The organism is Thiomonas sp. DCM-2, assembly GCF_056820905.1.
The window spans coordinates 667125-897810 of the sequence record NZ_CM165962.1 but is presented as its reverse complement, the minus strand read 5'-3'; the positions used below and the strand labels follow the sequence as shown (position 1 = coordinate 897810).

General features: G+C 65.4%; 198 protein-coding genes and 2 tRNA genes (2 of these 200 only partly in view). 79 read left to right on the top strand and 121 right to left on the bottom strand.

What is annotated here, in order from left to right; translation table 11 throughout:
• Positions 1 to 144, top strand: partial view of a 50S ribosomal protein L11 methyltransferase gene (prmA, locus tag AC1ZQA_RS04345; protein WP_482678598.1) — the 3' end only. Its footprint begins 753 nt before the window's first position; the window shows 144 of its 897 coding nt (coding positions 754-897); the start codon falls outside the window, past its left edge; the stop codon is at positions 142 to 144.
• Positions 145 to 151: 7 nt separating this feature from the next.
• Positions 152 to 1321 carry a zinc-ribbon and DUF3426 domain-containing protein gene (locus AC1ZQA_RS04340; RefSeq protein WP_482678597.1) on the top strand — a complete coding sequence of 390 codons (1170 nt, stop codon included), beginning with the start codon at positions 152 to 154 and terminating at the stop codon, positions 1319 to 1321.
• Positions 1322 to 1327: 6 nt separating this feature from the next.
• Here AC1ZQA_RS04340 and nagZ read toward each other — a convergent pair whose 3' ends face one another.
• From nagZ to AC1ZQA_RS04230, 22 genes are all read right to left on the bottom strand, one after another.
• On the bottom strand, positions 1328 to 2410 hold the full coding sequence (gene nagZ, locus AC1ZQA_RS04335; protein WP_482678596.1) for a beta-N-acetylhexosaminidase: 1083 nt from the start codon (positions 2408 to 2410) through the stop codon (positions 1328 to 1330).
• Between the two features lie 4 nt (positions 2411 to 2414).
• The gene (gene acpS, locus AC1ZQA_RS04330; protein WP_482678595.1) at positions 2415 to 2822 is read right to left on the bottom strand and encodes a holo-ACP synthase; all 408 of its coding nucleotides are present in this window, start codon (positions 2820 to 2822) and stop codon (positions 2415 to 2417) included.
• 20 nt (positions 2823 to 2842) lie between these two features.
• Positions 2843 to 3619, bottom strand: coding sequence for a pyridoxine 5'-phosphate synthase (locus AC1ZQA_RS04325; RefSeq protein ID WP_482678594.1), 777 nt, complete (start codon positions 3617 to 3619; stop codon positions 2843 to 2845).
• On the bottom strand, positions 3616 to 4413 hold the full coding sequence (recO, locus tag AC1ZQA_RS04320; RefSeq protein WP_482678593.1) for a DNA repair protein RecO: 798 nt from the start codon (positions 4411 to 4413) through the stop codon (positions 3616 to 3618). The genes AC1ZQA_RS04325 and recO overlap by 4 nt, the downstream gene beginning before the upstream one ends.
• A gap of 1 nt (position 4414) precedes the next feature.
• Positions 4415 to 5320: a GTPase Era gene (gene era, locus AC1ZQA_RS04315; protein ID WP_482678592.1), complete on the bottom strand. Its 906-nt coding sequence runs from the start codon at positions 5318 to 5320 to the stop codon at positions 4415 to 4417.
• Positions 5317 to 6177: a ribonuclease III gene (gene rnc, locus AC1ZQA_RS04310; protein ID WP_482678591.1), complete on the bottom strand. Its 861-nt coding sequence runs from the start codon at positions 6175 to 6177 to the stop codon at positions 5317 to 5319. The genes era and rnc overlap by 4 nt, the downstream gene beginning before the upstream one ends.
• A gap of 7 nt (positions 6178 to 6184) precedes the next feature.
• Positions 6185 to 6535 carry a DUF4845 domain-containing protein gene (locus tag AC1ZQA_RS04305; protein WP_482678590.1) on the bottom strand — a complete coding sequence of 117 codons (351 nt, stop codon included), beginning with the start codon at positions 6533 to 6535 and terminating at the stop codon, positions 6185 to 6187.
• Between the two features lie 33 nt (positions 6536 to 6568).
• Positions 6569 to 7495, bottom strand: a complete 927-nt coding sequence (gene lepB, locus AC1ZQA_RS04300) for a signal peptidase I (protein WP_482678589.1) — start codon at positions 7493 to 7495, stop codon at positions 6569 to 6571.
• A 24-nt stretch (positions 7496 to 7519) separates the two neighbouring features.
• Positions 7520 to 9328 carry a translation elongation factor 4 gene (lepA, locus tag AC1ZQA_RS04295; RefSeq protein WP_482678588.1) on the bottom strand — a complete coding sequence of 603 codons (1809 nt, stop codon included), beginning with the start codon at positions 9326 to 9328 and terminating at the stop codon, positions 7520 to 7522.
• Positions 9329 to 9535: 207 nt separating this feature from the next.
• Positions 9536 to 10954, bottom strand: a complete 1419-nt coding sequence (locus AC1ZQA_RS04290) for a DegQ family serine endoprotease (RefSeq protein WP_482679272.1) — start codon at positions 10952 to 10954, stop codon at positions 9536 to 9538.
• Positions 10955 to 11132: 178 nt separating this feature from the next.
• Positions 11133 to 12134, bottom strand: coding sequence for a MucB/RseB C-terminal domain-containing protein (locus tag AC1ZQA_RS04285; protein WP_482678587.1), 1002 nt, complete (start codon positions 12132 to 12134; stop codon positions 11133 to 11135).
• Positions 12135 to 12226: 92 nt separating this feature from the next.
• Positions 12227 to 12958, bottom strand: coding sequence for a sigma-E factor negative regulatory protein (locus AC1ZQA_RS04280; protein ID WP_482678586.1), 732 nt, complete (start codon positions 12956 to 12958; stop codon positions 12227 to 12229).
• Positions 12959 to 13013: 55 nt separating this feature from the next.
• Positions 13014 to 13619, bottom strand: a complete 606-nt coding sequence (gene rpoE / locus AC1ZQA_RS04275; RefSeq protein ID WP_482678585.1) for an RNA polymerase sigma factor RpoE — start codon at positions 13617 to 13619, stop codon at positions 13014 to 13016.
• Positions 13620 to 13625: 6 nt separating this feature from the next.
• On the bottom strand, positions 13626 to 14048 hold the full coding sequence (locus tag AC1ZQA_RS04270) for a hypothetical protein (RefSeq protein WP_482678584.1): 423 nt from the start codon (positions 14046 to 14048) through the stop codon (positions 13626 to 13628).
• 41 nt (positions 14049 to 14089) lie between these two features.
• Entirely contained in the window at positions 14090 to 15325 is a 1236-nt protein-coding gene (gene fabF, locus AC1ZQA_RS04265) for a beta-ketoacyl-ACP synthase II (protein ID WP_482678583.1), read from the bottom strand.
• 84 nt (positions 15326 to 15409) lie between these two features.
• Positions 15410 to 15649 carry an acyl carrier protein gene (gene acpP / locus AC1ZQA_RS04260; RefSeq protein ID WP_013106675.1) on the bottom strand — a complete coding sequence of 80 codons (240 nt, stop codon included), beginning with the start codon at positions 15647 to 15649 and terminating at the stop codon, positions 15410 to 15412.
• 111 nt (positions 15650 to 15760) lie between these two features.
• Positions 15761 to 16531 (bottom strand): 3-oxoacyl-ACP reductase FabG, encoded by a 771-nt coding sequence (gene fabG, locus AC1ZQA_RS04255; protein WP_482678582.1) that lies wholly within the window; start codon positions 16529 to 16531, stop codon positions 15761 to 15763.
• Positions 16528 to 17463 (bottom strand): ACP S-malonyltransferase, encoded by a 936-nt coding sequence (fabD, locus tag AC1ZQA_RS04250; protein WP_482678581.1) that lies wholly within the window; start codon positions 17461 to 17463, stop codon positions 16528 to 16530. The genes fabG (AC1ZQA_RS04255) and fabD overlap by 4 nt, the downstream gene beginning before the upstream one ends.
• A gap of 45 nt (positions 17464 to 17508) precedes the next feature.
• Positions 17509 to 18486, bottom strand: coding sequence for a beta-ketoacyl-ACP synthase III (locus AC1ZQA_RS04245; RefSeq protein WP_482678580.1), 978 nt, complete (start codon positions 18484 to 18486; stop codon positions 17509 to 17511).
• 65 nt (positions 18487 to 18551) lie between these two features.
• Entirely contained in the window at positions 18552 to 19607 is a 1056-nt protein-coding gene (gene plsX / locus AC1ZQA_RS04240; protein WP_482678579.1) for a phosphate acyltransferase PlsX, read from the bottom strand.
• 86 nt (positions 19608 to 19693) lie between these two features.
• The gene (gene rpmF / locus AC1ZQA_RS04235) at positions 19694 to 19876 is read right to left on the bottom strand and encodes a 50S ribosomal protein L32 (protein WP_482678578.1); all 183 of its coding nucleotides are present in this window, start codon (positions 19874 to 19876) and stop codon (positions 19694 to 19696) included.
• 62 nt (positions 19877 to 19938) lie between these two features.
• Entirely contained in the window at positions 19939 to 20526 is a 588-nt protein-coding gene (locus tag AC1ZQA_RS04230) for a YceD family protein (RefSeq protein ID WP_482678577.1), read from the bottom strand.
• 116 nt (positions 20527 to 20642) lie between these two features.
• Between AC1ZQA_RS04230 and AC1ZQA_RS04225 the strand changes: the two genes are divergently transcribed.
• From AC1ZQA_RS04225 to AC1ZQA_RS04215, 3 genes are read left to right on the top strand one after another with little or no spacing between them, the layout of a single operon-like run.
• Positions 20643 to 21119: a YeeE/YedE family protein gene (locus tag AC1ZQA_RS04225; RefSeq protein WP_482678576.1), complete on the top strand. Its 477-nt coding sequence runs from the start codon at positions 20643 to 20645 to the stop codon at positions 21117 to 21119.
• 1 nt (position 21120) lies between these two features.
• Positions 21121 to 21546 (top strand): DUF6691 family protein, encoded by a 426-nt coding sequence (locus AC1ZQA_RS04220; protein ID WP_482678575.1) that lies wholly within the window; start codon positions 21121 to 21123, stop codon positions 21544 to 21546.
• On the top strand, positions 21546 to 22160 hold the full coding sequence (locus AC1ZQA_RS04215; RefSeq protein ID WP_482678574.1) for a Maf family protein: 615 nt from the start codon (positions 21546 to 21548) through the stop codon (positions 22158 to 22160). The genes AC1ZQA_RS04220 and AC1ZQA_RS04215 overlap by 1 nt, the downstream gene beginning before the upstream one ends.
• Here AC1ZQA_RS04215 and AC1ZQA_RS04210 read toward each other — a convergent pair.
• Positions 22152 to 23135: a S49 family peptidase gene (locus AC1ZQA_RS04210; RefSeq protein WP_482678573.1), complete on the bottom strand. Its 984-nt coding sequence runs from the start codon at positions 23133 to 23135 to the stop codon at positions 22152 to 22154. The two genes, AC1ZQA_RS04215 and AC1ZQA_RS04210, sit on opposite strands and share 9 nt — an antisense overlap.
• A 231-nt stretch (positions 23136 to 23366) precedes the next feature.
• Between AC1ZQA_RS04210 and AC1ZQA_RS04205 the strand changes: the two genes are divergently transcribed.
• Entirely contained in the window at positions 23367 to 24149 is a 783-nt protein-coding gene (locus AC1ZQA_RS04205; RefSeq protein ID WP_482678572.1) for a hypothetical protein, read from the top strand.
• A gap of 134 nt (positions 24150 to 24283) precedes the next feature.
• On the top strand, positions 24284 to 24955 hold the full coding sequence (locus tag AC1ZQA_RS04200; RefSeq protein WP_482678571.1) for a thioredoxin fold domain-containing protein: 672 nt from the start codon (positions 24284 to 24286) through the stop codon (positions 24953 to 24955).
• Positions 24956 to 24962: 7 nt separating this feature from the next.
• Here the strand turns inward: AC1ZQA_RS04200 and AC1ZQA_RS04195 are convergent, their stop codons facing one another.
• From AC1ZQA_RS04195 to AC1ZQA_RS04170, 6 genes are all read right to left on the bottom strand, one after another.
• Complete coding sequence (locus AC1ZQA_RS04195) at positions 24963 to 25559, bottom strand: thioredoxin fold domain-containing protein (protein WP_482678570.1); 597 nt, start codon at positions 25557 to 25559, stop codon at positions 24963 to 24965.
• 110 nt (positions 25560 to 25669) lie between these two features.
• A complete protein-coding gene (locus tag AC1ZQA_RS04190; RefSeq protein WP_482678569.1) occupies positions 25670 to 26278 on the bottom strand; it encodes a thioredoxin fold domain-containing protein in 609 nt (202 codons plus the stop codon).
• Positions 26279 to 26289: 11 nt separating this feature from the next.
• Positions 26290 to 26769, bottom strand: a complete 480-nt coding sequence (locus AC1ZQA_RS04185) for a DoxX family protein (RefSeq protein ID WP_482678568.1) — start codon at positions 26767 to 26769, stop codon at positions 26290 to 26292.
• Between the two features lie 43 nt (positions 26770 to 26812).
• Positions 26813 to 27622, bottom strand: coding sequence for an HvfC/BufC N-terminal domain-containing protein (locus AC1ZQA_RS04180; protein ID WP_482678567.1), 810 nt, complete (start codon positions 27620 to 27622; stop codon positions 26813 to 26815).
• The gene (locus tag AC1ZQA_RS04175) at positions 27619 to 28545 is read right to left on the bottom strand and encodes an MbnB/TglH/ChrH family RiPP precursor modification enzyme (RefSeq protein ID WP_482678566.1); all 927 of its coding nucleotides are present in this window, start codon (positions 28543 to 28545) and stop codon (positions 27619 to 27621) included. Before AC1ZQA_RS04175 ends, AC1ZQA_RS04180 begins: the two co-directional genes overlap by 4 nt.
• 78 nt (positions 28546 to 28623) lie before the next feature.
• Positions 28624 to 28950 carry a BufA1 family periplasmic bufferin-type metallophore gene (locus AC1ZQA_RS04170; RefSeq protein WP_482678565.1) on the bottom strand — a complete coding sequence of 109 codons (327 nt, stop codon included), beginning with the start codon at positions 28948 to 28950 and terminating at the stop codon, positions 28624 to 28626.
• A 213-nt stretch (positions 28951 to 29163) separates the two neighbouring features.
• Between AC1ZQA_RS04170 and AC1ZQA_RS04165 the strand changes: the two genes are divergently transcribed.
• The 5 genes from AC1ZQA_RS04165 (at position 29164) to AC1ZQA_RS04145 (ending at position 32248) form a co-directional block, all read left to right on the top strand.
• Positions 29164 to 29745 carry a sigma-70 family RNA polymerase sigma factor gene (locus AC1ZQA_RS04165; RefSeq protein WP_482678564.1) on the top strand — a complete coding sequence of 194 codons (582 nt, stop codon included), beginning with the start codon at positions 29164 to 29166 and terminating at the stop codon, positions 29743 to 29745.
• The gene (locus tag AC1ZQA_RS04160) at positions 29742 to 29960 is read left to right on the top strand and encodes a zf-HC2 domain-containing protein (RefSeq protein ID WP_482678563.1); all 219 of its coding nucleotides are present in this window, start codon (positions 29742 to 29744) and stop codon (positions 29958 to 29960) included. Before AC1ZQA_RS04165 ends, AC1ZQA_RS04160 begins: the two co-directional genes overlap by 4 nt.
• A 206-nt stretch (positions 29961 to 30166) precedes the next feature.
• Positions 30167 to 30361, top strand: a complete 195-nt coding sequence (locus tag AC1ZQA_RS04155) for a hypothetical protein (protein WP_482678562.1) — start codon at positions 30167 to 30169, stop codon at positions 30359 to 30361.
• Entirely contained in the window at positions 30354 to 30893 is a 540-nt protein-coding gene (locus AC1ZQA_RS04150; RefSeq protein ID WP_482678561.1) for a hypothetical protein, read from the top strand. Before AC1ZQA_RS04155 ends, AC1ZQA_RS04150 begins: the two co-directional genes overlap by 8 nt.
• Complete coding sequence (locus AC1ZQA_RS04145) at positions 30890 to 32248, top strand: GAF domain-containing protein (protein ID WP_482678560.1); 1359 nt, start codon at positions 30890 to 30892, stop codon at positions 32246 to 32248. Before AC1ZQA_RS04150 ends, AC1ZQA_RS04145 begins: the two co-directional genes overlap by 4 nt.
• A 6-nt stretch (positions 32249 to 32254) precedes the next feature.
• Here AC1ZQA_RS04145 and AC1ZQA_RS04140 read toward each other — a convergent pair whose 3' ends face one another.
• From AC1ZQA_RS04140 to AC1ZQA_RS04095, 10 genes are all read right to left on the bottom strand, one after another.
• Positions 32255 to 32986, bottom strand: coding sequence for a hemerythrin domain-containing protein (locus tag AC1ZQA_RS04140; protein ID WP_482678559.1), 732 nt, complete (start codon positions 32984 to 32986; stop codon positions 32255 to 32257).
• A 96-nt stretch (positions 32987 to 33082) separates the two neighbouring features.
• A complete protein-coding gene (locus AC1ZQA_RS04135; protein WP_482678558.1) occupies positions 33083 to 33391 on the bottom strand; it encodes a hypothetical protein in 309 nt (102 codons plus the stop codon).
• Positions 33392 to 33410: 19 nt separating this feature from the next.
• On the bottom strand, positions 33411 to 33926 hold the full coding sequence (locus AC1ZQA_RS04130) for a cytochrome c precursor (RefSeq protein WP_482678557.1): 516 nt from the start codon (positions 33924 to 33926) through the stop codon (positions 33411 to 33413).
• Between the two features lie 551 nt (positions 33927 to 34477).
• Entirely contained in the window at positions 34478 to 34666 is a 189-nt protein-coding gene (locus tag AC1ZQA_RS04125) for a hypothetical protein (protein WP_482678556.1), read from the bottom strand.
• 127 nt (positions 34667 to 34793) lie between these two features.
• Entirely contained in the window at positions 34794 to 35414 is a 621-nt protein-coding gene (locus AC1ZQA_RS04120; RefSeq protein WP_482678555.1) for a gamma-glutamylcyclotransferase, read from the bottom strand.
• A gap of 82 nt (positions 35415 to 35496) precedes the next feature.
• Positions 35497 to 36984 carry a glutamate synthase subunit beta gene (locus AC1ZQA_RS04115; RefSeq protein WP_482678554.1) on the bottom strand — a complete coding sequence of 496 codons (1488 nt, stop codon included), beginning with the start codon at positions 36982 to 36984 and terminating at the stop codon, positions 35497 to 35499.
• 29 nt (positions 36985 to 37013) lie between these two features.
• Positions 37014 to 41756 (bottom strand): glutamate synthase-related protein, encoded by a 4743-nt coding sequence (locus tag AC1ZQA_RS04110; protein ID WP_482678553.1) that lies wholly within the window; start codon positions 41754 to 41756, stop codon positions 37014 to 37016.
• Positions 41757 to 41917: 161 nt separating this feature from the next.
• The gene (locus AC1ZQA_RS04105; RefSeq protein ID WP_482678552.1) at positions 41918 to 42625 is read right to left on the bottom strand and encodes a transposase; all 708 of its coding nucleotides are present in this window, start codon (positions 42623 to 42625) and stop codon (positions 41918 to 41920) included.
• A 9-nt stretch (positions 42626 to 42634) separates the two neighbouring features.
• Positions 42635 to 42958 carry a chaperone modulator CbpM gene (locus AC1ZQA_RS04100; protein ID WP_482678551.1) on the bottom strand — a complete coding sequence of 108 codons (324 nt, stop codon included), beginning with the start codon at positions 42956 to 42958 and terminating at the stop codon, positions 42635 to 42637.
• Complete coding sequence (locus tag AC1ZQA_RS04095; protein WP_482678550.1) at positions 42955 to 43920, bottom strand: DnaJ C-terminal domain-containing protein; 966 nt, start codon at positions 43918 to 43920, stop codon at positions 42955 to 42957. Before AC1ZQA_RS04095 ends, AC1ZQA_RS04100 begins: the two co-directional genes overlap by 4 nt.
• Before the next feature lie 278 nt (positions 43921 to 44198).
• Here AC1ZQA_RS04095 and AC1ZQA_RS04090 point away from each other — a divergent pair, with 278 nt between their 5' ends.
• Positions 44199 to 45746 carry a DEAD/DEAH box helicase gene (locus tag AC1ZQA_RS04090; RefSeq protein WP_482678549.1) on the top strand — a complete coding sequence of 516 codons (1548 nt, stop codon included), beginning with the start codon at positions 44199 to 44201 and terminating at the stop codon, positions 45744 to 45746.
• A 42-nt stretch (positions 45747 to 45788) separates the two neighbouring features.
• On the opposite strand, the gene AC1ZQA_RS04085 is transcribed toward AC1ZQA_RS04090, so the two are convergent.
• Positions 45789 to 47831, bottom strand: coding sequence for a type IV pilus assembly protein FimV (locus tag AC1ZQA_RS04085; protein WP_482678548.1), 2043 nt, complete (start codon positions 47829 to 47831; stop codon positions 45789 to 45791).
• Between the two features lie 235 nt (positions 47832 to 48066).
• Between AC1ZQA_RS04085 and AC1ZQA_RS04080 the strand changes: the two genes are divergently transcribed.
• The 4 genes from AC1ZQA_RS04080 to AC1ZQA_RS04065 all read left to right on the top strand — a co-directional run bounded on the left by AC1ZQA_RS04080 (position 48067) and on the right by AC1ZQA_RS04065 (position 51623).
• Positions 48067 to 48732 carry an enoyl-CoA hydratase-related protein gene (locus AC1ZQA_RS04080; RefSeq protein ID WP_482678547.1) on the top strand — a complete coding sequence of 222 codons (666 nt, stop codon included), beginning with the start codon at positions 48067 to 48069 and terminating at the stop codon, positions 48730 to 48732.
• Positions 48733 to 48744: 12 nt separating this feature from the next.
• Complete coding sequence (locus tag AC1ZQA_RS04075; protein ID WP_482678546.1) at positions 48745 to 49947, top strand: acyl-CoA dehydrogenase family protein; 1203 nt, start codon at positions 48745 to 48747, stop codon at positions 49945 to 49947.
• 115 nt (positions 49948 to 50062) lie between these two features.
• Positions 50063 to 50755 (top strand): glutathione S-transferase N-terminal domain-containing protein, encoded by a 693-nt coding sequence (locus AC1ZQA_RS04070; RefSeq protein WP_482678545.1) that lies wholly within the window; start codon positions 50063 to 50065, stop codon positions 50753 to 50755.
• Between the two features lie 10 nt (positions 50756 to 50765).
• Complete coding sequence (locus AC1ZQA_RS04065; RefSeq protein ID WP_482678544.1) at positions 50766 to 51623, top strand: fumarylacetoacetate hydrolase family protein; 858 nt, start codon at positions 50766 to 50768, stop codon at positions 51621 to 51623.
• A 138-nt stretch (positions 51624 to 51761) separates the two neighbouring features.
• On the opposite strand, the gene AC1ZQA_RS04060 is transcribed toward AC1ZQA_RS04065, so the two are convergent.
• The 4 genes from AC1ZQA_RS04060 to AC1ZQA_RS04045 form a co-directional block, all read right to left on the bottom strand.
• The gene (locus AC1ZQA_RS04060) at positions 51762 to 52328 is read right to left on the bottom strand and encodes a response regulator transcription factor (RefSeq protein ID WP_482678543.1); all 567 of its coding nucleotides are present in this window, start codon (positions 52326 to 52328) and stop codon (positions 51762 to 51764) included.
• Positions 52325 to 53623, bottom strand: coding sequence for a sensor histidine kinase (locus AC1ZQA_RS04055; protein WP_482678542.1), 1299 nt, complete (start codon positions 53621 to 53623; stop codon positions 52325 to 52327). The genes AC1ZQA_RS04060 and AC1ZQA_RS04055 overlap by 4 nt, the downstream gene beginning before the upstream one ends.
• Before the next feature lie 99 nt (positions 53624 to 53722).
• Positions 53723 to 54703: a quinone oxidoreductase family protein gene (locus tag AC1ZQA_RS04050; protein ID WP_482678541.1), complete on the bottom strand. Its 981-nt coding sequence runs from the start codon at positions 54701 to 54703 to the stop codon at positions 53723 to 53725.
• Positions 54700 to 55935, bottom strand: a complete 1236-nt coding sequence (locus AC1ZQA_RS04045) for an MFS transporter (protein ID WP_482678540.1) — start codon at positions 55933 to 55935, stop codon at positions 54700 to 54702. The genes AC1ZQA_RS04050 and AC1ZQA_RS04045 overlap by 4 nt, the downstream gene beginning before the upstream one ends.
• A gap of 83 nt (positions 55936 to 56018) precedes the next feature.
• On the opposite strand from AC1ZQA_RS04045, the gene AC1ZQA_RS04040 reads away from it, so the two are divergent.
• From AC1ZQA_RS04040 to AC1ZQA_RS04025, 4 genes are all read left to right on the top strand, one after another.
• Positions 56019 to 56738, top strand: a complete 720-nt coding sequence (locus tag AC1ZQA_RS04040; protein WP_482678539.1) for a response regulator — start codon at positions 56019 to 56021, stop codon at positions 56736 to 56738.
• Positions 56735 to 58075 carry an ATP-binding protein gene (locus AC1ZQA_RS04035; RefSeq protein WP_482678538.1) on the top strand — a complete coding sequence of 447 codons (1341 nt, stop codon included), beginning with the start codon at positions 56735 to 56737 and terminating at the stop codon, positions 58073 to 58075. Before AC1ZQA_RS04040 ends, AC1ZQA_RS04035 begins: the two co-directional genes overlap by 4 nt.
• Positions 58076 to 58372: 297 nt before the next feature.
• Complete coding sequence (locus AC1ZQA_RS04030) at positions 58373 to 59164, top strand: 3-hydroxybutyrate dehydrogenase (RefSeq protein ID WP_482678537.1); 792 nt, start codon at positions 58373 to 58375, stop codon at positions 59162 to 59164.
• Complete coding sequence (locus AC1ZQA_RS04025) at positions 59164 to 60369, top strand: patatin-like phospholipase family protein (RefSeq protein WP_482678536.1); 1206 nt, start codon at positions 59164 to 59166, stop codon at positions 60367 to 60369. The genes AC1ZQA_RS04030 and AC1ZQA_RS04025 overlap by 1 nt, the downstream gene beginning before the upstream one ends.
• 9 nt (positions 60370 to 60378) lie before the next feature.
• On the opposite strand, the gene AC1ZQA_RS04020 is transcribed toward AC1ZQA_RS04025, so the two are convergent.
• A complete protein-coding gene (locus tag AC1ZQA_RS04020; RefSeq protein ID WP_482678535.1) occupies positions 60379 to 61326 on the bottom strand; it encodes a LysR substrate-binding domain-containing protein in 948 nt (315 codons plus the stop codon).
• 298 nt (positions 61327 to 61624) lie between these two features.
• A complete protein-coding gene (recG, locus tag AC1ZQA_RS04015) occupies positions 61625 to 63793 on the bottom strand; it encodes an ATP-dependent DNA helicase RecG (RefSeq protein WP_482678534.1) in 2169 nt (722 codons plus the stop codon).
• 140 nt (positions 63794 to 63933) lie between these two features.
• Between recG and AC1ZQA_RS04010 the strand changes: the two genes are divergently transcribed.
• From AC1ZQA_RS04010 to AC1ZQA_RS03995, 4 genes are all read left to right on the top strand, one after another.
• Complete coding sequence (locus AC1ZQA_RS04010; RefSeq protein ID WP_482678533.1) at positions 63934 to 64419, top strand: hypothetical protein; 486 nt, start codon at positions 63934 to 63936, stop codon at positions 64417 to 64419.
• Between the two features lie 125 nt (positions 64420 to 64544).
• Positions 64545 to 65723 carry an efflux RND transporter periplasmic adaptor subunit gene (locus AC1ZQA_RS04005; protein WP_482678532.1) on the top strand — a complete coding sequence of 393 codons (1179 nt, stop codon included), beginning with the start codon at positions 64545 to 64547 and terminating at the stop codon, positions 65721 to 65723.
• Positions 65724 to 65796: 73 nt separating this feature from the next.
• Positions 65797 to 69012 carry an efflux RND transporter permease subunit gene (locus tag AC1ZQA_RS04000; protein ID WP_482678531.1) on the top strand — a complete coding sequence of 1072 codons (3216 nt, stop codon included), beginning with the start codon at positions 65797 to 65799 and terminating at the stop codon, positions 69010 to 69012.
• Entirely contained in the window at positions 69012 to 70376 is a 1365-nt protein-coding gene (locus AC1ZQA_RS03995) for a TolC family protein (RefSeq protein WP_482678530.1), read from the top strand. The genes AC1ZQA_RS04000 and AC1ZQA_RS03995 overlap by 1 nt, the downstream gene beginning before the upstream one ends.
• Before the next feature lie 21 nt (positions 70377 to 70397).
• On the opposite strand, the gene AC1ZQA_RS03990 is transcribed toward AC1ZQA_RS03995, so the two are convergent.
• From AC1ZQA_RS03990 to AC1ZQA_RS03940, 11 genes are all read right to left on the bottom strand, one after another.
• Positions 70398 to 71567: a deoxyguanosinetriphosphate triphosphohydrolase gene (locus AC1ZQA_RS03990; RefSeq protein WP_482678529.1), complete on the bottom strand. Its 1170-nt coding sequence runs from the start codon at positions 71565 to 71567 to the stop codon at positions 70398 to 70400.
• Complete coding sequence (gene aroB / locus AC1ZQA_RS03985) at positions 71564 to 72676, bottom strand: 3-dehydroquinate synthase (protein WP_482678528.1); 1113 nt, start codon at positions 72674 to 72676, stop codon at positions 71564 to 71566. The genes AC1ZQA_RS03990 and aroB overlap by 4 nt, the downstream gene beginning before the upstream one ends.
• A gap of 112 nt (positions 72677 to 72788) precedes the next feature.
• A complete protein-coding gene (locus AC1ZQA_RS03980; RefSeq protein WP_482679271.1) occupies positions 72789 to 73301 on the bottom strand; it encodes a shikimate kinase in 513 nt (170 codons plus the stop codon).
• A 33-nt stretch (positions 73302 to 73334) separates the two neighbouring features.
• Positions 73335 to 74432 (bottom strand): hypothetical protein, encoded by a 1098-nt coding sequence (locus AC1ZQA_RS03975; RefSeq protein ID WP_482678527.1) that lies wholly within the window; start codon positions 74430 to 74432, stop codon positions 73335 to 73337.
• Positions 74433 to 74466: 34 nt separating this feature from the next.
• Positions 74467 to 75036 (bottom strand): hypothetical protein, encoded by a 570-nt coding sequence (locus AC1ZQA_RS03970; protein WP_482678526.1) that lies wholly within the window; start codon positions 75034 to 75036, stop codon positions 74467 to 74469.
• A 65-nt stretch (positions 75037 to 75101) separates the two neighbouring features.
• Positions 75102 to 76376 (bottom strand): DUF3443 family protein, encoded by a 1275-nt coding sequence (locus tag AC1ZQA_RS03965; RefSeq protein ID WP_482678525.1) that lies wholly within the window; start codon positions 76374 to 76376, stop codon positions 75102 to 75104.
• 27 nt (positions 76377 to 76403) lie between these two features.
• Positions 76404 to 78725: a type IV pilus secretin PilQ gene (locus AC1ZQA_RS03960; RefSeq protein ID WP_482678524.1), complete on the bottom strand. Its 2322-nt coding sequence runs from the start codon at positions 78723 to 78725 to the stop codon at positions 76404 to 76406.
• Positions 78722 to 79279, bottom strand: coding sequence for a pilus assembly protein PilP (locus AC1ZQA_RS03955; protein ID WP_482678523.1), 558 nt, complete (start codon positions 79277 to 79279; stop codon positions 78722 to 78724). The genes AC1ZQA_RS03960 and AC1ZQA_RS03955 overlap by 4 nt, the downstream gene beginning before the upstream one ends.
• A complete protein-coding gene (locus AC1ZQA_RS03950; protein WP_482678522.1) occupies positions 79276 to 79959 on the bottom strand; it encodes a type IV pilus inner membrane component PilO in 684 nt (227 codons plus the stop codon). The genes AC1ZQA_RS03955 and AC1ZQA_RS03950 overlap by 4 nt, the downstream gene beginning before the upstream one ends.
• 8 nt (positions 79960 to 79967) lie before the next feature.
• Positions 79968 to 80618 carry a PilN domain-containing protein gene (locus AC1ZQA_RS03945; protein WP_482678521.1) on the bottom strand — a complete coding sequence of 217 codons (651 nt, stop codon included), beginning with the start codon at positions 80616 to 80618 and terminating at the stop codon, positions 79968 to 79970.
• 19 nt (positions 80619 to 80637) lie between these two features.
• The gene (locus AC1ZQA_RS03940) at positions 80638 to 81717 is read right to left on the bottom strand and encodes a pilus assembly protein PilM (protein ID WP_482678520.1); all 1080 of its coding nucleotides are present in this window, start codon (positions 81715 to 81717) and stop codon (positions 80638 to 80640) included.
• Between the two features lie 388 nt (positions 81718 to 82105).
• Here AC1ZQA_RS03940 and AC1ZQA_RS03935 point away from each other — a divergent pair, with 388 nt between their 5' ends.
• Positions 82106 to 84472: a penicillin-binding protein 1A gene (locus AC1ZQA_RS03935; RefSeq protein ID WP_482678519.1), complete on the top strand. Its 2367-nt coding sequence runs from the start codon at positions 82106 to 82108 to the stop codon at positions 84470 to 84472.
• A gap of 37 nt (positions 84473 to 84509) precedes the next feature.
• Here AC1ZQA_RS03935 and cyaY read toward each other — a convergent pair whose 3' ends face one another.
• Positions 84510 to 84836, bottom strand: coding sequence for an iron donor protein CyaY (cyaY, locus tag AC1ZQA_RS03930; protein WP_482678518.1), 327 nt, complete (start codon positions 84834 to 84836; stop codon positions 84510 to 84512).
• On the opposite strand from cyaY, the gene lptM reads away from it, so the two are divergent.
• Both lptM and lysA read left to right on the top strand, forming a co-directional pair.
• Positions 84835 to 85029, top strand: a complete 195-nt coding sequence (gene lptM, locus AC1ZQA_RS03925; protein WP_482678517.1) for an LPS translocon maturation chaperone LptM — start codon at positions 84835 to 84837, stop codon at positions 85027 to 85029. The two genes, cyaY and lptM, sit on opposite strands and share 2 nt — an antisense overlap.
• Before the next feature lie 24 nt (positions 85030 to 85053).
• Positions 85054 to 86346: a diaminopimelate decarboxylase gene (gene lysA, locus AC1ZQA_RS03920; protein WP_482678516.1), complete on the top strand. Its 1293-nt coding sequence runs from the start codon at positions 85054 to 85056 to the stop codon at positions 86344 to 86346.
• On the opposite strand, the gene AC1ZQA_RS03915 is transcribed toward lysA, so the two are convergent.
• The 5 genes from AC1ZQA_RS03915 to AC1ZQA_RS03895 form a co-directional block, all read right to left on the bottom strand.
• Entirely contained in the window at positions 86319 to 87032 is a 714-nt protein-coding gene (locus AC1ZQA_RS03915) for a protein-methionine-sulfoxide reductase heme-binding subunit MsrQ (RefSeq protein WP_482678515.1), read from the bottom strand. The genes lysA and AC1ZQA_RS03915 overlap by 28 nt on opposite strands.
• A 5-nt stretch (positions 87033 to 87037) precedes the next feature.
• Positions 87038 to 88048 carry a protein-methionine-sulfoxide reductase catalytic subunit MsrP gene (gene msrP, locus AC1ZQA_RS03910; protein WP_482678514.1) on the bottom strand — a complete coding sequence of 337 codons (1011 nt, stop codon included), beginning with the start codon at positions 88046 to 88048 and terminating at the stop codon, positions 87038 to 87040.
• A gap of 214 nt (positions 88049 to 88262) precedes the next feature.
• Complete coding sequence (ccsB, locus tag AC1ZQA_RS03905) at positions 88263 to 89726, bottom strand: c-type cytochrome biogenesis protein CcsB (RefSeq protein ID WP_482678513.1); 1464 nt, start codon at positions 89724 to 89726, stop codon at positions 88263 to 88265.
• Positions 89727 to 89739: 13 nt separating this feature from the next.
• Positions 89740 to 91971: a cytochrome c biogenesis protein ResB gene (locus AC1ZQA_RS03900; protein WP_482678512.1), complete on the bottom strand. Its 2232-nt coding sequence runs from the start codon at positions 91969 to 91971 to the stop codon at positions 89740 to 89742.
• A gap of 389 nt (positions 91972 to 92360) precedes the next feature.
• Positions 92361 to 93077: a c-type cytochrome gene (locus AC1ZQA_RS03895; RefSeq protein ID WP_482678511.1), complete on the bottom strand. Its 717-nt coding sequence runs from the start codon at positions 93075 to 93077 to the stop codon at positions 92361 to 92363.
• A gap of 297 nt (positions 93078 to 93374) precedes the next feature.
• Between AC1ZQA_RS03895 and yihA the strand changes: the two genes are divergently transcribed.
• Complete coding sequence (yihA, locus tag AC1ZQA_RS03890; RefSeq protein WP_482679270.1) at positions 93375 to 94040, top strand: ribosome biogenesis GTP-binding protein YihA/YsxC; 666 nt, start codon at positions 93375 to 93377, stop codon at positions 94038 to 94040.
• A gap of 1 nt (position 94041) precedes the next feature.
• Here the strand turns inward: yihA and AC1ZQA_RS03885 are convergent, their stop codons facing one another.
• From AC1ZQA_RS03885 to AC1ZQA_RS03855, 7 genes are all read right to left on the bottom strand, one after another.
• Positions 94042 to 96294 carry a patatin-like phospholipase family protein gene (locus tag AC1ZQA_RS03885; protein ID WP_482678510.1) on the bottom strand — a complete coding sequence of 751 codons (2253 nt, stop codon included), beginning with the start codon at positions 96292 to 96294 and terminating at the stop codon, positions 94042 to 94044.
• A gap of 33 nt (positions 96295 to 96327) precedes the next feature.
• Complete coding sequence (locus tag AC1ZQA_RS03880) at positions 96328 to 96984, bottom strand: YiiX/YebB-like N1pC/P60 family cysteine hydrolase (protein ID WP_482678509.1); 657 nt, start codon at positions 96982 to 96984, stop codon at positions 96328 to 96330.
• Positions 96981 to 98267 carry a zinc ribbon domain-containing protein gene (locus AC1ZQA_RS03875; protein ID WP_482678508.1) on the bottom strand — a complete coding sequence of 429 codons (1287 nt, stop codon included), beginning with the start codon at positions 98265 to 98267 and terminating at the stop codon, positions 96981 to 96983. Before AC1ZQA_RS03875 ends, AC1ZQA_RS03880 begins: the two co-directional genes overlap by 4 nt.
• A gap of 10 nt (positions 98268 to 98277) precedes the next feature.
• Positions 98278 to 99411 (bottom strand): zinc ribbon domain-containing protein, encoded by a 1134-nt coding sequence (locus AC1ZQA_RS03870; protein ID WP_482678507.1) that lies wholly within the window; start codon positions 99409 to 99411, stop codon positions 98278 to 98280.
• A 38-nt stretch (positions 99412 to 99449) separates the two neighbouring features.
• Positions 99450 to 100679: a zinc ribbon domain-containing protein gene (locus AC1ZQA_RS03865; RefSeq protein ID WP_482678506.1), complete on the bottom strand. Its 1230-nt coding sequence runs from the start codon at positions 100677 to 100679 to the stop codon at positions 99450 to 99452.
• A 169-nt stretch (positions 100680 to 100848) separates the two neighbouring features.
• Positions 100849 to 102489, bottom strand: coding sequence for a chaperonin GroEL (gene groL, locus AC1ZQA_RS03860; RefSeq protein ID WP_482678505.1), 1641 nt, complete (start codon positions 102487 to 102489; stop codon positions 100849 to 100851).
• 85 nt (positions 102490 to 102574) lie between these two features.
• The gene (locus AC1ZQA_RS03855) at positions 102575 to 102865 is read right to left on the bottom strand and encodes a co-chaperone GroES (RefSeq protein WP_013104897.1); all 291 of its coding nucleotides are present in this window, start codon (positions 102863 to 102865) and stop codon (positions 102575 to 102577) included.
• 380 nt (positions 102866 to 103245) lie between these two features.
• On the opposite strand from AC1ZQA_RS03855, the gene AC1ZQA_RS03850 reads away from it, so the two are divergent.
• The 7 genes from AC1ZQA_RS03850 to AC1ZQA_RS03820 all read left to right on the top strand — a co-directional run bounded on the left by AC1ZQA_RS03850 (position 103246) and on the right by AC1ZQA_RS03820 (position 110996).
• Positions 103246 to 103728: a type IV pilin protein gene (locus AC1ZQA_RS03850; protein WP_482678504.1), complete on the top strand. Its 483-nt coding sequence runs from the start codon at positions 103246 to 103248 to the stop codon at positions 103726 to 103728.
• A 1-nt stretch (position 103729) separates the two neighbouring features.
• The gene (locus AC1ZQA_RS03845) at positions 103730 to 104239 is read left to right on the top strand and encodes a pilus assembly FimT family protein (RefSeq protein WP_482678503.1); all 510 of its coding nucleotides are present in this window, start codon (positions 103730 to 103732) and stop codon (positions 104237 to 104239) included.
• On the top strand, positions 104236 to 104760 hold the full coding sequence (locus AC1ZQA_RS03840; protein WP_482678502.1) for a type IV pilus modification PilV family protein: 525 nt from the start codon (positions 104236 to 104238) through the stop codon (positions 104758 to 104760). The genes AC1ZQA_RS03845 and AC1ZQA_RS03840 overlap by 4 nt, the downstream gene beginning before the upstream one ends.
• Positions 104757 to 106100, top strand: a complete 1344-nt coding sequence (locus AC1ZQA_RS03835) for a PilW family protein (RefSeq protein WP_482678501.1) — start codon at positions 104757 to 104759, stop codon at positions 106098 to 106100. The genes AC1ZQA_RS03840 and AC1ZQA_RS03835 overlap by 4 nt, the downstream gene beginning before the upstream one ends.
• Positions 106101 to 106135: 35 nt before the next feature.
• Entirely contained in the window at positions 106136 to 106735 is a 600-nt protein-coding gene (locus tag AC1ZQA_RS03830; protein WP_482678500.1) for a hypothetical protein, read from the top strand.
• A gap of 2 nt (positions 106736 to 106737) precedes the next feature.
• Positions 106738 to 110355: a pilus assembly protein gene (locus tag AC1ZQA_RS03825; protein ID WP_482678499.1), complete on the top strand. Its 3618-nt coding sequence runs from the start codon at positions 106738 to 106740 to the stop codon at positions 110353 to 110355.
• 128 nt (positions 110356 to 110483) lie between these two features.
• Positions 110484 to 110996: a type IV pilin protein gene (locus AC1ZQA_RS03820; protein ID WP_482678498.1), complete on the top strand. Its 513-nt coding sequence runs from the start codon at positions 110484 to 110486 to the stop codon at positions 110994 to 110996.
• A gap of 38 nt (positions 110997 to 111034) precedes the next feature.
• Here the strand turns inward: AC1ZQA_RS03820 and AC1ZQA_RS03815 are convergent, their stop codons facing one another.
• Positions 111035 to 112492 (bottom strand): IS5 family transposase, encoded by a 1458-nt coding sequence (locus AC1ZQA_RS03815; protein WP_482677102.1) that lies wholly within the window; start codon positions 112490 to 112492, stop codon positions 111035 to 111037.
• 203 nt (positions 112493 to 112695) lie between these two features.
• Here AC1ZQA_RS03815 and AC1ZQA_RS03810 point away from each other — a divergent pair, with 203 nt between their 5' ends.
• Entirely contained in the window at positions 112696 to 115500 is a 2805-nt protein-coding gene (locus AC1ZQA_RS03810; protein WP_482678497.1) for a putative bifunctional diguanylate cyclase/phosphodiesterase, read from the top strand.
• On the opposite strand, the gene AC1ZQA_RS03805 is transcribed toward AC1ZQA_RS03810, so the two are convergent.
• Positions 115482 to 116324, bottom strand: a complete 843-nt coding sequence (locus tag AC1ZQA_RS03805; protein ID WP_482678496.1) for a TIGR04325 family methyltransferase — start codon at positions 116322 to 116324, stop codon at positions 115482 to 115484. The two genes, AC1ZQA_RS03810 and AC1ZQA_RS03805, sit on opposite strands and share 19 nt — an antisense overlap.
• A 217-nt stretch (positions 116325 to 116541) precedes the next feature.
• On the opposite strand from AC1ZQA_RS03805, the gene AC1ZQA_RS03800 reads away from it, so the two are divergent.
• From AC1ZQA_RS03800 to AC1ZQA_RS03790, 3 genes are read left to right on the top strand one after another with little or no spacing between them, the layout of a single operon-like run.
• Complete coding sequence (locus tag AC1ZQA_RS03800; protein WP_482678495.1) at positions 116542 to 118374, top strand: tetrathionate reductase family octaheme c-type cytochrome; 1833 nt, start codon at positions 116542 to 116544, stop codon at positions 118372 to 118374.
• A gap of 12 nt (positions 118375 to 118386) precedes the next feature.
• A complete protein-coding gene (locus tag AC1ZQA_RS03795; protein ID WP_482678494.1) occupies positions 118387 to 119043 on the top strand; it encodes a cytochrome b/b6 domain-containing protein in 657 nt (218 codons plus the stop codon).
• Positions 119044 to 119090: 47 nt separating this feature from the next.
• The gene (locus AC1ZQA_RS03790; protein WP_482678493.1) at positions 119091 to 119858 is read left to right on the top strand and encodes a hypothetical protein; all 768 of its coding nucleotides are present in this window, start codon (positions 119091 to 119093) and stop codon (positions 119856 to 119858) included.
• A gap of 30 nt (positions 119859 to 119888) precedes the next feature.
• Here the strand turns inward: AC1ZQA_RS03790 and AC1ZQA_RS03785 are convergent, their stop codons facing one another.
• The 5 genes from AC1ZQA_RS03785 to AC1ZQA_RS03765 all read right to left on the bottom strand — a co-directional run bounded on the left by AC1ZQA_RS03785 (position 119889) and on the right by AC1ZQA_RS03765 (position 125256).
• On the bottom strand, positions 119889 to 121025 hold the full coding sequence (locus AC1ZQA_RS03785; RefSeq protein ID WP_482678492.1) for an NAD(P)/FAD-dependent oxidoreductase: 1137 nt from the start codon (positions 121023 to 121025) through the stop codon (positions 119889 to 119891).
• An 80-nt stretch (positions 121026 to 121105) separates the two neighbouring features.
• Positions 121106 to 121627, bottom strand: a complete 522-nt coding sequence (locus AC1ZQA_RS03780) for a DUF2244 domain-containing protein (RefSeq protein ID WP_482678491.1) — start codon at positions 121625 to 121627, stop codon at positions 121106 to 121108.
• Positions 121620 to 122357, bottom strand: coding sequence for a Crp/Fnr family transcriptional regulator (locus AC1ZQA_RS03775; protein WP_482678490.1), 738 nt, complete (start codon positions 122355 to 122357; stop codon positions 121620 to 121622). Before AC1ZQA_RS03775 ends, AC1ZQA_RS03780 begins: the two co-directional genes overlap by 8 nt.
• Before the next feature lie 17 nt (positions 122358 to 122374).
• Positions 122375 to 124012, bottom strand: coding sequence for a cytochrome c oxidase subunit I (gene ctaD, locus AC1ZQA_RS03770; protein ID WP_482678489.1), 1638 nt, complete (start codon positions 124010 to 124012; stop codon positions 122375 to 122377).
• 350 nt (positions 124013 to 124362) lie between these two features.
• Positions 124363 to 125256: a LysR family transcriptional regulator gene (locus AC1ZQA_RS03765; protein ID WP_482678488.1), complete on the bottom strand. Its 894-nt coding sequence runs from the start codon at positions 125254 to 125256 to the stop codon at positions 124363 to 124365.
• 181 nt (positions 125257 to 125437) lie between these two features.
• Here AC1ZQA_RS03765 and AC1ZQA_RS03760 point away from each other — a divergent pair, with 181 nt between their 5' ends.
• Positions 125438 to 126397 (top strand): DMT family transporter, encoded by a 960-nt coding sequence (locus AC1ZQA_RS03760; protein WP_482678487.1) that lies wholly within the window; start codon positions 125438 to 125440, stop codon positions 126395 to 126397.
• A gap of 159 nt (positions 126398 to 126556) precedes the next feature.
• Here AC1ZQA_RS03760 and AC1ZQA_RS03755 read toward each other — a convergent pair whose 3' ends face one another.
• A complete protein-coding gene (locus AC1ZQA_RS03755; RefSeq protein WP_482678486.1) occupies positions 126557 to 126991 on the bottom strand; it encodes a hypothetical protein in 435 nt (144 codons plus the stop codon).
• Here AC1ZQA_RS03755 and AC1ZQA_RS03750 point away from each other — a divergent pair.
• Positions 126959 to 127522 carry a Uma2 family endonuclease gene (locus AC1ZQA_RS03750; protein WP_482678485.1) on the top strand — a complete coding sequence of 188 codons (564 nt, stop codon included), beginning with the start codon at positions 126959 to 126961 and terminating at the stop codon, positions 127520 to 127522. The genes AC1ZQA_RS03755 and AC1ZQA_RS03750 overlap by 33 nt on opposite strands.
• Before the next feature lie 7 nt (positions 127523 to 127529).
• On the opposite strand, the gene AC1ZQA_RS03745 is transcribed toward AC1ZQA_RS03750, so the two are convergent.
• On the bottom strand, positions 127530 to 127937 hold the full coding sequence (locus AC1ZQA_RS03745) for a VOC family protein (RefSeq protein ID WP_482678484.1): 408 nt from the start codon (positions 127935 to 127937) through the stop codon (positions 127530 to 127532).
• Between the two features lie 25 nt (positions 127938 to 127962).
• Entirely contained in the window at positions 127963 to 129369 is a 1407-nt protein-coding gene (locus tag AC1ZQA_RS03740) for an FAD-binding oxidoreductase (protein WP_482678483.1), read from the bottom strand.
• A gap of 73 nt (positions 129370 to 129442) precedes the next feature.
• Here AC1ZQA_RS03740 and AC1ZQA_RS03735 point away from each other — a divergent pair, with 73 nt between their 5' ends.
• The 6 genes from AC1ZQA_RS03735 to AC1ZQA_RS03710 all read left to right on the top strand — a co-directional run bounded on the left by AC1ZQA_RS03735 (position 129443) and on the right by AC1ZQA_RS03710 (position 141263).
• Positions 129443 to 130024 carry a cob(I)yrinic acid a,c-diamide adenosyltransferase gene (locus tag AC1ZQA_RS03735; protein WP_482678482.1) on the top strand — a complete coding sequence of 194 codons (582 nt, stop codon included), beginning with the start codon at positions 129443 to 129445 and terminating at the stop codon, positions 130022 to 130024.
• A gap of 110 nt (positions 130025 to 130134) precedes the next feature.
• Complete coding sequence (locus AC1ZQA_RS03730) at positions 130135 to 131424, top strand: efflux RND transporter periplasmic adaptor subunit (protein ID WP_482678481.1); 1290 nt, start codon at positions 130135 to 130137, stop codon at positions 131422 to 131424.
• A gap of 2 nt (positions 131425 to 131426) precedes the next feature.
• The gene (locus AC1ZQA_RS03725; protein WP_482678480.1) at positions 131427 to 134867 is read left to right on the top strand and encodes an efflux RND transporter permease subunit; all 3441 of its coding nucleotides are present in this window, start codon (positions 131427 to 131429) and stop codon (positions 134865 to 134867) included.
• Entirely contained in the window at positions 134864 to 137956 is a 3093-nt protein-coding gene (locus tag AC1ZQA_RS03720; protein WP_482678479.1) for an efflux RND transporter permease subunit, read from the top strand. The genes AC1ZQA_RS03725 and AC1ZQA_RS03720 overlap by 4 nt, the downstream gene beginning before the upstream one ends.
• 5 nt (positions 137957 to 137961) lie before the next feature.
• Complete coding sequence (locus tag AC1ZQA_RS03715) at positions 137962 to 139407, top strand: efflux transporter outer membrane subunit (RefSeq protein WP_482678478.1); 1446 nt, start codon at positions 137962 to 137964, stop codon at positions 139405 to 139407.
• Between the two features lie 50 nt (positions 139408 to 139457).
• Positions 139458 to 141263: a cation:proton antiporter domain-containing protein gene (locus AC1ZQA_RS03710; RefSeq protein ID WP_482678477.1), complete on the top strand. Its 1806-nt coding sequence runs from the start codon at positions 139458 to 139460 to the stop codon at positions 141261 to 141263.
• A gap of 134 nt (positions 141264 to 141397) precedes the next feature.
• Here the strand turns inward: AC1ZQA_RS03710 and AC1ZQA_RS03705 are convergent, their stop codons facing one another.
• From AC1ZQA_RS03705 to AC1ZQA_RS03695, 3 genes are all read right to left on the bottom strand, one after another.
• Positions 141398 to 142645 carry a Y-family DNA polymerase gene (locus tag AC1ZQA_RS03705; RefSeq protein WP_482678476.1) on the bottom strand — a complete coding sequence of 416 codons (1248 nt, stop codon included), beginning with the start codon at positions 142643 to 142645 and terminating at the stop codon, positions 141398 to 141400.
• Between the two features lie 107 nt (positions 142646 to 142752).
• Positions 142753 to 143625: a DMT family transporter gene (locus tag AC1ZQA_RS03700; RefSeq protein ID WP_482678475.1), complete on the bottom strand. Its 873-nt coding sequence runs from the start codon at positions 143623 to 143625 to the stop codon at positions 142753 to 142755.
• A gap of 39 nt (positions 143626 to 143664) precedes the next feature.
• On the bottom strand, positions 143665 to 144135 hold the full coding sequence (locus AC1ZQA_RS03695; protein WP_482679269.1) for a methylated-DNA--[protein]-cysteine S-methyltransferase: 471 nt from the start codon (positions 144133 to 144135) through the stop codon (positions 143665 to 143667).
• 698 nt (positions 144136 to 144833) lie between these two features.
• Here AC1ZQA_RS03695 and AC1ZQA_RS03690 point away from each other — a divergent pair.
• The 4 genes from AC1ZQA_RS03690 (at position 144834) to AC1ZQA_RS03675 (ending at position 150147) form a co-directional block, all read left to right on the top strand.
• Entirely contained in the window at positions 144834 to 146327 is a 1494-nt protein-coding gene (locus tag AC1ZQA_RS03690) for an FAD-linked oxidase C-terminal domain-containing protein (protein ID WP_482678474.1), read from the top strand.
• A gap of 96 nt (positions 146328 to 146423) precedes the next feature.
• Positions 146424 to 147548, top strand: a complete 1125-nt coding sequence (gene glcE, locus AC1ZQA_RS03685; protein ID WP_482678473.1) for a glycolate oxidase subunit GlcE — start codon at positions 146424 to 146426, stop codon at positions 147546 to 147548.
• 5 nt (positions 147549 to 147553) lie between these two features.
• Positions 147554 to 148786, top strand: a complete 1233-nt coding sequence (glcF, locus tag AC1ZQA_RS03680; RefSeq protein ID WP_482678472.1) for a glycolate oxidase subunit GlcF — start codon at positions 147554 to 147556, stop codon at positions 148784 to 148786.
• Between the two features lie 230 nt (positions 148787 to 149016).
• Positions 149017 to 150147 carry an ABC transporter substrate-binding protein gene (locus AC1ZQA_RS03675; protein WP_482678471.1) on the top strand — a complete coding sequence of 377 codons (1131 nt, stop codon included), beginning with the start codon at positions 149017 to 149019 and terminating at the stop codon, positions 150145 to 150147.
• Positions 150148 to 150152: 5 nt separating this feature from the next.
• Here the strand turns inward: AC1ZQA_RS03675 and AC1ZQA_RS03670 are convergent, their stop codons facing one another.
• Entirely contained in the window at positions 150153 to 150656 is a 504-nt protein-coding gene (locus AC1ZQA_RS03670) for a glutathione peroxidase (protein ID WP_482678470.1), read from the bottom strand.
• A 1-nt stretch (position 150657) separates the two neighbouring features.
• On the bottom strand, positions 150658 to 151539 hold the full coding sequence (locus AC1ZQA_RS03665) for a DMT family transporter (RefSeq protein WP_482678469.1): 882 nt from the start codon (positions 151537 to 151539) through the stop codon (positions 150658 to 150660).
• Positions 151540 to 151764: 225 nt separating this feature from the next.
• Between AC1ZQA_RS03665 and AC1ZQA_RS03660 the strand changes: the two genes are divergently transcribed.
• Positions 151765 to 155124 (top strand): EAL domain-containing protein, encoded by a 3360-nt coding sequence (locus tag AC1ZQA_RS03660; protein WP_482678468.1) that lies wholly within the window; start codon positions 151765 to 151767, stop codon positions 155122 to 155124.
• 40 nt (positions 155125 to 155164) lie between these two features.
• On the opposite strand, the gene AC1ZQA_RS03655 is transcribed toward AC1ZQA_RS03660, so the two are convergent.
• On the bottom strand, positions 155165 to 155968 hold the full coding sequence (locus tag AC1ZQA_RS03655) for a TlpA family protein disulfide reductase (RefSeq protein WP_482678467.1): 804 nt from the start codon (positions 155966 to 155968) through the stop codon (positions 155165 to 155167).
• Positions 155969 to 155970: 2 nt separating this feature from the next.
• Complete coding sequence (lplT, locus tag AC1ZQA_RS03650) at positions 155971 to 157299, bottom strand: lysophospholipid transporter LplT (RefSeq protein WP_482678466.1); 1329 nt, start codon at positions 157297 to 157299, stop codon at positions 155971 to 155973.
• Positions 157300 to 157462: 163 nt separating this feature from the next.
• Between lplT and alr the strand changes: the two genes are divergently transcribed.
• The gene (gene alr / locus AC1ZQA_RS03645; protein WP_482678465.1) at positions 157463 to 158566 is read left to right on the top strand and encodes an alanine racemase; all 1104 of its coding nucleotides are present in this window, start codon (positions 157463 to 157465) and stop codon (positions 158564 to 158566) included.
• 92 nt (positions 158567 to 158658) lie between these two features.
• Positions 158659 to 160071: a DNA repair protein RadA gene (gene radA, locus AC1ZQA_RS03640; protein ID WP_482678464.1), complete on the top strand. Its 1413-nt coding sequence runs from the start codon at positions 158659 to 158661 to the stop codon at positions 160069 to 160071.
• A gap of 115 nt (positions 160072 to 160186) precedes the next feature.
• Here radA and AC1ZQA_RS03635 read toward each other — a convergent pair whose 3' ends face one another.
• From AC1ZQA_RS03635 to AC1ZQA_RS03625, 3 genes are all read right to left on the bottom strand, one after another.
• Positions 160187 to 160558 (bottom strand): hypothetical protein, encoded by a 372-nt coding sequence (locus AC1ZQA_RS03635; RefSeq protein ID WP_482678463.1) that lies wholly within the window; start codon positions 160556 to 160558, stop codon positions 160187 to 160189.
• A 114-nt stretch (positions 160559 to 160672) separates the two neighbouring features.
• Positions 160673 to 160822: a hypothetical protein gene (locus AC1ZQA_RS03630; protein WP_482678462.1), complete on the bottom strand. Its 150-nt coding sequence runs from the start codon at positions 160820 to 160822 to the stop codon at positions 160673 to 160675.
• Between the two features lie 10 nt (positions 160823 to 160832).
• Positions 160833 to 162680 (bottom strand): ABC transporter ATP-binding protein/permease, encoded by a 1848-nt coding sequence (locus tag AC1ZQA_RS03625; RefSeq protein WP_482678461.1) that lies wholly within the window; start codon positions 162678 to 162680, stop codon positions 160833 to 160835.
• 339 nt (positions 162681 to 163019) lie between these two features.
• On the opposite strand from AC1ZQA_RS03625, the gene AC1ZQA_RS03620 reads away from it, so the two are divergent.
• From AC1ZQA_RS03620 to AC1ZQA_RS03605, 4 genes are all read left to right on the top strand, one after another.
• Complete coding sequence (locus AC1ZQA_RS03620; protein ID WP_482678460.1) at positions 163020 to 163295, top strand: acyl-CoA-binding protein; 276 nt, start codon at positions 163020 to 163022, stop codon at positions 163293 to 163295.
• A gap of 172 nt (positions 163296 to 163467) precedes the next feature.
• A complete protein-coding gene (locus tag AC1ZQA_RS03615) occupies positions 163468 to 164799 on the top strand; it encodes a cytochrome c1 protein (protein ID WP_482678459.1) in 1332 nt (443 codons plus the stop codon).
• Positions 164800 to 164916: 117 nt separating this feature from the next.
• Positions 164917 to 165192 (top strand): hypothetical protein, encoded by a 276-nt coding sequence (locus tag AC1ZQA_RS03610; RefSeq protein ID WP_482678458.1) that lies wholly within the window; start codon positions 164917 to 164919, stop codon positions 165190 to 165192.
• A 114-nt stretch (positions 165193 to 165306) separates the two neighbouring features.
• Entirely contained in the window at positions 165307 to 166395 is a 1089-nt protein-coding gene (locus AC1ZQA_RS03605; protein ID WP_482678457.1) for an IS5 family transposase, read from the top strand.
• 408 nt (positions 166396 to 166803) lie between these two features.
• On the opposite strand, the gene AC1ZQA_RS03600 is transcribed toward AC1ZQA_RS03605, so the two are convergent.
• The 12 genes from AC1ZQA_RS03600 to AC1ZQA_RS03545 all read right to left on the bottom strand — a co-directional run bounded on the left by AC1ZQA_RS03600 (position 166804) and on the right by AC1ZQA_RS03545 (position 185383).
• Positions 166804 to 167190 carry a CZB domain-containing protein gene (locus tag AC1ZQA_RS03600; RefSeq protein ID WP_482676869.1) on the bottom strand — a complete coding sequence of 129 codons (387 nt, stop codon included), beginning with the start codon at positions 167188 to 167190 and terminating at the stop codon, positions 166804 to 166806.
• Positions 167187 to 167591 carry a hypothetical protein gene (locus tag AC1ZQA_RS03595; RefSeq protein WP_055450439.1) on the bottom strand — a complete coding sequence of 135 codons (405 nt, stop codon included), beginning with the start codon at positions 167589 to 167591 and terminating at the stop codon, positions 167187 to 167189. The genes AC1ZQA_RS03600 and AC1ZQA_RS03595 overlap by 4 nt, the downstream gene beginning before the upstream one ends.
• Before the next feature lie 40 nt (positions 167592 to 167631).
• Positions 167632 to 168501: a diguanylate cyclase domain-containing protein gene (locus tag AC1ZQA_RS03590; RefSeq protein WP_482676870.1), complete on the bottom strand. Its 870-nt coding sequence runs from the start codon at positions 168499 to 168501 to the stop codon at positions 167632 to 167634.
• Between the two features lie 55 nt (positions 168502 to 168556).
• Complete coding sequence (locus AC1ZQA_RS03585; protein WP_482678456.1) at positions 168557 to 171757, bottom strand: bifunctional diguanylate cyclase/phosphodiesterase; 3201 nt, start codon at positions 171755 to 171757, stop codon at positions 168557 to 168559.
• A gap of 235 nt (positions 171758 to 171992) precedes the next feature.
• The gene (locus AC1ZQA_RS03580) at positions 171993 to 177041 is read right to left on the bottom strand and encodes a diguanylate cyclase domain-containing protein (protein WP_482678455.1); all 5049 of its coding nucleotides are present in this window, start codon (positions 177039 to 177041) and stop codon (positions 171993 to 171995) included.
• A 102-nt stretch (positions 177042 to 177143) separates the two neighbouring features.
• The gene (locus tag AC1ZQA_RS03575) at positions 177144 to 177923 is read right to left on the bottom strand and encodes an oxygen-binding di-iron domain-containing protein (RefSeq protein ID WP_482678454.1); all 780 of its coding nucleotides are present in this window, start codon (positions 177921 to 177923) and stop codon (positions 177144 to 177146) included.
• 45 nt (positions 177924 to 177968) lie between these two features.
• Positions 177969 to 179381 carry an STAS domain-containing protein gene (locus tag AC1ZQA_RS03570; RefSeq protein ID WP_482678453.1) on the bottom strand — a complete coding sequence of 471 codons (1413 nt, stop codon included), beginning with the start codon at positions 179379 to 179381 and terminating at the stop codon, positions 177969 to 177971.
• Positions 179382 to 179533: 152 nt separating this feature from the next.
• The gene (locus AC1ZQA_RS03565; RefSeq protein ID WP_482678452.1) at positions 179534 to 179929 is read right to left on the bottom strand and encodes an FHA domain-containing protein; all 396 of its coding nucleotides are present in this window, start codon (positions 179927 to 179929) and stop codon (positions 179534 to 179536) included.
• A gap of 3 nt (positions 179930 to 179932) precedes the next feature.
• On the bottom strand, positions 179933 to 180487 hold the full coding sequence (locus tag AC1ZQA_RS03560; RefSeq protein ID WP_482678451.1) for a pilin: 555 nt from the start codon (positions 180485 to 180487) through the stop codon (positions 179933 to 179935).
• Entirely contained in the window at positions 180484 to 182586 is a 2103-nt protein-coding gene (locus AC1ZQA_RS03555) for an EAL domain-containing protein (RefSeq protein WP_482678450.1), read from the bottom strand. Before AC1ZQA_RS03555 ends, AC1ZQA_RS03560 begins: the two co-directional genes overlap by 4 nt.
• Entirely contained in the window at positions 182583 to 183116 is a 534-nt protein-coding gene (locus AC1ZQA_RS03550; protein ID WP_482678449.1) for a CZB domain-containing protein, read from the bottom strand. Before AC1ZQA_RS03550 ends, AC1ZQA_RS03555 begins: the two co-directional genes overlap by 4 nt.
• Positions 183117 to 183925: 809 nt before the next feature.
• Positions 183926 to 185383 (bottom strand): IS5 family transposase, encoded by a 1458-nt coding sequence (locus AC1ZQA_RS03545; protein WP_482677102.1) that lies wholly within the window; start codon positions 185381 to 185383, stop codon positions 183926 to 183928.
• 152 nt (positions 185384 to 185535) lie between these two features.
• Here AC1ZQA_RS03545 and AC1ZQA_RS03540 point away from each other — a divergent pair, with 152 nt between their 5' ends.
• Entirely contained in the window at positions 185536 to 185775 is a 240-nt protein-coding gene (locus AC1ZQA_RS03540; RefSeq protein WP_482678448.1) for a helix-turn-helix transcriptional regulator, read from the top strand.
• A gap of 90 nt (positions 185776 to 185865) precedes the next feature.
• Here the strand turns inward: AC1ZQA_RS03540 and AC1ZQA_RS03535 are convergent.
• The 11 genes from AC1ZQA_RS03535 to AC1ZQA_RS03485 all read right to left on the bottom strand — a co-directional run bounded on the left by AC1ZQA_RS03535 (position 185866) and on the right by AC1ZQA_RS03485 (position 194824).
• A tRNA-Lys gene (locus tag AC1ZQA_RS03535) sits at positions 185866 to 185941 on the bottom strand.
• Between the two features lie 45 nt (positions 185942 to 185986).
• Positions 185987 to 186062: transfer RNA gene (locus AC1ZQA_RS03530), tRNA-Lys, on the bottom strand.
• A 21-nt stretch (positions 186063 to 186083) separates the two neighbouring features.
• Complete coding sequence (locus AC1ZQA_RS03525) at positions 186084 to 186866, bottom strand: tRNA threonylcarbamoyladenosine dehydratase (RefSeq protein WP_482678447.1); 783 nt, start codon at positions 186864 to 186866, stop codon at positions 186084 to 186086.
• 14 nt (positions 186867 to 186880) lie between these two features.
• Positions 186881 to 187996: a YeeE/YedE family protein gene (locus tag AC1ZQA_RS03520; RefSeq protein ID WP_482678446.1), complete on the bottom strand. Its 1116-nt coding sequence runs from the start codon at positions 187994 to 187996 to the stop codon at positions 186881 to 186883.
• A 109-nt stretch (positions 187997 to 188105) separates the two neighbouring features.
• Positions 188106 to 188807 carry a 7-cyano-7-deazaguanine synthase QueC gene (gene queC, locus AC1ZQA_RS03515; RefSeq protein WP_482678445.1) on the bottom strand — a complete coding sequence of 234 codons (702 nt, stop codon included), beginning with the start codon at positions 188805 to 188807 and terminating at the stop codon, positions 188106 to 188108.
• Entirely contained in the window at positions 188804 to 189622 is an 819-nt protein-coding gene (ybgF, locus tag AC1ZQA_RS03510) for a tol-pal system protein YbgF (RefSeq protein ID WP_482678444.1), read from the bottom strand. The genes queC and ybgF overlap by 4 nt, the downstream gene beginning before the upstream one ends.
• Entirely contained in the window at positions 189619 to 190161 is a 543-nt protein-coding gene (gene pal / locus AC1ZQA_RS03505) for a peptidoglycan-associated lipoprotein Pal (protein ID WP_482679268.1), read from the bottom strand. Before pal ends, ybgF begins: the two co-directional genes overlap by 4 nt.
• Positions 190162 to 190238: 77 nt before the next feature.
• Positions 190239 to 191564, bottom strand: a complete 1326-nt coding sequence (tolB, locus tag AC1ZQA_RS03500; RefSeq protein ID WP_482678443.1) for a Tol-Pal system beta propeller repeat protein TolB — start codon at positions 191562 to 191564, stop codon at positions 190239 to 190241.
• Positions 191565 to 191763: 199 nt separating this feature from the next.
• A complete protein-coding gene (locus tag AC1ZQA_RS03495) occupies positions 191764 to 192537 on the bottom strand; it encodes a glycosyltransferase family 2 protein (protein WP_482679267.1) in 774 nt (257 codons plus the stop codon).
• Positions 192538 to 192543: 6 nt separating this feature from the next.
• Positions 192544 to 193479, bottom strand: a complete 936-nt coding sequence (locus tag AC1ZQA_RS03490) for a glycosyltransferase family 2 protein (RefSeq protein ID WP_482678442.1) — start codon at positions 193477 to 193479, stop codon at positions 192544 to 192546.
• Positions 193445 to 194824 (bottom strand): O-antigen ligase family protein, encoded by a 1380-nt coding sequence (locus tag AC1ZQA_RS03485; protein WP_482678441.1) that lies wholly within the window; start codon positions 194822 to 194824, stop codon positions 193445 to 193447. Before AC1ZQA_RS03485 ends, AC1ZQA_RS03490 begins: the two co-directional genes overlap by 35 nt.
• 117 nt (positions 194825 to 194941) lie before the next feature.
• Here AC1ZQA_RS03485 and AC1ZQA_RS03480 point away from each other — a divergent pair, with 117 nt between their 5' ends.
• From AC1ZQA_RS03480 to AC1ZQA_RS03450, 7 genes are all read left to right on the top strand, one after another.
• Positions 194942 to 196675, top strand: coding sequence for an ATP-binding cassette domain-containing protein (locus tag AC1ZQA_RS03480; RefSeq protein ID WP_482678440.1), 1734 nt, complete (start codon positions 194942 to 194944; stop codon positions 196673 to 196675).
• Positions 196676 to 197968: 1293 nt separating this feature from the next.
• The gene (locus AC1ZQA_RS03475; protein WP_482678439.1) at positions 197969 to 200488 is read left to right on the top strand and encodes a sensor domain-containing protein; all 2520 of its coding nucleotides are present in this window, start codon (positions 197969 to 197971) and stop codon (positions 200486 to 200488) included.
• A gap of 115 nt (positions 200489 to 200603) precedes the next feature.
• A complete protein-coding gene (locus AC1ZQA_RS03470; RefSeq protein ID WP_482678438.1) occupies positions 200604 to 201764 on the top strand; it encodes an IS110 family RNA-guided transposase in 1161 nt (386 codons plus the stop codon).
• A complete protein-coding gene (gene tnpA, locus AC1ZQA_RS03465; RefSeq protein ID WP_482676863.1) occupies positions 201689 to 202027 on the top strand; it encodes an IS66 family insertion sequence element accessory protein TnpA in 339 nt (112 codons plus the stop codon). The genes AC1ZQA_RS03470 and tnpA overlap by 76 nt, the downstream gene beginning before the upstream one ends.
• A gap of 32 nt (positions 202028 to 202059) precedes the next feature.
• Entirely contained in the window at positions 202060 to 202374 is a 315-nt protein-coding gene (gene tnpB / locus AC1ZQA_RS03460) for an IS66 family insertion sequence element accessory protein TnpB (RefSeq protein WP_482678437.1), read from the top strand.
• A 62-nt stretch (positions 202375 to 202436) separates the two neighbouring features.
• Positions 202437 to 204032 carry an IS66 family transposase gene (gene tnpC / locus AC1ZQA_RS03455; protein WP_482676861.1) on the top strand — a complete coding sequence of 532 codons (1596 nt, stop codon included), beginning with the start codon at positions 202437 to 202439 and terminating at the stop codon, positions 204030 to 204032.
• Complete coding sequence (locus AC1ZQA_RS03450) at positions 204029 to 204577, top strand: hypothetical protein (RefSeq protein ID WP_482677032.1); 549 nt, start codon at positions 204029 to 204031, stop codon at positions 204575 to 204577. The genes tnpC and AC1ZQA_RS03450 overlap by 4 nt, the downstream gene beginning before the upstream one ends.
• A gap of 626 nt (positions 204578 to 205203) precedes the next feature.
• On the opposite strand, the gene AC1ZQA_RS03445 is transcribed toward AC1ZQA_RS03450, so the two are convergent.
• The 5 genes from AC1ZQA_RS03445 to AC1ZQA_RS03425 form a co-directional block, all read right to left on the bottom strand.
• A complete protein-coding gene (locus AC1ZQA_RS03445; protein WP_482678436.1) occupies positions 205204 to 206877 on the bottom strand; it encodes a long-chain-fatty-acid--CoA ligase in 1674 nt (557 codons plus the stop codon).
• A gap of 114 nt (positions 206878 to 206991) precedes the next feature.
• A complete protein-coding gene (locus AC1ZQA_RS03440) occupies positions 206992 to 208992 on the bottom strand; it encodes an ATP-dependent helicase (protein ID WP_482678435.1) in 2001 nt (666 codons plus the stop codon).
• An 81-nt stretch (positions 208993 to 209073) separates the two neighbouring features.
• Positions 209074 to 209727 carry a glutathione S-transferase family protein gene (locus AC1ZQA_RS03435; protein WP_482678434.1) on the bottom strand — a complete coding sequence of 218 codons (654 nt, stop codon included), beginning with the start codon at positions 209725 to 209727 and terminating at the stop codon, positions 209074 to 209076.
• 113 nt (positions 209728 to 209840) lie between these two features.
• Complete coding sequence (locus AC1ZQA_RS03430) at positions 209841 to 210830, bottom strand: complex I NDUFA9 subunit family protein (protein ID WP_482678433.1); 990 nt, start codon at positions 210828 to 210830, stop codon at positions 209841 to 209843.
• An 18-nt stretch (positions 210831 to 210848) separates the two neighbouring features.
• Entirely contained in the window at positions 210849 to 212954 is a 2106-nt protein-coding gene (locus AC1ZQA_RS03425; protein WP_482678432.1) for a lytic transglycosylase domain-containing protein, read from the bottom strand.
• Positions 212955 to 212970: 16 nt separating this feature from the next.
• Between AC1ZQA_RS03425 and AC1ZQA_RS03420 the strand changes: the two genes are divergently transcribed.
• The 4 genes from AC1ZQA_RS03420 to AC1ZQA_RS03405 all read left to right on the top strand — a co-directional run bounded on the left by AC1ZQA_RS03420 (position 212971) and on the right by AC1ZQA_RS03405 (position 220661).
• On the top strand, positions 212971 to 213591 hold the full coding sequence (locus AC1ZQA_RS03420; protein ID WP_482678431.1) for a 5-formyltetrahydrofolate cyclo-ligase: 621 nt from the start codon (positions 212971 to 212973) through the stop codon (positions 213589 to 213591).
• A complete protein-coding gene (gene mnmC1, locus AC1ZQA_RS03415) occupies positions 213588 to 215741 on the top strand; it encodes an FAD-dependent 5-carboxymethylaminomethyl-2-thiouridine(34) oxidoreductase MnmC1 (protein WP_482678430.1) in 2154 nt (717 codons plus the stop codon). Before AC1ZQA_RS03420 ends, mnmC1 begins: the two co-directional genes overlap by 4 nt.
• A 45-nt stretch (positions 215742 to 215786) precedes the next feature.
• The gene (locus tag AC1ZQA_RS03410) at positions 215787 to 219647 is read left to right on the top strand and encodes an Eco57I restriction-modification methylase domain-containing protein (RefSeq protein WP_482678429.1); all 3861 of its coding nucleotides are present in this window, start codon (positions 215787 to 215789) and stop codon (positions 219645 to 219647) included.
• 81 nt (positions 219648 to 219728) lie between these two features.
• Positions 219729 to 220661, top strand: a complete 933-nt coding sequence (locus tag AC1ZQA_RS03405) for a transcription factor jumonji JmjC domain-containing protein (RefSeq protein WP_482678428.1) — start codon at positions 219729 to 219731, stop codon at positions 220659 to 220661.
• Here the strand turns inward: AC1ZQA_RS03405 and AC1ZQA_RS03400 are convergent, their stop codons facing one another.
• Positions 220662 to 221675: a LysR substrate-binding domain-containing protein gene (locus AC1ZQA_RS03400; RefSeq protein ID WP_482678427.1), complete on the bottom strand. Its 1014-nt coding sequence runs from the start codon at positions 221673 to 221675 to the stop codon at positions 220662 to 220664.
• Between the two features lie 135 nt (positions 221676 to 221810).
• Here AC1ZQA_RS03400 and AC1ZQA_RS03395 point away from each other — a divergent pair, with 135 nt between their 5' ends.
• Entirely contained in the window at positions 221811 to 222164 is a 354-nt protein-coding gene (locus tag AC1ZQA_RS03395; protein ID WP_482678426.1) for a DUF2917 domain-containing protein, read from the top strand.
• On the opposite strand, the gene AC1ZQA_RS03390 is transcribed toward AC1ZQA_RS03395, so the two are convergent.
• Positions 222104 to 222877, bottom strand: coding sequence for an alpha/beta fold hydrolase (locus tag AC1ZQA_RS03390; protein ID WP_482678425.1), 774 nt, complete (start codon positions 222875 to 222877; stop codon positions 222104 to 222106). The genes AC1ZQA_RS03395 and AC1ZQA_RS03390 overlap by 61 nt on opposite strands.
• Positions 222878 to 222992: 115 nt before the next feature.
• On the opposite strand from AC1ZQA_RS03390, the gene AC1ZQA_RS03385 reads away from it, so the two are divergent.
• From AC1ZQA_RS03385 to mtgA, 7 genes are all read left to right on the top strand, one after another.
• The gene (locus AC1ZQA_RS03385; RefSeq protein WP_482678424.1) at positions 222993 to 223484 is read left to right on the top strand and encodes a CBS domain-containing protein; all 492 of its coding nucleotides are present in this window, start codon (positions 222993 to 222995) and stop codon (positions 223482 to 223484) included.
• 74 nt (positions 223485 to 223558) lie between these two features.
• A complete protein-coding gene (locus tag AC1ZQA_RS03380) occupies positions 223559 to 224191 on the top strand; it encodes a YqiA/YcfP family alpha/beta fold hydrolase (RefSeq protein WP_482678423.1) in 633 nt (210 codons plus the stop codon).
• A gap of 24 nt (positions 224192 to 224215) precedes the next feature.
• Positions 224216 to 224956 (top strand): 3-oxoacyl-ACP reductase FabG, encoded by a 741-nt coding sequence (gene fabG / locus AC1ZQA_RS03375; RefSeq protein ID WP_482678422.1) that lies wholly within the window; start codon positions 224216 to 224218, stop codon positions 224954 to 224956.
• The gene (locus tag AC1ZQA_RS03370) at positions 224953 to 227022 is read left to right on the top strand and encodes a ribonuclease catalytic domain-containing protein (RefSeq protein ID WP_482678421.1); all 2070 of its coding nucleotides are present in this window, start codon (positions 224953 to 224955) and stop codon (positions 227020 to 227022) included. The genes fabG (AC1ZQA_RS03375) and AC1ZQA_RS03370 overlap by 4 nt, the downstream gene beginning before the upstream one ends.
• 29 nt (positions 227023 to 227051) lie before the next feature.
• Positions 227052 to 227936 (top strand): energy transducer TonB, encoded by an 885-nt coding sequence (locus AC1ZQA_RS03365; protein WP_482678420.1) that lies wholly within the window; start codon positions 227052 to 227054, stop codon positions 227934 to 227936.
• A 16-nt stretch (positions 227937 to 227952) separates the two neighbouring features.
• Entirely contained in the window at positions 227953 to 228810 is an 858-nt protein-coding gene (gene aroE / locus AC1ZQA_RS03360) for a shikimate dehydrogenase (RefSeq protein WP_482678419.1), read from the top strand.
• Positions 228811 to 228812: 2 nt separating this feature from the next.
• Positions 228813 to 229529: a monofunctional biosynthetic peptidoglycan transglycosylase gene (gene mtgA, locus AC1ZQA_RS03355; protein WP_482678418.1), complete on the top strand. Its 717-nt coding sequence runs from the start codon at positions 228813 to 228815 to the stop codon at positions 229527 to 229529.
• A 59-nt stretch (positions 229530 to 229588) separates the two neighbouring features.
• Here the strand turns inward: mtgA and hemL are convergent, their stop codons facing one another.
• On the bottom strand, positions 229589 to 230686 hold the 3' portion of the coding sequence (hemL, locus tag AC1ZQA_RS03350; RefSeq protein WP_482678417.1) for a glutamate-1-semialdehyde 2,1-aminomutase. The gene runs 192 nt beyond the window's last position; 1098 of the gene's 1290 nt are visible here — the last part of the coding sequence; the start codon falls outside the window, past its right edge; it ends in the stop codon at positions 229589 to 229591.

Genomic DNA, 230686 nt, shown 5'->3' with positions numbered 1-230686 from the left:
AGGCCCGCAGGCGCACTGGTGCTCAGCGGCATCCTGGAGCGGCAGGCGGAAGAACTCATCGCCGCCTATGCGCCCTACGCGGCGCTGCAGATCGATCGGTCGCTCGAAGGCTGGGTCTGCCTCGCAGGCCCCATGCACAGCTGAACAGGGCATGGCACAGGCCACCCGTTGCCCGCATTGCCAGACCGCCTTCAAGGTGGTGCGCGACCAGCTTCTGCTGCGCGAAGGTTGGGTGCGCTGCGGCCACTGCGGTGAACCGTTCAATGCGCTCGATCACCTCATCGACCTAAGCCCGCCCGCATCCCCATCGGCGCAGCAACCTGCGGCTCTCGCCGAGCCGACGCCATCCGAGACGCCTCCGCCGTTCCCGACTGTGCCGGTCACCGCCGGGTTGCGCTGGGACCACATTCCGGTCGATCAACCCGCCTATCAGGGCTTCCTGCCGCTGACCGCGCAGCCCTATGACAGGAGACCGCAGCCGCAGTCCGTCGCCACGGCAGAAGCGTCTGTCGAACCCGACAAGGCTCAGCCCGGCCTTCCGGCTCCCGAGCCCGCACAGGATGCGTGGCCCGTGGAGACAGACGCGCGCCTGGGCATCGCCTCCGAGTTCCCTGCGGAGGACCTCGACGCCCGCCCACCCGACCACGCCCCGGCCGCAGCCAGCCTGTCGGCCGAGGCCAGCGCGGTTGGCGAAGACGCGGCGCCGCTGTCCGAATTCAATCTCAACGACGCGCTGAACTACCGCTTCGAAGCAGACGACGCGACTGCAGCAGCCCCCACCAGCCCGGCGCAGGAGCCCGAATTCGTGCGGCAGGCGCATCGTCAGGCGCGGTGGCGCAGTGCCCCGGTGCGCGCTGCGCTCGGCGCAGTCAGCCTGTTTCTGCTGCTGCTGCTCGGCGGGCAGGCTGCGCTGTTCTGGCGAGATCGCCTGGCGCAGCAGTGGCCTGCCAGCCGCCCCTGGCTGCAACAACTCTGCCGCGCCACCACGGGGTGCGAACTTGCCGCACCGCGCGACCTGGATGCCCTGGTGATCGACTCGTCCGCACTGAGCCCGGCGGATACCGGCCTGCAACTCACCGTGCTGCTGCGCAATCGTCGGGACCATGCGGTGGCGTGGCCTGCGCTCGAGCTGACCTTGACCGACGCACAAGGCCGGATCACGCAGCGCAAGGTTCTGGAGCCCGCGCATTACCTCGCCGCCGCGCAGACCACCGCCTTGCGCGCAGGCATCGCCCCCGGCCAGCAGATGCAGTTGCAACTGCATCTTGCGCTCAGCGGCGCCGCGCCTGCCGGTTACAAGCTGGTGTTGTTCTACCCCTGATGGCGTTCAATTCGGTCCGGCAGATGGCTCGGCGTACACCGCGTCAAGCGCCGCCAGATAGATGTCGCTCACCATCAGATCGTCCCAGGCGAGCGGGGGCTGATTGGGCAGCAGATCGAAGCGGCGCTGCGCGCTGCGCTCGTCGGGCAACCACTGCCCTTCGTCCAGCGCGGCATCCACTTCGCGCAATAGCGTGTCAAGTGCACGCCCGCCATCCACCGGGCTCTGATTGCACACCAGCATCAAATCGCATCCGGCTTGCAGCCCCTGCAGCACCGCCTGACTCAGGCTTTGGCCCTGCGCGCGCGCCGCGGCCATGCCCAGATCGTCGCTGATGATGGCGCCAGTGAAGCCGATGCGCTCGCGGAGGACCTGCCGCAGCCACACCGCGCTGAAGCCCGCGGGCTGCGCATCCACCGCCGGATACACCACATGTGCGGGCATGACCGCCCGCAGCCCCGGCGCCAGCCAATGAAACGGCGCGGCGTCCGCCGCGAGCAGGATGTCGAGCGGGCGATCGTCCTGCGCCACGGCAACATGCGTGTCGGCCCAGGCGTAACCGTGGCCGGGAAAATGCTTGGCGCAATGCGCCATGCCCATGCGCGCCATGCCCTGCATCAGACTCTGTGCCAGCACCGTGACCACGCGCGCATCGGCGTGAAACGCACGGTCGCCGATCACGCTCGATCCCCCCCAGTCCAGATCGAGCACCGGCGTGAAGCTGAAATCCACCCCGCAGGCGCGCAGCTCGGCAGCCAGCACCACCCCGCAGGCCGCGGCCCGGCGCATCGCGCCCGGCGCATCAAGCATCCAGTGGTCGCCGAGTGCACGCATGGCCGGAAGATGCGTGAAGCCATCGGTGCGAAAGCGCTGCACCCGCCCGCCTTCATGGTCCACCGCAATGAGCAGATCGGCGCGCACCGCCTTGATCTGCGCGCACAGCGCCAGCAGTTGCGCGCGGCTCGCCCAGTTGCGCGCAAACAGCACCACGCCGCCGACCAGCGGATGGCGCAGACGCCTGCGATCGGCAGCAGTCAGCTGCAGACCGGCGACGTCGAGGATGAGCGGAGAAGGCAGGGCAGGTTGCATGGGTTCAGGACGCAGGAGCAGCGAAGACTTCGGCCACGACCATGGCCAGCGCCGTGTCGGCCTCATCGGAAACCGACACCAGAAAGCGCAGCGACCGCGCCGCACACCACGCCTTGAGCGCGCCGTGCAACACGATGGTTGGCTGACCACTGGACAGCTTGAGGATTTCGCAATCGCTCCAGCGCATCGGGTGATGAAGCCCCAAGCCGATGGACTTGGAAAACGCTTCCTTTGCGGCAAAGCGCGTGGCCAGGTAGTTGATGCCGCGCTGCTCCACCTTGGCAAGCCGCCGGGCATATTCGCGCAATTCGCTCTCGCCCAGCACACGCTGGGCGAACCGGTCGCCATGCCGCGCCACCGCCGCACGCATGCGGGCGATGGAGCAGACATCGGTGCCGATGCCGTAGATCATGGCACCTCCCGACAGCGCATTCAGCGACCGCGCGCAGTGGCGACGGCGCTGGCAATCGTGGCCTGAAAGTCGCGCACCGATTGAGTGAGGCCGACGAACACCGCATGGCCGATGAGCGCATGACCAATGTGCAGTTCGCTGACCTCGGGCAACACCGCAATGGCCGGGGTGCTCTGCAGGCTCAGGCCGTGGCCTGCGTTGGTTTGCAGGCCCAGGCTGCGGCCGAGTTTGAGACCGGCGACGATGCGGTCGAACTCGCGCTGGCTCGCCGCGTCGTCCCCCGCATCGAAGGCATTGGCATAGGCGCCGGTATGCAGCTCGATGCACGGCGCACCGGCGCGGGCGCTGGCCTCGATCTGCTGCGCGCTGGGCTCGATGAACAGCGACACGCGGCAGCCGCAACCGGCGAGCCGGGCGCAGGCCGAGCGCACGCGGTCGAACTGCCCGGCCACGTCCAGCCCGCCTTCCGTCGTCACTTCCTGGCGGCGTTCGGGCACCAGGCAGACCATCTGCGGACGCACGCGGCAGATGATGTCGAGCATCTCAGGCGCCAGCGCCGACTCGAAATTCAGCGGCGCAGTGATGACGGCCTTGAGCCGTTCGACATCGGCGTCGCGGATATGGCGCCGGTCTTCACGCAGGTGAAAGGTGATGATGTCGGCCCCGGCCTCCACCGCCTGTTGCGCGGCGCGCACCGGGTCGGGAAAGCTGCCACCCCGTGCGTTGCGCAGCGTGGCGACATGGTCGATGTTCACCCCGAGCAGGGGCGCGGCAGCAGGGGAAACCAGGGGATTCATAGCTTGTGCAGGTCGATGAGAAGCTGGCGAGTGCGCAGCATCTGGCCGGAAAGATGATAGTGAAGCAGGTTGCGCATGAGAGTCTTGGCGGCACGCGCCAGAGCCAGATCACCTGCGGGCGGCGGCCCATCGCGCAGCGCCAGCAGGACCTCGCCGCGCACTGCGGCGGGGTCGGAGGCGCGGCAAGGCGACACGCCATGATCGGGGTCGACGCGGTAGAACGCATCGGGCAGCACAGGTTGGGACGAAGCCCCTTCCAGATGCAGTTCGGGCAGATGGCCCAGCTCGCGCAACAGCGCAAACTCGAAATCACGCAACACCGGCTCCAGTTCGGCGGCCTGCGCATGCGGGCGCTGCGCCAGCGCGGCAATGCCCTGGTGATAGGCGTCGAACAGGCCTTCATGCGCGTCCTCGCGTGCCAGCAGACGCACGAGCAATTCGTTGAAGTAAAAGCCGCACAGCAGCGGCAGGCCCGACAGCGGCGCCAGCCCGCCCGACCATTCGGCGCGGGTCAAGGTGCGGACTTCGCTGCGCCCGCTCCAGCTCGCCGTGCAGGGCTGAAACCCCATCAGCACGGCGCGCAGCGCCGACGCCGGGCGCTTCGCGCCCTTGGCCACCAGTGCCACCCGTCCATGCTGACGGCTGAACACGTCGAGCAGCAGGCTGGTTTCCTTCCAGGGATAGCTGTGCAGCACATAGATGGACTCGTCCTGCACCCGCTCGATGCTGGTTCTGCGTCGCAGGGCCGCGCGCGCAGGCGCACCGTGCGGACGGACCGCACGTTCAGGAACCAACTCAGTCCTCATACCCGAAGGCGCGCACTGCGGCCTGGTCGTCGGCCCAGCCGGAGCGGGTCTTGACCCAGACTTCCAGAAACACCGGGCCGCCGAACAAGGCCTGCATGTCCTGCCGCGCCTCGGTGGAGATGCGCTTGAGCCGCTCACCGCCGGCGCCGATCACCATGGCCTTGTGACTGTCGCGGTCGACGATGATGGCTGCAGAAATGCGCCGCAGATCGCCTTCCTGCGCGAACTGCTCGATGACCACGGTACTGGTGTAGGGCAGTTCATCGCCGGTGAGGCGGAACAGCTTTTCACGCAGAATTTCAGCCGCCAGAAAGCGCTCACTGCGATCGGTGAGCGCATCTTCCTCGTAGCCCCACTCTCCCTCGGGCAGATAGGGTTGCATGATGGAGAGCAGGCGCAGGGCGTCTGCCGCCTTTTGCGCCGACATCGGCACGATCTCGGCAAACTTGCGCAACTGCCCGAGCTCGGCCAGCCAAGGCAGCAGTTTTTCGCGCGGAGTCACACGGTCGAGCTTGTTGACCACCGCGATCACCGGGCGATCGTCGGGCAGCACCTCGAGCACCGTGCGGTCCTCCGGCACGAGCTTGCCCGCTTCCAGCACCCAGAGCACCAGATCGACCTCGCTCAGTGCGCCGGTCACGGTGCGGTTCATCGCGCGGTTGAGTGCATGCAAATGCTTGGTCTGAAAGCCCGGCGTATCGACAAAGGCGAACTGCGCCTGCCCTTGCGTGCGCACGCCCAGAATGCGGTGACGCGTGGTTTGCGCCTTGTGCGACGTGATGCTGACCTTGGCGCCGACCAGCGCATTGAGCAACGTGGATTTGCCCACGTTCGGGCGGCCGACGATGGCGACGGTGCCAAAGCGGCGCGGGGGTTGCGGGGGAGATGAAGTCATGTGGGCCTGGGCGGTCTGGGTGCGCGGCGCGTCTTGGCGCCAGCAGGATTGTGCTCCTGCACGGCGGGCTGCGCAGCCTGCAGATCGGGCGTCTGTTCCGGGGGCGTCTGCGCAGCTGACTCCCTGGATGCGGACGGGGAGCGGGCATCGACGAACACCGGCTTGTTGCGCCCGCGCACAGGCTGCGTGCCACCTCGCGCCATGCGCGCGATCATGCGTGCGGCAGCCTCCTGCTCGGCACGACGGCGGCTATCGCCCTCGCCCTCCACCTTCAAGCCCAGCGCGGGCACGGCGCACTCTACCCTGAATAGCTGCTGATGCGCTGCGCCGCGCACATCGAGCACCGTGTAGGCGGGCAGCGGCAGGCGCTGGCCCTGCAGGAATTCCTGCAACTGGGTCTTGGCGTCCTTGCGGACCACGTCGGCGTCGAGCGCCTCGAGCAGGGGCGCGAACAGACGGCGCATCACGTCCTGCGCCGCGTCGAATCCGGCTTCGAGATAGATCGCACCCAGCAGGGCTTCCAGCGCATCGGCCAGAATGGATTCGCGCTTGGCACCGCCGCTTTGCAGCTCGCCCTCCCCCAGCCGGAGAAAGCGACCCAGGTCGATGGCCCTGGCCACCTCGGCCAGTGCCTCGGCGCGCACCAGCGCAGCACGGAGGCGGGACAGCTGACCTTCGTCCTGACGCGCAGCCTGGTGATAGAGCAGGGCCGCGGCAGAGAGATTGAGCACCGAATCGCCGAGAAACTCCAGGCGCTCGTTATGGTCTGCGCCGAAGCTGCGGTGCGTCAGCGCCCGGTCGAATAATGTGCGATCGCGGAAGACATAGCCCAGCCGCGTTTCCAGTGCCGTGCTCACCCGTGAATCAGTGCGATTGACCAGCGTACTTGATCAGCAGGAACACCGGCCCCGCGATATGGATTTCCTTGTTGTAGGCAAAGGAAACCACCACCTTGTCGTTGACCTTGGTGATGTTGAGATCCTGCGGGGTGACCGAGGAGATGTAGTCCACGTCGGCCATTTTGGAATAGGCAGAGCGGATATCGGCCACCGTGGGGCCAGCCTTGGCGGCCTGGTCCACTGCCTTCTGAATGGCGAAATACTCCGTTGCGGTCGGAACGGCCTGTGCGCCAATGACGACTACAAACGCCAGAATGGCGCCCCAGAAAATCAACCCGATCAGGGTGATTCCGCGTTGCTTGTCCTGCTGCTTCATGTTGGCCCCGATTGCTCCATCCGGCATTGACGATCAATGAATCAGCCCAATGTTTTTTGGTGCGCTGAAATTCATCCACACCACAAAGGCTTTGCCGATGATATTGCGCTCGGGCACGAAACCCCAATAACGTGAATCCAGCGAGTTGTCGCGGTTGTCGCCCATGACGAAGTAATTGCCGGCCGGGACCTTGCAGACAAAGCCCTCGGCGTTGTAGTGGCACATGTCTCGATGCGGAAAGTCGTCCGGCCCGCCGATGACATAGGGCGGCGCCATCGGATTGATCATGATGCGGTGTTCGTGCGTGCCCAGCTTTTCCATGAACTGCTTGTAATACGTCATGGTGCCGGGATCGAAGTAGTCAGGCAGCGGCGTTTCCTGCACCGGCTTGCCGTTGATCACCAGTTGCTTGTTCTCGTAGGACACGGTATCGCCCGGCAGGCCGACGATGCGCTTGATGTAGTCGATGCGCGGATCCTTGGGCAGGCGGAACACGATCACGTCACCACGACGGGGGAGTTCGCCCGGGGTCAGACGCGTTTCGAGCAGCGGCAGGCGCAGGCCGTAGTCGAATTTGTTCACCAGAATCAGGTCGCCGGGCACCAATGTCGGTTCCATCGATCCAGAGGGAATCTTGAACGGCTCGGCGACGAAGGAGCGCAGCAGAAACACCACCAGAATGACCGGAAACAGGCCTGCGGTCCACTCCAGCCACCAAGGCTGGCTCTGCACCCGCGCGCGCGCCGCCTCGATTTCTGCATCGGTGGCCACGGCACCATCCGTGGCCAGCCCCTGCCTGGCCAGCGCGCTGCGCCGCTCCTGCAACTGGGCGGCCGCAGCATTGGCTGCACGCCTGCGCTGCGGTGCGAAGTACCAGCGCTCGGCGAACCAGAACGCGCCAGTGACGACCAGCAGAATGAAAAGCAACAGGGTGAAATTGACGCTGGGCGCGGTTTCCATACGGGGTGTGGGGAGTGTGGGGGGTCAGTCTTCGACTTGCAGGATGGCGAGGAATGCTTCTTGCGGAACCTCGACCGAGCCGATCTGTTTCATGCGTTTTTTGCCCGCCTTCTGCTTTTCCAGCAGCTTGCGCTTGCGACTGATGTCGCCGCCATAGCACTTGGCCAGCACGTTCTTGCGCAGGGCCTTGATTGTCTCACGCGAGATGATGTTGCCGCCGATGGCAGCCTGAATGGCGACGTCGTACATCTGGCGCGGAATGATCTCGCGCATCTTGGCCGCCACCTGTCGCCCGCGATACTGGCTCTGGCTGCGGTGGACGATGATGGACAGCGCGTCCACCCGGTCGCCGTTGATCAGCATGTCCACTTTCACCACATCGGCGGCGCGGTACTCCTTGAACTCGTAATCCATCGATGCGTAGCCGCGCGAGACGCTCTTGAGCTTGTCGAAAAAGTCGAGCACGATTTCCGCCAGTGGCATGTCGTAGGTCAGCATGACTTGCCGACCGTGGTACGCCATGTTGAGCTGCATGCCACGTTTCTGGTTGGCCAAGGTCATCACCGGGCCGACATAGTCTTGCGGCATGTACAGATGCACGGTGACGATGGGCTCGCGGATCTCGGCGATGCGTCCCTGGTCGGGCATCTTCGAGGGATTTTCCACCTCGATGATCTCCCCATTGGCCAGCACCACCTGATAGACCACCGACGGCGCGGTGGTGATCAGATCCTGATCGAACTCGCGCTCCAGCCGCTCCTGCACGATTTCCATGTGCAGCAGACCGAGAAAGCCGCAGCGAAAGCCGAAACCCAGCGCCTGACTCACTTCGGGCTCGTAACGCAACGCGGCGTCATTGAGCTTGAGCTTTTCGAGCGCGTCGCGCAGTTGGTCGTACTCGCTCGCCTCGGTGGGATACAGACCCGCGAACACCTGGGGCTGAATCTCCTTGAAGCCCGGCAGCGGCTCGGCGGCAGGTCCGAGGTTGTTGGGCAGCTTCTTTTCCAGCGTGATGGTGTCGCCCACCTTGGCGGCCTGCAATTCCTTGATGCCGGCAATGATGAAACCCACCTCGCCCGCGTTGAGCACCTCGCGCTGCACCGCCTTGGGTGTGAACACCCCGAGCTGCTCGACGTTGTAGGCGGCGTGCGTCGCCATCATCTTGAAGCGCTCTCCCTTTTTCAGCGCCCCGTCCACCACGCGCACCAGCATGACCACGCCGACATAGGGATCGAACCAGGAGTCGATGATCATGGCGCGCAGCGGCGCATTCAACTCACCCTTGGGCGGAGGCATGCGGGTGATGACGGCCTCCAGAATGTCGTCGATGCCCATGCCGGTCTTGGCGCTGCAGGGAATGGCATCGGTGGCGTCGATGCCGATGACTTCCTCGATTTCCTCCTTGGCGCGCTCGGGATCGGCCTGCGGCAGGTCCATCTTGTTGAGTACCGGCACCACTTCCACGCCCAGATCGAGCGCGGTGTAGCAGTTCGCCACGGTCTGCGCCTCGACGCCCTGACTGGCATCGACCACCAGCAGCGCACCCTCGCAGGCGGAGAGTGAGCGGCTGACCTCGTAGCTGAAGTCCACGTGACCTGGGGTGTCGATCAGGTTGAGGGTATAGGTCTGGCCGTCGCGGGCGGTGTATTGCAGCGCCGCGGTCTGCGCCTTGATGGTGATGCCGCGCTCGCGCTCGATGTCCATGGAATCGAGCACCTGGGCTTCCATCTCGCGGTCGGACAGGCCGCCGCAGCGCTGGATGATGCGATCGGCCAGGGTGGATTTTCCGTGGTCGATATGGGCGATGATGGAAAAATTGCGGATGTGATTCATGCAAAGGACCGCTGGGGCGACCGGCTCAGGCCCCGCGGACGAACCCTGCGGGAATGACGCAAAACACGGGGGAACTCAAGAAAAAAGGCGCGACAAGCCTGACGCGCCTTCCAACAAATCGAATTTGGCAACTGCTGCTGCTTGTTGGGATGTCATTCTAACCCGGCACCGAGACCGGGTCGGACACCCAACCATCGCTTCAACACTTCAGTTCTGCGGGCGCAGCAGGATGTACAGCCCCGCATCTCCGCGCCGCACCAGTACGGCCACCTGCTTGCCCACGGGAAGCTGGGCGCTGATGGCGTTGAACTGGGCGGCGCTGTTCACCGCGGCATTGCCCACCGCCAGAATCACATCGCCCACACGCAGGCCATCCCGCGCGGCGCCGTTGCGCACCGCCTCGACCAGCACACCACTGCTGACGCCGAGCTGGCGTTTTTGCGCTTCATTGAGGTCGATGACCTTCACGCCCAGCGCGTTGGCCTTGCTCACGGCTTCGGGCTTCTGCTCATCGGCAGGCTTGGTGCCGGACTTCTTGTCCATGACCCACTCGCCTACCTTGACGTTCAGGGTCACGGTCTTGCCCATGCGCAGCACTTGCATCGGTACGGTGGCGTCCGGTTTGGTTTCCCCGACGAGTCGCGGCAGGTCGTTGGCGCGCTCCACCGGCTTGCCGTTGAAGCTGGTCACGATGTCGCCAACCTGCACGCCGGCCTTGTCCGCCGCGCCGCCTTTCTCGACCACGCGCACCAGCGCACCGCGGGCCTGTCCCAGGCCGAGCGAGTCGGCCAGTTCACGGCTCACGCTGTCGATCTGCACGCCGATCTTGCCGCGCACCACATAGCCCTGTTTCTTGAGCTGATCGACCACGCGCATGGCCTCGTCGATCGGGATGGCAAACGAGATGCCCATGAATCCGCCAGTGCGGCTGTAGATCTGGGAATTGATGCCGATCACGTTGCCGCGCATGTCGATCAGCGGCCCGCCCGAGTTGCCGGGATTGACCGCCACATCGGTCTGGATGAAGGGGGTGTAGTCGCCGGTATCGCGCCCTTTGGCGCTGACGATGCCCGCAGTCACGGTGTTTTCCAGACCGAAGGGCGAGCCGATCGCCACCACCCATTCACCCACCTTGACCTTGGAGGAATCGCCGATCTGCACAGCAGGCAGCGGCTGCTTGGTATCGATTTTCACCAGCGCAACATCGGTGCGCTTGTCCGCGCCGATGAGCTTGGCCTTGAACTCGCGCTTGTCGGTCAGGGTGACCATGAGCTCGTCGGCACCATCGACCACATGCGCATTGGTCATGATGTAGCCGTCCGGGCTGATGATGAAGCCCGAACCCACGCCGGTAGGCCGTTCTTCTTCATCCTGCGGCGCGCCCTTGCCATCCTTCGGCGTGTCCGGCGCCGGAATGGGAACGCCGAAGAAACGGCGCAGCAACTCGCGGGTCTGGTCGTCCATGCCGTCGCCGCTGCCCACTGCCACTTTCTTGTAGGTGCGGATATTGACCACGGACGGCCCGGCCTTTTCCACCAGTCCGGTGAAATCCGGCAGGCCGCAGGCGACGCACGCCGGCGTCGGCGCAGATCCCGCAGCCTGTGCCGGAGCAACAGCCCCGGTCATCACCAGCAGTCCAGCGCTCACAAAGGTCAACAGAAAATTTTTCACCGATTTCTCCCTGATACATCACGCCTGATTTCAGGCAGGTCACTGCAATTCGTCAATGGATTCAAAACCTTGTCAGCATACGGAAAACACCGCAGCCATGCTGCGGCAGGGCAGAGACCCCGCGCAAATTGCGCTATTGCACCCGCACCACGGCTTGGCTCACGCGACGCAAGGTGCGTTCCGGCACAGCGCCCATCACGGTCAGCCAGGCGTCCCCCATGCGGCGCGACAATGCCAGCGTGCCGCCAACCCTTTGTTCGGGCGCGACCGGCTCGGTCAGCGCGGCTGCGGGCTGAATGAAGATGGACACCGACGCCAGCCCGTCACTGAGCAGCCACTGCAGCACTTCCGAGGACTTCCCGCCAACCGACATGCTGCGGCGAAACACGCCGACCGTCTTGAAACCCGGCACCGGCGCCGACAAGGCCCAGCCCTGCGACTGCAGAGTGACCGGAACGACTTTCATGTGCTCCACCGCATAGCCTGGAGGCTGGCGCAGGCTGTCCTGCACCAGCGCGTCTTGCGGCGCAATATTGATTTTCAGCTGGGTGAATGCAACCTGATCGATGACATGCCCTGCGGTGTCGAGGGTTTGCGCCTTGACCAGAAGCTGGGAATCGCGCAGCGACCACAGCCGATATCCCCAGCGCAGATCGTCGCGCGGCAGAATGGTGGAGACTTGGCATTCATAGCCCGCGCAGCGTTCCTGCCCGCCGCGCTCCAGCCGGTAATTGCGATCGACCTCGCCATCCGTGGTTTTGAGCAGTCGCGGAAAGCTGGCCTGTCCCGCCTGATTGTCGATCAGTGTCAGTCTGTAATCCGGCCAGCTGGTGCGCACCTGATCGTTGAGCGACACCATGATGCGCCGCTGCCCGTCCAGGGTTTCGATGCGCTCGAAATGGCCTTGGGGAACCACGTAGTGCACCAGACTGGACGTGCTGATGTCTTCGCCACGCTGGGTGATGAACACCCCGCTGTAGTTCATGGTGCGCGCCGCAGAGCTCACGGTCTGCAGCCAATGCTCCAGTCCGGGCGTGTGCGGCTGGCCGTCGGACGGTTGCAGTCTGTTCGTGGACGTCAGCGTCTGTTCGGTCGGCCCCGGGAGCGTCTGCGCGGCAAAGACCGGCGCGAGCATCAGGACGCTCAACGCGCCACCCAGTGCCGATCCACGCAGGTGGCGTGCCAACCTGCCAGCGGCCTTTCCTGGATGGGAATGCAGACCCGCCATCAGTGCGACAGCGCTGCCGGAGTTGCCGGGCGATCGGCGACAACCCGCAGGGTTGCCGGCACGACGGGCATCATGCCGCCGGCCATTTGCTGATGCGCCAGCAGATACTCGACCATGGGCATTTGCGCGGACACGGGAAGGATTTGCGCCGTGCCAGTTGCCTGGCGCCCGGAGGCATCGGTGACGGCTTCCGTCGCCATCAGACCCGTCACGCCAGACTGTCCCAGCTGACCTTCAGCAGCCCCGGTGCGCGTCTCGCTGATACGCATCTGCAGCGGATTCGACGTCGCGAGGCCGCCCGCAGACGCAACGACCTTGCTCTGCGACGTCACACGCATCCCCTGCGGCTCCGTGCGCTGCAGACCCGGCAGCGCCACCCATGCCATCACGGCGACACCGCCCACCGCGGCCATTCCTGCAGCCATGCGGGTGCTCCAGTGTGGACGGCGATGCGGCACGACCTGCTTGGCTGCAACCGCTGCGGGCTGCGGCTGCAGCACAATGGGTTCGCGTGCCACGGCCGCGCTCACCCGCTGCAGAAAATCCTGCTCTCGTGGCATCGGCGTGAGATCGGAGGAGCGCAAGAGATCGCCAATCTGCGCGTACAGCAGCCAATCGCGCCGCGCGGCTTCGTCCGATGCCGTCTGGCGCACAAAAGCCGTCGCCTGCGGGGAAGGCGAGCGGAAATCCCCCTCCCCATCGATCAGGGCCGAAAGTTGTTCTCGCGACATGTCTTGACTCATTTTCCGTCTCCTGCACATCCGTACCGACTGTTCATCCCCAGACTCACCAGCGTTTGCCGCCCTTGTGCTCGATCACAGGGCGCAAGCGCTCTGCAATCGCCTCACGGGCGCGAAAAATCCGCGACCGCACCGTGCCGATCGGGCATTGCATGACATCGGAAATCTCCTCGTAACTCAAGCCCTCGATTTCGCGCAGGGTGATCGCCGTGCGCAAATCGTCAGGCAGGGATTCCATCGCCGCATTCACCGTCTGCACGATTTCCTTGGAAATCAGCAGGGACTCGGGGGTTTCGTTGTTGGTTAGTAACTCGGTCGGGCTAAAAGTTTCTTCACCCGATCCCGTGGCGTCCCCTTCGGACACCGTAGGGTCGCGCATGTCGTCGGATATCGCTTTCTTTGCGGTATTGACCGCGATACGGTAGAGCCAGGTGTAGAACTGGCTATCGCCCCGAAATTGTCCAATGGCGCGGTAGGCGCGCAGGAAGGTTTCCTGCGCCACATCTTCGGCCTGGGCCGGATCGCGGATGAAGCGCAGCACCAGGCGATAGATCCTGCGCTGATACTTGGCGACAAGCAGATCGAATGCCTTCTGATGCCCTGCCTGAACCTGCTGCACCAGGACGGCATCGCTGAGGTTGTCTTGCTCCACCGGGCTTCAATGAGACAGTGCGCCCAGGCGCAGTCGCAGTTCGCGAAAAATACCGGGTTGAATGTCACTTGGAATGGGCAGAACCACCCGTCCCTTGGCAGTCAGGCCAAGGACCAGCAACAGCCCGGGCAGCACCATGCTGCGCACCTGCAGCACCTCCTCCAGACCGTCACCACGTTGCAGTCTCCAGCCACGCTCGCCATGAAACAGGGTGAACGCGCGGATCGTCCAGTAGGGATATTGTGCGGACTGGATCGCCAGGAAAATGGCAGCCGCGAAGGCGGCCATCAAATTGAGCGAATCGGTATCGCGCCAGACCCAGATGGTCCAGCCGGCAGCGAGCAGCGATGCAGCGCTGAACAGCCCGAGCAGCAGATGCCAGCGGCCGAAGTGTTCAACCCGGATCTGCAAGGGCGCAACGGTCTTCATGCGACACACTCAAAAAAACACTGGGCGCTCATCTTGCCCAATCAGACACGCTTGAACAAGAGCGACCCGTTGGTACCGCCAAAGCCAAAGTTGTTTTTCAGCGCGTATTCGATCCGCATGTCGCGCGCGGTGTTGGCGCAATAGTCGAGATCGCACTCAGGGTCGGGTGTCTGCAGATTGATGGTCGGCGGACACACCTGATGATGCAGCGACAGCACGGTGAACACCGACTCCACGCCACCGGCACCGCCGAGCAGGTGGCCGGTCATGGATTTGGTGGAATTCACCACCAGTTTGTAGGCATGATCGCCGAAGGCCAGTTTGATGGCGTCGGACTCGTTCTTGTCGCCCAGGGGCGTGGACGTGCCGTGCGCGTTGACCATCTGCACCTGATCGGCCGCCACGCCGGCGTTTTTCAGCGCCAGCAACATGCTGCGCCGCGGCCCATCGGTGTTGGGCGCGGTGATGTGCCCGGCATCTCCGCTCATCCCGAAACCGACGAGCTCGGCATAGATTTTTGCGCCGCGCTTGACGGCGAGTTCATAGTCTTCGAGCACCATGACACCGGCGCCCTCGCCCAGAACGAACCCATCGCGGTCCTTGTCCCACGGACGACTCGCAGTGGCTGGGTCGTCATTGCGGGTGGACAGGGCGCGCGCCGAGGCAAAGCCACCGATCCCCAGGGGCGAGACCGTGGCCTCGGCCCCACCGGCTACCATGACGTCCGCGTCGCCCGATTCGATGAGGCGCGCGGCCAGACCAATGGCGTGCAGCCCGGTGGTGCAGGCCGTGACGACGGAGAGATTGGGGCCCTGAAAGCCGTATTCGATGGACACATGCCCGGACACCATGTTGATGATCGACGCCGGGACAAAGAACGGCGTGACGCGGCGCGGGCCACGCTCAAGCAGTTCCTTGTAGGTGTTTTCGATCAGCGGCAGGCCACCGATACCCGAACCAACCAGCACGCCGACGCGCTCTGGATCGAGCCCGGCCTGATCGATGCCACTGTCACGCACGGCCTGCATCGACGCTGCGATGCCGTAGTGAATGAACGTATCCATGTGGCGCGCTTCCTTGGCCGCGATGTATTGCGTCACATCGAAATCACGCACTTCGCCAGCGATCTGCACGGAATAGGCCGAGGCATCGAATTTGGTGATGCGTCCGATGCCTGATTTGCCCGCGAGCAAATTGGACCAGTTGTCATCCAGGGTGTTGCCCAGCGGTGAAACCGCGCCAAGGCCAGTAATCGCAATTCGTCGGCGAAGGGTCATGTGAAATCAGGCAAGCCGCGCAAGCGCTGGCGCTTGGTCGCGAACAAAAGTGGGTTCAGAAAAACGAGGTCGCTTGAAATCGGCTCAGGCCTTGTAGTGCGCCTTGGCGTAATCGACAGCCAACTGCACGGTCGTGATCTTCTCGGCGTCTTCGTCAGGGATTTCGATGTGGAATTCGTCTTCCAGCGCCATGACCAGTTCGACGGTATCCAGTGAGTCGGCACCGAGATCATCCACGAAGGATTTTTCGTTGGTCACCTGGTCTTCGGCAACGCCCAGTTGCTCGGCGATGATCTTTTTGACGCGCTGTTCGATGTCACTCATTGAAACCTCCAGTGGAAATGTGAAAAATTTTAGCAAGCGCAGACGCTGCTTCGACGACAGGCCGAGAGCATAACCCCGCCTGACGACGACTCGGCGCGTTTTCGCGCAAACTCATTGCATATACATGCCGCCATTGACGTGCAGGACGGCACCCGTGATGTACGCCGCCAGCGGCGACGCCAGAAAGGAAACGGCGTGCGCAATTTCCTCGGGCTTGCCCAGGCGCCCCAGCGGAATGCGCGCCAGCATCGGCTGGGTTTGCGCTTCGGTCAGGCCGCGGGTCATGTCGGTGTCGATGAAGCCCGGCGCCACACAGTTGACGGTGATGTTGCGGCTGCCCAGTTCCTGCGCCAGAGCCCGGCTCATGCCGGCCACGCCGGCCTTGGCCGCAGCATAGTTTGCCTGCCCCGGGTTGCCGGACGCGCCGACCACCGAGGTGATGTTGATGATGCGACCGTAGCGCTGTTTCATCATGGTGCGCATGACGGCGCGCGACATGCGGAACACGGCGCTCAGGTTGGTGGAAAGCACGGCGTCCCAGTCGGCATCGCTCATGCGCATGGCGAGCATGTCGCGGGTAATTCCGGCGTTGTTGACCAGCACGTGCAACGCGCCTTCAGACTTGACGATGGCATCGACCAGAGCTGCGCCGGCCTGGGCGTCGTTGACGTCGAGCACGGCACCTCGGCCGCCTTGGGCTTTCAGCGCCTCGGTAATGGCCAGCGCGCCGGATTCGGATGTCGCCGTGCCGATGACGCGCATGCCGGCCGCGGCAAGATCGGCGGCGATGGCCGCACCGATGCCGCGGGACGCGCCGGTCACCAGTGCAATCTGTCCGGCAAGAGTGCGTGCAGTTGAGGGATCAGGGAGGGGATTGCTCATGCCAGGGCCGTTTGAATGGAAGGAATTGCAGACGCGTCGTCCAGAGCAAAGGATTGCAGTGCGGGATTGATGCGGCGCGTCAGGCCATGCAGCACTTTACCCGGGCCGCATTCCACCAATGTGGTGCAGCCCATCTGCGCCATGGCCTGCACACACTCCACCCAGCGCACCGGATGACAGGCCTGGCGCGCGAGCGCGTCGCGGATGGCATCCGGCTCGGTGGGATGGGCTACATCGACATTGTTGATCAGGGGAATGCTGGGCGCCTTCAGGGGCACATCCTGCAGGTAGCCGCGCAACTGCTCGGCCGCCCCCTGCAGCAGGCTGCTGTGGAACGGCGCGGAGACCGCCAGCGGCAGGGCGCGCTTGGCGCCCGCGGCCTTCAGCACGTCGCACGCTCGCATCACGGCAGCTTGCGTGCCCGCAATCACCACCTGCCCCGGTGAATTGAAATTGACCGCCTCGACCGCCTCGCCGGTCTCCCGCGCGGCTTGCGCGCAGCCAGCGCGGACCGCATCGTCGTCGAGCCCAAGCACAGCGGCCATGCCGCCGGTGCCCACCGGAACCGCGTCCTGCATGGCCTGGGCACGAAAACGCACCAGCGGCAAGGCATCGGTCAGGCTGAGGCTTTGCGCTGCAACCAGCGCGGTGTATTCGCCCAGGCTGTGCCCGGCAACGACATCAGGCCTGCGCCCGCCCTCGGCCAGCCAGACGCGGTACAGCGCGATTCCCGCGGTCAACATCACGGGCTGGGTATTGGTCGTGAGGTTGAGCTGTTCGGCCGGACCCTGCGCGATCAGCGTGACAATGTCTTGCGACAGCGCGGCGCTGGCTTCCTGCAAGGTTTCGCGCACGGCAGGATGATCGGCCAACTTGTCGAGCATGCCGACGGACTGCGAGCCTTGGCCGGGGAACACGAATGCGAATGTCATGGCTGAAAACTGTGAAATGACAACAGAACGACGCGCGAGCGCCAATCAGAAATCGACGACCGCGGCCCCCCAGGTCAGGCCACCGCCGACCGCCTCGAACAACAGGGTATCGCCGCGCTGGACCTGGCCGGATCGCACCGCGACATCCAGGGCCAGCGGAATCGATGCCGCCGAGGTGTTTCCATGCTGATCGACAGTGACAACAATCTTTTCCGTCGGAATGCCGAGCTTTTTCGCGGTGTGGGTCATGATGCGGATATTGGCCTGATGCGGCACCATCCAGTCCACATCGGATGGCGCGCGATCGGCCTTGGCCAGTGCTTCGCGCGCCACATCTTCGAGCACATGCACAGCCTGCTTGAACACCGCCTGTCCGTCCATTTTCAGGAACGGGCTGCCTGCAATCTCGCCGCCGGACACTCGGCCCGGGGTGCACAGAATCGATGCCTGCCGCCCGTCGGCATGCAGGGCGCTGGACAGCACGCCGGGCGTGTCGCTGGCACTGAGCACCACGGCGCCGGCACCATCGCCGAACAGCACGCAGGTGGTGCGGTCGTTGAAATCGAGAATGTGGGAGAACACTTCGGCGCCGATGACCAGGGCGTGGCGCGTCATGCCGCTGCGCACGAACTGATCGGCCACGGTCAGGGCGTAGACAAACCCGGCGCACACCGCCTGAACGTCGAACGCGGCGCCGCCCGCTGCGCCCAGACGCCCCTGGATGAGCGTGGCGTTGGACGGAAAAATCATGTCCGGGGTGGAAGTGGCAACAATGATGAGGCCGATGTCGCTTGCCTGCAGCCCCGCCGCGTCGAGCGCCCGGCGTGCGGCCTGTTCGCCCAGATCGACACTGGTCATGCCCGCATCGGCAAAATGGCGAAAGCGGATGCCGGTGCGCGCAACAATCCATTCATCACTGGTTTCCACGCCGCGCGTGGCCAGATCTGCAGCCAGTTCGTCGTTGCTGACCCTGCGGGACGGCAGCGCGCTGCCGGTGCCGGAAATTCTGGAATAGGAGGACATGGAGCGGATCGATCAGGGAATGGGGCGATAACCAGGTCTGGAACCAGGGAGCAGAAATCTGACGCTCAGGCTGCCGGGGCAGGCACGGTCAGCGCGGAGGATGGCGCGTGCATGACTTCGAGAATGCGCTCGATCTGCCGCACAACATCGCCCTGCACGGCCTCCCGGGCACGCAGCAGCGCCTGCTCGAAGGCAAACGCGTCGGCAGAGCCATGGCTTTTGATCACGAGGCCGCGCAGGCCCAGCAGCGCCGCGCCGTTGTAGCGGCGATGATCGACCCGCTGGCGAAACCGCTTGAGCACGGGCATGGCCACCAGGGCCATCAGCTTGCTCAGGGGCGTGCGGGTGAACTCCTCGCGAATCATGCCCGAGAGCATCTGCGCCAGACCTTCCGAGGTTTTCAGCGCGACATTGCCGACAAAGCCATCGCACACCACGATGTCGGTCGTGCCCTTGAAAATATCGTTGCCCTCGACGTTGCCATGAAAGCGCAGGCGACCCAGGGCGTCTGCCTCGCGCAGCAGTTCTGCCGCGCGCTTGATGATGTCATTGCCCTTGATGATCTCTTCGCCGATGTTGAGCAAACCGACCGTGGGCTGCGGATGCCCGCCGGCTGCGGCATACGCCGTGCCCATGACGGCGAACTGCAGCAAATGCAGCGGTTCGCAGTCGACATTCGCGCCGAGATCGAGCATCAGCGTGCCCTGCCCCTTTTGATTGGGCAGATAAGTCGCGATGGCCGGCCGCTCGATGTCGTGCAGCGTCTTGAGCAGATAGCGCGCCACGGCCATGAGCGCACCGGTATTCCCAGCGGAGACGCAGGCTTGCGCCCTCCCATCGCGCACCAGCTCAATGGCGCGGCGCATGGAGGAATCGCGCTTGCGGCGCAGTGCAACCTCCACCGAATCATCCGACGCCACCACTTCGCTGGCGACGACGAATTCGACGCGCGGATCGCGATCGAGCTGAAGTTGCGCCATCAGCGGCGTGGCTGCCTGAAGTTGTCCGACCAGCAACAGGCGACTGTCCTGGTGCTGCCTCAGGAACTGCGCGCAGGCGGGAAGAATGGCTCGAGCACCGTGATCTCCGCCCATCACATCGACGGCCAGGGTGCAGGTCATGGCCTGAACCGCGCCAGATCAGGCCGCACGCAACACAACCAGTCGCCCGGAGATTTCAAGCGACACACGGGGCGCAGAAGCAAGGCTTACTCGTCGGACTTGGTCTTGACGACTTTGCGACCACGGTAAAAACCGTTCGGGCTGATGTGATGGCGCAGATGCGTCTCGCCCGTGGTGGCCTCGACGGCCAGCGGCGGCGCGCTCAGGTGTTGATGCGCACGGTGCATACCGCGCTTGGAAGGTGATTTCTTGTTTTGCTGGACGGCCACGGCAATCCCCTGTGAAAAAGCTAAGCATTATATGCGAGCACACGCACCCGCAGTGAAGGTTCTCAGCGTTTCTTCGGGTTGCCCATCAGTTCGCGCAGGTTGGCGAAAGGATGTTGCCGCTCTTCTCGCTCACCAGCGTCAGCCGGGGGCGGGCTCGGCTCTGCCGTCTGGCGATCCGGACAAGCCGCGTGCATGGGCACCAGGGGCAAGGCAAGGATGAGCTGGTCTTCAATGAGTTCGAGCACGTCGATCGGGTTTTCTGCGGGCAAGGCTTCATCCTCGGCCTCCAGTTCCTCCAGGGTCAATGGCGGCTCGTCGATGACCAGACGGAATTCCGCAGCGTCATCGATTTCCTGAGTCATCTCCTGCAGGCAACGCTGGCAGATCAGCCCCAGCTCTGCGTGAACGCGCAAGGCCACCATCGCCTGAGGCCGCATGCCGACCCGCTGGCGCTGAAATCCGCGCAGCGTCCATTGCACCGGCGCCCCGGCGTCGCTCACCAGCAGATCGCGCAGACGGGACAGCGCCGACAGCGCGACGGCCCCGTGCAGTTCGCCGTCGGTGCGGGCAAAGTCGAACAAGGCCAGCGCATGCGGCGGACGGCTCGTCGCAAGGCGATCCGATGCGGATTTGGAGGGAGCAGCAGTCATTGCCGCAGTTTACCGACTGCAACATGTCGCCGAGACGCCGCGCCGGGGTGCTTTTACACTGCACAGGATCGAACCGGGCGGTCAACACCGCCGGAACAACTTGCAGGAACAGGCAGATGAACACAATTGCACAGTGGTTTCCAACTGGCTGGGAGCCCTTTCTTTATGGCGGAATCATGATTGGCCTGGGAGTCAGCGTGCTGTTCTGGCTGACCGGGCTGATCGGCGGCATCAGTACGGCTTATACGGCAGTCTGGTCCCTGGTGTCGCGCCATCCGTTTTTTCAGCATGAAAAATTCGTGTCCACACGCAACTGGCGGCTGATGTATGGCCTGGGACTCATTGTCGGCGCCGCGGTGTTCACCTACACCCTCGGACATGGCGAAGGGTTTGTCACCCAGGTTCCGCTGTGGCAACTGTTTGTCGGCGGCATCGTCGGCGGATTTGGCGCCCGCATGGGCGGCGGCTGCACCTCGGGGCATGGCATCTGCGGCGTGGGTTCGGGGCAGTTGCCCTCCATCCTGGCCGTGATCATTTTCTTGAGCACAGCCATACTCACGGCGCATGTGGTGCGCGCGATGGGAGGGTTTTGACATGCAGCGCGTTCCTCCCCTTGCGGTGATGTTGTCTGCCCTGCTTGCCGGCGGGCTGTTCGGTTTTGGCCTGGCCTTGTCCACCATGGTCAGGCCGGAGGCCATTCTGCAGTTTCTGATGCTGAAGAACCTTGGCCTGCTGCTGGTCATGGGTGGCGCGGCCGGGGTGACCTTCGTCGCCTACCACCTGTTGCCGCGGCTGATGAAGCGCCCGGTGTTCGGCGTGGTGTTCGGCAAGCATCCCTCGCACCTGGACGCCCGCACACTGATCGGCGCGGCGATCTTCGGTGTGGGCTGGGGCCTGAGCGGCGTGTGTCCCGGCCCGGCGATTGCCGGATTGGGCGTCGGCAACTGGCCCTTGCTGTTGAGCATTCTCGGCATTCTGATCGGTGCCTGGCTGCACGGCCGGTTTTTCGGCAAGCATTGATGGCCGACACTGAGACAGCCGAGCTGATTCTGGCGTCCACCTCCCGCTACCGCGCCGATTTGCTGCGGCGGCTGCGGGTGCCGTTCGTGCAGCGTGCGCCCGATGTGGACGAAGCTCGCCGCAGCGGGGAAGCTCCGGTCGATCTGGCCCTGCGGCTGGCCGCGGAAAAGGCTGCTGCCGTTGCGCGTGGCACGCACGGCGCCTGGGTGATCGGCTCCGATCAGGTCTGCATGCTCGGGGATGAGGCGCTGGGCAAGCCCGGCTCGCATGCTGCCGCAGTGGACCAGTTGCAGCGACTCAGTGGACGCGTGGCCGTGTTCCACACTGCCGTGTGCGTGATCGCACCTGACGGCACGCAGCAGGTGCGCAACTGTCCGACCGAGGTGGAATTTCGTCGCCTGAGCCCGGCGGAGATCGAGGCCTATCTGCGCCTCGACCAGCCCTACGACTGCGCGGGCAGTGCCAAGTCGGAAGCGCTCGGGCCCGCCTTGCTCAGGCACATGCGCAGCAACGACCCCACCGCGCTCGTCGGCCTGCCGCTGATCGATCTGTGCGACATGTTGCGGCGCAGCGGCTACGACGTGCTGGACCGCGCGCAGCCGCCATCAGCGTAGCGTCCAGCCCAGGTTCGACAACGCCTGCACCGCTCCCATGCCGAGCGAGGCGCCGAAGCGCTTGACCAGACGCTCGGCCACATTTTCCTGCAGGGTGTAATCGACGATGTCCGGCGCCTTGATCTTGTCGCGCGCAATCTGGTCGACAGTGCCGTAGCCGTCTGCCAGCCCTTGCTGCACTGCGGATTCTCCCGTCCACACCAGCCCTGAGAACGTCTGGTCGTTCACCTTCAGGCGGCTGCCGCGGCCCTTTTCCACTGCGGCAATGAACTGCTTGTGAATCTGTTCCAGCATGCCCAGCGCATACGCCTTCTGGTCTTCAGGCATGGGGGTGAACGGGTCCATGAAGCCCTTGTTGGCGCCCGCGGTGAGCAGGCGGCGCGTCACCCCCAGTTTGTCCATCAGCCCGGAAAAGCCAAAGCCATCCATCAGCACACCGATGGAGCCCACCAGGCTGGCCGGGTTGACGTAGATGTCATTGGCCGCCGCCGCCACGTAATACGCCCCGGACGCGCACACCTCCTCGCAGACGGCATACACCGGCTTGTTGTACTTGGCACGCAGACGCTCGATTTCCGCAAAGATCTGGCTCGCCTGCACCGGACTGCCCCCCGGGCTGTTGATGCGCAGGATCACCCCCTTGGTCTGCGGGCTGGAAAACGCATCCTGCAGGGCCGAGTTGATGTTGTCGGCGCTTGCTGCCGAATCGATGGAAATTTCGCCGTTGAGTTCGATCAGTGCGGTGTGCGGGCCGCTGGAGGCAGCGCTGCTGAATTTGTCCATGACCGCGCCGAACACGATCACCCCGAGGATGCCGAGAAACACCAGGCGGAAAAAGATCGACCAGCGCCGTGCCCGCCGTTTCTCATGGACGACTTCGAGCACCAACTTTTCGAGCACCTGCTTCTCCCACGCAGCGGGCTGGACAGGCGACTCGGGGCGCGTCGGCGGCGTATCGGGAGGCAATGCACTCATGGATCAGGACTCGGGCGAAAGACAGCGATGGGGGATGAACCGGACAAGGCGTCAGAATACCAGTGCCCTTCGCACGACGTGGCGCATCAACCCCGCTGCGCCACGGTTTGCCAGTTTGCGATTGGACAAGGATGACTTGTTTTTCTTGTGTGATAATTTCCCACAGTTAACAGGTTCCTCACCTCAACCCCGTGTCGAGGCTGGCCTCCTTTCCCCACTCGCGAGACCATCATGCTCATCCGTCCTACCCTCGTTGCCAGCCTGCTTGCAGTGGGCGGCGCCTGCACCGCACAAGCCGAACCGGCTCTGACCGTCGGCAATACCCTGTCGTTTTTCCAGGGCAAGTTCGGCACTGCCAACAACATCAATATCCGCTATGACGCCACAGACATCCAGTACGGCGACAGCAACTGGCGCGTCAAGTTGACTGTCCCCTACGTCTCGGAAACCGGGCTCCCCGTCGGGGCAACCGTCTCCGGCAACACCGTGGTGGGCGGCACCACGAGTTCGACAAAGACACGCGCCGCCAGCGGCCTGGGGGATGTCTGGCTGGCAGGGCATTACAAGATCGTCCAGGGCAGCGGACTGACGCCATCCGTCACGCCCTACGCCAAGATCAAGTTCGGCACGGCTTCCGCCGCCGATGGCCTGGGCACCGGCAAGAACGATTACGAAGTCGGGGTCGGCCTGCAGCAGATCGCGGGCAACAACTGGTTTCCGTTTGCCAACCTGGGCTACCGCTTCGTCGGCAATCCGGCTGGACAAAACCTGCGCAATATCGGCATCTATCAGTTCGGCGCGAGCTATGCGGCGAACCAGCAAAACATCATCACCCTGATGTATGCCGGTGCGCAGTCGCAGGTGGCTGGCGGCTCCGCACCGTCGGACCTGATCGTGGCCTGGAACTACAACCTCAACGCGAAAGGCAGCGGGTTTCAGGTGTATCTGGACAAGGGCCTGAGCAATGGCAGCGCCAACTTCGGTGTCGGCATCGGCGGGCAAATCGTGTTCTGACCTGCTGAACCGCTGAAAAAGGCCAGCATGCGCTGGCCTTTTTCTTGGGCGCCACGCCCGCGCGCTGCGGGTTTGCGCGCTTTACTTGCCAGGCCAGGATGCTATTTTCAGAGTCAGGCTTCAAGGGGAATGCCGTGCCATCCAAGAACGCCATCGCTTCCGACTGTGTTCGCTTCCAGGCCGCCACGTCATCGCAGCGCCGTCTGCTGCTGCGGCTGGGCTTGCTGTGGTCTGTGCCGTTGCTGTGTCATGCCGTGGCGGCTGGTGCGGCCAGTTCTGCTGCCGCTGCACCATTCGACTGGTCTGCAGACCCCGCCGCTGCGCGCGCTGCTGCGCTGCTGACCTCGATTGGCAAGGCGCACTGGGTGCAGGAAGGCGCGGGGCCGCGCATCGTCTACATCTTCTTCGACCCCAACTGCCCCTATTCGCACAAGCTCTATCTGTCCACGCGGGGCGAGGTGGGCAAGAGCGGCCTGGCCCTGCGCTGGATTCCGGTCGGCCAACTCGAGGCCAGCAGCCCGGGCAAGGCGGCCGCCATTCTGGCCGCACCCGACCCACTGGCCGCGTTTCACCAAAACGAGGACGACTGGAACTTCGGCGACAGTCCGGCCGGCGGCATCCGCCCGCTGTCGCAGCCGACTGCCAAGGTTGCGCAGCAGCTTCAGACCAACGCCGCGCTGATGCATCAGGCCGGCCTGCAGACCTTTCCGGTCATGCTCTACCGCGATGCCAGCGGCCGCGCCCATCTCATTGTCGGGCTGCTGCCCGACGACACGCTGGCCACGGTGCTGCGCAGCGCGCGCTGAGCGCCTGCTATTTCACGCTGGCGAGAATGTCCTTGAGCTGCTGCGCGTCGGGCGGGCCCACCACCAGCATGGCATTGCCCTGCTTGTCGCGGTAGAGCATGGTGGGCACCCCCGGTGACTTGGTGGCTTCGAGCAAGGCGTTGTTGGCATTGAGGATGGCACTGGTTGCGGGCAGCACCTGGGTGGCCGGGGCGATGCCACCGCCCTGCCCCGTTGGCCCCTTGCCGTAGGTGTTTTCGTTCTCCTGAAACGCCTTGAGGCGGTCGGGCGCCTGCAGAATGGCGGCGCCCTTGGTCACGCTGGTGGGGGTGAGAACCGCGACCGGCACCCAGCGGATCTCCAGGCCATCCTTGCCGATCGTGGGACGCAGGGCGAGGTAGAGCGCATGGCAATACGGGCAGTTGGCGTCGAAGAAGATGTTGATCACGCGCGGGCCCTTGCCCTCGGTGATGACCGTGGCCTTGCCCATCTCGGCCAGCACTTTCACCGCGTTCGGGTTTTGCGTCTGTTGCGCCGTGGCCAGCGGGGACAGGGCGATGAAACCGCCGCCTATGACGGCAGTCAGCACCTTGCGCAGCAGGGTACGACGGGGGATGGAATGCATGCGTGTCTCTCCTTGACGGGTTGTTGCGGATACGGGGTGGGTCAGTGCTGCAGCACGGCCGCCATCGCAAGACGGCATGCTGCCAGCGTACATGCTGACGGCGCCATGCGTCATGGCCCCACTGTGTACAGCAGCGCTGCAAGGACCTTGTCGTCGCGCGGTGCGCCGAGCAACAGTTCAGGCTGACCCGCGCGGTTGCGGTACACCGCCAGCGGCACGCTGTAGTACACCCCGGCCTGTTTCAGCACGGCTTCGTTGGCCCGGAGAGTCTGCCGGGTTGTGGCGCGGATCTGGCTGGCCGTGGGCACCGAGGGTGCGGGCAGGTTGGGGTCGAGCGCATGATCCTCCATCGCCCGGAAGGCCTGCAGGCGATCGGCCGACTGCAGGATGGCAGCCGCCTTGCCCAGGCTGCTCGGCGCCAGAATGGCCACCGGCACCCAGTCGATCTGCAAGCCGTCTTTGCCGACAAAGGGGCGCAGGTCGCGGTAGAGCTGGCGGCAGTAGGGGCAGTTCGGGTCGAAAAACACCGTGAGCACCCGCGAGCCGCGGCCTTCGGCAATCGCGGTGGCTTGCGGCAAATGCGCCAGGACCTGGGCTGCGGCAGCCACGTCGGGTGCGGGTCTGGCTGCGGCCACATCAGCGCCCATCGCCGGCGGTGCGAATGCCAAGCCGCCGAGCAGGACCGCGCGGAACAGGACAGCGGGTAGACGCGACTTCATGTCGGCACAGCTTACGCCCTGCGGCGGCCGCTCCTCCATTGATCGACCGACCACTTGCCCGGCCCCCACAGGGCGATCACGGCAATCAGGATGCCCCAGATCACGTGCATCAGGATGGCCGGGGGCTGCAGCGCGTCCATATAGGACAGCAGCGCCACGGCGTTGACCACGAACATCCCCAGCGCGCCAAAGCGCCCGAACAGCCCGAGCGCCAGCAACGGCGGCAACAGCAGTTCTCCCGCGGTGCCGGCAACCGCCGCGACATGCGGTGGCAGGATGGGAACGTGAAACTCGTTTTCGTACAGCCACACGGTGCCGGCCCAGTCGCGCAGGCTCTGCAGCCCGGAGTTGAAGAACACGTAGGCGACATACAGTCGCGCGACAAGCAGCGCCGGGGACTGCAGCCAATCGAGCAGGCGCATGAGGGCGCTCCAGGATTGGCGGATGGGGTTGGCGCAGCGCATGCGCTGTTGCAGAGTCAGGGTGGTCATGGTCGTCTCCTTGGGGCGGGGTGTGCGCGGTGTGCTTCGTAGTTCAATTCGGTGCGGGCAAGGCGTCGATGGCTGCGATCCAACCCTGCTGCACCGCGCGATGCAGCCAGGCGGCAAGGTCGAAGTCGTCGTCGGCTGCGGCAAGCGCCGCGTCCAGCGTCGGCGTGCTCTGCAGCGCATGCATCCAGTGCGCAACTGGTGGCAAAAGCGCCTCGGTGCAGGGTTGCCAACCCAGGCGCCAGACCCACGCGGTCTGCCCGCCCTGCTGCAGCGCATTGCGGCAGGCCAGCGCATCGGGCTCGGGGTCGCGGTGCAACTGCCACAGGGTGACAATAGGCCAGTCTGATGCGATCAGGCGCGCGCCGGGGGCGAGATGCAGCCGCAGGGTTTGCGGCGGCTGCGTGGCCAGGCGCTGCAGATCATCGGCCAGCAGCGCCGTTGCCGGGCTGCGCAGAACGTCCCACAGCGCCCAATCCAGACGCGCGCTGTCGGCCAGCCAGGACCAGTCGCGCAGCGCGCTCTGCTCGGCCAGGGTGTCGGCAAAGTCTTCACCGACCCAGGCCAGATCGCCGCGGCGCGGCGGACGCGCCCGCCAGTGCCGCACGGCAACCGTGTCGAACGCATCGTTGCCGAGCATCGCCAGGACGGTTGGAAACTGCGCGCGCAGTGCCAGCCGAGCATGTTCGCGCCCGTTGCCGCGGTAGGCCGCCAGTCCCTCGGCCCAGCTTGCGCCGCGTTGCCGCACGCCCAGCGTGGGCGGGGCGTCCGCTTGCGGCTGCGGCGCAAACAGCAGCGCGACCAATGCCTGCTGACGCGCCGCCTCGCGCGCCGTGGCGGACGTTGGTGCGTTCATGCTGTCATCTCCCACGATGCGCCGGTGTAATCGCACGGCACGCTACCGGCGGACGTAGCTTCGCGCTGGACGTCGTCGAGCAGCGTCTGCGCCTGCGCCGCTTCGTCAAGCAGCATGCTCAGCGGCGGCAGTCGGTCGTCCCACTCGATGAGCGTGGGCGTGGCGCCGAAGCGCTGCAGCGCATGGGCATACGCCATCCACACCGGCAGCGACACGTGATCGGCGTGGTCGTCGATCACCAGCCCGCCCTGCTCACTGTGCCCGGCCAGGTGGATCTCACCCACCGCGCCCGCAGGCAGCGCCGCCGCGAGCGCGTCCAGCCCGTCGCACACCGCCTGCAGTGGCGTCGGGTGGTGTGCGTTCTTTGCGTTGACCATGAGGTTATTGACATCGAGCAGCATGCCGCAGCCGGTGCGGCGCACCAGCGCGGCGAAGAATTCGGCCTCGGTGTAGTCGGCCTCGGCAAAGTCGAGATAGCTGCTGAGGTTTTCCACCAGAATGGGGCGGCGCAGGCGCTCCTGCACCTGCTGGACATTGGCGCAGAACACATCGAGCTGCCCCTGGGTGAAGGCGACGGGCAGCAGGTCGCTGGCGTGCACGATGCCGCGTGCGCTCCATGGGGCACGGGCAAAGCAGGCGTGGTCGGACACCCGCACCGGCTCGATGCGCTCGACCAGGGCCGCGAGCTGCTCCAGATGCTGCGGGTCCAGCCCGCAGGCCGAACCCAGCGCCATGCCGACGCCGTGCAGACTCACGGCATGATCGGCACGCACCTGCTGCAGTACCGCAGCGGCGGCGTCGTGGGGATTGAAAAAGTTTTCCGAATGCACTTCGACAAAGCCAACGTCTGGCTGCGTGGCGTGAAACGCTCGGTAATGCGGCTGGCGCAGGCCGATGCCGGCACGCGCGACACTCGGGTTCATCGCAGGTCTCCTCGCAGGCTGGTCAGCGCTGCGCAACCGCGCGGTGCCACACCGCAGCCGGTTGCGCGCGGCAGACGGTCAGGACATTTTCTTGGCCATCGCCGCCTCGAAGGCCTTGGTCTTCTCCGGGCTGGCGAGCACGGCCTTGGCCTGCGCCATGTCCAAGCCACCGAGTTTTTCGCAAGTGCCTGTGGGCTTGACGACAAAGTCGCCCGGGTTGTAGCTCATGGTGCTGGTGCCTTTGCACGAATGCAGCCCGGACAGCCCGGCGCAGTCGTTCTGCCCCGCCTTGGCCACGCCGAAGCACTTGCCCATGCTCTCGGCGTGTGCAGCAGGCACTGTGGCGAGCACGCCCATCGCGAGCATCGAGGCGGCGGCGGTGCTGAGGAATTGACGCTTGTTCATGGTGAATCTCCTGAAATGGTGTGAGGTCAGACAGGCAGATCGCCTGCAACAACCCGTCGCATGTCGACTGGGTTGCTCATCAGTCGCGCGGCGTGACCATTCCTGACAATGCAACATCTCAGTGAAAACCCGCACTCCGTGGCGAAGTCTGAAACACGTCCGCATGGAAGAATGCCGATCACATGCCTTCGAGGGATGCCCCCCGACCTGCCCATGCCTTTTGAGCACACCGCCGAACTCACCGACCTGCATGCCCGCATCGAAGCGCTGCGCCCCACCCTGCTGCGCCTGGCGCAGCTGCAGTTGCGCAACACGGCCTGGGCCGAAGACGCCGTGTCCGAAACATTGCTGGCGGCGCTGGAGGGTGCACAACGCTTTGCCGGGCAGTCGCAGTTCAAGACCTGGGTGGTGGGCATCCTCAAGCACAAGGTGCTCGATCAGCTGCGCCTGCGCCAGCGCGAAGCGCCATACGACACCGACGAGGAAGGCGACGTGCTCGAAGACCTGGTGTTCGCGCCCGACGGCCATTTCCGCACCATGCCGCAGACCTGGGACGCGCCAGCCGAGGCTCTGCAGCAGCGCCAGTTCTTCGAGGTGCTCGAAGCCTGCATGGACGCGCTGCCCGGCCAGATCGGCCGGGTGTTCCTGATGCGCGAATGGCTGGAACTCGACACCGACGCCATCTGTCAGGAACTGCGCATTTCATCGACCAATGTCTGGACCATGCTGCACCGCGCCCGCATGCGCCTGCGCGAATGCCTGCAACTCAACTGGTTCGGGAACCCGGCAACATGAACTACCCCTTCCGCCGCACCTGCCGCGAAGTTGCCGCCCTCATCCTGGCGCGGGAAGACCGCGCACTCGGTTTTCCAGAGCGCTTGTCCATCCGCATCCATTTCCTGGTGTGCAAGGCCTGCCCCAATTTCGCGCAGGAGGTTCAGGTGATGCGCAACGCCCTGAACAATTGGCGCAAACACAGCGAGCGAGACGACGACGGTCTGTCTGGCTAAGGCGACACAAATCAGTCCTTGTGATGATGGGCGCCGGGCGACGGGATGGGATGCAAGGCGCACACCAAGACAATCGCCCAAGCGACGGCGAGCGAGGGCTGCGCCGCAGACCGCCGGCAGCCCGGATGCGCAGCGCGCAAAAGACTTGTTCAGTGTTGCTCTAAACCGCAAGACCATTGGCAAACGGGTCTGACGCAGGAGGTGACATGGGGGTATCGCGCATCCTGTGCAGCCTGGGCCTGTTCGCTCTAAAGGCCACCGGCGCAGCGCCTGAGCTGGCCTGCGGCGCGCCGGTCTGCCCAGGATTCGGCACGCGCAGAATGCATCTGCATCGTGGCATTTACAGCGCCGCAGCGCGCGTCTATGGTGTGGCTCACCATGTCCGCCAGCGCCATGCCTGATCAACCCATGCCGCTCGTCCTGCCCGAAGACACCGCCCGATTTCTGCAGAGCGGCCTGTCCATCATCGTTGGCTCGGCAGATGGCGACGGCAACCCAAGCCTGGGTCGTGCCCTGGCGTGCCGTGTCACGGCGCGGGCCGATGCGGCGCAATCGATGGTCGAACTGTTCCTTGTGTCGCAAAAGGCGCTTGAACTGCTGGACGATCTGCGCAGGCCCGCGCCGATCGCGGTGGCTTTCACCCAGCCGAGCACCCATCGCACTCTGCAGATCAAGGCCCCGCGCGCCGATCTGACTCCTTTGCAGGCGGGGGACCTGGACTGGATCGACCGCTCGCAGCGCGATTTCATTGCCGATGTCAACCGCATCATGGGCGGCGACCAGGCAGAGCTGATCCGCACCGCCCTGGGCGCGGCGCGGGACGTGGATGTGCGTCTGGTTGTGTGGCCGACTGCATGGTTCGAGCAAACGCCGGGCCCGCGCGCCGGGCAGATCCTGGGCGGAGCACATGGCAGCATCGTGTCAGTGCCATGAACAAGCCCATCGCGCTGACATCCATCCGTCCCTGCCTGGAGGGCATCATCCCGGCGGCGCTGGCGTCTTGCGCCGCCGACGGCACGCCCAATGTCACCTATGTCTCGCATGTCCACTATGTGGACGCCGAGCATGTGGCGCTGTCGTTTCAGTTCTTCAACAAGACCCGCGAGAATGTGCTGAGCAACCCCCGGGTGTTGGTGCAGCTCATCCATCCCGACACTGGACAGAGCTACCGCCTGACCCTGCGTTACCTGCGCACTGAGAGCGAAGGCCCCTTGTTCGAGGCGATGAAGGCAAGATTGGCCGGTATCGCCTCGCACACCGGCATGGCCAAGGTGTTTCGTCTGCTCGGAGCCGATGTTTACCGAGTGGTGCGCATCGACGCGGTTCCCGGTCTGGCATTGCCGGTTGTCGGACCGCCGAGCTACCGGCTGGAGGCACTGCGTCTGATCGGCGCGCAAATGCAGCGCGCCACCGATCTGTCTGAATTGACGCAGGGCGTACTCGATGGACTCGCGCAACGCCTGGACATGCACAACAGCCTGGTGCTGATGCTCGATCCGGCGCGCAAGGCGCTCTACACCGTGGCCAGTCGTGGCTATGCCAACAGCGGCGTGGGCGCGGAGATCGCGCTGGGCCAGGGGGTGATCGGCGTGGCCGCGGCGCAGCGCACCCCCATCCGCATTGGTTACTACACCCAGGACTCTGCCTACAGCCAGGCCGTGCGCGATCGCCTGGAGAGCAGCGAGCGCAGTGCGCTGGAACTGGAAATTCCCCTGCCCGGATTGCCGCAGTCGCGCAGCCAGCTTGCGGTGCCAATCTGCCTGAGCGGACGGCTGCTCGGCGTGCTGTTCGTCGAGAGCGATCAAAATCTACGCTTCGACGCGGCCGACGAGGACGCGCTGGTCGTGCTCGCGCAGCAGATCGGCTTGGCCATTGCCCTGTTGCAGCAGCAGACCGAGGAAACGGCGGACGAGGCCGAACCCGTCCCGTACGAGGCCACGCACGGCGCAGCCGAGCCAATCGTCGTGCGGCATTTCCCGGTGAACGACAGCGTGTTCCTCGACGACAGCTATCTCATCAAAGGAGTGGCCGGCGCAATTTTCATGCGCCTGGTGCGCGACTACTTGCGCGAGGGGCGGACGCGCTTCAGCAACAAGGAACTGCGGCTCGACCCTTCGCTGGGACTGCCCGATATCACCGATAACCTCGAAGCGCGGCTGATCCTGCTCGACCGGCGGTTGAGCGAACAGCGGCACGGCGTCTGGATCGAAAAGACTGGGCGCGGCCGCTTCCGGCTGGTGGTGCAACGGCCGCTGCGGCTGGCCAGCGCCGGTGCGGACAGCGGCTGACCCCGCTCAGGCGGCCAGCGCCGGAACCATCAAGGCACGCTCCAAAAGGGCGTAACGGTCGCCATCGAGTTCGGCGCGCGCCACATCCAATGCCGCGCGGTAGGCCGCGCGTGGTGCGTTCGCCCGCATGTCCGCGTACAGCTCAGCAAGCTCCTCCGGCGTCAGCGCGCGCACCATCCACGGCAGGATTTCGGCGGGCATCTGCGGGTCCACATGTTGCAGGAGGCGCGCCTGCAGGGCATGCAACTGCGCATCGTTGTACCCTGCCCACAGAGCCTCGGCGTTATGGCTCTCCTCCACCTGCATGTGCACGAGGTTCTCGCCGACAAAGGCAGCAAACGCGCGATACAGACACAGCGCCAGAGCGCGTCGCTCGCGCAGCGCTGTCGTGTCGCGCAACCCTTGCAGCAAATCGCGGAGCGCGGCAATGGTGCCAGCGTGGTCATCGTGGTCGCCGGCCGTCTGTGAGGCAACGGCCGTAGCCATTTGCGCGATGGCCGGATGGAGGAAGGCATTTTCGTGTTCCAGATGCGCGGCCAGATGGTCCAGCAGACGCTCGGCACGCAGCAGAGTGTGATCGCACGCGTCCGGACTCTGCACATCGAGCCGCCCCAGGGCAACAACGACATCGCACATGCTCGCGCGCAACGCCTTGTGAATGGTGCGGTACAAGTCTGGGCGAGCCAGAGCGCGCCGGGCTTGGTTGTGTGTCGCTTGGAACGTGGGAATGGTAAACATGACGGACTCCTCAAGTAATGCGCAGCAAATACAGGGCGAAGCTCGACCGTGCTGCGCGGCTGCGCGCGTCGAATGAACCGGCACCCGGTGGTGACTTCAGTTGCGCAACACGCGCTGCGGGCTGCTGCGCACCGACAGCGCGGCGGGCAAGCCGGCCAGCGGCTGCAGCTGGTCGAGCAGCATGTCGAGCGCCTGTCCATGCAGACATGGACGGATTGCGTCGACGAGCGCGGTGCGTTCATGCGCGGCAGCGACGCGCAGCAATTCCGCTGCCTGCGCGCAGCGCGAGGAAATGGGCAGAGATTCCAGCTGCGCCCGAGCCGCGTGCAGGGTAGTGCAAGCAAGGTGCGCGGCGGGCAGATGCGCACTGGATGGCAGCGCGCTGGCGGGAATTGCGGTGGACATGGTCAGCTCCATCGCCCTGCTACTTGCCTGCCGACTGCGGCACGAAGCGAATGAACAAGCCCGCAGGCAAAGCCGGCGGTGGCACAAAGGTGGGCGCGGGAGTTCCGGCACTGCCGAGCTGACGCACCGCGGCATACACCGCACGCAGATCGTCGTCCGACATATCGCGCAGCGCGAACCAAGGCATCGGCGGACGCATGGGCTGGCGCGCCCGCTGCAACCACTGCGCCTCGCTCATCTGCGCCATCAGCAGCCGCAGATTGCTCGCGTAGGTCGTGCCCCAGGGACCTTGGAATCCCACCGGGCTGCCAGTCAGCCATTGGCTGGGCGGTGTGGCGCCTCCACTCTGTGCATACCCAGGGGTGTGGCAATCGTTGCAACCGGAAATACGCAGCAGATACATGCCGCGGGCCGCGCCTCCCTGTGGGCCATGCGGTGCCACGCGTGCCCAGTCTGCGGCCAGCACCATGCCGTGGGCGGAAAACAATCCGCAAGCCATGCTGATGGCTGCGGCACTGAACAATCGACGACACATGATGACGCTCTCCCTTTTTGCTGACCGGCCGCATGGATGGCAAGCCGACATGGAGAGAACAATAAAAGAACGGTCGTTCGATTGTTACTTAAAGTTTCATCTCAAAACATTAAGTATTTGCTAAGGCAACAATGAATCAGTCCTTGTGATGATGCGCGCCTGGCTGCGGAATGGGATGCAAGGCGCACACCAAGACAATCGCCCAAGCGATGGCGAGGATGTGCAACGCAGCAGACCGCCCGCAGGCTGGATGCGCAGGGCGCAAGAGACTTGTTCGGTGTTGCCCTGAACCTTGCCTTGATGGATCAGGCGCGTGGTCATGCCCGCCGTGCTCAGCTCCGACACGCAATTGCACCGCAACAGCAACTCGGCCAACGACGCTGCATGGCCCCGTCAGCAATGCGCTGTGGAGCACGCTGGCTTGGCAGTTGCGGCCGATGGTGGTGAAACTCGAGCAGCGCTGTTGCCGGTCAGGCTGGGCCGGGGTCTGATGTCAGTCGTCGCCGCGCAGCGCGAACCAGCGCTTGCCGGGCGCATGCACAGGCGGGCCGTCAGCTCCCGGAGGTCGGCGCGGTGTTGCTCGCGGTGTCGGCGTCCGGCGGTGTCGCGCTGCCGGAATCTTCGCCGTGCATCTGCGTGCTGTCCGGCTTGTTGGCCTTGCGCTGCAACTTTTCCTGCTTCTTGCGCTCCTTGGCGAGTTCTTTCTGGCGTTTTTCGTAGGAGTAATTCGGCTTGGCCAATGAGCGGTCCTGGTTGGTGGGAAGATCGGGCGCAACCGCATGCAGGGATGCGCGGAGAAGGTTCTCAGGTTGACATGCTATCGAAAGGCCCGTGGCGTGACCGCGCACCGCCAGGCTCGCTTGGCGCTCAAGCCAGCTGGTGCTGATCGACCAGTGCCATGATGCGCTCGATCTCGGCATCGCGGATCCCGATGTCGCGCAGGGCGCGGGCGGTGCGCGCCACATACTCAAGCGTGGTGCCATACCGGCCACGGCAGTTGCGCAGAATCTCGATCAGTTGCTGGTCATCGAGTTCGCCGGTGTAGCTGGGGCTGTTGGGATGCAAGGTGAACGCAAGGGCCTGAACCACGCCATGCGGCGTGCGGGTACGCAGCCAGCGCGGGTCATACACGGCGCGGGGCATTTCGCGCTTCCAGAGTTGCCGCAGCTCGCGTTCGGCGCAGTGCTGCGGCACGCGCAGCGCAATGCCGCTGCAGGAGCCGCCGGACATCAGCGCAAACACCAGGCCGGGCGCCTGTTCCGTGCCGCGATTGATGCGCGACCACATGCGCAGCGTGCGGCGCCAGCCCCACACGCGCGCGGGGCGCACTTCCTCGTGCACGACTTCCGGGTTCCAGATCAGCGAGCCGTAGCCGAACAGCCAGAGATCCCCGTCGGGACGACTGGCGAGGGTGGCCTCCAGCATGTCCTGCGGATCGCGACCCGGGAATTGGGGCAGGCCGTGATGGTCATCAACGTCTCGCATCATCCCCGCATTGTCCGAAAATCGCCGGCCGGACCGGCCCTGCATGGATCAAAAGACCGGCGATCCGTGCGGGTCGGGCGCTGCATCACCGTGGCAGCTCGGTCGATCCGGTGAGGAAGCGGTCGATCTCGCGCGCGGCCTGGCGGCCTTCCCGGATGGCCCACACCACCAGCGACTGCCCGCGACGCATGTCGCCTGCGGCATAGACCTTGGACACATTGGTGGCATAGCCGGTCTCGTCTTCGGTGCCGGCCTTGGCGTTGCCGCGGGCGTCCTTGTCGACGCCGAAGGCGTCGAGCACACTGCCCACCGGATGCACGAAGCCCATCGCCAGCAGCACCAGATCGGCCTGCATGGTGAACTCGCTGCCCGGCACTTCCTGCATGCGGCCGTCTTTCCACTCCACGCGGCAGGCCTTGAGTTGCTTGACCTTGTTCTTGTCCTTGCCAGTGCCGGGGAGAAATTCCTTGGTGGCCACGGCCCAGTCGCGCGAGCAACCTTCCTCGTGGCTGCTGGAGGTACGCAGCTTGATCGGCCAGTACGGCCACACCAGCGGCTTGTTCTCCTGCTCGGGCGGCTGCGGCATCACCTCGAACTGGGTGACGCTCGCTGCACCATGACGGTTGCTGGTGCCCACACAGTCGGAGCCGGTGTCGCCGCCGCCGATCACCACCACATGCTTGCCGGTGGCCAGGATCTGGTTCTTGAGCTTGTCTCCGGCGTTGACCTTGTTCTGCAGCGGCAGGAATTCCATGGCGAAGTGAATGCCGTCGAGCTCTCGCCCGGGCACGGGCAGATCGCGTGGGCATTCCGAGCCGCCAGCCAGCAGGACGGCGTCGAACTCGGCCTGCAGTTGCGCGGGGGTGATGGATTCCTTCGCCCAGTTGGCCACGGTGGCACCGGGGCCGTCCTTGGGCAGCTCGGCCACCAGCACGCCGGTGCGGAAGGTCACGCCCTCGGCCTGCATCTGCGCGATGCGGCGGTCGATGTGGCTCTTCTCCATCTTGAAGTCGGGAATGCCGTAGCGCAGCAGGCCGCCGACGCGGTCGTTCTTCTCGAACACGGTGACGCTGTGCCCGGCGCGAGCGAGTTGCTGCGCCGCTGCCAGCCCGGCGGGGCCGGAGCCGACGATGGCCACGGTCTTGCCGGTCTTGTGCGCGGGCGGCTGCGGCGTGACCCAGCCTTCGTTCCAGCCCCGGTCGATGATGGCATGCTCGATGGACTTGATGCCCACCGGCAATTCATTGATGCCCAGGGTGCAGGCCGACTCGCACGGCGCAGGACAGATGCGACCGGTGAACTCGGGGAAATTGTTGGTGGAGTGCAGCACGTCAAGCGCCTGTTTCCAGTCGCCTTGCCAGACCAGATCGTTGAAATCCGGGATGATGTTGTTGACCGGACAGCCGTTGTTGCAGAACGGAATGCCGCAGTCCATGCAACGCCCGGCCTGGGTTCTGGCCTTGTCTTCGGGCAACTCGTGGACGAATTCCTTCCAGTGCTTGAGGCGCACGGCAGGCGCTTCGTATTGCTCTTCCTGCCGCTCGAATTCCATGAATCCGGTGATTTTTCCCATGATCTTTCCTCGATGTCCTGAACTGCTGCTTACTTGGCGGGGACGCTGGCGGGTGCCTTGGCCTTCGCGGTGGCGGCCTGCGCTTCGCGCTTGGCGGCCATTTCTCCCAGCGCACGCCTGTACTCATGCGGGAACACCTTGACGAAGCGGCCGCGCGCGTCCTCCCAGGTGTCGAGCAGCTCGCGGGCACGCTGCGAGCCTGTCCAGCGCAGATGGTCCTGCAGCAGCTTGCGCAGCTGGGCTTCATCGGTCTGGCCGCGGTGCCACAGGGCTTCGGCCATCTGCGCCTTCTGCTCGGCGGCGGGCAAGACCTTGTCGAGCGCCACCATGGCGGTGTTGCAGCGCTTGGCGAACAGACCGTCCACGTCATAGACGTAGGCAATGCCGCCGCTCATGCCGGCGGCGAAGTTGCGGCCGGTCTCACCCAGCACCAGCACGGTGCCGCCGGTCATGTACTCGCAGCCGTGGTCTCCGGTGCCTTCGACCACTGTGGTGGCGCCGGAATTGCGCACGGCGAAGCGTTCGCCGGCCACGCCACGGAAGAAGGCCTCGCCTTCGATTGCGCCGTACAGCACGGTGTTGCCGACAATGATGTTCGCCGGTGCATCGCCACGGAAATCGAGGCTGGGGCGCACCACCACGCGGCCGCCGGAGAGCCCCTTGCCGGTGTAGTCGTTGGCTTCGCCGATGAGGTAGAGGGTGATGCCACGGGCGAGGAAGGCGCCGAAGCTCTGGCCGCCCGTGCCTTCCATCTGGATGTGGATGGTGTCGTCGGGCAGGCCGTCGTGGCCGTAACGCCGAGCCACCTCGCCGGAGAGCATGGCGCCCACGGTGCGGTTGACGTTGCGCGCGTTCTGGATGAACTGCACCTTCTCGCCGCGCTCGAGCGCGGGGCGGGCGCGTTCGATCAGCACATGGTCGAGCGCCTTGGCCAGACCGTGATCCTGCTCCTCCACCTGACGGCGCGGCACATCGGCCGGTACGTCGGGCTGGTGGAACACGCGGCTGAAGTCGAGGCCGCGTGCCTTCCAGTGCGCAACGCCCTTGCGCGCGTCGAGCAGATCGACACGGCCGACCAGATCGTCGAACTTGCGCACCCCGAGCTGGGCCATGATGGAGCGCACTTCCTCGGCGACGAAGAAGAAGTAGTTCACCACATGTTCGGGCTTGCCGGAGAACTTCTTGCGCAGCGCCGGGTCTTGCGTGGCCACCCCCACCGGGCAGGTGTTGAGGTGGCATTTGCGCATCATGATGCAGCCCTCGACCACCAGCGGCGCGGTAGCGAAGCCGAATTCGTCGGCGCCCAGCAGCGCGCCGATCACCACGTCGCGGCCGGTCTTGATCTGGCCGTCCACCTGCACGCGGATACGGCTGCGCAGGCGGTTGAGCACCAGGGTCTGCTGGGTTTCGGCCAGGCCGATTTCCCAGGCCGAGCCCGCGTGCTTGATGGAGGACAGCGGCGACGCGCCGGTGCCGCCGTCATGCCCGGCAATCACCACATGGTCGGCCTTGGCCTTGGCCACGCCGGTGGCCACCGTGCCCACGCCCGACTCCGACACCAGCTTGACGCTGATGGACGCGCGCGCGTTGGCATTCTTCAGATCGTGAATGAGCTGGGCCAGGTCTTCGATGGAGTAGATGTCGTGGTGCGGCGGCGGCGAGATCAGACCCACGCCCGGCACCGAGTAGCGCAGCATGCCGATGTATTCGGACACCTTGCCGCCGGGCAATTGCCCGCCTTCGCCAGGCTTGGCACCCTGGGCCATCTTGATCTGGATCTGGTCTGCCGAGGCCAGGTACTCGGCGGTGACGCCGAAGCGTCCCGAGGCCACCTGCTTGATCTTGGAGCGCAGCGAGTCGCCGCTTTTGAGCGGAATGTCGCTGACGATGCGCTCGGCCCCGAGCACGCTGCCGAGGGTGTCGCCGTCCTGGATGCCGCTCGATCCGGTGCGCATTTCCGCGCGGTAGCGCAGCGGGTCTTCGCCGCCTTCACCGGTGTTGCTCTTGCCGCCGATGCGGTTCATCGCCACGGCCAGGGTGGAATGCGCCTCGGTGGAAATGGAGCCCAGCGACATCGCCCCGGTGGCAAAGCGCTTGACGATCTCGGCAGCCGGTTCGACTTCTTCGATCGGGATCGCCTTGCTCGGGTCGATCTTGAACTCGAACAGCCCGCGCAGCGTGAGCATGCGGCGCGACTGATCGTTGATGATCTGGGCGTATTCCTTGTAGGTGTTGTAGTTGCCCGAGCGGGTGGAATGCTGCAGCTTGGCAATGGCATCGGGCGTCCACATGTGTTCTTCGCCACGGGCGCGCCAGGCGTAGTCGCCGCCTGCGTCGAGCATGTTGGCCAGCACCGGTGAATCGCCAAAGGCGTCGCGGTGCATGCGCAGCGCTTCCTGCCCCACCTCGAACACACCGATGCCTTCCACCTGCGTGGACGTGCCAGTGAAGTATTTGTCCACCAGCTCGCGCGACAGGCCCACGGCCTCGAAAATCTGCGCGCCGCAGTAGCTCATGTAGGTGGAGATGCCCATCTTGGACATGACCTTCTGCAGACCCTTGCCGATGGCCTTGATGTAGTTGGCCATCGCCTTGTCGGCGCTGAGATCACCGGGCAGATCGCGCGCCATGGCGGCAATGGTGTCCAGCGCCAGATAGGGGTGCACGGCCTCGGCCCCATAGCCTGCGAGCACGGCGAAATGGTGCGTCTCGCGCGCGCTGCCGGTCTCCACCACCAGGCCGGTCTGGGTGCGCAGACCGTGGGCGGTGAGGTGCTGGTGCACAGCGCTCATCGCCAGCAGCGCGGGAATGGCCACGCGCTCGGCGCTCATGCTGCGGTCGGTGATGATGAGAATGTTGTGGCCGCTCTTGATCGCATCCACCGCTTCGGCGCAGATGGACGCAATGCGGGCTTCGATGCCCTCCTGCCCCCAGATCACCGGATAGCAAATGTCGATTTCATAGCTGCGGAACTTGCCGCCGGTGTGCTGGGCGATGGAGCGCAGCCGTGCCATGTCGTCATAGTCGAGCACGGGCTGGCTGACTTCCAGGCGCATCGGCGGATTGACCTGGTTGATGTCGAGCAGGTTGGGCCGCGGGCCGATGAACGACACCAGCGACATCACCATGTTCTCGCGGATCGAGTCGATCGGCGGGTTGGTGACTTGCGCGAACAACTGCTTGAAGTAGTTGTACAGCGGCTTGGCGCGGTTGGACAGCACGGCCAGCGCGGCGTCGTTGCCCATCGACCCCACGGCCTCGTCGCCCTTCTCGGCCATCGGCGCCATCAGGAACTTGAGGTCTTCCTGGGTGTAGCCGAAGGCCTGCTGGCGGTCGAGCAGAGGAATGGGCGAGGGCTCGGCGTGGCCGAGGTGGTCGAGATCGTCGATGCGGATGCGCAGGTTCTCGATCCACTGGCCATAGGGGCGCGCACTGGCGAGCTGGCTCTTGATTTCCTTGTCGTCGATGATGCGCCCGGCCTCCATGTCGATCAGGAACATCTTGCCCGGCTGCAGGCGCCATTTCTTGACGATGTGGCTCTCGGAAATGGGCAGCACGCCGGACTCGGACGCCATGATGACCAGATCGTCATCGGTGACGATGTAGCGCGCAGGGCGCAGCCCGTTGCGGTCGAGCGTGGCGCCGATCTGGCGGCCGTCGGTGAAGGCGATCGCCGCCGGGCCGTCCCACGGCTCCATCATCGCGGCGTGGTATTCGTAAAACGCGCGGCGGCGCGGGTCCATCAGGGTGTGCTGCTCCCACGCCTCGGGAATCATCATCATCATCGCGTGCGACAGCGGATAGCCGGCCATCACCAGCAGTTCCAGGCAGTTGTCGAAGCTCGCGGTATCGCTCTGCCCCGGGTAGATCAGCGGCCAGAGCTTTTGCAGATCGGCGCCGAGCACCGGGGACGACACGGCGCCTTCGCGCGCCCGCATCCAGTTGTAGTTGCCCTTGACCGTGTTGATCTCGCCGTTGTGCGCCACCAGCCGGTACGGGTGCGCCAGCGGCCACTCGGGGAAGGTGTTGGTCGAAAAGCGCTGGTGCACCAGGGCCAGCGCCGAGACCACGCGCGGGTCTTTCAGATCCTTGTAGTACTCGCCCACCTGATCGGCCAGCAGCAGGCCCTTGTAGACGATGGTGCGCGCCGACATCGACGGCACGAAATACTCCTTGCCGTGACGCAGGTCGAGTTTCTGGATGGCGTGGCTCGCGGTCTTGCGGATGACGAACAGCTTGCGCTCCAGCGCATCGGTGACCATGACGTCGGGGCCGCGGCCGATGAAGACCTGGCGGATCACCGGCTCCTTGGCGCGCACCGTGGGCGACATCGGCATGTCGGCATCCACCGGCACATCGCGCCAGCCCAGCAGCACCTGCCCTTCGGCGCGCACCGCGCGCTCGATCTCCTGCACGCACGCCAGGCGCGACGCCTCCTCGCGCGGCAGAAAAATCATGCCCACGCCGTACTCACCCGGCGGCGGCAGTTCCACGCCCTGCGCCGCCATTTCCTCGCGAAAGAAGGCATCGGGAATCTGGATCAGGATGCCCGCGCCATCGCCCATGAGCTTGTCCGCCCCGACCGCGCCGCGGTGGTCGAGGTTTTTGAGGATGAGCAGCCCGTTCTGCACGATGTCGTGCGATTTGCTCCCCTTGATGTGCGCGACGAAACCCACGCCGCAGGCGTCATGTTCGTTTTGCGGGCAATACAGGCCACCGCGGGACAGCGCGGCGATTTCAGAGGGTGAAGCGGGAGTTTGAGGCGAGGACATGGCAGGCTCCGCGAAACGTCGACAGGAAAGCGAATTTACTGCATCGCAGCAGTGCACGCAAGAAAATCTCATTATTCTGTCCCTCATAAATATTTTGGCCGAGTTTGACGAAAATAATTCAGGGACAGATTAGAGGCCGCACACTGACCTCACTGCTCGATTCAAGCAACTTTCATGCGAGGCCGTCCACGTTGGGCGGGCAGCAGGCGCCGTCCGATGTCTCGTTCGAGTTGCCGCAAAAACGCCGTCTCGCCCACTGCCGACCCACTGCGCAAGCCTTGCTCCAGCGCGCGCACGCTTGCGCTGCTGATGCCCTGCTGCAGCCGCTGACGATAGGCTGCCTCGCGTTCGAACGGGGTGTTGCCCAAGGCCCAGTAGGCCGCAGGGAAAGACAGCACGGGAGCGCCGGTGCTCGGTTCGCCACAGTGGGCTGCGCGGCTGCTCCAGGGCCAGATCTCCCCGACCGCGTCCGCCGCCCGGTCGATCCAGAGCATCGCGGCCAGTTCCCACTCGCCCGGCTGGACGACGGCGCTGCGAAATCGCCCCGCCCAGACCGGATTGCGCGCAGGCGACGGTGCGGTTGCGTCATCCGGGCCCGGATGTTCCTGCGCCCTGCTGGTGCGTCGCGCCAGCCCCTGCACAAATGTGGACAGTTCCGGCGCCGTATCGGGCGTGATCAGCAGCCAGACGGTCTGCGGCAGCACCGCATAGGCGTGCAGACGCAATGCCGAGCTGCCCAGCCCCTCGCGCATCCAGAGCAGAAAACGGTCGCGCTGCGACGCATTGGCCAGCGGTTGCGCGCCGACGGCGGCCTGCAACTGGACCAGATGGGCGTATCCGGGGCAGAACAGGCGAGCCTGACGCGCCATGAAAATCCGTCAGGCCTGCGCGCCGCGGCGCAGCGCATCGATCTGATCCAGCAGATCAAGCACCAGCGCCGTGGCTGCCGCGTTGAGTTCCAGATCACGCTGCAGCCGCACGGCGCGGCGCGCGCGGTTCAGCGTTTCACCGCTGAAACGCCACTGCGTGCGCTGCGCGGCCGAGCCAAGGGCAGGCAGCGGCTCGATCACCCCTTCTTCCACCAGATGCACGATCTGCGTGCGCTCTACCCGGCACACTGCGCACAGATCGTCGATGCTGATGTCGACCTGCTCTTCCAGAACGATGCCGCACAGCGGCGCGGCGGTATCGGAGGTGCTCATGCCTTGGCTCCTTGCTTGAGATGGGCGCGCGGGTTGAACTTGGAAAATTCGCCCTGCAGACGTTGATAGGCCGCCCGCGCCGCGTCGGTGTCGGCTGGCGGCAGCACGATTTGCGTGACCACATACAAATCGCCCGGCGTGGCTCCGGGAATGCCGCGCCCCTTGAGACGCAGACGGCGGCCCGGCACCGTGGTCGGCGGAATTTTCAGCTCGACCAGCCCGTCCGGGGTCGGCGCCTGCACTTCGGCGCCCAATGCAGCCTCCCAGGGCGCCAGCGGCAGATCGACAAACACATCGCGCCCTTCGACGCGGTAGATGCTGTGCGGGTTGAAGGCGATTTCCAGGTAAAGATCACCTGCCCCGCCCTCGCCCAGACCTGGCGCACCCTGGCCCGCCAGGCGGATGTGCTGACCGGCGCGCACGCCTTTGGGAATCTGCACCTGCAGGGTGCGCTCGCGTGTCACCACATGGCCTTGCGCATCGACCTCGGGCATGCGCAGGGTCAGGGTGCGCGTCGCGCCGCGGTAGGCGTCTTCCAGATCGATCAGTACCTGGGCGTGATGATCCCGACCGCGCAGATGCACGCCCGCTCCGCCCGCGCCCGATGCCGACCGCCGCGCGGAACCGCTGCGCGCGAACAGGGTCTCGAAAAAGTCGCTGAAATCGGCTTCGTTGTCCGGCATGCCGCCGCGTTGCTCGAAGCCCGAGCCCCAGCCGGGCGGCGGCTGAAAGTCCTGTCCGGCGCGCCAGTTGCTGCCGAGCTGGTCATAGGCGGCGCGCTTTTCCGGGTCCTTGAGCACCTCGTAGGCTTCGCCCAGCTCCTTGAATTTGGCCTCGGCTCCGGCCTCCTTGTTCACGTCGGGATGATACTTGCGGGCGAGCTTGCGATAGGCGCGCTTGATGTCGTCCTGCGTTGCGCTGCGCTCCACGCCCATGACCTTGTAGTAGTCCTTGTAGTCCATCGTGCGTTCCTGTGCGGGGAATGAATTGTTGATTAAATGAGGGCAGAGGCTGAATTTGCAAAAGGTCGCGTGCAATTTTCTGCTGCGCCGCCCGTCGCGTCACTCGCCTAGAATACCGAGTCGATGAATCCGCTGCGGCAGGCAGTTGTCCTGCAATCCCCTGGCGGAACTCTGCGCGGGCCGCGACGCCCGCCCGCTGACAAGCTCAGCGTCCGGGCCGGTTTCACCTGATGTCCGGCTTCTCAATTTTTCCATCGCCGCCAGCACACACCGCACGGATGAACACCACGACAACCCCGACAGACGATACACCCGAGAAACACGCCGGGCCGCCCCAAGTGTTTCTCACCCCCTCGGGGGGCCTGACGCGCAGCGGCAGTTCTGGGGGCGCTCTCCAGCCTGAGCGCTTTTCCGACCTGGCGCTGGACGCACGCATTCTGCGCGCCGTCAGCGACATGGGCTACGAAAAGCTCACGCCCATCCAGGCCAAGGCCATTCCGCTGCTGCTGGACGGACGCGACATCATGGGCGCAGCACAGACCGGTACCGGCAAGACCGCGGCGTTCTCGCTGCCCATCCTGCAACAGCTCCTGCCGCTGGCCTCGACCAGCGTGTCCCCGGCGCGGCATCCGGTACGGGCGCTGATGCTGGCTCCCACACGGGAACTGGCCGATCAGGTCTACACCAATCTCAAGGCCTATGCCAGGCACACGCCGCTGCGCTGCGCCTGCGTGTTCGGCGGCATGGACATGGCGCCACAGAAGGCCGAATTGCGCAACGGCGTCGATCTGCTGGTGGCCACGCCCGGGCGGCTGCTCGATCACCTCGAAGCCAAGACGGTGAATCTCGGGCAGGTGCAGTTCGTCGTGCTTGACGAGGCCGATCGCATGCTCGACATCGGCTTTCTGCCCGATCTGCAGCGCATCCTCGGTTTCCTGCCCAAGCAGCGCACCACCTTGCTGTTCTCTGCCACGTTTTCGCCGGAAATCAAGCGTCTGGCGCAGAGTTATCTGCAAAACCCGCTTCTGGTCGAAGTGGCCCGCCCCAACGCCACCGCCACCAATGTGGAGCAGCGCGTCTATCAGGTGGAGGAAGACGACAAGCGCGCCACGCTGGTGCAGTTGCTGCGCGACAACCCGCTGCCGCAGGTCATCGTGTTCGTCAACAGCCGCCTCGGAGCGGGCCGGCTCACCCGGGCGCTGGAACGCGACGGCATAAAGGCCGCGGCGATGCACGGCGACAAGTCGCAGGCCGAGCGCCTGACCACGCTGGAAGCCTTCAAGCGCGGCGACATTCAGGCGCTGGTCGCCACCGATGTGGCTGCCCGCGGTCTGGACATCGCCGAACTTCCCGGCGTGGTGAATTACGACGTGCCGTTCAGCGCCGAAGACTATGTGCACCGCATCGGCCGCACAGGCCGCGCCGGAGCGTCTGGTCTGGCCATCACGCTGGCCACGGCGCGCGATGCACGCGCACTGGCCGACATTGAAAAGCTGATCAAGCGCCAGTTCGAAAAACTCACCGTGCAATTGCAGCCGATATCGCGGCCCCGCCGCGAGGCGGATGCGCCACGCAGCCCGCGGCTGATGCCGTCGCGCGGCATGCCCGAGAGCGTGGGCGCGGCGGCGGCGCCGTATCCACGCATGGGCCGCACGCCCCGCCAGGATCCATGGTTCGACAAACCCTACGAGCCCGATCCGAAGGCCCAGCCGGCGTGGGAACCGGCGGAGTCGGCGAACGCCGGCAATGGCCAGCGTTCCATCTCCCCCAGCATTCGTCCACGCCGCAAGATTGCCGCCCTGCTGGGCGGCCACGGCGCCAAGTAAGCGGCACGACAGTCTCGGCCGCCTGAAGTCAGCCGACCGAAGTCAGGCACTCTCTCCCGGCGGGTTCGGTTTTTGCGGGGTCAGTTTCGGAGCCTCGCCGTCGCGGGGTTGCAGCTTGAACTCCGAGGACGCCGCAGGCCCTGGCGCCTCAGGCGCTGCAGGGATCTCGAGCGGCAGTTCGAAGTCGAGGTTCAACCCGGCAGGTTCCACGCGGGTGGTGAGTTCGATGTGCTCGATCGGCGCTCTGGTCGGAGAGGCGTCCGGGAACAGGTCGCGCGCCACGGCGTAGAGCATCAGCAGATCGCGGTACGCGGCCAGATCGAAGCCCATGCGGTGCTGCTGCGGATCGTCCAGCAGCATGTGTTCCAGCACCGAGACGCTCTGCGGCCCCCCCCAGGCCAGGGTGATGAGTTTCATCGCACGGTCGTAGTCGGTCAGATCGCGGCCCTGCCCCTCGGGTTGCTGCCCCCACGGGGGCACAGCCACATTGAAGCGCCGTTCAAACCGGGTGTAGAGCGCCTCGAACTCCTTCTTGAGCCCGTGCTTGCGGTACAGATCGAACAACAGCAGGTAAGGAAGTGCAAAGCTGTCGCTCGCGCTGTCGTCGAGCGATTTTTCGAGCAGGTCGATGGCGCGCTGGTCATCTCCTGTCTCGATGAAATATTCGGCCAGATGACCCGCATCCATCAGCTCGTCGACATGCACCTGCTTGTCCTGGCTCATGGGCTGCAGGAAACGCGAATCCCAATCGAAGCCGGAATGGCCCCAGGTGCTCGGTGGCGGGCTGCCGAACGATACCGCATCGATTTCCGGCTGCAAGGGACGCCCATCCACCGAGGGCGGCAGACCGAAGGGCATGACCGGCGGCTGGATGGTGCTCGCCTGCACCGACATGGACGTGGCGGAGGCGGTCGGCGTTGCCGCGGCGAACGGCATGTCCGCGGCCGGATTCACGGACGGTCTTGCCACGGATGCGGGAACGAAGGGGCTCTCCGGCAGGCCTGGATCGGCGCCCCTGCGCCACAGCCAGAAACTCAGCGCGCCCAGCGCCACCAGCGCGGCGATCAGGGCGTACACCACGCTGGCGGAATAGCTCTGCGCGCGCATGCGCGCCAGCTCAGACTGCGACCGCTGCAATTGCTGCGCGGCCTGCTCGAACTGCCGCTGCAGCACGTTGGCGCGGGCCTGCATGGCAGCGATCTGCTGCAGCGTGGGCTGCGCCTCGCCCGGCCCTGCGGTCGCGTCCATGATGAGTTGGCGCAACTGGCCGAGTTGCGCACGCTGCTGCGGGCTGAGGTGGGGCAATGCCGCAGGCAGGGCCGTGGCCAGACGCAAATCCGGGGACGCCATCAGATCGGCCGCGCTGAGATCGTCCATTTCCAGGCGGCTCTGCGCAGGTGGGCGCTCCAGCGCAGGGCGGGCAAGATGACGCAGGTGCTGTTCTTTCTGCCGGACCAACGGGGGATGCAGCGGTGTTTTCCCGGAGGCGCGCGCAGCGACCGGCTTGCTCTCGCGGGGCGGCTGACGCTGCGGGGCGTTGCCGACCGGCACCGCAGAGGCCTCGGCCTGCGCAACCTGCTGCTCGGGCTTTGCCCGATTGTCCGCGCGTGCGGCAGGCGCAGCAGCAACTGCACTGCCCGCAATCATCGGCAATTCGGGCGCCGGGGGATCGACCAGCAGGGTATAGACCTGGGTGCGCTGAAACTGGCAGGCCAGATGCAGGCGCACGATGAGAATGGGCTCACGCAGGGGCTGCTGGCTGCGCAAGGCCAGAGTCAACCCGTCGGTCGCGGGCTTGGAAGTGATGACCAACCCGCCCACGTTGCCGCCAGACTCTCCTGCCTGGGCCTGCGCCTGAACGCAGGACAGCGGCAGCGCCTCCTGCGCGTCGAGCCGCACCGGAATGTCCATCTGCAGCGGGCGCCCCAGTTCGGCCCGGGTTTGGGGCGCACCGATCATCAAGGCCTGCGCGGATTGGCTCAGCAGTGCCGACAGCCCGAGCACAAGAACGCACAGGCGCAGGGAAAAGGCGAGGAACGCGTGCGGTCTGCAGGACGGGTTGAGCAGGCGTGAAACGGTGAGCATTGCAGCGAAAATGAGGGCGACGCATCCAAATGTGTCAAATGATCGGAAAGCAATGTATCACGCAGGTTTCTGCGCAATTGGCGCAGACTGATATCCGGTGAAAAGCATGTGAAAAATTTAACGATCGCCCGATTTTGTGTCGGAATCTCCCCACAGGGCGCGAGCGCACTCCACCATCGTCTGCCTATGATGCGTGCACGCTTTTGAACCGATGCATGAACCCATACCGCAACGCATGACTGCCGAACTCCAAGCCGAACGCCAGGGTGACTGCCTCGTGCTGCGTCTGCATCACCCCGAAACGCACAACGCCCTGACTGCCGCGCTCTGCGCCGCTGCGCTGGAAGCGCTCACCACCGCGCAGCGCGATGCCGACATCCGCGCCGTGGTGCTCACCGGCACGCCGCGTCACTTTTGCAGCGGCCTGCACGACATCGCCGCGCTGGAGGCGCTGCACGACTGCATCCTGGCGCTGCGCGACTGCGAGCCGCTGGTCGTGGGTGCACTCGAAGGCCAGGCACGCGGCGCCGGGGCGGCACTGGCGCTGGCCTGCGATCTGCTGGTCGCCGCGGACGATGCGCAGCTGCTCCTGACCGATCCGTTGCTGCCGCTGCACGATGTCGGCGGCGCGCAGTGGCTGGCCGCGCAACTGCTGCCGCGCACCGTCTGCAACGAGGCTGCGCTGCCCGGCCTGGGCCTGGGTGCCGCGCGCCTGCATCAGCTGGGCGCTGTCAATCGGCTCTGTTCGCCGGGCAGCAGCCTGCAGACGGCGCTGCAACTCGTCGAGGCCATTCCTCCGTCTCCCGGCACGGCGCGCAAGCGCTTGCCCGGGCCACCGTGGCAAGGTGGCGAGCTGCATGTGCATCTGAGCCGCCAGCTTCACATGTCCCCGACCGACTGACGGCATCCCGGCATGGAGACCGCCCCCTCCCCCCGCGTCAGCACCCTGCAGACCCGGCTGCACCGTTTCATGCAAACCGTGCTGCAGCCGCAGGAAAGCAGCATCAACGCCGCGCTGCGCACTGCAGCGTTGCAGCCGGGCCAGCCCGTGCACGCCTTGCTGGCGCCGATGCGGCAGAAGGCCCAGCTTGCCGGGCTGTGGAACCTGTTTCTTCCCGCGTCCACCCGCACCAGCCAGGGCCTGAGCCATTGGGAATACGCCCCGATGATCGAGGCCATGGGGCGCATTGCCTGGGCGGCGGACGTGTTCAACAGCGCCCAGCCCGATGCCGGCAACATGCAACTGCTCGACAGCTACGCCAGCGAGCCGATGAAAGACGCCTGGCTCGACCCCCTGTTGCGCGCCGAAACCCGCAGCGCCTGGGCCGCCGCCGAGCCCGACGCCGACCTGCACCGCCCAGACTCGCTACAGGCCCAGGCCAACCGCGACGGCAACCACTGGGTCCTGAACGGCCACAAGACCTGGGTGCAGGGCATTCTCGACCCGCGCACCACCAGCCTGCTGGTACTGTGCCGCACCGATGCGCAGGCCCCGCTGCACCGGCAGTTCAGCGTGCTGCTCGTCCCCACCCGGACCGATGGCGTGCGCATCGCACGGCAATTGCATGGCTGGGGGATGGCGCAATCCACCCTGGCAGAGGTGCATTTCGACCAGGTTCGCGTGGCCGGTGACCTCATGGTCGGTCAGCCTGGACAGGGGCTGGACATGCTGCAGGCACGCCAGCGCATCGTCGGCCTGCACGACGCCCTGTGGTGCCTGGGCGCCGCCGAGCGCGCGCTGGACTTGCTGGTCGAGCGTCTGCAGACCCGGCGCGTGGGTGAGCAGCTCGCGGTGCATCATCCCGTGTGGCAACAGCGCATCGCGCAGGCCCGCACCGGCCTGGACACCACCCGCATGCTGGCACGGCGCAGCGCCTGGCAGCTCGACCAGAACGACGGCGACCTGCCACCGCAGGAGCTCGCCATGCTGCAAAGCCTCGCGCTGCCGCTGGCGCAGAGCACGGTCCACTGGAGCACCGTGGCGCATGAAGCCGATGCGCTGGGCGACGGTCTGCCGCTGGCCGGACTGTCCGCACACCTGCGGCTGCTGCAGCAGCTGGCACCGCCGATCGAGGCGCTGCACGCCCAGATCGCGCAGGGCGAATTGTTGCGCTGACTGCTGCGCGGATCGCTGCGCCGGGCCGGTCGCTGCAAGCCCGCGGTGAACGTCGCACAATGTGACGGCGTTCTGCCTCCTCCCGTTCACCACGCCGCACAGACGGCCCTCCACCATGATCGACCTCTATTCCTGGGCCACGCCCAATGGCCACAAGATTCACATCCTGCTCGAGGAACTCGGCCTGCCCTACCGCGTGCATGCGGTCAACATCGGCCGCGGCGAGCAGTTCACGCCCGAGTTTCTCGCCATCAGCCCGAACAACAAGATTCCGGCGCTGGTCGACTCCGACGGCCCCGGCGGCGCGCCGATCAGCGTGTTCGAGTCCGGCGCCATTCTGCTGTACCTGGCCGAAAAGACCGGGCGCTTCCTGCCCACCGATCCCCGCGCGCGCATCGCCACCATCGAGTGGCTGATGTGGCAGATGGCCAGCGTCGGCCCCATGCTCGGGCAGGCGCACCATTTCCGCCAGTACGCCCCGGAAAAAATCCCCTACGCCATCGACCGCTACACCAACGAAGCGCGTCGGCTCTATGGCGTGCTCGACCGGCGGCTGGCGTCGCAGCGCTACCTCGCAGGCGACGACTACTCGATCGCCGACATCGCCACCTTTCCGTGGTGCCGCAGCGCGGCCAACCAGGGCATCACCTGGGACGAGTTTCCGCATGCCAAACGCTGGTTCGACGCGATCGCCGTGCGGCCTGCAGTGCAGCGCGGCGTGCAGGTGCTCGCCGACATCCGTCCGGCGCAGATGGACGCTACCGCGCACGAGCATCTGTTCGGCAAGACCCAATACCAGCGGCGCTGAGGAGCCCTCGATGAAACTCGTGCGCTACGGCCGCAAGGGCCGCGAACAACCCGGGCTGATCGATGCGCAGGGCCGGCTGCGCAGCCTGGCGGGTATCGTGCCCGACATCGACGCCAGCGTGTTCGGCCCGGCGGGCCAGCGCGCGCTGCGCCGCATCGACCTGCAGACACTGCCGCTGGTCGCAGGCAGGCCGCGGCTGGGCGTGCCGCTGGTCGGCATCAGCAAGTTCATCGGCATCGGCCTGAACTACCGCGACCACGCGACCGAGGCGCAGATGGCCATCCCGACATCGCCCATCGTGTTCAACAAATGGACCACCTGCATCAGCGGCCCGAACGACCCGGTGCTGCGTCCGCCCGGGGCGCACAGGCTCGACTGGGAGGTCGAGCTCGGCGTGGTCATCGGCCGGCCGACGCGCTTCGTGCGCGAGGCGGATGCGCTCGAGGCGGTGGCCGGCTATTGCCTGGTCAACGATGTGTCCGAGCGCGCGTATCAGCTCGAACAGGGCAGCCAGTGGAATCTCGGCAAGGGCTGCGACACCTTCGGCCCGGTCGGCCCGTGGCTGGTCAGCAAAGATGAGATCGCCGACCCGCAGGACATCGACCTGTGGCTCGAGGTCAACGGCGAGCGCATGCAGCAGGGCAATACCCGCGACATGATTTTCGGCGTGGCCGAGCTGGTGGCGTTTCTCAGCCGCTACATGACTCTGCTGCCCGGGGATCTGATCGCCACGGGCACCCCGCCGGGCGTGGGCATGGGCCGCAAGCCGCCGCGCTATCTGCAGCCCGGCGATGTGGTGACGCTGGGCAGCCCGCAGCTGGGCGTGCAGCGCCAGAGAATCCGCAGCGCGACGCAGCAAGCGGCGTGATCGCGCAAAACGGTGCCATCGCACCGCGCGCAGAGATCGTCCCTCACAGGCTCTCCCCGCAAGCGGGGAGAGCGCGTCTGAACCACGCGCGCGGCGCCGCCGCCTTCCCCACCGTGTGGGGGAGGTTGGGAGGGGGAATCAACCCTCCCTGCCGCCCTCCACCGGCGCCTCGCGCACCGGGTGTTTGAGCAGCTTGCGCTGCAGGGTGCGGCGGTGCATCTGCAGTGCGCGGGCGGTGGCGGAAATATTGCCGTCATGCTCGGCCAGCACTTTCTGAATGTGCTCCCACTCCAGCCGGTCCACCGGCAGCGGGTTGGCGGACACAGGGCGATCGGCCTCGGGCGCGTCCTGCTCCAGCGCGGCGAGGATGTCGCTGACCGTCGCGGGCTTGGGCAGGTAGTTGGTCGCGCCGAGCTTGATGGCATCGACCGCGGTGGCAATGCTCGCATACCCGGTGAGCAGCAGAATGCGCATGTCGGGATAGGCGGCGCGCAGCGGGGCGATCAGGGTCAGGCCGCTGTCGCCGGGCAGGCGCAGGTCGAGCACGGCGGCGTCGAATTCCGTGGTGCCGATCAGCGCGCGGGCGGCGGGTGCGGAGTCCGCATGCCATACCGTGATGCCGCGGCGTTCCATGGAATTGCGCGTGGCAGCGGCCAGCGCGGCGTCATCTTCGACCAGCAGGAGGTTCATGGATGGATCGTTCATTGGGTACTTTCCAGGCGCGGCCATTGCAGCGCGGCGCGCAGGCCGCCACCGTCACGGCGCGTCACCACGAGGGTGCCGCCGAGGCGCTCGATCCCGGCGCGCGCCAGCGCCAGGCCGAGGCCCCGCGTCTCGCCCTTGGTGCTGACAAAATCGAACCCGGCGCGCGCCAGCCGCTCGTCGGGCAGGCCCGGGCCACGGTCGAGCACGCTCACGCGCAGCTGCGCCGCATCCCAGTCGGCTTCGACCTCGATCTGCTCGGGGCTGGCATCGGCTGCGTTGTTGAGCAGGCTCACCAGCGCAGCGTTCAGCCCCGCGTCCACGCGCAGCTGCGGCATGTCGCCCGTGCCGCGCACTTGCAGCTGGGCCTGCGACTGCGGGCGCATCAGATGCCAGTGTTCGAGGGTCTGCGCGAGCCAGCGATCGAGCGCTTCGATCTGTCCGCTGCGCTCGCGCGCCGCACCGGCCGCTGCGGTGATGTGACCGAGCACGCCGCGGATTTGCCTGACCTGCGCCTGCATGCGCTGCAGCGCGGGACCAAGCTCGTCGTCCCCGACGTAGTCGGACTGCAGATCGTCCACCGTCATCGCCAGCGTGGCCACCGGGGTGGCGAGTTCGTGCGCTGCGGCGGCGGCCTGCATGCCGAGTGCGAACAGATGCTGGTCGCGCAGCGCGGCCTCGCGGCTGCGGGCCAGTTCCACCTCGCGCTCGCGCAAGGCGGCAGCCAGCCGTGCCACCACCGCAGCCACCAGCAGCGCGGTGATCAGGAAGTTGCCCCACATGCCCATCAAGTGCTCGTCCAGCGCGCCGGTGCTCGCTCCGCACGAGGCCGCCTGCGGCGCGGGAAAGAACGACAGCAGCGAATACAGCACGATGACCACTGCGGTCATCGCCCAGCCATACACCCACGGAAACGCCACGGCGCACAGGATCAGCGGCACCAGCAGCAGCGAAATGATGGGGTTGACTTCACCGCCGCTCCAGTACACCAGCAGCGCGAGAATGAAGGCGTCGGCCAGCAGATGCGCAAACCCGCCGTTCACCCCCAGCCCGCGCGCGCTGCGGCTCTGCCACCACAGCAGCAGCGCCAGCACCGCCTGCAGCGCGATCAGCCCGAGCACGCGGTAGACCGGCCAGGTGATGTCCAGTGCGTGATGCGCCCACGGCATGATGGCCAGTTCGGCCAGCAGCAGCACCACCCGCGCCGCTAGCAGACGGTGCAGGGTGACGACGGGCAAGGGAGCAGACGCACGACCCCCGCTCAGGGGCTGGTGCGCAAGGCGTGCGGAAAACGGCATGGCGCCCATTCTAGGAAGCACCCTGCGCCTGGCGACTCCGCATTGCCCCGCCCTGCGGCAATCGGTCGCAGGGCCACGACGTGCGAGATCGGCGGCAGACTATGGCAGCAGCACGGTCGAGCCGATGGTCTTGCGCGCCTGCAGGTCGCGGTGCGCCTGCGCGGCCTCGGCCAGCGGGTAGCGCTGGTGGATGTGGATGCGTACCTGGCCGCTGCGGATCAGCGCGAACAGCGCGTTGGCCATCTGCTGCTTGACCACCGGGTCGGCCATGTGCGTACCCAGTGTCGGGCGGGTGACATACAGCGAGCCGGCTGCGGCCAGATCGGTGAGCTTGATCGGCGGCACCGCGCCCGAGGCGTTGCCGAAGCTCACCATCAGGCCGAAGGGCTGCAGGCAGGCAAGCGAGCGCTCCCAGGTGTCTTTGCCGATGGAGTCGTACACCACCGGCACGCCGCGCCCGCCGGTGAGATCCTTGATACGGGCAACGAAGTCGTCCTGGACGTAATCGATCGCATGGGCATAGCCGTTCTCCAGCGCCAGCGCGCATTTCTGCGGCGAGCCGGCGGTGCCGATCAGCACCGCGCCGATCGCCCGCGCCATCTGCCCGGCGATCAGCCCGACTCCGCCGGCTGCGGCATGGAACAGCGCGACCTCGCCGCGCTTGAGCGCCCAGGTGCGATGCAACAGGTAATACGCGGTCAGCCCCTTGAGCAGGCTGGCTGCGGCCAATTCGAACGAAATGTCATCGGGCAGCTTGATCAGCGGCGCTACCGGCACCACGCGACGCTGCGCATACGCGCCGGGCGCGCCGGTGCAATAGCCCACGCGATCGCCCACGGCAAAGCCCTGCACCCCGGGGCCGACCGCCTCGATCACCCCGGCCGCTTCCCCGCCGAGACTGCCGGGCAGCGGCTGCGGGTACAGGCCGGTGCGGTGATACACGTCGATGAAGTTCAGCCCCACGGCCTCGTGCCGCAGCAGCACCTGCCCCGGGCCAGGCTCAGGCAGTTCCAGCGTGCGCCACTGCAGCACCTCGGGGCCGCCGTGCTGGTCGAATTGAATGGCTTGGGTTGTGATCATGTCTCTTCCTTCTTTTGGGGGTTTTCGTGCAGCCACAGCGCCAGTGCAGGCAGGCACAGCAGCGCCAGCGCCGCGCCCAGCGTGAACAGCGCGCCAGAGCCGATGGTCTGCCACAGCCAGCCCGCGCCGATGGCGGCGAGCAGCTGCATCAGGCCGATGGTCAGGTGAAACAGGCCGAACGCGGTGCCGCGCAGTGCCGGCGGCGCGGCGTCGGCCACGGCAGCGGAGAGTAATCCCTGCGTGAGCCCCATGTGCAAACCCCACAGCGCAACCCCGGCCCAGAACCCGGGCATTCCCAGCGGCAGCACACCGCCGAGCAGCAACATGGCCAGCGCGAGCACCACCAGCCCCAGACCGAACAAGCGCTTGCGCCCCCAGCGCGCGGCCAGCAGCCCGACCGGATAGGCCGAGGCGGCGTAGGCCAGCGACAGTACCAGCGTGACCAACGCGATCCACACCACCGACACGCCGATCTGATTGCCGCGCAACACCAGAAACGCCTCGGTCAGCCGCGCCACGGTGAACAGCGCGGCCAGAGCGACCACCTGCCAGTACGCCGCCGGCAGCTGGCGCGCGGCGCCCCAGTCCACCGCCTTGCGGCGCGATCCGGCCGTGCTGCGCTCGGGCCGGGCGCGCCGCGGCTCGTGCACCCCGAAGGCCAGCAGCGCCACCGCGATCACCGCCGGAATCACCCCGAACCACAGGACCAGCCGCAGATTGTCGGCATACAGCGCGAGCAGGCCGATGGCCGCCAGCGGGCCGAGCACAGCGCCCACCGTGTCCAGACTTTGCCGCAGGCCATAGGCTGCATTGCGCAACGCGGGCGGCGTGGCGTCGGCCACCAGCGCGTCACGCGGCGCGCCGCGGATACCCTTGCCGATGCGATCGATGAAGCGCGCGGCGATCACCTCGCCGGCGCCGGAGGCCAGCGGAAACAGCGGCTTGGTCAGCGCCGACAGGCCATAGCCGGTCACCGCGAGCCACTTGCGCGAGCCGATGCGGTCCGACCACACACCCGACACCACCTTGAGCATCGACGCAGTGGCCTCGGCAATGCCTTCGACCACCCCCACGCTGAGCACGCTCAGGCCCAGCACCGTGGTCATGTACACCGGCAGCAGTGCATGGATCAGCTCGGACGACATGTCCATGAACAGGCTGACCAGCCCCAGCATCCAGACGGTGCGGGGAAGGCGTGCGGCCGGGTCGGCAGGGGTGGGCGAATGCGGCATCGTTTTGATCGTTTGAGTGTGTTAAGCGCAGTCTAAGGGCCGACCGCTAAAGTGACACCTGTTTCCATTTGCCATCCAGCCCCATGCGCCTGCTCCTGGTTGAAGACGACATGATGATCGGCGAAAGCGTGCTCGACGCGCTGCGCGGCGAAGGCTACGCGGTGGACTGGGTGCGCGACGGCGTCATGGCCGACAGCGCGCTGCGCACCGAGCAGTACGACCTGGTGCTGCTCGACCTGGGGCTGCCCAAGATGGACGGCCTGGCCGTGCTCAAGGCGCTGCGCGCACGGCGCGAGGCCACGCCGGTGCTGATCGCCACCGCACGCGACGCGGTGTCGGCGCGCATCGAGGGGCTGGACGCCGGGGCGGACGACTATGTGCTCAAGCCCTACGACCTCGACGAGCTGTCCGCCCGCATCCGCGCGCTGCTGCGCCGCGCCGCAGGCCGCGCAGAGCCGGTGTTCAGCTACGGTCGCATCAGCCTGAACCCGGCCACGCACGAAGCCTTGCTGAGCGGCGAGCCGGTGGCGCTGTCACAGCGCGAATGGGCGGTGCTCGAAGCGCTCATTGCCCGTCCCGGCATGATTCTGTCGCGCGCACAGCTCGAGGAAAAGCTCTACAGCTGGAAGGACGAGATTTCGAGCAACGCCGTGGAGGTGTATGTCCACAGCCTGCGCAAGAAGCTCGGCGCCGACCTGATCCGCAACATCCGCGGCATGGGCTACATGATCGCCAGGGAGCCCGCCGCCGCAAGCCCGGCCATGCCGAGCAAGGACGGCGGCGGCGACGGAGGCGGCGAGTGAAATCGCTGCGCGCCCGTCTGCTTCTGCTGCTGTCTGCCGCAGTGACCATCGCCGCGCTGGTGCAGGCGGTGGCGGTGTTCCACAACGCCATGCGCGAGGCCGATGCGGTGTTCGACTATCACCTGCAGCAGCTCGCGCTGTCGCTGGCCAGTGGCGACATGGGGCTGCCCGGATTCGGCCCCGATGTCAGCGCGGGCAACGATGTCGACTACGTGGTGCAGGTCTGGGCGCCCGACGGCAAGCGGATCTACGTCTCGCGCCCGCGCAGCGATCTGCCCAGCCAGGCCGTGCTCGGCTACACCAATGTGCAGGTCGGCAGCGAGCAATGGCGGGTGTATTCCATGCAGGCCGGTGGCCGCACCATCCAGGTCGGGCAGAGCACCGCCACGCGGCAGGCGCTGGCGCTGGGGTTTGCACTGCGCTCGATCTGGCCGATGGCGGTGATCGCCCCGCTGTTGCTGCTGGCCGTGGCCTGGGTGGTGCGGCGCTCGCTGCAGCCGCTCTCGGACCTGTCGCGCGAACTCGAAAACCGCGCGGCCACCAGCTTCGACCCGCTGGACCCGCACCCTGTGGTGAGTGAAATGCAGCCCGTGGTGCGGGCGATGAACGGCCTGTTCGCCCGCACCCGGGCCGCGTTCGACACCCAGCGCATGTTCGTTGCCGACGCCGCGCACGAGCTGCGCTCGCCGCTGACCGCGCTGAAGGTGCAGGTGCAGATGCTGTCCCGCGCGCATGACGACGGCCAGCGCAGCGTGGCGCTGGCGCGGCTGGAAAGCGGCATCGACCGCGCCAGCCATCTGGTCGAGCAACTGCTGCTGCTGGCGCGCAGCGAATCGGGCGGCGAGGAGGCGCTCGGTGCCGTCAGCCTGCTCGACACCGTGCGCCTGGCGCTGTCGGACACCGCCGAGCTGGCGCAGACCCGCGGCGTGGACGCCGGGCTGGAAGACGCCGAGGATTGCACCGTGCTCGCCCCGCCCGGGGGCTTGCGCATTCTGGTGCGCAATCTGGTGGACAACGCGCTGCGCTACACCCCGACCGGCGGCCGGGTGGACGTGCGGGTGCGCTGCGAGATGCGGCCGGACACAGACGGCACGCCGCAGCGCATGGCCATTCTCGAAGTGGACGACTCCGGCCCCGGCATCCCGCCCGAGGACCGCGAGCGGGTGTTCGACCGCTTCTATCGCCGCGAAAACGCCCCCGCGGGCGGCAGCGGTCTGGGCCTGGCCATCGTGCGCAGTGTGGCCGAGCGCTCTCGCGCGACCATCACCCTCGACACCGCACCGCTCGGCGGCCTGCGGGTGCAGGTGAGGTTTGCAGCGCAGCAAGGGCAACACTGAATCAGTCCTTGTGATGATGCGCGCCGGTGTGCGGGATGGGATGCAAGGCGCACACCAAGACAATAGCCGAAGCGATGGCAAGCGAGGGCTGCGCCGCAGACCGCCTGCAGGCCGGATGCGCAGCGCGCAAGGGCTTGTTCAGTGTTGCCCAATCGCCCGCACCGGAACGGCACGCCGCTTTCAGTCCGAGTTAAGTCCCACCGTCCATGCTCTTGTCATGGAGGCGCGCAACACTTGCCGCAGCGCAGCAACTCCGCTTCAATCGACTTGCTTCCCCACCTCTATCAGGAGATTCGCATGACCATGCAACTCAGCCTCAAGGACAAGACCGCCCTCATCACCGGCGCCGCCAGCGGCATCGGCAAGGAAATCGCCGAGACCTACGCCCGTGCCGGCGCCAAGGTCGCCATCGCCGACCTCAACCTGGAGGCCGCCAAGGCCACCGCCGAGGCCATCAACCAGGCGGGTGGCAAGGCCATGGGCGTGGCGATGAACGTGACCGACGAGGCGCAGGTCAACGCCGGATGCGCCGAGGTGGCCAAGGCCTTCGGCCCGGTGGACATCCTGGTGTCCAACGCCGGCATCCAGATCGTCAACCCGATCGAATCGTTTGCCTTTGCCGATTGGAAAAAGCTGCTGGCCATCCACCTCGACGGCGCATTCCTCACCACCAAGGCGGTGCTGCCGGGCATGTATGCCAAGAAGAACGGCGTGGTGATCTACATGGGCTCGGTGCATTCGCACGAGGCCAGCAAGCTCAAGAGCGCCTATGTCACCGCCAAGCACGGGTTGCTGGGGCTGGCGCGGGTGCTGGCCAAGGAGGGCGGGCCCAAGGGCGTGCGCTCGCATGTCATCTGCCCCGGCTTTGTGCGCACCCCGCTGGTGGAAAAGCAGATCCCCGAACAGGCCAAGGAACTGGGCATCAGCGAGGACGAGGTGATCAAGAACGTGATGCTCAAGGACACGGTCGATGGCGAGTTCACCACCACCGCCGACATCGCCAATCTCGCGCTGTTCCTCGCCGCCTTCCCCAGCGCGGCGCTCACTGGCCAGTCCATCGTCGCCAGCCACGGCTGGTGCATGAACTGATGCGCGCCACCGCCACGCGCGCAAGGGCCCGCCCGCAGGCCCGGTCCGAGGCCTCCTGCCGCGCCGATGCGGTGCTGCAGCAGGTGCGCCAGTACGACCGCGTCGCGCTGGTGCTGCAGGGTGGCGGCGCGCTGGGCGCGTATCAATGCGGCGTGGTCGAGGCGCTGGAAGACTGCGGGGTGCATCCGCACTGGGTGGCCGGCATTTCCATCGGCTCCATCAATGCCGCGCTGATTGCCGGCAATGCCCCGGGACAGCGCACCAGCGCGCTGCGCGCCTTCTGGGAAACCGTCACACAGCGCCCGCTGCTGCCCGCGCTGCCGTGGGAGCACGGCGCGGCGCTGGGCTGGATTCCCGAATCCCTGCAACCACAGCTTGCTGCGTTTCAGGGGCTGCGGACCGTTCTTGAGGGTCAGCGCGGCTTCTTCGTTCCGCGCTGGCCGTCTGGTGGCAACAGCCCTTCGCAGGCCAGCTTCTACGACACCGCGCCGCTGCGCGACACGCTGGAGAGGCTGGTCGACTTCGACCGGCTCAACAGCGGCGACACCCGCATCAGCGTGGGCGCGGTGAATGTGCGCACCGGCAACCAGGTGGTGTTCGACAGCGCCGAGATGCGCCTGCGCCCCGAGCACATCATGGCTTCGGGCGCGCTGCCGCCGGGTTTTCCGGCAGTGGAGATCGACGGCGAGTTCTACTGGGACGGCGGCCTGGTGTCCAACACCCCGCTCTCCCAGGTGCTCGGTGGCCACCCCAGCCACAACACCCTGGTGTTCCAGGTCGATCTGTGGAGTGCGGCGGGCGAACTGCCCAAATCCCTGCTCGACGTGGCCGAGCGGCAGAAAGACATTCAATACTCCAGCCGCACCCGCACCATCACCCGCACCCTGCAGCGCGCGCAGGAGCAGCGCCGCATCCTGCGCGAACTGCTGGCGCGCATTCCGCCCGGTGTGCGCGGGCGCGACGCGCTGTGCAAGGAGGTCGACGCCATGGCGCAGGACAAGCGCTACAACGTCATCCACCTGATCTACCGCGACAAACCCTTCGACGGCCAGGGCAAGGACTACGCTTTCGGCCGCGCCGAAATGCGCGCGCACTGGCAAAGCGGCCAGGACGACATGCACCGCACCCTCGACCACCCGGACTGGTTCGCCCCGCCCGGCGCGGAGCAGGGCTTCGTCACCCACGACGTGCACGCCGAGGCGTGAACTTCTTGCTCAGTTGCCGAGCATGGTCACGCCGCGCAGATCGCAGTCCATGATGGCCCCGCGCAGCGCAACAATGGCTTCGTGCCGTGTGAAGCTCTTGCGCCATGCCAGCACCACGCGGCGGGTGGGCGCCGGATCGGTGAAGGGCACATAGCAGACGTGGTCGGTGCTGGGGTCTGCCGCGTGCGGCACGTTCTGTTGCGGCACCGACAGCTTGGGCACCACGGTGATGCCCATGCCCGAGGCCACCATCTGCTTGATGGTCTCGAGCGACGAGCCCTCGAAACTCTTGCGGATGCCTTCCGAACTGGGCGAGAAGCGCGCGAACTCCGGGCAGACATCGAGCACATGGTCGCGGAAGCAATGGCCGGTTCCCAGCAGCAGCATGGTTTCGTCGCGAATGGCGTCGGAGCTCAGGGCCTTGCTGCGCGCCAGGCGGTGATCGCGCGGCACGGCGATGAGAAACGGCTCGTCGTACAGCGGCGCGATCGCCAGGCCCTGATCGGGAAACGGCTCGGCCAGGATGGCCGCGTCGAGTTCGCCCGTGCGCAGCATTTCCAGCAGCCGCACCGTGAAATTTTCCTGCAGCAGCAGCGGCATCTGCGGCGTGCGCTCGATGACATGCCGCACCAGCTCGGGCAGCAGGTAGGGCGCGACGGTGTAAATCACCCCCAGCCGCAGCGGCCCGGCCAGCGGGTCCTTGCCGCGCTTGGCGATTTCCTTGATCGCCGCGGCCTGCTCGATCACCCGCTGCGCCTGCTCGACGATTTCCACGCCGATGGGGGTGATGCTCACCTCGTTGCCGCCGCGCTCGAACAGCCGGACATCGAGCTCTTCCTCGAGCTTCTTGATGGCAACGGACAGTGTGGGCTGGCTGACGAAACAGGCCTCGGCGGCCCGACCAAAATGCCGTTCCCGGGCAACGGCCACGATATAGCGCAATTCTGTCAGAGTCATAGAAAGAATTAAAACAGAAACCCAGACAGATTGTGTTAATCAATGCAAGAATAGCCAGTTCCGCACGGCCGCTCCGAAGGAACTGGCACCCCCTCGGGGGGGAGACTTGCGCAGCAAGGCATGGGGCTGTTTCTCCCCAGTTCCGCACGGCCGCTCCGAAGGAACTGGCGCCCCCTCGGGGGGAGACTTGCGCAGCAAGGCATGGGGGCTGTTTCCCCTCAGTTCCGCACGGCCGCTCCGAACGAACTGGCACCTCCTCGGGAGGTTGACTTGCGCAGCAAGGCAGAGGCCGCTCACCTCAGGCGCTCAGCCAGTCGAAGCCTTCGCCCAGCCAGCGCGCCGCGTGCTGACGCGCAGCCTGCGGGTCGGTGTGCAGCAGCCGCTGCGCGGTGTCGCGGGCGGCGTCGAGCAGGTCGGCATCGTGCGCCAGATCGGCGTAGCGCAGACCTGGCACGCCCGATTGCCGCAGTCCCAGCAGTTCACCGGGGCCACGCAGTTCCAGGTCCTTCTGCGCCAGCGCGAAGCCGTCGGCGAGTTCGCGCATCGCCGCCAGCCGCGCCCGCGCCGTGGGCGACAGTGGCGATGTGAACAGCAGCACGCAGTCGGACTGCGCCGCGCCCCGCCCCACACGCCCGCGCAGCTGGTGCAGTTGCGACAGGCCGAAGCGCTCGGCATGCTCGATCACCATCAGGCTGGCGTTGGGCACGTCCACGCCCACTTCGATGACCGTGGTTGCCACCAGCAAGCCGATGTCACCCGCCGTGAACGCCTGCATGGTGGCGCGTTTCTCGGCTGCCTTCATGCGGCCATGCAACAGGCCCGCGCGCAAGGGCGGCTGATCCGCCGTGCGCGGCAGCGCGGCCAGCGCGGCGCTGAGTTCGGCATGCGTGGCCACGGCATTCTGCAGATCCAGCGTCTCGCTTTCCTCCACCAGGGGACAGACCCAATACACCTGCCGGCCCTGCGCCACCAGCGCGCCAACGCGTTGGATGAGATCGCCGCGCCGCTCGGCGCTGAGGACGGTTGTGCGCACCGGCGTGCGGCCCGGCGGCAGGGCGTCGATGGTGGACACGTCCAGATCGCCGAACAAGGCCATGGCGAGCGTGCGCGGAATCGGCGTGGCGCTCATCATCAGCAGATGCGGCTGCAGGCCGCTGTGCTGCGTGCCGGCGCGCAGGCTGTCGCGCAGCGCCAGCCGCTGCGCCACACCGAAGCGATGTTGTTCATCGACGATGGCCAGCCCCAGCCGGGCAAACCGCACCTGCGACTGGATCACCGCATGGGTGCCGAGCACCAGCTGCGCCTGCCCGCTGGCGGCAAGCTGCAGCGCGGCCTCGCGCTCCTTGCGGGTCTGGCTGCCCGACAGCCAGGCCACGCGCACGCCCAGCGGCTCCAGCCAGTCGGCCAGCTTGCGCGCATGTTGCGCGGCGAGGATTTCAGTGGGCGCCATCAGCGCGCATTGCCAGCCCGCCGCAATGGCCTGCGCCGCCGCAAGCGCAGCCACCACGGTCTTGCCGCTGCCCACATCGCCCTGCAGCAGGCGGTGCATCGGCACCGGCCGCGCCAGATCGACGGCGATCTCGGCCACGCAGCGTTCCTGCGCCGCGGTCAGCACAAAGGCAATGGCAGCGCGCAGCCGCAGGGGCAGCGTGTTCGCGCGACTGGTGTCCGGCAGCGACGGTGCCTGCCAGCGCTGGCGGGCGGCGCGGGCCTGTTGCTGCGCGAGTTGCTGTGCCAGCAGTTCATCGAATTTCAGCCGCCGCTGCGCGGGATGCACGCCCTCCTCCAGTGCGGGCAGCGCAGCGGGCGGCGGGGCATGCAGCAACCGCAGGCTGGTCTGCAAGTCGGGCAGATGATGGCGCGCCAGCTCGCACTGCGGCACGGTGTCATGCCAGTTCAGGCGCCCCAGCGCCCTGTGCATCGCCTTGCGCAAATAACTCTGCGGCACGCCGGCCGTGGTCGGATACACCGGAGTAAGGGTTTGCGGCAGAGTGTCCTCAACGCCCACGACGCGCCAGTTGGGATGCACCATCTCCCAGCCGAACAGCCCGTGCCGCACCTGCCCATGCACCCGCAACCGCACACCGGGCTGCAGCAGCTTGAGCTGATTGGGGTAGAAGTGGAACAGCCGCAGGGTCAGCGTGTCCTGCGACTGGCCCGCCGCCTGCAGCCCTACCAGCAACTGCCGCCGCGGCGCACGGCCCTGCACCTGGGTGTCGATCACTTCCGCCTCGGCGGTGACGATGGCGCCATCGCGCAGCGCGGCCAGCGGGGTGAGCCGGGTTTCGTCGTCGTAGCGCAGGGGCAGGTGCAACACGATGTCCCAGTCGCTGCGCAGGCCCAGCCGGGCGAGCGGCGCGGGCTTGGACGGCTGGGCCTTGCGCGCCCTGCCCGCATCGGGCCCGCGCGGGGTCGGCGCGGGCTCGGCCGAGGCCTTGGGCGGGGAAGGTTTGCGCGCGGCGCTCATGCGGGCATTCTAGAAATGCGAAGCGCAGCGACGCGCTGTGCGGCACCGCGCAACAAGACGGGCAATATCCCCCAGATCTGCGGGTCATTGTCGATCTGGTTATAGTTGTTACAAATTCGTGCATTTCGTTCTGAAGATCCATGTCCGTCATCCTCTCCACCCTGCGCGCAGCCTGGTTTTCCATGCTGATGCTGCTGCTTGGGCTGATGCCGTTCATTCATGGACATCTGGGGCAGCCGGTGCAAAACGGCTGGCACATCCACGCGCTGTCGGCCGTGCAGGAGGTCCAGGCCAGCGCGCAGTTTGATGGGCTGGCCTGCCTCGCCAGCGACCACAGGCACACCGTGCAACAGGCCGGGCTGAGCCTGCATGCGCCCGAGCCGAGCGACATCGAGCTGGCCCCGGGCATTGCGCAGTCGCGGCTGTCGCAGATCCGCCTGGCGCACGCCTTCTCCGCTCTGGACGTCAGCCCGGCAGCGCTTGCCGTCACCCTCGTGTCTGCACTGCAAGCTGCCCCTGCAACCCCCGCGGCCACGCACTGGCCGCAGACACCGGACAGCGCGCTGCCGCGCGTTCACCATGGCCTGCCGCCTCCCGGCCAGGCTCCCCCCCCCACTCTGGCCTGACGCGCCTGGGCGGCAGCACGCGCTGCCGCGTCACTGCGCTGCAACACGCGTGAAACACAGGTGCAACCTGTCACGCGGATGATTTCCCCCGTTCCAGATGGAGCCCGGCGCTGCCGGGAAAATACATGCCAAAGATTCATTTGTCGCGCACCCCAGTGGCGTGCGCCCTCTGCGCCAGCCTGTTGAGCCTGGCCTTGCTTGCCACGCCCGGTTCCGCGCGGGCCGCAGCGCCCGGCGTCATTGCCATGTCACTCGATCAGCAAACCGCGCTGGGTGTGCGCCTTGCCACGGTGCAGGCAGCCACCGCCGCGCAGATCGACCTGCCCGCCCGCGTGACGGTGCCACTGTCGCAACAGGCCGTGGTCTCCGCGCCGGCCGCCGGGCTGATCACCCGCCTGCTGGTCAACCCCGGCGACACGGTGAAGGCCGGTCAGCCGCTGGCCGAACTCACCAGCCCGCAAATTGCCCAACTGCAGCGCGAGCGCAGCGAGGCGCAAAGCCGTTACGACCTGGCGCAGCGCCAGTTGCAGCGCGACACCACGCTCGTGAACGAAGGCATCGTGCCCAGCGCGCGGCTCGACAGCGCGCGGGCGCAAAGCCGCGAGGCGCAGGCCATGCTGGCCGAGCGCGATCTGGCGCTGAAGCTGGCCGCAGGCGGCACCGCGCTCAACGGCGTGGCCATGCTGCGCGCGCCCATCTCCGGCGTCGTCACCGAGACCACGGCGCTGCCGGGCCAGCGGGTCGACACGGCCGCGCCGCTGTTCCGCATTGCGCAGCAAGGGCAGTTGTGGCTGGAAATCGACGCCAGCCCGCAGCAGGCTGCCGCGCTGCAGGTGGGTGCAGAAGTGGAGGTTCCGGCACTGCAGGCCAAGGGTGTGGTGCAGGCCAAGGCCACCGCGCTGAACGCCGGACAGAGCGTGCTGCTGCGTGTGCGCGTGACGCAGCCCGGCAGCCTGCAGGCCGGCGGCGTGGTGCAGGCACGACTGAGTCTGCCGGCGCAGGCCGGGGTGTGGCGCGTGCCGCCCGCCGCGTTGACGCAGATGGGTGGACGCGATGCCGTTTTGGTCGCGGTGGTGAAGAACGACTCCCAGGCCGCTGCGATGCAGCCGCCGCCCCCCAAGGGGGCTGAGAAGGCTTCGGACGGCCGGGCGCCTTCTCAGGACGGCTTTCGCATCGTTCCAGTCACCGTGGCTGGTCGCCTGAATGACGCAGTGATGGTCACTGGCCCGCTGAAGGCTGGAGACAAGGTGGCCGCCACCGGCGTGGTGGCCATCAAGGCGGCGGCGGGCGAGGTGGCGCCATGAGCCCGCGCACGGCCGCCCGAAGCGGGCGAATCCCCCGCCTGGCGGGGGCAAGCGAAGCGTGGGGGTGCCAGTCATGAACCTGATGCTCCTTACGCATGGCGCGTTGCGCCAGCGCCTGCTGACCCTCGGTGCGATGCTGGCGCTGGTGGCCAGCGGCATTTTCGCCTGGCGCGCATTGCCGATCGACGCCTTTCCCGACGTGTCGTCGCCGCAGGTGAAGATCATCATGAAAGTGCCGGGCATGACACCGGAGGAGGTGGAGACCCGCGTGGTCCTGCCCATCGAGCAGGAGGTGCTGGGCATTGCCAACAAGCGCATCGTGCGTTCGACCTCGAAGTACGGCATTGCCGACATCACGGTGGACTTCGTGGAAGGCACCGATGTGTACTGGGCAAGGCAGCAGGTCGGCGAGGCGCTGGCCAATGTGCGCGGCGATCTGCCCGCTTCGGCCATGGGCGGGCTCGCTCCCATCACCACGCCCCTGTCCGACTTGTACATGTTCACCATCGAGGGGCCAGCCACTCTGGAAGAAAAGCGCAGTGCACTGCAATGGCTCATTCGCCCGGTCTTGCGTACCGTGCCCGGCGTCGCCGATGTGAACATGCTCGGCGGCGATGTGCGTGCGTTTGCGGTGCAGCCCGACCCGGCGCGGCTGGCGGCCTGGGGGCTGTCGCTGAACCAGTTGCGCACCGCACTGCAGGTCAACAACAGCAATGACGGCGCGGGTCGCCTGGACGAAGGCGAGGAAACCCGCATCGTGCGGGTGCAGGGCGCGTTTGCCAACGCAGACGACATTCGCAACACCGTGATCGCCAATGTGCGCGGCACGCCGGTGCGGGTGAGCGATGTGGCGCAGGTCGGGCTCGACAGCAGCACGCGTTATGGCATCGTCACCGCGGACGGCAAGGGCGAGGCGGTCGAAGGCATCGTGCTCGGGCTGCGCGGCGCCAACGCGCAGCAGGTGATCCACGGCGTGAAGGCGCGGCTGGCCGATCTGGAGCCGCGGCTGCCGCATGGCATGCGCATCAAGGTGTTTTACGACCGCAGCCAGTTGGTCGAGCGTGCCGTGGGCACCGTGCTCGAAGCGCTGGGCGAGGCCGTGGTGCTGGTGGTGGTGATGCTGCTGCTGTTCCTCGGCAACTGGCGCGCGGCGCTGGTCGTGGCCATCACCCTGCCGCTGTCGGCGCTGGCAACCTTCATCCTGATGCGCTGGTTCGGCCTCAGCGCCAATCTGATGAGCCTGGGAGGACTGGCCATTGCCCTGGGCATGCTGGTGGACGCCGCCGTGGTGGTGGTGGAAAACCTGGTCAACCACATGAGCCACGACCCGGAACGTCCGCCGGATCACAACCCTGGAGGCGCAACCACCGACCGGCTCGGCCGCATCCTGCGCGGCGTGTCGGAGGTCTCGGGGCCGGTGCTGTCGGGCGTGGCCATCATTGCCATCGTGTTCCTGCCGCTGCTCACCCTCGAAGGGCTCGAAGGCAAGCTGTTCCGCCCGGTGGCGCTGACCATCGTGTTTGCACTTGGCGCATCGCTGCTCATCGCGCTGACCATCGTGCCAGTGATGGCTTCGCTGCTGCTCAAGACCGCCTCGCACACCGACCCCTGGCTGGTGCGCAAGCTGTCTGCGGGCTATCGGCGCATGCTGGACTGGAGCTTCGGTCACAGCCGGATCGTCGTCGTGCTGGCGTTGGTCTCGCTGGTGGCCGCCGGCTGGGCCTACACCCGCGTGGGCAAGACCTTCATGCCCACACTCGACGAAGGCGACGTGATCGTGCAGTTGCAAAAGCTGCCCTCGATCAGCCTGGGCGCCACCGCCGCGCTCGACCTGCGGGTGCAGCAGGCGCTGTTGAAAGAAGTGCCCGAGATCAAGTCCATTGTCGCGCGCAGCGGCTCGGATGACCTCGGCCTCGACCCCATGGGTCTGAACGAAACCGATACCTTCCTGGTGCTCAAGCCCATGTCCGAATGGCGCGCTGGCGGCAAGGATGCAGTGATCGAAGCCATGCGCAAGGTGCTGGAGCGTTTTCCCGGCGTGGACTTCAGCTTCACCCAGCCCATCGAGATGCGGGTGTCGGAAATGCTCACCGGCGCGCGCGGCGACCTGGTGGTGAAAATCTTCGGTGCCGACATCGCCCAGCTCGGCGACCTGTCGCAACAAGTGGCGCAGACGCTCAAGGCGGTGCCCGGTGCGCAGGAAGTGCTGGCCGCCCGCCCCGAAGGCGTGCAGTACCTCACGGTGCAGGTTGACCGGCTTGCCGCCGGGCGTGCCGGGTTCGACGTGGACAGCCTGCAGCAGGATCTGCGCGCCCTGATCGAAGGCCAGCCGCAGGGCATGGTGCTCGAAGGCGTGCGCCGCACCCCGCTGCTGCTGCGCGGGGACACCGATCTGCGCAGCAATCCGCAGGCGTTCGCCAATGTGATGATCACCGCGCCGAACGGTACGCCCTACCCGCTGTCGCAACTCGCCAGGCTCACTCCCACCCAGGGCCCGGTGCTGGTAGCGCATGAAGACGGCAGCCGCTTCGCTTCGGTGCAGGCCAATGTCAGCGGGCGCGATCTGGTGAGCTATGTGGCCGAGGCCAGGCAGGCCGTGGCCACCCAGGTGAAGCTGCCCGAGGGCGTGCGGCTGGAATGGGGCGGCCAGTTCGAGAACCAGCAGCGTGCCGCCGCGCGTCTGGGGCTGGTGGTGCCGGTGGCGCTGGCGCTGATCTTTGTGCTGCTGATGACCACCTTCGGCTCGGTGCGGCAATCGGTGCTGGTGTTCGCCAACATTCCCTTCGCGCTGGTCGGCGGGGTGATTGCACTGTGGGCCAGCGGCCAATACCTGTCGGTGCCGGCCTCTGTGGGCTTCATCGCGCTGCTGGGCATTGCGGTGCTCAACGGCGTGGTGCTGGTGAGCCACTTCAACGAACTGCTGCAACGTGGCCTGCCGCTGCTGCAGGCGGTGCGTGACGGCGCCATGCGCCGTCTGCGCCCGGTGATGATGACCGCCACCATCACCGCGTTCAGTCTCATCCCCCTGCTGTCGGCCACCGGGCCAGGCTCGGAAATCCAGAAGCCGCTGGCCGTGGTCGTGGTCGGCGGACTGGTGACTTCCACCGCCCTGACCCTGGTGCTGCTGCCCCTGATGTTTGCCCGCTTCGGCCTGCCGCGTCCGCAAGGAAACGCCGGGCCGCCCCAAGTTTCCTTGCCCCCCTCGGGGGGCAGGTCGGGCGAAGCCAGACCCTTGGGGCCCACAACCCGCGACACTGAAGCCGCAGCAAACACGACGGAGAACATCTGATGATTCACTTATCCAAACCTGAAACCCTGCGGGCATTGGCCGCTGCGCTGGCACTTGCGCTCACCGCCGCCCCAACCTGGGCTGCTGAGGGAAGTCTGGCGAAACCCGCCGCTGCCGCCACTGCGCAAACCGCCCTGTCCACCCTGCCCGCTCTTCCCAGCCTCAGCGATCTGCCCAGCCCCAGCCTGCCGCAAATCGCTGCGGTCGATCAGATCCTGGCCGACACACCCGCGCTGCGGGAGGCGCAGGCCATGCAGCAGGCGGCCGCCCAAAACGGCGAGGTGCTGCGCGCCGGAACCCACGAGTTCACCGGCCAGGCGCAACTGCAGCAACGCCGCATCGAGACCGCGCCAGACAGTGGACGCTACAACGAATGGCAGTTGCTCATCAATCGCCAGTTGCGTCTGCCCACGCAGGCGCAGGCCGATGGCCGCATGGCCGATGCGTTGACGGCCTCTGCGCAGGCCACACTGACCGCGGCACGCCAGCGGTTTCTCGGCGACATGCTGACCGCGTGGTTTTCCGCCCAGCGCGCGCAGGCCGAGGCCATGCTGGCACAGCAGGACCTCGATCTGATCGATGCCCAGGTCAAGGCGCTGCAGCGCCGTCAGTCCCTGGGCGACGCCAGCGTGCTGGAGCTGGAACAGATGCAGGCCGAGCAGGCCCGCGCGCAATCGGCCCTGTCGCTGGCGCAGGGCATGGCGGCGAGCAGCCGCGATGCCCTGTACGCACGCTATCCACAATTGGGACGCAACGGTGACCTGCAGGGGCAGGCAGACCCCAGCGCGCTTGCGCTGCCGACCCTGAACGCCGAGCAACTTGCTGCGCAGGCGGCGCTGTCCAATCCGCTGCTGATCGAGCAACGCGCTGCGCTGCAGAAAGCGCAGGCCATGGCGGCACAGACCCAGGCCGCGCGCACACCGCAACCCACCGTCGGTGCCTACATCGGGTCCGACCGGGGCGGCAGCGAGCGCATTGTCGGCCTGCAGTTTTCCATGCCGTTTGGCGGTGCGGCGCGGGTGTCCCAGGAGCGTGCAGCGCTGGCCGAGGCCGACGCCGCGCAATGGAGGCTGCGCGATCTGCAGGCGCAGACCGAAGCGGAGTTCCAGCGGCTTTATGCCATGGCACAGGCACAGACCCGCGCGGTGAAAGCCACCGAGCAGGCCGCGCAGGTGCAGGGCCAGGCCAGCAGCCGCATGCTGCGCGCCTACCAGCTGGGTGAGGCGGGGCTGTCGGACTGGTTGCTCGCCCGGCGCAGTGCGCTGGAGTCCACGCGGATGGTGCTGCAATCGCGCTTCGATGCGGCAGCATCCATTGCGCAACTCAAGCTGCAGACGGGCTTGCTCTACGACCTGAGGCCGTGATCCATCGGGCGTGACTGGGGATCAATACACCGGCCAGTCGCGCATGGAAAACAGGCGCTGGTGTTCGCGGATGGCGTAGCGGTCGGTCATGCCGGCCAGGTAGTCGGCAATGGCGCGCGGCTGCCGCGCAGCGTCGTCGCGCTGATAGTCGCGCGGCAGCAGGCGGGTATCGGCGTGATACGCCTCGAACAGTTCGGTCAGCAGGCGCTGCGCCTTGGTGGTGTTGCGCAACACCTCGGGATGGCGATAGAGCCGGTGCAGAAGGAGCGTTTGCAACTGCTGCAATTGCTGCTGCACCGGGGCGCTGAACGCGGCGAGCGGCGGCGCGGCGCGCACGGCGGCGGGTGAGTCCACGCCGGCCTGCGCAATGCGCCGTGCGGTTTCCTCCACCAGATCCTTGATCAACGCGGAGATCATGCGGCGGATGGTCTCGGCCACGAGCCGCCTGCCCTGCACGCCCGGATAGGCGCGCCGGACCGCATCCAGATGCCCAGCGAAGAAGGGCACGGTCTGCAGTTCGTCCAGGTCGATCAGACCGGCGCGCAGGCCGTCGTCGATGTCGTGGTTGTTGTAGGCAATGGCATCGGCCAGATTGGTGATCTGCGCCTCCAGGCTGGGCTGACCACCCTGCAGAAAGCGCGCACCGACCTCGCCCAGCCGCTCGGCGTTGCGGCGCGAACAGTGCTTGAGCACGCCTTCGCGGGTCTCGAAACTCAGATTCAGGCCGTTGAACGCGGCGTAGCGCTCCTCCAGCGTGGTCACCACGCGCAGCGATTGCAGGTTGTGCTCGAAGCCCCCGCCATCCGGCGCGTGGCGGCGCATGCACGCGCCCAGCGCGTCCTGCCCGGCGTGGCCGAAGGGCGTGTGCCCCAGATCGTGCGCCAGCGCCAGCGCCTCGGTCAGGTCTTCATCGAGGCGCAGCGCGCGCGCGAGGGAGCGCGCGATCTGCGCCACCTCCAGGCTGTGCGTCAGACGGGTGCGGAACAGGTCGCCCTCGTGGTTGAGGAACACCTGGGTCTTGTATTCCAGGCGGCGAAAGGCGGTACTGTGGATGATGCGGTCGCGGTCGCGCTGATAGCCGCTGCGGTCGGTCGGCGCGGGCTCGACATGCTCGCGCCCGCGCGAGGTGGCGTCGCTGCAGGCGTAGGGCGCCAGCCCGCTGCGCGCAGCGTCTGCCGGACGCGGCGTCATGCAGCGTGCTCGGCCGCGCTCAGCCCCTGCCGCACATGCGCGGCAATGCTGGCCTGCGCCTCGGCCATTGGCGCTGGGCGAACGACCGGCCGTCCCAGGCCATGCAGCAGCACGAACCGCACCTCGCCGCCTTCGGTCTTCTTGTCTACCTGCATCCACTCGGCCCAGCGCGCTGCGCCCAGATCGGGCGCGTGCACCGGCAGACCTGCCCGGGCGATCAGCCGTGCCAGACGTTCGGCGTCCTGCCGACTCAAAAGGCCCAGACGCACCGACAGATCGGCCGCCAGCACCATGCCAGCGCCCACCGCCTCGCCATGCAGCCAGTTGCCATAGCCCATGCCGGCCTCGATGGCGTGACCGAAGGTATGGCCGAAGTTGAGAATGGCGCGCAGCCCGGCCTCGGTTTCGTCCTGCGCCACCACGTTGGCCTTGATGCGGCAGCAGCGCGCAACGGCTTCGGCCAGCGCCGCGTCGTCGCGCGCCATCAGCGCGTCGATGTGCGCCTCCAGCCAGGCAAGGAAATCGACATCGGCAATCGCCGCATGCTTGATGACCTCGGCCATGCCGGCAGACAGCTCGCGCTGCGGCAGACTGTGCAAGGTGGACAGATCGGCCACCACCAGCCGCGGCTGGTAGAACGCACCGATCATGTTCTTGCCCAGTGGATGGTTGATCGCGGTCTTTCCGCCCACCGACGAATCCACCTGCGCCAGCAGGGTGGTCGGTACCTGCACGAATGGCACGCCGCGCATATAGCTGGCTGCGGCAAAGCCGGTCATGTCGCCGATCACTCCGCCCCCCAGCGCAAACAGCGTGGTCTTGCGATCGCATTGATGGCGCAACAGGTCGGTGAAAATCTGGTTGAGCGTTTCCCAGGTCTTGTACTGCTCGCCATCGGGCAGCACGCAATGCAGCACGCGCGAAAAATGCGGCACGAGGCTGCGCTCCAGCCGGGCGGCATACAGCGGCGCCACCGTGGTGTTGCTGACAATCAGCGCGGTGGCCTGACGCGACGCGACAGTCGCAAATGCATCTGGAGAATCCAGCAGGTTGGGAGCAATGCGGATGTCATACGCGCGGCTGTCCAGCGCAATACGCACGGTGGTCATGGCGGGAAGTGCTGTCGGTGTCATCCGGTCATTTTAGGAGTCCGTCGGGACCGGGGATTGTGGGGAACAAAGTGCTCCATCCCCATCCCAGCCTTCCTCAAGCTCGGTGCGCTCAGGACGGGCTGCTCGACGTCGGCAGCACCCCGGCCAGTTCAAGCTGCATCTGCACCATGTTCGCCAGCAGCGCCGCGGAAGGCCGCCCGGTGTCGATGACAAAATGCGCGGTCTCGCGGTACAGCGGATCGCGCACACGAAACAGTTCATGCAGTTTGGCCCGCGCATCGCCCTGCTGCAACAGCGGACGGCTGCGGTCATGCCGCAACCGGTGCGCCAGGTCGTCCGGGCTCGCGCGCAGATACACCACGGTTCCACGCTCGCGCAGCGCCTTGCGGTTTTCTGCCCGCAGCACTGCCCCGCCGCCAGTCGCCAGCACGATGCCATCGCGCTGGGTCAGCGCATCGATGGCTCGTGCCTCGATGTCCCGAAACCCGGCCTCACCCACCCGCGAAAACAGGGCCGCAATGCTGCAGCCCTGCTCCTGCTCGATCTCGTGGTCGCTGTCGACGAATCGCAACCCGGATCGCTGCGCCAGGGCGCGCCCGACCGTGGTCTTGCCAGCGCCCATGAGGCCGATGAGGAAAATGCGCGGCCCGGGCAATCAGGAGACTTTCGTGGCCGTCCAGGTCACCGGAAACCCACTTGCATTCTGGCCTGTGGTGTTGCTGCTGGTGGCCCCAGACGCAGTCGTCGCTGGCGTCGAACTCGAGGAACTGTTCGTCCCGAACACGATGGTGTTGGTGCAGGTCGCATTGCCGGCGATTTGCACGAAGGTCGCACCGGGTACCAGTTTGCATGCAATGGGGTCTTGCGCGGTAATCGTGGTCACAGCGTTGGATGTCGAGCCCGCGGTGCCGGTTGTCGATGTGCTGCTGGTCGTGACAAAAAGGTTGGTTTTGCCTTGCAGCAGATTCGTTGCGACTGGTGAGGTGCCGAGGAAGAAATTCACGATTCCATTTTTTCCCTGGAACTGCACACCCATGGCATTGCCGACGCCGTAATCTCGGCCGGTCACGTCATAGCTGCCGAGTTGCGCATCCGTGCACGAGCCGCTCACAACGCCGGTGTTACTAATCGAGATATTGCATGTACCGGAATAAGCCGAACTGCTACCTCCTACACCGTAAGATACCGACCAGTTTCCAGCGTAAGCGCTGATCACGCGGAATACCGCGTTGGTTTGAAACGGACCTGACAAAACAGTGAGCCCTTGACTCAACCCAAGGATCAAGGACCCCCCCGGGGCAATCAAGGATTGAAATTGCAGAGGCGTACCACCAGTCGGGTTGGGTATGACAGACGGTACGGTTGCTAATCCAGAATACCCAACTTGTTGAAGAATGGGATCGGTCGAACCTGCAATCTGGTAACCACCTGTTGACAGCACACCATAATTCAAATTTGAACTATCGGTCGCGGCAAAGCCCCAATTCACCGATTGTGCCAGGCCCTGAGTTGTTTGGGAATTAATGATTACCGGTGTGCTGTCCGTGATGCTGTAACTGCCATCGCTGTTTGCAGGAATGGGAACGATGCCACTTCCTGTGTTTTGCAAAACCTGCACCACGGTACCTGGCAAACTGGGCTGGGCAATCGAAGTATTGTAGGTCGGTGTTGGTGTGCCGCCTCCACCACCACAGCCTGATAACAATGCCAGGGTCGCAGCCGAGAGCAGCAGATTCTTGGTTGTCGTTTTCATAAATTTACCTTTGTCATTGAGTGATGATTTCGATTCACTGCAAAGGAATAAAAGTCCAGCCAATCGGAGATGCAATCAGAGTTGTCTGTTTGGCATACTCAACTGCGCTCGCAAACCGAAACGGCGTGCTGGCTGTAGGACTGACCGTGACTGGAACCTGCGAAGTCACAACCTGGATCGAAAATCCGACACTCGGAAAAATGGTCCCTGCGGCATTCAAAGGCGTAGCCTGGATAATCATCTGGGCCGTACCATTTCCGTCTGTTGAGGCTGTACAACTGGGGTTGAGGGTCGGTGGCGTAGTTTGACTAAAGCACTGCACAAGCGATGGGCTGCTGGTGTAGAAGGTAACAACTTGACCAGGTACAGGGTGCTGATAAGGATCGAGTTGTTTGTAAACCACCGTCACCGGCACATTCATTGGAACATTAGATGGATTGATCTGTCCCTGGGCTAGCCACTGCAACGTCGCCGTATTGGTATTTTTAGAACCCAGCAGAGGTGTTCCCGCACTCCCCGTCCCTCCGCCACCACACGAAGCAAGAACCACCGCGGCGGAAAGTCCACCAAGAACCCAGAACAATTGTTTTTGCAAAACCTTCATAGAACCCCCAAGAAACACATTGAGATGCCGGTATAGGCATCGAGGCCACACCACAGAATTCCGCGCTAAAACGCCCAGTATGGCCCTGCACCATAGGGGGTGACAGAACCACTGATTGCGGTAGCAACCGTTTTACCAAAATAGAACGGGAGACCCAGAATGGAATAACCAGGAAAGTCAGAATTTTGGACAGCGAGCGTCGGTATGACAGCGAGATTCTGCTGAAAGGCCAGCGTTGGATCAGCAAGTTTGATCGTTTGCCAGCTCGTCGGGTTTCCGTTACTACCATTGAGGCGAATCTGAACCGAAACCGGTGCTGGTGGACAATATGGCCCTCCCGCTTGCCCACATACTGCAAGCCCAGAGACCGCCTGCATTGAAGGCGGTTTGTTGATCACAACTGGAGTGCCCGTCTGCGCAATGATATAGGCATTGGTTCCGGTATCGAGGAACGCAAAGCTGGCAGTGCCATTGACGCTGGAAGCCAATACAGGGAAGTCTTGGCCCGGCACGCTGGATTGATAAACCTGTAGCCCGTTGAGGGAATTATTGGCCTGTGTGCCAATGCCGAATGTCAATGTACCGACCATACTGCCCTGTGCAGTGGGCGCTGCTGGAAAGGTGAGCACGGTACCGTTGTTGTCACTGGTAAAGCGGCTCACTGGATTGGGGGTCTGCATCGCTACAGGCATGGTCACTGCGATACAGTTTCCGGTCGAACCACCTTGGCAAGAGAAATACATCTGGTTGGAGGTCGATTGGGTGCAACTACTGCCGCAATCGGTTGATTGCGGGCCGATTCCCAAGATGCCTTTGAATTCTGGGAGACCGGCTATTGCATTCGGCCCCGTCGCCGCACATCCGGCAGGCGCATCGACAGGAATGCTGGCATCTCCAGCAACGGTCAGGGGGATGTTGGTCGCAACCTCTCCAGCCATCTTGACGGTTGCCAAGCGTTGTGCCCCCCAGAAATAACCGGCACCGTATTGCATGCACTCGGCGATCGGACTCCCGTCGGAAGCAGTCTGCGCGGGCAATGAGAGATTCAAGACTCCCGGCATGAGGCGCAGCCCAGTCGATCCGGTATCGAGCAAGACATGATCGACGTCCTGACAATGATTCTGCGCGTCACAAACCGTCACAGTGACATAGGGCCGGTTCGGATAAGGATTGTTGGGATTGAATAAAGCAACCGTGACCGGCACCTGATTTGGTGTTGCTGGAGGCGGGGGTGCAACCGCCACACTGCCACCCCCACATCCCGCGAGCAGCCCTAGCAAAGAGGCCGCGCCGATGGGAGCCCAGAGTCTGTCGACCAATTGGATGATGCGCTTGAACATTTTTTAAAGCCCTCTGAGCCGCATCGATCAATTGGTCATATCGGCGTTCGTGACGATTTTGGGCGTCAGGAAAACCATCAACTCGTTTTTGTTGTACATCTTGCTGTTGTTCTTGAACAGATTTCCAACCACTGGGAGGTCGCCGAGCAGCGGCACCTTGTCGGTCTGATTCTGTTCCTGCGAGGTATAGATCCCACCGAGAACCACGGTGCCGCCGTTTTCCACCTGCACCTGCGTGGTCACGGTGTTGGTGTTGATCGACGGAACGCCAGCGGTGGAGGCTCCAGGGCTGTCCTTGTGGATTTCCACGTTCATGATGACATTGCCATCCGGTGTGATTTGCGGCGTCACGTCCAAGCTCAGCACGGCTTTTTTGAAGGTCACCGCGGTGGCGCCGCTGGAGGTGGCCTGCTGGTAGGGAATTTCCGTGCCCTGCTCGATGGTCGCCTTGCTCAGGTCTGCCGTGATCACGCGGGGCGAGGAAATGATCTTGCCCTTGCCGTCGGCCTCCATCGCGGAAAGCTCAAGGTTGATGAAACGGTTGGCCGCAGCGTTGAACAGGCTGATGCCCAAGGAACTCGGTGCCGCGCCAGCCAGGAGGCTGCCCGCCAAACCGAAAGCGGGAAGATTGACAAACTGTGAATCCGCCAGAGTGGCTGCAGAGGAACCTGGCTGATTCGTTTGATTGGAGACACCCAGGTAATCCCCAGTGACCGCGACGCGATTATTGCCTGTACCGAATCCCGGCACCCCGCCCTGAATGCCCCGTGCGTCGAGGAAGCCCAGCTTCACCCCGAGGCTACGGCCGAACTGGTCGCTGGCTTCGACGATGCGGGCTTCGATCATCACCTGGCGCACCGGCTTGTCGATCTTGGCGATGAGCTTGGCCACCTCTTCCAGTTTGGACGGGATGTCGGTGACGAAGATCTGGTTGGTGCGCGGATCGGCCAGCACGGTGCCGCGCGGGGAAAGGATGCGCGAGGTGGGGGCTGCGGCGCTGGACACGCCAGGCAGCAGGATGGGCGTCGGTGTGGCAGCTGCACCAGCTTGCGCGCCGCCAGCGGCACCGGTCAGCATGGAGACCACGGTGGCCGCCTTCTGGTAGTTGAGTTGGAAGGTCTCGGACTTCAAGGGCTCCAGTGCGCTCAGCGATTTTTTCGCCTCCAGATCGGCCTTTTCGCGAGCGAGAATTTCATCGCGCGGAGCGATCCACAGCACATTGCCTTCCTTGCGTTCGCCCAGGCCCTTGGCGCGCAGGATGACCTGCAGCGCCTGATCCCACGGCACGTCTTTCAGGCGCAGGGTGAGGTTGCCGGTGACGGAATCGCTGACCACCACGTTGAGATGGGTGAAGTCGGCAAACACCTGCAGCAGCGAACGGACGTCGATGTTCTGGAAGTTGAGCGAGAGCTTTTCGCCGTGGAAGCCCGGGCCGTTGCCTTGCACCAGGGCATCGGGATTGGGTTGGGTGCGGCGCAGTTCAACGACGAACTGGTCGTCGGCCTGATAGGCGCTTTGCTCGTAGTCGCCATTGGGCTGGATGACCATGCGCACGTTGTCGCCCATCTGGAACGTGGTGATCGAGGTGACCGGTGTGGCGAAGTCGGTGACGTCGAGTCGGCGACGCAGGTCAGCGGGCAGCGACGTCTTGAGGAAATCGACCACGATGTTCTGGCCCTGCTGATGGATGTCGACGCCGACCTGATTGTTGGGCAGGTTGACGATCACGCGTCCCGCACCGTCCACGCTGCGCTTGAAGTTGATGGCGCGCAGCGCAAGCTGCTGCGTGTTGAGGTTGTCGGCAAAGTGCACCGTCTGGGCCTGCGGCGCGCCGGTGGCTGCCGAGCCGGCGGCTGTCTGGTCATGCGTGGTGTTGAGCAGAACGAGCAGACGGTTGCCGTCGATCTGGGTTTTGTAGGTAGCGGACTGCCGCAGGTTGAGCACCACACGCGTGCGCCCCTGCGCCTGCACCACATTGGCCGAACGCAGATTGCCCTGCTCGAAGTTCACGGTCTGACGATCGAGCGTCGATTCCACCCCAGGAAAGTCGAGCACGATGCGGGCTGGCTGGTCGATGACAAATCCGTTCGGCGCCGCCGCCAGGGGCTGGGCAAGATTGATCTGCACTACGGTTTCTGTGCCCTGCCGACTGGCATTGACGCTCTGGATCGCGTTGCTTGCCGCTTGTGCCGGACTGGCACAGACACTCAATACCGCCGCGACGGTCAGCAATGCTGCCCCCAGATGCCGTACCAGCGCCCCCAAGGCCGCGCTGCGTCCGGCCTTCCCCCCGAGGGGGCCAAGAAATCTTGGGGCGGCCCAGCGTTTTCTTGTCATCGGCGTATTCATTGTGTGCTCTCCTGCAATTGAAGGGTTGCCGGGTGTTCGACCCAGTCGCCTGTGGCGTCTTGCACCAGCTCCCTCAAATCGACTTCGCTATCGGTGATTTTGGTGATTTTTCCGAAATGCTGACCGGCGTATTCGCCCACATGCGCCCGGTACAGCAAGTTGCCCGCCTTGAGCAGGGCGTATTGCTGGCCCTTGACCTTGACGGTGCCCACCATCTGAATCTGGTCAAGGGAATACGCCTCAAGCGGCTGCTTGGGCCGCGCCAGTTCCGCCTGCAGCAGGGGGTTGAGCTGTTGCACTTCCTGCTTGACGCCGACTTCGAGCTTGGCCGTGGAAAACGGGTCGGTTCCGACGGCCGGGTCATAGGTCGCCGGAATGAAGGGCTTGGGCGGCTCGATGGGCTTGATGTGCGGATGCATGCTGGCGCGCTGTTGCGCCATCCAGGCACGCAGGTCTTCGTGTTGCTGGCCGCAGGCCGACAGGAAAGCGGCCGACAGCGCGACCAGCAGGATCAGACGCAAACGCAGAAGAGGACTGGAATGCTGCGCGTTCATTTCTTGCCTCCCGTCTTTTTCGCGGCGCTGGCCTGTGCGGCAATTTCATCGGCGTCGAGGTAGCGGAAGGTCTTGGCGGTGGCGTCCATCACCATCGGCGCGCCGGATTTGGCGGTCGAAGCGGTCAGGCTGATGTTGTTGAGGGTGACGATGCGCGAGAGCTTGGCAATATCGGTGGCAAAACCCGCCAGATCGGTGTAGCCGCCCTGCAGCTTGATCGAAATGGGCAGCTCGGCGTAGTAGGGCTTGACGTCGACCTGCCCCGGCTTGAACAGCTCGAACTGCAGGCCCCGCCCGATGCCCGCCTGGTTGATGTCGGACAGCAGAGCGTCCATTTCGGCCTTGCTCGGCAATTGCTTTTCAAGCAGCGCCACGTACTGCTGCACCTGGGCCTTCTGCGCCTTGAGCAGATCGAGGCTGACAGCCTGTTCGAGCTTGGTCTTGTATTGCTCGCGCAGTGTGACTTCTTCCTGCTGCGCGGAGGTGAGCTGGTCGCGTGTGCCGGAAAGCCAGGCGTACCAGCCCAGGCCCAGCGTCAGCGCAAAGGCGGCGGCGAATACGGCGTAGCGCGGCCACTTGGGCCAGGCGCCCGGGTCGTTGGGGTTGAGGCCGCGAAACTGGGCGGCGATGTCCTGAAACGCACCGTTCAGGTCAATTTTTGACAGTGTGGAAGGCGCCATAGGTTGCCTCACGACTTCGAGGGAGTGGCCGCAGCACGGCCGGAACCCGCGCCTGCGCCGGATGTGGCACCCGAGGCAGCGCCCGCCGGAGTCGGCCGCTTGAGGGTGACGCGCAACTGAAACTGCGCCACGACACGTGCCGCGTTGCCTGCGCTCGCGGGAGATATTTGCGAGCGGATCTCGATCAATTCGGGCTTTTCCAGCCAGCCGTTCGCACGGCTGAGGTTACGCAGAAAGTCCGCCACACGTTCCTGGCTGAGCGCCACGCCCTGAATCAGCACCGTGGCGCCGTCCTGCCGGATTTGCGAGAGTTGCACACCGGCCGGCGTGTCCTGCGTGAGGTCATCGAACAGATGGACGGGCAGATTGCGGTCAGCCTGCAGGCTTTCGACCGCATCCTGCCGCGCACGCAGCGCCTCGATCTCGGCCTTGAGGGAGGCGATGTCCTTGATCTGGCCATCGAGTTTGGTGTTTTCCGCTTTCAGAAAATCGTTGCGGCTCTGCTGCTGGGTGATCATTTCGCTCAGCACCGTGTAACCCAGCGCCAGAACCAGACCACCAACCAGGATGGACGCAAAAACCCCTGCATAGAACGCCTCGCGCCGCTTCTTTCGCGTGGCCTCCCGGTGGGGAAGAAGGTTGATCAAGACGATATTCATGACAGGTTCCGCTTCTGCCTCATTGCAGGAAACGCCGCATCGCCAGGCCGCAGCAGGTCAGGTAGGACGGCGCCTGACTGCGCAGCTTTTTCTCGCGCACGGTTTCGGCAACTGCCATGCCCTCGAATGGGTTGATGACCATGCAGGCGACCGACGCCGTTGCCGTGATCTTTTCTGCCAGTCCGGGCAGGGCCGAGGAACCGCCGGCCAGCAGGATGTAATCGACCCGGCCGAACGGCGTGGCGCGGTAGAAAAACTGCAGCGCCCGGGCCACTTCCTGCGTGAGGCTGTCCATGTAGGGCGCGAGCACCTGGGTGGGGTAATCGTCGGGCAGGTCGGCAGCGCGCTTCTTGGTCTCGGCCTCTTCCAGCGAAAACCCGTAGGTGCGGGCGATCATCTGGGTGAGTTGCGCGCCACCAAAGGCCTGATCGCGGTCGTACAGGGTTTCGCCGTTGCGCAACACCTGCAGGCTGGTGGAAGTTGCCCCCACTTCAAACAAGGCGACCAGCAGATCCAGTCCGGCGCGGGGCAGACGTTCGATGAGGCGCTGCGCGGCCAGACGTGAGGCAAATGCCTCGATGTCCATGACCACCGGCTTGAGCCCGGCGGCCTCGGCAACGCCACGGCGGTCATCCACCTTTTCGCGGCGTGACGCGGCGATCAGCACTTCCTGATCGCCTGGAGACGTGGCACTGGGGCCGAGAACGCTGAAATCGAGCGCGACTTCATCGATGGCGAAAGGAATGTACTGATTGGCTTCGCTCTCCACCTGCACTTCGATCTCTTCCTCGCGCAGTTCACCGGGAAGAACGATTTTCTTGGTGATGACGGCGGATGGCGGCAGGGCCATGGCGACCTGCTTGGCCTTGGTGCCGCTCTTGCGAACGACCTTGCGCACGGCCTCGACCACGTCGTCGAGCTTTTCGATATTGCCATCGACCACGGAACCTTTTTCGAGCGGCTCCATGGCGGCGCGCAGCAAGGTGTACTGGCCGCGGTCGTCCATGTCGAGTTCGACGAGCTTGACGCTGGAACTGCTGATGTCCAGCCCGATCATCGGCGCGTAGCGCTTGCGGAACAGACTGCCTAATGTGGCCACTGAAGACCCCCCGATTGGATTTGCAACGTTGTGCGCAGAATCGAAGGCCAGCTTTTTGGCGCATCGAAATGCGTGCCGACCCCCGTTCGCGCTACGGATTGTTTGTGCTGCGAATGCATATTTTTTCTTCGATCCTAACAACAAGTCCTTGATTCAATAACGTGTAAACCCCGGCTTGCGGCAAAAGCGTTGCAAAACTCCCACGACGTCTGCGGGCGCTGTGTCTTGTGCATTCTTACGGCACAGGAGCGCGAATTTTTATAATTTGCAACAGAATCTCTCGCCGTACCATCCCGTCGCCCTGGCACCAGAAGTGCGATGGCCTCCTTCCTGTTTGCGCCAAGCTCGTGTCAAAGCTGCCCGCAGGCGCACCCGTCCACCTGACTCCATGAGCACATCCTCTGCTTCCCCCCCGCCCGCACCGCCACGCGCGCGCATGCCCTGGTGGTGGCGCGCCCTGATCGGCCTGGCGGTCGCCGCAGTTGGGTTACTGCTGGCGGCGGCACTCACGGTCGGCCTGGCGCTGGTGTTCAGCTGGCCACGCCTGCCGGACATTTCGGAACTGCAGGACTATCAGCCTCAGATTCCGCTTCGGGTCTATTCCGCCGATGGCCTGCTGCTCGGCGAATTCGGCGAGGAACGCCGGATATTCGTGCCGATCGACCAGATCCCCGATCTGATGAAAAAGGCGGTGCTGGCCACCGAGGACGACCGCTTCTATCAGCATGGCGGCATCGACTGGCCGGGCGTTGCCCGCGCCCTGCTGGCCAATCTGGAGCGCTCGCGCAGCCAAGGGGCATCGACCATCACCATGCAGGTGGCGCGCAATTTCTATCTGTCGCGAGAAAAGACCTTCACCCGCAAGCTGTTCGAGGTGCTGCTGGCGCTGAAGATCGAGCAGCAGATGAGCAAGGACCAGATCCTGCAGCTCTACATGAACCAGATCTATCTGGGACGCAAGGCCTATGGTTTCGGTGCGGCAGCCCAGGCCTATTTCGCCAAGCCGCTCGATCAGCTCTCGCTCGCGCAGATGGCCATGCTGGCAGGCTTGCCCAAGGCGCCCTCGGCCTACAACCCCATCAGCAACCCGCAGCGTGCGCGGCAACGGCAGTTGCATGTGCTGGCACGTCTGCAGCAGCTCGGCTGGATCAGCCCGACGCAGGCGCAGCAGGCGCGCGACGAGCCGCTGGCACTGCGCACCGGACAGCCCGATCAGGACATCCATGCGGGCTACATTACCGAAACCGTGCGCCAGATGGTGTTCGACCGCTATCAGGAAGCCGCCTACACCCGCGGGCTGAATGTCTACACCACCATCCGCGCCCGCGACCAGTTCGCGGCCTGGAAGGCGGTACAGGCCGGTGTGCTGGCCTATGAACTGCGACAGCCGTATCGCGGACCAGACGCCTTCGTCGATCTGCCGGGCGCGGTCGATGCCATTCCCGACGCGGTCGAACAGGCCTGCGCCGACCGCGCTCCGGCAGATGGCATGCAGTGCAGTGTGGTGCTCAGCGCGACCCCCACGCTGGTGAAGGTGATGACCGGCGCGGGGCAGATCGTCTCGGTCTCCGGTGCAGGGCTGCGCCAGGTGCGCGCGCTCGCGCTCGGCGACAAGGCGCAGCCGAATGTGAAGCTGCGCCCCGGCGCCGTGGTCTGGCTGGCGTCCGAGGGCAAGGACGAGTGGGTCATCACGCAATTGCCCCAAGTGCAGTCGGCCTTCGTGTCGATGAATCCGAACAACGGCGCGATTGTCGCGATGGTTGGCGGCATGGATTTCGCACGCAACAAATTCAACCATGCCACGCAGGCGTGGCGGCAGCCGGGTTCGAGTTTCAAGCCCTTCATCTACTCCGCCGCGCTGGAAAAGGGCATCACCCCGCTGACCGTGGTGAACGACGCGCCGCTGTTTTTCTCTGCCGCGCAGACCGGTGGCGAATCCTGGGAGCCGAAGAACTACGACGGCAAATACGAGGGACCGATCAGCCTGCGGCGTGCCGTGGCGCAATCGAAGAACATGGTTGCGATCCGCGTGCTCGACAACATCGGCCCGAAGTTTGCGCAAACCTGGAGCACGCGGTTCGGCTTCGAGGCCAGCCGCCAGCCGCCCTACCTCACTCTGGCCTTGGGCGCGGGGACGGTGACCCCCTTGCAGATGGCCCGCGCCTACAGCGTGTTTGCCAATGGCGGCTATCTGCTCAGACCCTATCTGGTGAGCAAGATCACGGATGCGCAGGGACAGGTGCTGTTTCACGACAAGCCGCAGCAGGCGGGGGATGAAAGGCTGCGCGTGATCTCGCCGCGCAACGCCTATGTGATGGACAGCCTGCTGCAGGAAGTCACGCGCTCGGGCACTGCGGCGCGGGCACAGGCCACGCTCAAACGGCCTGATCTGTATGGAAAAACCGGAACGACCAACGACTATCTCGACGCCTGGTTCTGTGGCTTCCAGCCGAGTCTGGTCGGCGTCGCCTGGGTGGGCTACGACACGCCGAAAAAACTGGGCAGCAAGGAAACCGGCGGCGCGCTGGCCCTGCCGATCTGGATTCGCTACATGCAGACTGCGCTGCAGGGCGTGCCAGTGGCCAGCTACGCGCAGCCGCCGGGCATCGTGATCGAGAACGGCGAGCCGATCTTCAGCAACTTTGCCGATGGCTCGGGCGTGCGCAGCCTGGGGCTTGGCGATCCGCTGCCCGCACCAGAGGTCACGCCTGAGGAGCGCAACTCCATTCTCGATCTGTTCAAGGGCGCGAATTGAGGTGGCGCAGCACCGTGGCTGAAGCCCGGCCCGGTCGTCAGAGCGTGGGGAGGTCCAGCGGCGGCGCCTCCAGGGTGTCCATCACCCTGCGCAGCGCCGCACCCAGCGTTTCCCCGGTGCGCGTATCGCACCAATGGGTGCCGTTCCACACGTAGTGATGCGCGCCGGCGCGCGATGCCAGCCAGAGTTGATGCATGGGTTGCTGCAGGTTGACGATGACCTGATCCCCGCCATCGAGTTCAAGGCGCAGCACGGAGCCATCGCGCTTGGAGTCGAGGTCGGCGGCGTCGGCGGCAGTTTCGATTGCGGCCATCGCCTGTTCGGCGATCTGCAGGTAACGGGTATCGTCGAGGGTGTCTGACATGGGGTGGCTGATACACTGGTTTTCAATGGACACACAGCTTAATCGACCCCGTTTTCCGCGCGCCATCGCACGCCTGATGGCCGCAATGGGCGTGCTTGTTTTGCTCGCCGGCTGCGGCCAGACCGGGCCCTTGTATTTGCCTGCTCCCGCCGCGCCCGCATCGATGCCGGCGGCATCGGCAGCCCATCCCTGAGTTTCAGCCTCACCACCCTGACTGATGAAAACGCAAGTCCTCTCCGAACTGCCCGGCCATCCGCACATTGCCTATGTCGACACCAGCCTGCACATCGAGCAGGTCAACGCGAGCGCGATCGCCGAGACCTTCGGCACGCCGACCTATGTGTACTCGCGCACCGCGATCGAGCAGGCCGCACGGCAATACATGGACGCCGCCGCGCGCAGCCCGGTGAAGGTGGCGCTGCGCTATGCGGTCAAGGCCAATTCCACCCTGGCGGTGCTGCAGGTGCTGGCGCGACTGGGCTGGGGTTTCGACATCGTCTCGGGCGGCGAATTGCAGCGCGTGCTGGCCGCTGGCGGCGACGCTGCCAAAGTGGTGTTCTCCGGCGTGGGCAAGACTGCGGCGGAAATGCGCCTGGCGCTCGATGTCGGCGTGGAATGCTTCAACCTGGAGTCGCCCAACGAATTGGTTGTGCTCAACCGCGTGGCACAACAGGCCGGCAAAGTCGCGCAGGTCGCGCTGCGCGTCAATCCAGACGTCGACGCCGGAACGCACCCCTACATCTCCACTGGCTTGAAGAGCAACAAGTTCGGTATCGCCCAGGAACAGGCGGTGGCACTGGCGGTGCAGACTGCCCTGCTGCCGCATGTGCGGCTGGTGGGCATTGCCAGCCACATCGGCTCGCAGATCACCTCGGTCGAGCCCTACCTCGACGCCCTGGACAAGGTACTCGACCTGGTGGAGGCGATGGAGCGCAAGGGAGCGCAGATCGAGCACATCGACCTCGGTGGAGGCCTCGGCATCCGTTACAGCCACGAAACACCGCCCACGCCGCAGGACTGGCTGGCGCCACTGCTGGCGCGCATCGCGGCACGGGGTTTCGGACATCGCACCGTCATGGTCGAGCCAGGCCGCTCCATCGTGGGCAACGCCGGCGTGCTGCTCACCCGCACGCTGTATCTCAAGTCCACCCCGGCCAAGCATTTCGCCGTGGTCGACGCCGGCATGAACGATCTGATTCGCCCTGCGCTGTATGAGGCCGAGCAGGTCGTTGCACCAGCGGAAGTGCGCACCGGGTTGGCGCTGCACTACGACATCGTCGGCCCGGTCTGCGAATCCGCAGACTGGCTGGCGCGCGACCGCGCCCTGGTTCTGGAAGAAGGCGATCTGCTCGCCGTGCTGTCCAGCGGCGCGTATGGCATGGTCATGGCGTCCAATTACAACAGCCGTGGCCGCCCCGCCGAAGTGCTGGTCGATGGCGCCAGCACCCACCTGATCCGTCCGCGTGAAGCCGTGGAACAGCTCTACGCGAGCGAGCGCTTGTTGCCCTGATTGTTGCTCTGTCGCTTGCGCTCGCTCTCGGTGGCCAGACTCTGGAGTGCCTGTGCTCGGCGCGTCTGTGCCGCACGCCAGGCCCACCACAGCCGCAGCCCCAGCAACAGCGCAAGAATGATGGCATAGACGGTGGGGCTGGCGGTATTGTTTTTCGCCAGCTTGCCCCACCAGAAGTGAAACACCGCCACCACGCCGACCGCATACACCAGGCGATGCAGGCGCTGCCAGCGCTTCGCGCCGAGGCGCTTGATCATGCCGTTGGTCGAGGTCAGCGCCAGCGGCGTCATCAAGGCCAGGGCTGTCATTCCCGCGAGCACGAAGGGATGTTTGACAATGTCGCGCAGCGCCATGTCCACGCTGAAGCCGTTGACCAGCCCCAGCCACGCGGTGAAATGCAGCGCCGCGTAAAAGAACACGAACAGCCCCAACATGCGCCGCAGCCGCGCCAGCTCCGCCCAGCCCGTGAGCTTGCGCAGCGGGGTGATGGCCAGGGTCAGCAGCAGCAGGCGCAGCGCCCACAACCCAGTGGTCCAGATCACGGTCTGCTCCGGGTTGGGGCCCAGATCATTTGTCCAGCCGCGCCAGAACAGGCTGGCGAACGGCAGCAGACAGAGCGCGAACAGCAACGGCTTGACAGCCTTCAGACCCAAGAGACGACGCGGCACAGACGACGATGCGCTCATGGCGTTCAGAAAAACTTGCTCAGGTTCATGCCCTGATACAGGCTGGCGACCTGCGCGCCGTAGCCATTGAACAGTTGCGTGGGCACGCGCGGCGCAAACAGGCCGCCGAACGCACCGCCCTGCCCGATCATGCGCTCGTTGGCCTGGCTCCAGTTCTGCGGGCTGACGTCGGGATTGACGTTGGAATAAAAGCCGTACCACTGCGGCACGGCGCGCATCCACGACGTCACCGGCTGCTTTTCCACCAGACGGATCTTGACGATGGACTTGCCGCCCTTGAAGCCATACTTCCAGGGAATGACCATGCGCATCGGTGCACCGTCCTGGTTCGGCAGCACCTCACCATACAACCCAAAGGTGAGCAGGGTCAGCGGGTGCATGGCTTCATCCATGCGCAGGCCTTCGAGATAGGGCCACTGCAGGATGGGGTCGTTCTGCCCGGGCATTTCCGCCGGATCGAGCAGGGTGATGTATTCCACGTACTTGGCATTGCCCGTGGGCTCGACCGCGTTGATCAGGTGCGAGAGCGAATACCCCAGCCACGGCACCACCATGGCCCAGCCCTCCACGCAGCGATGCCGGTAGATGCGCTCTTCCATGGGGGCGAGTTTGAGCAGATCGTCGATGCCGAAGGTGCGTGGCTTGCGCACCTCCCCTTCCACCACCACGGTCCACGGCCGGGTTTTCAGGCTGCCGGCGTGCTGCGAGGGATCACTCTTGCTGGTGCCGAACTCGTAGAAGTTGTTGTAGGTGATGATGTCCTTGTAGGGCGTGGGCGTTTGCGTGGTCGACAGCGCCGCGTTTTTTTGCGCCGCCAGCGCCGCGAGCTTGCCCGGCGCGGGCGGGCCGCCGTTTTGCGGCACGGCCTGCGCATGGCGCGCAGTCAGCGCCGCGATCCCCGCGGCCGCACCCACCCCGGCCGCAGCAAGGAAATGGCGACGATCCTTGTAAATCTCCTTCGGCGTGATGTCCGAAGGTGTGGGATGCTCGAACCCCTGATCCTGACGTTGACGCATCGCGGCTCTCCTGCGAAATTGGTTGGCACCCTGAACACTTGGCCTGTCTGGATGGACTGGCATCGCCCTGGATTTATTCCATTGTGGAACTTGGTCGTTCCACCGGGCCAAACCTTACAGCGCCTCTGCATTCCTGCTTCAGACAGGGGTTTCCACGGCCCTTCGGGCCCAACAAAAAAGGCCCCGAAGGGCCTTTTTTGAACATGCAAGGAATTTACAGCTTGCCGTAGGAATGCAGGCCGGAGAGGAACATGTTCACCCCGAGGAAGGCGAAGGTCGTGACCAGCAGACCGGTCAGCGCCCACCATGCCGCAACCTGCCCACGCAGACCCTTGATCAGACGCATGTGCAGCCAGGCCGCGTAGTTCAGCCAGACAATCAGCGCCCAGGTTTCCTTCGGGTCCCAGCTCCAGTAGCCGCCCCAGGCTTCGGCCGCCCACAGCGCGCCCAGAATGGTGGCGATGGTGAAGAAGGTGAAGCCGATGGCGATGGACTTGTACATCACGTCATCCATCACTTCGAGCGAAGGCAGATGCGAGGCAATGCGCTGGCGGCCGTACAGAATGCCGGCGACGATGAGTGCCGAAATGCCGGCAAACACGCCCCAGTACTCGGAGATCCCACCCTGACGGAACACCAGCGGCTCGAAGAACATGACAAAGCCGATGATCCACAGCGGCGTGAGCTTCCACAAGGAGGTCTCGTTCGCGTGAGTCTTGATGAGGTAGGCGAAGCCGACCATCGCGGCGATGGCAAAGGTGCCGTAGCCAATGAAGTTGGCCGGAACGTGCAGCTTCATCCACCAGCTTTGCAGCGCAGGCACCAGCGGCTGAATTTCGTAGGCGTTCTGCACCATGCTGTACCACAGCAGAAAGCCCACCGCCGCGCTGACCACCAGCATGGCAAACGCGCCCATGCTGCGGGTCTTGTATTTCTGTTCGAAGTACAGGTACAGAATGGTCGTCAGCCAGGAGAACAGCACGAACACTTCGTACAGATTGGACAGCGGGATGTGCCCGATGTCCGCCCCGATCTGGTAGCTCTCGAACCAGCGCATCATGGTGCCGACCAGCGCCATGGTGATGCCCACCCAGGCCAGCCGCGAACCGAAATACTGCGAGAAGTTGGACTGCCAGCCCTTGGCGTCACGCACCATGCCGTCACCCCCGCCAGCCATCGCGCCACCTCCGGTGGCCAGCGCCATGCCCCCTGCGGTGTTCTGCGACGGGCCAGTGAACATGCCGAACCAGTAGGCCGCGGTGCTCAGGAACAGCAGGAACGCCATCCAGAGAATGGCGGACTGGCTGGCCAGGAAGTACTTGAGGAAAAACACTTGCTCGCTGCGCGCCAGCACTGGCTGTCCGTTCGGCCCGTAGTACAGCCAGATGCCGAACAGCGACAGGCCCGTGACGACGATGGCCAGGTTCTTGATGGCCGTCCAGCCCCAGCCGAGGAACATCAGCGCGGTGGTCGCTCCCAGGAAGATGAGCTTGACGTAATAGCTCATGTTCTGACCATACTGGCTCAGCACATACGCATCACCGCCCGCGATGAGCAGCAGAAAAATCCAGTCATACGCGGTACGTCGGCGCAGATACGCACCGATGCCGTTCTGGCGCGGAGGTTCAGAACTCTTGGAGTTCAGTGGCAAGCTATGGGATTTGCTGGCAAGTTCCATGGCGGGTCCCTATTCAGGTCGAGGCAGAGTCCGGCGTTTGTGCATTCGCTTGTACACTCGCCGGGTCGGGTGATGCTACGCCCAGGCTGGCTGCGCGCAGTGTTTCAAATTCCTTCTTGTATTCCATGGTGCGACGGTTGGTGCTCATGGCCATCAGGGTATCGCTGCCGCCGTCTTCGCGGTCTTTCACCAGGAACCAGACCCGGCGTTCGCGGATGTACAGCATGGCAAACACGCCCAGGATCAGCAAGACCGCGCCGGTATAGACCACAACCTTGCCAGGGGCGCGGGCCACCTGAAAGATGCTGGCCTGGACCTGCTTGTAGTTGGTCATCTGCAAGTAAAGCGGCGACGGGTAGAAAAAGGAATCGGACAGCGCCAGCACGGCCGAGTCGAAGAACTTTTCATGCGCCGGATCTTGCGCCACAGGCTTCTGGCCGTTGTTTTCGCGGCTGATCTGCCACAGCTGCCACAAGGTGCCGTTGAGAATGCGCACGAACACATCGGAGGCCTGCTGCTGCTTGTCGGGCGGCACTGCGGCCTCGAGGTATTGCGCCAGCGCAGGCAGACCGCCGGGCGCGGCCACCACCGGCTTGCCGGTCTTGGGATCCGTGGGGATTTCGCCGGCAAAAATGTCCAGGGTGCGACTGGCCGTCACCTGGAGCTGGCTCTTCAGCTCCGCAGTGGCATCTGGCGGCAGGGAGGCGGCCACATACTGCGCGGCAGCCTGCTCGCGATCCTTGGGGTTGAACAGGGCGGCGCGCAGGTGCATCCAGCCGTCGATCGAATCGTTGCCGTCCGCCGGAATGCGCATGTACTTGTAGCCGGCATCGAGCGAGCTGCGCTCACCCGCGAGAAACACCTTCTCGCCATTGAGCTCGACCGGCAGCATGTAATTGAAGTACTCGTGCGCCTGGCCCGAGGCGTCCCGAATCTTGTAGACCACCGCCGGGCCGATGTTCTGCAGGTGACGCTCTCCCGGCGCCGCGACCGGCGCGCCCAGGTGCTGATCGAACCCGGCCATCAGCGATTTTTCCTTGGGCTTCACGCCGGTGGTCTGCGCCGGGCTCATGTCCTGCACGTTGAAAATGCGCAGTTCGCTGAACTCGACCTGCAGGCTCTGCGCGCCGTTGCTGAGCTGGCGGTCCGTGCCCACGGTCCCGGTGAGATCAAAGGTCTTGTCGCTCGGCCCGTGCATCGGCCAGGCCTTGAGAAACAGTTCAGAGCCCCCATCGGCAAAACCGGACTGGAAGATGGTCACGCCGTCGTAGGTCAGGGGATGATTGACCTCGATCTTTGCCGGAAAGCTCTTGCCGGTCTTCGGGTCGGTGATCACCACGTCGCTGGAATACAGCCGCGGCATGCCGGTGGAATAGAAATCGATGTTGAATTTCTTCAGGTGGATGTTGAACGGCAGCGGTTGCAGCAGCACGCCATCGCCCATGGTGAGCACGGCCATATTGGATTCGCCGCCATCCGGAATCTGCAGGTTGCCGCGGAAGGTGGGGTTGTGTACCGACAGCCTGTTGGCCTCGGGCACCTGCGAGATGAGCATGTTGCTCTTGAGCGGTTCCTTGCCGAACATCCACATCTGCGCCTTGATCATCATGTCGCCATCAAACAGCGCACCCACGCAGATCAGCACGAACGCCGCATGCGCCAGCACATAACCCACGCGGTTGATGCCGCCGGTCTTGGCCGCAATCATGGTGGCACCCGCGCCGCCCTCCTGCGCAGCCGGGCGCTCCTGCAGCTTGAACTTGTAGCCGTGACTGCGCATGACGCCCGTGATGTGCTCGACCGTGGCGGCGCGGCTGTCGGTGAAGACCGCTTCGCCGCGCTCGTGGAAGTGGCGCATGCTTTGTTCGCGCACCCCTTCCTTGTAGGTTTTCAGGTCGGTGATGATCTTGGGGGTATTGCGGATCAGGCACAGGCTGGTGGATACCACCAGAAAGGTCAGGATCAGCAGGAACCACCAGGAGGAATAGACGTTGTACAGCTCGAACTTTCGAAACACTTCGGCCCAGAACGGCCCGAACTGGTTGATGTAGTTGTTGTACGGCTGACCCTGGGTGAGCACGGTGCCGATGATGCTGGCCACCGCGACGATGACCAGCAGCGCAATGGCAAAGCGCATCGACGACAGCAGCTCGACGAAGGCCCGCCAGGCGCGCGACCCATGCTGCAATTCCCAGCCGGAGGTGCTCAGTGAGGTGTTGGGAACTGGAGAGGGTGTGGCGGACATGGATGGCGAAACCAAAGGGGCGTGACGCTATGCAGCGCACATGCAGGAAAACAAGTGGCAGCAGAACATGGGCTGTGCCAGGGTGGGACGATGAGGGCTCGGAGCAGGGCGTGGATGCCACGCACCACAGACCGCTTGACGAGACCGCTCAACCACAGGCGCTGGGAACATGAACAAATCAATGAATCAATATAGCAAAAGAGAAAAACCTCAATTTTGACATTTCACAGCCCGGACAAAGGTGCTGTCGACCTGTCGGATGAAACAACGCAAGCTGCGTTTTGACATGCGACAGCCCCTGTGCAACTTGGGCCTTGCCGGGTGAGAGAGATCGCGCGACGCTGGAAAGTTCCAGTAACAGCGCGTATCTGAACAAAATCGGCCGCGATTCAGCGCGGCAATTCGGACGGTGCGCGCAACCCTGCGGCGTAATCCGCCACAGCAGCGATTTGCTTGTCCGTCATGCGCGAGGCGATGTCGTGCATTTCCGGGCTGTTGGTGCGGCGGTCGTTGCGGAACATCTGCAACTCGGTTTCCAGATAGCCTTGCCACTGCCCGCCGATGCGCGGGTAGCGCGACGGCATGCCTGCTCCGCCCGGTCCGTGGCACGACACGCAGGCAGGAACTGCACGATCGGGAATGCCGGCCATCCAGATGGATGCCCCCAGCTTCAGCTCCTTCTTGTCGGCAAACGCCACGCCCGGTTTGAAGGTCTGGCGGCTGTAATACAGCGCCACGTCGCGGATCTGGTCGTCGGTCAGCGCGGCGGCCATCCCGTTCATGATGGCGTTGACCCGCGCCGGCTTCTTGGCACCCTTGGCGATGCGGTAATCATGCAACTGTTTGATGATGTAGTCCGCATGCTGCCCTGCCAGCTTGGGAAATTCTGTGGACGTCGCATTGCCATCCAGTCCATGACAGGCCGCGCAGGTCTGCGCCACCTTGGCCCCGGCCTGCAGTTGTGCGGTGCTGGGCACCGGAAAGGACGATTCCATCACGCTGGAAGCAGCTGCTGGCGGCGTTCCAGCAGCCCAGGATGCGGCGGGCAGCGAGAGCAAACCGGCAAGACTCAGAGCGAGGCGCGCAGTAACCGACGTGGTGGGCATGAATGGCAATCCATCAGAAAGACGCCAGCGCGAGACAACAGCGACAATGCGCTGTTCCGCGCGGCACGGACTCTGGAACGAGCGCAGCAGTTCTCCGCGCCCAGTTGATTTCATAAGATGGCGCATCCTAGCGATACATAAGTCATGGCGAATATAGGGAATTCCAGCAGGTCAGCGCCTTCCAAGGACGCGCAGGACCGCCCCAAGCCTCCTTGTCCCCCTCGGGGGGCCGGTCGGCGAGCCGACCCTGGGGGCACCCCGGTGCGGTTCAGCCCGCTGCTGCACAGCGCGCGCTTCATGGTGACCAGTTCGGCCATGGACAATCTTCCGCACACCGGCCTGCCGGAAATCGCCTTTGTCGGGCGCTCGAACGCCGGAAAGTCCACCGCGATCAACACACTCTGCCAGCAGCGGCAGCTCGCCTTTGCCTCCAAGACCCCTGGGCGCACGCAACACATCAATTTTTTCGCCGTCGGGCCGAAGGACAAGCCCAGTGGCTTGCTGGTCGATCTGCCGGGCTACGGCTACGCGGCGGTGGCGAAAACCGACAAAAAACGCTGGCAGTTGTTTCTGGCGCAATACCTCGCCGAGCGCGGGCCGCTGGTGGGCCTGATCCTGCTGGCGGACTCGCGCCTGGGTTTGACGGAGATCGACCTGTCCCTGCTCCAGTTCATGGCACCAGCCAGTGTGCCGCTGCATGTGCTGCTGACCAAGTCGGACAAGCTCAACCGGCAGGAAGGCCAGCGGGCGGCGCAGGCCGCGCGCGACCAGCTTGCGCAGCATGCGCAGGCGGTCGGCATGACGGCGCCGATTTCGCTGCAATTGTTCTCCGCCACCAAGCACACAGGCATCGAAGCCGCGTCCCAGCTGATCGAGAGCTGGCTGGCGGAGCATCAGCCCCAGGCTGCAGCGCCCCATGACGACACCCCAGACACTGCGGCGCCTGCAGAGGGCCAGGGTTGACTCAGGGCCGCCCGAGCGTCAGGTAGACGTTGACTTTCTGCCCCGGCGCCTTGGCCACGCCGAAATAGACCGGACCGAGCGGGGTGTCGGTGCCCAGGTAGGCGCCCACGCTCTGCCGCAGATCGCCCAGGCTGACGGCGCTGCGCTGCGTCCAGGTATTGCCGCGCTCAAGCACCAGGCCGAGGTAGCTGGCACCGCCGAACAGCCCGGGCGTGGTCAGTTCGTAGCGATAGCCCAGACGGCCATAGACCAGGTAATTGCCGATGAGCTGGCCTTCGCGGTAGCCGCTCAGGGCGTCGAAACCGCCCAGCGAAAAATAATCCAGCCCCAGGCCCTTGCGGTCGCGGAAACTCGCGGCCCGGGCGGCCAGCTCCACGGTATGCCGTCCGGCGCTGAAGTCGGCCTGGCCGGACAGGTCGATCCGGTCGTAGTTGCTGTCGCTGCCCAGGCCGGTGCGCGCAGCGAACACCTCCAGGCGGGTGCGCCAGCCGCTGGTGGGGAAGTCGGCATGGTCGAGGCGATCGAAAATGGCCAGCGCCCGCACCCCGCCTTCGCGCAGGGTCTGGCCGTTCACCAGCCCGGTCTGGCCCAGCAGGTAATCGGCCGAGATATTGGCCCGGCTCAGGCCCAGTCGCACCTCGCCATAGCCGGAGACGGGCACGCCCAGATCGACCCCGGCGCGGCGGGTATTGAGGCGGTAGCGCACGATGGGGTTGTCGCCCTGATAGACATCGACCGGGCGGGCGTCGAGATCGAAATACGGCGAAATGAACACGGTGTCGCGTGCGTCGAGCGGCTGATACAGCTCGGAAAACCAGCGGTTGCGCCAGCCGATCTGCAGATCGTTGCGCCATTCGCCGCCCAGGCTGTTGAGCCATGGCCTGCGCTGCGCGAGCTGCAGGGAGAACCGCGACTGGTTGCGCAGGTCGGTATAGAGCCCGAGGCCGAAGCGCAGATAGTTTGGCCCCCAGGCCTTGTCCTGCAGTCGGTATTCGAGGGTCTGCCCCTGCCGCGCATCGATCAGGCGGTAGTCCACGCGGGAGAAGTCGCCCAAACCGAACAGGCGGTCCACGTCGTGGCGCACGGCGCTGAAATTTAGCGGTTCACCGGCTTTTTGCTGCAATTGCGCCTGCAGGGTTTTGTCGACGCCAGGTGCCAGCCCACGCACCTCCACCGCGACCAACGGGGCGTTGAACTGCATCTGCGCCACCAGCGTCTGCGCCCGGCGCGCGAAGGCATCGCGCCAGCGCGCGTATTGCGCCGATGGCAGCGCCAACGGCGCGAGTTTTTCGCGTGCGGCCATCACGGCTTCATAGCCGATTTTGATGGCACGGTCGCCCGCCTGGAAATCGAGTGAGGACAGGTTGCCCAGATCGGGCGAGATCAGCACGTCGCCGGGCTTGAGTGTGTCGATCTGCGCCCGGATGTTCTGCTCGATCAGGATGTTGATCATCTGCGAGGTCAGCCCGACGATGTTGTCGAGTGCCTCGCGCGATTCCAGCGGCGTGCCGATATTGATGGCCACGATGTGCCGCGCGCCCATGTCACGGGCCACGTCCACGGGCAGGTTGTCCACCAGACCGCCATCCCCCAGGAGCGCGCCATCGACCTCCGTGGGAGGAAACACCCCGGGCACCGACATGCTGGCGCGCAGGGCATTGGCCAGCGTGCCCTGCTGCAGAATCACCTTTTGCCCCGTGACCATATTGGTCGCCACGGCGCGGAACGGGATCGGCAGGTCATTGAAGTTGCGCACGGGAATGGCCGGCAGGGTGAGGTTGGTCAGCACCTGTTCGAGCTGGGTGGTGTTGACCGCAGCATTCGGAAACTGCACCTGTCCACGATCGCTCAGACCGAATTCGATGCCGCCCGGCATCTGCTCATCGGCCTGCTTGCGGCGGAAATTCAGCCCCTCGCGGGCCGGACGGCTGGACAGCACACTGGTCCAGTCCATGCCCGAAACCTGGCTGCGCAGCACGTCGACCGACACCCCTTCGGCATACAGCCCACCGATGATCGCGCCCATGCTGGTGCCGGCGATGCAATCGATCGGCACATGGAGCTGCTGCAAGGCCTCGAGTGCGCCGATATGCGCAAACCCCCGCGCACCGCCGCCCGACAGCACGAGGCAGGTGCGTCCGGCACCCTTGGGCGCCTGCCCGGCCCACGCGGGCGAGGCAGCGGCGCACATCACCGAAAAAAGGAACAACGCCAACGCGCCACGAAGGCGCCCGCGCGAATGGACAGAACGCATGCAGCCATTGTCGCCTGTCGGCGCGCGGCGGAATCAGACAGCCTGTACCGCCCTGGGCATCCAGCGCAGTCCCGGCAGGTCGATCAGCGCGGACATCGGCACCACCTCGCGGGCGCCCAGCGGTGTGCGCCAGAAGGCGATTTGCGGCAAGCAGCGACAGTGCGCGGCCCGCATTGCGGCCCAGACCAGCTGCGTGCAATACAGCGCGTGTGGCGCGTCCAAGAGAAAGTCGGCGTTGAACGCCCAGCCGACATGGCGCAGCGCCCAGTCTGACAGTTGCCACGCCTGCGCATTGCCGACAGGCAGCCGCGCCGCCGCGGCGTTGCGCACGTCGGCTGCCGCGACGAAGGCCTGCGCCGTGGTCTGCCGCACCCCGGGCTGCCCCGCGTGCTCGGACGGACAGGCATGCACCACCTGCGCCGCGCCATGCGCGTCATGCCCGACGACCAGGCCGACATGACTGAAGCGCACGGCCGCGTCGAGCGCCTGCACCCCCAGCCCCTCGAGACTGACCGTGCGGCGAAACAGCAGGTCGCCCGCCCGCAGTGCGGCATCGTCCACCTGCCAACGTGGCGACATGGTGTGCAGCGCAGCCCACGCGCCTGTGGTCACCAGCGCCAGCCCGCCAAGCAGCAGGCGCCGGTGCCTTGTCCGGTCACACCCCGACTCGGTCGAGGAGCGCGGCGTCATAGACCGTCGTTCGCGAGAATTCGCCACTGGTCGCCAACTCTGCCGATGCGCAGGGTCTCGGTCTGCCGGCTGCCGTCGCCATACCGCACGTCGAAGCGCACCAGCTTGATGCTGCCCTGGTCGGTGACATTGAGGATGGTGATCTTGTCCACACCGCCCCTGGCCTGGATTTGCGCCTGCGCCCGCTTGAGCGCCACGCGCATCTTGTCGGGGCCGAGAATTTGCAGATCAGGGCCGAGCAGCGCATACGCCGCATCGAACCGGCCATTCTGCACATCGCCGTAGAACTGCGCCGGCATGCTGCGCACTGGGTCGCCAAAGCCAAGCAGGTTTTTCAGCCAGTCGAAAAATCCGCCCGACTGCGCACTTTGCGCGCGCGGGGCTGCGGCCTGTTCGCGCAGCGACTGGCCCGCCTCGCTCAGCTGCTGCCCCCACTGCTGCATCGACTGGCCGAGCGCACCGCCAGCGTCACGCATGGCCAGCTGCGCGCGCATCGCGATCTCCTCGGCTTGCGATGGCAACACCCAGCCCTGTGCGGTCTTGTGCAGCAAAATGGTTTGCGCAAGCGGCGCGGACAGCCTGGGGAATTGGGTCGACACCGGCGGCTGCTGCGCCCAGGCGGGCTGTCCGCTCCACACCAGCTCCACCCGCGCCAGCGCCCAGCCCTCGGGCAGTTTGACCCCGGCGGGCAACGACCCCGCCGCGTTCTCTCCCGGGTGCAACGGCTGCACCCGTTGGATGCGCAGGCCGTCTGCGACGCACAGCGCGCCATCGCGAATGTAGCGCGCAGCCTGCGGCCCGTGGGCATATTTCAACTGCTGCAAAAAGCCGTTCTGCACCTTCACCGGCGCGGTGTAGACACCTGCCTTCACCAGCGCATCGAGCCATTGCTGCGTGTTCTGGTCGAAGCCGTTGACGAACACCGGATCGGCGGCGTAATTGAAATTGCGCACGCAGGCATCGTCGCGCAGCAAGGCGGCCTGGTGGTCTTGCAGCCAGGCCTTGGCCGCCGCCTGCAGTTCGGCGGAGGACGGTGTGTCGCCGCGTGTGAACACGTACCAGGCCAGGGCTGCGGCTGCCAGCAGCAGCACCGACATCCCCCCGAGCGCCCACAGCGCAGCGCGTCGGCTGCGGGAGGCCGGTGCAGGCTGCGGCGCTGCCTGCACCGGCGCGGCAGGAGGCGCCGGCTGCACGCCGCTTGGCCGCAGCGGCGCGCCGCACTGCTCGCAAAACCGCGCGTCATCGACGTTCTTCGCGCCACATTGTGTACAAAAACGCGGCATCGCAGGCTCCTCACTTCAGCTTGTGGCCGCAACTGCCGCAAAACATATCGTCGGGCTGCACCGCAGCACCGCAATTCGGGCAGTGTGCGGCAGCGGCTGTCGGCGGGTTGGGCATGGCCGGTGCGGTTGCGCCACCCGTGGCCTGCTCTGCGCTTGTCGCGGCGCCGTCGCCTGGCGCAGCAGACGGCGCGCCGGGCGACACTCCGCGCGGCTTGTATTCGTCGAGCTTTTGCTTGAACTGCGCAAGTTTCTGTCCCACCAGCTCGGTTGCCTCGGAACCCACGCCTTCGCTGACTGCGCGGTAGACGAAGATCAAGCCGAGCACATAAATCAGGCTGACCACCGCCCACGCCAGGAACCACACCAGGCCGATGGACAGCATCGCGCCGCCCATCCCGGTTCCTCCCATGCTTTCCGGGCCAAATTGCCGCATGATCCCGCCGGCACCCCAGCTGCCAAACCCGCTGGTGGCAAAAAAGCCGCCGACCGACATGCTGCCGAACAACACCACGGCAACAATGAACCCCACAGCCGGAAGCACCAGCAACCCGAGCACCAGGAAGTGCATGAACACCTCCAGCGGCCGCTTGATCACGATGCCCACCGCGCGCGACAGGCTGCCGACAAAACCTTCACCATGCCAAACCGCCGCGACCACCAGCGGCCCGGCCAGCAGCAGCACGGCGTAGGCCAAGGCAACCACCACGACCAGCGGCCCGGCGAGCAAAAAGCCGAACAGCCCACCCAGCCCCGGGATGCGGCCGAGCAGCGACAGCAGATAAGCCACCAGCAAGATCACCGCAAAGCCCAGGCCGAGCAAGATCAGCAGACCGATGACATAGAGCGCCGACTGCACGCCGCCCAGAAAAGCCGGGCCGAAGCCGCGGATCGGCTGGTCGTACGCCTGATCCATCAGCATCAGACCGCTGGCGTTCATGCCGACGACGATGACGATGCTGCCCAACAGGCTCATCAGCATCATCACTGCAGCGCTGCCCGAGCTCATGCCGGCCGCCGCGCCGCCGCTGATGGCCAGCCCGCCCAGCACAAAGCTGCCGGCCAGCATGGCCAGCGCGCGCCAGTTGTGCAGCGCCTCATAGCTGCGCAGCAGCACGCCGAGGTTGTTGGTGGTTTTGACAGTCATGGAGTCCTCCCTGGACGAATGGTTGGCGAAACGCGAAATCAGGGGTTGTTGCTCTGCTGCGCCGAATTCGGGCATTCGGGTACCTTGCCCCAGAGCGGGTCGGGCGACAGCGGCGCACCGCAATACTTCCAGCGGGTCTCCTGGATGCACAGTTGCTGGGTGAAAAAATTGCCCTTCTGCTCGCAGGCGGCCAGCCCCGCACGCAAGACCTCCAGCCGTCCCGAAGGCCGGGCGGGGGCAACGGGCGCTGGCTGCGGCGCGGGCGCGGGTGCAGGCACGGGCGCAGGTTGCGGCGCCTGCGCGGATGCAGGCGCCTCCTGAGGCGCAGGCGTGTGGATAGGCACCGACTTGGGCCTGGCGTGCTCAATGCGTGGAGCCACCGGCTTGAAGGTTTCGGGCTGCGACTTGGCCGGGGCTTGCGCGGAGACCGGCTGCTTCGGTTCAGTGCGCGGCGGCTCGATCGGCGTCACTGCGGGCGCGGCCTGGGCCACCGAGGCGGCATGCACCGGCGCGGCGTTTGCGGCCGAAGCAGCCCGCGCGACCGATGCCGACGCGGGCGGGGCAGCCGCAGGTGTGGGTTGCGCCACAGCAGACGCGGCGCTGCCGCTGGCAAGCGGCACGCCGGACTGCGCTTGCTGCGAATGGGTGCGAGACCACCAGAGGCTGCCGCCGCCGATCAACAGCAGCGCGATGACCACGGTGGCGATGCCGCCGATCATCACCGCGTTGCTGCCCTTGGCAGGGACCGATGCCTGCTGCGCCGCGCCGGGCCGCGGCTGCGCCTGAGCGAACAGCGCGGCCTCTGCCGCCCGTGCCTTGGCCTGGATTTCGGCCTCCATCCGGGCGGTGGCCGCACGCCGCTCTTCCTCGCGCTGCTGCCGTGCCGCGATCTCGGCCTGCTGTGCAGCCTGTTGTGCTGCCTGCTGTGCAACTTTCTGGGCTGCCTCTGGCGCAGCCTGCTGGGCTGCCCGCTCCGTGGCCTGCCTTGCAGCCTGTTGTGCGGCAGCGGCTGCCAGAGCCACCTCCTCGGCCTGCGCCTGGGCGGCCGCTTCATCGGCCAGGCGCCGGGCCTGGGCCTGCTGCTGCGCGGCAGCGGCCCCATCGGGGTCAGGTGCACTCGGTGCGGGCGGCGGTTGCAGCGGGGTTTGGTCGGGCTCGGTGCCAGCCCGCGCTGGTTCGGCCGATCTGGGCATGGGCGCTCCACACTGTCTGCAGAACTTTGCCTCGTCCTTGTTTTCTGCTCCGCATTGCGTACAAAACCGTGACATTTTGCCCCCCAGTTGCAAATGAGGGCGATATTAGCAAGGCTTGTAGTCGGCGCGGTGACAGCTACGGCCCACACAAAAAGGCCTGCCACCCTTGCGGATGGCAGGCCTTGTGAAGACCCGATCTGCCAGAGCAGACGGGCCCATGAAGCGACAGACGTCGGGTCTGGACTTACATGTCCATGCCCATGCCGCCCATGCCACCGCCGCCGGGCATGGCGGGTGCGGCTTCTTCCTTCGGCGCCTCGGCCACCATGCACTCGGTGGTGAGCATCAGGCCGGCAACCGATGCGGCGTTCTGCAGCGCGGTGCGGGTGACCTTGGTCGGGTCGAGAATGCCCATCTCCAGCATGTCGCCGTAGGTGTCGTTGGCGGCGTTGAAACCGAAGTTGCCCTTGCCTTCGAGCACCTTGTTGATCACCACGCTGGGTTCGCCACCGGCGTTGGCAACGATTTCACGCAGCGGTTGCTCGATGGCGCGCAGCACGATCTTGATACCGGCGTCCTGATCGTGGTTGTCGCCCTTGATCTCGCCAACAGCCTGACGGGCGCGCAGCAGCGCCACGCCACCACCGGCCACGATGCCTTCTTCCACCGCAGCACGGGTGGCGTGCAGGGCGTCTTCGACGCGGGCCTTCTTCTCCTTCATCTCGACTTCGGTGGCGGCACCGACCTTGATGACGGCCACACCGCCAGCCAGCTTGGCCACGCGCTCCTGCAGCTTTTCGCGGTCGTAGTCGGAGGTGGCTTCCTCGATCTGGATGCGGATCTGCTTGACGCGCGCCTCGATGTCGGCAGCCACACCCGCGCCGTCGATGACGATGGTGTTTTCCTTGCCCACTTCGATGCGCTTGGCCTGGCCCAGATCGGCCAGCGTGACCTTCTCCAGCGACAGGCCAACTTCTTCGGCGATGACCTTGCCGCCGGTCAGGATGGCGATGTCTTCCAGCATGGCCTTGCGACGGTCACCGAAGCCCGGCGCCTTGACGGCCACGGTCTTGAGGATGCCGCGGATGCTGTTGACCACCAGGGTGGCCAGCGCTTCGCCGTCCACGTCCTCGGCGATGATCAGCAGCGGACGGCTGGCCTTGGCCACTTGCTCCAGCGCGGGCAGCAGGTCGCGGATGTTGGAGATCTTCTTGTCGTGCAGCAGCACGAACGGGTTCTCCAGCACGGCAACCTGCTTGTCCTGGTTGTTGATGAAATAGGGTGACAGATAGCCACGGTCGAACTGCATGCCCTCGACGATGTCGAGTTCGTTCTCCAGGCTCTTGCCGTCTTCAACGGTGATCACGCCTTCCTTGCCCACCTTGTCCATCGCCTCGGCGATGATCTGGCCGACATTCGCGTCGCTGTTGGCCGAGATGGAACCAACCTGCGCAATTTCCTTGGAGCTGGAGCAGGGCTTGGACGCTTTCTTCAACTCCTCGACCAGGGCGGCGACCGACTTGTCGATGCCGCGCTTGAGGTCCATCGGGTTCATGCCGGCGGCCACATACTTCATGCCTTCGCGCACGATGGCCTGGGCCAGCACGGTAGCGGTAGTGGTGCCGTCACCGGCGTTGTCGGAGGTCTTGGAAGCCACTTCCTTGACCATCTGCGCGCCCATGTTCTGCAGCTTGTCCTTGAGCTCGATTTCCTTGGCCACGGACACACCGTCCTTGGTCACGGTGGGGGCGCCGAACGAGCGCTCGAGCACCACATTGCGGCCCTTGGGGCCCAGGGTGGTCTTCACAGCATTGGCGAGAATGTTCACGCCTTCCACCATGCGAACGCGCGCGTCCGCACCAAAAATCACGTCTTTTGCAGCCATTGAAATTCTCCGTAAATAGCAGTTGAAGCAGAGTTCAGCGCGGATGCGCAGTGCCGTGGGGCAGCGTCATCCGCCGGCTGGACCATTATTTTTCGATGACGGCCATCAGGTCGTCTTCACGCATCACCATCAGCTCGTCGCCGTCCACCTTGACGGTCTGACCGGCGTACTTGCCGAACAGCACACGGTCGCCCACCTTCACCGCCATGGCAACCAGCTTGCCTTGGTCGTCATGCTTGCCCGGACCCACGGCCAGCACTTCACCCTGATCCGGCTTTTCCGCCGCGCTGCCCGGAATCACGATGCCGGAAGCCGTGGTGGTTTCTTGTTCGATGCGCTTGACCACGACACGGTCATGCAGAGGACGCAATTTCATGCAAATCTCCTGAAGTTTGTAAAAAACTGGGCACCCGCTCGGTGCCAATTGACAGGCCGCCCGCTGGACACAGCCCAAACCAGACGGCCAGAAACCCATTTTGAAGCTGCTTGCATGACAGCGCTTTGACGCCACTGTTAGCACTCACCTTCAACGAGTGCTAATTATAGGGACGGACTTCCGCGTTTCAAGGGCGGCAAACAAACCACACACAACGGTCAGACAGGGCGCATGCGCTGCGCGGCCGCAACGCTTTCATTCGCACAAATGCAACCAATCGAAACAGTTTGCCGTTCATCGGCGAAATTCGACCGTTCGTCGGCAAAGCCACCCACCGCCCTCTGTGCGTCCAACAGAATGCGCCCAAGGAGAGTCTGCCCATGTCAAGCCCGTTTCCTGTCGACCGCAAAACCCACCGGGGGTTCACCCTGATCGAGTTGATGATCGTGGTGGCGATCATCGCCATCCTGTCGGCGATTGCGATTCCTGCCTACACCGCCTATGTGGCCCGCAGCAAGCTGACCGAGGCGTTCTCCGGGCTGTCGAGCATGAGCGTGGCGATGCAGCAGTATTACCAAGATAACCGAACCTATCAGGATGTGACCGCCGGGAATAATCCTGATCCCTACCCTTGCGCCAATCCTCCGGTCGGCAAGTACTTCAATTTCACTTGCCCAACCGTGACGTCGACAACTTTCACGTTGCAAGCGCAAGCAAAGGACCCTAGCCTGATGAACGGTGGAACAGCACTGACATTCACGATCAATCAGGACGGCGCCAAGGCAACCGCAAATCCCCCATCCGGCTGGACATTGCCCAGCCCCAACACCTGCTGGGCGCGCGACCAGTCCGGGGACTGCTGAGATGCGCACCGCAAGCCCCCGCCAGCTAGGTTTCACCCTCGTCGAAATGCTGGTGACCATCGCCATTGCCGCCCTGCTCGGCGTGATGGTCGTGCCCAACCTGATCGACATGGTCGATTCCGGCAAGACCTCGATGCTGGTCAACAAATTCCCCCAGGACGTGGCCTGGGCGCGCAATCAGGCGGTGACGACACAGCAAGCGGTCGAGATCGACCTCACCGGCATCGCCGCCAATGCGTGCACCTGGACCACGCGAGTCGGCGGGCAGCCAATCTCTGCGCACTCGCTGACTCCGGCGCAATTCGCCGCGCGCTACCCCGGCGTGAGCTGTGCAATCCAGCAGGCTCCCACCACCGGCAAGCTGGTGTTCGACACCCAGGGTTTCATTACCGACGGCATCGGCAACGCCGCTGCGCCGGTGATTACGGTCACTGCCAAGCAGGGGCAGACCTGGACGATGCAACTGCTCAGTTCTGGCAGCGTCATTCTCAGCAGCAACACCGCATCATGAACCGCATCGCAACGTCTTCGCCGCCCCAACAATCGGGTCTGTCACTGATCAGCGTGCTCGTAGCCATCGTCATATTCGGGCTGGGCATGCTCAGCATCGCCTCACTTTACGGCCTGACGGTTCCGGCGCAGACCGCTAACGAGGAAGCGCTCGACACGGCGGCCTGGGGCAACCAACTCTGGGCTACGCTGCAGGCCAGCCCGCAGGTGATTTCGCAGATCGGCGCGGGCGCCACTGCGACTTACACGCCAGGTAACTACGCCGCTGCGGCGCCACCAGCGCTGCAGCCCATGCTCGCCAGCATGTTCACCCCGGGGCAGTCGATGTATCTGCCAAATGCCTCTGTGAAGATCACGACCCAGGCTGGTGCGGACGGCAATCCGTGCAATGTCAGCGTCCCCACGGCGCCGACCTGCGGCGTGCAGATGACCATCCAGTGGCAGGCGGGTCGGGGCGGCGGCGGCACGCGCACGCAGATCTTCAACTATCAGGTGGGATTGCTCTCGCCGACATCGCCATGAATCGCTCCCGCATCGCATCCCCGCGCAGGCCGACTCCGAGGCCAGTGGCCGCGAGGCAGCGTGGCCTGAGCCTGATCGAACTGATGGTCGCTCTGGTCATCGGGCTGATCTTCTCGCTCGCCGTGTTGCTGGTGCAATCGTCGCTGACCAAGCAGAACGTCGCGATGAGCGACGCAATGCAGCGCGACTCGCAGACGCGCGCCGCGCTCGATCTGATGTCCAGGGATCTGTCCAATTCCGGCTATTTCCAGAGCGGCCCGATTCCGGGAAGCAATAAATGCAATCTGATCCTGTCCTACGGGGCCAACGGCGGCAGCGCGACGTTGAGTGCACCAGCGATGGCTGCATCCGAGCCGAGCCCGCTGCCCACCACGAGCAGCGTCAGCACATCGCTCGATCCAGCCAACTACACCCCGCCGGGTGGCAACACCTCGGTGTTGCTGACCATGACCATGGCTGCTGCCACCCCGCAGATCAACCCATCTCTTGGCGGGCCTGTCAATGTGGTGTTTCCGGGACAGGCCGCCCCGGACACGCCGCCCGCAGGAACCAATCTGGTGCTGAGCAAGCTGCCTTCGGGAATCCAGGCTGGCGACTCTGGCCTGCTTGAGCTCAAGAACTTTCGCTTTTCGGGCAAGAACGTGTGCTTTCAAATTCCGATCAGCCACATCCCGGCGCAGACCGCCACCCAGCCCGCATCGGTCGACAGCCTGAACAACAGTGCGCTGACGCCTGCTGTCAGCACGCCGTATCAGACCAAGGGCTACAACGGCTTTCAGGCCGCGCTGCGCAGCGCCGGTCTGCTGGGATCGGGACAGACCCTGCTGCCCACCGATTTTTACGGCCCCGGGACGGTGCAGTTGATCGATCTGGGGCGCCCGGCTCAGCAAAATCTGCAGACCGTGGCGTATTGGGTGGCCAACCAGGCCAATAGCGCGGGCGGCCAATTCCCCGCGCTGATGCGCGCGGTGATCAACCCCCAGACCGGATCGCTTGTGGGCCAACCGGTGCCGGTTGCCGCTGGCGTGGTCAGCCTGGTTGCGCTGTTCGGCGTGGGCACGTCCAACGTCACGCAATACCTGACCGGCAGCGATGTGCTGGCGCAGAACCAGATCGGCAATATCCGCAGTGTCTGGATTGCCCTGGTCACCCGCTCGCTGCACCCCGACATCAACTCGCAATATCAATCTCCAGCAACCATTGCGGTGAATCTGCCCGCGCCCAACACCTATGGACATGCGTTTGACTACCAGGTTCCGGCGGGAGCAACTGGCTATCACTATTCGGTCATCGCCACCGAGGTTGCTGTGCGCAACGCACTTTGGGGAAATGCGCCATGAACACACCGCCTATCCTGCAGCGCGAGCAAGGCTATGTGCTGCTGCTCACACTGATCGTTCTGGTCGTACTGCTATTTGGCGTGCTGTTCGTCACCCGCGGCGATCTGCTGCAAACCGCGATGACCGGCAATACCGTGCAGCGACAGAAAAACCTGCAGATCGGTGACATGGCGCTGCAGCAGGTCAGAAGCGCGATCGTGCAAACCGCCTGCGGCGGCAACCAAAACACCTGTCAGCAGTTGCAGAACACGGCACAGGGCAAGCCGTGGTTTCCAGTCACCGATGCGGGCTCAGCCCTGCCCTGGTCGGGCACGACACCAACGCAAGCCTTTTGGACCTCTTGCCTGGCCAACAGCACCTGCGACACGCTCACACACATTCAAAGCAGCGTGCTTGGCAATTTGAATCCGGCGCCAGCAGCCATTCCCGGATCGAGCAACATTCTCGTTGCCGTCGTGCCCACCACCTTGCCTGCCGATCCATCGGCTTGTTATGTCATGTTCCCGAATGGGTCATCGACCTCCAACTCGACCTACACCGCCAATTACTACGAGATTTTTTTGAATATTCGTGAAGCCAATGGGCAAACAGGTGCCAGCACCGAAAGCGTCTACAAGCTTTGCACTGCGAGTTGATCATGAAAAATCCCATCAAAGCCTCAGTTGTCATCGCGGTCTGCATCGGCATGAGCTGTTCGCCGTGGCCGATGGCCTTGAGTGTTGCAGGCACCGTATCGTCAAGTCAGCCGCGACCGCAGATCGTCATCGCCATCGGCAATTCAGAGTCGATGGACGGCGATCTGAGCGGCGCCATCATGACCGGCTCGGGCATGCTCTCCAGCGGGCTCACCAGCCTGTACAACAGCAGCTCGCCACAGCAATACGCGGTGCCCGCAGGCTTCACCCCGCCGATGACCCCGAGTCAAACGGCCTCCGCACCCTACACCTACAAAAACGGCAGCGGCACCCTGATCGACAACGGCGCCAGCCGCCTGAACGTGGCGAAGGCCGGGATTTCGACCGTGCTTGGCCAGTACCTACCCAGCATGGACTTTGCGCTGGAAGACTACTCCACCTCGGGATCCACCTTCTATACCACCTGGGTGTATTACATGTCGCCCAGCAACGGCTTTCGGTTTGCCAACAGCCTGCCGACCAATGGGTTTACAAGCTACGCGAAGTACCAAAGCTTCATCGCCGCAAATCCAAACGCCTCACCTGCGCCCACGCGCTGGGTCAATAACCCGTGCTACCAATACAACAATGCATCGTCCTCAGTGAATAGCTACTGCGGGTCGATCGCCAGCCTGTATGGTTCGAGCACCCTCAAGAACAACCAGTACATGCAGATCGGCGCATCAAGCGACGATCCGAACATCAATGACGTTTTATACAGCTACAGCCCAACATCGCAAAACGGCGGACCACTTTATGTAGATTATCAAGGTGTTTATAACGCGAATTACAAATATAACCAAATTCCCCCTTATTATATTCAACTAGCTGGAAACCCCCAAAACCCATATCCTCCAAACCCTCCAAATTCAGCCATCAATCAAAAAAGTTACTTTACATTGAGCCAGTATGAGGCAGGCCATATTTACGTCGGCTACAACGCGTCTACTGGAAATTATTCTTATGATTCCACTGGGCCGACAAATGCTGGTTTTGTTCCTTACTCGCCGCAGGTCATGTACGCCCAGCGCGGTTTTGGTTATGGAGCGAATCAAAGCGCCACGACCGGAAACACCGTGGTCGGCATGACCAACCTGGGGAGCAACCCCTCCACCGCGAGTGTCAGTTCCGCGCTTTCGAAATTTCAAACTGTTCTGCAGCCTGAAACGAACAGTCTCTCCACAACGGAAATCAAGGCGTTGGCAGGCCAGTCGCCCACCGCAGGCCTGGTGCAGGGGGCGGGCAACGTTCTGAATAATCTCACCGCCTCGTGTGCAGGGCAGTATGTGATCCTGGTGACAGACGGTCTGCCGACCATGGACTTGAACAAGAACAACTGGCCACCGCTGGGCAGTGCCGCCGGTCAGGGCTATGGCGTGTATGCAGCGTTCTATGGCATTGCGGGCAACAGCAATTTCGGCATCAACAACGACAGTAACAACCTGCCCAGCGGACAGACACAGGGCGCCTTGGACGCCAGCAACACCAACGACCAGGCGCTGATCGACACCATCAGCGCAATCAAGGCACTGAACCAAAAAGGCATCAAGACTTATGTGGTCGGCCTGGGTGCCGGGGTCGATTCGACCGCCAACCCTGCTGCTTATGACGCCCTCAACGCCATGGCAATCGCCGGCGGCACCGGGCAGGAATACCCGGCGAACAATGTGGCCGCATTCAACGCAGCGCTGAGCAGTATTGCAGCGCAGATTTTCGCCAGCACCGCAACCTCTGCTCCAGTCGCACCAACGACGTTGCAGGCCGGCTCGCTGATCTACACCGCGACATCGAACAACACGCCGGGCGCGATCGCCGGCCACATCCAGGCTTTCCAGACGGTCGCCGCGCCGACCAGCACGGCCAGCGCTCCGCTGGGCACCCCGACTGGATCGGCTCTCTGGGATGCTGGCGATGCAACGCATATGCCCGCATCACAGCGCCAGACGGATCTCTACACCACGACCACCACGACCTATGGCTCGGGGCCGGGTTCCGGCGGTATCGACACGCTGCAGAACATCGGCCTCAACACCAGCAGCCCGAATTACAACCCCAATGCCTTCGCGCTGAGCGCAACAACCTGCGTGGCCAACATCAACACCCTGCTGGCCTATACCTTCGACCCCTCCTTCAACACCGCCGGAGACACCACCAACACCGCTGCGCTGGGATTTCCCAGTGGGGTCTCAGGATGTTCTTATTTGGCCGGCAGGCAACTCAACTGGATGCTGGGTAGCCTCAGTGCCAACGATCAGGTGCATTACCTGGGCGCGCCGTCCACTCCGAGCGACTTTTCGATCGGCGGCTATGGCACCTTTGCCAGCAACAACAAGGGACGGGAAAGCCTGCTGACGTTCACCAGCAATGACGGCTTCGTCTATGCGGTCGATGCCACCAAAGGCTTGCTGGTCTGGGGATGGATGCCGCCGGTGCTGCTGCCAGGCTTGCAGAATTACACCCAGTTCGAGTCGCAACAATCGCTCGACGGCGGCTACACCCTTGCAGACGCGGTCGACACCGCCACGTCTCCGCAGGCGGCAGACTGGGCCACCTATGTGGTCGGCACGGCGCAAGGCGGTGCGTATCACTACGCGCTCAAGCTCAGCAGCAATACCGCCGCGTCGAGCCCCAGTCCGCCGGTGCCGGTTGCCCAGACCTGGGGAATTTCCGTGCCCGGCGGCAGCTCGCCGCAATTGCAGGCGCCGCTGATCGTCACCCTCGGTGGCATGCAGTACGCGGTTTTTGTCGTCAATACCACGACGGGCAGCGGCAGCTCGGCGGTGACCACCAGCACGCTGTACGAGGTCAACGTCGCCACGGGTCAGCCGGCATCGGGCACGGTGCTGTCGGCGCCGTTGAACCTGGGCAGCCATGTCGTGGTCAACAGCGCGCTAAGTTACGACAGCGCCAGCCAAACCCTGTGGCTGGGCGACAACCAGGGCGGTATCTGGGCGCTGAACCTCTCGGGCTCGGCGGCACTGGACGTGCCGTCGCTGCAGAACTACGGCACCACGGCTCCGGCTGCTGCAATCAATTACCTGGGCTACAGCATCGTCAATGGCCAACCCTATGTCTGGGCTGCGTCGCAAAGCCAGATCACGGTGTTCGCGTTGTCCGGAGCGAATTCACGCATCATCTGGTCCAGCAACAACCAGACCGGCTCGCTGTACACCAATGGGTCGCTGCAGACCGTCTCCAGCAATGTGGTGATGCCGCTGCAGCCCAACGGGCAAATCTCGGCAGCTCCAGCCATCATTTCCGGAGTGCTGGCGGTCCCGGTATATGTGCCGCCGTCGGCCACCTCCTGTGGATTGGGCAACGGGTACGACGACCTGTTCGATTTCGCTACGGGTGGTGCGCCCAAGGCCCCGATCACATTCAAGAACATGGTGGTCACGACCGGTGTGCTCAATCTCGGCCCAGGCGTGCCGTTGACCCCCAGCTCTTACGCCGCAAGCTCTGGCAGCGTGTTCTTTGCCGGCACGAATGCATCGGGTTTTGGCAACACCAGCTCGAGTTTTGGGGTCGGCGGAATCAACCAGACTGTGCTAAGTCATCCCATCGCCTGGCGCCAATACTGACCCCCTCGACGCGCTGTCGGCTTTTGCCCACAGCGCGTCGAGATGTTCTGTGCGGTTTTTCACACATGCGCCGCCCTGGTGCGTCGGCCTGCCTACCGCCCAACACGTGGCCGCACTACAAAGCGGGGATGTCTGCTCCCTTTCTTGCACGCATGCGCATGCGCCGCCTGCTTGGCTTCACCCTGCTGGAGTTGATGATGGCCATTGCGCTGGTCGGGGTGCTCACGGCCATTGCGCTGCCCATTTACAGCGGCTACCGCCTGAAGGTCCAGAATGCGCAGGCGCAGCAGGATGTGGTGGCCATGTCGGCGGCGATCCAGAGCTACTGGGTCTATAACCGCACGCTGCCGAACTCGCTGGCCGACATCGGCATGGCGGGCAAGCTCGACCCCTGGGGGCATCCCTACGTCTACTACAACATCGAGGTCAACGGCAAAGGGCATGCGCGCAAGGACAAGGCGCTCAACCCCCTCAACACCGATTACGACCTCTACAGCATGGGCGCGAATGGGCAGAGCAAGTCGCAGATCGCCAACAAGGTCAGCCTCGATGACATCATCCGTGCCAACAACGGCGCGTACATCGTCGCCCCTGCAAAATTCGTTTTCCGTTCCCCAACCGGACGGAACGCCACCCCATGAGACAGCCGCGTCGGGATTGGGGCGGCGAGCCCACAGTCTCAGGCCAGTGCCCAAGCGGGGCCGCGGGCGGGCGGTGAGGCGCCCATCGCCCGCGCACCCCCCAGCGCCTGGCGCAGCAGGCGCAAAAAAACCGGGCCCAGGCCCAGACGGACGATGGCGCGCAGCAGCCATTTGATGTTGTAGCCCGCCGCGCAGCTCAGGGCGTGCAGCGCATCGCCCAGCGCCCCCTTGAGCCAGCAGCGATCCAGGCGGTGATCGGCCTTCAAGTGTCCGATGGCCGGCTCTACCGCCGAGCGGCGGCGCAGCCAGGTGCGCTGCTGTGCAGTCAGGCGCTTGAACTTGCCGCGGTGCAGGATGTGCCGGCCCGGGTTGTCGGCATCCACCCCGCGAAAGCCCAGATCGACGACGACATGTTGGATGGTCACGGCCCAGTCCTGCATCAGAATGGTGGCCTGTTCCAGTGCCGCATGCAGGATGTGGCCGTCATAGGGATTGCCGGGGAAGGTGCGCGCCCCCAGCATCAGCCCCTGCTGGTGCGAGACCACCACGGCCGTCTTCACCCCAAACTCGTAGGGCTTGCGCGCCTTGCCCTTGCCGATGCACTCCACCTCCGGGGCATGCAGGGCGTAGAGTTTGTTCTTGTCTTTGGGTTGCTGCGTGCGCACGGCTTCAGCCCGGGCCATCCACTCCTGGAGCGCAGCCAGCGCTTTGGGGGAAGACGGGACAAAGTCCGCCGCCTGAAGCGTGCGCTGCACCGCGCGCAGCACAATCCCCAGGATCGTGCGCTGGCGTTTGATCACGCGCTGCAGACGCCGCAATTGCTTGGCGTGGGCATAGCCTGCCGCCTTGAAGCGCAAGGCCTTGCCTTCCTTGGCGTAGGTCTGCTTGAGGGGGATGCCTGCTTGTTTGGCGCTGCGCACCACCTTGTGGCGGGCGATCTCCAGCAGGCGGCTGTCGGTGGGGTGGGCGATGGCCTTCTCCTGCACGGTGGTGTCGACGATCACCCGCTGCAGCTCCTGGGGCTGCACGGCGCGGGTGGCCACAGCCGTGTCGATGGTGGCCTTGAGGAGTTCTTCCAGGCCGTCTTCCCCCAAGGCGCGGCGAAACCTCCCGACCTGGGTCGCGTCGCACGGCAGGCGGTGTTCAAAGTACGCCTGGCCCGAGAAGAACTGCCACAGCACGTTCTCGCTCCAGCGCACGACCAGTTCCTCATCGCTGACGTTGAAGGTGTGCTTCAGATACAGCAGGCTGATCATCAGCCGCAGGGGCAGCCGTGGACGACCCGCAGCACTGGCGCCTGCACCCACAAGTGCCTGATTGGGGCCGAACAGGTCCATGCCTTCGACCACGGTGCCTGCGCGCACTTGGCGCGCAAACTTCTCGGCAATGGCCGCCTCCAGTTGCGCCCAGGGCAGTCGTGTGGCCAGCACCGCCAGCGGGTCGCCCAGGTTGATCATCGCGTCGATGCGGCTGCGGAAAAAGTCGGGCGTTGCCATCCAGAAATCCCTCAGAAAATCGCCTCCACCATAACGTTTCTCAAGGGATTCGGTGCACCGAAAAACACAACAAAGTGTGCATTCATGCGGGGTGCAGGGGTTTTGCAGGGGGGACTACATCGGCCTGGCCTCCAATTATTGAGGCCGTGGTGCGCATCTGGCTCCTGCCCGGTGGCGTGCGGGCACCGCGCCGCTGACCGCCGATGAAACCTCCGCGTCTGTCCACGCAGATGTTCGGCAGCCGGCTGGCGCGGCAGTTGTTCGCATTGTTCGTCGTCGCGGCGCTGGTGCCGCTTGCAATGTCGGACTGGTTGTCGAGCACGGCGGTGAATGCGGTGGCGCGCCAGCTCTACATGCAGAGCCAGCAGCGCATGACCCGGCAGGTCAGCCGCCAGGTGTTCGACCGCCTGCTCACCGCGAAGGCGTTGCTGCGCTCGCTGCCGCTGGCAGCACCCCAACCCGACGTGCCGCCGCCGGGCATGGGGCGGGTGTTCCTCGCGCTGCTGCAGCTGTCTGCCCAGGGCAAACCGGAATGGGCCTCGCCGAATGCCGCCACTCTGTGGGCAGACTGGCTCAGCGCCACGCCTCACATTCCGCCCGTGCAACCGACGGAAAGCAAAAGCGCAGGCCAGCCGCAGGTGCTGCTGCGCACACGCAGCATGGCGGGCCAGCCTGCGCGGGTGTATCTCGCAGCCCTGCAAAGCGGGCAGGTGCGCTGGGTGGCCGAGCTCAACCCGGAGTTTCTCTGGAGCCCGGTGCATGACGCCATGGATGGCGGCGTGTGGCGGGTGCGCAATGCGCAGGGACTGCAGCTGTATCCGGCAGAAGTGGCCGAGAAAGACACAGACGCAGCCGGGGCAGACCATGCATCTCCGTTTGAATTCCAGCTGTTTCTGGGCGGAGAGTTCGGCACACCCGACTGGGTGTTCACCCAGCAGGCGCCGCTCCCGCAGGTGAACTGGCTGGGCTGGCCGCTGGCGGTCTGGCTGGGGCTGGTGGCGGTGGCCACGCTGCTGCTGATCGGGCTGCTGGCGCAGCGGCAGATTCGCCGCACCCTGGTGCCGCTGGAGCGGCTCACGGAAGGCACGCGGCGCCTTGCGGCAGGCGACATCAGCACACGGGTGGAAGTGCACAGCAAGGATGAATTCGGCAACCTGGCCGACGCATTCAACGACATGGCCGCACGGCTCGGCGCGCAGTTTCATGCGCTGGAAGGGTTGGCTGCGATCGACCGCGACATTCTGTCCAGTGCCTCGGTGGACAGCCTGGCGCAGCGGGTGCTCGATCAGCTGAAGGCGCTCTACCCCGAGGCCGAGGCGGTCATCGTCTGGCAGCAGAGCAGCCGTGTGTTTCGCCGCGCCATGCTGTGGCAACGCGGCAAGCAGAACAAGACGGTGTTCGACGTGCGCGACGTGGCCTGCGACGCCACCGCGCACGCGCAGTGGTCGCAGCTGCAGCGGGATGAAACCGTCCCCGCCGCCACATTGGCGCGTGGCCATGCGCACGACGCGCCCTGTCTGCGCAGCCTGATGCCGCCAGCCGCCGACTGGGTGGCGCTGCTTCCCCTGCGGCAGGGTGAGGTGGTGCGCGCGCTCCTCGCCATCGGCCTGCCAACCGAGCCAGCGCCGGGGGCCTTGCACGCCGCAGCCGAGCTGCGCGACCGTCTGGCGGTGGCGTTTGCCGCGCAGGACCGCCAGCAGGCGCTGATGCATCAGGCCACGCACGACAGTCTCACCGGCCTGCTCAACCGCCACGGCCTGCACCAACGACTCGGCGACCTGCTGGCCCCAGACCGACAGACCCCCAATCTGGCCCTGCTCTATATCGATCTCGACCATTTCAAGGAAGTGAACGACAGCCGGGGCCATGCCACTGGCGATGCCTTGTTGTGCCAGGCCAGCGACCGCCTGCGCGAGCGCGTGCAGGCCGACGCGCTGCTGGCACGTCAGGGCGGGGATGAGTTCACCCTGATGCTGCCGCAGGCCGACGCAGCCACCGCACAGGCTGTGGCCGAGACAGTGATTCGCGCGATGAGCGAGCCGTTTCATCTGCCCGGCGGCGACTTCCAGGTGGGCGCCAGCGTGGGCATCGCCCTGTGCCCGCAGCACGGCCGCACGCCCGACGAACTGCTGCGCTGCGCGGACATCGCGCTCTATGCCGCCAAGGCCTATGGGCGGGGCCGGGCGCAACTGTTCAACCCGACGCTCGATACCGAAGCCCGTGCGCTGGCCGCGCTGCTGGCCGACTTGCGGCAGGCGCTGGCGCGCGGTGAATTCGTCGCCTTCTACCAGCCGCGCGTGCGCGCCAGCGATGGCGTGGTGTCGTCCTCCGAGGCGCTGATCCGCTGGCAGCACCCGCAGCGCGGCCTGCTGTCTCCAGACGCGTTCATCCCGTTGGCAGAATCCAGCGGGCTGATCGGGCCCATGGGTCAGTGGATGCTCGAAGCCGCCTGCCAGCAGATGGCCGACTGGCGGCGCATGGGCATCATCGTCCCACGTGTTTCAGTCAACGTCTCGGCGCTGCAGCTGGCCCCGGGGCAATTGGTGGGACAGGTGCGCGCCGCACTGGCGCGCAGCGGCATTGCCCCCTCGGCCCTCGAGCTGGAGATCACGGAAAGCCTGCTGGTGGACGACAACCAGAGCGCATTCGCCCAGCTGGCCGCGCTGCGCGACATGGGCGTGACCATTGCGCTCGACGACTTCGGCACCGGCTACTCGTCGATGGCGGCGCTGCGCAAGCTGCCGATCGACGTGATGAAAATCGACCGTTCGTTTGTCACCGACCTGGAAACCGACGCCAGCGCCCTGCCCTCGGTGCGCGCCATTGTGGCGCTGGCGCAGGCCGCGCAGCTGCATCTCGTGGCCGAAGGCGTGGAAACCGAAGCGCAGGCGCGCATGCTGCGCGAACTGGGCTGCCAGGAGTTGCAGGGCTACCTGTATTCCCGCCCGGTGACGCCGCCGCAATTCCTGCAGGTGCCCGGCTTGCGCCATCAGCCGCCCGCAGCCTGAGCCCGGCGCAGATAAAACCCGTGATACACATCGACTGAATGCGCGGGTTCGAAGGCGATGCGGCAGTGCTTGTCCGGGTTCTGCCAGCGGTCGACGATCTGGTAACCCAGGCGGGTGAAGCCCTCCAGAAACGGGCCGTAGGCCGCAATGCGATAAGGGCAGAACGCGGTGCCGATGCTCTGCAGGGTGAAAAAATCCTGCCCGCCGTTGTCCAGGAGATGCAGCGGCGTGAGGTTGACGATGAGGTGGCGCGGCGGATTGTCCAGGCAAGCCAGCCGCTGCGCCAGGGTGTCGGGCAGGTATTGCAGCACCCCCAGTGCCAGCAGCACGTCGGCGCCCTGCGCGCCGCTGAAATTGCCGTCGAAGCGCAGGCGGCCAGCGGGGTCGCGCTCGCGGGCAATGTCCGCGCCGCGCGCCATCACCGCCGGAACATCGCTCACCGTCCAGCGCAGGCCTTCGGGATAGTCGAGGTAGCGCTGGTAGCCGTAGTAGCCAATGCCGATGTGCCCGCCTAGGTCGAACACGGTCTTGCACCCCAGCGCAAACAGCTTCTGCAGCCAGAAGATCACCGGATAGTCGCTCGGGTAGATGCGCTTGATGCGCTCGAGATACATGCCGGCCGCGTCGGGGTTGTCATAGCCCAGCGGACGGGTGGGCGGCGCGCTGGCCTGCGCGGCGTCGAAGCTGGGGTAGATGCCGCGAAACAGATTGGAGTCGGTGTTGCTGGCAAAGGCGGCCTCCGCGCGCTGGCGGCGCAGCGCGCCGAGTGGCGGCAGATCAGCAAGACGGTCGAGGGCGGCGTGGGCGCGTTCGAGCAGGGGCATGGCAATCTCCGGGGTGCAGTGCACTGTATCAGCCAGCAAGTGACCCCCGATTTGTAATCACAGTTGCCGATCTGTATCCGTGTGTTGCATTTGCGTGCCAAGATCAAACGAAGCCGATTCAGCGAACCGCCGCCCAAACCCGATTGCGAAGAATCAATATTTCTGCATGCCTGCAGGCGCAGCATCTCGCCCATTCTTTTCAACGAGAGCGCAGGTCATGCAAACGAATCGACAAGCCCGGGGCAGCCGCCCATGGCGCGCAGCATGGCGGCGGTTGGCGCCTGCCGCCAGTATTGCCGTCTGCCTGCTCGCGCCCGCAGCAATCGCCCAGGCGCAGGATGCCGCCAGCTTTGTGGCGCAGAGCGGCGTGCAGGTGCAAGGCGCCCAAGCAGCGCACGCCCAAGCAGCGCAGGACGACTGGCATGTGGTGCCCAGCGTGGTGCCCACGGTGCAGAAAGGCAATGTCGGCAAGGAAATGCCGCAGGATCACAGCCAGTTTCCGCAGCTCAAGGGGCCATTCACCTCGCCCGAGCAGGTGACCAAGGCCTGCCTGAGCTGCCATACCGACGCGGCCAAGCAGGTGATGTCGACCATCCACTGGACCTGGAAGGCCTACGACCCGGCCACCAAGACGCTGGTGGGCAAGAACCATGTGTTCAACAACTTCTGCGTCAGCCCGATCAGCAACGAACAGTTCTGCACCGTGTGCCATGTGGGTTACGGCAGCACCGATCCGGACAAGTTCGTGCCCTTCGACCACCGCTCGCAAGACCATGTCGATTGCCTGGTGTGCCACGACCACACCAAGACCTATCGCAAGATTCCGTTCATCGGCGGCAACCCGGCGATGGAAAAAATCGCGGTGCGCCCCGGTTGCGGTGAGGTCTACGGCACGGACAAGCCCTATGTCGAGGCCGAGGACCTGGCCAAGATCGCGCAAAGCGTGGGCGCGCCCACGCGCTACACCTGCGGCCAGTGCCACTTCTACGGCGGCGGCGGCGATGGGGTGAAGCACGGCGACATGGACAGCTCGCTGGCCAACCCCGCACGCGCCGAAGACGTGCACATGGACGCCAAGGGTCTGAACTTCTCCTGCCAGGAGTGTCACAAGACCGAGAACCACAACGTCAGCGGCTCGCGCTACGTCACCGACATGATGACCCACGATCATCAGTTCATGCGCGGCAGCCCGCACAACACCCAGGCGGCAAGCTGCGTGTCCTGCCACGGCGCCACGCCGCACAAGGGCAGCGACCTCAACAGCCAGATCCAGGCCGCCACGCTGAACATGCACACCCGCGACATCGCGTGCGAGACCTGCCACATCCCCGAGTTCGCCCGTGGTGGCCTGCCGACGAAGATGGAGTGGAACTACGCCACCGCTGGCAAGCTGGCGCCCAACGGCTCGCCGCTGGTGATCAACGACAGCCACGGATGGAACACCTACTGGGGCGTGAAGGGCAGCTTCAAGTGGGCTGAGAACGTGGTGCCGCAATACCGCTGGTTCAACGGCGTGGAGCGCTGGATGAACATCGGCGACAAGGTGCAGAACTTCAAGAACAAGGACGGCGTGGTGGAGCTCAACGCCATCGAGGGCAGCCCGACGGATGGCAAGTCCAAGATCTTCCCGTTCAAGATCATGCGCAACAACCAGCCGTATGACACGCAGAGCGGCCTGCTCGCGGTGTTTCACTCCTTCGGCTTCGACAAGGACTCGTACACCATGAGCTACGACTGGCAGACTTCGATTGCCGCCGGGATGAAGGCCGCGCACCTGCCGTATTCCGGGCATTACGGCTTCGTCAAGACCGAGATGTACTGGCCGATCGAGCACATGGTGGCACCCAAGACGCAGGCGCTGTCGTGCATGCAGTGCCACGCCAGCGACGGCAGGCTGCAGAACATCGACGGCGTGTACATGCCGCACCGACCGAAAGACCACAACCCCTGGCTGGAGCGCATCGGCCTGCTGGCTGCCGCACTGGCGCTGGCTGGCGTCACCCTGCACGGCCTGATCCGCTTCGGCCTGTGGCTGCGCCGCCGTCATTGAAAGGACATTGCCATGTCAACCCAAAAACCGACGACGCACCGCGTCTACAAGTTCACCCGCTTCGAGCGCTTCTGGCACTGGAGCCAGGCCGCGCTGATCATCACCATGCTGTTCACCGGCTTCGAGATTCATGGCTATCTGGGCGGCTTCGATTTCGAGCATGCCCTGCTCATCCATGAATACGCCGCATGGATGCTCATCACGCTGTGGACATTCGCCATCTTCTGGCACTTCACCACCGGGGCGTGGAAGAACTACATCCCCGACCTGCGCCCGCAAAGCCTGCTGACCGTGGCGCGCTACTACGCCTGGGGCATTTTCATCGGCGAAAGCCACCCCTACCACCCCACGCCCGACCGCAAGCACAACCCGCTGCAGCGCCTGGCCTACCTGTGGCTCAAGCTGATGATCAACCCGCTGATCTGGGCCAGCGGTGTGTTGCTGCTGTTCTTCAGCTATGACTGGATTCGCTTGTCGCCGCTGGGCCTGCAGCTGAGCTGGGTGGGGCTGACCCATACCGCTGCCGCCTACATGATGCTGCTGTTCTTCATCCTGCACGTCTATCTGGGCACGACCGCGCACCCGCCCACCGCGTACATCAAATCGATGATCACCGGCTGGGAAGACGAGCACGCGCCTGCTGCCGCAGTCGCCGCCGACAAACACTGAACATCCTGCGCGGCAACTGCCGCGCCCACCGATCAGGACTTCTCACCATGGCTGATTCCCGCCTCAATCTCCGCGCCCCGAGCGCACTGCGCAGCGCGCTCGCTGCGGCGCTGTTCGGCGCCGGGCTGGCTGTCGGCGCACATGCCGCAACACCGGCTGCCGCCTCGGCGCCGCCGGTCAATCTGCAGAGCGCCTCCAACACCGACCTGCCGGGCTCGCCATCGCGGGTGCGCATCGACCAGGGGCTGGGCGTGCATGCCATCAAGCAGCGCGACGGCCTGGTGGTGCTCGACAACGCGGTGCTGCTCAAGACCTATGTCTTCGCGTATGCGAAGCAGCCGCTCGATTACACGGCGATCCTCACGCCGAACACCGAAATGATCGATCCGCCCCAGCCGGTGCGGGCGACCGCCAAGGAGCAGCAGCAGGTCGATGCAATGGTCGCCTTCGACAAGGCGCACCCCAGGCTGCGCATCGATGTGGAAGACATCGCGCTCGACCCGTATGTGGCGGCAAGCAAGGCTTACCCGATCGACAACCGGCTGTTCATCCACGGCGCGGGGTATTACTTCGACAACTCGCCGTATCACTTCACCTACGACCACCCCGAGGCGTTTCGCCATCTGCAGTGCACCGACCCGGCAGTGATGAAGACCATCGACGGCAACATCGCCAACTATGTGCACTTCCACATGGCGATTTTCGCCACCGTGCTGGGTGCTGATGCCAGGACGCAGACCCTGCACCTGCGCGTGGATGAAGTGCAGCTCAAGGACGATCTGGGCAATGTGCTGATCGACCAGAAGGCGCCTTGAGCTCCCCTTGAGCTCCCCTTGAGCCTCCCTTCAGCCTGCGCGGTAGTCCTTGAGGTATCTGCCCTCGAACCAGCGCTTGGCCCAGGTGAATGCGCGCGACGGTGGCAGCACGACGGTCTTGCGTTCGTCGCGAAACACCAGAATGCCCGAGTCGACCGTATCGACGATGCACACCAGCTCCGCCTTGGGCACATGCGCCGGGGGCTTGCCCTCCAACGCCAGCAACAGGTTGTCCGCCGCGGCCTTGGCCTGCAGATCGGCCATGTGCGCCTGCTTGGGCAGCCAGTCCGGGCCGGGGTAGCTGCCGGCATCTCCGGCGACGAACACCCGTTCGAAACCGGGCACGGCGCAATGCGCATCGGCCTGGATGAAGCCGCCGGCCGAGCGCGGCAGCTCGGTCTGGTGCAGCCAGCCGGGGCCGGTCATGCCCGGCATGAACAGAATCAGATCGGCCTTGACCAGGCCGCCTTCGGTCTCTACCCCCTCGGGCGACATGCGCAGCACCTTGTGGCCCAGATGGGTGTCGATGCGGCGCTTGGCCATGTGCGACAGCAGCCCGGTGACCGCCTTCTCGCCCAGGCGCTGACCCGGGGTGGCGGAGGCGTTGAAAAACACCAGCTCCACCCGGTCGCGCTTGCGCTGGCGGCGCAGCCAGGTGTCGATGCCGAACAGCAGCTCGAACATCGGCCCGCCGCGCGCAGCAGAGGGTTCCTGCGGATTGCCGCCAAAGCCGCAGGCGATGCGCCCGCTGTCCATGGCCAGCAGCCGCTCGCGGATTTTTTCCGCCGCAGCCACGCCCTCGCACAGGGCAATGGCCTGTTCGATGCCCGGCAGCTTCTTGATGAAGCGGCCGCCGGTGGCGATGATCAGGCCGTCGTTTTCCACCGGCGCGGCGCTGGTCAGCACGGTGCGCCCGCCGTCCTGCAGCCCGGTCACTTCGGCCGCGAGGAAATCGATCCGGCTCTTCTGCAAAAACGGCGCGAGGTCGATGACCAGATCGGCGCCTTTGCGCACCCCGGTCGGCACCCAGATCAGGCTGGGCAGGTAGACGAACTCCGCCTTGGGCGCCACCAAGGTGATACGCGCCTGCGGTGCCTTGGCGCGCAGCGTGCGCGCCGCAGTCAGACCGGCAAACCCGGCCCCGAGAACAACAAAGTGTGCGGACATGAAGCAACCTTCAGGGGTGAAATTTGCGACAAGCATAGGCCTCGCCACACGCCCATACATTGTGAAATATCAGCATTGCTCTATGTCAGCATCACCGCCCGCCGCAGGTCGCGCGCCAGCGCGGCGCGGCGCTCGGGGCGCAGGTGGCGACCGATCAGCACCTGTTGGTTCCGATCGGCGAGTTGCACCAGACCGCCGTCGAGCGCCCGGATGCGGGTGCGCCGCGGGTCGAACACGGCGCGGCCCTCCTGGCTGCCGCGTATCCATTCCACCACGATGGCGTCGGTGCCGATGGCGATGCGTTCCTGGTCTGCAGCATGGCGCGCGTAGACCAGCATCGCGGCGCCGACTGCGGCCAGTTCCAGGCCGGTGAACGGCGCCACCAGATGCACGCCGCGGAGCCAGAACAGCACGGCCACCACGACGGACGCCAGAGCGAACACGGCGAACGCGCCGAACAGTTGCCCTGGCCGCAAGGCGCAGTTGCGGCGAAAGCGCCATTGCCAGGCGCCGTCCTGCCACACCGGGCGCAGCAACAGGGTGCCGGACACGGGGGCGTGCGGCCAGTCGGGTGCTTGCGCGGGCAGCGTCAGTTCATCCATGCATGGCCTCCCGATGCGAGGCGGAACCCGACTTCACACCGATGCCGCGCGCCAGATGAGCCAGAGCCTCGGCATCGCACACTTCCAGGCGATGCAGCGGCCCGCGCACCCAGCCCTTGCGCCGAAACTCCGACAGGATGCGGCTGACGGTCTCGGCCCGCAGATGCAGATAGCTGGCCATGTCGGCCCGGGCAATGGCTGGCAGGCTGAGGCAGCGCGCGCCACGCTGCGCCTGCGCCGCGCGCAGGCATTGCATCAGCCAATGCGCCATGCGCACTGGCGCGGCTGCGGCCACGATCTGGCGGTGCGCAAAGTTGTCGCGCAGGCGCGCGGCGAGTTCGGCGCTCAGCCGGTCGCAGAAATGCGGCGATGCGCGCCGCGCCGCGTCCGGGCTCAGGCGCATGCGGCAGACCGTGGTCATCGACACCGCCGCGCCGTGGCGCAGTTCGCCGTGCTCGGCGTCGGTCATCGCCTCCAGGCCGAACAGGTCGCCGGCAAAGCTGAAGGCCAGCACGCGGGTGTTGCCCTGCGCATCGCGGCAGACCGACTTGACCACACCCGACTTCACCGCCAGCAGGCAGTCGCCGTCGACCTCAATCGGCGCGTCGGCGCAGAACTCCTGCTGGCGAATCTCCACGCCCTGCGGTTGCGGAAACTCCGCCCCGGCGTCGAGCAGGGCGCAAACGGTCTGCTTGCCGCAGCCGCCGCAGGCATGCAGGTCGCGCAGCATCTTGAGCCGTCTGGCTTTCAGTGCGCCTCTGCTGCGAGCACGCGCGTGGCGTCGGCATTGAGCCGTGGCGGGGTTTCATAGGTATGGAACGGCGCGGGCGACGGCACTTCCCACTCCAGTCCCTCGGCGCCCTCCCAGGGGCGTTGCGGCGCCTTGTCACCCTGTCCGCGCAGCACGGGAATCACCACCGCGAACACGAAGTAGGCCTGCGCCAGTCCGAAGATCCACGAGCCGATGGTCGAGATCTGGTTGAAGTCGGTGAACTGCACCGGGTAGGCGATGTAGCGCCGGGGCATGCCCGCCAGGCCCAGGAAATGCTGCGGGAAGAAGGTCAGGTTGAAGCCGATCATCGACAGCCAGAAGTGGATTTTCCCGGCGGTTTCGTTGTACATGGTGCCGGTCCACTTCGGCGACCAGTAGTAGAACGCCATGAAAATGGCAAACAGCGTGCCGGCCACCATGGTGTAGTGAAAGTGCGCGACGACAAAGTAGGTGTTGTGCACCTGGGTGTCGATCGGCACCATGGCCAGCATCAGCCCGGTGAAGCCGCCAATCGTGAACACGATGATGAAGCCGATGGCAAACAGCATCGGCGTCTCGAACGACAGCGAGCCGCGCCACATGGTGGCGATCCAGTTGAACACCTTCACCCCGGTGGGCACGGCGATCAGCATGGTGGCGTACATGAAGAACAGCTGCCCCACGGTGGGCATGCCCGCGGTGAACATGTGATGCGCCCAGACCAGAAACGACAGAATGGCGATGGACGCAGTGGCATAGACCATCGAGCTGTAGCCGAACAGCCGCTTGCGCGAGAACGTCGGCACCACCGAGCTCATGATGCCGAACGACGGCAGGATGAGGATGTACACCTCCGGATGCCCCATGAACCAGAACAGGTGCTGGTAGAGCACCGGATCGCCGCCGCCAGTGGAGGTGAAGAAACTGGTGCCGAAGTGACGGTCGGTCAGCGTCATCGTCACCGCGCCGGCGAGCACCGGCATCACCGCGATCAGCAGGTAGCCGGTGATCAGCCAGGCCCAGCAGAACAGCGGCATTTTCATCAGCGTCATGCCGGGAGCGCGCAGGTTCAGGATGGTGACGATGATGTTGATCGACCCCAGAATGCTCGACGCCCCGAGCAGGTGCACGGTGAAAATGACCAGATCCATGCCCATGCCCTGCTGCAGGCTCAGCGGCGGGTACAGCGTCCAGCCCACGCCGGGTGCGCCGCCCGGCACCAGAAAGGCCGCCACCCCCAGCACCGCGGCGGGCACGAGCAGCCAGAAGCTCAGATTGTTCAGCCGCGGAAACGCCATGTCGGGCGCGCCGATCTGCAGCGGAATCATCCAGTTGGCCAGCCCGGTGAGCGCGGGCATCACCGCCATGAAAATCATGATCAGGCCGTGCATGGTGCCGAAGGCGTTGAACAGCTCCGGGTTCATCAGCCAGACGTAGGGCTTCCACAGCTCGGTGCGAATGCCCAGCGCCAGGATGCCGCCGACGAACAGCATCACCAGCGCATAGATCAGGTACATCGTGCCGATGTCCTTGTGGTTGGTCGAGAACAACCAGCGCCGCCAGCCGACGGGGTGGGCGTGGGCATGATCAGCCGCATGCGACGGGGCATGCACGGGGTCGAGCACGACGCTCATGAAGAGCTCCTTTCAGGGGGAAGTTCGCGCCGGGATGGCTGCGGTGCGGGCGCTCGTCTGGCGCCCTGCGGCCCACACGGGACAGCGCAGCAAACCGGCAACATGCTGCGCAGCATTCTGTACGCAGCCCTTGCGGGAAGCCCTCAGGGTTTTGGAGAACTGAAGTGAGGCAGATCAAGAGATCGCGGAATTTCGCCATCAGCCGCCATCCGTTCTGCGGTCATTGAGGACGGTGGGCTCGACCAGACCGAATGTCTGTTCAAGTGCGGTGCAACTTCTGGCGCTGGACATGGCGCCCATAGATCGCGGTCCACACATGACGCGTTCCAGATCATGCCCGGGCAAACGGCTCACGCCGGGTCGAAACACTCCACCAGATAGTCGATGAAGACCCGCACCTTGGGAGGCAGGTAGCGGTTTGGCAGGTAGAGGGCGAATAGCTCGGCACGGCTGGGCGGCGCGTAGGCGGCGAGCACTTCACGCAGCGAGCCGTCAAGCAGGTTCTGACGCACGGCGTAGTCGCGCATGTACACCACACCGATGCCGGCGCAGGCGGCACGCCGCAGCGCTTCGCTGCTGTTGCTGCGAAAGCTGCCCCGCACCGGCACGACCAGGGCGCGTCCGTCCTGCTCGAACGCCCAGGTGCCCGCGCCCTCGGCCTGGGGGTATATGAGACAGTTGTGCTGTGCCAGATCCTGCGGGATCTGCGGCGTGCCGTGGCGCTGTAGATAGGCGTCAGCCGCGCAGGCCACCCGCCGGATGCGGTGCAACGGCCGTGCCACCAGCCCCTCGGGAGGACGCGCGGTCAGGCGGATCGCGAGGTCAAAGCCGTCTTCGGCCAGATCGACCTGACGATCGCTGGCGTCAAGTTCGAACCGCACATCGGGGTAGCGTTCGAGAAAGGCGGGCAGAAGCGGCGCCAGACTGCCGTTGGCGAACGCCACAGGTGCGCTCACCCGCAGCTGTCCGCGCGGAGATTCGTGGAACTGGCTCACTGCGGCCTCGGCTGTCTGGGCGATCTCCAGCAGTTGCCCGCAATGTGCGTAAAACGCCGCCCCCGCCTCGCTGAGACTGAGATGCCGCGTGGTTCGGTTGAGCAGGCGCGTGCCCAGTTGGTGTTCCAGACGCGCCACCTGTTTGCTCACCACGGGCAGCGACAGGCCCAGACTGCGCGCGGCCGCGGAAAACGAATGCGTCTCCACCACGCGGGTAAAGATGCGGCATGCGTCCAGATCAAGCATCATGCCTCCTATTATTTCTATATTGGAAACAAATAATTTTAATTGTGCATCTTTATAAATATTACGGAAATTTTTACGCTGCTGTTCTCGTGAGGCCAGGCTGCAAAGCCAGGCGCTTGCATCCACGGGGACCGACTGCGAACAGCTCAGGCCCGGGGCTATCGACAACTTCCAGGAGGACACCATGAAGCGGAATTTGAGTTTTCCCCAGGCGCTGGGGGTGTTGGGTGTGGCGGCCATGGCCTGGGGCGGCATGCTGCCGCTGGCCAAGGCCATGATGGTGCATATGGATGTGTTCGTCATGACTGCCATCCGCTACGGGCTCGCTGCGCCGCTTTTCCTGCTGGCACTGGCTTGGAAGGAAGGCCGATCCGCATGGCGGCTCGACGGCCAGGGCTGGCAACTGGCCGCCCTGGGTAGCCTGGGTTTCGCCGGCTTCAACCTGTTGGGCTACGAGGGCTTGCGCCACACCCAGCCGCAGCAGGCCGCCATCATCATCGCGCTCATGCCGCTGCTCAGTGCCATGGTCAACTGGGCGCTCAACGCAGTACGTCCCAGCGCGGGCACCTGGGTGAGCATCGGTCTGTCCCTGCTCGGCGTGGCGCTGGTGCTCAGCAACGGCAACCCGGCGCACCTGCTGGCGGACAACCACCTCGGCGGCGACGGGCTGGTGCTGCTGGGCGTGCTGTGCTGGGTGATTTACACATTGGCCGCGCACCGGTATCCGGCCTGGTCATCGCTGCGCTTCACCGCCTGGACTTGCACCTTCGGCGCCCTGAGCATCGTGGCCATCGCGGCTCTGGCGGTGGCCCTGGGCCACGCTCAGATGCCGACGTCGCCGGTGTTGCGCGAGTCGGCCTGGGGGCTGGCCTACCTGGTGTTCATCGCCGCCTTCATCGCGGTGCTGGGCTGGAACGCAGGCATTCAGCGCGTGGGCGCCTCGGTAGGTGTGCTGTTCATCAACTTCGTGCCGGTGACGGCCTTCGGCATCGCCTTGTTCCAGGGCGTGCACCTGAGCGGCGCAGAACTGCTGGGCGCGGGGCTGGTGATGTTTGCCTTGGTGCTCAACAGCGCGCTGGCGCATCCACGTCTGAAGACCTTGCTGTCGCGCGGACAAGCCGTGCGCACCTGTCCGCAGGGCTAATGGGCGGCTGTTGCTCCAGCATACTGGAGGTTAAATTGGCGCCACCGCTCCCCACCCCAACCCTCCCCACTGCAGGGGAGAAAGCAAACACGCCTCCCCCACGACTTGGGGGAGGTTGGGAGGGAAAAACATCGTGCCTTGGCAACGCACATGACACGTTCATCCGCTTCCATTCCGCGCTCGCCCCACGGCGCCTTTCGCCACCTTGGTGATCCGCATCGTCCCTACGCTGACCATGGCCACGCGCCGCAGCAGGTCGATGACCCTTTTCTTGTGGTCTTTGAGCTCGTAGTTGTCGAACTTGTCGCGGATGATCGGTTCCTTGGGTTTCTTTTCCTTGTGCTGGTCGAGCACCCAGTCGATGGCGCAGCGGTTGCCGAGTTTGCGGGCCCATGCTTCGCGGACGATGGTTTCGCGTTGGCTGCCGCTGACCTTTTTGATGAGGTCGAGCTGACCGAGGTCGGCGAGGATGAGACCGGAGAGCGCGATGGAATGGTCGCCACACAGCAAACTGGGCGGGAATACACTGGTTCTTGTTTGCACCATTGATGAGGATTGCGAATGGCACTGGCCGAACCGAAACTCGATCTGCATGCCTATTTCGCCTGGGAGAACGCGCAGCCCGAGCGGCACGAGTTTTACCGTGGCGAGACTTTCGCCATGGTGGGTGTGCGGCGGGTGCATGGCATGGTGTCCCTGAACGTGGCGCTCGCGCTCAAATCCGCCCTGCGCGGCAGCCCGTGCGAGGTGTTCACCGAAAGCCTGAAAGTGCAGGTGGCTGACGATGCAGTGTTCTACCCAGATGTGTTCGTCACCTGCCATGCGGACGACCTGCGCACGGAGATGGTGTTTCGCCACCCCACGCTCATCGTGGAGGTGCTGTCCGACAGCACGCAGGGGTACGACCGCAGCCTGAAGTTTGCGACGTATCGGCGCATTGCCGACCTGCGCGAATATGTGCTGATCGACCCGGACAGCCGCAGCGTGGAAGTCTTCCGACGCAACGAGCGCAACCTGTTCGAGCTGCACGATTTCACCGATGCGGCCGAATTGGAACTCGCCAGCGTGCAACTGCGCGTTCCGATGGCGGAAGTGTTCGCCGGCGTCGAGCCGCTACCCGCCTGATCTGCGTTTACAGCGTGGCGCGGCACACGGCGGCGAGCTTGTTGCCGTCGGGGTCGCGCACGTAGGCGGCGTAGAAGTCGGGGCCGTAGTGCGGCCGCAGGCCCGGTGCGCCTTCGCTGCGGCCGCCATGTGCCAGCGCGGCGGCGTGGAAGGCATCGACCTGCTCGCGGCTTGTGGCGGTCAGCGCGATCATGCTGCCGTTGCCGACTGTGGCGGGCTGGCCGTTGAAGGGCTTGCATAGCCACAACGCCAACTCCACGCGGCCTTCGTCGGCATAGCGGCCCCAGCCGATTTCGTGGCTGGGGTCGTCGGCTTCGGTGACGCAGCGCGCGTGGCCCAGCGCGGCCATCAGCGGGTCGTAGAACGCAGCGGCACGTGGCAGGTCGTTGGTGCCGAGCATGAGGTAGGTGAACATGGCGATGTCGTCCTGAACGCAGCAGCTACGCAAAAATCTTCCCCGGGTTGAGGATGCCCTTGGGGTCGAGCGCGTGCTTGATCGCGCGCATCAGATCGAGCGCGTCGCTGCCGGCTTCTTCGATCAGGAAATCCTGCTTGTGCAGGCCGATACCGTGCTCGCCGCTGCAGGTGCCGCCCAGGGCGAGGGCGCGGCGCACCAGCCGGGCGTTGAGCGTCTCGGCGAGTTCGCGCTCCTCGGGTTTGGCGGGGTCGATGAGGTAGCCGATGTGGTAGTTGCCATCGCCCACATGGCCGACGACGAAATACGGCAGCCCGGCTGAGTCGGCCTCGACGATGGTGGCGTTGATGCTCTCGGCCAGACGCGAAATCGGCACGCAGGTATCGGTGGTCACGCAGCGGCAGCCTGGCTTGGTCTGCAGCGCAGAAAGGTAGGCGTGGTGCCGCGCCTTCCACAGCCGGGTGCGCTCCTCGGGGGTGTCGGCCCAGGCGAAGTCGGAGCCCGCGTGTTCTGCGGCGATGGCCTGCACCGCCTGCGCCTGTTCGCGCACCCCGGCGGGCGAGCCGTGGAATTCCATCAGCAGCAGCGGCTGCTCTGGCAGGCCGAGATGGTCGTGCGCGTTGACCGCGCGCACCGCGCCAGCGTCCATCAGCTCGCAGCGGGCGATGGGAATGCCGGCCTGGATGATGGCGATGGTGCAGTCCACCGCCTGCGCCACGTCGGGGAAGGAGCACACCGCGGCGGCCACGGCCTCGGGCTGTGGGTAGAGCCGCACGGTGACTTCGGTGATGATGCCCAGTGTGCCTTCGCTGCCGACCATCAGCCGCGTGAGGTCGTAGCCCGCGCTGCTCTTGCGCGCCCGCGTGCCGGTGCGCACCACGCGGCCATCGGCGAGCACCACGGTCAGCGCCAGCACGTTCTCGCGCATGGTGCCGTAGCGCACGGCGTTGGTGCCGGAAGCGCGCGTTGCGGTCATGCCGCCCAGCGTGGCGTCGGCACCGGGGTCGATGGGGAAGAACAGGCCGGTGTGGCGCAGGGCGTCGTTGAGCTGCAGCCGCGTCACCCCGGCCTGGACGGTGGCCAGCATGTCTTCTGCGGCGATGTCGAGCACCCGGTTCATGCGGGTGAGGTCCAGGCTGATGCCGCCCTGCACCGCGAGCAGCTGGCCTTCGAGCGAGGAACCCGCGCCGAAGGCGATCACCGGATAGTCGTGTGCCGCGGCGAGCTTGACCGCATCGGCCACGTCCTGCGTGCTTTCGCAGAACACCACGGCAGCGGGCGGCGGCACGTCGAACGGCGATTCGTCGCGACCGTGCTGCGCGCACACGGCCGGCGCGGTGGAGAGCTGCGCGCCGAAACGTGTGGCCAGCGCCTCGAGAAGCGCGGGCGGCGCGGGGCGTGTGAGGATTTTCGGGCTGAGTGGAGCGTTCATGGCGTGTCCTTGCAAAACGCGGGTGTTGAGGCTTTCGGCAAGAATACGCCGTTGACGATTGGGAGACGAACTGATGGGCCACCGCCTCACCGCCATTTCCACCCGCACTGGCGACGCGGGCACCACCGGCCTGGGGGACGGCTCGCGCTGCCTCAAGAATGCCGCGCGCATTCACGCGCTGGGCGAGGTGGACGAGCTCAATTCCCACCTCGGGCTGCTGCGCAGCATGGGGCTGCCGGACGCGATCGACGCACTGCTGGGGCAGGTCCAGCACGATCTGTTCGACCTCGGCGGCGAGCTGTCGGTGCCGGGGATGACCCTGCTCAAGCCGGAGCAGGTGGCCGCGCTGGACGAGGCGCTTGCGCACTACAACGCCCAGCTGCCGCCACTGGCCGAATTCATCCTGCCCGGCGGCACGCAGGCGGCGTCGCAGGCGCACATCTGCCGCACCGTGGCGCGGCGCGCCGAGCGCGCGGTCGTGGCCGTGGCGTGCGAGAGTGCCGACGCTGCTGCCTCGCCGCTGCGCGCCGAGCTGCTGCAATACCTCAACCGCCTGTCCGATTTGCTGTTCGTGCTGGCACGCACCCTCAACCGCGCGGGCGACGCCGCCAGTACCGAGGTCTACTGGAACCACCAGCGCCCGCCCAAGGCGTGAGTTGCCTTGGCGACAAACTTCTTCACACAGCCTGCACACGAATTTGATGTCGTGCAGGCAGGATGTACCAACCACGCTTCGACCTGTCTTTCCTCCGCGACATCCCGCCCATGACCCCGCACGCCAACCCCGCCTCGCACCGCCCTGCTTCGACCCTGCACCGCTGGCTCTGGGGCGCGCTGGGCCTGGCGCTCCTGGCCGCTGGCGGCCTGGCCCTGGTGGACGGTGCCCATCCAGCGCAGGCACAGATGCCCGGTGGGAAGGGCGGCATGGAAAAAGGTCAGATGCCGCCGCAGCCGGTCACCGCCGCGGTGGCCCGTGCGCAAGCCGTGCCGGTGTGGCTCACCGCGCTGGGCACGGTCACGCCGCGCAGCTACGTCAACGTGATGCCACGCGTGGCCGGGCTGCTGCAGAGCGTGGATTACAGGCAGGGGCAGATGGTGCGGGCCGGGCAATTGCTCGCGCAGATCGACCCGCGCCCCTTCCGCATCGCGGTGGAGCAGGCGCAGGCGCAGGTCGAACAGACCCAGGCGCAGCTCAGCGGCGCGCAAAGTGATCTGCAGCGCTATGAAACCCTGCTGCAGCAGGATTCGATTTCCGCGCAGCAGGTGTCCGATCAGCGCACCACCGTGGCGCAGCTCAAGGCCACGCTCGACGCCAACAAGGCTGCGCTCGACAACGCCAGGCTGCAGCTGAGCTGGACCCGCATCACCGCGCCGGTGGCGGGCCTGGCCGGACTGCGCCCGGTGGACGCCGGCAACATGGTCACCACCAACGGCGCGGTCGGCAGCAACACCAGCACCAGCACCAATTCGGCCTCGCCGATTGCCACCATTGCCCAGGTGCAGCCGGTGGACGTGACCTTCGCGCTGCCACAGCAGAACATCGCTGAAGTGGTGGGCCAGCTCATGGCCGGCAAGACCATGCCCACCCAGGCCTGGGACGCGCGCAACACCCAGCTGCTCGAAACCGGCAAACTGGTTGCCGCAGACAACCAGATCAACGCCACGACCGGCACGCTCAACCTGCGCGCCGAGTTCGGCAACAAGGCGCTGGCCCTCTACCCCAACCAGTTCGTCAATGTGCGGCTGCTGGTGCGCACCATCCCCGATGCCGTGGTGGTGCCGACCACCGCGGTCGCCGTCGGCGCCCCCGGCACCTATGTCTATGTGATCGGTGCGGACGACAAGGTGAAGATGCGCGTGGTCAAGACCGGCGTGGCGTTCGACAACCTCACGCAGATCGTCAGCGGCCTGCAACCCGGCGAGCGCGTGGTCACCGACGGGCTGGACCGCCTGCGGGATGGCCGCACGGTCAAGGTCGTGCAGGCTGCCGTCAGCGGTGGCAGCGGCACCGCGCGCCCATCAGCGCATAAACCCGCAGCCAGCGGAGCGCGCTGACCATGAGCGCGACGCAGGACGGTCCATCCACCCCACCCCCACCCTCCCCGCCCGCGGGGATGGCGCATGAAAAACTTGCTCCTCCCCCACCCCATGGGGGAGGTTGGGAGGGGGAAGCAGCTGCGAACAGCACAGCCGATCCCACCCCTCCACAGCCCTCCCCGCCTGCTGCGAGGGAGCAGGACGGTGGACCAAGCCGGGAGGAAGCTCCCCTCGAAGACCGCCCCAGCCCCTCGCGGCTGTTCATCCTGCGGCCGATTGCCACCACGCTGCTGATGATCGCGGTGCTGGTGGCCGGGTTCGTCGGCTACCGGCTGCTGCCGCAGGCGGCGCTGCCGGAGGTGGACTACCCCACCATCCAGGTCACCACCCTTTACCCCGGCGCCAGCCCGGATGTGATGACCTCCTCGGTCACCGGGCCGCTGGAGCAGCAGTTCGGGCAGATGCCGGGGCTGGCGCAGATGTGGTCGGTGAGCTCGGGCGGCGCCTCGGTCATCACCCTGCGTTTCGATCTGTCGCTGTCGCTCAGTGTGGCCGAGCAGGAGGTGCAGGCGGCGATCAATGCGGCGAGCAATCTGCTGCCGTCCGACCTGCCGCAGCCGCCGATCTACGCCAAGGTCAACCCGGCCGACGCGCCGGTCATCACCCTGGGCATCACCTCGTCCACCCTGCCGCTGACCACGCTGTACGACCTGGCCGACACGCGGTTGAGCCAGAAACTCTCGCAGGTGTCGGGCGTGGGGCTGGTGACGCTGTCGGGCGGACACAAGCCGGCGATTCGCGTGACGGTCAACGGCCCGGCGCTGGCCGCGCTCGGGCTGAGCATGGACAGCATCCGCACCGCGATCAGCGGGGCCAATGTCAACAGTCCCAAGGGCAGCATCAGCGGCAGCCAGCAGGCGTTCAGCATCGACGCCAACGACCAGCTGCAGTCGCCGCAGCAGTACCGCGACATGATCATTGCTTACTCGAACGGCGCGCCGGTGCGGCTGGGCGATGTGGCGACGATCGCCACCGGCGCCGAGAATGCCTGGCAGGCGGCGATGGTCAACGGCAAGCCGGGCATCGTGATCAACGTGCAGCGCCAGCCGGGTGCGAACGTGATCGCCGTGGTCGATGCGATTCACAAGCTGCTGCCCAGCCTGCAGGCGCAGTTGCCCGCAGCGGCGCAGCTCACCGTGCTGTCCGACCGCACCGTGACCATCCGCGCGGCGATCGCCGATGTGCAGTTCGAGCTGCTGCTCGCGGTGCTGCTCGTGGTGCTGGTGATCTTCGTGTTTCTGCGCAGCGCGCGCGCGACCTTCATTCCGGCCACCGCGGTGCCGCTGGCGCTGGTGGGCACCTTCGGCGCGATGTATCTGTTCGGCTTTTCGATCAACACCCTCACGCTGATGGCGCTGACCATTGCCACCGGCTTTGTGGTGGACGACGCCATCGTGATGATCGAGAACATCTCGCGCTACATCGAGGCCGGTGAGCCGCCGCTCAAGGCCGCGCTCAAGGGCGCGGGGCAGATCGGCTTCACCATCATCACCCTGACCTTTTCGCTGATCGCGGTGCTCATTCCGCTGCTGTTCATGGGCGATGTGGTCGGGCGGCTGTTCCGCGAGTTCGCCATCACCCTGGCGGTGGCCATCGTCATCTCGGCCGCGGTGTCGCTGACCTTCACGCCCATGCTCTCGGCGCGGCTGCTGCGGCACACGCCCGAAGACCGGCAGGGGCGGCTGTTCCGCGCCACCGGGCAGGCGTTCGATCGGCTGTCGGCCGCCTACACCCGCGCGCTGCGCTGGGTGCTGCGGCACCAGCCGCTGGTGCTGCTGCTGGCCGTGGGCACGCTGGTGCTGACCGTGCTGCTGTATGTGCTCATCCCCAAGGGTTTTTTTCCGGCCCAGGACACCGGCATGATCCAGGCGACCACCGTGGCGCCGCAGGATGTGTCGTTCCAGTCGATGGCCGCGCGCCAGCAGGCGCTGGTGGATGCGCTGCTCGCTGACCCGGCGGTGGCTTCGGTGTCGTCGGTCATCGGCATCGACGGGGTGAACACCACCATGAACACCGGCCGGCTGCTGATCAACCTCAAGCCGCTGGCCGAGCGCCCACGGGTGCAGGCGCTCATCACCCGGCTCGATGCCCGCGCGGCGCAGGTGGAGGGCATTGCCGCCTACCTGCAGCCAGTGCAGGACCTGACCATCAACGACATCGCCAGCCGCTATCCCTACCAGTTCAGCCTGTCGGCGACCAGCGCCGCCGAACTCTCCCGCGCCAACAATGCGCTGATGGAGCGCCTGAAGGCGCTGCCGCAGCTCGCCGGCGTGACCAGCGATCTGCAGGATCAGGGCTTGCAGGCCTATGTGGACGTGGACCGCAGCGCGGCCGCGCGGCTGGGCATCACCATGAGCGCGATCGACAGCGCGCTGTACAACGCCTTCGGCCAGCGGCTGGTGTCGACCATCTTCACCCAGTCGGCGCAGTACCGGGTGGTGCTCGGGCTGGAGGGCGCGCACGGTGCGGCGGCCACCCCACCCCAACCCGCCCCGCCCGCAGGGAGGGAGCAAGATGTGGGCGGGGTGCTGCGGGCGTTCAATGACATCTACCTCACGAGCAACGGCCAGGCGGTGCCGCTTTCGAGCATCGCCACCATCGCGCAGCGCGCCACGCCTTTGGCGATCGACCATCTCGGCCAGTTTCCGGCGGCGCTGATCTCCTTTCAGCTCGCGCCCGGCGTGTCGCTGGGCGAAGCGGTGAGCGCCATCGAGCAGGCGGCGCGGGAGGCTGCCCTGCCTGCCTCGGATGTGATCGCATTCCAGGGCGCAGCCAGCGCGTTTCAGTCGGCGCTGTCCAACCAGCTCTGGCTGCTGCTCGCGGCGGTGGCCACCATGTACATCGTGCTCGGCGTGCTCTACGAGAGCTACATCCACCCGGTGACCATTCTGTCCACCCTGCCGTCGGCGGGAATCGGTGCGCTGCTGGCGCTGATGGGCACGGGGCATGACCTCACGGTGATCGCGATCATCGGCATCATCCTGCTCATCGGCATCGTGCAGAAGAACGCGATTCTGATGGTGGACTTTGCGCTGGACGCGCAGCGCAACCAGGGGCTGCCCGCCGAGGAAGCCATGCTGCAGGCCGCGCACCTGCGGCTGCGGCCGATTCTGATGACCACCTTCGCCGCGCTGTTCGGCGCGGTGCCGCTGGCGCTGGGCACCGGCATGGGCGCGGAGCTGCGCCAGCCGCTGGGCATCGCCATCGTCGGCGGGCTGCTGGTGTCGCAGGTGCTCACCCTGTTCACCACGCCGGTGATCTATCTGGCCTTTGACCGGCTGAGCCATCGGGCGGGGGCATGGCGCAAGCGGCGCGTCCCCCACCCGACCGCCCCCACGGGTGGAGGAGGTGAAGTCGCTCCCTCCCCGCGCGTGGGGAGGGATGAGGAGGGAAGGCGGTGAACCCTTCGGCGCTGTTCATCCGTCGCCCCATCGCCACCAGTCTGCTGGCGCTGGCGGTGCTGCTGGCCGGGCTGATCGCGTTCCGGCAACTGCCGGTGTCGCCCCTGCCGCAGGTGGACTTTCCGACCATCGTGGTCAATGCCAGCATGGCCGGGGCCAGCCCGGAGGTGATGGCAGCCACCGTGGCCACGCCGCTGGAACGCAGCCTGGGCACCATTGCCGGGATCACGCAGATGACCTCGAGCAGTTCACTGGGCTCGACCCGGGTGATCCTGCAGTTCGAACTGCGCAAGAACATCAACGACGCCGCGCGCGAGGTGCAGGCCGCGATCAACGCCGCGCTGCCGCTGCTGCCCAGCGGGCTGACCGGCAACCCGACCTACCGCAAGGTCAACCCGGCGGATGCACCGATCATGATCCTGTCGCTCACCTCCAAGACGCTGTCGCGCGGGCAGATGTTCGACGCGGGCTCGACCATCCTCGCGCAGAAGATTTCGCAGATCGCAGGCATCGGCTCGGTCACCGTGGGCGGCGCGGCACTGCCTGCGGTGCGGGTGGAGCTCGACCTGCCGCGGATCAACGGCATGGGGCTGAGCCTGGAGCAGGTGCGCCAGGCCATTGCCACGGCCAATGTCGATACGCCCAAGGGCGCGATCGACAATGCGGCGCACCGCTGGCAGGTGGGCGCCAACGACCAGATCTCCACCCCGGCGCAGTACCGACGCATCGTGGTCGCCTACAAGAACGGCGCTGCGGTGCGGCTGGACCAGATCGCGAACGTCTTTGAAGGCCTGCAGAACGACCGCAACATGGGCCTGGCCAACGGCCAGCCCTCGGTGCAACTGATCATCTATCGCCAGCCGGGGGCGAACATCATCGACGCGGTCGAGGGCGTGAAGGCCGCGCTGCCGCAGCTCGAAGCGTCGATTCCGGCGGCGATCCAGGTGACGCTGATGTCGGACCGCACCACCACCATCCGCGCCTCGCTCAAGGAGGTGGAAAACACCCTGATCCTGGCCGTGCTGCTGGTGATCGGCGTGGTCTGGCTGTTCCTGCGCGACTGGCGCGCGACCCTCATTCCGGCGATCGCCGTGCCGCTGTCGCTGGTGGGCACATTTGCGGCCATGTGGCTGCTCGACTACTCGCTCGACAATCTGTCGCTGATGGCGCTGATCGTGGCCACCGGCTTCGTGGTGGACGACGCCATCGTGGTGCTGGAAAACATCATGCGCCATGTCGAGGAAGGGCTTTCGCCCCTGGCCGCGGCGTTCAAGGGCGCGCGCGAGGTGGGGTTCACCGTGCTGTCGATGAGCCTCTCGCTGGTGGCGGTGTTCATCCCGGTGCTGTTCATGGGCGGCATCGTCGGGCGGCTGTTCCACGAGTTTGCGGTCACGCTGTCGGTGGCGATCGGCATTTCGCTGCTGGTGTCGCTCACGGTCACGCCGATGCTGGCGTCGCGCTGGCTGCGCCCTCGGTCGCACGGTGCGCAGCCTGCCTCACGGCTCGAACGCGGCTGGAATGCGGTACACCACGGCTACGCCCGCAGCCTGCGCTGGGCCTTGCTGCATCCGCTGCTGATGCTGGTGCTGTTCTTTTCCACCATCGGCCTGACGGTGTATCTGTTCAAGGTCGTGCCCAAGGGTTTTTTCCCCACGCAGGACACGGGGCTGCTGATCGGCTCGGTGCAGGCCGATCAGTCGATCTCGTTTCAGGACATGAGCAAGAAGCTGGAGAGAATCGTCGCCATCGTGCGCAAGAACCCGGGCATGGAAAACGTGGTGGCGTTCACTGGCGGCGGCACGACCAACAGCGCGTTCATGTTCATGCAGCTCAAGCCGCTCGCCCAGCGGCAGGGCGTGCAGTCCATCATCGTCGAGCTGCGCCGGGCGCTGGCGCGGGTGCCGGGCACGCAGACCTTCATGTTTCCGGTGCAGGACATCCGCGCCGGCGGCAGGCCGTCGGCGGCGCTGTATGAATACACCCTGCAGGCGTCCGACCTGAACCTGCTGCGCGAGTGGGAGCCCAAGGTGCTCGCCGCGTTCAAGCGCATTCCGGGGCTGAACGATGTCAACAGCGACCAGCAGGCCAGCGGCCTGCAGCTCTCGCTGGTGCTCGACCGCGCAGCGGCCGCGCGCTACGGCATTGCGGTGTCGGCCATCGACCAGACCCTCAACGACGCATTCGGCCAGCGGCTGGTGTCGACCATCTACGCGCCGCTGAACCAGTACCGCGTGGTCATGGAGGCCGCGCAGCAGTACCAGAACAATGCAAGCGCCTTGAACGACATCTATCTCGTCGGCAGCAAGGGCCAGCGTGTGCCGCTGTCGGCGCTGGCGCACTATGAACTGACCAACACGCCGCTGGCGGTCAATCACCAAGGGCTGTTCGTCGCGTCGACCATTTCGTTCAACCTCGACAAGGGCGTGTCGCTGAGCAGCGTGCAGAGCAAGATCGACGAGGCCACCGCAGCCATCGGCCTGCCCTCGGAAGTGCGCGGCGGCTTCCAGGGCACGGCACAACTGTTTTCCGACACCCTGAAAAACGAGCCGCTGTTCATCATGGCGGCGATCTTTGCGATCTACATCGTGCTGGGCATGCTGTACGAGAGCACGCTGCACCCGCTGACCATTCTGTCCACCCTGCCGCCGGCCGGGCTGGGGGCGCTGCTGGCGCTGCAACTCACCGACACCGAGTTTTCCATCATCGCGCTGATCGGGGTGTTTTTGCTGATCGGCATCGTGAAAAAGAACGCCATCCTGATGGTGGACTTTGCGCTGTCTGCCGAGCGCGACCACGGCGCCAGCCCGCGCGACGCCATTTTCGAGGCCGCCACGCTGCGCCTGCGCCCCATCCTGATGACCACGCTGGCCGCGCTGGGCACGGCGCTGCCGCTGGCCTTCATCACCGGCAACGGCGCGGAACTGCGTCAGCCGCTGGGCATCTCGATTGCCGGCGGACTGATCGTCAGCCAGGCGCTCACCCTCTACACCACGCCGGTCATCTATCTCGAACTCGACCGCCTGCGCCGCTGGACGCTGCGCCGCTTCCATCGCGGCGCGCACGCGCAGCGCATCGACACTCCGGCCTGAATGCCATGAACCCGACCGCACCATCCCGTCTGCTCCCTGTCGCCGCGCTTGCGCTGCTGCTCGGCGCCTGCGCCGCCACCCCGCCCGAGCCTGCGGTCAAGATCGCCCTGCCCGCCGCCTACGCCCAGGCACAGGACGGCTGGCAGCCCGCGCAGCCGCTGGCCACGATGCCACGCGGCGCATGGTGGAGCGTGTTCGACGACCCGGTGCTGTCCACGCTGGAACAGCAAGTGGCGCAGCACAACCAGAGCCTCGCGGCGCAGCTGGCTGCCTATGAACAGGCGCAGGCCGCAGTGGCGCAGGCGCAGGCGGCGTATGACCCCGCAGTGACCGCAGGCGCTTCTGTCAGCCGCGCGCGCAGCGCCAGCGTCGGCACGGTGGGCAACAGCGTCAGCGCCTCGCTGGGTGCCAGCTGGGAGCCCGACCTCTGGGGCAAGGTGCGGCTGCAGGTGCAGGCTGGGCAGGCCGCCGCTGCCGCCAGCGCTGCCACACTCGCAGGCACCCAGCTCAGCCTGCAATCCACCCTGGCCGCCAGCTACCTGCAACTGCGCACCGTGGACGCGCAAATCCAGCTGGCGCGCGACACCGTGGCCGCCTACCAGCGTGCGCTGCAGCTCACCGAAAACCGCTACCACGCCGGGGTCGATACCGCCGCCGACGTGGCGCAGGCGCGTACCCAGCTGCTGCAGGCGCAGACCAGCCTGACCGACCTGGGCGTGAGCCGTGCGCAGTTGCAGAACGCCATCGCCGTGCTGGTCGGCAAGGCGCCGTCAGACTTCACCCTGCCCGCCACCAGCGCGCTGCCGGGCGTGCCCGCCATTCCCGCGGGCATTCCGGCGCAACTGCTGCAGCGCCGCCCCGATCTGGCCGCGGCGCAGGCGCAGGTGGCAGCGGCCAATGCCCAGATCGGCATGGCGCAGACCGCGTGGTTCCCCAATCTCACGCTTTCCGCGCAGGGCGGCAGCCAGGCGGCGCGCATCGCCGAGCTGTTTTCGGCGCCGTCGCTGTTCTGGTCGCTCGGGCCGCAACTGGCGGCCACGCTGTTCGACGGCGGGCTGCGCCGCGCGCAGGTGCAAAGCAGCGAGGCGGCGTACCGGCAGGCGGTGGCCAACTACCGGCAGAGCGTGCTCACCGCCTTGCAGCAGGTCGAAAACAACCTCGCCGCGCAAGGCATCCTCACACAGGAGGCGCAGCAACAGGCCGAGGTGGTGCAGGCCGCGCAGGTGCAGCTGCGCCTGGCCGAAAACCAGTACAAGGCGGGCACGGCCCCCTACCTGAACGTACTCACCGCGCAGACCACATTGACTACGGCGCGCAACGCGCAGCTCACCTTGCTGAACCGGCGCTACGCCGCAGCGGTCGCGCTGATCCAGGCGCTGGGCGGTGGCTGGGGGGATGAAAACACCCCGGCGATCGGCCCGTTGCCTGCGGCATCGAGCACGGCGCGATAGGCAGCGGCGGGACGGCAGCGCCCAGGACCTGCTGTCCCTACCATCGCACCATGTCTGCCACCGCCCTGCTCACCCTGCTGGCCGCCAGCGTCCTGCTGGTTCCCCTGTTCAAACGCCTTGGCCTGGGCTCGGTGCTCGGCTATCTCGTGGCGGGCATCGCCGTGGGGCCTTACGGTCTGGCCGTGGTGAGCCGACCGGAATCGGTGCTGCACACCGCCGAGCTGGGCGTGACGCTGTTGATGTTCCTCATTGGACTGGAGCTGCAGCCCAGCCGCCTGTGGGCGCTGCGGCGGCAGGTGTTCGGTCTGGGGACGCTGCAGATGGCCGGGGTGGCACTGCCGGTGGCGGCGCTGGCGGCGGCGCTGGGCCTGGGGTGGACGGGCGCGGCGCTGGTGGGCGTTGCGCTGGCAATGTCGTCCACTGCCTACATCCTGCCGCTGCTGGCCGAGCGCCGGGAGCTGACCACGCGCTTCGGCCGCGAGACCTTCGCCATCCTCCTGTTCCAGGACGTGAGCGTCATTCCCATCCTGGCGCTGCTGGCGCTGACCGGTGCGGGCGGACAGGCGCCGGGCTGGCCCGCGCTGGCAGCACTGGTTGTTGTGGCGGTGGCCGGGCGGCCGGTGCTGGCCACCATGTTCCGCTATGTGGCGCGGTTCGGCGGCGGCAACCGTGAACTGTTCGCCGCCGCCGCGCTGCTGGGCGCCGTGGGCATCGGCGTGGGGCTCAACAGCGTGGGGCTGTCGGCCTCGCTGGGCGCGTTTCTCGCGGGGGTGCTGCTGGCCGACTCGGAATTCCGCCATGAGCTGGAGGCCGCCATCGAGCCGTTCGAGAGCCTGCTGCTCGGCCTGTTTTTCATCGCGGTGGGCATGGGCATTGCGCTGCCGCTGGTGAGCGCCCAGCCGCTGCAGGTGCTTGGCCTCGGAGCAGGCATTCTGCTGCTCAAGGCGCTCACGCTCTACGCGGGGCGGCGGCTCATCGGCGGCGACGATGCGGTCAGCCGTCCGCTGGCCATCGTGCTGGCCTGCGGCGGCGAGTTCGCCTTCGTGCTGTTTGCCAGCGCGCGCAGTGGTGGCCTGCTCGACGCCCCCACCGCCGCGCTGCTGACCGTGGCGGTGGCCGTCTCCATGGCCCTGGCGCCGTTTCTGCTCATGCTCAACGACCGGGTGATCCAGCCGTGGGCACGCAAGCGACAGGCGGCACCGTTCAGCCCCATCGACGAGCCAGGCCAGCCGGTCATCATCGCCGGCTATGGCCGTGTCGGGCAGGTCGTCGGGCGCATGCTCAACGCGGCCGGCGTGGCCTTCACCGCGCTGGATGCCAGCGCCGAGCAGGTGGATTTCGTGCGCCAGTTCGGCAACAAGATCTACTACGGGGACGCCACCCGCCTGACGCTGCTGCGCGCCGCCCATGTGCAGGACGCCCGACTGTTCGTCCTCGCCGTCGATGATGTCGAAGACAGCCTGAAGATCGCCGAACTGCTGCGCACCCATTTCCCCGACGTGCCGCTGCTGGCGCGGGCACGCAACCGCACCCACCTCATGCGCCTGCGCGAACTGGGCGTGAAGCAGGTGCTGCGCGAAACCTGGCTGTCCAGCGTGGAAATGGGCAAGCAGGCGCTGCAGGTGGCCAAGCCCGACCTGGACGTGGAGCGCCTGGCCAGACTGTTCACCGCCCACGACCTGCGCACCCTCGACCGCCAGCAGGCGGTGTTCCACGACCAGGCCGCGCTCATCGCCCTGTCGAAAGACGCCCGTGCCGAACTGGAAGACATCCTCCAGGGCGACACCCAACTGCAACGCGCCACCGCAGCGGAGGGCGGCGAGGCATCCAAGACCGTGCAGGGCGCAGCGCCATGACCGCTGGTCGTCCGGTTGAGGGGCGATCCGCGCTTCGAGGGAGGAGCCAGACCGCAGCGCAGGCCCGGCGGCCGCGCCGACAGAACCCATCGCAGGCGATGACAGGCGCTGACGGCCCTTGGCGATCGGCCCCTTCACCCCTCCGTCTCCAGATCGGGGATGTGGTTGAACGCGATGCGCATCGGCGCCTCGTCGCGGCCCTGGTGGCCGCTGCCGCAGTAGATGGTGTGGCGCCCGAAGCGCACGTTGAGGGCGTCGACCGCGCTCCACAGCGCGGTCTGCTGCGCATCGGTGCCCGGCGCATCGCCCGCGAAAAGGCTGGCGCTGGTCTGCCCGGGCTGGCGCAGGTCGTGCAGCAACATGGCCACTTTCATCGGCGCCCAGCCCGGCGGCACCATGCCGGGCCACAGGTCGCGCAGGGTGTGCAGCAGCGTGCGGGTGTCTGCAGTGGGGGAAAAGCGCGCGCCGCGCTCGGGCCGCAGGCGCTCGCCGTGCCAACGGGTGAGCTTGAGCATCACGGTCATCGCGCCAGCCAGCAACTGCTCGCGGCGCAGGCGCATTGCCGCCTTTTGCGTGAGGCGGTCGAGCACGGCCAGGGCCCCTTCGACGCTGCGCATCTCGGGCGGCAGCACATGCGAATGCCCGAGCGAGCGCCGCGGCGTGGCGGCGGACACGCCGGTTGCCAGCCCGTGCAGCCGGTCGAAAAACGCCTCGCCCGCCATGCCGCCCCACACCACGCGCAGTTGCTCGCGCCGCGCACGCCAGAGCTGCTCGACGGTGTGGATGCCGTGGGCCTGCAGCCGCGCGAGCATGCGCACATTGATGCCGGTGAGATCGGTGAGCTGCATGCGCAGCAGCGGGCCGGGCAGATCGCCTGCATCGAGCACCACCAGGCCGTCGGGCTTCTGCAGGTTCGACGCCTGCTTGGCCAGAAACACATTGGGCGCGATGCCCACCGACACCCGCATGCACTCGCCCAGCGCCTCGCGCAGCGCGGCCTTCAGCCGCAGCGCCAGGGTGGTTGCGCGCTCGCGGCTGGTCCAGCCCATCGGCAGGCTGCAGGCCATTTCGTCGATGGACAGCACCTGTTCCACCGGCGCGATGGTGTCCACCACGGCCACCGCGCGATGGTGGATCTGCACATACTCGGCATGCCGCGCCACGACGAACACGATGCCCGGACACAGCTTGCGCGCCTGCGCCACCTGCGTGCCGGTCTTCACGCCGAAGGCCTTGGCCTCGTAGCTCGCAGCGATGCAGCAGGTGGTGTCGGCCAGCATGGGCACCACGCCCACCGGGCGCCCGCGCAGCTCGGGGCAAAGCTGCTGCTCCACCGAGGCGAAGTAAGAGTTGAAATCGACCAGCAGGCAACGCAGTGGCATGACACATCGTGCCGAGGGGGCACGCTCGAATACTGTTTTTATGTTCAGTATTTCACAGCCGTGCCCGAGGCGCAATGCGGATCGGCATCTCCCTGCCAAGTGGGTGTCTACATCCGCAGGCCCACCAGCCGCTTCCACTGGCCGCTCGCCAGCGCGGTGCCCACCAGGATGATTGCGCCGCCCGCCAGCATGGCGTTGGTCACGGGCTCGTGCAGAAACAGCGCGCCCCACAACATGCCGAAGGCCGGAATCAGGAAGGTGACCGAAGCGGCGTAGGCCGCGCCGACCTGCGCCACCAGGCGGAAATACAGCACATAGGCCAGCCCGGTGCACAGCACGCCAAGCGCCACCACGGCGGCCCAGACCTCGCCCCGCACCGCATGCGCGGGCCAGGTGAACGCGGCGGGCAGAGCCAGCAGCGCCGCAGCCGTGAGCTGACTGCCGAAAGCGGTGAGCGCCGGATCGACCCCGACCAGATGGCGGCGGGTGTAATGCACGGCATAGCCATAGGACATCGGCGCCAGCAGCACCGCAGCAACCGCCCAGTGCGCCGCACCCTGCGACAACCCAGGCTGATCGCTGACCAGAACGACCACTCCCAACAGGCCGACCCCCAGACCCACGATCTGCGCACGACCGATCGGCGCCCCGAACACCGTCGCCCCCAGCACGGCCGCCCACAGCGGGGTGGTGGCATTGAGAATGGCCTCGAAGCCCGCGCCCAGATGCAGCGCGCCCGCCGCGAACAAGGTGAACGGCAACGCGGAGTTGGTCACGCCCACAACCAGCAGCGGCCACAACTTGCTGCGGAACTGGGCGCGCGCCGCGCCCGTGCGCAGCACCGGCAGCAGCACCAGCGAGGCAATGCCCACGCGCAGCGCGATGAGCGGCACCGGTCCGAATTCGGGTACGGCGATGCGCAGGAACAGAAAAGACGCGCCCCAGATGGCGGCGAGCACAAACAGTTCGAGGAAAGGCATGGACGGGACACGACGGCTTAGCCACGCGGGCCAAAGCGCTCAGCGGCGGGACGTGGTGATGGGAGCGGCGCGTTCGAGATCGAGCAGCGCCTGCTTGCGCGGCAGGCCGGCAGCGTAACCGGTCAGCGCGCCGTCGTGGCCGACGATGCGGTGGCAGGGCACGACGATGAGCAGCGGATTGCGACCCACCGCCGCGCCCACCGCGCGGGCATGGGTGCTGGGCAGCCCGAGGCGCCGCGCCAGGGTCGCATAGCTGATCGTCTGCCCGGCAGGCACGGTCTGCAGCGCCTGCCAGACCGCCCGCTGAAACGGCGTGCCCTGGGGCCGCAAGGGCAGATCGAAGGCGACGGCATCGCCGCGGAAATAGGCCTGCAGTTGCGCCTGCGCTCGCCGCAGCAAAGGCGTGGCGGCGGCGATTGCCGTTGGCGACGTCGCCGCGTCGAGGAAGCGCAGCGCGACCAGCGCATCGCCTTCTGCGGTGAGTTGCAGCGCCCCCAGCGGGCTGTCCATGATCAAGACGTTCTTCACGATCGTTCTCCTTCCGTCGCGCGGCGCCACAGATGCACCGCAGCATAGCCCCGCCACGGCGCCCAGCGCGCGGCATGGGCCAGCACATCGGCCGGACGGGTCAGTCCGAGTTTGTTTGCGCAGCACCAGATCGCCGGCGGGAAAGGCATTCGGCCAGCCCAGACCGCGCAGCGCAATCATCTGCGCGGTCCATTCGCCGATGCCGGGCAAGGCCTGCAACGCCGCGAGCGTGGGCTCGAGCGGGGCGAGCGGCTGCAGCGCCACGCGTTCGCTGGCCACGGCACAGGCCAGCGCGTGCAGGCTGAGGGCGCGGGCGCTGGTCAGGCCGCAGGCGCGCAACACCGCTGCGCCTGCGGCAGACGGGCTATGGCGGCGTCAGTCCATAGCAGGAGCGAAACAGATGATTGAAGCGCCGCACGCTGCCAAAGCCCGCTGCGTCGGCCACGGCGGCCATGGGCAACGCCCTGTCGGTGAGCAGGCCCCAATCCTGCCGCGCGCAGTCGTCTGGCCGAAAACGGACATCAGTTCCTCGCGGCGCCGCGCGCTGCGTGCTGACTTTTCTGCAATACAGCTTTGTGTTCGACAAAGTGCAAAAGCCGGGTTAGTCCTGCCCCGCTGCAGCGCAGCAAAATGGATAATCGAGCCACAAAACAAACGCATTCAACTCGGACAGACTCGCCATGAACGCCCCCCTCCATCCCGACGTCGCCTCGCGCGCAGCGCGGCAAGCGGAAGTCGTTGCTGCTTTGAGCGCGGTGGCGCCGCCGCACATCCTGCTGTGGCAGCCCGAGGAGGTCACGCCCTACGAGTGCGACGGCCTGTCGGCCTACCGCCGCAAGCCGCTGGTGGTCGCGCTGCCGGAAACCGAGGCGCAGGTGGCAGCCGTGCTCAAGGCGTGCCACAGGCTGAATGTGCCGGTGGTGGCGCGCGGCGCGGGCACCGGGCTGTCGGGCGGGGCGCTGCCCAATGAAGACGGCGTGCTGCTGGCGCTGGCGCGGTTCAACCGCATCAAGCGCATCGACCCGGTCGCGCGCACCGCAACCGTCGAGTGCGGGGTGCGCAATCTGGCGATCTCCGAGGCGGCCGCGCCCTACGGCCTGTTCTACGCGCCCGACCCCTCCAGCCAGATCGCCTGCACCATCGGCGGCAACATCGCCGAAAACTCCGGCGGGGTGCATTGCCTCAAATACGGGCTGACCGTGCACAACGTGCTGCAGGTGCGCGGCTACACGGTGGAAGGCGAGCCGCTGACCGTCGGCAGCCTGGCGTGCGACTGCCCCGGCCCCGACCTGCTCGCTGCGGTGATCGGCAGCGAGGGCATGCTGATGGTCGTCACCGAGGTCACGGTCAAGCTGCTGCCCAAGCCGGTTCTGGCGCGCTGCATCATGGCCAGCTTCGACGATCTGCGCAAGGCGGGTGATGCGGTGGCGGCCATCATCGCCGCCGGCATCATCCCGGCCGGGCTGGAAATGATGGATCAGCCGATGACCGTGGCGGCCGAGGCCTTCGTCCACGCCGGCTACGACCTCGACGCCAAGGCCATCTTGCTGTGCGAAAGCGACGGCACGCCCGAGGAGGTGGAAGAAGAAATCGGCCGCATGACCGCGGTGCTCGAACGCTGCGGCGCCACCGCGCTGAAGTGCAGCGACAGCGAGGCCGAGCGCCTGCGCTTCTGGAGCGGGCGCAAGAACGCGTTTCCTGCCACCGGCCGCATCTCGCCCGACTATTACTGCATGGACGGCACCATTCCGCGCAAGCGCGTGGCCGACATGCTCGAGGCCATCCAGGGCATGGAGAGCAAGTACGGGCTGCGCTGCGTCAACGTGTTCCACGCGGGCGACGGCAATCTGCATCCGCTCATCCTGTTCGACGCCAACCAGCCTGGCGAGCTGCACCGCGCCGAGGAATTCGGCGCCGAAATTCTCGAAACCAGCGTGGCCATGGGCGGCACGGTCACCGGCGAGCATGGCGTGGGCTTCGAGAAGATCAACGCCATGTGCGTGCAGTTCAGCCCCGAGGAGCGCGAGCAGTTCTTCGCGCTGCGCCGCGCCTTCGATCCGGGCGAGACGCTCAACCCTGGCAAGCTGATCCCCACCCACGCGCGCTGCGCCGAATACGGCAAGATGCATGTGCGCGGCGGCCTGCTGCCTTTCCCCAACATTCCCCGGTTCTGAGCCGGATTGCCCCGCGACATCGCGGCAGAGCGTCACCCTCTTCCGCCGCGCTGCATGCGGTTGCGGCGGGGGGCGGACAGAAGCCAACCAACAGACATGCAAGCAGACGATCTGATTCCCCTCTGGCAAGACCTGGTGCGCGAGGCCGGCTCGCGCGGCGAGCGCATCCGCATCCACGCTGGCAACAGCAAGGCGCCGTGGTGGGCCGCAGTGCAGCAAACCGGCATGGACACCGCCGAGCACACCCTGGACACCACGCTGCTGTCGGGCATCACCCACTTCGAGCCGACCGAGCTGGTGATCACCGCCCGCGCGGGCACGCCGCTGGCCGACATCGAGGCGGCGCTGGCCGAACATCAGCAGTTCCTGCCGTTCGAGCCACCGCATTTCGCCCGCAGCGGCCAGGCCACGCTCGGCGGCATGGTGGCCAGCGCGATGAGCGGCCCGGCGCGCATCAGCGCCGGTGGCGTGCGCGACTATGTGCTCGGCGCCACACTGCTCAACGGCAAGAGCGAGGTGCTGCACTTTGGCGGCGAGGTGATGAAAAACGTCGCGGGGTTCGATGTATCGCGCCTGCTGTGCGGCTCGCTGGGTTCGCTCGGCGTCATTCTCGATGTCTCGCTCAAGGTGCTGCCCGTCGCCCCGGCGCAGGCCACGCTGCGGTTTGCCATGACACAGGACGAGGCCATCACCCGCTGCAACACCTGGGCCGCGCAGCCGCTGCCGCTCAACGCCAGCGCCTGGCTGCCCGACCGCAGCGCAGGCACCGGCAAGGGCGTGCTCACCCTGCGCCTGCGGGGGGCGCAGGCCGCGGTGCAGGCCGCCAGCGCCAAGCTGGGCGGCGAACGCCTGCCCGAGACCGAAGCCAGCACCTTCTGGACCGGCTTGCGCGAGCAGACTCTGCCCTGGTTTGCATCCACCTGGCCTGGCGACTCGCAGGCCGCCCTGTGGCGCCTGTCGCTGCCCCCCACCGCCCCGGCGCTCGATCTGTCCGGCACGCAACTGGTGGAATGGTTCGGCGGCCTGCGCTGGCTCATCAGCGCCGCGCCCGCGTCCATCATCTTCGAAGCCGCGCGCCAGGCCGGGGGGCACGCCACCCGCTTTCGCGGCGGCGATCCCGCCGTGCCGGTGTTCGCCCCGGCGCAGGCCACGCTGCTGCGCATCCAGCGCAACCTCAAGACCGCCTTCGACCCGCATGGCGTGTTCCCCACCCTGTTCTGATCCCGATGGAAACCCATCTCAGTCCCGAATTTGCCGCCACGCCCGAGGGCCAGCAGGCCGAGGCCATTCTGCGCAACTGCGTCCATTGCGGCTTCTGCACCGCCACCTGTCCGACCTACCAACTGCTCGGCGACGAGCTCGACGGCCCGCGCGGCCGCATCTACCAGATCAAGCAGGTGCTCGAGGGCGCCGCGCCGACGCGCTCCACCCAGCTGCACCTCGACCGCTGCCTGACCTGCCGCAACTGCGAAACCACCTGCCCATCGGGAGTGGAATACGGCAAGCTGGTGGACATTGGCCGCGCCGTGGTGGACGCCAAGGTCGAACGTCCCGCCGGGGAAAGGCTCGCCCGCTGGGCGCTGCGCGAAGGCATGACCTCCGGCCTGTTCGCCCCGGCCCTCAAACTCGGCCAGGCATTGCGTCCGCTGGTGCCTGCCGTGCTGCGCGACAAGGTGCCGCCGCGGCAGCGTGCAGGCAAGCGCCCGCAGCGCACCCATGCGCGCAAGGTTCTGATGCTCGGCGGCTGCGTGCAGCCCACGCTGATGCCCAATATCGGCGCAGCCACCGCCCGCGTGCTCGACGCCGTGGGCGTGCAGCCGCTGCTGGCAGACGGCGCCGGCTGCTGCGGCGCCATTCGCCAGCATCTGTCCGACCATGACGGCGCGCTGGCCGACATGAAGCGCAACATCGACGCCTGGTGGCCGCTGGTGGAGGGCGGCGCGGTCGAAGCCATCGTGATGGACGCCTCGGGTTGCGGCGCGATGGTCAAGGAATACGGCCACCACCTGTTGCACGACCCCGCCTATGCGGACCGCGCCCAGCGCATCAGCGCGCTGTGCCGGGACATCAGCGAGTACCTGCCGCAATTCGCGCCGACGCTCAAGACACTGCTCAAAAGCAAACCGGTCGAGCACCTGGCCTACCACCCGCCCTGCACCCTGCAGCACGCGCAGCAGGTGCGCGGCGGCGCCGAAGGGCTGCTGCGCGAACTGGGTTTCGAGGTCAAGCTGCCGCTGGAAAGCCATCTGTGCTGCGGTTCGGCCGGCACCTATTCGGTGCTGCAGCCCGCGCTGGCCAAGGAACTGCGCAACCGCAAGCTGCAGCACCTGGCCGAAACCGCGCCGCAGCGCATCGTCAGCAGCAACATCGGCTGCATCGGGCATCTGCAGACCGGCACCACCATCCCGGTGCAGCACTGGGTGGAACTGCTCGACGAAGCGCTGCACGGCAAGCCTTGAGCCGCGTTGACGCCTGTTGGATTTCCGCTGCGCTCAGTTGTCACTACGGGCCGCGTTGTGAACAATGTAACCGATCGTTTACAAAACGCCGGGTCGGAAGCCTTCGATGATGGCGCACGACCGGTCAATGACTGCGGCCGCAACGCCTCACTCCCGCCGCGATTCTGCCCCGCGTACTGCACCCGCTGCCGCGGTATCCGCTTCACCAACCCTCCCTCGTCGAGATCGCGATGAAATTCCTCACCACCCTGCTGCTGTCGCTCAGTTTGGCGACCAGTGCGTTTGCCGCCACACCGGGCGTGACCGACACTCAAATCGTCCTCGGCCAGTCCGCGCCACTCACCGGGCCGGCGGCGCAGCTCGGCATCCGCCTGCGCATGGGCATCGAGGCGTATTTCAGGCAGGTCAACGCCGACGGCGGCGTGGCCGGACGCAACCTCAAGCTGGTCAGCCTGGACGACGGCTACGAGCCGCCGCGTGCCGTGGCCAACACCAAGACCTTCATCGACGGCGGCGATGTGTTCGCGCTGCTGGGCTATGTCGGCACGCCCACCACGCTGGCCGCCAAGCCCCTGATCGACCAGGCCGGCATTCCGCTGATCGGACCGTTCACCGGCGCGATGGGGCTGCGCCAACCGGTCGATCCGTATATCTTCAACATCCGCGCCAGCTACAACGACGAAACCCGCAAGATCGTCGATCAGTTCCTGTTCCTCGGTCTGAAAAAGATCGCCGTGTTCTACCAGGATGATGCCTACGGCATGGCCGGCCTGAGCGGGGTGCAGAAAGCCCTGGCCGCGCATGGCCTCAAGCCCGTGGCCACCGGCACCGTCAAGCGCAACACGGTGGATGTGGCGGGCGCACTGGCCGCCATCCTCCCGGCCAAGCCCGATCTCATCGTGGAAGTGGGCACCTATACCGAAGTGGCGGCGTTCAACCAGCAGGCCATCGCGCAGGGCTACGGCGGCCAGTTCGCCAATGTCAGCTTCGTCGGCTCGGAGGCGCTGGCCAAGGCGCTCGGCCCCCAGGGCAACGGGGTCATCATCACCCAGGTTGTGCCGTTTCCGTTCTCCACCGTCACCCCGCTGGTGCGTGAATATCAGGCAGCGATGAGCGCCGCCGGTCACAAGAATGACTACGACTTCACCAGCCTGGAGGGCTTTATCGACGCCAAGGTGCTGGTCCTGGCGCTGCGCAAGGCCGGCAAAAACCTCACTCGCGCCAGCCTGATCGACGCGCTGAACGGCATGAGCAACGAGAACCTCGGCGGCTTCACCGTGCGCTTCTCGCCGACCAACCATTCCGGATCGGACTACGTCGACACCACCAGCATCACCGCCAGCGGCGGGTTCCGCCACTGAGGCTGTCAGGCGGGCGCCTGCAGCGCCATTTCAATGTCGGGGCCGATCTGCTCCGGCTTTTCCTGCGGCGGGTAGCGCTTGAGCACCTGTCCGTCGCGGCCCACCAGAAACTTGGTGAAGTTCCACTTGATGGCGTGCGAGCCCAGAAGGCCAGAGGCCTCCTGCGTCAGCCAGTGCCACAGTGGATGGGCGTGCGCACCGTTGACCTCCACCTTGGCAAACAGCGGGAAAGTCGTGGCGTAGCGTGAGGTGCAGAACTGCGCGATGTCTTCTGCGCTGCCCGGCTCCTGCGCGCCGAACTGGTTGCACGGAAATGCCAGCACGCTGAAACCCTGCGGGCCATAGCGCTCCTGCAAGGCCTGCAGCCCGGCGTACTGCGGCGTGAAGCCGCAGGCACTGGCGGTATTCACGATGAGCAGGACCTTGCCCCGCCACTGCGCCAGCGGTTGCTGCGCACCGCGAATGTCGACGGCGGAAAAATCGAACGCGGACTGCACGAGGGTGGGCATGTCAGTTTCTCCCCGGCCATGCGGCAAGCAAAATGGCCAACAGAATCAGACTACCACCGAACAGCGCCTGCCCGCTCAGGTGTTCCGCACCCAGCAAGACGGCGCTGCCGCTGGCGAACACGATCTCCACCGTCATCACCACCGCGGTCAGGGCCGAGGGCAGCCGTTCCGCGCCATACTGAAGACCGAGATTGGCCGCCAGAAATGCCAGCGCCATCAGCACCACACCGATCATCCAGGCGGGCGCCGGCGCGGGCACAGGCTGGATGCTCCCCTGGACTGTCAGCAGCGCCGCCACGCCGCCCGCCACGAACACCCCACCGGCAAACATGGCCAGCCCGCGTGCCTCGGCCGGGGTGTGCGCGTACTTGCGCAACAGCACATTGTTGAGTGCGAAGAACATGCCGCCGATCACGCCCAGCCAGTCCGCCGGATGCTGCGGCAGCGGCAAGCCGCCGCCCGGCGGCCACAGCACCACCATCGCTCCGGCCAGCGCCAGGATCAGCCGCAGGCCGACCCAATGGGTGAACCGCTCGTCCAGCAGCCAGCGTGCCAGCAGCGTGGCCCAGACCGGCATCAGATAGAACAGCAGCACCACCCGCACCACATCGCCCTCGGTCACTCCCCAGTTGAACGCCGCGTTCGTCGCCCCGGACGCCACCAGAATGCCCCACAACGGCGGATTGCGCCACAGCGCCGCCACCGAGGATGGCCTGGCTGCCACGATGAGCAGGGTGCAGACCGCATACATTGCCGCTGTCGCCCACAGCGGATTGAGACCCAGGCCATTGAACTGGCGAAACGGCCACCACGACACGCCCCAGACAAAGGCATTGAGCATGAGGCCACTGATCGCGGCCAGGGTTTGGCGAGGGGAGAGCATGGAAAGCGTCGAGAGGCGCGCAATGCGCGGGATGCGCGGGAGTGCAGAAAGCGTTGCGACGCGCCCACGCATTTGCGGGCGGTGTTGTCAACAAACAGGGAGTTTTGCGACAAAATTCACGACAAATCCCCGCGCGTGCATTGTAAAGTGTCAAAAATATCTGAACGATGGGGCGCCAGATCACTCGCGTTGCCGATCCTTCTTTCTCATCCCTGAGATTCAGCCATGCGCGAGTGGGCCTCCACACTTGGTTTGCTTGATCTGCCCAGCACGGTGCTGCGCGGACTGGCTGCGGGCGAGCCGATCGACGCGCTCGCGGGTCTGCTGTGCCGCATGGCGGAGCAGGCCGCACCCGGCCGCATTGCCAGCCTGCTGCGTCTGGAGGCGGACGGGCTGCTGCATCCGCTGGCCGTGCCCAGCGGGCCGCCTGAACTGGTCAGCGCACTCGACGGACTCAAGCCCGGTCCGCACGCCGGTTCCTGCGGCAACGCGGTGTTGCACAACGCGCCCACATTCATCGCCGACATTCCGAATGATGCACGCTGGGACGATCTGCGTGCCGTGGCGCAGCAATGGAATCTGCGCTCCTGCTGGTCGTGGCCGGTGCGCGATGGCGCGCGGGTGATCGGCAGCTTTGCCCTGACCAGCCTGGAGCCGGGCGCCCCCGACGACGACGCGCTGAAGCTGCTCGAATTCGTCGCCTCGATCGCGGGCGCGCTGCTGCACATGGACATGCTGCAGCGCGAGCGCGAATCCGCCCATGCGCTGCGCCAGGCCATGCTGGACAACGCGCTGGTGGCCATTGCGCTGGTGGGCGGCCGCACCATCCGCGGTGCCAACGCGCGCATGGCGGAGATCTTCGGCTATGCCGATGCCACGGCCCTCGAAGGGCTGCCCGCGCAGGCGCTTTACGCCAGCGACGCCGAGTACACCGCCCTGGGCACCGAGATGTACGCCGCCATGGCCCGTGGGGAGCGCATCACCCGGGAGTTGCAGATGCGCCGCGCCGACGGCAGCGTGTTCTGGTGCGAACTGTCGGGCCAGGCCGTTGCAGGTCAGCCCGGCGTGGATTCGGTGTGGGTCGGCCAGGACGTCAGCGAACGCCGCGCCGCGCAGGAGCGCATGCTGTGGCAGGCGCAGCATGACGCCCTCACCCGCCTGCCCAACCGCTACGCGCTCGACGAGTGGCTGCCGCAGCGCCTTGCGGCGGCACAGTCCAGCGGGGAGATGCTGGCCGTTGCCCTGCTCGACCTCGACGACTTCAAGACCATCAACGATCAGTGGGGCCATGCCGCAGGCGACGCCGTGCTGCAGCAGGTTGCCGAGCATCTGGGCGCTGCGCTCGGCCCGCACGATCTGCTCGCGCGCATCGGTGGCGATGAATTCGTCCTGGTGCTGCAAGACCTGCATGGCATGGATCAGGCCGAGCAGCGCCTGAGTACCCTCGATGCGCGCCTGCCGGTGCCGGTGCGCCTGCCCGATGGCCGCCCGGGCCACCTCGGACTCAGCATGGGACTGGCGCTCTACCCAGCCGATGGGGACGATGCCGATCTGCTGCTGCGCCGCGCCGATGCCGCACTGCACAGCATCAAGATGCACAAGGGTTCGCGCAACCACTGGTGGTTGCGCTGGGGGCAGGACGTGCAGTCCGAGTTCCTCGACGACACCACCGAGCACTGGTTGCCGCAGTCCTACGGCCCGCAGGCGCAGACGCTGCTGCAACTGGCCACGCCCCATTTCGCGCAGATGGCTGACGCGTTCATCGATCAGTTCTATGCACTCGTTGCGCGGGACGCCGAGTCGGCCCAGTTGCTCACCCATCTCACCGAGGCCGAATTCGCGCATCTCAAGGCACGGCAGGTGGACCATTTCCATCAACTGCTGCGCCCCGACCTGCAGGAGGCCGAGCACCTGAGCGCGGCCCATCGCATCGGCGAGATCCACGCCCTGGTCGGCGTGCCCACGCGGCTGCTGGTGCAGTCCGCAGGCCTGTATCTGCAGGCGCTGATCGACATGAGCCACCAACTGCGCTTGCGTCCCCGCGAGCGGCGGCGCATCGTGCAGCTGCTCACCGCGCGCATGCAGACCGAACTGCAGGCCGAGGTGGAAGCTGCGCAGGGCCTGCGCGAGCACTATCAGCAATGCGTGATCGCGCTGGAACATGCGCTGCAGGACGGCGCGCCCTGGAGCGAGTTCATGCAGATGGCGCTCGACCGCCTCATCGCCTTGCCGGGCCTGCGCGCCGCAGGCATGGGCGCGCCGGATGCGAACGGCCATTTCGTCGTCGAACTGTCCGCCGGCATGGAACCCTATGCCCGTGCGATGCAGAGACACTACGGCGCTCTCCGGGTGCCCAGGCTGCAGGATGTGCACGCCGAGAGCGTCGGCCCCACGGCCACCGCCTGGCAGACCGAGAGAATCAGCACCCTGGCCAGCTACGCGCTCGACCCCGCTGGCGCGCCGTGGCGCGAGGCGGCGCTGGAAGTCGGCATCCGCAGCGCGGCCTCCATTCCGCTGTCCGACCGCAACGGCCGCGTGGTGGTCGTGCTCAGCCTGTACGGCGCCTACCCCGCAATGTTCGAGCGCAGCGCTTCGCGCAGCTTTCTCGACAACCTGGGGCAGACGCTGAGCCGCGCATGGCAGCGGCTGCATGCCCACGGTCGGCAACAGCCCATCCCCATCGCCCAGCGCCAGCGCTGGCGAAGTGCGCTGTTCGACCACGGACTGGACATGCACATGCAGCCCATGGTCGACCTGCAGACCGGCCAGCCCTACGGCGTGGAGGCCCTGGCGCGCCTGCGCATGGAGGACGGCACCCTCGCCATGCCGGGGCAGTTCCTGCCCTGGTTCGGGCATGCCGAACTGTCGCGGCTGTTCCGTGGCGGGCTCGATCAGGCGCTGGGTCACATCGCCCGCTGGGACGCGCAAGACATTCGCCTGAAGCTCAATATCAACATGCCGCTGGACGTGCTGCTTCAGACCGACTGCCGCGACCGCGTCAACGCCGCCTTGCAGCAGGTGGACATCGCCCCCGACCGCCTGGCGTTCGAAATCCTGGAAAACGCCGAATTCGACGACCCGCAGCGCCGCGACGACGCAGTGCGCGCGCTGGCCTCCACCGGCGCCCGCTTGGTGATGGACGATCTGGGCAGCGGCTATTCCAGCCTGCTGCGCCTGCGCACCCTGCCGTTTCACACGGTCAAGATCGACCAGGGTCTGGTGCGCGAGGCCGGGCGCGATCCGGCGCAGGTCATCGGCTTCATCGGCGCGCTGGTGCAGCTGGCGCAGAGCCTGGGGCTCTGGGTGGTGGTGGAGGGTCTTGAAACGCCGGATCTGGTCGAGGCCGCCACACTGCTGGGCGCCGATGCCGGGCAGGGCTATGCGCTGGCCAAGCCCATGCCCGCCAGCGAGGTGGCCGACTGGGTACGCAATTTCCGTTGTCCGGTCGATCCGCGTCAACCCACCACCCAACTGGGCCGCCTCGCGCAGGACTGGATGGCCCAGCATGGCAAGCGGCTCGCAGACCAGTCTGCGACCCGTCTGCTGCAGGCCACACGTCGCAAGGCGCTGCGCACCCGGACCTGAACCGCGCGCCGCGCCGCACCACGGCGTGTCATGTGGTTGTCTATTTCCGCAACGCCGCAATCCCCTGCTGCAGGGTTGCTGCCGAGAGTTCGCCAATCAACACGCGCCGCACCGTGCCGTCTGCCGCGACGAACAGCGTGGTGGGCAGGCCGGGAGACTGGTAGTGCGCCAGCAGGCGGCTGCCCGGGTCGAGCAGCACCTCAGGTTTGCCAAGCTGCTCACGCTGCAGATAGGCCGCAACGCGCTGCGCGGCTTCGCCCTCGTTGATCAGCACGATGCGCGCCCCGGTCTGCTGCTGCGCGGCCTGGATGAGCATGGGCAGCTCGCGCCGACACGGCGGGCACCAGGTGGCCCACAGATTGACCACCAGCGGCTGCCCACGCAGGCCGGTCAGCGCAAGCGGCGGGCCGTTCAGCGACTGCAGGGTGATGTCGGGCAGCGGCGGGCGCGGCGGCGCAAGCAGGCTCAGCAAGCCCATGCAGGCCAGCACGACGGCCGCTCCCGATGCAGCGGCAAGCGGCAGGCTGCGACGCAGGCCTGGCCGCCGCCAGGCCCAGAAGCCCACCCCTGCCACCGCGGCCAGCCAGCCGGCCAGCGGATCGAAACCGCGGTCGCGGATGTCGATCATCTGCAACACGCTGGAATAGTCCGCGACATGCCGCAGCACGAACACTGCGCGCGCCGCCACGAGCGCCAGTACCAGCAGCGGCAACAGCGCGGGCTCGGCATTGCCACGCCCGGCCTTTTGCGCCAGCGCGGCGACCCACACCGCCACCGCGTAGCCCAGCACCAGCAGCAGCGGCGCCCAGGGCAGGACGATGGGGCCCAGGCGCAGCGCGTCCATGTTCAGACGTGCGTGCCGTCGTGGCGCGCTTCGCCGATGAGCTGGGTCCAGTCGCGCTCGCGCTGATTGCGGCGATACCAGAGAATGACCAGGAACATCGACGCAGTGACGAACGTGCCGAACAGCGCGATCACCCAGGGGATCGGCAGGTTCAGGCGGATCAGCAGGGCGTAGAACAGCAGCATGAGCAGCACGCTGACGTTCTCGTTGAAGTTCTGCACCGCAATCGAATGCCCCGCCGACAGCAGCACATAGCCGCGGTGCTGCAGCAGGGCGTTCATCGGCACCACAAAGTAGCCGGCCAGCGCACCGATGAACACCATGAATGCATAGGCAATCAGCATGTAGAGCGGCAATTGCACCAGCCACAGATGCATCTGCGCATCGGGCAGCAGATCGCGGTTGAAAAACGCCAGCAGCACCGTGGTCAGCCCCATGCCCACGCCCAGCGGCAGCACGCTCAGACTCTTCTTCAGCGGCACACGCACCGCCGCGCTGATGGCCCCCACCGCCACACCCAGCGCAACGGCTGCCTGCATCACCGAGGCCATGGTCAGGTCCAGCCCCAGCGCGTATTCGGCCCACTTCAACACAATGAATTGCAGCGTGGCCCCTGCGCCCCAGAACAGGGTGGTGACCGCCAGGGAAATCTGCCCCAGCTTGTCGGTCCAGAGCACCTTGGTGCAGTGGGCAAAATCCATCAGCAGCGCAAGCGGTCGGGTTTTCTGCTTTTCGTAGCGCGCGCCGGTGTCGGGAATGCGCAGATTGCACAAGGCCGCCAGCAGATACACCAGGGTAATGACCAGAATGGCCGCCTCCGGCGTGGTGTTGATGCCCACCGCAGCCAAACCGGGCAGTCCGAGCAACAGGTTCGACGCCGCCTGGCTGACCAGAAACCCACCCAGCACCGTGCCGAGGATGATGGAACTCACCGTGGTGCCCTCGATCCAGCCATTGGCCGCCACCAGTTGCTGCGGCGGCAGCAGTTCGGTGAGGATGCCGTACTTGGCCGGCGAATAGGCTGCCGCCCCCAGCCCGACCACGCCGTAGGCCAGCAGCGGATGCACCGAGAGCAACATCAGCACCAGCCCGGCCACCTTCACCAGATTGGTGATGAACATCACCTTCCATTTCAGAATGGCATCGGCGAAAGCACCCACGAAGGGGGCGAGCACCACATACGAGATGGTGAAAAAGAACTTGAGCAGCGGCGTCATCCAGTCCGGAGACTGCATCTGCACCAGCAGGGCAATGGCGGCAATCAGCAGCGCGTTGTCGGCCAGCGAGGAAAAGAACTGCGCCGCCATGATCCAGTAAAAGCCTTTTTTCATCGAACGGCTGCCTGCACTGCGGGGCCCTGTGTCTGGTCGTGGAGCAAAGTTGGGAAAGGGATCTCGAGGGCGCGCGACGGTTTGTCTCCCCCCGCAGGCTGCCGCGGTTTATAGCACAGGCGATTTGCGACAATGACCGCCATCCCCACCCGATCGCGCCACCATGCCCCGCCCGATTTCCGCCGTCATCCACACGACCGCGCTCGCTCACAACCTCGCCCGCGTGCGGCAGGCTGCACCCCGGAGCAAGGTCTGGGCGGTGGTCAAGGCCAATGCCTACGGCCACGGCATCGCCCGCGCCTATGGCGCACTGCGCGCGGCAGACGGCTTTGCCCTGCTCGATCTGGCCGAGGCGGAGAAGCTGCGCGCGCTGGGCTGGGTCGGCCCCATCCTGTTGCTCGAAGGTTGTTTCGCGCCGGAAGACCTGGCGCTGTGCGAGCGGCTGAACCTGTGGCATGTGGTGCACTGCCGCGAGCAGATCGATTGGCTGGCGGTGCACCGCAGCAACCGCACGCACCGCGTGTTTCTGAAGATGAACACGGGCATGAACCGCGTGGGCTTCATGCCCGAGGCCTACGCCAGCGCGTGGGAGCGCCTGAACGCCCTGCCGCAGGTCGGCGAGATCACGCACATGACCCATTTCGCCTGTGCCGACGAGGCAGGCGGCATTGCATCCGCCATGGAGCGCTTCACCCGCGGCGTGGGCGCGCTGCCGGGCGAGCGCACCCTGGCCAACTCGGCTGCCGTGCTGATGCATGGCGCCGACCCGCGCGTGGTGGCCGACTGGGTGCGACCGGGCATCCTGCTCTACGGCAGCTCGCCCACCGGGCTGGCGCCGGACGCGGCGCACTGGGGGCTGCAACCGGCGATGAGTCTGCGCAGCGAGCTCATCGACATCCAGCACATTGCGGCGGGCGAGCGCGTGGGCTACGGTGCCCGCTTCACCGCCGCACACGCCATGCGCATCGGCGTGGTGGCGTGCGGCTATGCCGACGGCTATCCGCGCGTCGCCCCCAACGGCACGCCCATTGTGGTGGACGGTGTGCGCACGCGCGTGGTGGGCCGGGTGTCGATGGACATGATCACCGTCGATCTGGAACCGGTGTTCGCCGCCGGCGGCCAACCCAGGATCGGCAGCCCGGTGCTGCTGTGGGGTCAGGACGCGCAGGCCGAGCTGCCGATCGACGACGTCGCCGCCGCAGCGGGCACCCTGGGCTACGAGCTGATGTGCGCGCTGGCCGCCCGCGTGCCGGTCCGGGTGGAGTAAGCCCACCCCGAAAACCTCCGCTCCGCTCGGTTCTCCACTCAAGGAGCCAGACACTCCTGGAGCGGCCCGGCGCAATTCTGAACCCATCCATCATGGCAAAACCTCAATCCGTCTACATCTGCTCCGAATGCGGCGGCAGGTCCGCCAAGTGGCAGGGCCAGTGCCCGCACTGCCAGGCGTGGAACACCCTGGTGGAAACGGTGGAACGCGCATCGGACGCCGCTCGCCCCGGTGCGCGCCACGGCGCTGCGGCAGCGCAATTTGCCGGGCGCGGCGGCCTCACCGCGCCCAGCGGCCCGGTGCTGCTCACCGAGGTGCAGGCCGAGCGTCATCGCCATCAGCCCAGCGGCATCGACGAACTCGACCGCGTGCTCGGCGGCGGCCTGGTGCCCGGCGGCGTGCTGCTGCTCGGCGGCGATCCGGGCATCGGCAAGTCCACGCTGCTGCTGCAGGTGCTGGCCGCACTGTCGTCCGCTCTGCCCGTGCTCTACATCAGCGGCGAGGAATCGGCCGCGCAGGTCGCGCTGCGCGCGCAGCGCCTGGGGCTGAAAGACGCGCCGGTGCGGTTGATGGCCGAAACCCAGCTCGAAGTCATGCTCGACACCCTGGCTGCCGAGCGTCCTGCGGTGGCCGTCATCGACTCGATCCAGACCGTCTACACCGAGGCGCTGTCCTCTGCGCCCGGCTCGGTGTCGCAGGTGCGTGAATGCGCGGCGCAGCTCACCCGCGCGGCCAAGGCCAGCGGCATCACCCTGGTGCTGGTCGGCCATGTGACCAAGGAGGGCGCGCTCGCTGGCCCGCGTGTGCTCGAACACATGGTCGATACGGTGCTGTATTTCGAGGGCGACACCCAGTCGCGCTTCCGGCTGATTCGCGCGATCAAGAACCGCTATGGCGCGGTCAACGAGCTCGGCGTGTTCGCGATGACCGAGCATGGCCTGAAGGGCGTGTCCAACCCCTCGGCCATCTTTCTCTCCACCCATGCCGAGCCGGTGCCGGGCACCTGCGTGCTCGCCACGCTCGAAGGCACCCGCCCGCTGCTGGTCGAGGTGCAGGCGCTGGTGGACAGCGCCGCCGCGCCCAGCCCGCGCCGGCTGTCGGTCGGTCTGGACGCCGCGCGGCTGGCGATGCTGCTGGCCGTGCTGCACCGCCACGCCGGGGTGGCCAGCGGCGACCAGGACGTGTTCGTCAACGCCGTCGGCGGCGTGCGCATCACCGAGCCGGCGGCCGACCTGGCGGTGCTGCTGGCGATCCAGAGCTCGCTGCGCAACCGCGCGCTTCCACGCGGCCTGCTCGCGTTCGGCGAGGTCGGCCTCGCGGGTGAAATCCGCCCGGCACCGCGGGGTCAGGAGCGGCTGCACGAAGCCGCCAAGCTGGGGTTTTCCGCGGCCATCATTCCGGCCGCCAATGCCCCCAAAGGCGCCGCGCGCAAGTTCGAAGGGCTGGCGCTGCACCCGGTCTCCCGCATCGACGAAGCACTGGACGTGGTGCGCGGACTGGTTTGAGACCGGGCGAATGGACTTGTTCTGGAGCCAGGTCACGGTGACCAGCGCCCGCAATCAGCATGACGGGTGGATCAAGAGCGTCACCGCCTGACCCGGCAGCGCCTCTGCGGGCGCCTCAGCGCCGTTCCCAGCGCCCGCCCTGGCCGTGCCAGACGCCACCTTGCGGCACCCAGCGATACGGCACCCATTGGTAGCCGGGGCGCGGCGCGTGCCAGTAGCCGCGGTTCCAGACGTAACGGCCGCTGTTCCAGCCCCAGTAGCCATTGATCCAGATGGCACCGGGGTAGGGCGCAACACCCACGACTTCATAGCGCGGCGCCGGCGGCGGCAGGGTGGCAACTTCATAACCGGGCTCTGCATAGCCATAGCCGTATGGGGACGCTACGGGCGCAACCACGCAGCCTCCCAGAACAAGCGCCGCAAGTGTGGGCAGCACGACCCGCGCCGCGCGGCGGGTCGGCGAAATACGGAGAGAAGGAGCGCGCATGGTGTGTGCCTTGGTCGTTTCAGAGTGAGCCATGTTCTGCATAACGCTGCAAGACACCAATCCGCGACAGGCAACCGTCTTTCAATGCGTTCGGGCTGGAGCGGAACCGACCCGTCAGGCTGCCTGCCAGCGCACCCCACGACGCGCTGCCATCTCCTGCCCCATCGCGGCAAGCTGCGCCACGCTCACTCGCGCATGACAGCCGCGCAGCAGCGCAAAGGGCTGATCGAAGCTGGCGTCAGACAGCACGTCGGAACGCAGCATGCGCCGCGGCTCAGGCAAATGCCGGTGCGCCGGGCAGGGCGTCCTGCGCGCTTGCGGCCTGCTGCACGGCATCGGCCTCGCGCCGCACCATGCGCGCCGTGCCCTGTCCACCGGGGTCAGGCTCGACCGCGAAAATCTGCTGATGGAACGCCACCACCCCCGCGCGGTGCGCCACGCTCACCAGCGTGACGCCGGGCAGACGCTGAAGCAGCAGGGCGTACATCGCACGCTCGGTGGGCGCATCGAGCGCGCTGGTGGCCTCGTCCATGAACAGCCAGTCGGGCGCAACCAGCAGCGCGCGTGCCACCGCCAGCCGTTGCTGCTCGCCGGGCGAGAGGCGCTGCATCCAGGTGTCGACCTGATCGAGCGAAGCCTGCAGATACGGCACCCGGGCGAGCTGCAGCGCCTCGTTGATCTGCGCCTCGGTGAACTGGTCCGGGCTGAGCGGATAAGTCAGTGCCTGCCGGAGCGTGCCCAGCGGCAGATACGGCTTTTGCGGCAAAAACAATGTGCGGCCCGACGGCGCGTGCGCATGGTCGGCATGGAGCGCATACGGCCAGATGCCGGCCAGCCAGCGCACCAGGGTGCTCTTGCCGCTGCCCGACGGCCCGGTGAACAGGGTGTGCTGGCCGCGACTGATGTGCTCACCGGCGCATTGCAGCAGCGGCCGGCCATCGGGCGCGAGCAGCAGCAGATCGCCCAGCGCGACCGACTCGCGCGCGCTGCGCAGCGGCACCACGCCAGCAGGTGCCTGCGCGCCCAGCCCCGCAGGCGCGGTGGGCGTGGGCTGATGCGGCGCCTGCTGTGCGGCACGCATCGCCTCGACGAAGGTGTGCAGACGCTCGACGGTGGCGCGCCAGTCGGCAATGCTGGTGTACGCCCCGATGAACCATGACAGCGCGCCCTGCACCTGTCCGAATGCCTGCGCGGTCTGCGTCAGCCCGCCCAGTTGAATTTGCCCGGCAAAGTAGCGCGGCGCGGCCACCAGAATGGGGAAGATGATCGCCAGCTGGCCGTAGAACGCGGTGTACCAGGTGAACAGCTTTTGCCGCCGCATGATGCCCCACCAGTTGCTCCACACATTGGCGAAACGGTCGCGGTGCCCGTCGAGCTCGCGCTGCTCGCCGTTGTACAGCGCGATGCCCTCGTCATGCTCGCGGGTGCGCGCCAGACCGAAGCGAAAGTCCGCTTCAAAGCGCTGCTGGTTGAAGTTCAGGCGGATCAGCGGCTTGCCCACCCAGTGCGCGATCACACTGCCCACCCCGGCATACAGAATCGCCACCCACACCATATAGCCGGGGATGGTGACGCCAAACAGCGTGACCGCGCCCGACAGCACCCACAGCATGATGAGGAAGGAAAACAGCGTGACCAGCGACGAGACGAAGCCGAAGAACAGGTTGAGGCTGCCGTTGATGAACCCGCCGATATCGTCGGCGATCCGTTGATCCGGGTTGTCGGCGTTGCCCTGGCGCAGTGACATGCGGTAGTGCGTGCCGCCCACCAGCCAGTCCTTGAGGAACACCTCGGTCATCCAGCGCCGCCAGTTGATCTGCAGCATCTGCAAGAAATATTGCGAATACACTGCCAGCGCGATGTAGAGGAAGGCGTACCCGGTGAAATACAGCAGCAACTGCTTGAACGCGCCGAAGTTCTTCGCCTGCAGGGCATTGAAGAAGTCGCCATTCCACTGCGTGAGCTTGACGTTCACCCACACCAGCGCCAGATTCATCGCCAACACCAGCAGCAACAGGCCCCAGCCGGTCTTTTTCTGATCCGACACCAGGTAGGGTTTGGCCAGCGCGTAGAAATGCCGGAAGGCGAAGCGGTACGACTGGGGAGAGGCTTGAGGCTGCATGGGTCGAGAGGCTCCTGAAAGACAAGGCTGGCGCATTGTGCCTGCGAGGTTCCAGCCATCGTCACACCGTGGACTTGCCACGCTGACACCGCAGCGTAGACGCGCTGCCTGAGGTTGGGCTTAAGGCAACACCGAACAAGTCCCCTGCGCGCCGCGCATCCGGCCAACGGGCGGTCTGCGGCGTTGCACATCCTCGCCATAGCTTGGGCTATTGTCTTGGTGTGCTCCTTGCATCCCATCCCATAGCCCGGCGCGCAGCATCACAAGGACTGATTCAGTGTCGCCTTCATGCCCGCCCCGGCCGTATGATGCGCACTTTCGAACGACCGTGCTTTTTCCATGACCGACTCTCCCATTCCCGCCGCGCTGCAAGCCGCATTCGACGCGGCCATCGCCCAGTCCAAGACCCTCACCACCCGCCCGGACAACCAGACTCTCCTGCAGCTCTACGGCCTGTACAAGCAAGGCAGCGCGGGCGACGTCACCGGCGAGCGCCCCGGCATGACCGATTTTGTTGCCCGTGCCAAATGGGATGCCTGGCAAGCGCGCAAGGGCCTTGCGCGTGCCGAGGCCATGCAGGCGTATATCGACAAGATCAACACCCTCCTGGAGTGAGCCGATCCAGAGCGCCGCAGGGTTACGTCCAATTACATTCATGTCCCTTGATGTATTTGACGTGCATCAACCCTGGCCACGAGGCGACGCCCAGAATGCAGACATGACAAAACCCTCCCAGTGACGTGCGCCAATTTGTCGCAGCGCTGGCTGGCAAAACACGGAGGTCATCATGTCCATTCCCAAGCGTTCACTCTTTTCATTGCAGTCCCGCGCCATCACGCGCCTGAGCCGCCTTGTCGCAAACCTGCGGCTCGCCTTCACTTTTCTCGCCAGTCTGATCGCCTGCCTGTGGTGGGCCGCCCCGGCGCAGGCCGTGCCGGCCTTTGCCCGCCAGACCGGACAAAACTGCATTGCCTGCCATGTCGGTGGCTTCGGCCCGCAGCTCACGCCCTTCGGCCGCGCCTTCAAGCTCAGCGGCTACACACTGACGGATGGCAAGAAACACATCCCACTATCCGCGATGCTCGTATCCTCGTACACACACACCACAGAGGATCAGACACCCTTCTACAACGGCATGCACGGTAATGACAACTTCGTCGCCTTGCAACAGGCGTCCATCTTTCTCGCAGGGCGCCTGACCGACCATATTGGGATGATGGGACAGGCCACCTATTCAGAGACCGCCGAGCCAGCTAACTTGGCGTGGGATAACACGGACATTCGCTACGCCGATAACTACAAGGTAGGCAACACCTCGGGGATATTCGGTGTTTCCATAAACAACAACCCAACGGTCTCTGACGTCTGGAACACGGTGCCAGCATGGCAGTACGGGTTCATGACCAGCCCGATCAGCGGGGGCGTTCCTTTCTCACCGCTCATGGCGAGCCTGGGTGGGACTGTGCTGGGCACAACGGCCTATACGCTTATCGACAACCATTGGTACTTTGAGGGCGGCGCTTATCACGGGCTGTCCAGCCGCTGGGGCGACTTGCTGCATACCGGCGGTTGGGGCGTCACCGGGTACGCACCTTATTTCCGGGCGAACTACTCGACCACCGAAGGATCGAGTACCTATGAAGGCGGCATCCTCGGCATGAACATGAAGCCGCCGACGATCACGGGAGGTTCTGGCACAGATAGCGTGAAAGATATCGGCATCGATGCCACTTACCAGTACATTGATGGCGACAGTCACAGCTTGACAGTCAATGGCTTGTATATGCAGGAGAAAACGAGCTATGACCAGTCTGCCGGCGCCTACCCCAGTGATACAGCAAAAACGCTGAACTTGAATGCGGCATACTGGATTCAGAATACCTACGGCGCGACGATTCAGTATTTCAACGTCACCGGCACAGCTGCCCTTGGGTCGAACGTCCAAAGCAATGGCGTCGTTTGGGAACTGGATTGGAATCCCTTCGGTCAGAGCTGGACGAACCCGGAGAAAAACTTGCGCCTGGGATTGCAGTACACGACCTACAACAAGCTGAACGGAACGAGCCAGGGCGCGAGCGCTAATAACAGCCTCTACCTTTACATGTGGCTTGCAATCTGAGGGCCACTGGTTTATTCCTCCCCTACGATGGGGGAGGACTCATAATTCGGTGTTTTCCTGACCCCCTAAGGCCGCTTGGATGCTAAGTCGATACACTGCAAAGTACTGGAGAGCATCATGGAAGCCCCCAAAAACCCTATCTACTTCGCCCAGGCCTTTCACCATGGCGAAGCCGAGCAGCACAGCTATGTCATTGCCATCGGCAGCCAGACCACGGTCGAGTCGCTGGCCAAGGCCGAGCATGCGCGTCTGCGCGGCGCCTACGGCGTGGCGATCTACCGCACCCGGTTCGACGTGGCGGTGCAGGACAACTTTCGGCTGATCGGCTACCTGTCCTCGGACATGGGCGAAAAATGGACCTGCAGCCAGCCGGACGAGGCGCAGACGGCCTGAGCGATCAGGCGAAAACGCACGCCCCCACCTAGCAGGCCGTTGAAAAATCCCCTGCGGACGCTCGCGTCGGCCACTACGATCTGAAGCCACCCGAGAACGACGCAGACGAAGACGATGAGGGGCAACCAGGATTTCCAGGGAGCGATGTTCAGCTACATCAGCCTTGAAGAGCGCGTGCCGCAGGCCCACCCACTGCGCAAGTTGCGCGCGGTGGTTGATGCGTTGCTGGCAACGATGAACCGTGAGTTTGAAGCGGCCTATGCCCGCCGTGGCCGACCCTCGGTGCCGCCGGAGATGCTGCTCAAGGCCCTGCTGCTGCAGATCCTGTTCTCCATCCGCAGCGAGCGCCTGTTGGTCGAGGCGGTCAACTACAACCTGCTGTACCGCTGGTTCGTGGGCCTGAACATCGAGGACAAGGTCTGGGACCACTCCACCTTCAGCGCCAACCGCGAACGCCTGTTCAACCAGGACCTGGCCCGCGCTTTCTTCGAACGCGTCAAGCTCAGCGCCCAATGGGGCAAGCTCGCCAGCGACGAACACTTCAGCGTGGACGGCACGCTCATTGAAGCCTGGGCCTCTCACAAGAGCTTCAAGCGCAAGGACGATGACAGCGCCAGCCCGCCCGGGCGCAACCCCGAGGTGGACTTCAAAGGGCAGCAGCGCTGCAACGACACCCACGCCAGCACCACCGACGCCGATGCCCGGCTTTACAAGAAAGCCCCAGGGGACAAGTCCCGTCTGTGCCACATGGGGCACATCCTCATGGAGAACCGCAACGGCCTGATCGTGGATGTCGAGATCACCCATGCCAGCGGCACCGCAGAGCGCGAGGCGGCGCTGGCCATGCTCAAACGCCGGGGCAACAGAAACAAGCGGGCCACGGTCGCAGCCGACAAGGGGTACGACACCAAGGACTTCCTCAAAGGCTGCAGAACGCTCAAGGTCACGCCGCGCGTGGCGGCCAAGGACAAGCACTCGGCGGTGGATGGTCGCATCACCCGGAACGAGGGTTACAAGACCAGCCTCAAAGTGCGCAAGCGCATCGAGGAGGCCTTTGGCTGGATCAAGACGGTGGGTGGCCTGGCCAAGACCAAGCTCATCGGCCAGGCCAAGCTCACGGGCCAAGCGCTGCTGTGCTTTGCCACCTACAACCTGGTGCGCCTTGGGGCAATCGGCGGTTGGTGGGACGCGCATCATGCGTGAGCCGTGGGATACGTGCGCCCGAAAGGGGAAAAAAGGCCTGCAAACAGGCCGAAATGGCCCTCGAAATCACCTCGCATGCGGATCCGGGCCACTCGTTTCTTCGAAATCCACGAACTTCGCAAGTTCGGTGAGCACTTTTTCAACGGCCTGTTAGACCCATCCCCGTAGTGTGCACTGCATGTCTCCATTCTTTTGCGAAAAATCAATGTCAGAATTGATTTGCTCGAAGTTGAGCTTTCTGACATCAATCTGACGCAATTTTTATGGCGAACGTAAAGTCGATCCAGGGGTAGAACCCCGAGGTGGCCGCAATCTTTAGGGGATGGCGTGAAATTGTTCACGCGATCGCGGGATTTTTGGTCGTTGGGGTCAGTGCATGGCAACCGCCGTAGTCCTCAAACACTGCAGCTAATCCATCCCAAATTCACGCCGCTTGAGATACAACTCACCGAGTGTGGCAATGACTCGGTTGGAGATGCGTGCGTAGTCTCCACCTTGCAACTGGGTGAGTGCCTCCTGACGTTGTCCCTCCAAGGCCATTCTGGCGACCTGCGCGGCTGCCAGGTGAAACTGGGCGTGCTCTTCCAGCAGGCGGGTGAACAGCGCGTTCGCGTCCTTGGACAGGATGGGATTCTGGGCCTTGCGCTCATAAAGCCACATCCCCAGAGCGCAGAGGTTGTCCTTGGCAATCCGTTCGGGATCGAGGTTGTCGTTGCAGTTGTCACAGACGCACTGCAGCAGGCGCTTTTTCCAGTCCTGGTGCGCCTTGGTCGCGGAAAAGAAGTTCAGGGTCATGGTTGCGTCTTGCTGCGCTGACAGAACAAGGTGGAAATGAACACGGGGCGATCGACATCTTCGGGGCGCTGCCCCCGCCGGCACTGCCGCACCTCACACAGGTAATGCACCGTGGTGCCCAGTTCCTCGATCTCCTGCCCGATGGTCAGCCCCGTGCCGATGTCCATGGGGAACTCCGTCATCACCACCCAATTGCCTTTGCCATCATTGCCGGTGAGGGTGCCTGGGCCCAGCACATCGGCCTGGGGCCAGAAGGTGCGGATGACCACGGGGCGGGGTTTGAACATGCCGCGATTGTCCAGGCGAAGGCCCTCGATCTTGGCCAGCAGGGCCTGCAGTTCGGGGTGATTCCAGTCCACATCGACCTGACTGTGTTCAATGGATTTTTTGGTGTTGTCCATGATGGCGATTCTGTGTGTTGATGCGATTCCATCTTGAAATTCACTGGCCGAACAATCGGCAGCGATTCTTGCCGCCTTGCTTGGCCCAGTACATGGCGGCGTCTGCGCTCTTGACCAACTGTTCGGCGGTCGTGGCGTTGTCCGGGTAGATGGCAACTCCGATGCTGGCGCCGACTTGACAGTTTCGTCCGCTCAGAACGAACGGGCTTGAAAGTGCACGCAGCAGGCAGTCGGTTGCACGCTGGACGTTTTCAGGCGCCTTGATGTCGTTCAGGATCGCGGTGAATTCATCGCCGCCCATCCGGGCCGTGGTGTCGGACTCGCGCACGCACGCCTGGATACGCCGCGCGGCTTCTCGCAACAGGGCATCGCCCACATCATGGCCGAAGGAATCGTTGACCGTCTTGAAGCCATCCAGATCGAGGTAGAGCACGGCAAACCTCTCCTGCGCGCGGCGGGCCCTGACAATAGCCTGGGCGAGGCGGTCGTAGAACAGGGTGCGATTGGGCAGGCCCGTGAGGGCGTCGTGATAGGCCAGATGGGTGATCTGGTCATTGGTCTGCTTCAGCCGTGTCAGCAGGTTCCACAGAAAGTGCGCCTGAAATCCGCCGACCACGTTGGCATTGCCCAGGTGTTCCTGCGCAAAGGTGCTGACTGCCTCGTCCCCGGTGAGGTTGAACGCCATGCAAGGGCGACAGACCGCGATGGCTTGCGTCAGATCGGTGAAGCACGCGATCCCCTGCTGCGCAGCCAGGGCCATGGCCGGGGCCTGGGGATCACTGTCCATGACGCCGACGATCTCGACCAGCGGATCGCCGAGGAACAGTTCGAGCATGGCGGTTCCTCCGCGCCCGCCGCCGAGAACCAGAAGACGCTGCCGGGACGGCAACACATGTGCAGAGTGGTTCATGATGGATGGTCCATTGCAGGTGCGCGGCGGGGGCAAGTCGTGCGGTGGGTGCCGTTCAAATCCGACGATCCGCGGCTGGGTCACTCGGCAGGACGAACACCCCGTGCGGCACCGGAGGTTCCGCCTGTAATGTGGTTTCCCAGAAGGCGGCCCGCACCTCGGCGCTGAGCGCGCGCATGCTTTGCTCCAGCGCCGAGCGATCGGTATCGGCGGCGACGAGCCACTGACGCGCCTGCGCGTGAAGGGCCAGATGACGTTGCTGCAGGCGCCGGAATTCCGGGCGGTTGCCCCACATGCCTGCGTGCCGTCCACACCAACGTCCCAGATTGCAGTGCAGGTGCGCGTCCGTTGCACACAGGCGCTGACGTTCGCTCTCGTCCAGACTGTTCTGCAGCAGCTGGCGCAGGCTGGTGTCGAGCGACACGATGGCCTCGACTCCGTCAGAGGCGAGCGTCTGGGGGGCGCCCAACGCCGCACTCCATGGGAGAAGCTGCGGCCATGTCTGCAGCCAGGCGCCGAAGGCCGATGCCGGCATGGGGCGGGCGATGCCATACCCCTGGAGGTGCATGCAGCCCATGGCCACGAGGACCTGGGCGAGCGTTGGTGTCTCCACGCCTTCGGCCACCACGCGCACGCCCATCATGCGCGCCGTGGTCACCAGACCGTGGGTGATGCTCAGATCGCGGGCATCCTCCAGAATGTCGCTGACGAATCGGCGTTCAACCTTGATGGTCGAGATCGCCAAGTCTTGCAGATGCACCAGACTGGCATTGCCCGTGCCGAAATCATCCAGGCTGACCTGCACGCCCAGATCCCGGCAGACATCGATCCGACGACGCACACGCTCGACATCCAGGACCGCACCCCGTTCAGTCAGTTCCAGAACCAAGGTATCGCGTGGCAGATCGGTGTGCGCTTCGAGAGCATGCCGCAGATCGCGCACGAACCCCTGTCCCAGAAAATGATGCGGGCTGACATTCACCGCAAGGCTGAGGGCCAGTCCCTGTGCGTGCCATGTGGCCAGCCAACGCAGTGCCTCCTGCACGACCCAGCGCCCGATCCGACCGGAGATGCGTGCATCGTCGAGCACATGCTCGAAGGCGCCTGCCGCATGCAGGGTGCCTTGTGGGTCTCGCAGGCGCAACAGGCATTCGGCGGATGTGACCGTGCAGGGTTGGCCCGCACGCACGGTCAGGATGGGCTGTACATGCAGTTCGAGGCGGCCGTCCCGCAAGGCCGCCTCCAGGGCGGTGATCCACGCCTGCCGGGACTCGAGCGCCATCTGCATGGACGGTTCGAACACGCGCGCCTGGTTGCGCCCGCTGTTCTTGGCAGCGTAGAGCGCCATGTCGGCATGGCGCATCAGCGTCGTGGCGTCTTCGCCCGGCTTGAGCGTGGCGAGCCCGAGCGACAGGCGCACCGGCACGGACTGTCCGTCGATGAGCACGGGGGCCCGAGTGACCGTCAAGATACGTCCTGCGGCGCGGTGCAAGTCCTCTTCCGACCGGATGTCATCCATCAGGACGGCGAACTCATCACCGCCGATCCGTGCCAGAAAATCCACACCGCGCTGCGCGTACGACGGATCCGACGGCCGCAGCACCCCGGCCAGGCGGATGCCGATTTCGCGCAGCACGGCGTCTCCCGCGCCATGTCCGAGGCGATCGTTGATGGTCTTGAAGTCATCCAGATCGATCAGCCCCAGGGTGATGTTCCGGTTCGGCTGTTGGAGCGCCGAGGTGATCAACGACTGGAAGGCCCGGCGATTGGGCAGTCCAGTCAGACCGTCGCGCTCGGCCAGACGGCGAATTTCCTCCTCCTGCTGCTTTTGTTCCGTGATGTCCTGCAAGATCCACATGGCACCGAGAGACTGTTGCTGCCGGTCCCGCAGGGGGTGGTAGTGGCGCAGCAGGATGCGCCCATCGACGAGCCAGACTTCATCGAGGGCATCGCGGTGTTCGTGAAACAGGATATTGATTTGAGACAGCGCGTCGGCGCCGCCCACGTGCAGGGGCTCGATCGCCTTCCAGATGTCGCGCCAGGATCGGCCGATCAACTCCCTGGGGTGGGTGTCGAGGCCCATCATGCGGGCGAAACCCGCGCTGCAATACTGCACATGGCCCTTGCCGTCGAACACGATCAGGCCACCGGGCAGTTCATTGAGGATATGAATGAAACGCTCGGTCGAGGCCTCGAACGTCGTGGCAAGTTCCGCACTCCTGGCCGCGGCGGTCTCGGCCGCAGCGACGAGCGTGCGCGCCTGGCGGACCCACTGGCGTTGCATGGACAGCGACACCGCGAGCAATCCGGTCAACAGCAGGATGATGGCGAGGGCAGACAACAGGGGAATATGGACCCGATCCCACCAAGCTGCCTGCACATCGGCCATGGGAAGCACGGCGAACGCGGCCAGGGGAAAGCCCTGCAGCCGACTGAACGCGCCGATATAGGATTGCCCCGATGCGTCCGCGTTGAGCGCGCCATGAATGAGGCCGCTGCTGACACCCCGCTGCGCCGCCAATGCCTGATGGATGGCACCCCCGCGAGGCTGTGTAAAAAATGTCCCGGCATCCAGATGGTCAGGCAGCGGCCAGCGGCCGAACAGATATCCGGCGTCGTCCTGCACACCGAGTTGAAGCTGCCTGGCCACACCGCGATGCGGAACCAGCGAACGGTACAGGGCATTTTCATCCTGCAGCCGCAGGCTGCCGAACACCGCGAATTGCTCGCTACCCGCCGTGACCACAAGGCGGCCGATCGGCAACACGAGCGCCTGTGCCAGATGGCCCTGCACCGGATGAAACAGCCGGACCTGGTTCGGGTGCTGCCGCAATGCGGCAAGAATGCCCGCGACGTTCGGCATGGTCTGTGCTGCATCTTGCAGTCCTTGCGCATGCGGCGCGGTGCTGGCCAGAAGCTGGCCTGTGGGGGAGACCAGATTCAGCACGGCAAACCCGCGAAGGGTCTGTTGCATCCGCTTCAGCAGCGCGGCGGCCTTGGCGGGCTGCGCGCTCAGACCCTCTGCCTGGATCTGCGTGGCGACGAAATCCACCGCTTGTGCGTACTGGGACAGATGGGTCTGCGCGGCCACCTGAGTCAACGTGGCCGTGTCCGTCAGTTCGCGCTCCACCGCGCTCTGCTGGGTGCGCCATGCGGCCATCAGATACCCCCCGGTGCCAACAACGATGGCCGCAAGAAGGATCAGGTAGACCGCGATGGTGATGGTGCGCAGGCGGTGATCGGCAAGAGCGGGCATGATGGTTCAGTGCCCCTTCGCGGGTGGTCTCGGTCTGCGCTTCACGGTTGGCACGGCATCGCACCTGCCAGGAGTCGCCTCTGGATCACGCCGATGCGCCCAGGCATCTGGCGCAGAGCGCGATGTACCCAACGGAGTTTGAATGCGGCATGGATCATGCGCATCGAATTTACATTCTTTGCCTTCCGATGCATAGCATTGGAAGGCGTTGGCGAACCCGCCCAGATGCGGGGCGTTATATCGGCGCATCAATTTCGCTGTGCATCTGCGCATCGCCCACGGCGTGTCCTGCTGGTGCGTTCATCAGCAACGTCACCATCTGCGACATCGTGGCGCGGTACTCGGCGGAATTGATCCCCTTGTCCCGCGCCAGGCGGTGCATGTCTGCGTGGACATGGCCGACCTCACCGTCCGTCAAACTCTGCATTCGCAAGTAATGCGCAAGCGCGCAGTGCTCATGCGCCCGTTCCGGGTCGGCTGCATCCCGATCGTGCCCTCCATATTCCCAGAGCCAGTGTGCAGCCAGGGCACCCAGCGCAGTTGTGGGTCGCGCTGGATCGACGGTGATGGCAAATTGCCGAATCCAGTCGCTCAGGGCTGCGGCAGGCATCGGCCTCGCCAGCGCAAAGCCTTGCCCGAAATCGGCGCCGAGGACCATCGCCACTTCGATCAAGGCGGGCGATTCCAGTCCCTCGACCACCACGTCGAGTTCCAGGGTGTGCGCCAGGCGAATGAGCGACCCGATGAACCCAATCACCCGGCGGGGATCCTTCTGCGCCTCGCGCACCAGGCCCTGATCGATCTTGACGGTCTGGAACGGCAATTGCCGCAGCCGCAGCAGGCTCGAGTAACCCGAGCCCAGATCGTCCATCTCCAGGCGCACGCCCAGCGCGGACAGCGCCTGCACTGCGGCATCACGGCGCGGGGCGTCATGAAAGTCTCCGCTTTCCAGCAGTTCCATGTGCAGGCGGTCGGGCGACAGGCCGGTACGTTCAAGGGCTCGGGCGATCCAGTTCGGGCACTCCGGCTGCATCAGCACCTCGGGAGGGAGGTTGATCGAGAGTTCCAGGCGCACGCCCTGTGCCTCCAGCGCGAGGATCTGCGCAATCGCCTTCTCCAGCCCCAGAGTAAACAGCCGTGTGATTTCGCTGGCGCCAAACCACGGCAGAAACTCTCCCGGCAGCACCTGCTTCCCGTCCTGCAGACGCAGCCGCGCCAGGGCTTCGACCCGCTTGACCCTGCCGTCGCGCAGATCGACCAGCGGCTGCAGCAGCATGTCCAGCCCCTCGGGAGTGAGCCGCGCGCGCCACGCCAGACGCTGCTGGTCCGGCAGCACCTGTGCCGGTGCGCGCCGCGCATGGCTCAGCGCGCGGGTGAACAGTTGCCCGAGCGGCGTCAGGCTGTGCAGCATCCAGTGTGACTCGAATTGATTGGGGTGGGCGCCATACAGCGTCAGAATGGCGGCCATGCGGTCGTTGTCATCGCGGATCGGGATCGACACCGCGCTGCGAAATCCCACGACTTCAGCCGCCTCGCGCCAGGGATGCGCACGGGCGTCCTGCGAGAAGCTGGACACGGTTTCGATGCGCTCGTTTCTCCAGGCACGAATCTGCGTGGCCTTTGAGAGCGGACTCTCGGATTCCAGCGTCGGCAGATACGCCTGCCCGTGGCGCTTGAAGTGCGCCACATACGCGTTGAAGCGTGGGGTGGCGAACTCCACCACGGGCTGGCCCATCGCATCCGGGCGGCCAAAGGCGACCGCCTGGATGCCCGGCAGTTGCACCAGTTCCTCCAGCACCCAGTGCATGAAGTCGATGCGGTTGACAAAGTCTGTGGCAATCTGCGTGGCCGCCTGAATCCAGTTCGTGTACTGATCGATGGTCTCCTGCTCGCCCTGCGCCTGCGCTTGCAGTTCCACGCGGATCCGTCCCGTGATGACGCGCTGCAAGGGCTGTCGATCGGTCTCACGCAACAGCGTGTGCCGAATCAGGCTGACTGCCTGTTGCAGATAGGTTTCCAGCGACTCGACCAGGACCGTGGTGGAGACCCCGGTCAGCGCGTGGATGGCGCCCAGCCTGCGGGCGTCGCCGCGATGCGTTGCCTCCTCCAGATCGGGCGAGAGCAAGGCCAGCAGGTGCGCCTCCTGCGCGCGATACAGCCGGGTCTGTTCGGTGGGGCTCAGGGTTTGCAGGATCGCCTGCATCTGCGGTTGCGTCGCCAGTTCGGTGTAGAACTGCTGCACGAAGCCCGAGGCGAATGCGTCGACCTGCGGCGCAAGCAGCCGCAGCAGGCGCTGTGCATCCGCGCCATACGGTGCAATGGGCGCGGGCAACAGCGCCGCTGCGGGCGGGATGGGCTCCTGATGCTGACCAGCGAGCTGCCACCAAGTGGTCCGCTGGGCCTTATGGGTCTTGCTGGCGTAGAGCGCCGCGTCCGCAGCGCGGATCAGGGTGTCGGCATCCGCACCGTGGTGGGGATAGAGCGCCAGCCCCAGGCTCATGTCGACACAGGCGCTGTGCCCATCGGGCAAGTCGAAGGGCGCCTGCACCACGTCGTGCAGGCGTGACAGAGTGGCTTCCAGATCGGTGAGCTGGGTCAATCCTTCCAGGACGAGGACAAACTCGTCCCCGCCCAGGCGGCCGACGAAGTCGGTGTCGCGCAGCGACTGCTGCAGACGTTGCGCAAAACTGCGCAGCAAGGCGTCTCCTGCGGCGTGTCCCCATTGATCGTTGACCGGCTTGAAATCATCCAGATCGAGCATGCCCACGGCCAGAATCTGCTGCTGCCGCCGTGCGCGCGCCACGGCACGTGCCAGATGCTGTTCCAGGCTGGCCCGGTTGGGCAGCCGGGTCAGGGCGTCGCGTGTCGCGCGCTTGCGCAGCTTGCGTTCCAGACGTTCGCGGCGCAGGGCACCGGCCATCAGCTCGGCGAGCAGGTGGATGTTCTCGGCCTGCTCCGGGTCGGGCTCGGATGTTGGATGGCGCGAAAACCAGGCAATGGCCAGTACGCCGAGGGTTTGCGCGCCCGATCGCACAGGCACCAGATAGTTGGCCTTCAGACCGCTGTCGACGAAGGCCGGAAGGGCGCCCGGGCTGGCGGCATAGTCGGCATGAAAGAACGCACGTCCTTCGCGCACCACCTGTCCTGCGGTTCCCTCATCGGCAGGAAACCGATGCGCGGCGAACTGCTGCTGATGCGAATCAGGCAGACCGTGAAAGAAGCGGTAGCTCAGCATGTCGCCGTCGCGCTCGATGAAGGCAGCACCATCGGCGCCGACCAGGTGTGCGGCAGCCTGCGCCGCGCGCTCGAAAAACCGGCCAAAGTGCACCTCTGCCGCCAGGGCATGCAGCAGGGACAGCGGCAGCAGGGACTGGGCCTGCCGACGCAGCGCAGGAGACGACCGAGCGCTGCGTTCCACCGACCTTGCCGGTGCGTCGGACAGCACACTGCGGTTCTTGCCTCCGGATTTCGCGTCATACAGTGCCATGTCGGCGCGTTCCATCAAGGCGGCGAGCAGCGCGTCTGGCACGCCGGGCTCGGGCTGCGTCCACGCCACGCCGATGCTGCAGGTTGGCAGCGCGATGACCTGACCATCCGGGCAGACCTGAATGAGACCGTCAAGCTCCCGGCGCATGGCATCGGCCAGTTCCAGCGCCTGCTCGGCGCTGACATCGCTCAGCAGCAGGCAGAATTCCTCGCCGCCCAGGCGGGCGAACACGTCCTGCGGGCGTTTCTTTTCGTTCAGCAGGCTGGCAACCTGCTGAAGGACCCGATCGCCGCAGGCATGCCCCCGCGTGTCATTGATCTGTTTGAAGTCATCCAGATCGAACAGCACAAAGGCGGCGGCCAATCCCTGTGCGGCCAGGTCGTGCAGGCGCTGCGCGGCCTGTGCCATGAAGTGGCGGCGGTTGGGCACGCCAGTGAGCGCGTCGGTCTGGGCCTGCGATTGCAGGATTTTTTCGCGCTGCACCTGTTCGGTGATGTCCTTGAACGCGAACAGCAGGGCGTCGGTCTGGTCGAAGTGCGTTTCGATCACCGAGGCCAGCACCCAGATGATCGACCCATCCAGACGGCGAAAGGCGATTTCACGGTTCTGCACGGCGTGGCTGCGCTTCACTTCGGCCAGCAAGGACTGACGGGTGTCAGGATCGACCCATTGCTCAAGCATTGACATGCCGATCGGGTTGGCCTGACCGCTGCCGAACAGTTCGCGTGCGGCGGGGTTGGCGTACAGCACCTGTGCCGTGGCCGGATCGGTGATCACGGTCGGCGCCGGCAGGCGCTCGATCATGTCGCGAAAGATCCGCTCCTTGCGCAACAGTTCCTGGGCACGGTCTTCGGCGCGGCGCTCCAGATGCAGGTTCAGCACGCGCAGCTCAGCCAGCGCCTGTTGCCGCTGGTTGTGCAGGGCGCCGGCATACAGAATGCTCGCGGCCATCGCCATGCCCATGAGCTCGATGCCCACCACGGCCTGCGCCAGCGGCAAGCCCGCATAGGGGCCGTAACCCGAGATCGTGGCGCCGAGAACCAGAATGAAGGCCACCGCCAGATGCAGCAGAGTGATGCGCTGATCCAGACGGAACACCGACCAGATCGGCGGCAGCAGCAACATGGCGAGCAGCCCAAGGCGCACCGGCAGGCTCAGGCCGGGGGCGAAGAACGCCAGTCCCCAGACGAGCACGCTGAATGCCAGCGCTGCCAGTCCTTCGGGCTGCAGCAGCAGACGCCACCAGCTCACCGCACTGTGGCGCTGCTGCCAGAGCAAGTGCGCCACGGGCACGAGCATCAGCGCCGCGCAGGCATCGCCGACTGCCCATTGCCAGAGCGTCGGAACAAACAGCGCGTTGTCCTGGCCTTCGAGGCCTACCAGTCCCAGTGCGCCAAACAGCCCGGACAGCAGGCCGGCGACCGCTCCCATCCAGAACAGGAAGCGGCTGATGGCCGCCGGAGAGGTCCAGAACGCCTGCTCCGCAGTCGCATGGCGCCGCAGACCACAATAGCCCGCCATCGGCGCAAGGACATTGCCCAGGGAGACCCACGACGCACCAGCCAGGCTCCAGTGGAACAAGTCTGAGTTCACCCACAGCGACCCCAGAAAGATCGCAGGCATTGCCCGCCAGCCCCACAGCAAGGCGGCAAAAACGGACAGCGCAGCCGGGGGCCAGAAGGGCGAGACGAAGGTGAACAGCAGCGACGGCAGTTTCCCCAGCAGGCTGTAGCTCAGGAACAGGATGGCATTGAGCAGCAGCAGGCTGAGGGCGGAGTGAACCCGACGTGATGTCATGCGTCGTCTGACGAAAGGTGCGTGTGGGGCGCCGCCCGACCCAACTGGAACAGGGAGAGCCGAAAGAGAACCAACGTTGCAGTTGCTGCGCTCGGACTGCGTTCAAACACGCAATTCTTCCGCGGGAATCTGATATTGCCCCGGCCCCATCAGGTCGATGCCGCAGGCGAGTCCGTCGAGCCAGTCGAGCAACTGGCCGATCGCCGGCCCGGCAATGGGCGCACCATGCTGCGGCGCGATCATCACGATGTCGAGCTTGCGCACCATGTTGACCCAGAGCTTGAGAATCTTGCTGCTCACCATGTAGCGGCGGTGAAATGCCTCCATGCCATGCGGGAAAGGTTGCAGATTGGCGATCACATGGCCGGCCCGCTCGCCGCTGAGGAGCGACACGCCCAGATCGCCGGAGAACAGGATTTTGCTCACCGGGTCGTAGAACTGAAAATTCCCCTCGGCGTGCATGAAATGCGCGGGAAGCAGCCACAGGGTGGTCTGCCCGAAACGCAGTCGCCCGCCAGAATCGGGCACGGCAATCACGCGGTTATCGGTCTTGCCGAGCTTGCAGAAATGCGGCGCGAAACGCGCCCACAGCGACGAGATCACCAGCTTGGCCTGGGTGGAGGTCATCCAGCGATCGAGCGAGGCGATGATGTCCGGGTCGGCGTGCGAAGCCAGGATGTAGTCGAGCTTGTTCGGCGCGATGTACTTGCGCATGGTCAGGCTCAGCTCGTTGTAGGTCATGTTGCCGCCCGGGTCGAGGATCACGCCTTCGTCGTGGTCGACGATCAGAAACTGATTGGCCTGCACCGCGTCCTCGTCGGGAACGAGATCGGTGAACAGCACGCACGCGTGGTGGGCGTCTTTGTAGAGTTCGATGGACATGTGCCGGGTGTTGCCTGAAAACGAAATGGAAAGCTGTGCTCGGAGTCAGATCTGCAGTTGCAGGCCGACCGATTGCAGAAAGGGAATGAGAAGGGTGTGCGCGCCGCGCAACTCGATGACTTTGCCAAGCTGTGTCTGGGCTTCCACCCAGTTCAGCAGGTCGGTTGCTGCGGCAAAGTCCACCCGCTGCACCGCTTGCAGGTCCACGGTCATCGCGTCGGCGTGCTGAGCCTGTGCTCTCAGAGAGCGCAGGAACGCATTGCCCGAGCCCGACAGATTGCCACTCAGACGGGCTGTGGTCTGCACCAATCCGGCATCGGCGCGCCCGACGTGGGTTCCTGCCTGCAAGGAACGCACGGCGCTGTGCTGGGTCGTCAGGCCCCGCTCCGACCCGCCGACACGCTTGAACCGAGGGGGCGTCCAGTCCACCGGCGAACAGGCGCAAGCGATGGAGATCTCCACCGCGAGATCGACAAAAGCGGCTTCGTCCCCCATGAGGCGCAAGACCTGCAGGCGCAGGGTCGTGTCGGCAGAGACCCTCGGCGCAGATTGCAGCCGGGTTGCCGCCAGCAGCATGTCGGTGCCATGCAGATCGAGTTCGACGGCGCGGTCATTCAACATGCGCAATGCGTCGGCAAGCGGGCCGCGCTGCGCGTCCTGAATGGTGACCAGCGCAGACCAGTCCAGCAGCAGGTGGGTGGCGCTCTCAGCGACAAAGCGTTCGAAGGCGCGCAGTTGCAGGATGTCGAATTGTTCCGCAGAAAAAAAACTCACGGTCTGCAGGTTTGCGGTCTGCAGAGGCCCGAGTTCAGGGCGCGGCACCGGGGTCTGTCCATAGTCTCGCACGTAGTCCAGCGAGCGGGACTGCAGTTTGTCGGCCTGGCCGGTCGCCCAGTAAAAATCGAGCAGCGCCTGGAAGACCTGCTGCTTCGCAACCAGACCCCCCTCAGTTTGCAAGCCAGTCAGGAGCTGGGATTCCACCTGGGCGTCGCGGCCCTCTGCAAAATCGAAGGACGCCAGTTCGATCACGGCGGGCAGCGGCGGCACGGTTTGCCCCCACTGCGTGAGCGGCTGGGTGGCGAGGGGCAAGGTGGTTTGCGGCCGCGTGGGCGCGTGCAGGCGACTGTCGGCCAGGCGCGGCGCGCTGCGACGCGATGCGCCGGGACGCAGGGTCGATGCCGCAAAGCCCACTTGCGCCAGACCGCTTTGCATGATCAGACTGACGGGCTGTGTGGGACTGAGCTGTCGCTTGTGTTCATTCTGGATCTGCCGCTCGATGGCGTCGATCTTGTGCAGAGTGTGTTGGCGAGTGGCGGCGCGCAGCGGGGGCGGTGGCAGCGTAGACGGAATGGACAGGCCTTCGAGGGCTTGCCCGAACTGCGATCTGCGGTTGCGCATTTCTCGGCGCAGGACGTCGAACTCCCGATCGCGGATCAGAACCGCAGCGCGATCGAGCATTTGCGCCTCCCGCCGTCGTGCAGCTTCTCTGCCTGGATCAGGCCGTTCGCCAGGTTGAAACTGCGTCAACGCCCAGTCGGTGGTCGGGTGGCGGACAAATCGGCTCAGTCGACTCAGGAAGCCGGGAGCGGTCTTGGGTTGGGCTTTCTTGTTCATGCGTCGGGCCGCATCAGGTCGGTCGGTCCAAAATCCGCAGGCAAGGTGAGTGCTTCGTGGAATTGATCGAGGCCCTCGGGCGTCTGCTGCTTGCGCGGTTTTTCCGGCGAGAGCAAAAGACGCAAGGTGCTGTCGCCAAGCCGTAGCACATCATCCGGCAGCAGAATCGAGGCGTTGATGCGCTTGCCGTTGAGCCAGGTGCCATTGGTGCTGCCGAGGTCTTCGATCCACCAGCCACTTTCGGTGTGTTGCAGCACGGCATGCACGCCACTGACGCGCGGGTCAGGCAGCGCAATGGTGTTGTGGCCATGTCGGCCGATGTGCAAACGGGGCAGCCGCAACTCGATGGCATGACTGACTGCGCCCGGAAGAAAGACGAGAAGTTTGCTCATGGTTCAGCGGCAAGGTGGGGGAGCATATTTGGACGGCAGGGTGGGCGTGGCGTTGGCGGTGACACCATCTTTCGTGGTCTGCCCCCCGGAAAAGCACACCCAGCGCAGGCTGCCCTCGCTTGGTGCAGGTTGCAGCACCAAGGTGTAGCCGTTGGCCTGGTTGGGGTCGAGAAGCTGGTTGTAGGTGATGATGATGGTGCCGCCATAGCCCACGAGGACGCTGATGCTGTAAGTACCTGAAGGCGGTTCGGCGCCATAGGCCTGCGTGCAGGCTGTTGTTGCGCCGGTACACACCGGATCGGTACTCGGCCAGTCTGAAATGAAACTGCCATGCGTTGCCCAATACTCGGCGACGGCGTTTTTGATCCCCGAGGTCAGGTTGATGCCCTCGGTCACACGAGCGCGCACCATGTAATCGCGGTATTGGGGAATGGCCACCGCAGCAAGAATGCCGATGATGGCGACCACGATCATCAATTCGATCAGGGTAAAGCCTGCTTCGCGCCGCGCACGCGCCGTGTCTGGTGTGCCGCGATGCGTCACTCGATGTGTTGTCATGACACCTCCGGTTCCTGTTGATCCTGTTCCGGTGTGTGCAGAATCCAGTTCCAGAAGGCCGCGTGGACAGCGGCACTGCTGTGACTGAGTCGCAGATCGGCGTCTGCGTCGTTTTTGTGCATCGCAGCGGTCAGGCACTCATGAAACTCGGTGTGCGCCTGCACCAACTGTTGATATGGCGGAGCATCGCCCCATTGACCCGCCTGCTGCTCCAGCCAGAGACCCAGCGCGCAATGCTGCGGGGCCTGGGGATTGAGCAGTGCCTGCATTTCCGCAGCATCCATCGTGCGTGCCAGCACCTTGCGCGCCCGCATGCGGTGGGTGACGAGCGCCTGGACCGCGCGTTCTGCATCGACGATCTGCGGTTTGGCCAGCGCAGCCAGCCACGACAGTTCCTGCGTGTGGCGCTCCAACCAGATCGGCACCTGCCCTGCAGGCATGGGCTGCGCGAACACATAGCCCTGCAAGTGGCGAAACCCAAGAAGGCACAGGGCCCGGCACTGTGCGCGCGTTTCCACGCCCTCTGCAATGGCGCTGATGCCCAGCATCTGCGCCAGCCGCAACATGCCGTAGCTCAGGCTCAGATCGATGCCGTCCTGGAGCAGATCGCGGACGAAGCTGCGGTCGATCTTGACCACCGAGACATCGAACTGCTGCAGGTGTGCCAGACTGGCGTTGCCGGTGCCAAAGTCGTCCAGGCTGATGGACAGGCCCAGGCGACGCAGTTCAAGAATGGTGGCGTTGACCACCCGCAAATTGAGCGACGGGCCGTGTTCGGTGATTTCCAGGCTGAGATCCTGCGTGCGCACATCGGGGTAAGCAGCGAGTGTCTCGCGCACCGTCCCGACAAAATCGGGATGGGCAAAATGATGCGGCGAGACATTGATGGCCAGCTTGAGCCGCAACCCCTGCTGTTGCCACGCCGTCAGTTGCCGCAGCGCGGCGTCCAGCACGTAGCGATCCACCTCGATGCCGAGCTGCGCGTCGGCCAGCGCGGTTTCAAATTCCTCGGCGCGGCGCAATTGCCCTTGTGCATCCAGCAGCCGGACCAGTGCTTCGAATTTGCGCACATGAAATCGCGAGGACTCGGGCTCGATGGTGAGAACAGGCTGAAAATGCAGTTGCAGACGACCTTGCTGCAAACCCTCGCGCAGCATTGCACGCTGCTGGTGCAGGGTGTCGTGCTGGTGCTTGAGTCGCTGCGAATACAGCTTGAACCGGCCGCGTCCAGCACTCTTTGCGTCATACAGGGCCAGATCGGCGCGCTGAAATACCTCCAGCTTGCAGTCGCCGGCACGGCGTTGCACCGCCAGACCGATGGAGCAGCCCTGTTGCAAGGTGGTCTCGGCGATGTTCATGGGCACTGCCATGGCACGCAGCAGACGGTCTGCAACCTGGATGGCCTGTTCCTCCGAGCGGCATTCCGGCATGAGGATGGCAAATTCATCGCCTCCGATGCGCGCCGGCATGTCGCTCAGACGCACCAGGGTCTTGAGCCGGTTCGCCACTTCAACCAGAACGGCATCTCCTGCCGGATGGCCGAGGGTGTCGTTGATTCGTTTGAAGTCGTCCAGATCGAACAGTGCGAGGGTAAATCCCTGCTGCCCCAAGGGGTGGTGTTCCAGCATGTGCAGGCGGCGATCGACGCCACGCCGGTTGAGCAGTCCGGTCAGCGGGTCCCGCTCGGTGAGAAATTCCAGCTTGCCCTGCTGCTCCTTGATGGCGGTGACATCTTGCAGCTGCCACAGCGCACCTTGAATGGTGCCATCCCGCAGGAGGGGCACGTAATGGCGCAAGACATGTCGCCCTCCGCGCAGACGGATGTCTGCCTGATCCGGGCGATCCTGGCGAATCAGGGACTTGATGCGCTCCAACTCAGGCTCGGGATCGTCGAGCGCCGGAGCCAGATGGTCAAAAAAAGTGCGCCACCCCTGGCCGACCAGTTCGGCTGGATGCAGACGCAAGTTGAAGAGTTCGAGACAGGCTGGATTGATTTGCGCGACCTGGCCTGCGGCATCGAACACCACCACGGCGCTTGGCAGGTTGCGCAACACATCCTCCATCTGCGCGGCGACCGCGTATGCGTTTGCGGCGCTCATGGCTGGACACCAGGTTTGTGAAACTCGCTGAGCTCGAAATAGATCTGACTGAGAAGTCTGGCAACGCGGTGGGAGGCGCGGTTATAGGGAGCATCGGTCCGCAAGGCCTGCATCGCTTCCTCATTCCGCCCCTGATCTGACAGCCGAATGATGTCCGCAGCAAGTTTGTGAAATTGCGCATGCTCCTGTCTGAGCTGGTCCATCAGTTGCGCAGGGATGCGCGCATCCTTGGCCTGAGTCTCCAGCCACATTCCCAGGTCGCAGGCGTCGCACCGGCCAACGACTGCGGGATCGAGTGTGTCTTGTGATCGCCCCGATACGACGTCTTTCAGGCGGTTTTTCCAACGTTGGTGCGTGGCGATCGCCGAGTAGAAATCCAGGCCTGAGCGCTCCGAGATGTCATCAGCCGTCTCGGGGCGAGAGGGCATCTCGTCTTCCTCAGTCTCTGCGGAAGGATCAGCCTCTTGTGCTGCGGCCCTGTCCGGGCTCGCCGAGTCCATTCTTTTTCGCAGCCAATCCAGCCAACTCATTGCAGACTCCAAATTTGTTCATGTCGAGCAGCCCGCATGACCGTTCGATCAACAGAATCGCTTGCGCTGCCGATTGACACCAGGGTGCCCGACACGCAGTGCATAGCGGCAGGCGTATCCCCAAGGCTGACGAGCAGGAGCGCGATCATCAAAACACTGTAAATCGTCGATTTCAGTCTTTGACGTCGGAATCCTAAATGTGCTTTGGAGCGAAAAACGCGCCCCCGCATTCCTGGGGTGCGATTAAACAAATTTCTGTGATTTATCTCACAACGACAAAAGAAACAAGAAATTTCGCTATCCAAAAAACGAAACCCATGTTTGATTTACATCAACAACAACATGTACTTTTCTGTAAGTGCATGTTATGTACCTTACTTCAACAGTAGGCCAACATGGGAGCGTCTGAGGCTGGCTTCCATACTGGTTCCGGGATTGCGTTGAGTCGTCCCACAGAGTCGCAGCGAATGATGGGCGCAGTTTGACAGTGTGCAGGATGGTGCAGGTGGGCAGGTCTACCAAACCGGAGTGAAGTGCGATCTCGCTCTATGCGATGCCATCCTTCTGCCCGCGCAAGGGGTGGAGGCGCCATTGAGGTGAAAAGTTTCTGATCTGCGCCCTTCCCGCCATCGCGGCGATCACGCAAGTCAGCCGCCCTATGCTGGCCGCCGTCACAGGTCGGCGCGATCAAAATTTTCATGCGAACTGTAGGTAGTCGCCCCTGCAAAATTCGTTTTCCGTTCCCCAACCGGACGGAACGCCACCCCATGAGACAGCCGCGTCGGGATTGGGGCGGCGAGCCCACAGTCTCAGGCCAGTGCCCAAGCGGGGCCGCGGGCGGGCGGTGAGGCGCCCATCGCCCGCGCACCCCCCAGCGCCTGGCGCAGCAGGCGCAAAAAAACCGGGCCCAGGCCCAGACGGACGATGGCGCGCAGCAGCCATTTGATGTTGTAGCCCGCCGCGCAGCTCAGGGCGTGCAGCGCATCGCCCAGCGCCCCCTTGAGCCAGCAGCGATCCAGGCGGTGATCGGCCTTCAAGTGTCCGATGGCCGGCTCTACCGCCGAGCGGCGGCGCAGCCAGGTGCGCTGCTGTGCAGTCAGGCGCTTGAACTTGCCGCGGTGCAGGATGTGCCGGCCCGGGTTGTCGGCATCCACCCCGCGAAAGCCCAGATCGACGACGACATGTTGGATGGTCACGGCCCAGTCCTGCATCAGAATGGTGGCCTGTTCCAGTGCCGCATGCAGGATGTGGCCGTCATAGGGATTGCCGGGGAAGGTGCGCGCCCCCAGCATCAGCCCCTGCTGGTGCGAGACCACCACGGCCGTCTTCACCCCAAACTCGTAGGGCTTGCGCGCCTTGCCCTTGCCGATGCACTCCACCTCCGGGGCATGCAGGGCGTAGAGTTTGTTCTTGTCTTTGGGTTGCTGCGTGCGCACGGCTTCAGCCCGGGCCATCCACTCCTGGAGCGCAGCCAGCGCTTTGGGGGAAGACGGGACAAAGTCCGCCGCCTGAAGCGTGCGCTGCACCGCGCGCAGCACAATCCCCAGGATCGTGCGCTGGCGTTTGATCACGCGCTGCAGACGCCGCAATTGCTTGGCGTGGGCATAGCCTGCCGCCTTGAAGCGCAAGGCCTTGCCTTCCTTGGCGTAGGTCTGCTTGAGGGGGATGCCTGCTTGTTTGGCGCTGCGCACCACCTTGTGGCGGGCGATCTCCAGCAGGCGGCTGTCGGTGGGGTGGGCGATGGCCTTCTCCTGCACGGTGGTGTCGACGATCACCCGCTGCAGCTCCTGGGGCTGCACGGCGCGGGTGGCCACAGCCGTGTCGATGGTGGCCTTGAGGAGTTCTTCCAGGCCGTCTTCCCCCAAGGCGCGGCGAAACCTCCCGACCTGGGTCGCGTCGCACGGCAGGCGGTGTTCAAAGTACGCCTGGCCCGAGAAGAACTGCCACAGCACGTTCTCGCTCCAGCGCACGACCAGTTCCTCATCGCTGACGTTGAAGGTGTGCTTCAGATACAGCAGGCTGATCATCAGCCGCAGGGGCAGCCGTGGACGACCCGCAGCACTGGCGCCTGCACCCACAAGTGCCTGATTGGGGCCGAACAGGTCCATGCCTTCGACCACGGTGCCTGCGCGCACTTGGCGCGCAAACTTCTCGGCAATGGCCGCCTCCAGTTGCGCCCAGGGCAGTCGTGTGGCCAGCACCGCCAGCGGGTCGCCCAGGTTGATCATCGCGTCGATGCGGCTGCGGAAAAAGTCGGGCGTTGCCATCCAGAAATCCCTCAGAAAATCGCCTCCACCATAACGTTTCTCAAGGGATTCGGTGCACCGAAAAACACAACAAAGTGTGCATTCATGCGGGGTGCAGGGGTTTTGCAGGGGGGACTAGGTATCACGCCCCAATGCCGGGGCGGGAGAGTTCGATGATGAAAAACGACAATCCAGGCAGCGCAAAGCCGCTACTCCTGAACGACAAGGCTGCAGCACAAATGCTCGGTATCGGCAAATCGACCCTTTGGCGCAAGGCCAGAGCAGGGCGGGTTCCTCCTCCGGTGACTCTTGCGGGAACAACCCGCTGGCGTGTTGCAGATTTGGAACGGTTTGTGGCGACTCTGAGCGCCGCAGGCAGTCCTTCAGACTGTCAGAGTCCCTTCAAGGGATGAGAGGTGCCCAGTTGGGGGCATCTCATCAACATTAAAGCGGAAACGAAGATGACAGATGGTGTGTAGATCTTCGCTAAGTGGTTGATTTATTGGTGGGTTGTGACAGGCTCGAACTGTCGACCTACGGATTAAGAGTCCGCTGCTCTACCAACTGAGCTAACAACCCGCAACCAGTTTGATTTTAACTGCGTTGTCTGGTCGATTTCTGGGGTGGTGGGTCGTGCGTGACTCGAACACGCGACCAACGGATTAAAAGTCCGCTGCTCTACCGACTGAGCTAACGACCCCACTCGAAATCAAGCCAGAAATCATAGCACGGCGTCGATCGCGCGTGCCGCCAGCATCATGCCCATCGACGCAGTCACCATGACGCTGGAACCAAAGCCGGCGCAGTTCAGGCTGTTGTCCGGCGCATTGCTCTCGTCCGCGAGCGGGTCGCAGGACGGGTTGTCGGGACGGACGATGGACTCTTTGCTGAACGCGCAGAACACGCCCATGCGACCGCTGCGTGGCGCGCCATGCTGGCGGCGCAACTGATAGCGCACATTCGCCAGCAGCGGGTCGTGGGTGATGTCGGCCAGGTCGGCGCACTGCAGCGCGTCCGCATGGCGCTTGCCACCGGCGGCCCCGGCCATGAAGATGGGCTGACGGCGATGCAGGCAGAGTGCGGCGATGGCGGCCTTGGCGCGAACCTGATCGCAGCAGTCGAGCACGAGTTTGGCGTCTGCCGGGATCAGCGCTGCGGCGTTGTCGGCATCGACAAAGTCCTCGATACACACAACGCTGCACAGCGGATTGATCTGCGCAAAGCGCTCCTGCAGCGCGAGCACCTTGGACATGCCGAAGGTGTTGTCCAGGGCCTGGATCTGGCGGTTGATGTTGGACTCTGCCACATGATCGAGATCGATCAGGGTGAGGCGGCCCACGCCGCTGCGGGCCAGCGCTTCTGCAGCCCAGGAGCCCACGCCGCCGAGGCCGATGATGACTGCATGCGCCTGGGCAATGCGCTGCGCGCCCCGCTCGCCATACAGCCGTGCTAGCCCGCTGAAACGCCGACCGACATCGGGTGCCAACGGGTCCTGTTCGGACATGGGATGCGCAGGCATCAGGACATGCGCTCCACGCGCCAGGCCTGATACTTCACCCCCAGCACCGCGCCGCCGACAATGGACAGGAAGGCGATCCAGCTGGTGATCGACAGGGTGGATACGCCGCTCATGCCCTGACCGATGGTGCAGCCCAGTGCGGTGACGCCGCCCACACCCATCAGCGCGCCGCCCACCAGATGGTTGGCGGTGTCTTCCGCGCCACGAAAGCCTTCCCAGCGGAACTGGCGGCTCAGCAGCGCCATGCCGGCCGACCCGGCAATCACGCCGAACACCGACACGATGCCCAGGGTCAGCACATTGCTCGCATCGCTGTACATCATGAACCAGAACAGGGTGTAGGCCAGCGGGGCAACGAAGCTCAGCGACTCCATCTTGTTGTTCTGCGTGCCAATATAAGCGGCCTGCAGGGTTTGCGGGTCTTCGGCCAGATAGCCCAGCTTGCCGGAGACGAACCAGACTCCCACGATCACCGCACCCAGGCCGAAGCCGGCGAGCAGGTTGTTGGCGGTGCGGAATTCGCGCGCGCTGAGTGCCCAGCCGCCCAGCAGCAGCCCCACGCCCAGACCGAGCGCCGCCTGCAGGCTGCGCAGCGGCAGGCCGGTGAGATGGGCGAAGATCGCGGGCAGGTCTTGCGGGCCAGAGAGCTGCAGGCTGACCTTGTCGATGAAATGCACCCGCACCTCGGCGGTGATGCCACGCAGGGTGATGTAGGCAAACACCGCAATCATCACAAATACGACCACAGCCTTGAGATTGCCCTCGCCGATGCGCACCAGCGTCTTGCTGCCGCAGCCCGAGGCCAGCACCATGCCGAATCCGAACATCAGCCCGCCCACGAGCGCCGACAGCCACAGCACCCGGGATGTGGTGTAGATGGTCTGCGCCGCGTCGATCTGCCCGCCGGCGGCCAGCAGGTTGAAACCGATGGTGGCCGTGGCAATGGCCAGAATCCACATGCGCATGCGCGTCCACGATCCCATGTTGACGATATCGCTGACCGAGCCCATGGTGCAGAAACGCGTGCGCTGCATGATGGCACCGAACACCACGCTGAGTGCGAATGCGCCCCACAGCACAGTGGCATGGATGGTTGCAAGGGAGGGGGACGACATGAAACGGGTGGAGGCGCTGAAGGGCGGCGCCCTGCGATTCGACAATGGAGCGCTATTGTTCCACGACGGGTGCCGCCGATACGCTGCGCTGGGTTTTGTGCGGCAACGATCAGGCGCCGGGAGCGCCCTGGTAGCGCGTGCAGTCGGCCACTCCTGCGTCGATGAAGCCTTGCGCCCGGATGCGGCAGGCGTCGCACCGGCCACAGGCTCGGCCTGCGTCATCGGCCTGGTAGCAGCTCACCGTCAACGCGAAATCCACACCCAGACGCAGACCGGTGCGGATGATGTCGGCCTTGCTCAGGGCGATGATCGGCGCATGGATCTGCGTCGGTCGGCCTTCCACTGCAGCCTTGGTCGCCAGATTGGCCATGCGCTCGAATGCGGCGACATACTCCGGGCGGCAATCGGGGTAGCCGGAATAGTCCACCGCATTGGCGCCATAAAAAAGATGCTGCGCTCCCAGCGCCTCGGCCCAGCTCAGCGCCAGGGACAACATGACGGTATTGCGTGCTGGAACGTAGGTGAGCGGAATGCCGGGCTGCGCACCTGCTGTCGGCACGTCAAGTGTGTGATCGGTCAATGCCGAACCGCCAAAGCGGCTGAGGTCGAGCGCAATGACTTCATGCTGCGCGGCGCCCAGCGCCGTTGCCACATGGCGCGCCGCCTGCAGCTCGGCCCGGTGGCGCTGCCCGTAGTCGAGCGACAGCGCGTAGGTGCGAAACCCCTGTTCGCGCACCAGGGCCAGCACGGTGGCCGAATCCATGCCGCCCGAAAGCAGCACGACGGCCGCCGGTGTTGCAGCCGTGGTCACCGCAACTTGGCCAGACGATCGCGGCCCGCCTGCGCCGCTTCGGACTGCGGGTAGGTTTTCACTAGCTCGCTCAGCGTCTTGCGGGCGGCGGCAATTTGTCGCATTTCGATCTGGCAGTTCGCCAGGCCCAGCAAGGCCTCGGGCAAGCGCGGGTTGTTCGGGCTGCTCTGAATGAGGCCCTGGAAGGTGGCGATGGCGTCCTTGTACTGCTTCTGCGCGTACTGGGCATTGGCCAACCAGTACTGGGCATCGGCGTCATACGGGCTGGCGGGATATTGCGCGAGGAAGGCTTTGAGCTGCGTGGCACTGCCCGCAAAGTCGCCATTGCGGAAGGTGGCCAGTGCCTGATCGAAGGCCGCCTTTTCGGCAGGCTGCACCGTGTACGACTGACCGTTGATCTGCACCTGCACCGGCTCCAGAGGCTTGAGCCGCTGCGTGAGCTGCTGCTGGCTGGCCTGCAGCTTGCCCAGCGCATCGTTGAGCTGCTGCGTGGCGGCGTCCTGCTTGCCGCGCACCTGGGCAATTTCACCGCGCATCTGCTCGATCTGGTTGGACAGGTCGAGCAGGGAGGTGCGGATCTGCTGGATCTGCTGCGCCTGCTGAGCAAGTTGCGCCTGCGTGGCCTGCTGATTCTGCGCAACCTGGTTGCGCAGATCGAGAATGGCACGCCGGGCTTCATTGTCCGGAAACATGTCGGCATGGGCTGGCGCCGCCAGCCCGATGCCGAGCCCCGCCGCCAGCATGACGGCTGGCAGAGCCCGCTGCGCCTGGCGCAACGGCGCAGCAATCCGCAGAGAGAAACGGGCGCGGGTCATCGTTGATAGACGATGTCAACGCGACGGTTCTCGGCGTAGTCCGCCTCGGTCGTACCCAGCGCCTTGGGCTTTTCCTTGCCGTAGCTGATGGCTTCCATCTGCGAGGGCTTCACGCCGAGGAGTTTCAGGCCTTTCATCACGGCGTCGGCGCGCTTCTGGCCCAGCGCGAGGTTGTACTCACGGCTGCCACGCGCGTCGGTGTTGCCCTGCAGTTGCACATGCGCCTGCGGGTGCTGGGTGAGATACGTGGCGTTGGCGTTGAGCACCGGGGTGTACTGACTTTCCACCGTGTAGCTGTTGAAGGCGAAATAGATGCTCTTCGGCACGTTGGGGCCAGGGCCGGCATTGGACTCGGCGGGCGCCTGCACGGCAGCCACCTGATTCTGGCCCGCGCCGTTGGCGTTTGCACCCGCTGTGCCGCTTTCGGTGGGGGTGGGGGTCTTGGACTCGACAGGCGCCTGCTTGACAGGGACAGGCGAGGCGCAGCCACCAAGGGCCAGGGCGGCGGCAAGTGCGGTGAAAACCAGGGTAGAGCGCATGTTCACGTGATTCTCCGATCGAAACGTGGTGGTGGGGAGTGGGAAAAGCGAAAGGGAAGTAAAGAAGAATGACGGGATCAACGATCCGGTGTCCAGGGGCCCCAGCTGGGCTCGCGCACCTGCACACCGGCCTGCGACAGGGTGGAGCGTACGCGACCGTCGATGGAGACCGTCTTGAGCACTTCACCGCCACGCCCGCCTGCAGAATAAAGCACGATCTGGCCATTCGGGGCAAAACTGGGGTGCCCGCAGTCGCTGCCGTCGTCGAGCAGTTGCGTGGCGTTGGTCGCGAGGTTGATCGACCATAGCTGGTAGCTGTTGCCCTGCTGGGAGATGTAGGCCAGGGTCTTGCCATCCGGACTGATGGCGGGGCTGACGTTGTAGCCGCCGCTGTAGGTGATGCGCTGCACGCTGCCGCCGTTCAGACCGACCTTGTAGACCTGCGGACCGCCATCGCGGTCGCTGACGAAATACAGGCTCTGACCGTCGGGAGAAAAAGTCGGTTCGGTGTCGATGGAATACGAGCGCATGAGCTGCCGTGGCGTGCCGCCCGTGCTGGGCATCAGATAGATCTGCGAGCGCCCGGTGAGCGTGAGCACCACGGCCAGCGTGCCGCCGTCGGGCGAGAACGCCGGGGCGCTGTTCGACCCCTTGAAATTGGCCACAGCACGGCGCGCGCCGCTGCGCACGTCCTGCATGAAGACCACGGGCTTGCCGGTCTCGAATGAAACGTAGGCCAGATCCTGCCCATTGGGCGACCATACCGGGGAGAGCAACGGCTCGCGGCTGCGCAATGCGAACTGCGGATTCGCGCCGTCGCTGTCGGCGATGTTGAGCGAAAAATTGTGCTGTCCCGCCTTGGTGATGTAGGCGATGCGCGTAGCGAACACGCCGCGCTGCCCGGTGAGTTTCTGGTAGATGTAATCGCTGATCTTGTGCGCCGCCAGGCGCAGATCGCCCGGCGTGACGGTCAGTGCCAGACCGCCCAGATCGGCCTGCTTCACCGCGTCCCACAGGCGGAACTGCACTTGCCAGCGGCCGCCCGCCGCCTGCACCACACTGCCACCGGCGGCTGCTTCCAGGTTCTGCGAACGCCAGGCCGCATAGTTGGGCGGCCCCTGTTCGGTGAGCATCTGCCCACCGAGGTTGCTGACCGCAAACAGCCCGCTGCGCGTCAGATCGGCGCGGACGATGTCGGCAATCGGCTGCGGACAATTGTTCGGGTCCCGAAACACCCCGATGCCCACCGGAATCTGCGTGGCACCGATGCCCGAGACATCCACCTTGAACTGCGCTTGCGCCGAATTGGCCAGCGCGGCGAGCCCGACGAATGAAGCGGCTCCGCGAACGAGCGGGGTGGAGAGGGAACCAAGAACAAATCGGCGTCGCAGCATGGAGGTCATTGGATGGGGCGCGCCCGGCTCAGGCAATCTGGACAGACGCAGCGATGAAATTCTAAGAAGGACAGCAGACACGCCGTCGTAAAAATTGGCAAGTCTTGCTGCAATGCGCAATTGAATCAGACTTTGCCACAGCAAGACCGAGTTGCAGAAATGGGATTGGTTCCACAAGTTGGAAAACCGCGCGCTCGCGCCTCATCGGTCAGCGGCGCAATTCCTGTTCGGCATTGGAGCGCTGCCCCAGCCACAACTTCAGGTAGCGGTACCAAGTCTCGTGTGCAACGCTACAGGCGAGCACAAACCCAAGGCGCCCATCGAGAAAGCCCCGCCGCAGCACATAGGTCCGAAAGAACGCCCACAGGCTCTTGCCCAGTGCCGTGGCGAGCCCGGATTGGCGCCCTCGCGCAGCCAACTTCTGAGCTCCCGCGCTGGAGTACCGGTTCATTTTTTCCAGCACATCATCCAGCGAGCGATAGCTGATGTGCAGCAAATCGCATTGAAGTTGGCCGACTGTCCCCAGAACCTGAACCGATTCATGCACGATGTCGTCCGAAAACCGCGCCTTGCCCCGCCGGAATACCCGGACCACGCGATCGGGATACCACCCACCATGGCGCATGAATTGCCCGCAATAACTCGACAGGCGTGGGAGAGAAAAAGCGTCCGGCGCGTCGGTGCGCTGCACGGCAGATTGAATCTCTGCAGCCAGAGCGGGCGTCACCCGCTCGTCGGCGTCGATGGACAACACCCATTCTCCCTGCGCAAGGTCAAGCGCACGGTTTTTTTGGCGGCCAAACCCGGGCCAGTCCGGTGCAATGATGACCTTTGCGCCGAGATTGCGGGCTATTTCCACTGTGCCGTCGCTGCTGCCACCGTCAACAATCACGACCTCGTCAGCCCATTTTACCCCTACCAAGCACTCAGCGATATTACGGTGCTCATTACGTGTAATGATGACTACCGAGATCCCTCGCATCACCATTCATCCGTTCAGTTTGCCATCTGAATTTTTTAAGGGTGGAGCAGAAAACTTTTCGCCAGGCATTGGATCCCAGGCAGCCATATCACCGAGTGGAATGTTACTGAACAGGCCGTGAAATGCACGTTTGAATCTCCCACTGAGAGTTGGCTTCGGCAAAAGACCAATTGATTGAGTGCATGCATCACAGTCCATCTGACGCAGAAAATTACGCATGAACTCCCCTTGGGTAATCCCCCACTTGAGTGCGAAGGCGCGTGAGCCGCGGTTTTTCCTGATACGTCCGGTGCTGCGGCAGGCAAAGTGGTAAAGACGACTCGCTGCAACAATCTCAAAATGGCGAAATCCCACAATCCAAAGCTTCATCAGTAAGTCGTCATCAGAACTCATACCCGGACTGAATTCAAGGCTGTAACCACCAACGATGAACCACCAGCGCTTGGCAATCAATGTCGGCTGCGATGCGCGTCCAAACATGTCAGAGCGCCGGACATCCATGTAATGATCAAGCAAACCAGGCAAGTCAAAGTGATCAGGGTCTATTCCATGATTTTGAACGATGACTCGTTCGTTTCCAGTTTGCATTGGCTCAAGCAGCATAGACGATAGAAAGATACGATCATCTGTTGCAGACTCAATTTTTTGAATCAATGCGGAGTCCCATCCAGGGCAACAAACCATATCATCATTCATGTAGAGTATCCAATCAAAAGTTGCCAGACCGGCAATGTGATTGAGCGCCATACAAATTCCGATATTTCCCGATGAGTGAGTGTGGCGTATTCCCTGCTCTCGTACCCAGCTCAATGTACCGTCAGATCCATCATTGACATGCACGATAATTTCATGATCGGCGACGGAATTATTCCTTATACTGTCAATGCACAACTTAAGGAATGGTAAATTATTCCACGACGGAATCAGGATGCTGAATTTCATTTGTATTCTTCATTTTTGTGGCAGGATAGGCCACCGCCATTAAAACAGCGATTGTGAGAGCGTAAAATGCCGCTGTCATCGTTAAATCAAAAGTTTCAACAGTCAACCCATATATAAAAAATCCGATCACAAAAGCTAATCCCATTCGCGCAGCAGAACGTGATGCCGGCATCGGCGCGTTCAATTGAGCCCAAAACATCCAACCGGGCACGATGTAGACACTCATAATAGCAATAAAACCTATCACTCCAAGCTGCGACAGGCGAGACAGGATTTCACTATGCACCTCCTGTCGACCAAAATCCGCAGCCAACGGAGTCAAATACCCGGCTTGCTGCAATGAATTCATCAATTCTTTGAATCCCCCCATCCCGATTCCAAATATTGGATGATCAATAAAAATCATCAATGCGACTCGCCAGAGCTGAAATCGTATGCCTATCGAAGTATTTTCGTTCCCCTGATCGAAGGCGTGGATGTTATTATGAATGAGATTAATCCGTTGCTGGATTTCAGGAATCTTTTCGTATCCGATATAGAAAAATACTGAAAATACGATAAATACAATTAATGCTGCTAGCGCCGGAAATTTTTTTCTATTGATTAGATAGGCAACAATCAAAAGCACTGGAATAGAAACCCACCCCCCTCTGGAGCCAGAGAGAATTGATGCATAGAGACCAGCAGCGGCAGCCAACAGCGCCAGAGAAAGATGCAACCAAGATTTTACAGTTGATTTTTTCTCTTGGATTACAATGCCAAACAGAGGAATTATACCCAGTGAAAGCGCGATATCACCAAAATGTATTGGATTAACAAATGAAGTCCCAATGCGGACGATTCCTTTATCAGCACCCCAAATTTGGGGATCAAACAAAACATATCCGGCCGCCACCAGCGCCCCGATCAAAAATCCGCGTCGAATATTTATCAGCAATGCGGGATCGAACCGACGGAGCGCAAAAAAAATTGGTATCGCAATCAAAAATCTTGATACTGCGTCGTAGTATGACCATCCCCAGCGGTGATTCGCCCATTGGCTCAAAAATACTGCCACTGGCAGCCCTATCATGGACAGCGAAAAAAGAATCGCTTTGCTTTGATCCAAAGGATCCTTCAGACACACCCGCGCAATTAACGTCTGATGTCTATTGACTCTATTGAATGCGTGCCAACGAGGACTGAGCAGCAATCCGAGACTCATCAAAAACAGGAGAAAAATGGCGGTGTTAACCGCACCTGGAACAATCAGCGTCAAAGCTGGATAGGCCACCAGCAGGCCGACGATGGCAGACTTGAACCAGGCACTGTCAAGCGCGGACCACCTCTCTGCAACGACTAGCATCAGGGAGTCACCCGGAAAATGAATACGCAGACCATTGCCGCGTCATACTGAGAAAAGACATGGTCTTCAACTGGATCCATTGGAAGTCGCATGCAAATAAGACAAAATAAAAAAGGAATGGCGCTCTTGGGGAAGCTATTTCGCTCCGACCCCCGCAACCGTACCGCCGCCCTGCTCATCGTGCTCTTTGCCGCCGTTGTGGCGGCCACAGAGCCGGTTCTGCCTGCCCTGATGAAGCATGTGCTCGACGTGGGCTTCACGGCCAAACGGGACTTCCCCCTGTGGGCCGTGCCCGCCGTGCTCATGGGCTTGTTCACCGTGCGCGGGCTTGCGTGGCTGGCGTCGCAGTTTCTCACACAGTGGCTGACCCAAAACGTGCTGGCGCGGGTGCGCGAGTTGGTCTTCGGGCAGATTGTGCATGCGCAACTTGCGCAACTCCAGCGCGAAAGCGCCAGCAGCCTGATCGGGGCGTCGGTGTACGAGGCGCAATTGGCGCTGGGGATGATCTTTCCGGGCCTGCTCACCCTGGTGCGCGACAGCTTCACTCTGGTGGCGCTGTTCGGCTATCTGCTGTGGGTGAACTGGAGTCTCACCTTGTTGACCTTGGCGATTCTGCTGCCGCTGATTTTCACCATGCGCCTCATCAGCCGCCGCGCCAAGCGGCTGAATGCGCAGATGCAGCAGGCGGCCGAAGAAACTTCCTATGCCTTGGAAGAAGGCATGCTGGCCGCTCCTGTGATTCGGGTGCACAACGCGCAGGACAATTTCGCCGCGCGGTTCCATCGCATCAACCAGGGCCTGCGCCGCACCACGGTGAAGACCTTGGTGTCAGGCTCCACCACCACGCCGGTATCGCAGTGGCTGTCCGCGCTGGCGGTGTCTGTGGTCATTGTCTTTGCCATGTGGCAGAGCGATGTGTCGGGTCAGCACAGCGTGGGCGGTTTTGTCGCATTCATCACCGCGATGATGATGACCCTCTCGCCGCTGCGCCGTGTGGCCGATATCGTGCAGCCCATGGTGCGTGCACTTTCCTCGCTCAACCGTCTGCAGTCCATCGTCAACGCACCGCAGGAACAGGACACCGGCACACACGCCGTTGACCGGGTGCGCGGCGATCTCGTGTTCGACAATGTCGGCGTGACCATCGGCGCCATGGATCGCCCGGTGCTCGACGGCATCAATCTTCAGGTGCGAGCGGGCGAAAGCCTTGCGCTGGTTGGTCCGTCCGGTGCGGGCAAGACCACGCTCATGCGTCTGGTGCCGCGTTTGCTGGAGCCCACCCGGGGCCGCCTGCTGCTCGACGGCGTGCCGCTGCACGACTGGAGCCTGCACAGCTTGCGCGAGCAAATCGCCTACGTCGGTCAGGACGTGGTGCTGCTCAATGACAGCATCGGCGCCAATGTCAGCTTCGGCGCGCCGCTGGACGAAGCACGCGCCTGGGCCGCGCTCGATGCAGCCGCGCTGGGTGATTTTGTGCGCGGCCTGCCCGGTGGTCTTGCCGCGCCGGTGGGCCACAACGGCTCGCAGCTCTCGGGCGGGCAGAGGCAGCGCCTGTCCATCGCGCGCGCGCTGTACAGAAACGCGCCGCTGCTCATCCTCGACGAAGCCACGAGCGCGCTCGATGCCGAAAGCGAGCGCCTGGTGCAGCAGGCGATCAATCGCCTGATGGACGGTCGCACCACCATCGTCATCGCCCACCGCCTGGCCACGATCGCGCACTGCCACCGCATCGCCGTGCTCGACGAAGGGCGGCTCATCGAACTGGGAACTCAAGCGGAGTTGCTGCGCAAAGGCGGGCTGTATGCTCAGTTGCACCGGATGCAGTTTCAATCCAAAGGATCTTCGGCTTGACGTGATCCACCTACCAACAGCATCACATCAAGCATCAGAAATCCGTCTTCAATTTCCGGTCTTGCTTGCGCTCCAGCTGCCGCCGTCATTGCCATTCTTCCAGGAGCCTGACGCGCTGTATTGTTGACTGGTGAACGATCCCGTGTAGCTACCTCCGGTCGACGTTCCGCCGCCGAACTGCCCCACACTATTGATCGTTCCCGTCAAAATGAAGGGGCCAGATTTGACTGACATGCAATTTGGTTGTACCGATGCGATAACCCCTGCTTGACTCACCGTCAAGGAGCAAGAACCGGAATCTCCTCGGGGGTCTGCTGGAACATACGACGCACTCCACGTGCCAGCGAATGCGGCAATTGAATTGGTTGTCGTTGGATTCAACGCAATGCCTGATGTCGACTGCCCCGGGGCCCATGTGTTGACCAGCAGTCCGGTGTCGCCACCCGAAGAGCCGTTGGTGCCACCACTTGTGCTCGTGCCAGCACTGGTGCCGCTTCCCACCGAGGATGGCGTGCTGGCCGTGGACACTGGGCTCGTTCCAACGCCAGGTGGACTTGTCGTGCCTGCGGTCGTCCCACTGCTGGAAGTTGTCCCGGATGGAGTTCCTCCGCCACCACTGGTCGGTATGCCCCCGCCAGTAGCGGAAGATCCGGCAGAGCCTGTGTTCGGGTTGGCTCCTCCTGTATTCGAGCCGCCCGCAATCGTTGTGCTCACACCACCCGGTGCCGTCAAAACAACTGGCAACTGCCCACCACCACAGGTGCTCAATGAGATCACATAGCTGCCGTTCGCATTCGTCGGCGCTGTCGATGTGGCACAAACCGCTCCAGTCTGAGAATTGGTTGCAGTGACATAAACACCAGCCACAGCGCCACCTGAGGCGCTCTGCACTTGCCCCGAAATGCAGTCCGCTGTGCACTGCGCGGCGGGTGCGGCTCCTCCGCCGCCCCCACCACACCCTGCCAACACAGCCACCAGCCCCAGCGTTGCCAGATGGCGGTAGTTCACATTTGCGTTGCTCATATTCCCTCCGATTGCCTTTTCAGCCTGGTGTTTCGATCTTCGACATACCCGAATGACCGCGATCGCCAGGGAATTGTCCTGCTTTCATCCCAGTCGATCGATTGCGTTTCAAAATTTCACAAATTTGCGAGGCGAAAAGAAAGACGCCCCCGTCCATGCTCCGACTCGCTTAGACTTTACAAAGTCGTTGTGGGCGATTTTCGTCCGATCCGCAGGGGGCCTGCTCAACATCAGCGCGCCGCCTTCACAGTCTGCACAACATTCCAGCGCATGGGACGAGAAACACCTCCAAATTCTTCTGCTTCCTGGTGCCAGGACATTGCGCAGTGGGCCGAGCATCTGCCGTTGATGGCGGGGTGTTTCGATGCGCAGAACAAGTTGCTCTATTGCAACGCAGGTTATGCCAACTGGCTGTGCAGAAATCCGGAGGAACTGCTCGGCAAGTCGCTGGAGGATTTCACGCCGCACGACGCGCTTGTCGCCATCGCGCCACATATTGCTGCGGTGCTGCGCGGCCAGGTTGTGCAATATGAACGTCAGGCCTACCACGCCGGGCGCCAGACGCAAGGGTGGCTGCAGGTGCGGCTGGTGCCCTTCCCGCCCGATGCCAGCGGTGCGACTCCCGGCTATTTCTGCTTCATGCAGGACACCACGCGGCTGCACGCCAGCGATACCTCGCTCGATCTGCTGCGCACCAGTCCGGGGCTGACCGTCTGGGAACTCGATCTGCACAGCGGCCAGTTGCATGCCGAACAGAACTGGCTCGATGAGGCGCATCGGCATGAGCCCAAGACCTTCACCATTCCCGAGTGGATGGGGCATGTGGTGCCGGCCGATCTGCCCGCGCTAGAGCAGGCCATTGCGCGCATCAGCGCCCCCGACGGTTTTGTGCAGACGGTGGAGACGCGCTTCATCCGCGCCGACGGCAGCATGGTGACGACCATGAACCATGGCATGGTGCGCGAGCGCGGGCCTGATGGGGCCGCCACCCGCATTTTCGGCCTGACCTGGGACATCAGCGAGCTACGGCAGACGCAGCATCGGCTGGTGCGCAGCGAAAGCCGCTTTCGCATGCTGGCCGAACTCTCCAGCGAGTGGTTCTGGGAGTCCGACAGCAACGACGTGCTGACCTACATCACCCGCAGCAGCCGCCGCGCCGGGGATTCGCCGCTGGCCAGTCTGAACCTGATCGGGCGCAACCTCCATGCGCTGTACCCGGGGCAGGAGTTCTCGCCGGAATGGGCGCAGCTGCGCTATCTCATGGAGGAGCAGGAGGAGGTGCGCGATCTGATCGTGCCGTTCCGTCTGGGGCCCGATCAGGCGCTGCTGTGGTGGCGCATCGACGCCGCGCCGATGATCGACCATCTGGGCCTGTACCAGGGCTATCGCGGCGTGGTGCGCGACGTGACCAAGGCGCATCAGGACGAGGAAAAGCTCGAACTCGCCGCCTACCGCGACCCGCTCACCGGGCTGGCGAACCGCACCCTGTTCGAAAAGCACCTCGAGGACGCGATCGCCGTGACCCCGCCGGGGCAGAGCTTCGCGGTGCTGTTCATCGACCTCGACCGCTTCAAGCTGATCAATGACGCGCTGGGTCACGCGGTGGGCGACCGGGTGCTGGTGGAAGCCGCGCAGCGTCTGGTGCAGCTCGCCCGTCCGAACAACACCGCCGCGCGGTTTGGCGGCGACGAATTCCTGATTCTCGCGCGCGATACGCACGACGCCGCGCAGGCCATGCGCCTGGCCCAGCAGGTGCAGGACACGCTGGGCGAGCCGATGGAACATGGCGAGCGCACCCTGCAGACCACGGCGAGCATCGGCGTGGCGGTGTTTCCGCAGCATGGCCGCACCACCGCCGAATTGCTGGGCCGGGCGGATGCGGCCATGCACGAGTCCAAGGTGCTGGGACGCAACCGGGTGGAGTCGTTTTCAGTGGCGCTGCAGTCGCGCATCGAGCGCCGATCGCAACTGGAAGAGGAACTGCGCGCAGCCATCATCAACCGGCGCTTCGAGGTGCACTTCCAGCCGATCTGGTCGCGGCGGCAAAGCGTGTTGCTGCACGACGATTCGGCCACCCTCGACACTCTGCGCGGCGCTTACGAGATTGCCGGAGTGGAGGCCCTGGCGCGGTGGACGCGCGGCAACGGTGAGCGCGTGGCGCCCGACGAGTTCATCGCCATCCTGGCCGACTGCGGCCTGCTCGACAGCTTCGGCCCGGTGATGCTGTCGATTGCACTGGAAGGTTTCGCCCGCCTGCGCAAGGAGCAGGGCTTTGCGGGCACCATGGCCTACAACGTCTCGCCTCGGCAGCTGCATGTCAGCGCCTGCGTGCCCTGCGTGTCCGAGATGGCGCAGAGCGTCGATGTGCCGAGCAACCAACTGGTGCTCGAACTCACCGAAAACGTGGAAATCGAGCACAACCCCGATCTGCTGGCCGTGCTCGACGGCTTCCGCGACATGGGCGTGCAGCTCTCGCTCGACGACTTTGGCGTGGGCTATTCCAATCTCGGCTACCTCACCCGGCTGCCGGTCAACCAGATCAAGATCGACCGCGCCATCGCCTCGGGCGTGAGCGCCGACCGCTTCAAGGCCGCCATCGCCCGTGCCACCCTCACCATGGCCAAGACCCTCGGCCTGGAAGTGGTGGCCGAGGGCGTGGAAACCGTCGCCGATCTGCTGTGGATGGAGCGCGCGGGCTGCCCGATGATCCAGGGCTGGGTGTTCTCGCGTGCGCTCAATCTGCAGCAGATGCTGAACCTGCTGCGCGACCAGCGCACCGCGCCCCGCTAGACATCATGGTCGCCGCCCGAGGGCAGATGGCCGGTCCCCAACATCGTAGGTTGCGCGCCGAGGCGCGTAGAGCTACATGCTGTGGCATAGGCCATCAGCAAACAGGAGACCGACCATGGAAAAGGGTACCAAGATACATGTGGGTTTGGACGTCCATAAGGACAGCATCACGGTGGCTGCGGCCGAGCCAGGGCGAGACAAAGCTCGCTTGGTGGGCAAGGTCGTGCATGACGTTCCCAAGCTGTTGAAGGTTCTGACCAAGCTGGGCACAGTCGATGGACTGCACATCGTCTACGAGGCCGGCCCGACGGGCTACGGGTTGCAGCGGGCATTGGCTGCCAGGGGCTATGCGTGCGAGGTCATTGCGCCGTCGAAGACGCCTCGGCAGTCTGGCCAGCGGGTCAAGACCGACGCCCGCGACAGCCTGGATCTGGCCGAGTACTCGCGTGCCGGCACGCTGACGCCAGTGTGGATCCCCGACCCCGAGGACGAGGCGATCCGCGATCTGTCACGGGCGCGCGAGGACGCCGTCAACAACCGCACGCAGGTGCGTCAACAGCTCAAGGGGTTCCTGCTGCGTCACGACCGGCGCTATGGCGGGAAGACCTCCTGGTGCGCCACGCACGATGACTGGCTGGCCAGGCAGAGCTTCGACTCGGCGGCCACGCAGACGGCCTTCACCGAGTACTGGCAAGCGGTGAAGGCTGCCGACGAACGTGTGGCGCGGTTGACGAAGGCGCTGCAGGAGTCGATCACAGGTTGGCGCTTCGAGCCGGTGGTCGATGCTTTGCAGGCGTTGCGTGGAGTGGCTGCGGTCAGCGCGATCGGCCTGGTCGCGGAGATCGGTGACCTCAGCCGATTCGAGCACCCACGCAAGCTCATGGGCTACCTTGGCCTGGTGCCTTCGGAGCACTCCAGCGGCGAACGTACGAGCCGAGGCAGCATCACCAAGACGGGCAACGGCCATGCGCGCAGGCTGCTGATCGAGGCGGCCTGGAGCTACCGATTCAAGGCCAGAGTCGGCAAAGAGATCAACGCGCGCCAGCAGGGGCTATCCGAGGCGATTCGCACGATTGCGTGGAAGGGACAGTTGCGACTGACCAGCCGCTACGCCGTAACCGGTAAGCCAGCGGCGTTCTTTCGTTCGTTTCGGATCCCACGAAGAATGTTTCCCATCGCAGGGATGAGGAGACATTCGAGATGGAGAACGACGCGGCAGAGGTGGCCGAGGTCAAGCGGCGGCGGCACCTGGACGAGGCGTGCTGGCGCGACGTGATTGAGCGTTTCCCGGCCTCGGGGCTGACGCTCAAGAGCTTTTGTCGGCAGGAGCGAGTGTGTGTGAGCAGCTATCGGCGCTGGCGTGAGCGGCTGTCGGGCAAGGTGAAGGCTGCGCCCGTGACGGCCAAGACTGGGCGTATGGAGCAGCGTGCCGCGGGGTTCATCGAGTTGGGCGAAGTCGGTACCGGCGGCATGCATGCGCCCATGGAGTTGCGGCTGGACCTGGGCGGCGGCATGAGCCTGCATCTGGTGCGCCGCTGATATTCTTTCCTGAGGGGCGCATCCGGGTCTTCTTGTATGGGCAGCCTGCCGACATGCGCAAGTCCTACGACGGGCTGTACGCGCTGGCGCGCCAGGGCTTTGAGGTCGACCCGCTGGGCGGGCATCTGTTCGTGTTCGCGAACCGTCGGGCTGACCAGATCAAGGTGCTGTACTTCGATCGCAGCGGCTGGTGCGTGTGGAGCAAACGGCTGGAGGCCGGCCGCTTTGTGCGCGACTGGGGCGGGCAGCGCAGCGCCGAGATCGACTTCACCGCGCTCAAGCTCCTGCTCGAGGGGCTGCAGGTGACGCGGCAGTTCAAGCGGCATCGACACGTGGAGTGGCGATAACGGGTTTTGCAATGTGGCAAAGCCCGATTCCCTTCGGGCTTTGCCATGGGCACAATGCTTTCATGCGTGCAGACCCCGCTCAAGTGCAGACCTATACCGCCCAGATCGTGGCGGGCATGGCGGTTGAGGCTCTCGTGCGGTTGCTGCAATCGCAAGCGCAGACCATCGTTGAGCAGCAGCGGCAACTGGCGTGGTTCAGGCGACAGATCTTCGGCAGCAAGAGCGAACGGCTGCAGAGCGTGGCCGATGCGCAGCAACTTCATCTCGGCCAGATTCTGGGTGATCTGCCGATCCCGCCACAAGCCCCCGAGGCTGGACGCCAAGTGGCCGGGCACACGCGGCGCGCACGCACGACAGATTGTGCTGGCGACCAGGACGCGACGGCGTTCTTCGACGCCGAGCGGGTCGAGGTGCAGGTCATCCACCTGCCGTGCGCCCAGGCGCAGGGGTTGCGTGCCGAGGAGTACGAGGTCATCGGCGAGAAGGTCAGCTACCGCCTGGCGCAGCGCCCGGGCGCCTATGTGGCGCTCAAGTACGTGCGCCCGGTGATCAAGCGGCTCGACACCGCGACCCTGCACTGCGCGCCGGCGCCGGCCAGCGTGTTCGAGGGCAGCCGCGCCGACGTGAGTTTCGTCGCCGGCATGGCGGTGGACAAGTTCCGCTACCACCTGCCGCTGTACCGCCAGCATCAGCGGCTGGCCGATGCCGGCTTCAAGCTCAGCCGGGCCTGGTTGACCCAGCTCATGCAGCAGACTGCGGCGCTGCTCGAGCCCATCGTGGATGCGCAGCTGGCCTCGATCCTGGGCGGGCATGTGATCACGATGGACGAGACCCCGATCAAGGCCGGCCGCGCCGGGCCGGGGAAGATGAAGGGCACGTACTTCTGGCCGGTGTATGGCGAGCACGACGAGGTGTGCTTCCCCCACTTCGCCTCGCGCCGCCATGAGCATGTGAGCCAAGTTCTTGGACAGTTGCCCAGTGGCACGGTGCTGCTGAGCGATGGCTACGCGGCCTATGCCCGCTATGCGAGGCAGACCGGAGTCACCCACGCGCAGTGCTGGGCGCACGCGCGGCGCCTGTTCTTCGAGGCGCAAGACGCCGAGCCGCGGGCGGCCACGCAAGCCTTGCAGCACATCACCGCGCTGTACCGTATCGAGGCCGAGATCCGCGCCGCCGGGTGGGAGGGTGCGGCCAAGCTGGCGCATCGCGCCACCCACAGCCGGGCGCGGGTGCAGGCGTTCTTCGCCTGGGTCGAGCAGCAGTTCGCGCAGCAGGGCCTGCTGCCGAGCAATCCGTTGACCAAAGCGCTGGCCTACGTGCGAGAGCGACGGGCAGCGCTGTCAGTGTTCATCGATGACCCGGCGGTGCCCATCGACACGAACCACATCGAGCGCGCGCTGCGTCCGATCCCGATGGGGCGGCGCAACTGGCTGTTCTGCTGGAGCGAGGTCGGCGCACGCCATGTGGGCATCCTGCAAAGCCTCATCGCCACCTGCGTGCTGCAGGGTATCGACCCGTACACCTATCTGGTCGACGTGTTGCAGCGCGTGGGCCGACATCCCCAGTCCCGGGTGGTCGAACTCACCCCCAGGCTGTGGACGCAGCACTTCGGGCAGGACCCGCTGTGCTCGGACCTGGACAGGGCCGCGCCCCGATGACGCAGCGGATCTCCACGCGCATTGTTGCCCAGGCGATCCTCACCGTCGACCGCATGGATCTGCGCGCGCGCGAGGCGCTCGCCGACGAGATCCATGCGCACCAGCCCACGCTGCTTGCCAGTGTGCTGGTCCTGCCGCGCCTGGGCGCCAGGCTGGAGCAGGTCGAGATTATCCTCAACATCCTCTTCGTGGTGTACCAGGCGATGAAGATCAGCGGACATGCATGGCCGATGGTCTGCGAGGATCTGCAAGATCGCTGCCTCGACCGCCTCGTGGCGAAGATGCTCTTCCTCGACGGCTTGACCACGCTGCAGCAGGCGCAGGCGCTGCAGCAGCAGATCGACTCCCACGCCGAGCCCAACCTGCTGGCGTTCGTCTACAGCCGCCTGCAGGATCACGACCTGCTGGACGTGAAAACCGATGCGATCAAGTTCATGCTTCTGGCAGCGGTGAACCTCACCGAGTGCGTCGCAGCAGTATGCCCATCGCACACCACCAAGGCGGTGCAGCGGCGCACTGCCCGACGCGTGAAGACTGCTGCCTGATGCTGCTGCATCTACCCACCCAATAGCTCGAGCGCAATCACGCCGCTGGCTGAACGCTTACGCTACGCCGCCCTACAAAAGCGTGGCGTTCAGGCCAACAAGGTCTGCGTGGCCGTGGCCCGAGAGCTGGCGGGCTTCGTCTGGGCAATCGGCATGCACGCACAACGCGAAAGGGGGACCACCTGAACACAGGACCGGGATCGATCGGGCGATGCCACACGAGCACCGAGAGGGCAACCCTCGAAACTCCTACCAGGGCACCGCAAGGCTGATCCCCGACTCTAGAGCGAGGCAGGCCCGCGACGAATCGATGAAGTGCTGGTAATCAATCCGCGGATATGAGTCTGATTCATCGTCGCTGCAACGCTCGTGTCGCATCACCCGATCGATCCTGAAACCCATCACCGGCCATCACCTATGCGCTGACGCGATTGACAGCGGCGACCATATGAGGAGTCAGTCGGGCTTGGGGGCGGATGGCGAAATAGGGCTGTGGGGATGCGATGTGGCGGCGGATTTGCAGCCCCATGGTGGGGGCCATGGGGGCAAGAAGCTGCTGCCGCAGCGCGCCGCACAGCCCTTTTGCAGCCCGCGATTCCCAAGCCCGACAGACTCCTAGGGCCCGCTCACTGCGGCGGTCGCAGCTCTCTGCGCAGAATCTTGCCCACCGGCGTCTTCGGCAGCTCGCCACGGAATTCGATGAATTTGGGCCGCTTGTAGCCAGTGAGCTGTTCATGCAAAAAGTCGCGCAGTTGCTGCTCGGTCAGCGCCGGGTCCTTTTTCACGACGAACAGCTTGACGGCCTCGCCCGAATTCGCATCGGGCACGCCCACGGCCGCGGCTTCGAGCACACCCGGGTGCATCACCGCCACGCCCTCCACCTCGTTGGGATAGACATTGAAGCCCGACACCAGAATCATGTCCTTCTTGCGGTCGATGATCTTCACATAGCCTTTGGCGTCGATCTCGCCGATGTCGCCGGTGCGCAAAAAGCCGTCGGCGGTGAAGGTCGCCGCAGTGTCCTCCGGCCGGTTCCAGTAGCCGCGCATCACCTGCGGCCCGCGCAAGGCAATTTCTCCGGGCAGACCGGCCGCCACCTCGCGGCCGCTGTCGTCCACCAACTGCAGTTCGGTGGACGGAATGGGCATGCCGATGGTGCCGCTGTAGCGGTCGGTATCGGTGGGGTTGCAAATGGCCGACGGCGAGGTTTCCGACAGGCCGTAGCCCTCGCAGATCGGGCAGCCGGTGCGCTCCAGCCACCGCTTGGCCACCGCCTCCTGCACCGCCATGCCGCCGCCCAGACACATCTTCAGGTTTCCCCAGTTCACCTTGTTGAAATCCGGATGATTGAGCAGGCCGTTGAACAGGGTGTTCACCGCGGGGAAGGAATGCACCTCGTATTTCGCCAGCTCCTTGAGCGTCGCCGGCAGATCGCGCGGGTTGGGAATCAGGATCATCATGCCGCCCTCGTGCGCGCTGAGCATCATGATGACGGTGAACGCAAAGATGTGATAGAGCGGCAGCGCGCAGATGGTGTTGAGCTGCTGTCCCTTGGGCAGCTTGCCCAGAGCCGGGGCGTACCAGGCGGCCGACTGCACGATGTTGGCCACGATGTTGCGGTGGGTGAGTGTCGCGCCCTTGGCCACGCCGGTGGTGCCGCCGGTGTATTGCAGCAGGGCCACGTCTTCTGCGCCGACCTGCGGCGGATGGAAGGGCAGTGCCGCGCCCTTGCCCAGTGCCGCCTTCCAGGCCACGTGCCCCGGCAGGGACCAGGAGGGAACCAGCCGCTTCTTGTGTCGCACCACATAGTTGACGATGGCTCCGAGCGGAAATCCCAGCGTCTCGCCCATGTTCGCCACCACCACATGCCTGACCGCGGTGTGCGCGATGACCTGCTGCAAGGTGTGCGCAAAGTTCTCCAGAATGACGATGGCCACCGCCCCGCTGTCCTTGAGCTGGTGCTCGAGCTCGCGCGGGGTGTAGAGCGGATTGACATTGACCACCACCAGCCCGGCGCGCAGCACGGCCGCCACCGCCACCGGATACTGCGGCACATTGGGCATCATGATCGCCACCCGGTCGCCCTTGTTCAGCCCGAGCGACTGCAGATAGGCCGCCAGCGCCGTGCTTTGCGCACCCCACTGCGCATAGCTGGTCTTGTGTCCCATGAAGGCGAAGGCGGGGCGCTCGGCAAAGGCCTTGAAGCTGCGCTCGAGCAATGCGCCAACGTTCGAAAAAATATCCGGGTCGATGTCCGCAGGCACGCCTGCGGGGTAATTCGCCAGCCAGATTCGCTCCATGAACTGTCTCCTGCTTTTTGTGGAATGCAGCATGACGGGAAAAAAGCACGCCCGTTCGTTTTTCGGAACATAGCCGATTCGATGGAATTCGGCTAGAGCGCGCCTCAGTCACGATCAGGTTTTCGCCGCAGCCGCCCTGCTCTCCTGTGCTGCGGCTGCACCCAGGCTGTTGCGCAGTGCGGCAATGCGCGCCATCGCGGCGTCCTTGTTGCTCGTCTTGGGCTGGCCGGTCTGCATTTCGCCGATGAAGCGGCTGGGGCTGCGCCCTGCCGCCCCGCGCCCCTGCTTGCGCTTCTGGCACCAGCTCAGCACCAGGGTCTGGCGCGCCCGGGTCACGCCCACATACATCAGGCGGCGTTCTTCCTCCTGGCTGGCATCGGTCAGCGGGCGGTCATCGGTGAAAAACGGCAGCAGCCCCTCCTCGCAGCCGGCCAGTATCACATGCGGCCACTCCAGCCCCTTGGCGGCGTGCAGGGTGCACAGGGTGACGGCGTCGCGCTGCTCGCCGCGTTCCTGCAACTGGGTGATGAGCGAGATGGTCTGGGCGATCTGCGTCAGACCCACCTTGTCTTCTTCGGCCTTGCGCTCGATCCAGCCGCAGAAGTCGTCCACGTTTTTCCAGCGCTGTTCGGCCTCGCGCGGGTTGTCGCTGTGCTCTTCCAGCCAGGCACGGTAGCCGATGGTCTCCAGCATCTCACGCAGCAGTTCGCCCGCTGGCGCGGTGCGCGCGCGCCATTCGATGTCGTGCAGAAGCCGGCCGAATTCGCGCAGATGGTCGGCAGGCCGCGCGCCCACCGCCGCAGGCATGGAATCGCGGAACAGCGCCTCGAACAGCGACACCTTCCATTGCGCGGCAAAGCTGCCGAGCGCCGCCAGGGTTTGCGGCCCGATGCCCCGGCGCGGCGTGGTGACGGCACGCAGAAAGGCCGGATCGTCGTCGGAATTGGCCAGCAGGCGCAGATAGGCGCAGATGTCCTTGATCTCGGCGCGGTCGAAAAAGCTCTGCCCGCCGCTGACCACATACGGAATGTTGGCGCGACGCAGCGCCTGCTCCAGCGGGCGCGACTGGTGGTTGGCGCGGTACAGCACGGCGATGTGCGCCAGCTCGGCATTGCGGCCGCTGCGCAGCGCCTGGATGCGCGCAGCCACCATCTGCGCCTCCTCGTCTTCGTTCTGCGCGGCGCGCACTTCCACCGCCTCGCCTTCGCCATGCTCGCTCCACAGGCTCTTGGGATAGAGCTTGGGATTGCTCTGGATGATGGCGTTGGCCGCGCGCAGGATGGCGTTGGTCGAGCGGTAGTTCTGCTCGAGCTTGATGACTTCGAGCGTGGGCCAGTCGGTCTGCAGACGCTTGAGGTTGTCCAGCGTCGCGCCGCGCCAGCCGTAGATGCTCTGGTCGTCGTCGCCCACTGCCGTGAAGCGCCCCCTGTCACCGACCAGCAGCCTGAGCAGGTCGTACTGCGCGGCGTTGGTGTCCTGGTATTCGTCCACCAGCAGATAGCGCAGCTTGTCCTGCCAGTGCGCGCGCACGTCGGCGTGCTGCTGCAGCAGGGTCACGGGCAGCCAGATCAGGTCGTCGAAATCGACCGCCTGGTACGCCTGCAGCATGTCGGCGTAGCGGGCGTACACCTTGGCGGCCACGCGCTCGTCGTCGTTCTCGGCCACGCGGGCTGCCGCCTCTGGCGTGAGCATGGCGTTCTTCCACAGGCTGATGGTCCATTGCCAGCGGCGGGCCTGGGCGTTGTCGGTGGTGGCGCCGGCATCGCGCAGCAGGCCGGTCACATCGTCTGCGGCGAGGATGGAAAAATTGGGCTTGAGCCCGAGCGCCGCACCACTTTCACGCAGCATGCGCACGCCCAATGCGTGAAAGGTGGAAATGGCGAGCTTGCTGGCAACGCCGCGCTTGTCCACCAGTTGCGCGGCGCGCTCGCGCATCTCGGCCGCGGCCTTGTTGGTGAAGGTGATCGCGGCAATCTGATCGGGCTCAAGCCCCGCGCGCAGCAACCGAGCGATCTTGTGGGTGATCACCCGGGTCTTGCCACTGCCCGCCCCGGCGATGACGAGGCAAGGCCCGGACAGATGGGCGACAGCACGTTCCTGGGCGGCGTTGAGCATGAGACGGTCGATGAGGCAAAGCGAGAAAGTCTAGTCGCAGGCCATTCCCCTCCCAGCCTCCCTCCCCATGGTTGGGGAGCGTTACGGACTGCGATATGGCTCTTCCGCTGGCAGAAACACCTGCTCGGCGCGGGCCTGCGCGTTCCACTTGCCCACCGCCGGATGCGCGGCGATGTCCTGCACATAGCGCCATGCCCAGTCGGGCAGTTCGGGGCGGTAGGTGAGAAAGCGCATGCAGACCGGGGCGTAGAAGGCGTCGGCCAGGCTGAAGGCGCCGAACAGGAAAGGGCCGCCGCTGGACTGCAGGGCACCTTGCCACATGCGCAGGATCTGATCGATGTCGCGTTGCACTGCCGGGTTGAGGCCGTAGCCCGGCAGCTCAGCGCGAATGTTCATCGGCATGTGCTCGCGCAGCGCGCCAAAGCCGCTGTGCATGCTGGCGCACAGGCTGCGCGCCAGGGCGCGGGCGGCGGTGTCGCGAGGCCACAGCGCATGGTGCGGGAACTGCTCGGCAAGATATTCGGAGATGGCCAGGGAATCCCAGACGCGCAGCGCGCCGTGTTCGAGGATGGGCACTCGCGCCACGGGGGACAACCGACCCACCTGCTCTGCGAACTCGGGCGTGTCCAGCCCATGCTGGCGCTCCTCGAAGGGAATGCCGAACGCGGTCATCGCCACCCACGGGCGCATGGACCAGGAGGAGTAATTCTTGTTGCCGATGTGGAGGATGAACATGACGAGCGATTGCGGAAAGGGGCTGTGCCCGCATTCTCACGCACTGCCGCGCGCCTGCCCATCGCATTGTTTGCATGGCCACCATGCGGGCAGCGCATGCAGGCGCGCAGGTTTCAACGCCCGGCAGTCGCCCGCATCTGGCCGTATTCCGACTCCTGGCATTTCGGGTCGAGATAGGTGGGCGCGATGGCTTCGAGCGACTCGGGATGCGGCACGCCGAGCGCAGGCACGAAGCCGGGCATGGCGCCGCTGCACACGCTGTCGACCTTCATGGAGTCGAGGTTGTCACGGCTCATCAGCGGGGTGCCGGGAGCCAGTTCCATCATCATGGCCTGCAAGCGCCCCAGGACATCGGGCAGGGCGATGACGGCACGGCCACGGCCACCACCCACCCGCGCCCACTTGCCCGACAGACGCACCAGCTCGGCCAGGGTATAGACCTTCGGGCCGCACAGCTCATAGGTTTGTCCAATGGTGTCGCGCGCGTGCGGGCCGACCAGGCTGTTGAAAAACGCCGTGACCACATCGGCCACGTACACCGGCGCGAACCGCGTGCCCGCCCCGGCCAGCGGCACCACTGGAAACACCCGCTGCAGGCTGGCGAAGGTGTTGAGGAAATTGTCTCCCGGACCAAACACCACCGAGGGACGGAACAGGGTGAGGTCCAGCCCCGGCTGCGCACGCAGCGCCGCTTCGCCCGCGCCCTTGGAGCGCAGGTACATGGACGGGCCGTCGACATCGGCGCCGAGCGCGCTCATGTGCACCACGCGGCGCACGCCGTGCTGCGCACAGGCCGCGGCGATGCGGCGCGGCAGATCGACGTGCGCGCGGGCGAAGTCCGGGCCATACGGGGTGCCGCGCCGCCCCTGCAGGATGCCCACGAGGTTGACCACCGCATCGCGCCCGGCCACCAGCCGCGACAGCGTGGCGTCGTCGTGGACATTGGCCTCGACCACATCGACCAGCGGCAACTGCACCAGATGGCGCGCGCGCTGGCGGCGGCGGGTGGGCACGGTGACGAAGTGATTGCCCAGAGACAGGGCATTGACCAGGCGGCTGCCGATGAAACCGCTGCCGCCGATGACGAGGATGTTGTGTTGCATGAGGGCTTCCGTAAAGAATCAGCGCTGGTTGCTCGCCAGCATCGCATCCGCCGAACCCACATCGCCCAGCCGCGCCCTGAGCGACTGCGGCTTGCCGCTGAGGATGGCGGCGTACACCGTGGCATTGGCCAGCACGCGCTTGACGTAATCGCGGGTTTCGGGAATGGGGATGTTCTCGGCGAAGATGGCACCGGGCAGCAGCGGCTGGTCGGGCTGGCCCATGTTGCGCCAGCGCAGCGGCCGCCCCGGCCCGGCGTTGTAACCCGCTGCCGCCAGCGCCTCGGAGCCGCCAAACTGCTGCAGCAGGCCGCCGAGGTAGGCGCTGCCGAGTTGCACATTCACCCCGACATCGGCAATCTGGTCGTGGCTGTAGTCGGTGAGGCCGATCTTGCGCGCCACCAGCTTGGCGGTAGCCGGCATGAGCTGCATCAGCCCGGAGGCACCCACCCACGACTTGATGTTGGCGATGAAGCGCGACTCCTGGCGGATCAGGCCGTAGAGAAAGGCTTCGTTCACGTCCTCCGCCTTCGAGGCGCTGGCGATGGCCTCGCGGTAGGGCATGGCGTAGCGCTGGGCGATGTCCACCCCGCCGGTCACGCGCTCGCTGGTGTTGATGCAGCGGTCCCAGAGCTGCTGGCGGCAGGCCAGTTCGGCGGCCGCCTGCATCTGGGAATTGCTCAGGCCGCGCAGCGAGAAGTTCCATTCGCGCACCGCCTCATTGCGCAGGTCGATGCTGAACAGCGCCAGCGAACGCCGCAAGCCCGGACGCTGCGCCTGCTGCGCCACCGCAGCCAGCGGCGCCGGGGGCAGGGAAGCGGGCAGACTCACCTTCATGCCCAGCGCATCGGTGGCGAGCTGGCCGTAGAAATCCCAGGGGTTCGCCACCTCGGCCATCAGCGCGCGGCCTTCGATCGGGTGGCCGAGTTTTTCCAGGGCGCGGGCGTGCCAGTAGGGCCAGGCCAGGTCTTTGTCGCCCTGGTCGATCAGGGTGCGGGTGGCGCTGCGCACCAGCGCCCAGTCCTGCGCGCGCAGCGCAGCACGGGCCTGCCATTCGAGCACAGTGGGCGACGGCACATACGCCGGGTCGGCCTGCCCCATGCGGGCAAACCAGCGGGCGGCATCCGGCTGCAGATTGAGCGCGGCGGCCAGGCCGATGCGCCCCCAGAGCTGCGCCCGGTCGCGCGCAGGCAGTGCGGAGAAATTGTCCTGCAGCAGCCGCGCGGCCTGATCGGGGTCTTGCCGCGCCATGCTCAGCAGCGCCAGCACCAGGTATTGCCGACGGTCGGGGTCTGCAATTGCCGCCTGCGGGCCGCGCCGCACCACGTCGAGCAGATAGCGCACCGCATCGGTGTCGGTCTGCGCCAGAATGCGCCAGCTGCCCGGCGGCAGGAAAGGCGCGAGCAGGTCGCGCGCCTGCTTCGCACGGCCGTCTTCATAGAACCGGCGCATGCGCTGCCAGAGCAGCTCGCGCGGCATGGCGCCATCCCGCAGCAGGGCACTGGCCGCACTGTTGCAGCCCGGGCCGCCGGTGCGCTGATCCATCCACAGCTTGAACACCTGCGCGGTCACGTCGGCATGCTGGGTGACGAACTGGCTCTGCAGGTCGTAGCACTGCACCTGCGGATCGTCGCGCATGAGAAAGTGCGGATAGACGCGGTTGAAATCGTCCCAGTCGCCACGACTGCCCAGTTCGAGCAGCCAGTCGTTGCGCAGGCGGTCGAGCACGTAGGTGTGCGGGTAGGCGCGGGCGAAGGCGTCGAAATCCTGCTGCGTGGCCTTGGTCAAGGTCGGCCGGATCGCCCAGTAGGCCACCCAGGGTTCGAGCAGCGTGCCCTTGAGCTGCGGCAGGGCGTCCAGCGCGGGCTGCGGATCGCCGCGCTGCGAGGCTTTTTGCGCCGCCAGGATGAGCTGCGCCTGATCGGCGGGAATCTGCGGCATCGGCGGCATGACCACCGGCGCTGCGCTGGCGGGTGCAGCCGCAGAATCCGCCACACTGGCGGCCAGCGGAGCAGATGGCGCCAGCGATTGCGCCATCGCCGGAGACGCCGAAAAACCCAGGCCCATCGCCAGCGCCGAACCGACGAAGCGGCGCAAAATACCAGACAGCAACGAATTCATGCTCATAGGACATCAGCTTACCGTGAACCCACCCATTTACGACCCATTGTCCCCTGATCAGCATCAGCATTTACGCGCGGATCTGCGGCGTGAACTGATCAACAGGCGCCAGTCCCTCCCCGACCGGGAGCGGCGCGATGCCGAACTCGCCGCCCGCCTGCTGCAGGTGCTCGACGCGCTGGAGCCCGAAACCCTGGGCGCCTACTGCGCCACCCGCGGCGAGTTCGATCCCTTGCCCACCCTCACGCAATGGGCCGCCGCGCATCCCGAATGCACCCTCGCCCTGCCCCGCGTCACCGAGGCCACGAAACAGATGGAGTTCTTCGTCTGGACACCTGGCGAGCCGCTGCGCCCCGGCCCCTATGGCATTGCCGAACCCACGGGCAGCGTCGCCCTGGCCCCCACCACCCTGCTCGTGCCCTGTGTGGGCTTTGCCGACGTCGGCCTGCGCCTGGGTTACGGCGGCGGCTATTACGACCGCTACCTGGCCGGACGCGAGGAGGTCTACTCCGTGGGCCTGAGCTACGCCTGCTGCGAGTTGCAGCAACTCGACATGCAACCGCACGACCAGCTCATGGATCTGGTGCTCACCGAAGACGGTCTCTACGGCCTGGACGCCATGTCGCTGACCCTGGTCGATTGAAGCCGCCCACCTCCGGCCCGCTGCTCACCGAGGCCGACCTCACCCTCGACCCCAGCGGCCAGCCCGCCAGCGCGCGCTATGGCGACATCTACGCCAGCCGCGCCGGTGCGTTGGGCCAGGCGCGCGCGGTGTACCTGGGCGGCTGCGGCCTGCTCGACACCCCAGCGCGCTGGGCCGGGCGCGCGCAGTTCACCATCCTGGAAACCGGCTTCGGTCTGGGCGTGAATTTTCTCGCCACCTGGGCCGCATGGCGCGCCGATCCACAGCGCTGCAACCGTCTGGACTATGTCAGTCTGGAACTGCACCCGGTGCGCGCGGCCGACCTGCTGGCACACGCCCCACCCGAGCTGAAGGACTTGGCCGCCAAGCTGGCAGCACAATGGCCGCCACCCGTGCGCGGCCTGCATGTCATCCCTCTCGACGACGGCGGCGTGGACGGCATCCTCCCCCGTGGAGGAGGCCGGGAGGGGCATCCGAACGACACGCGCAGCGCCGTTTTCACCTCCCCCACGCGTGGGGGAGGTCGGGAGGGGGACCTGCCCAGCGGCGTCACCCTCTACCTCGCCTTCGGCGATGCCGCCGAACTCGCGCCCAGGCTCCGACTTGCAGCCGACGCCGTCTATCTCGACGGCTTCGCCCCCTCGCGCAATCCGCAGATGTGGACGCCGGCACTGCTGCGCGCCCTGGCCCGCCTGGTCAAACCCGGTGCGCGTGCGGCCAGCTACACCGTGGCGCACGCCGTGCAACACGGGCTGGAGCAGGCCGGGTTCGACGTGGCGCTGCTCCCGGGCTGGGGCGGCAAGCGGCAGCGGCTGCAGGCCACCTTCCATCCGCGCTGGAAACGCACCCGCCACACCCTGCCCACCGCCTGGCCCACGGCGCAGCCGCGCCACGCCGTGGTCATCGGCGCCGGGGTCAGCGGCGCGGCCTGCGCCCATGCCCTGGCGCAGCGCGGCTGGTCGGTCGAGGTCCTCGAAGCCAGTCCGCGTCCGGCGGGCGGCGGCTCGGCCATGCCCGCAGGTCTGGCCCATCTGCAGCCCTCGGCAGACGACAATCTGCTGTCGCGCCTGACCCGCGCCGGCATGGCCGCGCTGCGCCGCGCATTGCCGCCACACGCGCACGATCTCGCACGGTTCTGCCCCGCCCTGCTCACCCCGGCCGACGCCGCCGAAGCCCAGCGCATGGACGACTGGCGCCACAGCGTGCACCTGCCGCGCCACATGGCGCACAGCAGCGACACAGGCTGGCAGGTGGACAGCGCCGTGCTGGCCAACCAGGCCCTGTGCGCCGCGTGGCTGGCGTCGCCGCGCATCACCCTGCACTGCAACGCCCAGGCCGCCACGCTGCAGCACGACGGGAGTGTCTGGACCGTGCGCGATGCCACCGGTCGCACGCTGGCGCGCGCTGCGCAGGTCGTGCTGACCAGCGCCCTGCAAACGCCGCACCTGCTCGCCGCAAGCGGCCTGATTCCGCACCCCGACTGGCTGCCCCTGCACGCCCTGCGCGGCCAGGCGCAGGCCCTGCCCGGGCGGCTGTGGCCCGCGCTGCAGGCTCTTGAGCAGCCCTGGATGGGCCGCGGCTACGTGCTGCGCCTGCCCCCGGCCGCAGTCCGCCTGCTGCAGCCCGCGCCCGATCCGCAGGACGGCGACTGGTTGCTGATCGGCGCCACCTTCGAGACCGACGACAGCCCGCTCACCCCCGAGCAGGCCTGGGCGCACAACCGCGACAGCCTCGCCGCGCTCACTGCGCAGCCGCCGCTGCCCGCGCACACCGATGCCTTGCGCCACTTCGTCGGCACCCGCGCCGCCAGCGCCGACCGCCTGCCCTACTGCGGCACCCTCGCCCATCTCGCTCCGCTGCTGGCCGACCCGCAGCGCGCCGCGGGCAAGCAACTCCACGAACTGCCCCGCCTGCCGGGCCTGGCAGTCTGCGCCGGCATGGGCTCGCGCGGACTCACCCTGGCCGCGCTGCTGGCCGAGGTGCTGGCCGCGCAGATCGAGGGCACCCCGCTGCCGATCGAAACCGATCTGGCTGACGCCCTCGACCCCGCCCGCATCGCGCTGCGGCGGCTGCGGCACGGCCAGCAGGCAACGGTATGCTTGCCTGCGCGCGGCCAGCAAACATCCGACAGCGGACAACAACCGGCCTGAACCGCCTGGAAAATGCACGCGCCCGCCCCGCACGAAAGACACTGCATGCCACCTCAAGACCTGTTCCCCGACCCCTGGCTGATCAACACCTTGCTGGACGAGGGATTCGTCGCCGTGAAGCGGGCCGAGTTGGTTCGGCAGCCCATTCCCTACAGCCTGCAGAGCTGGCTCGACCAGCACTTCGATGCCGAGGCGCTGGCCAGGCGCAACGAGTCCCAGCTGGAAGAGCGCTTCATCGGCCCGCTGCTCGCGCAACTGGGCTGGATCGCCGTTCCCCAGCAGGTCATCACGGTCCAGGGCAAGCAGGCCAAGCCCGACTGGTGCCTCGTGCTCGAACCCGGACAGGACGATGCGCTCGTCGCCAGTCAGGACAACAGGCTGATCACCGCCATCTGCGAGTCCAAGGCCTGGGGCAAGAGGCTCGACACCGGCAAGGCCGACCGCGACCAGAACCCGCACCACCAGTTGCAGGACTACCTGAGCACCCTGCGCGTGCGCTTCGGCTTTCTCACCAACGGACGCTACTGGCGCATCTACGACACCGACAAGATCACTGCGCGAAAAACCTTCATCCAGTTCGATCTCCAGGCCATTTGCGCTCTGGCCGACCCGCTTGAGAAGGCCGAGGCACTGGCGCTGTTTGCCTTTTTCTTTGGCCGCAACACCTACCTGCCGCCTGCCCAGGCGGGGCAGCCCAGCGCGATCGAGCAGGCCATTGCCGAGTCCGCCGACTTCACCCTGGAGGTCGAAGAAAACCTCAAGGCCGTGATCTACGGCTACGCCGGCGAGGACTCGCTGTTTGAAATCATGGGCCGCGCCATTCACCGCGCCAACCCCAGGGCCAGCATGGACAGCGTGTACGAAAACAGCGTGGTGCTGCTGTTCCGGCTGCTGTTCATCGTGTACTTCGAGGACAAGAACCGCGAGCTGCTCGCCCGCCATCCGTTCTACCGGCGCTACAGCCTGGACCACATTTTCCAGAGTCTGCCGAAACAGACCGAAGCACGCAGCACATTGCACGACGGCGTCTACGCCCTCAAGCAACTGTTTGAGATGCTCGACCAGGGCGCGCAGGACATCGACATCCCGCTGTTCAACGGTGGCCTGTTCGACCCCCAGCGCGCGCCCCTTTTGCTGCAGCCCAAGATCTTCGACAACGCCACGCTGCGCACGCTGCTGGAAAAGCTGCTGTTCAAGACCGACCGCGGCACCACCCTGTTCGACACCCGGCGCGACTTCAAGAACATGAGCGTCACCCATCTGGGCCGCATCTACGAAGGCCTGCTGGAGTTCCGTTTCGAGAAGGCGGTGGAGACTGCCGTGTACCTGGAGTACGAGAGCGCCGCCACCAAGGGCAAGACGGTCGAAGCCTATTTCGACGCCTACGACACCGCGCTCATCCGCAAGGAAAAGGGCTTTCGGGCGCTGCGCGAAATCAGCGTGAAAAAGGGCGACGTCTACCTCAAGAGCGCCAGCAACTCGCGCAAGACATCGGCCAGCTACTACACCCCGACCTCGCTCTCGCAGCCGTTGGTGAAGGCCGCTGTGGATCAGGCTCTTGCCCGTGTCGGCCATCAGGGCAAGGCCTTGATGGACCTGAAGCTGCTCGACAACGCCTGCGGCAGCGGCCACTTTTTGGTAGAGGCGCTCAACTATCTCACCGACCTGGCGCTGGACCGGCTCGACACCGACGCCGACCTGCGCCAGCTCGTCGACCACGAAAGAGCCAAGATCGCCGAACAGCTCCAGTTCCTGAACCTCGACTACGAACCCGACGACGCGCAGATCCTGAAGCGCGCCCTGCTCAAGCGCTGCATCTTCGGCGTCGATCTCAACCCCTTCGCCGTCGAACTGGCGCGCCTGAGTCTGTGGATGGACAGCTTCATTTTCGGCACGCCGCTGTCGTTCATCGAGCACCATGTGCAGCACGGCAACGCGCTCATGGGCGCCAGCGTTCAAGAATTCATCAGCTACAACGCGGTCGAGGTGGCGCAGAACGATTTTTTCGTCGACAACCTCGGCGCCCGCTTCGACGAACTGCGCACCGTCATGCAGGAACTCGACGCCATGCGCGACACCACGGCGCAAGAGGTGGAGCAGTCCAAGGCGCTGTGGAAGAGCAGCATTGCGCCCAAGCTCCACCTGCTGTCGCGCGCGCTCAGCTTCATCTGCGCCCGCCGCGTGCTGCTGGCCGAAGGCAACAAGGCCGCCTGCGAGGCGCTGAGCAAGACACCCAACCTGCTCGGCGAGTTGTTCGACGACAGCAAGACCCGAACCGCCGCGCTGCGCCAGGTGGAAGCCTGCGCGCAGAAGTACCACTTCTTTCACTACGAAGTGGCCTTCCCCGAAGCCTTTGCCGGCGAGCGCAAGGGCTTCGACATCATCGTGGGCAACCCGCCCTGGGACAAGACCAAGTTCGCCGACACCGACTTTTTCCCGCAGTACCACAGCAACTACCGCAGCCTGAAAAATTCGGAGAAGGCCGCCGTGCAGGCGCGCCTGCTGGAAAGCCCGCACATCGCCGACGCCTACCGCAGCGCACTTGCCTTTCACGACGCGGCCAACGCCTACTACCGGGACAAGGCGGTGTTTCCACTCAACAAGGGCCTGGGCGACGGCAATCTGTTCCGCCTGTTCGTCGAGCGCAACCTCGGGCTGCTGCGGCCCGGCGGCAACCTCAGCTATGTGCTGCCCAGCGCGCTGATGTTCGAGGAAGGTTCCACCGGCCTGCGCAAGCACATCTTCACGCAGGGCCAGTTGCGGTTTTTCTACAGCTTCGAGAACCGCAAACCCATCTTTCCGGATGTGGATGCGCGCTACAAATTCGCCATGATGCAGGTGGTCAACACCCCGCCCGACGCCGACACGCCGCCCATCGACACCGCCTTCTATGTGCTCGACGCCGCCGATCTGCAGCGGCCCGACACCCATGTGGCCTATCCCCTGTCCACGCTGAAGGCCCTGTCGCCCGAGCACTGGGCCTTGCTGGAACTGCGCGACGGCACCGACCTGCCCATCCTGCAAAAGTGCTACAGCGCCTTTCCCGCGCTGTCGGCCGAGTGGCTGGACTTCCGCCGCGAGCTGCACATGACCGATGACAAGGACTTGTTCATCGAGCAGCCCGCGCCCGGCCTGCTGCCGCTTTTTGAGGGCAAGATGATCTGGCAGTACAGCCATGTGTTCGAGCAGCCGCAATACTGGCTCGACCCCGCCGCGTTCGATGCGCGGATGCAGAGCAAGGAAATGCACCGCATGGCGCAAGACCTGGGGCTACCGATGGCCGAGGTGGAAAAGCACTCCGCAGGCATACGCTACGACAGGGAATATGTCCGGCTGGCGTTCCGCTCCGTTGCCAGCGACACGAATGAACGCACCCTGATTTTCAGTCTGCTGCCCCGCGGCGTGGGGCTGGGCCATTCCCTGTTCGCGAATGCCACCAAGCACTATCGCATCGCGGCCGACGGCTCACTGGCAGCACAGCCGGTATCTCCTTTGCGACTGCTGCTGGCGCTGGCCTGGTTCAACAGCCTTCCGCTGGACTGGATGGCCCGGTTCATGATTCAGATCAACGTCAGCCTGACCTACCTCTACCGCCTGCCCATGCCGCAACCCAGCGACGCCGACATTCTGGCCAACGCCGACTACACCGCGCTCGCCAGAAACGCCCTGCTGCTGACCCTGGCATCCAACTGGGACGACTTCGCCGAACTGGCGCCGCTGTTCCAGGTGCAAAGGCAGCATGTGCCGCGCACCGCCAAGGCGCAGGACACGCTGCGCGCCGAGAACGACAAAATCGTGGCGCGGCTGTATGGCATCACTCCGGCAGAGTTTTCTCACTTGCTGAGCAGTTTCAAGGGCATGGCGGCCAAACGGCCTGAATACATCGCCTTGCTGCAGCAAGGTTGACCGCCCCGGGGGCATCCCGACTGGACAGCGTGCCGGTCGATTTGTAAAGTGGCCAGCACAATCCACCCCTGGGAGGCCGCCATGCTCGGTGCCGATGTCAGCCCTGCGCAGTACGCCAGCCTGTTGCAGCGCGCCGCGCAGGGCGATGCGCGCTGGCTGCAGTTCGACGCAGACGCCCTGCGCAGCCACTACAACCGCCGGCCCTTCCTGCTGCAGCACCGGCTGCAGGAGCATCCGCTGTTCGACATCGCCCCGCTGTTCGATCTGGCGCAGCGCCTGCCCGCGCAGCAGGTCAAGTTCCGCCGTGGCGACATCGCGCCCGATGCCGACTTCGACGCCACGTTCAAGCCCCCGCAGGATGCGCTCACCCTGCCGCACCTGCTGGCGCACTTCGAGCCGCTGCACGGCTACATCTGCATCAACAACCCCGAGAAGGACGCGCAGTACCGCCCGCAAATCGAGGCACTGCTGGCCGAGATCGCCGCGCACATCCACCCGCTGGACCCGCACATCACCTGGTATTCGACCTATGTGTTCATCTCGGCGCAGGGCGCGGTCACGCCGTATCACATGGACCGGGAGATGAACTTTCTGCTGCAGATTCGCGGCGAAAAGACCGCCGATCTGTGGAGCCAGGACGACCCGGTCATCCTGCGTCCGTGGCAGAAGGACCGCCTGCTGGCCTACGAGGGCGCGCGCCCGCCGTACAAGCCGGAGTTCGAAGCGCGCGCCCAGCACTTTGCGCTGCGCCCGGGCCTGGGGGTGCATCACCCGTTCATCGCACCGCACCGGGTGTGGACACATTCCGATCTGTCGATCTCGCTGGCGTTCACCTTCCGCACCCGGCAGTCCGACCGACTCACCGCCGCGCATCAGTTCAACGCCCGGCTGCGCCGCCTCGGCCTGCAGAACCCCAAGCCGGTCGGCGAAAGCGCCTGGGTGGACGCCGCCAAGGCGCAGGCGCTGCATGCATTGCAGCGCCTGCGCCGCCCGCTGCACGCGGCGCAGCACTGATCACACGCGGATGGAAATGGCCTGCCACGCTGCGAACTGACCCGCAAGCCAGTCGAGCATGGCCTGCACCTCCGGGCGCTGCCGTGCGCCGGCGCGCACCGCGAGGTAGTAGCCATACCCGGCATCGACCCGGCGCCCGACCGGGGCGATCAGCGCGCCGGTGGCCAGCAGGTCGCGGATCAGGCCGATCTGCCCCATCGCCACACCCTGCCCGGCCACCGCAGCCTGAATGACCTGGTAGGTGTAGTTGAACCGCAGCCAGCGCTGCGGCTCGGGCTGCGGCAGGCCCAGACCGGCATACCAGCCGCCCCAGGACAGCGCCTGCATATTGGCGCGGGCAATGGGCGGCGCGCTGTGGATGCGCACATCGTCGATCCACACACAGCGCGGCAGATCGTCCAGCGCCCTCGGCGCGCGCCCGGCCTGCGCCAGCGCGGGGCTGCATACCGGGGTGATTTCCTCGCCGAACAGAAAGGTGGTGTGCTTGGCGTGCGCCAGCGGGTTGTCGTTGCGCAGGCGGCGAATGGCAATGTCCAGCGCGCCGCTGTCCATGTCGCTGAGGTTGTCGAAGGTCTCGACCGCGATGTCGATGTCCGGGTGCGCGGTCTGAAATTCGCCCAGCCGCGGAATCAGCCACTGGCTGGCGAGCGACGCGAAAGTGGTGAGCCGCACACGCGGACGCCCCTGCCCGGCGCGCAGGCCGTCCACCGCCGTGTCCAGGCTGTGCAGCGCCTGCCGCACCACAGCGGCGAACTGCTCGCCCGCGGGCGACAGGCGCACGCGCGGGCCTTCGCGCACGAACAGCGGCACACCCACGCTGGCTTCGAGGGTCTGAATCTGGCGGCTGAGCGCCGATTGCGTCAGCGCCAGCGCATCGGCCGCGGCGGTGAAGCTGCCCAGCCGCGCCGCGGCCTCGAAGCCGCGCAGATGACTGGTGTCGAGCTGGCGACTGCGGGGCGGACGCGCGGCGGTAGGCACTGTGCCACGTCCGCTCGAATCATCTGTTTTTTGCATGATGAGGCTTCCGATCTTGCGCTGTTGCAGCAGCTGGATACTGCCTAGACTGAACCCAAGAAACGCCGCATGCAGCCAACTTCGCGAACTGGCACGGCGTTCTCTTGATGCGTTTTCAACATGCTATCGGAGCCCATGATGTCGCATACCCAGGTTTCACTCCAACGTCAGTGGATCGATCTGCAGCCCGACGACACGCTGATCCTGCACCGCGCAGCGGGGCAGGTCTTGCAGCTGCACGGCACGCCGTCCGCACCGCAACAGACGATCCGGGTCTGGCTCACCGAACAAGGGCAGCGTGAGGACGTGTTTCTGCAGCCCGGAGACAGCTACCGCATCCGCGGCGCGGGCCGGGTGGTGGTCACGCTGTGGAGTGGCGCTGGGGCACGGCTGCGGCTGGTGGACGGCGCGGTGCGGGCGGCAGCGCCTCAGCCCACGGCGAACAGATCGCGCTCCATCCAGTCGGCCAGCGCATGCGCCACGGCGTGAGGCGCTTCGGCCATGAGGCTGTGGCCGCAGTCGAGCAGCACGGTGCGGCTGCCCGGCAGCGCCTCGCGCAGGCTGGCCGCGCCCGCAGGCGGGGTCATGCGATCGTGCTCGCCGAGCAGGAACAACGTTGGCCCGCCCCATTGCCGCGCGGCACTTTCGCCCCCGTCGTAACGATCGCACGCGCGCAGATCGCTGGCGAGCACACTGCCCTCGGCCCAGTTGGCCTGCTGCCGCAGCAAACACGCACGGTAGCTTTCGGGAGATTGAAATCCGGGAATCGGCGCGAAGGGCTCGGCCTGCGCGTAAGACCACCGCACCACGTTGTCGATCGCCTCCTCGGGTTCGGCCTCCGCCTGGGCAAGCAGCCGCTTGGACACCCGCATGGGGAAAGCCGTGCCCAGCAGCGCGAGGCCGCGCACCTGCGCCGGACGCTGCCCCGCTGCGTGCAGCGCAACGAGTGAGCCCATGCTGTGCCCGGCCAGTACCACCGGCCCGGTCTGGCGGGCGTCGAGCTGGCGCCACACCCAGTCGGACAGGGCTTCGATACTGGGCAAGGGCGGCGCGGCCGTGGCGCCATGCGCCGGAAACTCCAGTGCGAGCGTGGTCCAGCCGCGCCGCGCCAGCCACTCGGTCTGCGCGTCCCACACACTGGCATCACCTCCCGCGCCATGCAGCAGCACCAGCGGCGTGGTTGGCGGGCTGAAAACGGACATGACCTCATCTCCCTGAAAAATCGGCTGCGCAGGCGCAATCCCTGCGGGAATTTCCTCTGGCCTGCGCAGGGTGCGCTGACTATAGTTCGTTCACTAAAAATCCGAGGAGAACCCCATGAAAGTCAGCGATATTCTGCGCGTCAAGGGCCATGTGCTGTTCACCGTTGCGCCGCAGACCAGTCTGCTGCAGGCGGTGCAGACCATGGCGCAGCACGACATCGGCTCCCTGGTGGTCATGGAGCAGGGCAAGCTCGTGGGTCTGCTGACCTTTTCCGAGGTGATGGCCGCCGTCGCCGAGGGCCAGGGCACGCTGGGCGCGCACACCGTGGCCGAGCGCATGCAGACGCATTACGAAGTCTGCGGCCCCGACACCACCCTCGACACCCTGCGCCGCACCATGCTCGATGCCGGGGTGCGCTACATCCCGGTGATGCAGGACGGCACGCTGCTGGGCGTGATTTCCTTTCACGACGTGGCGCAGGCCGTGGTGCGCGAACAAGACTTTGAAAACCAGATGCTCAAGGCCTACATCCGCGACTGGCCGGAAGATGAAGGCTTGCCCGACACCACGGCGCCGGTGGCCGCCTCCGCTTCTGCACGCAGCTGATCCCGTCCCGCAGGGCATCGGCGGGTAGCATTCGGGGAGCGGCGGTCTTTCCCGCCGCGCTCGATGCTCCCTTCATGCCCACCCTGCTCTACCTCCACGGTTTTCGCTCCTCGCCGCAGTCGGCCAAGGCGCGCGCCACCGCGCAGCGCGTGGAGCAGATCAACCGGCAGCGGGCCGCGTCGGGCCAACCGCAGATCCGATGGCTGTGCCCGCAGCTTCCGCCCTCGCCGCGCGAGGCCATGCAGATGTGCGAAGACTTGCTGGGCAACACGCCGGGCGAGGCCTTGCGTCTCATCGGCAGTTCGCTCGGCGGGTTTTACGCCACCTATCTCGCGCACACTTTTGGCGCGCGCGCTGCGCTGCTCAACCCCGCCGTCGATCCGGCGCGCGATCTGCGCGGGCAGATCGGCACGCTGGCGGCCTGGCACGACCCGGCGCTGCAGTTCGACTTCACCGCGGCCCATGTCGAGGAGCTTCACGCGCTGGAAGTCGGCAATCTGCGGGAACCCGTCCCGAACCCGCAACAGTATTTTGTGATCATCGCCCAGGGTGACGAGGTGCTCGACTGGCACGAGATGGCCGCGCGCTACCGTGGTGCGCAGTGCACCGTGCTGCCCGGCGGCAACCACGCGCTGTCCGACTATGCCCAGCAGCATCTCGACCCCGTGCTGCGCTGGTGCCTGGGCACCGCGCCCCGATCCACCTGATCCACTTTTTCAAGGAAATTCATCATGCGACTTCAAGGCAATATCGCCCTGATCACCGGCGCGGCGCAGGGCATCGGCCTGGCCACCGCGCGCAAATTCGCCGCCGAAGGCGCAAGCCTGGTGCTGTGCGACCGCAACCCCGCCACCCTCGACCCGGTGGCCGCCGAGCTGCGTACCGGCGGCGCGCAGGTGCTGGCGCAGGCGCTGGACGTCACCGACCGGGCCGCGTTCACCGCGCTGGTCGATGCCGCCATCGCGCGCTTCGGCCAGATCGACACCCTGGTCAACAATGCCGGCATCACCCGCGACGCGCGGCTGGTGAAAATGACCGATGCGCAGTTCGACGCCGTGATCGACGTCAACCTGCGCGCGGTGTTCCGCTGCACCCAGATCGTGGCAGAGCACATGATCGAGCGGGGCCGCGGCGCCATTCTCAGTGCGTCCAGCGTGGTGGCGCTGTATGGCAATTTCGGCCAGACCAACTACGCCGCGACCAAGGCCGGCATCGTCGCCATGACCAAGACCTGGGCGCGCGAACTCGGCCCCAAGGGGGTGCGGGTCAACGCGGTCGCCCCCGGCTTCATCCAGACGCCCATGCTCGCCACCATCCCGGACAAGGTGATGGACCAGATGGCCGAGCGCGTGCCCCTGCGGCGCCTGGGACAGGCCGAGGAGATCGCCAGCGTCTATGCCTTTCTCGCCAGCAGCGAGGCCAGCTACATCAGCGGCGCGGTCATCGAGGTCGATGGCGGAATGACGCTATGAGCAATGTCCTGTTCGAAGACGGCGGCAAGTTCCACGCCGGGCGCGTGATGAGCGAGGCCGAAGCCAGCCTGCAGGTCGAGCTCGAATCGGGCAAGCGGCAGAAGATCAAGGCCGCGCAGGCGCTGGTGCGGTTCGACAAGCCCGCGCCGCCGGAGCTGATGCACTGGGCGCAGGCGCAGCAGGACGGCATCGACCTCGACCTGCTGTGGGAATTTGCTCCGGAGGACGAGTTCCACTTCGATCAGGTCGCCGCCGATTACTACGGCGGCACGCCCGACGCGGGGCAGCGTGCGGCCATTTTGCTGCGCCTGTTCGGCGCGCCGCATTACTTTCAGCGTCGGGGGCGCGGCGGGCTGTTCCGCAAGGCACCCACACAGCAGGTGCAGGCGGCGCTGGCCGCCATTGCCCGCAAGGAAGAGCAGCTTCGACAAATTGAGAGTTTTGCCGCCGAGCTGGCCGCTGGCCGTTGCCCGCAGCCCATCGCCGACAAGCTCTATCAGATCCTGTTCAAGCCGGACAAGAACAGCCCCGAGTTCAAGGCGGTGGCGCTGGCAGTGAAACAAACCGGCCACGGCGCGCTCACCCTGCTGCGCGACGCCGGTGCCATTGCCTCGCCCTGGGCCTTTCACATGCAGCGGTTCTTGCTGGAACGCTTTCCCAAGGGCACGGCGTTTCCTGCGCTGCCCATCCCCCAGGGCACTGAAGACCTGCCGCGGGCCGAGGCCGCCGCGTTCAGCATCGACGACTCGGCCACCACCGAGATCGACGATGCGATCTCGGTGCGGTGGCTGGACGATGGCCGGGTGCGACTGGGCATCCACATCGCCGCCCCCGCGCTGGCGCTGACGCGCGATTCGGATTGGGAACAAGTGGCGCGCAACCGCCTGTCCACCGTGTACATGCCCGGCGACAAGATCACCATGCTGCCCGATGCGCTGGTGCAAACCTTCACCCTTGAGGCCGGGCGCGACTGCCCCGCACTGTCGTTGTATTGCACCGTGGGCGACGATCTGCAGGCCACTGATTTCGATACCCGCGTGGAATCGGTGCACATTGCCAGCAACCTGCGCCACGACCAGCTCGACGCCGTGGTCACCGAAGCGGCGCTGGCCGCCGATCCGGCCGCGCAGCCCTATCCGCACGCCGCCGAACTCGCCTGGCTGTGGCGCTTTGCGCAGGCGCTGAAAAAAGGCCGCGAGCAGGTGCGCGGCAAGCCCGAGCGCGCCGGCGGCGTGGACTACACCTTTCGCATCGACGGGCTGGAACACGGCGCGGAAAGCGCCACGGTGCGCATCGAGCCGCGCCGCCGCGGCGCGCCGCTGGACACCATCGTCGCCGAGTTGATGATCCTGGCCAATGCCACCTGGGGCGGCTGGCTGGCCGAGCTGGGCATGCCCGGCATCTACCGCAGTCAGAGCGGCTACGGCGCCACGCTGCGCACCCGCATGGGCATCAAGCCCGCGCCACACCAGGGGCTGGGCGTGCCGCAGTACGCCTGGTGCACCTCGCCGCTGCGGCGCTATGTCGATCTGCTCAATCAAGGGCAACTCATCGCCTGCGCCCGCTTCGGCAAGACCGCGCTGCTGCAGGCGCCATTCAAGCCGCGCGACCCGCTGCTGTTCGCCATCGTCGAATCGTTCGAGGACACCTACAAGGCCTACGCCACGCACCAGTCGGCGCTCGAGCGCTACTGGACACTGCGCTATCTGGCGCAGCAGGGACTGAGCACCTTCGAGGCCACGGTGCTGCGCGATGGCGCGGTGCGGGTGGACGGCCTGCCACTGGTGTTCACCGCCGTTGGTGCGCAAGACCTGCCGCGCAATGCGCGGGTGCAGGTGCAGATCACCGGCACCGATCTGATCACCCTGGAAGTGTTTGGCCGCGTGCTCAGCCAGCTCGACATGCCGCAGCAGGCTGCCGAGGCAAGCGCCGAGACCGAAGCCGAGGAGGAGGACGAAGCCGTGGCGCTGGCCGCGCCGATCAGCGTGGCGGTGGACAGCGAAGACGGCGCCGCGCCCGAAAACCCCGACGCCGCGCCAGACGCCACGGCCGGGCAGGCTTCGTAGAATCGCGCGGATTTCGCCCGACCCGCACCGTGCCCTTTCCCCGCCTGCGCTCCCTCACTCCCCTGCACTGGGCCATCCTCGCCTCGGTCGGTGTGCATGTGGGCATTCTGAGCCTGCGCTTTGCCGCGCCGCAGACCTTCAACCGCCTGTTCGACAACGCCCCGCTCGACGTGGTGCTGGTGAACCAGCGCACCGAAGACGCCCCGGCCAAGCCGCAGGCCATCGCGCAGGCCAATCTGGACGGCGGCGGCGACGCCAAAAAGGGCCTGGCCACCACGCCGCTGCCGTTCACCGCCGAGGTGTCGCAGGGCGAAGCCGCGACCAACCAGCAGCGCAGCCTGTCCGACCTGCAGCGCAAGCAGCAGCAGTTGCTCACCCAGGTCAGGCGGCAGATCGTGCAACTGGCACAGACCGCCCGTCTGGAACCCGATCCGCAGCAAAAAGAGGCGCTGGAGCAGAAGCGTCGGCAGCTGCTCGCCATGCTCGGCGCGATCGAGCGCCAGATCCAGCAGCAGAACGCCAGACCGCGCCGCCGCTTCATCGGCCCGTCCACGCGCGAGGCCGCCTACGCGCTGTATTACGACAAGCTGCGCACCAAGATCGAAACCCTGGGCACGCGCGAATTTCCGCAGATCGATGGACGCAAGCTGTATGGCAGCCTGATCATGTCCATCACCATCGGCGCCGACGGGCGGCTGGTGGCCACCGACGTGGTGCAGGGCTCGGGCAACCCCACCCTCGACCGGCAGGCCCGCGCCATCGTGCAGGCTGCACAGCCCTATGGCCGCTTCACCGAGGCCATGCTCAAGCAGGCCGATCAGATCGTGGTGATCTCGCGCTTTCGCTTCACCCGCGATCAAGGGCTGGAGACCGCAGTCCAGGCGCCGCCCAGCCCGGCCCAGGCCACTCCCTGAACGCAGCAGACACCTCATGACCGCGCTCTACGCCGTGTTCGGCAATCCCATCTCCCACAGCCGCTCGCCGCGCATCCACGCGCTGTTCGCCGCGCAGACCGGTGCGGCGCTGCGCTATGAAGCGCGCCTTGCGCCGATCGACGGCCTGGAGCAGGCGCTCGACGCCTTCCATGCCGAAGGCGGCTGCGGCGCCAACATCACCGTCCCGTTCAAGTTCGACGCCTGGCGGCTGTGTGCCCGCCGCAGTCCGGCAGCGCAACTGGCGCAGGCGGTCAACACCATCGGCTGGGACGACGGCGGGCTGTGGGGCGACAACACCGACGGCATCGGCCTGGTGCGCGACCTGGCCCGCGTGCTCAGCGCAGGCGACGTGCACCGCCCGCTGCAGGGCCAGCGCCTGCTGCTGCTCGGCGCAGGCGGCGCGGCCAGCGGCGTGCTCGGCCCGCTGATCGCCGCTGGCGCCCGCGCCATTGCCCTGTGGAACCGCAGCGCCGACAAGGCGCAGGCCCTGGCCGCGCGGCACAGTGCGCTGGCGGCGCAGCACGGCGCCGATCTGCAGGTGGTGCAAGGCCCGCCCCTGCACTGGGCAGACGGCGTGATCAACGCCACCGCCGCCAGCCTGGACGGCAAGGCGCTCGACCTGCCGGGCGGCGTGCTGCGCCCCGGCGTCTGGGCCTACGACATGATGTACGCCGCGCAGGACACCCCGTTCGTCGCGCAGGCCCGGGCCACAGGCGCGCAGGCCTGGGACGGCCTGGGCATGCTGGTCGAGCAGGCCGCGCAGAGCTACACCCTGTGGCACGGCGAGGCGCCCGACACCGCTCCGGTGCTGGCCACGCTGCGCGCCGAACTCGCCACACCGCATACCCGTTGAACATGAAACAAGGCAAACCCGCGCCGCTGTGGCGCCGTCTGCTGTGGCTGACTCTGCTGTCCGTGCTGGTGCTGCAGGGCTATTTCGCCCTGCGCATCGCACTGTGGACGGTCATTCCCCCGTCGAGCACCACCTTCATGCGCGCTGCCGAGTTGCGCATTCTCAAAAGCGGCGACAAGGTCGAGTGGCAACACGACTGGGTGCCCTACGACGCGATCAGCCCCCACCTCAAGCGCGCGGTCGTCGCCTCGGAGGACGCCACGTTCCTGACGAATGACGGCGTGGACTGGGACGCCATCCGCAACGCCTGGGACCGCAACCACAGTACACGCAATGAACGCCGCGGCAAGCTCGTCGGCGGCTCGACCATCACCCAGCAGCTCGCCAAGAACCTGTTCCTCTCGCCCGAGCGCGACTACCTGCGCAAGGCGCAGGAGCTGGTCATCACCTACATGCTTGAAGGCATTTTGGGCAAGCGCCGCATTCTGGAGATCTATCTCAACAGCGTCGAATGGGGCAATGGCATCTACGGCGCGCAGGCCGCAGCGCAAACCTACTTCCACACCGACGCCGCGCGCCTGAGCCCGGCCCAGGCCGCACGGCTGGCAGTCATGCTGCCCGCGCCGCGCATCTACCAGAAGCGCCTGTACTCGCCCTATATGAATGCCCGCACTGCGGTGATCGCCGCGCGGCAGTGGCAGGTGCAGATTCCGCGCTAGGAGTCTGTCGGGCTTGGGGCGCGGATGGCGAAAAAGGGCTGTGGGGATGCGATGTGTCCTCAGCCGCGCACCAGTTCGGCGAACGCGCCGTCGGCGGCATGCAGCGTGGCGTCGATCACCGCGTCGTCATGCGCCGCGGAGACGAAACCCGCCTCGTACATGCTCGGCGCCAGGTACACGCCGCGGTCGAGCATGGCGTGGAAAAAGCGCTTGAAAATGTCCACATCGGCCCGCGCCATGTCGGGGTAGTTGCGCGGCAACTCGGCGGCGAAATAGAAGCCGAACATGCCGCCTTCGCTGTCGGTGCGGAAGGTCACGCCATGCCGGGCCGCCGCAGCGTCCAGGCCGCGCAGGAGTTTTTGCGTCGCGGCGCTCAGGCGGTCGAAGAACCCGGGCTGCTGGATCAGCCGCAGCTGCGCCATGCCGGCAGCCACCGCCACCGGGTTGCCCGACAGCGTGCCGGCCTGGTACACCGCGCCCAGCGGCGAGAGCTTGTGCATCACGTCGGCACGGCCGCCGAAGGCCGCCAGCGGCATGCCGCCGCCGATCACCTTGCCCATCACCACCAGGTCGGGGCGGATGCCATAGACCTGCTGCGCGCCGCCCAGCGCCACGCGAAAACCGGTCATCACCTCGTCCCACACCAGCAGCGCGCCATGTTCGGTGCACAGTTCGCGCAGACGCTGGTGCCAGGCCGACGTGCCACGGATGAAATTCATGTTGCCAGCGATCGGCTCGACCATCACGCAGGCGATCTCATGCCCGCGCGCGGCGAACAGTTCCTCGATCTGCGCGATGTTGTTGAACTCGAGCACCAGGGTGTGTCTGGCCAGATCGGCCGGCACGCCTGCCGAACTCGGGTTGCCGAAGGTCAGCAGCCCGCTGCCGGCCTTGACCAGCAGGCTGTCGGCATGGCCGTGGTAGCAGCCCTCGAACTTGACGATGGCATCGCGCCCGGTGAATCCGCGCGCCAGACGGATGGCGCTCATGCCGGCCTCGGTGCCGCTGGAGACCAGCCGCACCATCTCGGCGGCAGGCATCAGCCGGGTGATCGCCTCGGCCATGTCGATCTCGTCGGCGGTGGGTGCGCCGAAGCTCAGCGAACGGGTGGCCGCGCGCTGCACCGCCTCGATGACCTCGGGGTGGGCGTGCCCGGC

Coding starts and splice junctions, on each gene's coding strand:
- AC1ZQA_RS04340 (WP_482678597.1), top strand. CDS start 152: ATGGCACAGGCCACCCGTTGCCCGCATTGCCAGACCGCCTTCAAGGTG.
- nagZ (WP_482678596.1), bottom strand. CDS start 2,410: ATGCAACCTGCCCTGCCTTCTCCGCTCATCCTCGACGTCGCCGGTCTG.
- acpS (WP_482678595.1), bottom strand. CDS start 2,822: ATGATCTACGGCATCGGCACCGATGTCTGCTCCATCGCCCGCATGCGT.
- AC1ZQA_RS04325 (WP_482678594.1), bottom strand. CDS start 3,619: ATGAATCCCCTGGTTTCCCCTGCTGCCGCGCCCCTGCTCGGGGTGAAC.
- era (WP_482678592.1), bottom strand. CDS start 5,320: ATGACTTCATCTCCCCCGCAACCCCCGCGCCGCTTTGGCACCGTCGCC.
- AC1ZQA_RS04305 (WP_482678590.1), bottom strand. CDS start 6,535: ATGAAGCAGCAGGACAAGCAACGCGGAATCACCCTGATCGGGTTGATT.
- lepB (WP_482678589.1), bottom strand. CDS start 7,495: ATGGAAACCGCGCCCAGCGTCAATTTCACCCTGTTGCTTTTCATTCTG.
- lepA (WP_482678588.1), bottom strand. CDS start 9,328: ATGAATCACATCCGCAATTTTTCCATCATCGCCCATATCGACCACGGA.
- AC1ZQA_RS04290 (WP_482679272.1), bottom strand. CDS start 10,954: ATGACCGGGGCTGTTGCTCCGGCACAGGCTGCGGGATCTGCGCCGACG.
- AC1ZQA_RS04285 (WP_482678587.1), bottom strand. CDS start 12,134: ATGCTCGCGCCGGTCTTTGCCGCGCAGACGCTCCCGGGGCCGACCGAA.
- AC1ZQA_RS04280 (WP_482678586.1), bottom strand. CDS start 12,958: ATGTCGCGAGAACAACTTTCGGCCCTGATCGATGGGGAGGGGGATTTC.
- AC1ZQA_RS04270 (WP_482678584.1), bottom strand. CDS start 14,048: ATGAAGACCGTTGCGCCCTTGCAGATCCGGGTTGAACACTTCGGCCGC.
- fabF (WP_482678583.1), bottom strand. CDS start 15,325: ATGACCCTTCGCCGACGAATTGCGATTACTGGCCTTGGCGCGGTTTCA.
- acpP (WP_013106675.1), bottom strand. CDS start 15,649: ATGAGTGACATCGAACAGCGCGTCAAAAAGATCATCGCCGAGCAACTG.
- fabG (WP_482678582.1), bottom strand. CDS start 16,531: ATGAGCAATCCCCTCCCTGATCCCTCAACTGCACGCACTCTTGCCGGA.
- fabD (WP_482678581.1), bottom strand. CDS start 17,463: ATGACATTCGCATTCGTGTTCCCCGGCCAAGGCTCGCAGTCCGTCGGC.
- AC1ZQA_RS04245 (WP_482678580.1), bottom strand. CDS start 18,486: ATGTCCTCCTATTCCAGAATTTCCGGCACCGGCAGCGCGCTGCCGTCC.
- plsX (WP_482678579.1), bottom strand. CDS start 19,607: ATGACCTGCACCCTGGCCGTCGATGTGATGGGCGGAGATCACGGTGCT.
- AC1ZQA_RS04230 (WP_482678577.1), bottom strand. CDS start 20,526: ATGACTGCTGCTCCCTCCAAATCCGCATCGGATCGCCTTGCGACGAGC.
- AC1ZQA_RS04225 (WP_482678576.1), top strand. CDS start 20,643: ATGAACACAATTGCACAGTGGTTTCCAACTGGCTGGGAGCCCTTTCTT.
- AC1ZQA_RS04220 (WP_482678575.1), top strand. CDS start 21,121: ATGCAGCGCGTTCCTCCCCTTGCGGTGATGTTGTCTGCCCTGCTTGCC.
- AC1ZQA_RS04215 (WP_482678574.1), top strand. CDS start 21,546: ATGGCCGACACTGAGACAGCCGAGCTGATTCTGGCGTCCACCTCCCGC.
- AC1ZQA_RS04210 (WP_482678573.1), bottom strand. CDS start 23,135: ATGAGTGCATTGCCTCCCGATACGCCGCCGACGCGCCCCGAGTCGCCT.
- AC1ZQA_RS04205 (WP_482678572.1), top strand. CDS start 23,367: ATGCTCATCCGTCCTACCCTCGTTGCCAGCCTGCTTGCAGTGGGCGGC.
- AC1ZQA_RS04195 (WP_482678570.1), bottom strand. CDS start 25,559: ATGCATTCCATCCCCCGTCGTACCCTGCTGCGCAAGGTGCTGACTGCC.
- AC1ZQA_RS04190 (WP_482678569.1), bottom strand. CDS start 26,278: ATGAAGTCGCGTCTACCCGCTGTCCTGTTCCGCGCGGTCCTGCTCGGC.
- AC1ZQA_RS04185 (WP_482678568.1), bottom strand. CDS start 26,769: ATGACCACCCTGACTCTGCAACAGCGCATGCGCTGCGCCAACCCCATC.
- AC1ZQA_RS04180 (WP_482678567.1), bottom strand. CDS start 27,622: ATGAACGCACCAACGTCCGCCACGGCGCGCGAGGCGGCGCGTCAGCAG.
- AC1ZQA_RS04175 (WP_482678566.1), bottom strand. CDS start 28,545: ATGAACCCGAGTGTCGCGCGTGCCGGCATCGGCCTGCGCCAGCCGCAT.
- AC1ZQA_RS04170 (WP_482678565.1), bottom strand. CDS start 28,950: ATGAACAAGCGTCAATTCCTCAGCACCGCCGCCGCCTCGATGCTCGCG.
- AC1ZQA_RS04165 (WP_482678564.1), top strand. CDS start 29,164: ATGCCTTTTGAGCACACCGCCGAACTCACCGACCTGCATGCCCGCATC.
- AC1ZQA_RS04160 (WP_482678563.1), top strand. CDS start 29,742: ATGAACTACCCCTTCCGCCGCACCTGCCGCGAAGTTGCCGCCCTCATC.
- AC1ZQA_RS04155 (WP_482678562.1), top strand. CDS start 30,167: ATGGGGGTATCGCGCATCCTGTGCAGCCTGGGCCTGTTCGCTCTAAAG.
- AC1ZQA_RS04150 (WP_482678561.1), top strand. CDS start 30,354: ATGCCTGATCAACCCATGCCGCTCGTCCTGCCCGAAGACACCGCCCGA.
- AC1ZQA_RS04145 (WP_482678560.1), top strand. CDS start 30,890: ATGAACAAGCCCATCGCGCTGACATCCATCCGTCCCTGCCTGGAGGGC.
- AC1ZQA_RS04140 (WP_482678559.1), bottom strand. CDS start 32,986: ATGTTTACCATTCCCACGTTCCAAGCGACACACAACCAAGCCCGGCGC.
- AC1ZQA_RS04135 (WP_482678558.1), bottom strand. CDS start 33,391: ATGTCCACCGCAATTCCCGCCAGCGCGCTGCCATCCAGTGCGCATCTG.
- AC1ZQA_RS04130 (WP_482678557.1), bottom strand. CDS start 33,926: ATGTGTCGTCGATTGTTCAGTGCCGCAGCCATCAGCATGGCTTGCGGA.
- AC1ZQA_RS04120 (WP_482678555.1), bottom strand. CDS start 35,414: ATGATGCGAGACGTTGATGACCATCACGGCCTGCCCCAATTCCCGGGT.
- AC1ZQA_RS04115 (WP_482678554.1), bottom strand. CDS start 36,984: ATGGGAAAAATCACCGGATTCATGGAATTCGAGCGGCAGGAAGAGCAA.
- AC1ZQA_RS04110 (WP_482678553.1), bottom strand. CDS start 41,756: ATGTCCTCGCCTCAAACTCCCGCTTCACCCTCTGAAATCGCCGCGCTG.
- AC1ZQA_RS04105 (WP_482678552.1), bottom strand. CDS start 42,625: ATGGCGCGTCAGGCTCGCCTGTTCTGCCCCGGATACGCCCATCTGGTC.
- AC1ZQA_RS04100 (WP_482678551.1), bottom strand. CDS start 42,958: ATGAGCACCTCCGATACCGCCGCGCCGCTGTGCGGCATCGTTCTGGAA.
- AC1ZQA_RS04095 (WP_482678550.1), bottom strand. CDS start 43,920: ATGGACTACAAGGACTACTACAAGGTCATGGGCGTGGAGCGCAGCGCA.
- AC1ZQA_RS04090 (WP_482678549.1), top strand. CDS start 44,199: ATGAACACCACGACAACCCCGACAGACGATACACCCGAGAAACACGCC.
- AC1ZQA_RS04085 (WP_482678548.1), bottom strand. CDS start 47,831: ATGCTCACCGTTTCACGCCTGCTCAACCCGTCCTGCAGACCGCACGCG.
- AC1ZQA_RS04080 (WP_482678547.1), top strand. CDS start 48,067: ATGACTGCCGAACTCCAAGCCGAACGCCAGGGTGACTGCCTCGTGCTG.
- AC1ZQA_RS04075 (WP_482678546.1), top strand. CDS start 48,745: ATGGAGACCGCCCCCTCCCCCCGCGTCAGCACCCTGCAGACCCGGCTG.
- AC1ZQA_RS04070 (WP_482678545.1), top strand. CDS start 50,063: ATGATCGACCTCTATTCCTGGGCCACGCCCAATGGCCACAAGATTCAC.
- AC1ZQA_RS04065 (WP_482678544.1), top strand. CDS start 50,766: ATGAAACTCGTGCGCTACGGCCGCAAGGGCCGCGAACAACCCGGGCTG.
- AC1ZQA_RS04060 (WP_482678543.1), bottom strand. CDS start 52,328: ATGAACGATCCATCCATGAACCTCCTGCTGGTCGAAGATGACGCCGCG.
- AC1ZQA_RS04055 (WP_482678542.1), bottom strand. CDS start 53,623: ATGCCGTTTTCCGCACGCCTTGCGCACCAGCCCCTGAGCGGGGGTCGT.
- AC1ZQA_RS04050 (WP_482678541.1), bottom strand. CDS start 54,703: ATGATCACAACCCAAGCCATTCAATTCGACCAGCACGGCGGCCCCGAG.
- AC1ZQA_RS04045 (WP_482678540.1), bottom strand. CDS start 55,935: ATGCCGCATTCGCCCACCCCTGCCGACCCGGCCGCACGCCTTCCCCGC.
- AC1ZQA_RS04040 (WP_482678539.1), top strand. CDS start 56,019: ATGCGCCTGCTCCTGGTTGAAGACGACATGATGATCGGCGAAAGCGTG.
- AC1ZQA_RS04030 (WP_482678537.1), top strand. CDS start 58,373: ATGACCATGCAACTCAGCCTCAAGGACAAGACCGCCCTCATCACCGGC.
- AC1ZQA_RS04025 (WP_482678536.1), top strand. CDS start 59,164: ATGCGCGCCACCGCCACGCGCGCAAGGGCCCGCCCGCAGGCCCGGTCC.
- AC1ZQA_RS04020 (WP_482678535.1), bottom strand. CDS start 61,326: ATGACTCTGACAGAATTGCGCTATATCGTGGCCGTTGCCCGGGAACGG.
- recG (WP_482678534.1), bottom strand. CDS start 63,793: ATGAGCGCCGCGCGCAAACCTTCCCCGCCCAAGGCCTCGGCCGAGCCC.
- AC1ZQA_RS04010 (WP_482678533.1), top strand. CDS start 63,934: ATGTCCGTCATCCTCTCCACCCTGCGCGCAGCCTGGTTTTCCATGCTG.
- AC1ZQA_RS04005 (WP_482678532.1), top strand. CDS start 64,545: ATGCCAAAGATTCATTTGTCGCGCACCCCAGTGGCGTGCGCCCTCTGC.
- AC1ZQA_RS04000 (WP_482678531.1), top strand. CDS start 65,797: ATGAACCTGATGCTCCTTACGCATGGCGCGTTGCGCCAGCGCCTGCTG.
- AC1ZQA_RS03995 (WP_482678530.1), top strand. CDS start 69,012: ATGATTCACTTATCCAAACCTGAAACCCTGCGGGCATTGGCCGCTGCG.
- AC1ZQA_RS03990 (WP_482678529.1), bottom strand. CDS start 71,567: ATGACGCCGCGTCCGGCAGACGCTGCGCGCAGCGGGCTGGCGCCCTAC.
- aroB (WP_482678528.1), bottom strand. CDS start 72,676: ATGACCACCGTGCGTATTGCGCTGGACAGCCGCGCGTATGACATCCGC.
- AC1ZQA_RS03980 (WP_482679271.1), bottom strand. CDS start 73,301: ATGGGCGCTGGCAAGACCACGGTCGGGCGCGCCCTGGCGCAGCGATCC.
- AC1ZQA_RS03975 (WP_482678527.1), bottom strand. CDS start 74,432: ATGAAAACGACAACCAAGAATCTGCTGCTCTCGGCTGCGACCCTGGCA.
- AC1ZQA_RS03970 (WP_482678526.1), bottom strand. CDS start 75,036: ATGAAGGTTTTGCAAAAACAATTGTTCTGGGTTCTTGGTGGACTTTCC.
- AC1ZQA_RS03965 (WP_482678525.1), bottom strand. CDS start 76,376: ATGTTCAAGCGCATCATCCAATTGGTCGACAGACTCTGGGCTCCCATC.
- AC1ZQA_RS03960 (WP_482678524.1), bottom strand. CDS start 78,725: ATGAATACGCCGATGACAAGAAAACGCTGGGCCGCCCCAAGATTTCTT.
- AC1ZQA_RS03955 (WP_482678523.1), bottom strand. CDS start 79,279: ATGAACGCGCAGCATTCCAGTCCTCTTCTGCGTTTGCGTCTGATCCTG.
- AC1ZQA_RS03950 (WP_482678522.1), bottom strand. CDS start 79,959: ATGGCGCCTTCCACACTGTCAAAAATTGACCTGAACGGTGCGTTTCAG.
- AC1ZQA_RS03945 (WP_482678521.1), bottom strand. CDS start 80,618: ATGAATATCGTCTTGATCAACCTTCTTCCCCACCGGGAGGCCACGCGA.
- AC1ZQA_RS03935 (WP_482678519.1), top strand. CDS start 82,106: ATGAGCACATCCTCTGCTTCCCCCCCGCCCGCACCGCCACGCGCGCGC.
- lptM (WP_482678517.1), top strand. CDS start 84,835: ATGGGGTGGCTGATACACTGGTTTTCAATGGACACACAGCTTAATCGA.
- cyaY (WP_482678518.1), bottom strand. CDS start 84,836: ATGTCAGACACCCTCGACGATACCCGTTACCTGCAGATCGCCGAACAG.
- lysA (WP_482678516.1), top strand. CDS start 85,054: ATGAAAACGCAAGTCCTCTCCGAACTGCCCGGCCATCCGCACATTGCC.
- AC1ZQA_RS03915 (WP_482678515.1), bottom strand. CDS start 87,032: ATGAGCGCATCGTCGTCTGTGCCGCGTCGTCTCTTGGGTCTGAAGGCT.
- msrP (WP_482678514.1), bottom strand. CDS start 88,048: ATGCGTCAACGTCAGGATCAGGGGTTCGAGCATCCCACACCTTCGGAC.
- ccsB (WP_482678513.1), bottom strand. CDS start 89,726: ATGGAACTTGCCAGCAAATCCCATAGCTTGCCACTGAACTCCAAGAGT.
- AC1ZQA_RS03900 (WP_482678512.1), bottom strand. CDS start 91,971: ATGTCCGCCACACCCTCTCCAGTTCCCAACACCTCACTGAGCACCTCC.
- AC1ZQA_RS03895 (WP_482678511.1), bottom strand. CDS start 93,077: ATGCCCACCACGTCGGTTACTGCGCGCCTCGCTCTGAGTCTTGCCGGT.
- yihA (WP_482679270.1), top strand. CDS start 93,375: ATGGTGACCAGTTCGGCCATGGACAATCTTCCGCACACCGGCCTGCCG.
- AC1ZQA_RS03885 (WP_482678510.1), bottom strand. CDS start 96,294: ATGCGTTCTGTCCATTCGCGCGGGCGCCTTCGTGGCGCGTTGGCGTTG.
- AC1ZQA_RS03880 (WP_482678509.1), bottom strand. CDS start 96,984: ATGACGCCGCGCTCCTCGACCGAGTCGGGGTGTGACCGGACAAGGCAC.
- AC1ZQA_RS03875 (WP_482678508.1), bottom strand. CDS start 98,267: ATGCCGCGTTTTTGTACACAATGTGGCGCGAAGAACGTCGATGACGCG.
- AC1ZQA_RS03870 (WP_482678507.1), bottom strand. CDS start 99,411: ATGACTGTCAAAACCACCAACAACCTCGGCGTGCTGCTGCGCAGCTAT.
- AC1ZQA_RS03865 (WP_482678506.1), bottom strand. CDS start 100,679: ATGTCACGGTTTTGTACGCAATGCGGAGCAGAAAACAAGGACGAGGCA.
- groL (WP_482678505.1), bottom strand. CDS start 102,489: ATGGCTGCAAAAGACGTGATTTTTGGTGCGGACGCGCGCGTTCGCATG.
- AC1ZQA_RS03855 (WP_013104897.1), bottom strand. CDS start 102,865: ATGAAATTGCGTCCTCTGCATGACCGTGTCGTGGTCAAGCGCATCGAA.
- AC1ZQA_RS03850 (WP_482678504.1), top strand. CDS start 103,246: ATGTCAAGCCCGTTTCCTGTCGACCGCAAAACCCACCGGGGGTTCACC.
- AC1ZQA_RS03845 (WP_482678503.1), top strand. CDS start 103,730: ATGCGCACCGCAAGCCCCCGCCAGCTAGGTTTCACCCTCGTCGAAATG.
- AC1ZQA_RS03840 (WP_482678502.1), top strand. CDS start 104,236: ATGAACCGCATCGCAACGTCTTCGCCGCCCCAACAATCGGGTCTGTCA.
- AC1ZQA_RS03835 (WP_482678501.1), top strand. CDS start 104,757: ATGAATCGCTCCCGCATCGCATCCCCGCGCAGGCCGACTCCGAGGCCA.
- AC1ZQA_RS03825 (WP_482678499.1), top strand. CDS start 106,738: ATGAAAAATCCCATCAAAGCCTCAGTTGTCATCGCGGTCTGCATCGGC.
- AC1ZQA_RS03820 (WP_482678498.1), top strand. CDS start 110,484: ATGTCTGCTCCCTTTCTTGCACGCATGCGCATGCGCCGCCTGCTTGGC.
- AC1ZQA_RS03815 (WP_482677102.1), bottom strand. CDS start 112,492: ATGGCAACGCCCGACTTTTTCCGCAGCCGCATCGACGCGATGATCAAC.
- AC1ZQA_RS03810 (WP_482678497.1), top strand. CDS start 112,696: ATGAAACCTCCGCGTCTGTCCACGCAGATGTTCGGCAGCCGGCTGGCG.
- AC1ZQA_RS03805 (WP_482678496.1), bottom strand. CDS start 116,324: ATGCCCCTGCTCGAACGCGCCCACGCCGCCCTCGACCGTCTTGCTGAT.
- AC1ZQA_RS03800 (WP_482678495.1), top strand. CDS start 116,542: ATGCAAACGAATCGACAAGCCCGGGGCAGCCGCCCATGGCGCGCAGCA.
- AC1ZQA_RS03795 (WP_482678494.1), top strand. CDS start 118,387: ATGTCAACCCAAAAACCGACGACGCACCGCGTCTACAAGTTCACCCGC.
- AC1ZQA_RS03790 (WP_482678493.1), top strand. CDS start 119,091: ATGGCTGATTCCCGCCTCAATCTCCGCGCCCCGAGCGCACTGCGCAGC.
- AC1ZQA_RS03785 (WP_482678492.1), bottom strand. CDS start 121,025: ATGTCCGCACACTTTGTTGTTCTCGGGGCCGGGTTTGCCGGTCTGACT.
- AC1ZQA_RS03780 (WP_482678491.1), bottom strand. CDS start 121,627: ATGGATGAACTGACGCTGCCCGCGCAAGCACCCGACTGGCCGCACGCC.
- AC1ZQA_RS03775 (WP_482678490.1), bottom strand. CDS start 122,357: ATGCTGCGCGACCTGCATGCCTGCGGCGGCTGCGGCAAGCAGACCGTT.
- ctaD (WP_482678489.1), bottom strand. CDS start 124,012: ATGAGCGTCGTGCTCGACCCCGTGCATGCCCCGTCGCATGCGGCTGAT.
- AC1ZQA_RS03765 (WP_482678488.1), bottom strand. CDS start 125,256: ATGATGCTTGATCTGGACGCATGCCGCATCTTTACCCGCGTGGTGGAG.
- AC1ZQA_RS03760 (WP_482678487.1), top strand. CDS start 125,438: ATGAAGCGGAATTTGAGTTTTCCCCAGGCGCTGGGGGTGTTGGGTGTG.
- AC1ZQA_RS03750 (WP_482678485.1), top strand. CDS start 126,959: ATGGCACTGGCCGAACCGAAACTCGATCTGCATGCCTATTTCGCCTGG.
- AC1ZQA_RS03755 (WP_482678486.1), bottom strand. CDS start 126,991: ATGCAGATCGAGTTTCGGTTCGGCCAGTGCCATTCGCAATCCTCATCA.
- AC1ZQA_RS03745 (WP_482678484.1), bottom strand. CDS start 127,937: ATGTTCACCTACCTCATGCTCGGCACCAACGACCTGCCACGTGCCGCT.
- AC1ZQA_RS03740 (WP_482678483.1), bottom strand. CDS start 129,369: ATGAACGCTCCACTCAGCCCGAAAATCCTCACACGCCCCGCGCCGCCC.
- AC1ZQA_RS03735 (WP_482678482.1), top strand. CDS start 129,443: ATGGGCCACCGCCTCACCGCCATTTCCACCCGCACTGGCGACGCGGGC.
- AC1ZQA_RS03730 (WP_482678481.1), top strand. CDS start 130,135: ATGACCCCGCACGCCAACCCCGCCTCGCACCGCCCTGCTTCGACCCTG.
- AC1ZQA_RS03725 (WP_482678480.1), top strand. CDS start 131,427: ATGAGCGCGACGCAGGACGGTCCATCCACCCCACCCCCACCCTCCCCG.
- AC1ZQA_RS03715 (WP_482678478.1), top strand. CDS start 137,962: ATGAACCCGACCGCACCATCCCGTCTGCTCCCTGTCGCCGCGCTTGCG.
- AC1ZQA_RS03710 (WP_482678477.1), top strand. CDS start 139,458: ATGTCTGCCACCGCCCTGCTCACCCTGCTGGCCGCCAGCGTCCTGCTG.
- AC1ZQA_RS03705 (WP_482678476.1), bottom strand. CDS start 142,645: ATGCCACTGCGTTGCCTGCTGGTCGATTTCAACTCTTACTTCGCCTCG.
- AC1ZQA_RS03700 (WP_482678475.1), bottom strand. CDS start 143,625: ATGCCTTTCCTCGAACTGTTTGTGCTCGCCGCCATCTGGGGCGCGTCT.
- AC1ZQA_RS03695 (WP_482679269.1), bottom strand. CDS start 144,135: ATGGACAGCCCGCTGGGGGCGCTGCAACTCACCGCAGAAGGCGATGCG.
- AC1ZQA_RS03690 (WP_482678474.1), top strand. CDS start 144,834: ATGAACGCCCCCCTCCATCCCGACGTCGCCTCGCGCGCAGCGCGGCAA.
- glcE (WP_482678473.1), top strand. CDS start 146,424: ATGCAAGCAGACGATCTGATTCCCCTCTGGCAAGACCTGGTGCGCGAG.
- glcF (WP_482678472.1), top strand. CDS start 147,554: ATGGAAACCCATCTCAGTCCCGAATTTGCCGCCACGCCCGAGGGCCAG.
- AC1ZQA_RS03675 (WP_482678471.1), top strand. CDS start 149,017: ATGAAATTCCTCACCACCCTGCTGCTGTCGCTCAGTTTGGCGACCAGT.
- AC1ZQA_RS03670 (WP_482678470.1), bottom strand. CDS start 150,656: ATGCCCACCCTCGTGCAGTCCGCGTTCGATTTTTCCGCCGTCGACATT.
- AC1ZQA_RS03665 (WP_482678469.1), bottom strand. CDS start 151,539: ATGCTCTCCCCTCGCCAAACCCTGGCCGCGATCAGTGGCCTCATGCTC.
- AC1ZQA_RS03660 (WP_482678468.1), top strand. CDS start 151,765: ATGCGCGAGTGGGCCTCCACACTTGGTTTGCTTGATCTGCCCAGCACG.
- AC1ZQA_RS03655 (WP_482678467.1), bottom strand. CDS start 155,968: ATGGACGCGCTGCGCCTGGGCCCCATCGTCCTGCCCTGGGCGCCGCTG.
- lplT (WP_482678466.1), bottom strand. CDS start 157,299: ATGAAAAAAGGCTTTTACTGGATCATGGCGGCGCAGTTCTTTTCCTCG.
- alr (WP_482678465.1), top strand. CDS start 157,463: ATGCCCCGCCCGATTTCCGCCGTCATCCACACGACCGCGCTCGCTCAC.
- radA (WP_482678464.1), top strand. CDS start 158,659: ATGGCAAAACCTCAATCCGTCTACATCTGCTCCGAATGCGGCGGCAGG.
- AC1ZQA_RS03635 (WP_482678463.1), bottom strand. CDS start 160,558: ATGCGCGCTCCTTCTCTCCGTATTTCGCCGACCCGCCGCGCGGCGCGG.
- AC1ZQA_RS03630 (WP_482678462.1), bottom strand. CDS start 160,822: ATGCTGCGTTCCGACGTGCTGTCTGACGCCAGCTTCGATCAGCCCTTT.
- AC1ZQA_RS03625 (WP_482678461.1), bottom strand. CDS start 162,680: ATGCAGCCTCAAGCCTCTCCCCAGTCGTACCGCTTCGCCTTCCGGCAT.
- AC1ZQA_RS03620 (WP_482678460.1), top strand. CDS start 163,020: ATGACCGACTCTCCCATTCCCGCCGCGCTGCAAGCCGCATTCGACGCG.
- AC1ZQA_RS03615 (WP_482678459.1), top strand. CDS start 163,468: ATGTCCATTCCCAAGCGTTCACTCTTTTCATTGCAGTCCCGCGCCATC.
- AC1ZQA_RS03610 (WP_482678458.1), top strand. CDS start 164,917: ATGGAAGCCCCCAAAAACCCTATCTACTTCGCCCAGGCCTTTCACCAT.
- AC1ZQA_RS03605 (WP_482678457.1), top strand. CDS start 165,307: ATGAGGGGCAACCAGGATTTCCAGGGAGCGATGTTCAGCTACATCAGC.
- AC1ZQA_RS03600 (WP_482676869.1), bottom strand. CDS start 167,190: ATGACCCTGAACTTCTTTTCCGCGACCAAGGCGCACCAGGACTGGAAA.
- AC1ZQA_RS03595 (WP_055450439.1), bottom strand. CDS start 167,591: ATGGACAACACCAAAAAATCCATTGAACACAGTCAGGTCGATGTGGAC.
- AC1ZQA_RS03590 (WP_482676870.1), bottom strand. CDS start 168,501: ATGAACCACTCTGCACATGTGTTGCCGTCCCGGCAGCGTCTTCTGGTT.
- AC1ZQA_RS03585 (WP_482678456.1), bottom strand. CDS start 171,757: ATGCCCGCTCTTGCCGATCACCGCCTGCGCACCATCACCATCGCGGTC.
- AC1ZQA_RS03580 (WP_482678455.1), bottom strand. CDS start 177,041: ATGACATCACGTCGGGTTCACTCCGCCCTCAGCCTGCTGCTGCTCAAT.
- AC1ZQA_RS03575 (WP_482678454.1), bottom strand. CDS start 177,923: ATGTCCATCGAACTCTACAAAGACGCCCACCACGCGTGCGTGCTGTTC.
- AC1ZQA_RS03570 (WP_482678453.1), bottom strand. CDS start 179,381: ATGCTCGATCGCGCTGCGGTTCTGATCCGCGATCGGGAGTTCGACGTC.
- AC1ZQA_RS03565 (WP_482678452.1), bottom strand. CDS start 179,929: ATGAGCAAACTTCTCGTCTTTCTTCCGGGCGCAGTCAGTCATGCCATC.
- AC1ZQA_RS03560 (WP_482678451.1), bottom strand. CDS start 180,487: ATGACAACACATCGAGTGACGCATCGCGGCACACCAGACACGGCGCGT.
- AC1ZQA_RS03555 (WP_482678450.1), bottom strand. CDS start 182,586: ATGAGCGCCGCAAACGCATACGCGGTCGCCGCGCAGATGGAGGATGTG.
- AC1ZQA_RS03550 (WP_482678449.1), bottom strand. CDS start 183,116: ATGAGTTGGCTGGATTGGCTGCGAAAAAGAATGGACTCGGCGAGCCCG.
- AC1ZQA_RS03545 (WP_482677102.1), bottom strand. CDS start 185,383: ATGGCAACGCCCGACTTTTTCCGCAGCCGCATCGACGCGATGATCAAC.
- AC1ZQA_RS03540 (WP_482678448.1), top strand. CDS start 185,536: ATGATGAAAAACGACAATCCAGGCAGCGCAAAGCCGCTACTCCTGAAC.
- AC1ZQA_RS03525 (WP_482678447.1), bottom strand. CDS start 186,866: ATGTCCGAACAGGACCCGTTGGCACCCGATGTCGGTCGGCGTTTCAGC.
- AC1ZQA_RS03520 (WP_482678446.1), bottom strand. CDS start 187,996: ATGTCGTCCCCCTCCCTTGCAACCATCCATGCCACTGTGCTGTGGGGC.
- ybgF (WP_482678444.1), bottom strand. CDS start 189,622: ATGACCCGCGCCCGTTTCTCTCTGCGGATTGCTGCGCCGTTGCGCCAG.
- pal (WP_482679268.1), bottom strand. CDS start 190,161: ATGCGCTCTACCCTGGTTTTCACCGCACTTGCCGCCGCCCTGGCCCTT.
- tolB (WP_482678443.1), bottom strand. CDS start 191,564: ATGACCTCCATGCTGCGACGCCGATTTGTTCTTGGTTCCCTCTCCACC.
- AC1ZQA_RS03495 (WP_482679267.1), bottom strand. CDS start 192,537: ATGCGAGGGATCTCGGTAGTCATCATTACACGTAATGAGCACCGTAAT.
- AC1ZQA_RS03490 (WP_482678442.1), bottom strand. CDS start 193,479: ATGAAATTCAGCATCCTGATTCCGTCGTGGAATAATTTACCATTCCTT.
- AC1ZQA_RS03485 (WP_482678441.1), bottom strand. CDS start 194,824: ATGCTAGTCGTTGCAGAGAGGTGGTCCGCGCTTGACAGTGCCTGGTTC.
- AC1ZQA_RS03480 (WP_482678440.1), top strand. CDS start 194,942: ATGGCGCTCTTGGGGAAGCTATTTCGCTCCGACCCCCGCAACCGTACC.
- AC1ZQA_RS03475 (WP_482678439.1), top strand. CDS start 197,969: ATGGGACGAGAAACACCTCCAAATTCTTCTGCTTCCTGGTGCCAGGAC.
- AC1ZQA_RS03470 (WP_482678438.1), top strand. CDS start 200,604: ATGGAAAAGGGTACCAAGATACATGTGGGTTTGGACGTCCATAAGGAC.
- tnpA (WP_482676863.1), top strand. CDS start 201,689: ATGGAGAACGACGCGGCAGAGGTGGCCGAGGTCAAGCGGCGGCGGCAC.
- tnpC (WP_482676861.1), top strand. CDS start 202,437: ATGCGTGCAGACCCCGCTCAAGTGCAGACCTATACCGCCCAGATCGTG.
- AC1ZQA_RS03450 (WP_482677032.1), top strand. CDS start 204,029: ATGACGCAGCGGATCTCCACGCGCATTGTTGCCCAGGCGATCCTCACC.
- AC1ZQA_RS03445 (WP_482678436.1), bottom strand. CDS start 206,877: ATGGAGCGAATCTGGCTGGCGAATTACCCCGCAGGCGTGCCTGCGGAC.
- AC1ZQA_RS03440 (WP_482678435.1), bottom strand. CDS start 208,992: ATGCTCAACGCCGCCCAGGAACGTGCTGTCGCCCATCTGTCCGGGCCT.
- AC1ZQA_RS03435 (WP_482678434.1), bottom strand. CDS start 209,727: ATGTTCATCCTCCACATCGGCAACAAGAATTACTCCTCCTGGTCCATG.
- AC1ZQA_RS03430 (WP_482678433.1), bottom strand. CDS start 210,830: ATGCAACACAACATCCTCGTCATCGGCGGCAGCGGTTTCATCGGCAGC.
- AC1ZQA_RS03425 (WP_482678432.1), bottom strand. CDS start 212,954: ATGAGCATGAATTCGTTGCTGTCTGGTATTTTGCGCCGCTTCGTCGGT.
- AC1ZQA_RS03410 (WP_482678429.1), top strand. CDS start 215,787: ATGCCACCTCAAGACCTGTTCCCCGACCCCTGGCTGATCAACACCTTG.
- AC1ZQA_RS03405 (WP_482678428.1), top strand. CDS start 219,729: ATGCTCGGTGCCGATGTCAGCCCTGCGCAGTACGCCAGCCTGTTGCAG.
- AC1ZQA_RS03400 (WP_482678427.1), bottom strand. CDS start 221,675: ATGCAAAAAACAGATGATTCGAGCGGACGTGGCACAGTGCCTACCGCC.
- AC1ZQA_RS03395 (WP_482678426.1), top strand. CDS start 221,811: ATGATGTCGCATACCCAGGTTTCACTCCAACGTCAGTGGATCGATCTG.
- AC1ZQA_RS03390 (WP_482678425.1), bottom strand. CDS start 222,877: ATGTCCGTTTTCAGCCCGCCAACCACGCCGCTGGTGCTGCTGCATGGC.
- AC1ZQA_RS03385 (WP_482678424.1), top strand. CDS start 222,993: ATGAAAGTCAGCGATATTCTGCGCGTCAAGGGCCATGTGCTGTTCACC.
- AC1ZQA_RS03380 (WP_482678423.1), top strand. CDS start 223,559: ATGCCCACCCTGCTCTACCTCCACGGTTTTCGCTCCTCGCCGCAGTCG.
- fabG (WP_482678422.1), top strand. CDS start 224,216: ATGCGACTTCAAGGCAATATCGCCCTGATCACCGGCGCGGCGCAGGGC.
- AC1ZQA_RS03370 (WP_482678421.1), top strand. CDS start 224,953: ATGAGCAATGTCCTGTTCGAAGACGGCGGCAAGTTCCACGCCGGGCGC.
- aroE (WP_482678419.1), top strand. CDS start 227,953: ATGACCGCGCTCTACGCCGTGTTCGGCAATCCCATCTCCCACAGCCGC.
- mtgA (WP_482678418.1), top strand. CDS start 228,813: ATGAAACAAGGCAAACCCGCGCCGCTGTGGCGCCGTCTGCTGTGGCTG.